Source organism: Labilibaculum manganireducens (genome assembly GCF_002843385.1).
Classification (GTDB): Bacteria; Bacteroidota; Bacteroidia; order Bacteroidales; family Marinifilaceae; genus Labilibaculum; species Labilibaculum manganireducens.
This window is the reverse complement of sequence record NZ_MVDE01000004.1, coordinates 57,672-236,692: the sequence shown is the minus strand read 5'-3', so window position 1 is coordinate 236,692 and position 179,021 is coordinate 57,672. Positions and strand designations below refer to the sequence as shown.

Genomic DNA, 179,021 nt, shown 5'->3' with positions numbered 1-179,021 from the left:
TTTCCATGACGTCGTAATGGAAATAGCATGTGGGCTACAAAATTTGAGAGTTTCTATCAGACGATGGAAGTATCCGAAGTTAAAAACAAATAAACAAAACTATATTTCTAATTAGGAATAATGTCTATTAAAATATTTTTAAATTTGTAGTCGCTGAAAAAATAACAGGAATTACTTCCTGCTTCTTATAATCTGTTAATATATCTCTTTCATGAAACAAAAAATTGTTGTGATTACAGGAGCTTCTTCTGGAATAGGAAAGGCATTGGCTTTAGAATTTGCTTCCCGTGGATCTAAAATTGTTTTGGCCGCAAGAAATCTCGAAAAACTAAAAGAAGTGGAAGAAAGTATTCTGGCTTTGGGAAATGAGGTTTTAACCGTTAAAACGGATGTAAGTGTTGAAGAAGATTGTAAAAATCTGATAACAGAGACTGTAAATCGATTTGGTGGAGTAGATGTACTGATAAACAACGCAGGAATTTCGATGAGAGCTCTTTTTACTGATTTGGATTTGTCGGTCATCAAAAATTTAATGGATGTTAATTTTTGGGGAACGGTTTACTGTACCAAATTTGCAATGCCATACATTACCAAATCAAAAGGATCGGTTGTAGGAGTAATTTCAATTGCGGGTTATATTGGTTTGCCTGCCCGATCGGGATATTCGGCATCAAAATATGCCATTCGCGGATTTCTGGATACCTTACGGGTCGAAAATCTAAAAACCGGTGTTCATGTATTGGTAGCTGCACCAGGTTTCACAGCCTCAAATGTTCGAAATGTTGCCCTAACGGCTGATGGATCGATGCAGGGTGAAACCCCCCGCGACGAAAGTAAAATGATGAGTGCCGAGGAATGTGCGCGCTTAATTGCCATTGCAGTAGTGAAACGAAAGCGTGAACTGATCATGACATTTATGGAAGGGAAATTAACCGTATGGCTTAAAAAATGGTTTCCTTCATTATTGGAAAAGCTAACCTATAATCATATGGCTAAAGAGCCTGATTCTCCTTTAAAATAGTACAGTGTAACAAATGGGTGTTTTGATGAACATCCATTTGTTTTTGACCAGCCCCGTAACCTTTATAAATGCTGGCAGTATACTTTCACGATTGTGATAATTTAATTGCAATCCACAATCACTACTACAATAAATGGATAAATCACATTTTAATACGTTTATCTTCTCCAGTGCGGATAAGATTTACTATTACGTATATTGTTTATTGAGAAATCAGGAGGAGACTCTTGAGGTAGTAAGCTTAACAATTGAAGAATGTTGGAAGGAGCGAAAGAAATTTAGCCATACCGATATGATTTATGTGTTTAAGATTGCAAGAAAGTTGGCAAGACTTAAAGCTTCTGGTTTTGAGAAAAGAATGTCTGTAGGCTGCACGAATAATTTATTAGCGGATACCAATCCGGTTTTAACTCATTTCTGTTCTCTAACTCAGGATTTATCGCCCTTACAAGCCGAAGTAATGTGTTTGCGCTCTATGGTTCGGTTACGCATGGATGATATCTCAATTGTTGTGGGCTTAGGAATAAATAATGTACAATCTATTCTGTCGGTGGTAAGAAAAGTTCTTAGAGCGAGAATAGATCTAAATGGTACCTTGGCAGATTTTAAAAACAATGAAGTTTTATTTAAGTACTATTCCGGCAAGTCAACATTAAAAGAAGAAGAACAGCTTCGACTGTATTTTTCGAGAATGGATTTGTCTGATGTAACGGATGCTGACAGAGAGCTTTTTCAGTTGTTTTTAAAAATGGGTAATGAACCTATGCCATCCAGCTGTTCCGATCAATTACTTTTGGAAATAAAAGAAATGCAGAAGAGGAATTGGCGAAGTTCTTTCTTTGGAATTTTTAAGTGAGAAATAAAAAGGATTTGTAACAATCACAAAGTAGAGGTGATGTCTGCTTCATCGAAAAATTCTCTTCGGGGAGGAATTGAATTCAAATCAAATAATTCGGCCCATTCTATTTTCACTCTAAAAAAAGTTAAATTCGGATTGTCAACCGACAAGTAAATTTCTTGAAGGGTTTTACTCTCTTCGAATATTTTCTGTTGCATTTCATCAGATACATCGAAGAATGCTTTGCCTGCCACACGAATGGAAACTTTATCGTGCCAGCTCACCATTTCAACTTTTGGGTTTTCTTTCAATTGCAGGTATACTTCTTTGTTTTTTGCGGTGGAAAAAAACAATTCCTGTTCATTCAATTGCATAATTCGAAAGATTCTTACCTTAGGACTTCCTTGATCATTAACTGTTGCTAAGGCAAGATCTTTGTGCTGGTTGAGTAATTTTATTAAATCTTTCATAAGTACTTAAAGTTAACCGGGTGATTTTATTCCAAACGATCGGTAAGCGATTTAAAACCTTTGCCTAAAATTTCATTGGTTTCCATTACCGAAACAAACGCAATTGGGTCAATAGAGTGGATGTAATCCTGCAGCATCGACAATTCTCTTCTGTTTACAACGATGAAAATTATCGATTTTTCTTTTAAATCGAGTGTTCTGCTGCCTTTTATAATGGTCCCGTTAAGATTGAAATCATTGGTGATTTTGGCTCTGATTTCTTCATGTTTATCAGAAATAATAAATAATGCTTTTTCGTAAGCAGAACCCTGCAAGGTGATATCAGTAACTTTTCCAATAATAAAAAGTACGATCCATGAATACAATGGAATCTGCCAATCCATTTTAATGTATAAACAACTTAAAATAATCAGGGAATCAACATAAATAACTAGTTGACCAAGGGGAAGTCCGGTATATTTTGCACCAATCATGGCGATAATATCTGTTCCGACAGAACTTGCTCTTGCTTTAATTATCAGGCCTAAACCAAAACCAATAAAGATTCCTCCAAAAATACAGGATAGCAGCACATCATCTACTAATGGAATAAATCCCCACCAAGTACTTACAATATCTATAAATAATGCGCACAAAATGAATGATATAAAGGTTTTAACACCGAAACGGGGCCCCAATAGTTTTATGCCAATAAAGCACAAAGGAATGTTTATAGCCAAACTGGCTAATCCAACGGGAATACCTCCACCGTATTTTCGAAACAAGTCATTCGAATAATCCATGAATTGATAGAGTACACCTGAGAAAAAGCCATTGTAATCAGCAGGATTTAATGTGCCAAAAATGCCGTGAGGAAATAACCCAATTGTCAGTTTATTAATGACAATACCTAAACCATAGACCGTCCCCGGTACAATCCCATGAGGAATGATAAAAAAAACAAATCCGGCAGCAACAACAAATGCACCGAAAATAAGAATGGTATAATTATAAAACCATTTACTTGAAAAGAGAGTATCTTTTTGTATAAAAGTCAAAACGATTATGATTTATGGAGTTGGAATTAGTCTTAAAGCTTATTTGGATTTTTTACAAAATAATAGTTTTTATTGAGATTTACGGAGCTTCACAAGATATTTTTCTGTTAAAATAAATTGAATTGGTATTGTTTTGTTAGTAAAGAATTGATTGTTTTGCATCACGATCAAATACGGGAGACTATGAAGGCTAAAATTAGTAAGCTACTAATGCAATTGTTTGGGTGGAAATATATTGGAGATATACCGCAGGTTAAGAAGGCTGTTGTGATTGCGGTTCCGCACACTTCCAACTGGGATTTTGTTTGGGGAAAGCTTGCTTTTTTATCTTATAATATTCCTACAAAGGTATTAATGAAAAAAGAGATGTTCGTTTTTCCTCTTAAGTACATCTGGAAATCGTGGGGAGTAATTCCTGTTAATCGTTCAACAAAAGGCAATATGACTGATGAACTGGTTAAAGAATTTGCGAGTCGTGAGTCTTTGTATTTGTCAATTGCACCGGAAGGGAGCCGCAGCCTTCGTACTGAGTGGAAAAAAGGTTTTTATTATATCGCACTAAAGGCAAATGTTCCAATTTATCTGGCTGAAATTAACTACGAGGAAAAAACCTTAACTTGTGGTGAGGCTTTTTATCCAACGGGCGATGTAGAGAAGGATATGATTAAGATTAAAAGCAAGTATATCAATTGTAAGCCTAAATATCCGGCGAATTTTACAACAGGATTGTAACCAAAAGAATAAGATGTCTTATACTCTGAAAATTAGTTTAGTACAATTGAATTTGGATTGGGGAAATGTAGAAGGGAATTTGAATAGAATTTCGAATCTGCTTTTACCTCTAAAAAATCAGACTGATTTAATTGTTCTGCCTGAGATGTTCTCGTCAGGCTTTATGATGGAAGATAAAAGCCTGATTTCGCCAAAAGCCAAAATGACTCTTGACTGGATGAAAAATCAAGCCGGAGAGTTAAATTCGGTTCTTCTAGGAAGTATAATTGTAGAGGAAAACGGCGAATATTTTAACCGTTTGTACTGTGTTGATGGAAGGAAAATTATTTGTTCGTACGATAAGCGTCATTTGTTTAGAATGGGAGAGGAGCATCACCACTTTTCAAGTGGCAGTGAGCGGGTTGTCTTCAATTTGGGAAAATGGAGAATATGTCCTTTTGTTTGTTATGATTTACGTTTTCCGGTATGGAGCCGTAATCAGAATGATTATGACATTTTGCTGTATGTTGCCAATTGGCCCGAAGCCCGAAGAGAGGTTTGGAATACGCTTTTGAAAGCACGGGCAATAGAAAATCAGTCGTTTGTTGTTGGAGTGAATCGAATAGGATTTGATGGTTTGGGACTTTCTTATGCCGGAGATTCAGCTCTTTTTAACGCAAAAGGTCAACTTGTTGGAAAATGTGCCGATTACACCGAAGAAATTGTTAGTCTGCAATTAAATTTAGATTCATTAAATGAATTCAGAAGTAAATTTCCGGTTCTTTTGGATGCAGATTCATTTCAAATAAGCTAAAATACACAAAATATATGTCTGATTAATAGTGAATTGTTGTTTTGTGGCAATAATGTACTTTCGGGCACTTGTAAAACTAAACTTATAGTTATATATTTATCTTTGGAAACCATCCTAAAATAAAATAAATGAAAGAATTAACTAGGGCAGAAGAACAAGTGATGCAAATCCTATGGGATCTGGAAAATGCATTTGTGAAGGAAATTATAGAAAAAATACCAGAACCCAAACCTGCTTATAATACCATATCCACCATTACACGAATTCTTGAGAAGAAAGGATTTGTGAGTCATATTGCTTACGGCAAAAGTCATCAGTACTTTCCATTAATGGGAAAAAAGGAATATACCCGAAAATTTATGAAGGGTTTCGTTCGTAATTATTTTTCGAACTCTTATCGAGATATGGTTTCATTTTTCGCTAAGGAAGAGCAAGTGAGTTTATCGGAATTGGAAGAGGTGAAAAGAATGGTTGAAGAGCAAATAAAAAAGCAAAGTAGATAAGCTAATAGTAAATGATTACAGGCATAATCTTATATTTTTTGCAATCGGCAATATGCATGGCTTTTTTTTATGCCCTGTATTGGTTGTTTCTAAAAAGGGATACCTTTTTTAGAGTTAACCGTGTGTTCCTTTTGCTTACATTACTTGCCTCGATATTAATTCCAACTTTGGAAATACCTTTTCAGCCCGAACCCAAGAGTACGATTGAAAATTCATTTCATGTATTAGATGCCGTGGTTTTAGCTTCGCAGCAGTATTTAAACAGCAATATGCTCGAAGAGGTTGTTGTTACGGCAACAGTAAAAAAAGCTCTTACATGGTACCAATACTTAGGTGTAGTGTATATTTTGGGAGTATTTCTTTTTTCGATCCGATTTTTTAAAAATCTATTCCAGTTATTTTCCTGGACAAAAAGCAGTAAGATTCTGCGTGAAAAGGGACTTCGGCTGGTGATCATGAATGATGATTATCCTCCTTTTTCTTTTTTGAATTCTGTTTTTATCAGTAAGGCTGATTACCAAAAGACCAATTTTACATCCATATTAGCTCACGAAAGGGTGCATGTCGATCAGCTTCATACCTTCGATTTACTGATGATTGAAATTCTCACAGTAATTTTTTGGATGAATCCTGTCGTTTGGTTTTATAAATCATCAATTCAGGAAGTGCATGAATATTTAGCCGATGATAAGGTTGTAAATGGAGCCGTGAATGCGAATGAGTACAAAATGCATATTGTGAATCAATTTGCGGGTGGTGATTTGTTTCGTTTGGCCAATAATTTTGGGCAGTCAACACTGAAAAAAAGAATCTCGATGTTGGGCAGAATAAAAACACCCAGAATTGCTTTGGTAAAACTCTTGCTTATTATACCAATTTTTGTGGTTCTGTTATCAGCTTTTGCTTTTACAATTAAGGAGGAAGAAAAGTTAGATACTGAATTCTCATTTAAAGAGTTGCTGCCGATGGACTTGAATATCTTTTCTTCCTTACGAAGCGAGCCGGCAAATTTTTATTCAGAAACAAAATATGAATTCTCACCGCAATTAGTCACTCACAAAATTAATAAGCTGGAGTATAAAGAAACAATCAGCCCTGAAGAAATAAAGACGATAACTGACGAAATGCCTGTTTTTCCGGGTGGTGTAATCGCCCTTCAAAAATACCTGGCAAAACATGTTAAATATCCTAAGCTTGCTCAAACTAAGCAAATTGAAGGTCGTGTGTTTGTTTCTTTTGTGGTTAATAAAGAAGGCAGAGTTGTTAATGCAGCTTTGGCAAGAAAAGTTAATCCCTTACTAGATCGCGAAGCTTTACGGGTTGTATCATCTCTTCCTAAATGGAACCCAGGAAAGAAAGATGGAGAATTTGTGAATATTGCATATACTGTTCCTATTAATTTTCAATTAAAGGATTTAATCGATAAACCTGTTGAGTCGCCGGATCCTTTGTATTCAAGAATTAAGAATTCATCCGACTATCATCTGGAAAATATTCTTAAAGCTAATGTGAATAAGAGCAAAGAATATGTTGTAGTAGAGAAAATGCCGCAGTTTACTGAGGCAAATGGCAATTTGAGAAAATATATTGCAAGAAAAATTCAATATCCTGTTTTGGCTGCTGAACAGGGCTACGAAGGTCAGGTTTTTGTCCAGTTTGTTGTGAGAACTGATGGTAGTGTTGCGAAGGCGAAAGTAATAAAAGGAGCAAATATTGAATTAAATAAGGAAGCCTTACGTGTTATTAACAGCATGCCTAATTGGGTGCCCGGCGAGCAGCACGGAAAAAAAGTTGAGGTTAAATATACAATTCCTATTCGTTTTTCTTTGAACTAATAAATTTTTTTACGTATATTAACTAAGAAATTAGTTATAAAACTAATTTCTTAGGAATAAAAACAAACCAATTTATATTGTCTAACCAAAAACCCTTTATTATGGAAGTTAAGAAAAGCCCCCGCTATGATTTGGAAAAAAAACGAGGTTTATTTTTACAAATCGGATTCTTTTTAAGTCTTATAATTGTATTAATGGCTTTTGAGTATAAAACCCCGGTTGGAAAAACGGCAGATCTGGATTTTGATGTTCTTGAAGAAATGGACGAAATTATTCCCATAACCGTGCAGGATAAACCTCAACCAAAAGAAGTTCCTAAAATTAAAGAAATGATTTTAACAGAATTAACTTTAGTAGAAGATGATGATGATGTACCTGATCTGGATATCAAGGATTCTGATATTAGTGAAGATGATTCCTATGTTATTACAGATGTAAAAGAGGATATCGAGGAAGATGTTGAAGATGTGCCATTTGTAAGGGTAGAGCAAATGCCAATATTTAATCCCAAAAAGAATAATACCTATGATGAAGGATTAAAAGATTTGTTTATAACTATGCAGAAAATGACCAAATATCCTATTGTGGCTCAGGAAAATGGAATTGAAGGAAAGGTGTATGTTCGATTTGTAGTTACTAAAACAGGAAATATCGAACAGATTCAAGTAATGAGACCTGTTGATCCTTCTCTGGATAAAGAAGCAATTCGTGTTGTACAAAGCCTGCCCAAATTTAAACCGGGAATGCAAAGAAACAAACCTGTAAGTGTTTGGTTCAGCGGGTACATTTCGTTTGTATTGCAATAGATCCTTTTTTTTGAATCGTATAACTAACAATTTAGTTTTCGTGTGCATAAAAAACCATTAAATGTCTCACCAAAAAACTCATGATTATGCAAGTGAAAAAGAACCCCCGATATAATTTAGAGAAGAAAAGAGTTCTGTTCTTACAATTTGGTTTCATAATTAGTTTCTTATTTGTGCTAATGGCCTTCGAATACAAAGTGCCAATGAATGAACCGGAAGATTTTGTATTTGATTCGATTGATGATATGGAAGAATTGACAGCAGTAACTTTTCGTGAACCGGAGAAAAAAATGGAGCCGCCAAAAGTCAGAAAAATAGAATTAATTGACCTGCTGGTGATTGAAGAAGAGCCTGAAGAGGAATATATTCCTGAGGATTCGTTTGGAGATCCGAACGAGGAAATATTGGAACAACCAGCCTATGAAGAGGAAATATCAGAAGAAATGAGTCCTTTTGTAAGCGTAGAGGAGATGCCAATCTTTAATCCACAAAAAAATAAAACCTATGAAGAAGGGTGCAAAGATTTGTTTATCACCATGCAAAGAATGGTTAGGTATCCGATAGCAGCGCAGGAGTCTAATATTTACGGAAAAGTATTTGTGAAATTTGTTGTTACAAGTGAAGGGAACATATCAAATATCCAGGTGACTCGTAAAGTGGATCCTTTATTGGATGAAGAAGTTGTTCGTGTGGTACAGAATTTACCAAAATTTAAACCTGGCAAACAATTTAATAAAAAAGTACCGGTTTGGTTCTCAGGCTATATTAATTTTGTTTTGCAATAGGTTTTAGTTGTACATAAGTATTCGGAAGTTTGCAACTATTACAGCTTAAATCCGTATATTTAATTATAAAGCGTTCTTTGAACTCATCCTCTTCTGTGGACTTAAGCTAAGCATTATTAGATATTTTGGTGATGTTTAGTTTATTGTCACTGCTGATACTGTACTTTAATATTTAAAATGTTTAGCTATGATTCCCAAAAAGAATCCAAATGCTGATTTGGAAAAACGAAAATCATTGTTTTTTGAAATTGGGTTGGTTATGGCCTTAGCATTAACTTTAATATCTTTTGAATGGCCTACAAAAGTAAGAGAGGTTGTTGAAATTAGAAATTTGGTTGATTTAAAATTGGATGAAGAAATAATTCCAATTACCAGACAGGAAGAAATTAAAGAAAAACCCAAATTACCACCAAAAATTCAATTAACAGATGTAATTACGATTGTTGAAAATAATACCGAGTTAGAAAATGAAATTGAAATTGTTGAGGAAAATTTGAATCAGGAAACTGAATTTGAAATCGCTCCACAAGAAGTATTTGTTGAGGAAGAAGTTGACGATGAAGCGAAAATTTTCGTGATTGTAGAGGAAATGCCAATATTTAGGCCTGATATCTGCAAAAACAATGTTGAAGGTAATTTGGAATTGTACAGACACATCAATTCGAGTATCAGATATCCTGTTATTGCACAGGAAAATGGGATAACAGGAAGGGTTTTTGTTAGTTTTATTGTTGGGAAAGACGGGAGTATTTCAAAAGTAGAATTGCTTAGGGGAATTGACCCTTCATTGGATCAGGAAGCTCTGCGTGTAATTCGAAATTTACCCAAATTTCAACCAGGTAAGCAAAGAGGAAAGCCGGTGAAAGTTTCTTATTCCGTTGTGATAAATTTTGTACTTCAGTAATTGATCACAATACAGACAAATAAAAGTAAAGCCTGCTGAATAGTTTAGCAGGCTTTATTATTTTTATAGTATCACAGAATGAATTTCTTCAGCCTCTGCATGTTTTTTTAACAGATCAATTGCTAAATCCATAGCTTCCGGCAAAGCTTTATCAGCCTGAAAACTAATAATGATCATGAGAAAGGTTTGACAATTTTCATCAATTTGGGTTCGTAAAGAATCGCTTGTAGGACTTCCAAATGCACCCAGATTATCTCTGAAAACGGGCAGTTTATCTATATTTAAAGATCCTCGTCCGATTCCTTCGTAGGCTTCGTCAGCTTTTCCAATGCCAAAGCGAACAACACCTTCTATTTTGTCAGCATTGTATCCGCCAATTGAAAACCCACTTGTAATAGACACCAAATTTAATAAATCTACCACATTATTTATTTTGTACAATCCTTTCCCATTTACAATTCTTCGTAACAAAGATTCTGCGGACAAGCGATACCTGCTGGGGTCTTTTCCAACTGCCCGGTATCCTTTTTTTGAACTATTAATACTTGGGATATCTACAATTCCTGAAATGGCCAGATTTTGTTGAATGTTTACTGTTTTTTCATTAATTACCTGCCATAGATCCGGACATTCTTCTTTCGTGTTTACCCTGCATTGAATAATGCCCAGGCAAAGAGATGGACAAATTTGTTTTAGTTCTTCTTCTATTTCGATTTTAGTCATATCAATTTTCATTGGCTAATCGGTATTTTCACTGATTGGCAATTTGAATGCAAAATACAGATTCTACTTATTTTATTACAATTAATAACAGGAATAAATTTAATTTCAGAATCAGAAAAAATTTTATCATAAACTTTTTATCAGGAAAGATATTCGTTAACTTTAGATGATAACGATTGAAAAAATGACCTGTAAAACTGCTTTAATAACTGGTGCTGCAAAGCGAATTGGAAAATCTATTGCCATGCATATGGCAAAGAATGGTTTTAGTATTGCCATTCACTACAATTCGTCTAAAAATGATGCAATTTCGTTACAAACAGATTTGGTGAATAAGTATCCGGAACAAAAATTCAAAATTTTTAAAAGTGATTTGAATTCTGCTCAAGACACAGATCGGTTAATTGATAAGGTTTTGTTACATTTTGAGAAGATTGATGTATTAATAAATAATGCATCTGTTTTCGATCCAGGAGTAATTCAAGAGACTTCGGTAAAATTGTTTCAGGATCAGATGAATGTGAATTTATTAGCCCCTTTTATCCTGTCAAGGGATTATGCTATGAATAGTGAAAGTGGATTGATTATAAATCTGTTGGATACTCGAATTGCAAGCTATTCAAATTTGTATGCGGCTTACAGTTTGTCGAAAGTTGGACTGGCTCATTTAACAAAAATGGCTGCACTTGAATTCGCACCAAAAATTAGGGTCAATGGTATAGCTCCCGGAGCCACTCTTCCTCCGGTGGATAAGGGAGAAGAGTATTTACAGAGGCTTGCAGAAAAAACGCCAATGAAAATTTCCGGTGGAATTGAACCCATTTTGCAATCATTGGATTATATATTGGCAAATCAGAACCTAACCGGACAGATTTTGTACTGCGACGGAGGTGAACAACTCTTATAAATTAGATATATGGCAATTATTCGTGTGAAAAATTTGTTGATTAGAACTTATATTGGTTTTAATGAGGACGAATTGCGTAACAAACAAGATGTTGTGATTAATATGACCATTAAGGCGGATGTAGACAATGCTATAGCTAATGATGATGTTGAGAATTCATACAATTACAAAACAATAACAAAAAAGGTGATTGTGCTTGTGCAGGAAGGTAAATTTAAAATGTTGGAGAATTTGACCCGGCAAGTGCTGGATGTAATTTTGATGAATCCCCAAGTGGAGTGGGCAAAAGTAGAGGTGGATAAACCTCATGCTTTGCGTTTTGCAGAATCTGTGTCGATTGAATTGGAGGCTTACAGAAAGGGTGTTACTTAAACTGAAATTTCACTAAATCAATATGTAATGAACGATTGTATAGTAGGTATAGGATCGAATATTAATCCAACAGAAAACATTCGAAAGATGCTGTGTCTTCTGTCGAAAGATCATTTGCTGAAAAAACATTCCAAATGGATTAGAACAGCGCCGATTGGAATTACCAATCAAGAGGATTTTATTAATGGAGCTGTGAGGCTAAGAACCCATCACTGCCGTGAGGAATTCAATTTGTATTTGAAACAATTGGAGGATAAGATGGGAAGGGACAGGAGTCTTCCAAAATTTGGTCCGCGTATAATTGATTTAGATATTGTTGTATGGAATGATGAAATTGTGGATGAGGACTACTATTCAAGAGATTTTTTAAAGAAATCGGTGGATGAGCTAATGTTCGGTTAATTTCTGTTTTAATTGTTTTGCCAATTCAATATCAGCCGCCGCCCAGTCAATTTTATCTAATTCTCCAGGCTCAATCCATTTGTAATTTTGATGAACTTGAAGGATTAATTCACCCGACAGATGCTCAGCAAAGTAGCTAAGCAAATGAATTGGCTTGTTGCCATAATCAAATATGCTTTCTCCAAAATAGTCAAGAATTTTTGTTTCAATTCCAAATTCTTCAAACAGTTCTCTCTTTAGGCATTCCTGAGGTGTTTCATCAGATTCAATTTTACCACCCGGGAATTCCCATTTGCCGGATAATTCGTCATCCTTACTTCGTTGAGCAACAAATATCTTCCCGTTTTTAATGAGTATTGCGGCGGTAACTTTGATCGGTTCCATTAGTTATTGGAAGATAATGGCGTTAATTCTTCGAGTAGATCGGATGCCAGGCGCACCAAATTTTTGCAGGAAATGCTGTAGTTGAACTTGATGTCGAAACAGGTTAGGTGTTCTGATTTTTCTTGAAAACGTCTGGTGAATTCTGCTAATAATTCAGGCTTGTCTTTCAGTAATTCCAAAGCAGCATGATAAGCTCCGCAATTGCCGCCCTTTGCTTTTCCATTGCCATATTTCGAGCACTCATTTATCTCATCATTGGTAATCCTAAACTCTTCCTGAAAAGCTTTGTAGATTGCCTGAGCGCAGTTGTAATAACCAGGCGGTTTGTGAAAGTATTTCAAGGCTATATCGGCCTTTGTCTCTTTATTTGAAAAGCTCATTGATTAAAAAATTGCTTTGATAACAGGCAAATGTAGGCTTTTCCAAAAATATTATTCAAATATTAGTATGCTTCTTCAACATATATGAGAAAAAAGAATGGTATTGCTGATTTTATAATGGAGAAAATCAGTGAACAAAGTAGGGGGATTTTGGCTTGTGTTTTTATTCCTGTGATTAGAAGGATATGTATTTTATTAAAAGTGAGCAGTCATTTGGAAGGTTAACAGTAAGACGTGAAATATATCACGTCTTATTTTTTCACAAAAAGATTCTAATTAAAATTAATGCTATGATTACAATCGATTGACTTAAGGTCGTTTTCTTGAAGATTAAATTTCATGTTTTACTGCATTGATATATAAATTTTCTCTTTTAGTGATTTGATTTTAGATTCGTTGCTTAGCGAAAAAGTATTGGAATCTTTTTCTGTAAATTCCAGCAGTAATAACGATTTTTCGTAATAATTTAAGCCATTCACTTTATCGCCTTTTGCAATATTCAATTCTGCCTCAGCAAAAAAGAGCTCCGATAATATCTTTAAATGACTATTTGTGTAATTGTGCTTTGTAAGCAAATCTTCGGTAAGTTTTTCTTTTGGGAGATTTCTAAAGAATGAAGCATCTTCTTTCAGAAAATCACGATAAGCATTCTCTAATAATTTATGAGCTTGCGATAAGTCTCCTTTTTTAATTAAACCTAAAAGGAGAGCGATTAAATCAGCAATCATTTCAAGCATTCGCATGATAAAGTCTTTCTGGTACATATAATTTTGATTTGGAGTGGTTTTTTGTTTCGTAATTGTAAAAATAATCAGAAAAAATTAAGAAGTATATCTAATTACCGGATTGTTTTTTGTTAATCAGCGGTGTTTTTGTAAATTCGAATTTTGCTAACAGAATATGGCTGATTGTTTTCAGCAATCTATATCAATTCATTAAAGTTTATTATTATGTCATATGTTGATCGATGTCAAAAATTAGAATTGGCCTTTGATGGTGTAGAGTCAGAGTTTGACGGGATGGAATTTAGAGAGTATCAATTTCATTCTTTAGCACACGATATTTTACCGGGTAAAACCAACTATTATTGTGAAAGTCATAAGTTGGATCTTATCGAGAACATGTTTGCCCAAAACGAAATTGGTGAAATACAGGATGATGTGCATATGAATGATGTTGTTGTTGAGGAAAATAAAAACTTCAGCTATAATATTTTAAAACCAAAAGGGGATTGTAAAATAGAAAAACTAACATTTATCTTTCATGGCTTTAATGAAAAAACGTGGGATAAATATTTGCCATGGGGACAAGCTATTTGTGAGAAAACAAAGAGTGCAGTTGTCTTTTTTCCGATTGCATTTCATATGCAGCGTGCACCAAAGCACTGGAGCGATAAAAAGGCAATGTTTGAATTGAGTAAAAAACGAAAAGCCCAATTTCCAAATATTATTGGTTCCTCATTATCGAATGTAGCCATCAGCATGCGCCTTCATTCCATGCCGCAAAGATTTATTTGGTCGGGTTTACAAACCTATTACGATATCATTCAATTTATTGAAGAGTGTAAAAGCGGCAAGCATGAACTAATAGATAAGGATTTTAGTTTTGATATTTTTGCATACTCTATTGGAGGTTTTTTGGCTGAAATTCTGAAGTTAACAAACCACAAAAATTATTTTAGTGAAACAAAATTGTGTTTGTTTTGCAGTGGTGCTGTATTTAATCGTTTGTCTCCTGTTTCTAAATTTATTCTGGATAGTGAAGTTAATGTTACCTTGTATTCTTATCTGGTTGAGCATTTCAGCAGTTTTTTAAAGAAAGATAATCTTCTGCATCATTACATTGAAGAAGATCACATGGAAGGGAAGGTGTTTCACACCATGTTGGAATACAAGAATATGAGACATTTTAGAGAAGCTTTGTTTAAAAAAGCCGAAAATCAGATTTACGCGATTGCCTTGAAAGGAGATTCTGTTTTTCCGACTTACGAGATTGAAAATACCTTGAAAGGAGCCTCCAGAGATATTAATATTACTGTAGAAGAGCTTGATTTTCCATATTCATATTCACATGAAAATCCATTCCCAATGAATAAGCAGGAATCCCAGAATATTGAGGAAAGCTTGGATATTGTATTTAGTAAAGTTTGTGATTTTTTGAATCAGAAATAAATCTGATTATCAAATTAAATTAATCCTTTTTTAATACAGGTTGAAATGAAAAAAAATCAGACAAATTCCAGTGCTCTTCTAATCATCGACATGCAAAAAGGCTCGTTTACATCCGCAACTCCTCGTTATGACACAGAGCGAGTTGTAAAGCGAATCAATCAATTGGCCGCTAAATTTCGTGAATATGGGAATCCTGTAATATATATACAGCACAATGGTTCGAAACAGAATTGTTTTGTGCCGAATACCGAAGAGTGGGAAATTCTGGATGAACTAAACATTGCTGAATCAGATTTGGTTGTATATAAAACGGCGAATGATTCTTTTTATGAAACCGATCTGGAGGAGAAATTGAAAGAACTAAACGTGAGCGAATTGGTAATTACGGGATGTGCGACTGATTTTTGTGTAGAATCCACAATTCAATCTGCATTGGTTAAGAATTTTAATATTACTGTAGTTAAAGATGCGCATACAACGGCGGATCGGCCCCATTTATCTGCAGAGAAAGTAATTGAACATTACAATTGGGTTTGGAGTGATCTGATTCCAACCAAAGGAAGGGTTGAAGTTGCCGCAACTGCAGAGATCTTATTTAATACTTAGGAAATATGCATTCTCAAGAGAGGATTGGTGATTTGTTAAGGACTACAAACAGAAGTCAAAATCATTTGTTTTTAATACATTCTATTGTAAAATATTAATACCTTTGTCGTGTCATTAGGGGTGCTTGAGTATTTATTTGGGCTGAGACTTTACCCTTTTACCTGATCTGCATAATAGTAGCGTAGGGAAATGATTCGTCTGATTTTAAATTGCCTAAGTAATTAGATAGAACCGTTTCGTTATGTACGAGGCGGTTTTCTGTTTTTACAGCCTTTTGTTTTGCAGATAATTATAACTAATTATTTGACTAATTAAAAATAACAAATGAGTTCTAAATTTAATAAGTATGCATCAGATTACGATGCGTGGTTTCTGGAAAATGAAAATGTATTGTATTCAGAAGTAAAACTTGTTGCCCATTTTCTTGAAAATGCAGGAGATGTATTCTCTGTTGGCTGTGGAAGTGGCTTGTTCGAAACAATTCTTGAAAAAGAATTCAATATTTCGATAAAAAATGGAATTGAACCTTCGGAAGGAATGGCTGATATAGCTAGGAAACGTGGCCTTAATGTGGACATAAGCACTGCGGAGGAGATGGAGTTAGGTAAGGAAAACTACGATACAATTTTGTTTAATGGTACGCCAAGCTATATTAGCGATTTACAAAAAGCATTTAATAAATCTTACGATGCTCTACGTCCAGGCGGTAAAATTGTAGTTATTGATGTTCCCAAAGAAAGTTCTTATGGAGTTTTGTATAATCTGGCAAAAGCGTTAGGCACTTGGGAACACCCATTATTAGAAGGAGTTCATCCAAGAAACCCTTATCCTATTGAGTTTGTGAAAGTAGCTAATTGGAGAACCACTGCCGAAAAAGTGGATATGCTGAAGAAATCCAATTTTAATAATCTTCAATTTGCTCAGACATTAACCAAACACCCCATAAATTCCAATTTGGTGGCTGAAGAACCAATTAACGGTTTTGATTGTGGTGATTATGTAGCTATTTGTGCACTTAAAAACTAATCGGTTATGAAAATGAGTAATAAATTAATTGAAAATTTATCTGCTATCAGAGAGCAAGCTCCCTTGGTTCATAATATTACTAATTTTGTAGTGATGAATACGACTGCAAATGCTCTGCTCGCTATTGGTGCTTCTCCAGTAATGGCACATGCCTTGCATGAAGTGAAAGATATGGTAAATATTGCTTCAGCGTTGGTAATTAATATGGGAACTTTATCGGAAGAATGGGTTGAATCGATGATTGTTGCAGGTGAAAAAGCCCGGGAAAGAAAAATACCTGTTGTATTCGATCCTGTAGGTGCAGGTGCAACGCCTTATCGAACGTCTAGTGCTTTGCGAATAATTGAAACGTGCAAGCCTAATATAATAAGGGGAAATGCTTCCGAAATAATGGCTTTAGTTGATCAAACAATGCTTACGAAAGGAGTTGATAGTTCTGTGGCTGCGGATGTTGCTTTAGAATCAGCTAAAATTTTGGCATCGGGAAACAATTGTGTTGTTGTTATAAGCGGTGAGATTGATTTTATTACTGATGGAATAAAAGTTGAATCGGTTGGTTTTGGAGATCAATTGATGGCCAGAGTTACTGGAATGGGATGCACAGCAACAGCAGTTTTGGGTGCATTTGCTGCAACAAATCCCAATACATTTCAGGCGGCAGTATTTGGGATGATGGTGATGGGAATTACTGGCGAATGTGCTGCGTCTAAGTCTATTGGACCTGGAAGTATGCAAATGCATTTTATTGATTGTCTGTACAGTTTATCTGAAATAGAAATTGAAAAAGCAACTTGTATTTTACAATGAGAAAGGAAGATCTAAAATTGTATCTTGTTACTGACAGTGACCTTGCGAACGGGAAACCTCTTGCAGAGATTATTGAAGCTGCTATTAAAGGAGGCGTGAGTATGGTACAAATTCGCGAAAAGAATTCGACGACTAGAGAATTCTATGAGTTGGTAATGTCGGTAAAACACATTTTAAAAGTTTACAATGTACCATTAATTGTTAATGATAGGTTGGATATTGCCTTGGCTGTTGATGCGGATGGTTTACATATAGGACAGAGTGATTTGCCCTATAAGGAAGCTAGAAAAATTCTAGGATTCGATAAGATCATTGGATTATCCGTGGAGAGTATCGAACAGGCAAGAGAGGCAAATGATTTGGATGTAGATTACATTGGTTTATCGCCTGTCTTTTCGACGCAAACAAAGAGCGATATTGCTAAACCATTGGGGCTTGATGGGATAAAGGAGATTGCTTCTTTTTCAAAACATCCATGCGTGGCTATTGGCGGGATCAATAAGAATAATTTGGGAAGTATTATAGAGGCAGGGGCTGATGGCGTTGCTCTTGTTTCTGCAATAATTTCGCAGGAATATCCTGAAAAAGCAGCAAGAGAATTAAAAAAGATTATTGATAGTATAATGAATGAACACATTGAGTAAATGGACTGGAGTACAAAAGCCTGGGAATCAATTGAGGAAATCTACACACAAATATTGAACTTATCCTTTATAAAGGAATTGACTAGTGGTACGCTTGAACGGGAAAAATTCAATTTTTATTTGGAGCAGGATTCTATTTATTTGGCTGAATTTGGGAAAGTGCTGGCAGGTATTGCCTGTAAATTAGATAAGTCGGAGCATAGAAAGATTTTTTTGAGTTTTGCTCTTGATACGGTGGCTGTTGAACAGGCATTGCATCAGTTTTATTTGCAAAACAGGAAGAAAGTAGTAGAAGCTTCGCCTTCTTGTTTGCTGTATACCTGCTATATTCATAAACAATTGGCAACAACTTCGATCGAGGAGGCTGTTGCTGCTATTTTGCCATGCTTTTGGATCTATAAAAAAGTTGGAGATTATATTTTGGAAAATCAGATACCTGGTGAGAATCAGTACCAAAATTGGATTGATACTTATGGAGGAGATGAATTTTCGGAAGCGGTTGAGTTGGCTATTGACATTTGCAACGAATTGGCTAAAGGAACTACGATATGTAATCAAAATAAAATGATTGATGCTTTTGTAATGGCGTCGAAATTAGAATGGATGTTTTGGAAAAGTGCCTATGAAATGGAGGAGTGGCCTGTAAAATCAAATATAATTTATGTATGAAAACATACAATAGAGTTTTAAGTATAGCCGGAAGTGATTCCGGAGGAGGAGCTGGAATTCAGGCTGACATTAAATCAATTTCGGCTTGCGGTTGCTATGCCGCAACGGCAATAACAGCAATAACAGTTCAAAATACCTTGGGCGTGAGTAATGTTCATGCTGTTCCAGATCAGATTTTGCAGGAGCAAATTGAATCAGTTCTTTCAGATATTGGTGCCGATTCCATAAAAATTGGCATGTTGCATTCTTCAAATACAATTCTTGCTGTTTGCAGCGTATTGGATCAATACAAGGGCATAAAGAATATTGTTTTGGATCCAGTAATGGTTGCAACATCGGGTGATGTTTTATTGTTGGATGAGGCGGTTGATACACTAAAAAGATTTTTGATTCCAAGAGTAAGAGTGATAACACCGAATGTTCCGGAAGCTGAAATTTTATTGGGCCGAAAGATTGAATCTCAATCGGAATTTATTCCTTGCGCCAAGGAATTAGCAAATTTATTTCAGGTTTCAGTTTTGCTAAAAGCGGGCCACTTAGACGATGATGATTTAATTGATGTTTTTTACGATTTTGAAAATCAGGAGAGTATATCGATGAAATCCAAACGGTTAAATACAAGAAATACTCATGGAACCGGGTGTTCAATGTCATCAGCTTGTGCTGCTTTTCTGGCTCGTGGTTTCGATTTGCAAATGGCGGTACAGTTGGCTAAAAATTACATTAACAATGCAATTGTGGCTGGGGCTGATTATCGGATTGGTGAAGGGAATGGGCCTGTGAATCATTTTTACGAATACTGGAAGTAATGGAAACAAGAGGCCTTTTTACCCGGCAAGTTTGGGAGCTGGTTCATCCTACATTTCAAGAAATAACCTCATGTCGATTTGTTTGTGAACTAGCAGATGGTTCACTGCCAAAAAAATGTTTTGCACATTATTTAACTCAGGATGTATTGTATCTTATAAAAGATGCAGAAGCTTTAGGGAATTTAAGTAAGCGGGCGACTGTGGCAGAGGATCAATTGTTTTTTGAAGAATTGCGAAATGATGGTCTTCAAGTAGAGCTTGTGATAAGAGAAGAATACCTCGGTTATTACGAACTTCAGGAAGCAGCAAGTCAATCCAAAGCTTTCGCTGATTATTCCGATTTTTTACTAAAGCATTCATTGGAATCGCCTTATGAAGTTGCATGTGCAGCCTTATTACCCTGTTTTTGGATTTATGGAGCAGTTTGTGATTTTATAATTGCAAGAATGACTGAAAATAATCCATATCAAAAGTTTATTTCAACTTACTCAGGTGATGAATATTATTCATATCTAAACACATTTATTGAAATAGTGGAGCAAAATTTTGTGAATTCATGTTTTCAAGAAGATATGATCAATGTTTTTATTGAAGCAAGTGAGCATGAATTGCGTATTTTTGAAGAATCAATGCTGTTTGCAAAGTAGTACTGATGAATGGTCAGTTTTAATTGAAAATCTATTGATAGAATCATGAAAATCACAAATGAAACAGCACTTCTGCTAATCGATCTTCAAAAAGGATTTGAAGATATTGAGCATTGGGGTGGAGAAAGAAATAATCCTGAAGCAGAAAAAAATGCGGCTGAAATTTTGAAAGTCTGGCGTGAAAGAGGATTGCCTTTATTTCACATTAAACATTGTTCTACTACACCAAGTTCGCCTTTTGTTGAAGGTAATCCTGGAAATGAATTCCTGGAATTGACCAGACCAATTGAGGGTGAACCTGTGATTAAAAAGAATGTGAATTCGGCCTTTATTGGTACAAATTTAAAAGAACTGATTGATGAAAAAGGCATAACTAAATTAGTGATTGTTGGCTTGACCACAGATCATTGCATTTCTACTACGACAAGAATGGCTGGTAACTTTGGCTACGAAACTTACTTAATTGAAGATGCAACTGCTGCTTTTGATAAAATTGGTGTTAATGGTGAGAAATTCTCTGCTCAGCTTATTCACGATACAGCATTGGCAAGTTTGCACGGAGAGTTTGCAACTGTTCTTGATACAGATGAGTTTTTAAATTATTTGAAGTAGAGATCGTTTTCTATTAAACTAAGGCATCAAACAATATTTCAACCGGATGCAGGGCTTCACGTTCTGTTTCATCTTTTATTTGATGACGGCAGGAGGTGCCTGAAGCTGCTATTAGTGTTGTTTTAGGTGCTTTTCGTACCTCGGGGAGGAGCACTAATTCACCAACTTTTTTACTTAAATCGTAATGCTCTTTTTCGTAACCAAACGATCCGGCCATGCCACAACAGCCAGATTGAATTTCCGTTGCGCTATAGTTCTCGGGGAAGCTTAATATCTCTTTTATGGGTAAGGATGAGGCTAAAGCTTTCTGATAACAATGTGTGTGGAATTTTACTTCTTTTTTTGCTGTAGTAAATTGTTCTTTTTTAATTCTGCCGTTTTTCATTTCCTGATACAAATACTCTTCAATTGTAAAGGTGTTTTTCGATAGTCTTTTAGCATCTTCTATCATATCCGGAGTTACCAACTCAGGATACTCATCACGAAAAGTAAGTATTGCTGATGGTTCAATACCAATTAGCGGACATTCTTCCGTGATTAGATTTTTAAGCAGGTTCACGTTTTTTATTGCCAGGAATTTAGCCTTTTTCACCAATCCTTTCGATAGATAAGTTCTGCCGCTTTCAAAGTGTTTTGGAATAATAACCTGATAGTTCAGACGTTCAAGCAGTTGAATTGTTTTGATGCCTATTGGAGTATCATTGTAGTTAGTAAATTCATCAGCAAAGAGATATACTTTCTTTTTAGCAGATTCTTTTTGGGATGAAGAATGCCATTTTCGCAACGTTGTTTTGTGCAGCTTAGGAATACTTCTTTCTTCAGCAAAACCAAGATTCTTTTTTACAATTTTCCCTATTGTGGGATGTTGATTCACATAGTTGAACAGGCTGGGAGCATAACTACCCAATTGATTTATTTTTGTGATGCTGGCAATTAGCCGACTTCTAAAAGGAACTGGATTTGAATCGTAATATTGTTGTAAAAATTCAGCTTTTAGCTTGGCCATATCAACGCTCGACGGACATTCAGATTTACAAGCCTTACACGATAAGCATAAATCCAATATGTCGTATAATTCCTTGTGATTGAATGGATTGATTTTGTTTGAATCGGTAAGAAATTCACGAAATAAATTGGCGCGGGCTCTGGTGGTAAGCTTTTCATCCAGTGTGGCCTGATAGCTTGGACACATTCCTTTGCCGGTGATATGCGTGTTTCTGCAATCACCGGATCCGTTGCAACGTTCTGCAGCACGAACAATCCCCATGTCGTTGGAGAAATCGAAATAAGTTTGAATGTCGCGCGTTTTCTGATCGGCTTCATAACGCAAATGGGTATTCATTTTAGGTGTATCTACAATCTTGCCGGGATTAAAGATGTTGTTGGGATCCCAGCATTGTTTGATATCCCGCAAGAGCTGATAGTTTTGTTCTCCAATCATAATGGAAATAAATTCACCACGCAGTCTTCCATCACCATGCTCACCACTCAACGATCCATTGAATTTTTTCACCAGTTTCGCAGAATCCAAACCAATGGCATGAAATTTTTCCTGATCCTTCGAATCTTTTAAATTCAACACAGGTCGCATGTGAATTTCACCGCTTCCAATATGTGCATGAAATACGCATTGAATCTCATGCTTTTTCATCAAATCTTTAAATTCGGCAATATAATCGTATAACATTTCAGGAGTTACCGAGGTATCTTCAATTAAGGAAACAGGTTTGGCATCACCTTTCATATTCGATAAAATTCCCAGAGCAGATTTACGTAAATCCCAAACTCGCGACATGTTATCTGCTCCTGAAACGATAGGGAAATGATAGCCCAGTTTTTGTTCTCTAAATTCAGCTTCCATTTCCCGGGCAATTTTATCAATTTCGTTTTTTGATTCTCTGGCAAACTCAATTATGAGTAATGCACCCGGATTTCCTTTCAAAAAGAATCGGTTTTTTGCTTGTGTAATATTTCCTTCCGTTAATTTCAGAATCTGATCGTCCATTAATTCGACAGCACCAGGGTGATATTTTAAAGCAATAAGATTGCCTTGAATTGCATCTTCCAGATTTTCAAAATGAGCGCAAATCAAGGCTTTTTCCTTAGGAGGAACCGGAACCAGATTTAATTTTATTTCGGTTGTGAGAGCCAATGTTCCTTCTGATCCAGCTAAAAGCTGACTGAAATTAAACGCATTTCCCTTTGAATTGAAAGGAGAGGAAGACGCCAGTATATCAATGGAATATCCGGTGTTTCTTCTTTTTATTTTTGGATCAGGATATTCTCGTGCAATTGCTTCCTGATTTTCATCAGATGATAGAATACTTTTTATTTGCTGATACAACTTAGATTCCAAACCTTTGTTTTCATTGCATTTAAGTTCAAATTCTTCATTGCTTAAAGGAGAAAAAACAGCTTTACTTCCATCGCTTAGCAGACAGGTTACTTCGATAGTGTGATCACGCGTACTTCCATAGATAATTGAATGCGATCCGCAGGAATTATTTCCCAGCATTCCACCCAGCATGCAACGACTGCTTGTTGAGGTTTCCGGACCAAAGAACAAACCGTAATCTTTCAAATACATGTTTAATTCATCGAGTATTACGCCGGGCTGAACGCGAACCCATGCTTCCTCTTTGTTGACTTCAATAATTTTAGTGAAGTGTTTTGATAGATCAACCACAATTCCATCACCAACTACCTGTCCTGCCAAAGATGTTCCTGCGGCTCTCGGGATGAGTGCTAAATTTTCATCAGATGCAAACCGAATTAAGTGTTGTAAGTCATTTTCTGTCTTAGGATAACAAACTGCCAGAGGAAGAACCTTATAAGCAGAAGCATCTGTTGCATAAATAAGACGTGTAGTCATGTCACGAAAAAGTTCGCCATCCATTTTTGCATTAAGTTCCTCAAATAGTGCAGTTTGCTTCGTATATTCCATAGTGTTGGTGTAATTGTAGTGTTAGATTCTTCAAAACTGAAATTACATTTTTATTTTAAAATGCCGGCTTATTGAGAATGAATATTTATTAAAAAAATTAATTAAAAACTTTAAAATATTTTTGATTTAGGAATCTAAAGTTTGCATTTTATTCATACTTTTGTAAAGTCGAGATTACAAAACTGATTAAAATACTGAACATCAATGGACTTATTGCAGAGAATTAAGGAAAATGCGCGTTTAAGTGGTAAAACAATTGTATTACCTGAAGGAACAGAGGAGAGAACTTTACAAGCTACTGACATCCTATTAAGTGAAAAAATCGCTAAGATCATTCTAATTGGAAACCCTGACGAAATTGCTTCTGAGGCGACTCGCTTAAATTTGAAAAATATCGGTGAAGCGATAATTGTTGATCCAAAAAAACATGACAAAATGGAGGCTTATGCTGAAATTTTAGTTGAATTGAGAAAGAGTAAAGGAATGACAATGGAAAAAGCCATGGTTTTGGTTCAGGATCCATTGTATTTGGCAACCTTAATGATTAAAGCCGGTGATGCAGACGGCGAAGTTGCAGGTGCTTTAAATGCTACCGGTGATGTATTACGTCCTGCATTTCAGATTATAAAAACAATGCCGGGTATTTCTGTGGTATCAGGTGCTTTTATAATGATTTTAAAAGATAAAACATTTGGTGATAATGGAATGATGGTATTTGCAGATTGTGCAGTTCATCCTAATCCTACAGCAAGTGAATTGGCTGAAATTGCTGTAGCAACTGCAAAAACCACAAAAGCAATTGCTAAAATGGAACCTCGTGTAGCCATGTTAAGTTTCTCTACTATGGGATCTGGTAAACACGAAATGGTTGATAAAGTAGTTGAAGCAACTCGTTTGGCAAAAGAAATGGCACCGGAATTTCAAATTGATGGAGAATTGCAGGCTGATGCAGCTATTGTAGAAGCAATCGGTGCTCAGAAAGCTCCAAACAGCGCAGTTGCCGGAAGAGCTAATGTTTTGGTTTTCCCTACTCTGGAAGTTGGAAATATTGCTTATAAATTGGTTCAGCGTTTGGCAGGAGCAGAGGCTGTAGGTCCTATTTTACAAGGAATGGCCGCTCCAATTAACGACTTGTCAAGAGGTTGTTCTGTCAGCGATATAGTAAACTTGGTTGCTATAACCGCGAATCAGGCTGCAGGATTATAATAAATCAAATATCAAACAAAATATAAAACAAAATTCTGATGAACGTTCTAGTTTTTAATTGTGGTAGTTCTTCCTTAAAATATCAGTTATTGAGTATGGGTGAAGAAGCCACTTTGTTGGCAAAAGGTCTTGTAGAGAGAATTGGTCTTAAAGAAGGCGTTATTTCTCACAAACCAGAGGGGAAGAAGAAGTTCGAGTCGGTTCAGGATATTCCAAATCATGGAGTAGCAATCGACCTTGTACTAAAAGCATTGGTTCACCCTGAACATGGTGTTATCTCAAGTATTAAAGAAATAGATGCTGCTGGTCATCGTGTAGCTCATGGTGGTGAGTATTTTAAAGATAGTGCGCTTATTGATGCGAAGGCAAAAGAATTAATAGCGTCGTGTTGTGAATTGGCACCACTTCATAATCCAGCTAATTTAGAAGGAATTCTTTCTATGGAAAAATTACTTCCCGGTATTCCTCAGGTTGCTGTTTTTGATACATCTTTTCACCAAACGCTTCCACCAGAGGCATTTATGTATGGATTGCCATATGATTGTTACGAAACTCTTCGTGTACGTAAATATGGTTTTCACGGAACCAGTCATAAATTTGTAGCTAACAAAGCATGTCAAATTTTGGGATGGAACATTGAGGATAAGAAAATTGTTAGCTGTCATTTGGGTAACGGAGCATCTGTTTGTGCAATTGATGGTGGAAAATCTGTTGAAACTTCGATGGGATTTACTCCAAATGAAGGTTTGTTAATGGGTACCCGTACAGGTAATCTTGATTTGGGTGCACTTCTTTATATTGCAGAAAAGAAAAATTTGTCGATTGATGAAACAAACAAATTGATAAATAAGCAAAGTGGATTGGCTGGAATTTCAGGTATTTCTTCGGATATGAGAGATTTGGAAGTTGCTGCCGAAGGAGGAAATAAAAGAGCTCAATTGGCTTTGGATATGTTTGCTTATCGCGTGAAGCGTTTTGTAGGTTCATATACTGCATCAATGGGAGGTGTTGATTTGGTAATCTTTACTGGTGGAATTGGAGAGAATGATTCAATTTCCCGTGCAAAAATTGCCGGAGATTTTGCTTACCTGGGTCTTGATTTTGATTTAGAAAAGAATGATGGTTTGCGTGGTAAAGATGCAATCATCTCTAAAGAAGGATCTAAGGTGAAAGCCATGGTTATTACAACAAACGAAGAATTGGTTATTGCTTCAGATACTCAGCGTATTGTAAGTGCATTGAATTAATTCGGTGAATAATAATATAGTAAAGCTCTGTCGAAAGACAGGGCTTTTTTTTATTTGCAAAACGGGCAGGTCTAAAATTCTCATCCATATATCAGACAAAAAAATAAATAGGTTATATTTTTTTTGAAACAAAAGATCAGAATTATCGTTAAGACACTAGTATTCATTTGCTAAATATGATTTGTGCAGCTCAAACTGAATTCTATGATTAGAACATCTACTTTATCAGTTCAATTTTTTCTTATTTTATTGTTGATCTCAAATTCATTTTCTTCAGAAGGGCAGAGAACGAATTTTAGATTTTATCAATACAACAAGGAGAATAAACTCAATGAAGAATTGGTAAAATCCTCCCAGCAGGATTCTTTGGGTGTATACTATTTTGCCACCGATGATGGAGTATTATTCCTGCATAATGATCATTTTGTACCACTCATTTTACCAGAAGGGAAATCGAACTATTTTAAAGAATTGTTCAAAAGGAAGAGTGGAGAACTTTTGGCTGTTTCCGATGATGCTGTTTATAAAATTAAAGGATCATTGGAAAAAGCAGAGCTGAAATTGTTTATTGAGTGCAATACCGATCCATCTAAACCCAAATACCCAAAGCATTTGTTTGAGGATCAGAAAAATGATTTATGGATTACAGATTATAATCATATTTACAGATATAAGGGAGATACTGTTGAAAAATTCAGGATGGATGGAAAAAACCTGACCTCATCTTATATCAGATCTTTTCAGTTTCTGGAGTGCGACAATGGAAATTTGATTGTAGTGTCTCAAAAGGGATGGTTTTATAATTTTGATTCTCAAAACAATACATTTACCGATTCAGATTTTAATCTGAATCTAATCATTCATTCTTCTTTTAAAATTGGAGCCAATGAATTTTTACTGGGCACCTCTGAAGGTATTATTAAGATAGTATTTGATTCACAGGCCAAAGTAATTAGGGAAGATGTAATTACAGAGAATATAATGGCATCTTGTTTCGAAAGGATTTCGGATAATAAAATATTAATTGGAACATGGTTTCAAGGACTGGCAGAGCTTGATATCGCAGATAAGTATTCTGTATCCAATGTTGGTGGCTTCCCTTATTTTACGGTTAATGATATCTTTTTGGATGATTTTGGAAAGTATTGGGCATCCACAAATTCCGGAGCAGTACTTATGGAAAAGAAGTTCTTTTCATATCAATTTCAATCTTCGAATTCGGAATATATTGCATCTATTGATCTTTCTGATGATGGGAATGTAAATTTTGCCGGTACAATGAGCCTTTTCAAGGTGGATGATAAAAAAGGCATTGAAAGGCTGCCGGTTAATTTTGAGGGATCGCTTCATGTTTTTAAGTGTTCGGGAGATTTAAAACTAATAGGCACTGAGCAAGGTCGCTTATATGTTTTTAAAGGCGAAGATTTACTTTTGGATATAGCCGTTTCAAATCAGGCAGTTACCAGTATTCAGATTCCTTCGGAACAAATTGCCTGGGTAGTTGCCAACAAAGAATTATTTGAGGTTGATTTAACGACAGGTAAGGTGAAGAGTTATCTTGATTCATTTCAGGGGAAGCGCATAGTACAGGATATCTGTTTAGATTCAAAAAAGAATCTTTATATAGGCGGGGAGTTTAAGCACTCCTATTTGTTTAAATATGATCTTGCCAAAGATGAGATTATTAATATCAGCAAACCAGTTTCATTTGCAATAGGAGAAGATTTTTGGGTGATTGATCTTGAGATGGATAAGGATGTGATGTATATGGGCACTTCGGAGGGGTTGTTAAAATACACCGAAAATCTTGTTGAGAGAGTTGACTTAGGAGAAATGTCAAATAGTGAAGTTAATTCTGTTGCAATTGACAAACAAAATTCAATATGGCTGACAACAAGTAAAGGAGTAGTTCGTAAGCAAAAAGCAGATATTTCCCTGTTTACACAGGAGCAGGGCTTGCCTTCAAAAACATTTATAAACCGAAGCTTACTGGTTGATTCGAAGAATTATTTATGGGTAGGAACTTCTAATGGTATTGCTTTTGCATCGGTATCAGATTCTATTCTGCCAACTCCAATGCCATTAGTATATGCAGCAGATAACGAAGGGGAGCTTATTCTTCAAAATAATTCTGTTTCGATGAGGGCAAACTCCATGTTATTATTGGATGTTGCAGCCAGCATTTATCCGCAGAAACAAAATAAATTTCAATATTGTACAATTAATGCCTCTCAAAAAAAACTTGAATGGAAAGAGCTGTCTGCAAAAAATCAGATTTTACTATCCGATTTAGAAGCTGGGAGGTATAAAATTTGTGTTCGTGGAAAACATGAAGGAAATTATACCTGGAGCGAACATCGTATAATTACACTTGTAGTTAAACAGGTATGGTATTTAAGTTGGTATACTATTCTCACGGAAATTTTAATCGTATCATTTCTGATATATTTAACGAATGAATACAGTAAAAGAAGAACAAAAAAGAATTTGTTAGCACTCGAGAAGATTGTCTCTGACAGAACAAGTCAGTTGCAAAATGCAAATGAGAATTTATCGACAGCAAATATTGCAAAAGATAAATTTTTATCGATAATTGCTCACGATCTAAGGAATCCGTTTAATGCCATTCGCGGGTTTTCAAGAATTCTGATTAAGGATTCTGATATTTTGACGGCAGAAGAAAAAAATGAGCTGATCGAGACCATATACAGAAGTTCTGATGATACATTTAAGCTTTTGGAAAGTTTATTGGAATGGGCCAATGTTCAGAAGGGAAATTTTAAATTAAATGTGGAAGAGTTTGATTTGAAATCTCTTTTGGAAAAGAACCTGAGTATTCATAAGAGTTTGGGATTGTTAAAAGGGCTTGAGGTAAAAGGTGAATTTGATCATGTAAATGTGAAAGCAGACAAAGCGATGATAGATACTGTGATTCGGAATCTAATGTCAAATGCAATTAAATTTTCATTTTCTGGTCAAACAATTGCATTAAGTTTGAATCGGACAAATGGTTTTGTTGTGATTAAGGTTTCTGATCAGGGAATTGGAATGACGGAAAAGCAATTGGAACAACTCTTTAAAATTGATACAGTATTTACCAGCGAAGGTACTGCAAATGAATCGGGTACAGGATTTGGACTAATGCTCTGTAAAGAATTTGTAGAATTGAATGGAGGTGAAATTTGGGCGGAAAGCGTAAAAGATAAAGGGACAAGTTTCTTTTTCTCAATTCCCAAAATAAAATAACTGAAATCCAAGAAATTCTTTCATGTGTTCCGATAAAATTTCAATCTGCAATAATAATCACTGTAAAAGATAATATTTGTAGGTTTTGGCGTCTGTTTTCAATGCAATTCGTAATTATTTTCTATTTTTGCCTTACAACTTAAACAATAAGGATTTAATTTCCTGAAACACATTCACTAAAAAAAATATTGAAAATGATTACACGTTTAGATCAAATCATTGATGTTCTTAAAAACCGCGAAAAGAAGCGTTTGGTAGCGGCTTATGCAAACGATTCTCATACTATTGGAGCTGTAAATGATGCAGTGCAGCATGGTATTATTGATGCAACATTGGTTGGCGACAGGGAAACTATTGAGAAAACTTGTGCGGAACACAATTTTGACATCGCTAGGTTTACTGTTATTCACGAACCGGATGAATTGAAAGCAGCCCAAAAAGCAGTGGAGTTGATCAATAACGGAGAAGGTGATATGATTATGAAAGGCCTTGTTAGTACAGATAAGTACATGAAGGCAATTTTAAATAAAGAAACCGGACTAATGCCTCCGAAAGCAGTTTTAAGTCATGTTACTGTTATGGAGAATCCAAATTACCATAAATTACTGGTGGTGAGTGATGTTGCCGTTATTCCTCAGCCCGATTTGGATCAGAAAATTGCCTTAACAAACTATGTGATAAATGTCGCACGTGCTTTGGGTATCGAAAAGCCAAAGGTTGCTTTAATTGCTGCTTCGGAACAGGTTTTACCAAAAATGCAGGCGTGTGTTGATGCTGCTATTATTTCGAAAATGGCAGACCGCGGACAAATTAAGAATGCTTACGTTGATGGTCCTTTGGCAATTGATGTTGCTATCGATAAAGAATCAGCAGAGATTAAGAAATTAGATTCAATGGTTGCCGGTGATGCAGATTGTATGGTATTTCCAAATATTGAATCGGGGAATGTATTCTACAAGGTGAACACCAAGTTGGCAAATGCTGAGCTGGGAGCTATGGTTGTTGGTGCTAAATGTCCGGCAATTCTTTCATCCCGCGGCGATAGCGTAAAAACCAAATTGTATTCAATCGCTTTGGCAGCCTTGGTAGCTTCAAAATAAAGTCTTAAGTACAGCATTTTGTCTTACTTACATGCTTTGTACCCGTAACTGTTTACTAACTACTAACAACTAAAAATTCATGTCCCCAATACGTTCACTCGATCAAATGGTTGAGCATCTTCGCGAAAGCGGAAAGAAGAAGAAAATTGCTGTTGCTTATGCACAGGATCCCAATACCATTGGCGCAATTGCTAAGGCTATAGCCGAAGGTTTTGTAGAGGCTGTGATGATTGGCGATGAGGCTGAGATCAGAAATAAGGCTAAGGAAGAAGGAATTAATCCTGATATTTTCACCATCGTTCATATTCCAAACGATGTGGCAGCTACTACAGAAGCCGTTCGTATGGCGCGTTTCGATGAGGTAGACGTGGTGATGAAAGGTTTGGTGGGGACTGATAAATTTCTGAAAGCAGTTTTGAATAAAGAGCAAGGTTTGTTACCGCTCAAAGCAGTAATGAGCTACGTTTGTGCATTGGATTTGCCAAAATACAACAAGCTTCTGTTTGTTTCGGATACAGCCGTTTTGCCGTTTCCTGATTTAAATCAGAAAATTGCTATGGTGAACTATTCGGTGAAAATGGCTCGAAAGTTTGGGATTGAAAAACCAAAAGTGGCCTTGATATCGGCAACAGAGAAACCAAATACAGCATTTCCGTCAAGTATTGATGATACCATTATTTGCAAAATGGCCGATCGGGGTCAGATAAAAGATTGCATAGTTGATGGACCATTGGATGTGTTTTTGGCTTGCGATCCTGCTTCTGTAGAGATCAAAGGAATTGCAACACCAATTAAGGGTGAGGCTGATTGTCTGGTATTTCCATCATTGGAAGCTTGTAACTCGTTCTATAAAGGACTAATGCTGTTTGCTGGTGGTGAGTTGGCTGGTTTAATTCAGGGAACAACAAAACCGGTTGTGGTGATGTCGCGAAGCGAAAGTGAAAAATCAAAATACTATTGCATTGCTCTGTCTGTTTTAATGGCGGATTAATACAATAGGTAATGATCAATAAATAATTGAAGAGGCGCGATGTATCGTGTCTCTTTTTTTTGCGTAAAGAAGTTTAACCACAAAGAAAACCGAAGGCATTCTCAAAGTGACACAAAGGAAAAAATAATTATACCACAGAGGCACAGAGAAAAAGGGTTGTATTGCTTGTGTTATTTGATAATTATTAATTTACAACATCAAATTCACAAAAAAGATCCTATCCTAAGACTGTGTTGGACTCCGTGTCTCTGTGGTGTAAAATAATCGGTGAAGCGTAAAGAATTTTAACCACAAAGAAAACCGAGGGCATTCACAAAGTGGCACAAAGGAAAAAATAATTATACCACAGAAGCGCAGAGAAGAAGGGTTGTATTGCTTGTTTTATTTGATAATTATTAATTTACAACATCAAATTCACAAAAAAGATCCTATCCTAAGACTGTGTTGGACTCCGTGTCTCTGTGGTGTAAAATAATCGGTGAAGCGTAAGAAGTTTAACCACAAAGAAAATCGTAGGCATTCACAAAGTGGCACAACGGGAAAAATAATTATACCGCAGAGGCACAGAGAAAAAGGGTTGTATTGCTTGTGTTATTTGATAATTATTAATTTACAACATCAAATTCACAAAAAAGATCCTATCCTAAGACTGTGTCGGACTCCGTGTCTCTGTGGTGTAAAATAATCGGTGAAGCGTAAGAAGTTTAACCACAAAGAAAATCGAAGGCATTCACAAAGTGGCACAACGGGAAAAATAATTATACCGCAGAGGCACAGAGAAAAAGGGTTGTATTGCTTGTGTTATTTGATAATTATTAATTTACAACATCAAATTCACAAAAAAAATATCCTATCCTAAGACTGTGTTGGACTCCGTGTCTCGTACGTTTGTATTAATTCATAATTATTAATTCCTAACTCCTAACTCATAATTCAATTCCTATCTTTGTTAAATGACAAACAAAAAACCATACTGTCTGATGCCCTGGATACATTATCATGTAGGAAATGCCGGGCGTGTAAAAGCCTGTTGTGTTGCCAATATTCCTTACGGAGATTGCAATACCCAGTCTTTTACCGAAATATGGAATGGTGATGCCATAAACGAATTAAGAGCCAGATTTGCGAAAGGAGAGAAAGATTCCCGCTGTGCAGTTTGTTACCGCTTAGAGGAAGCTGGAGGGAAGAGCATCCGTCAGGAAACACACGAAAAATTTGGTGCCGACTATCAGGAACAGAAAATGAATTTGCCTTTTACTTTCGATATCCGATTTTCGAATGCCTGTAACTTTGCTTGTCGCACCTGTTGGCATGGAGCCAGTTCAGGATGGTTTCCCGAAGCGAAACAGTTGAAACGTAATTTAGGAGAGAAGGCTGTATTACAGAACATTCAGGACTTTGATGCGTTTATTGCAGAAACAGGTGAAGCTTTGCTGCAGGCCAAAGAAATTTACTTTGCAGGTGGCGAGCCTTTGGTTACCAAAGAACATTACCTTTTGCTCGATTGGTTGGTGAAAAACAAAGCCACACAAATCTATTTGCGGTACAACACCAACTTTTCCGTTTTACAAATGGGAAAGTACAATGTATTGGATTACTGGAAACATTTTACGAAAGTAGAAATATTGGCCAGCATTGATGCGAATGGCAAATTGGGGGAATACATCCGAAAAGGACTCAATTGGGAGCGGTTTTTGGCGAACAGAGATCAAATTCGTACTTACAAAAACATTCGCTTCTTAATTGCCCCAACCATTTCTGTCTTTTCCATTTTGAATTTGCCTGATTTGTACCAAATTTGCCTGCTGGAGCAGATTATAGAACCCGATGGTCTTTACATTAACATGCTCGACCGCCCCTTGCATTACAATACAAAAGCACTGCCCGAAAGCAGCAAACAAATGGTTGTTGCAACCTTTCATCAATTTTACCAGTGGGCAGCCAAAAAGCAGATTCCCCAAGCGGTGATTCGCCAATTTAAAGAATGCGAAGCCTATATGCTAAGCGATAATCTCTCAAAACAATGGAAAAATTTTGAGAAGGAAACGGCACTTTTGGATGAAATGAGAGGAGAGAGCCTTGATGAGGTGCTGATTAGGACTTACGAATTCTGAGAATGCAAACACAATCCAGAAGTGTGTCAATGAGATTATTTCATAAAACTGTTTGAATAGTTTACTGTCGTTTTCATTTTGAGCTTGTCGAAAAATCTTTAGTTGCGAACAGCTGATGCTTTGATATTGCTCATTTCCTCCTTGTGTCTTATTTATACCAATTTAATTTCAAAATAAACTTTATTAAAATGAATTAATTTTTAGCTGTATCGAGGCAAAAAAGTAAAGCACAGCCATGTTACGATGCATCTTTTTTAACGAAGATATAGCTGAAAAGAAGCATTTTATAAGACATATTTAGATGTTAATTTGGTATTATTCTTTTCCATCACTTTGTCAAATCGGCTGTCCATACAAACACTGATATCGGTGGTTATAAATTTCCCATTGTAAAACAGACTGAAAATTGTTGCGGGCGTTGGTGCAGTTTGCGCCAGTTCCATGCTGTCCAGTTTAATAATTTGTAACGGCAAGTTTCTTTTATTTGCTGTTTCAACCATCGAATTTCTTACGTGATACTCTGAGAACGGACAACGATTTGAATAGTAAACTACTAATCCATTTTTATCAATTATGTTGTTGCTTTTTACAGAATCTTTAAATTTTGGATTGTCAGCCCTGGAGTTTATCTTTTTCACCAATAAACTAAATCCGGAAGGCAGCTCCTCAATAGTTTCAAATCCTTGTTTTAAGAGCCATTTTGTATCGCTCATAAAATGAAATTTTTTCGTTCCAACAACTGTAACCAGACCGTTTTTACCTTGTGATTCAGCATCTTTAAGGGCGAGTCTTACTAATTCTTTTCCGTAACCCTTACCTTTGTATTGACCCGAAACCCAAAAACAGTTTACCAACAAATAATTTGCAGCTTCAATGGGAACCCATCCTTTTTCGGCGGGGCCATACTCAATAAAGACTTTCGCTCTTGCATCAATTCTTCGGAATACATATTCGTTGTCGAATTCCTTTTTCAGCCAGTTTTTTTTTAATTCGTAACTGTCCTTGCATTTCTTGTCTGAGATTGCACAACAAATATGTTCCTTGTCAATATTTGCTTGATTAAGTGTGATAATATTTTCCATTTTTCTTATTTCGTTTGTATGCTTTTACAAAACATGAAAGTGATTCGTTGAATAGAGTCTGTTGGTATTGCTTCTACTTAAATGAGAATTATTTAGAAGCCAGTCCGTCGAATTAAGCCTTGCTGATGTTGTCAGCAAAGTAAAAAGCTATGCAGTGATGGAGACTGATTTGTAATTAACGCTCATTTTTGATGCCACGATACTAATTATTAATAATTGTAAAGCATGAAACAACATAAGAGGCAAAAGGATAATGCCGATGGAAGCTATGTTTCCAAATATTATTTTAGAAAATACCGTTCCGTGTACCAATGATTTTTTTGTTCCACAAAACTGGGCTGTAATTTGATCTTCGGTATTGAATTCCATTTCTTTAGATAAGAATCCTGTAAAAAAGAACATCAAACAAAACAATAGCAAAACGGCAATAATGAGCAGAAGTAAATCCCAAATAGACACCGAACTAAATATATTCTCCTCAAACGATGCAGCAAAACTTTTGTAGATGATCAGTAGAATAATAGATTTATCGAATAATGTTAAATGCTTATTGTGTTTTTGCGCAAATTCTCCAAAAAAGCGTTGTAAAAGAACTCCCATTATTACCGGTAAAATTATTTGAACAATGAGTTTTAGATAGATATCGGTAAAATTAAAATCTGTTTGGGCACTCTGAACAAATAACCCCATCCACAAGGGGGTAATAACAACACCAATAATTCCGGATATACTGGCATTAAAAATAGCGGCAGGAATATTACCCTTTGCGATAGAAACCATTACTACAGATGATGATACGGTTGATGGAAGTGCTGCCAGGAAAAAAAACGCCAACCAGATGATTTTTTGTTCTTCATTTTGAATGAATGGCCGAAATACTAAAATCAGTAAGGGAAATATCAAAAAAGTGGATGATTGTATCAGAAGATGCAGTTTCCAGTTTTTGATTCCTTCTTTTAGTTTTGTGGGACTCAATTTAAGTCCGTAAAAAAAGAAGATAAGTGAAATTCCGATTGCACTAATTGTGTCGATAGGAATCTTACTTTCACGTGTTCCCCAATCTGGAAAAATATAAGCTATGCTGATTACTGCTATAATAGACAGAACAAATTTATCAATTTTTATCTTCATAAATATTTTATTGATTAAGGTATGTTAAATAAAACAGTGCAGTTGATTTGTTGGTGTGTTACGTCGCTTTGTTAGGCGTCCCAATTGTGTTGCCTTAATCATGTGCACAGAAACAAAGCAAGCAAAAATAAATGTTATTTTATTGCAGTAAGCTTGTGATAGCAAATAAATAAAGAATTTAAATAGGGAAGGAGTACTGTTTTAATTTGCTTGTTGGTGTTTTCATGTGAAATTTGATGGTTCAGTTTAATTTTTTACTATGCACACGATTTTTCTTCAGCCATAATTTTATTCCTCTACGTGCTTGCCAATAGTGATTGATGTGCCTTTAATTCCTGCATAAAAAACAATGATCTCGGCTGGTACAGTGCCCTCGTTTTTCCCGTAATGCCATTGGTTTACTAATTCAACAATAGATTCACCAGCCTTAAGGTGAAGCGTGTCGTTGGTTTCACTAATTACAGTTAATTCCCCTTTTAATAGAACACCTGCGTTAATTTCAGGATGTTTATGCAGCTCCAGCTTTGTTTTGGGTGGGATGGTTATTTTTAAAATAGTTACTTCTGCAGTGCCATCGGGATATTTTGGAAGGGGAGTGCCATTCCAGCTCTCAGATGTTTTGCTTAAAGTAATAACTTCGGTTTTGCTTGTTTCACTGGTACTGCAGGCAAACAACAGTAGGCTTGAGAAAGAAAACAGGATCAGTAATTTCTTCATTTTAAATAGTTTGTTGATTTAAAATAGTTTGTAAAGGCTTCGATTCATGATCTACAAGGGAGACGTTGAGTGTATGATTTTGTAAGGTATCAGGCTACCGCTGAAAATTGATGCGGATGAAAATATTCGAAAACCTCTGAAACCCCTATGAATATGCAAAATATTAAGGGCTGGTTATTATTTTCAATACTTTATTCTAAGCTTTATTACGTATTGAGTATTCCTGGTTTATTACTCAAATGTAGTTTGGCTTTTGATATCATTTTTAAATCCGATAAGCCCCATGACTTTGTTCCATTGCAATAATGATTAAACTTTTTTTTGTCGAGATGATCTCCGGAACATATTAAGGCTAAACAAGCTGAGCATCGTGAACTCATCCAGCATCCTGTACATTTTGAGTTTGCCATTTCGTAAAATTGCTTCAAGAGATATTCTGATTTTTCTTCATCAATACCCTTTTCAATATTTCCAATACTGGCAATTGAGTGTCCTGCTAGTTTTTCACAAGGATAGAAAAAATTGTCAGCCGCTAGATAGAGCCTGCTTGCACCCGGTATGCACTGGCCTAACCCCATAAATTGTGATGAGGATTTTGATTCTAAGAATCGCTTAAGCATTGGAGATAACAACGCAATAGAAAAATCTTTATTTGAAGATGTTTTGGATAAAATTCCAGCACCTTCTTTTAAAAGACGATCAATCAAACTATTTTTTAAGGATTCGACACTATCACTAGATGTTGTTTGTCTAAATTTTGCATCGTCAAGACCATATGTGTCTACATAATTTACTAATAAGTTTACATGTAATTCATTGAAAAAAATCTCTAATTTGTTAAGATTTTCACTTGGCATAACGACAACAGAGCAGCGCACCAAAAGATTAAAATAAGCAACATCAGTGTCTTTAATCATTTGCAGGGCTTTTATTATACAATCATATGTCCCTTCTCCATTTTTAAGTTTTCTAAAGCGATCATTTATTTCTTCAGGACCATCAAGACTTATAACTAATTGAACAGAGTGTTTTATGAAAAATTCTATTATTTCATGAGTCAAAAGAGTTCCATTGGTGGTAATCGAAAATACCATTTCTTTGCCTTTGTTACTGGCTTGTTTCTTTGCGTAGATTATTATTTCTTTTAGTAATGAATAACGCAAAAGGGGCTCGCCACCGTAAAATGAAATGGCCAAAGGCTTAACCTGATCCTGCGAATGATTTAAGAGATAGTCTACACCATCAAAAGCAACTTGTTTACTCATATTTTTTGATGTAAAACAGTCTTTTTGCTCATATGCTGCACCATTAATACAATATTCACAATTCATGTTACAAGAAGATGTTAACTCTAAGACTAATAAGCGCAATTTACGGTTCAGAGTTTCTTTAATTTCTGAGCTAGTATATGGATTTCTAGTAACCGGGCGTAAATCATCTGCGATTGAACTGGATCTAGGAATGTCACAGCCTCCATGTGGGTTGCAATATTCATTAAATATGGGAACCATATCGTCAGCTACCCAATTAATTATACCAGGAACGGTATTGAAAAAAAAATATTGTCCAGCAGTATAAAACAGCTTTCCCGTAAAATATGATGAATCTTTTCCCATGTAATCTTTTTTATGAATTGTTTTAGGAGCCTTTAAGTTAGCTCCCTGTCACCCAAAATGGCAGGGAGCTTGTGATGTTAGCCAGATACTCCACCAGCAAACGATGCCCCAACAGCAACAGAATAGGTAATAACTTCAACACCACTGCAACCAGGATTATTACAGCTGCAGTGTTCTGCACTTCTGGTAACGTTAACTCCATCAATCTGTGCTTCCAGCTTGTCTAATTCAATTCTTGCCTTTGTCAAATCTGCCTTAACTTGTTCTTTTGTTTTTTTAGTCATAATTTTTCCTCCTAATTTTAATTGAGTTGAACTTCTAAATCAATCTCTTCAAAAAGCAGAAAACATAAACCTTTTGCAGAAATTATTTCTTTTTTTTATATTCACGTGGTAGCCCATTCTTAACCTTTGTCTTGTTCGACTTGCCCAGAACATCAGTTTGTCTAAAAACTCATCAAACTGCTTAACTAAATCTTAAATATAGTGATTTTAAGGATACATAAAAATTGAAAATCCTTTTATTTGGAAATAGAATTGAGGTTCTTGTTTGAGTCATTTTTATCAATTGGTGGTATCTGAAAAGAATTGGTGCCGAGCGACAGTGAGACCACGAACACCTTTAGAAATTGCTATCCCAATCTATTTTATCATTGGACATTGAATTATCAGTTAACCTAAAATTGAATTGACTGCATAATAAGAGCCGTATGAATTGAGAGATTTACTGCCTGTCCCGATTTTTTTTCGGGATACGGTTCTGTGAGAAGTTAGGGGTGAATTGAAAATCGACGAAGTCAAATTCCCATGGCCCACTCGACTGTAAAACGTTTTTTTTAAGAATACTACTAATGTCAATTACTTTTCCAATCATTACTTGCTAAAACTAAAGACGTTTCAACTTGTCTTTTGGGTATTGACCAATAGCTTTTCAACAACCTATTTTTTTCTTCAATCGATAAAATTCTAAAATTATGCTTTTTATAGAAATTAATAGCCCAAGATGCATCTGCCCAAGTTCCAATTAAAATAGGTGTTTCCGCTTTATCAATTAAATGCTTCAATAATTTTCCTCCAATTCCTTTCTGTCTTGCAGAAGTTCTAACATAAGCGTGTCGAATTAGGGTTACATCTGTTTTTAACTGTATTCCCATTACACCCAAAATTTTATTGTTTTCTTTGTAATTCCAAAATTCCACACCTTCTTTTATCTGTGTTTCTAATTCTTCTTTTGACATATAAGGTTCTTTCCATCTATCGGTTGGAATAATTCCTTTGTAGGCAATTGAGGCATCATTGATTATTTCATAGATGGTGTCAAAATCTTTTTTCTCGTCACTTTTAATTATCATTCCTATTTTTTTAATGTTTTACTACGCATGTTGGCAACTGGGCATTGTACACTATTTAGTCAGTTTATATCCAATCACTGTTTTATATAAGGTTGGTATTATTAATAGCTTTTCATTGGCAATATATTCAATGTCTGCTGTAATGATTTTTTCTTTTCCTAAATCAATAATTAACTTTTTATCACCATACGAATCAATATGAAATATCTGTCCTTGCCAGGCTCCAGACACAAAAAATCCACTACTGCTATCACTAACAATACCATCTAAATTATCAATTCCACTAAAGATTTTGTTATATTTTTTAGTTAATTTATTTATAGCATATGCGGTTTTGTCATTCATATTCAGCAATAAAACATCATCGTTCGTACATAATAATCCATTGGAACCTGAAAGAAAATTATCATCAAGCCATACTTTTATTTTTCCATCTGATATTTTATAAATCTTATTCCCAAAACAATCAGAAATGTAAATATCACCATTTGAATCAGATGCGATATCATTAAAAAATTTCGCACTATCAACCACAAATACATTTTCAATTTTAGCAGTAACCGTATTTATCTGAACAACTCGGTTAATATCTGCCACATACAATTTGTTCTTATATAAACCCATGCCTTGTGGATTATCTAACCCTTCTACCCATTTTAAAGAATCAATTTCACCATTTGTTTTGATTCTGGAAATAAACCCATTTCCATCCTTTGCAAGATATTTACCGTTAATATTTGATACATAAATGATTTGTCTTGAATTGTCATAAAGTGCTGATTCTGGTTTGCAAAATAGAGAATCCGTTACCCATGCTCTTGAAAAGCTTTGACAAAAACCAATTGTTGAACTTAATACAAGTAAAATTATTATTTTTATTTTTTTCATTTCTTTCAAGTTAATTGATTAGACAATACATTATCTTGTTGTTCAATTAGTCTTTTGCCTTGTTGTTACCAAACGTTTTTATTTGATTCTCTTTACAAATGCTTCTCCTTTACCGATTTCAATAGTTGAGAATACCTCCTTAAATTTCTTGTAATCAAAATCTTTCCGGACTATCCACCAGCACTTTTTGTTTGACTCGAAACAATGAGGAAGTTCTTCTTCAATAAACTCACAAATTCGTAGTCAAAGTGAATGGCTGCAATTTCTTTACTGCGATGCGTATTGGCCGATAGGTGGATTTTTGTGCTCATTTACATGCTCTTGTTAAAGGTTTACTAAATTATAAAATGAATATTGTTTAGCAAAGCAGAATCAAATTAAATAAACAGGAAATAAGCTGATCTTTTTGCCTTATCATGCAAAATAAAAAAAACACCCCAAGCTCTCGCTCGGGGTATTTCCTTTTCTTCAGTTGTATGCAGTAATTAAAAAAAAATGATTCCAGTTGCTTGAATTGCTATCGGCATTCTTTATATGTCTATTGTGATAATTACTATTCCTATTGGAATAAATTATATTCTATTGCTTGGCAATTCTAATCTATTGGCAAAAATTAACTCCTATTGGTAAAAAAGTGCTCCTATTGGTAAACAAGTCAACTATTGTAGTGGTTTTGGCATTTTTTCACTTGCTTTTGCCTCAGTGTATTTCTTGTAAACCTTTTTTTGATACTCACTCGAATACCTCTTTTGTTTCTCTTTGTCGTTCCAGAAGGCGTACTTGCCATAGGCACGAATTTCGTCGACCAATTGTTTCAGGTAGGTGCAGGCTCTGTCGCGCATCAGCTTTTCCGGTCCGTTTTTGCTGTTTTTTACGCCGTCAACCTTGTTCAACAGGTCGAAAAGCCCGCGCGCCAGCTGTTGTGAGCGGTCGGTTTTGGTGGTATCAAATAGAATTGCTTTTTTAAAGGTTCAGGATATTGTCTGGCAAAAGCAGAGATGCATCGTAACATGGCTGTGCTTTACTTTTTTGCCTCGATACAGCTAAAAATTAATTCATTTTAAGTAAAGTCTGTTTTGAAATTAAATTGGCATAAGTAATCATCAGGAATTTATCTGCAATGCTTTTATTTAATTCCGCTTGCAGGTTCTAAAACTTCTGTATTCAATTGATTGGAAATATCGCTTGCCGCTTCACCAATAAAGCGTCCTTCTCCTGATAACAGTTCAATATTTTCGTTGGGCAAAACGGCCAACAGTTTGTAAACAACATTGGTATCGTTTCGGGTGATGGAGAGAACAGCCATTCCTGTAGTTTGGCGTACCCGGATAATTTGGAGGTGGTGAATTTGGGCGATACTTTCCCATTTCCCTGTTTTGTATGCAAACAGACCGATGTATTTTTTGATCCGTTTCTCTTTATTATCAATTAAAATGCCTGTTCGGATAAATAGTAAGGGGATAGACAAAATAATAGCCGCAAGGCCTGCAAATTCAGACATAATTATTGCCAGCATGCCTATCAGTAATAAAATAACACCCAACATAAAGAAATTGGGAGGCAGTTTTCCTGTTGTGTATTGTAAGATCATGGCCTTGGCCTTAGGATTAATTGTTCTGAAAAGGTAGTTAATCTATTCATAATATGTGCAACAGAGTTTGATGTTTTGTATTCAGGCTTGTTTGGCTATGGATAGAATTACATAGTGAGCTTTTTTTCTTTGCGGCATTTCGTGATGGAATTTTCACCACAGGGAACACGGAGAATCACAGAGGAATAAGAATTCTTTAGCGTTTAATTTTCTTTGAGATCTTTGTGAGGTACTTGGAGTTCCTTTGTGGTGATAATATTTAAAAATTCTACCATGTTATATCCTGACTATAGGCAAGCCGGACTTGTGAGGTTATGACTAGATTGATTTCGAGTAATAAATTATCAAATTGCAGATTTTTTCACCACGGAGAACACGGAGAATCACAGAGGTATAAGAATTCTTTAGCGTTTAATTTTCTTTGAGATCTTTGTGATGCACTTAGAGTTCCTTTGTGGTGATAATATTTAAAAATTCTACCATGTTATATCCTGACTATACGTAAGATGAACTTTTCAGGGGATAACTAGTATTTGTGCTTTTTAAATCGAAAACACGATTAATCGATCATCAATTTGCAGATCAGAAAATCCAAATTCTTTTCGAATCCATTCAAATGTTTGTTTCTGATAGATGAATACGTGAGTGGGATCGTTTTTGTAATACCAATTTTCAAAATCGATGTTTTCATCGTAAAGGTGAGTCATGCAGTACAACTTTCCCCGGGGTGTCAATAGTTTTCGAAGCAAAGTAAATTCCTTTCGGGGATCAAAGAAATGCTCTATCACCTCGCAGGAGGCGATGTAATCGTATTGTTCTTCCAGTAATTCGGGGTAGTTGTGAAAGTAAGGATCGTAGGGTGCAATGGAAAAACCATGATCTGTCAGCACTTTGGAAATTACAGGACCTGTGCCTGCACCAAAATCGAGGCCTTTATGATTTGCAGTAAAATCCCGGCGAACGGAATTGGTAATGGGAGAGACGAACTTTTGATATCCCTTGTCATCAATATCATTATTGTGCTGCTGATAGTGCTTTTTTTCAACATTTTGGCTGGGTCTTGAGTTTGCATTGGCAAATATACCAAAGCAAGTATTGCATTGATAATGAATGCGATTTTCTGTTTTATAAAAAAGCTTCGCATTGTTGTTACAAAGAGGACATTGATGCTGCATGTTAATCAACTTTACAGGATTAGTGCTGTGTTTAGTGTTTTCGCACACACTTCAGGTAAAGACCTTCCACCTTTTCGCGTGCCCATGGTGTTTTTCTCAGAAACTTCAGGCTCGATTTAATGGAAGGATCGCTGGTAAAGCAGTTTATTTTAATCATGCTTCCCAATTCTTCCCAGCCATAATAAGCCACCAAAAATTCCAATATATCAGACAGTTTAACGCCGTGCAAGGGATTATTTACCTGCTCTCTGTTGGTTGTATTATTTTCGTTTGATTCCATATTAACTATTTACCCTGTACTAATTATCCTGTACTAATTACTCTGTACTCTTTACTCTATACTAATTACAAAATCAGCAAAGAATATTCCCGTAATTGATTCATTGGTTTCGAATACCAAAATAATTCAAAATCTTGAAAATGATTCTCAAAATCTACTTTTAAAGCCGCTAAAGTAAGTGTGTTTTCTTCCTTTACGGATATTTTTTTCAGTACATCAAGCAACCAATCTCCTTTTTCTTTTTCGAGCGATATTTCGAAGCTATCTGTCTTTTCATGAAAACACATTTTGTAAAGCTCCCAGCTTCTGCCTTTTTTCGATTTTGTGATGGTCACTATTTCCGGTTCGCCTCCCAGCCATAATGGTTTTGCTGAATCTTTTGGAGTGCTGTATTCGACAGTTTCCAGACAGGTTTGAATAAAATCCTGTCTGATACTGGTTTTCGGAATTCTAAAACCGGATGGTACATCGTCGAACCAATTCTGCAAAGGAATTTCAAAGCCCAGTCCGTGCATGTAGTTGTAGAGCGATTTCTTTAATCCGTAGCTAAACAGATCGTGATCGATTCCCGTTTTGTCGGTAAATTGAATATCGTTATTGGCGAATGAAATTTTATTGTACTTGGGTGTAATGCCGTAAGCTGATGGATTTAAGCCGACAGGACTGTGAGCCGTTAATGCAAACTGATGCCAAAAGGCCGATTGCACAATCCCCAATTCGAATATTTGCCGGACCACTTCCAGACTGTCGATGGTTTCCTGCACAGTTTGCGACGGAAATCCATACATCAAATAGGCATGAACCATGATTCCCGTTTCGGTGAAATTGTTGGTAACCCGAGCGACCTGTTTCAGAGTGACTCCTTTATTGATCAATTTTAACAATCGATCGGAGGCAACTTCCAGTCCGCCCGAAACGGCAATGCAACCCGAAGCTTTCAGCAACAAACAAAGATCTTTGGTGAAGCTCTTTTCGAAACGGACATTTGTCCACCAGGTAATGTTTAAATTGCGCTTAATGATCTCGATGGCGAGAGCTTTCATTAATGCCGGAGGTGCAGCTTCATCTACAAAATGAAAGCCTTTTTCTCCGGTTTGTGCCGCAATTTTTTCAATTCTGTCTGCCAGCACTTTGGCTGCAATAGGTTCAAAATATTTGATGTAATTCAGTGAGCCATCGCAAAAGGTACATTTGCCCCAGTAGCAACCGTGTGCCATGGTTAATTTATTCCATCGTCCATCGCTCCACAAACTGTGCATGGGGTTGGCAATCTCAATTACCGAAATGTATTTGCCGAGCAAAAGATCGGAGTCGTCGGGTGTACCCAATTCATGTTGTTTGTAATCCTGAATGGGAGAAGAATTGTTGTATTTTACTTCGCCGCTTATCCGCTCAAAAGTTCGTTTTAATGCAGGTGTTTCGCTAAGCGGATTTAGTACATGATTTGCCAAAAGTTCCAAGGGCAATTCACCGTCATCCAATGTAATATAGTCAACGAAATTGAAGACTCTGGGGTCGTTCACACTTCTTAATTCGGTATTTGGAAATCCGCCGCCCATTACAATTTTAATGGCAGGATATTCTTTTTTAATGAACTGAGCACAACGAAAGGCACTGTATAAATTTCCGGGGAAAGGAACCGAAAAGCAAACCAGTTTAGGATTTTGAATGTTTATTTGCCTGGCAAGTATCTTAATGCTTAGTTTATCGATATAGCTTAACTCTTCCTGCAAATGTTCCTGCAATTGGTCGAAGGTAGATGCACTTCGGCCCAATCGTTCGGCATATCGGCTAAATCCAAAATTCTCATCGATGCATTCGGTAATAAAATCTGACAGATCTTCCAGAAAAAGGGTTGCTAAATGCTTGGCTTTGTCCTGCATTCCCATCAAACCAAAAGCCCATTCCAGATCTTCCACCTGATTGAAGCGCGAGGCTTGCGGTAGAAAATTATCAGTGCATATCTGTCGTGCCAAAGTCTGATTTTTTCCTTGCAGAAAAGAAACCACATCGTTTATTGTCAATAAATAATGTTCCCGCAGGGCGTATATTCTTGACGCATTTTCTGAAATAATCTGCTCTTGCTGAAAAGCGACTTCAAATACCTTTGATAAACCTTCTTTGGAAAAAAGTTCCAGAATTACTTCAATACCCAAATCCATTTGAAAGGAAGATCTGTTTTTCTCATTTAAAAATCCCTTTAAATAGGCTGTTGCCGGATAAGGGGTGTTTAATTGAGTAAAAGGTGGAGTTACCAGAAAAAGGTCTTTCACGTGATTGGCTTTTTTAAAATGGACGATATTGTGTTGGTTTGGAATAATACTTTATTTGCAATCATTTAAATTGATGTCTTCACTTTTGATAAGGTTCAGTCTTATTTTCATTTTTTTCTGAATCACGTTAAAGTGATGTTCATCTTCTTCAGAAACAAAAGAAATGGCTTCTCCCGGCGATTCTGCACGACCTGTTCTACCAATTCGGTGAATGTAATCTTTAGGAGAGCGAGGCAAATCGTAATTTACCACGTAAGGTAAAAATTCGATATCGATACCTCGGGTTAATAAATCGGTGGCAACCAAAACACGAAGCTTGCCGGTTTTAAACTTGCGTAAATTTTCGGTTCGTGCTCCCTGACTTTTCTTGCTGTGAGTACTGGTGGCCTGAATGCCATTTTTGCTTAGTTTATAGGCAACGGCATCAGCCCGGTGTGCCGATGATACAAATACAAGAACCTGCTCCAAATTGTTTTTCTTAATGATATACCGAAGCAACGGCCCTTTTTTTTCTTCGCGAACCGAGTAGGCTATCTGATCGATTAAATCAAGCGTATTTTCTTCAGCCTCTATTTTTATAATCACTGGTTCATTCAAAAGAACCTGATTTACGTTGTTTACATCATCGCTTAAAGTGGCCGAGAACAAAAGATTTTGACGTTTTTTAGGCAATAAAGAAAATATGCGGTTCATTTCGTCTTTAAAACCCAGATTCAGCATTTTATCTGCTTCGTCAAGTACCAAGGCTTCAATTTCCGATAAGTGTACTGCATTCGAATCTACCAATTCCAATAAACGACCTGGAGTGGCAACCAAAATATCCACATTATTCATCGCCTTCATCTGCGGATTGATAGAAACACCACCGTGTACGGCCAGGCATTTAATTGGATCGGCGAGGGCAGATGAAAACTGTTGAAAGACTTCCAAAACCTGCATAGCCAATTCGCGGGTAGGCACCAATACCAATGTCTTGATGTATCTGTTCTTGGAAATACTTCCTCCCTGAAGGTTGGTTAATATGGGCAAAACGTAGCTGGCTGTTTTTCCCGATCCTGTTTTGGCAATACCCAACACATCTTTTTTTTGAAGAATGGCTGGAATCGCTTCTTTTTGAATAGGGTAGGCTTCGTTGTAATTTTGATCGGCCAGAGCTTTTAGCAAAGATGAAGATAGTCCTAAAGATGCAAACGACATATATTTTTGTTCTGATTATTGGTGCGGATTTATTTCCGTCGGTAAAGATAAGGGAAATAAAGCTCAACTAGCTATAAATGGAGAAAGCAACAGTACAATTAAGCAATAAGAACACAAATGTATTTTACATAGAAACACAAATATTTTTTTTCTCTGTGTTATTCCATGTTCTCTATGGTTTGGTTTTTAGCTCTGATTATTTAAGCCAAAGCGTTACTAATTTTTGAATTGAACCAATAAGAGATGTGTTGATAATATAAATTAGGAGAAGTGATTAGTTTTTGTGGTGATTCGATAAGCTCCATGTCTTGGGCTTGGTGGTAAACCATTGTTTTACCTTTTTCCAGTTGCCTTGAAAAAAAATGAGTTTCGGTAATTGTCTTATTTAATAAGGATAATTCTCTCTTGAGATTGCCAATTACAATCTCAAGAGAGAAGGCTGAAATGGGACTATATATTTTAATTTAAATTTATGGCTTTCAGTGAATACGGATGCAAACACCTTCTTCAAAACCACCACTTGTGGCACAATATTCATCACTTGCGCAGTCATCATCAAAGGTGCAAATTGTATGTATTCCGCCTTTAACAGTTTGTTGTTCTTTTTTACTTAGAATTTTAGCACCGTTTAATTTTTGTAAATCTTTCATAATATTGAAATTTTAATAATGTGTGTATCTTGAGCATTTTAAAACCGTCAAGATTTCGGTTTGTTTTTCTTTAGTTCTTGGATGAAGGCTATTTTATTGAAGGGAGGAGGAAAGCAAATATATTTGTTGGCTCCTCCCTTAATATTTTTTTATTCTAAAATATAGCGTTCGCAAGTACCACTTATGCAAGTCCATCCGGCAGGACATGTTCCATCTGCATAACATTGCATTTTTCCACCTTTAACCGATTGTTGTTCCTTTTTGCTAAGAATCTTAGCACCTGCCAATTTTTGTAAATCTTTCATAATATTAAAATTTAATAATGTGTGTATCTTGAACATTTTAAAACCGTCAAGACTTCAGTTTGTTTTTCTTTAGTTCTTGGTTGAAGGCTATTTTATTTTCGAGAGGAGGAAAGCAAATATATTTATTTGCTCTTTTTGAGTCGTTCTGAAATAAATTGTTTTTCTGCCAATCTATTTTAGGACGACTGTTTCCCTATAATTCTTTGGGGTAGCGTTCGCAAGTGCCGCTTATGCAAGTCCATCCGGCAGGACATGTTCCATCTGCATAACATTGCATTTTTCCACCTTTAACAGTTTGTTGTTCTTTTTTACTTAGAATTTTAGCACCGTTTAATTTTTGTAAATCTTTCATAATATTGAAATTTTAATAATGTGTGTATCTTGAGCATTTTAAAACCGTCAAGATTTCGGTTTTATTCAAAATTTTCAATTTAAGAAGAGAAAGTTTTAATTAGACTGCCGGAATAAGCCTGCAAACTCCAAAAGGATCACATCCGTATCCATCAGGGCAACTTAAATCATCAATGCATTTTGAGCGTCCACCTTTAACTGCTTGTTGTTCTTTTTTACTAAGCATTTTAGCATCGGTTAGTTTTTGTAAATTTTTCATCGTAATTAAATTTTAATACAATGTAAGTATTGAAATATCTAATAACTTTTTGCTTGTGAACTTCATATTACCTGCAAGTCCAACATAGATTGCCAGACCAAATTCCATGGCCATTACATTCTTCTTGAGTTGTATATCTTGTTAGAACCTCACCTCCACCTCCGCATGGATCTAGTGGCAAGCCCTTCCAACCACCTGTTATTTTTTGTTGTTCTTTATTACTTAGAATTTTAGCACCGTTTAATTTTTGTAAATCTTTCATAATATTAAAATTTAATAATGTGTGTATCTTGAACATTTTAAAACCGTCAAGGCTTCAGTTTTATAATTATTTTTAGTCTGTTATGAGTTCTGTTTGCGTCGAAACTTCGAACTCGTTAATATCTTCAAGAAAATATTGCAATTCTTCAAAATCATACTCTTTTGGATAGGATTTGCCATTAAGAAGTATTTCAGGTGTAAAGGGAATATTGTTGTTTGTGCACCAATTCTTTTCTTCCATTAAAATTTGAGAATAGTATTCATTTTCTGATTCTCCCCATTTATTTAGCCAAGTGGCAGCATCTCTGCTGGAATAGGCTTCATTCATTGCTGTTAGACATATCTCTTCCCCGTTTAAATGGCAGATCTCAACTAGTTTTGCTGCAATTTTATTATCAATGGCTTTTGTATTTTGAGATACATTGAAACGAACAATGATTTTTACTTCGGTTTCTTGATCTAATACTATGTGAATTAATTTGTGAGCATTTTTGCAAAAGCCACATAAGGGGTTTGTGATGATAACGATTTCCAATTCAGAATTTTTAGCGCCAAATACTATTTCATTGCAGTTTGTAATTGTGGTGTTTATTGCTTGCGATCTGGAAAGCAGATTGTTGAATATTTCGAAGTTTCTTTTGAATTTATTGAATTGTACTTTTAATTTAAAATATTCTGGTTTTAGCCTTATTTTGGGAGCAATGAATAACCAAAGAGCTGTGGTAAGGTATGCCGCAAATGCAAAGAGTAAGTAAGAATTTGGTTCTGATATTATCTCAGAGATTGAATTGATATTTGCAATTGCCAAAGCTGATTGTATCCATAAAACCAAAATAACACCAAGACAAAGGAGACACCATTTTTTTACAATTTGGAACTGATAGTAGATGGAATAGATTGTAAATGGCAGAGCCATAAGACTAGCAAGGAAGAGTGGTGTGAAATTGTTTTTACTTATCACAAAAAGTAAGGAAGATAATACTGAGGTTAGAAAATAAATAATACCAAGATCACTTAATTTAACAAAGCCAAAAAGATTGGATCCTTTCGATTGCATAACATCATCGCAACTAACTTTATCACTAACACCAGTACAAATTTTATTCAAAACCTGAGAAGAAGTTCCTATTTCGTGTTGAAGAATAAAGATACATATCATTAGTCCAATCATCGAAAAAACAAAATGAAATGATTCAAATGGGTTTTGACTCAAGAATAAAAAACAAATTATTAGTACGACTGGAATACTTACAAGTAATCCTTTTGAGAAAATAGAAGAGATATCTGTTTTTATATTTTCATCCGTTTCGATAACTAAGACAATTCCGGTCCATAAATCAATAAAGCTGTCAATAGAAACAAGCTCCGATTTTTTTCCCTCACGTGTAATTTGAATAGCATCCGCTTTCTTGCTGATTAATGCAAAATTATCACCTCTGTTGTTTTCGATATGAGCTATGAAGTAATCGGGTAAAAGAGCAATGTTTTCCTCTGTTTTTGGAATTTCTATTGCAAGATTTGGGATGTTAAAATGATCCAAAACTCCGGTCAAAGAATGTAAACTTGGATACGAAGGATGACCAAATAATTGAAGCTTTAATTCTTCATTATTAACTTTTATGCTATTTTTTGTAAGTAGTTCTTTTAATAGGAAAAATAGGTTTTCGTCCATTTGAGGTAAGTAAATTATTGAGTAATTAGTTATTTAAAAAAGGACTTAATAAAAAGTGTTATAGAACGACTAATTAGGGAAAGTCTTCTTAAAACAAAATATTATGACTATTCTTTTTCTATATCTTCTTGTTTCTCTTTCCGACGAGTTGACTGAAAAGGTTTTTGTGTAAATACTAAAATAAATTGACGAGTATTTGAAATGTGATTTGTAATTATATTTTTTTTTGAACAAAGACTAATTTATTAAAATAAATTTTAATTTGACTATTATATGGTTGGTTATTTTTGAATTATTATTTCATTTGGCATTGAAAAATGTTTGTTTGTCACTATTTATTGATGCTTCGGTTTGTTTTAGATGAAGGATGTTTGATGGATTTGTGGTCATTAAATGCAATAGGGGGGATTTAAAAATACATGTATGGGGTAATGTTAAGTTGTTTTATCCGCTATTCAGGTAAAAGTAGGGACTAAGTGCAATAGTAATGTCTTGATGAAATAGACGGGCACAAATAAGGGGCTTCATTTCACTGCTGTCTATGATACCTTTTTAATGTAAAAATTTCACTTTAGTTAGAGAAATAAAAACTGTTCTGTTTTATATTACAACCGCTTCGCTAAGATGCTTGTTGACTAATTCAAGTAATTTTTTCGCCTTAATTGGTTTGCAGAGATATTCGTTGCATCCCGAATCAAAAGCTTGTTTTTTGTCTTGGCTTGAAGTATAAGCTGTTTGTGCAATAATTAGAACATCTTTATCGTTTTTTCTAATCTGTCGGGTAGCTTGATAACCACTAATATCCGGCAGACGAATATCCATTAAAACCACATCAATGCAGTGCGATAATGCAATTTGTACAGCATCTTCTCCTTTGCCGGTATGTATAATTTTAGCAGATGTCTTGTTAAAAATTTCTTTCAAATATTGAGCATTTGGTTCGTCGTCTTCTACAATTAAAATGTTTTTCCCGCTAAAATTATAAACTTGTTTTGTTTGTTTAGAACCAGAGTTTGAATTCGTGTTGTTGTGATTTGAATTTTGGGGTAATGTAATCGTAAAAGTACTTCCTTTACCAAGTTCAGAATCGAGATGGATAGTACCAGACAAGGAGTTTGTTAGTCCTTTAACGATTGATAAACCCAGTCCAGTACCACTAAAAACACGGTTTTCATCTTGTTCTACCTGCGTAAAGCGTTCAAAAATATTTTTAAATTCCGAAGTTGGAATACCAATTCCGGTATCCGAAACTTGAAGAATTATATTCTTGTGATCATCTATTTTAAGGATTATATTAATTTCACCATGATCGGTAAATTTTAAGGCGTTGCTAATTAGGTTTGCTGCTATTTGCTTTAATTTTTCCTTATCGGTGATAAAAGTTTTGTTTTTAGTTGTTGAACTTGTTAGTATTAGATTGATATTTTGTTTTTTCTGACGCACTTGTTCTTCCCTAAACAATGCATGGATTTCAACGAGGGTTGTGTTCAAATTGCATTCTTCAATATTGAAATGTATCTGTTCTGTTTCTATTTGCGAAATGTCCATAATGTCATTAACAATAGAAAGAAGATCATTGCATCGCTGCATAATAATTTTAGAGTATTTCTCAATACACTCTTTGTCGTTAAATTGCTCGGTAAGTAATGAAGAGAAACCCATAATTGCATTCATTGGGGTTCTAATTTCATGATTTATGTTTTGAAGAAAGATTGTTTTAAGTCGATCACTTTCAACGGCTTTCCTTTTGGTTAAAATCAATTCTTTATTCTGTTGAAGGAGGAGTGCTTCATTTTTTATTGTTTTTTTCTGAGCGATATTGCGTTTTTTCATCTCAATTAGTATTCTTCGATAACCTAAAGCACTAAAAAAAAGGACAACGATATATGAAATTAGATGAGTGAATATCATGCTTTCAATTTTGGTTTGCACGACAGAATTGTATTTTTTCATGGGTATCGAAACGCTTATTCCTCCTCTGATATCACCAAGTTTGTATCCTTGATTGTAATGACATTTTAAACAACTGTTTTCAACGACCATTGGTATCATTAAGCGCAAATACTCTTTGTTATTTATATTTTCAATGCTGGAGTATTCTGTTTTTCCTTTTTCGAATAATTTTAAAGCTTTCGTTTCCCATTCGTCAGCTTTATTTTCAGAATTAATTGGATCTAAACTGGTGATATGTCCTTTTTGACCGTATTGCTGCTCGCCAAGCTTAAAAACCAAACGAGTCATATAAGAAGGATTTATCAAGGTTAACTCTTTACCTGTAGTAGTTGTTACATTTTGTTCATCTAAGAAATTTAAATAGGGGGTGGGTTGAATGGAGTTTGAAATGGGAACATAAATACCACCGTGCATAGATGCCCATTTGCGAAATACCAGATCTTTATTACAGCTTCCAAATGCTTCTCCTTTGGCTAATTCATATGAGGTCTGATTTTCTTTATAAATATCCCAAGCCAAAGAGCAACCTATTAATAAGGCAATGCAAACAATGATTAGAATAAAAAAGTTGGTGATATATCGTATTTCTTTCCCCATGTGTAGATATTAGGCTTGTCAAGTCAAATTTATTTAAACAAGAGTAATCGATTTTACTGATTGGTTTAGGTGCTGTGTTATATTAAGTTATGAATATTTTGATTGCAAACCAAATAACAGTAGCTTATGTACTTAGGTGTGGTGTAGATTTAAATGTTGTTTTATTTATGCTAAAAATATATTGGTTATTGGCAGGAAACCTGCGGATAGGGTTGTAGCGATTCCTCCAAAGTAAAGGGTGGAATTATGGGCTGGGCAGAAAATAGTCAGAAAATGGAACTGATCTGGAGATAGGAAATGAGAGAACAAAGTCTCAATAATTTGTTTGGCTTTGGCCCTTTAAAACAGAGCATCATAAAAAAAGGAGCCTTATTTTAATGCTGTAACAATTTCTTCATTTTTAATTCAGTATTTCTTATTGCATAGTTGATCACAATGCGGTATTAGTATCGTGTAACTTATTCTGATTCATGGGAATTGGTGCAATTCAAAGAAAGCTTATTTGCGTAAAGTTGCGTTTCGAAAGGAATGATCATATAGTAAATTCCTGAAAGAGAAACCAAGGCAGTTATCAGGTAAAAGCAGAGACTAAGTGCAATGGCAATATCAATGTTTAGGTGAAGCAGATCGGCACCAATAAGAGCAGTTATTTCTCTGCCACCTACGCCACCAATAGTAAGAGGTAATGCAGCCACTACCGAACTAACTAAAAAAAGGAATAAGTACCCTGGAATATTAGCATTTTGGCCCAAAGCCAGAAGTAAAAAAAATGCCATAGTCATTTGCAACGCTTGCACGATAAAAGAGTATAAAGTACTGGCTTTTGTTGTGGTTTTCAGATATGGAAAAATGTATTTAATAAAGTGTTGATAAGCAAAATATGAGATTGGGATCAGTATTAAAACAGCTTGTTTGCATGAGATATAAAACGAACAAAAAACAAAAGTGATTATAAGCAAACAAAACAATGCATATAATCCGCTTAGCCTGTCAACCAAAACACTGCCCAAAAGTCGTCTCACATTGCTGTATCCTTGTTTTTTAAGCAGGTAAATTTTATACCCATCACCACCAATTCCACCAGGAAGGAAAAGATTGTAAAACATACCCAATAAGTACAACTTTAAATTTGTTATGGAATCGAGTTTAATACCTATGGCTTTAAAATAGAGCAATAGTCGAAAGGAAGCCAAGATCTTGGACAGAACAAACAAGACAAGGGCTGAAATCATAAGGAATACATTAGCATCTTTGATTTGAAACCACACATCTCTAAACGGAATTTTCGTAAAAACAAAATACAGTGCCAGTGCTGAAATAAAGATTTTAGCAAACGCCTTTAGTAACTTCGGATTTACTGTTTGTTTTAACAACTTTTCTAACCTTGAAAGGTGTTTTGTTTTGTGATTCATAGTAGGTTCTTACCTGTATTTCAGAGACAATTCCGATGGTGATTATTTGAATGCCTGCTACCATAAGAAGCATGCCTAATATTAGTATCGGCTTGCCCCAAATATCCTGCCCCATTAACTTTAAAATTAAAAGATATATGTTGATTGAACTGCCAACAATCAGCATTGCAATGCCGTATCCACCAAATAGGTGCATTGGTTTCTGCATGTATTTTTTCAGAAATACCATTAGTATTAAATCGCTGATTACTTTAAAGGTGCGATTCAAATTGTACTTCGATTTCCCAAATTGACGGGCATGATGCTTAACTGGTATTTGTGTAATTGTTGCACCTTCTAAACTGGCTAATACCGGAATAAAACGGTGAAGTTCTCCGTATAAGCCTAAGTCTTTTGCAATTTCCTGCTTGTATACCTTTAGAGTGCATCCGTAGTCTTTTATTTGAACTCCGGTAGATTGGCGGATAAAGTAGTTCGCAATTTTACTTGGGATTAATCGTAGCATCATGCCATCCTGCCTTTTTTCTCGAATTCCTGCTACTAAATCCCAATCTTCATCTTCCGCTAACTTTAACATGGCAGGAATATCCGAAGGATCGTTTTGTAAATCTCCGTCAAGAGTAACAATATATTCTCCTTCCGCTTGTCCAATTCCTGCAGCAAGTGCTGAGCTTTGTCCATAATTTTTTCTAAGCTGAACCATTACGAATCGTTCATCGGGAATCGATAAAATTCGTTTTCTTGTTTCATCTGTAGATCCATCATCAACAAAAATCGCCTCAAAATCGTAATTGTCAAGGTTTCTTACAATTTGTTCACTTAAGGGGATAATATTATCCTCTTCGTTGTAAACACAAATTACCAGACTTAACTTTTTCATATTTAATCATTTGTTGTTTTTGAAATTTTACCGAGACTTTTTAAAACTGTTGTTGTTCTTCCTTCAAACAAGTCCTTCTGTTCAAAACAAATTTGAGCATAAGCACTAAAATTTATTTCGTTAAGTTTTCTCTTTTGACTAATAACAATGCCTTGCGGGTATTGAGTGAAAAAATCTTCAAGCTCCATATTTGTCTCAAGGGTTTCTATTTTTCTCTTCAGATAAAAAGGAAAAGAAGCGTTAAATTTTTTGAAGTACACGATATGAGTATCACAATTTGTAAGAGCGAGAGTTTTTTTGACTGGATTTTCGGCGGCCACATCCGAGAACATGAGCTGTGAAATCATCAGAGAGCAGATATAAAAGCCTGATGCTAAAACAGCAAGCGATGTTTGTATTTTGTTTTTGCGATAGTAATAGAGTGCTGCAATACTGGCAAGAAAGCTTGGCAAAAATAGCACTGCAAGCTTTTGCAGTGATTGCAATTCGGGTTCCGAATGAAGTCCAAAATAGACTGCAGGAATCAAAAGGGCAGAAAATATGATCAGAAAGATAATTTCTATCCGATGCTTTTTTGTGTTTAAATCAGAAAGATAATGTGCCAGTACAATTGCAAAAAATGGATATGCAGGAGCGGTGTAGTTTGGCAAGCGGGTTGATGATGCAGCAAAAAATCCAACAATACATAAAGTTGCAGTTAGTGCGAATATGAGTAAAGGTTTTTCCCTGCTGACAAATACTTTTTTTATCGCTCTGATAAAGAAGACAGAGAAAGGAAGCATACCTGCAAGTACAAAAACAGGAGCCATGAAAAGAGTTCCCCCATGACCTTCTTTGGTGTTTGCAAATCGCTCTAAGTTGTGTTCAAGGAAGAAACCTTTGGTCCACGCTCCATCGGTTTGTTGGTGTACAGCCAAATACCATGGTAATGCAGTAAATAATACAATAAGTAAGCCTTCAAAAGGGCGTAATAATAAGATGGTATTTAATGAAAATTGCTTGCTGAAAATCAAATACAATAACATAATTAAGCCTGGCAAGGCGATGGCAATTGGTCCTTTAGTTAAAGCTCCCAATCCCAGACACAAATACATTAAATATGCTTTTGCTTTGCTTTTGTTTTTTAGGCAGTCGAAAAATAAGAACAAGCTTGATGTGATAAAGAAAATTAAATATGGATCTGGAACCGACATATGAAATTGTACGCTAAAGTGAATTGACGAAAGCAACACAACAACAGTCCAAACAGCAGTTTTAATACCTAACCAGCGTTTTGCAAACAGGTAGCTTATTAAAATTGTAAAACAACCAAAAAGAACAGAAAACAATCTGGCCGACCATTCCGAAACACCAAAAAGGGAATAGGAAATCATCATAAAGTAGTAATGCAGAGGAGGCTTATCAGTTCGAAGCTCATAATTGTATGTAGGAACTATTAAATCCCCTCTTTCAAGCATTTCCCTTGCACATTCAGCATTTCTGGCTTCATCTACAATAAAAATATCTCCGTTTATACCTACAGAAAGAGAGAATAAGGATATGAAAAATATGATTGCCGGAATCCAGTTTCTTATTTGCATCTGAGAAAATAAAAAATTCATAAAATCGAAGTGATATTATTGAGGAGCCATTTTTCCTTTATTGAAATCCCATTGAGGAATTCTTTTGTTGGAAAGTATTGATTTACGGAGGATTTTTATTTGATGGAGTCTGAATTTATTTTCGAAAAGCCAAACTACAAATATCGATTCTGCAATTCCCAGGATAGCACCAAAATATACGTCTATCAGAAAGTGTTGGAATAAATAGATTCTGGAAATGCCGACAAATACAGCAAGAGTAAAATTTATGGTAGCAACTCTGGAGTTTTTATAGATCCAAAATAGAATAAAAGCAATAGCAAAAATCGTCATTGTGTGTCCACTTGGAAATGAATGTTTGAAATGCTCTTCCATGCCAATGGGGAATCTTAATTGTTTGCCAGACAGGAAGAAGAGTGGACGCATAGCGTCGGCAAACAATATCTTTTTAAAAACAAAAGTTACGATGCCCGAAACCAAAAGAATTCCAGCACAAAGAATTGCATAGTAGTAGCGAATAAATAAAAGAACAACGGCTAAAACGGCTAAAAGTGCTCCCAATCCAAGTTGGGTAATTCCGTTAAAAAAGGGATCAAGAAATGGATTGGAATATTTATTTACGAGAATTGAGAATTCGATATCTGAAAAAATGAACAGTAATATTGCACCGATTACTACGAATCCTGTAAATAGCTGAACAGCATATCGAACGTTGGAATCCAGGTTGTTTAATTTCATCATGTATACTGATAGAAGTTCAGTACAAATATGAATTTTAAATAATTCCAGTAGATGAAATAAGATTTAAGAAATAATTGAATTTTTGTGTCAAAAAAGTTAAGAACTGTTTGGTTGTTATTTTAGGGTAAATATTTTGTTAATTTTTTTTGGATATTCTATTTGCTTTTTCAGGTTTATTCTACAGCTTTAAATAAGCTCCATGCCTCAGGTTTGGCTGCGAACCATTGTTTTACCTTTTTCCAGTTGCCCTGAAAAAAATCACAGTTTCGGTAATGGTTTAAATCGTCCTCCGAAAACCAGTGACTCACCGTGAAAAATACCGATGGATTTGATACATCCTGTAAAATTTCAAGATGAGAACAACCTGGGAAAGTAATAATATCTTTTTTTTCGCCTGAAGTAAGATTTTTAAAATCGGTAATATATTGTGGAAGTATTTCCAGCTTTACAAATCTAATAATCATGAAGTTTGATTCTAATATCTGAGTTAATATCCAGTTGCAGTAGTTCGGCTAAATTGCCTTTGTTTATGGCTATTTCCAGTAAGCCTGATGAGTTGAAGAGTGCCAGAAAATCACCTTCGGAAGTTTCGTGATAGTTCTGATTGATTTTGGAAATCCGGTAATGATTGCTTTGCACCAAAATTTCGAATTCTCTTTCCTGACGCACCGATTCAAACAAGTCTTTTGAAATATTTGTGGTTACATTCCCATACGAATCAATGTAAATAATCTGTCCGGTAATTGTTCCTTTCTGAATTAACGCGCGGATGGGAACCAATCGGAACAGTTCTTTTTGGGTAGATCCCAGTCCTGATAGATTGTTGTATTTAATAATGTGAGAAGCCACTTTGGCAAATACATTCAGTTCCGGAAAAGTATGGAAGTGATCTTCCTTTTCAATATTTTCAATGCGTACAATTTCTTCAGGATCGCCTTTCATTATCAGACTGAAAATACCATTGTCGGCACCAATAAAATAATGATCCTGATACTTTACAACTACGTGCGGGTGTTCCGGTGTTTCTTCTGATTTAACACCAATAATATGAATACTTCCTTTTGGAAAATGGACAAAGGCATTTTTTATAATAAAAGATGTCTGAGATATATTGTAGTTGTCAACATTGTGACTTAAATCTACCAATTGTGCTCCGGGACAGATCGATAGGAGGCGCCCCTTGAGTGCCCCCAGATAGTAATCGCGGTGCTGCCAATCGGTAGTTAAACTTATTATTGCCATAAATGGATCTAAATTTAAAGAGAAAGAGGAATTATTTTAAACGAAAATATATTCAGATTTCTCTTTGGTACTGCTAAACAAATCAGAATTAATAATTAATTTGTAGGCTCAAAAGTAATGAATATTGAACGGAATATATGATTGAAAAGAGCATATCTTTAGGGGTAATTGATCCTCTTGAATTTTATGGAATTAATAATTCAAAATTGGTAGTCTTAAAGGAGATGTTTCCAAAATTGAAGATTGTTGGAAGAGGGAATGAAATATTTGCCAGCGGTGAAGAAAAGACTCTTGACTTGTTTGAAATGAAAGTGAATCTTTTGATTCAGCACTACAATCAATACAATGTTCTTACGCTGGCCAACATAAAACGGATTGTATTGGAAAACACGCCGGATATACAAAATCCAGATGATCCTAAAAGTGTTATTCTTTTTGGTAATAATGGAAAAATTATTCGTGCCCGCACAGCGAACCAAAAAAAGTTGGTCGAAAAATCAGCAAAAAACGATATGGTTTTTGCAGTTGGTCCTGCCGGATCGGGTAAAACCTATACGGCAATTGCCCTGGCTGTTAAAGCCCTGCGTAATTCTGAGGTGAGAAAGATCATTTTGAGTCGTCCTGCAGTTGAAGCAGGAGAGAATCTTGGTTTCCTTCCCGGAGATTTAAAAGAGAAAATTGATCCTTATTTGCAACCACTGTATGATGCCCTGCTGGATATGATTCCGCCTCGTAAACTAGCCGATTATCTGGAGGCCGAAATCATTCAGATTGCACCTTTGGCTTATATGCGAGGAAGAACTTTGAATGAGGCATTTGTAATTTTAGATGAGGCGCAAAACACAACAACAAAGCAGCTGAAGATGTTTTTAACCCGCATGGGAACCAGCGGTAAGTTTATGATTACAGGCGATATTACGCAAATTGATTTGCCCAGAAAGCAACAATCAGGATTGATTCAGGCCTTTCGGATTTTAAAGGATATAAAAGGAATTGCAATGGTTGAATTCGATAAGTCGGATATAATTCGTCACCGGCTGGTGAAAGAGATTGTGACGGCCTACGAAATTGAAGAGGATAGGCAGGAAAAAAAGAGAGAAAGCAAAGATCAGTAAAAGAGTTACCGGTAAACAGTTTTGTAAAAAGTATGGTGAAGATGGATATAAATAACTGTTACAGCTTTTCTGCTTTTTTACTTTTATATATCTTCGCACTGAATTAAAAGCTGAATTTTTACATTATTGTTATTTTGGTAGCAGAATGCAGCAAATATCAGCTGATGCCTGGCAGTTTACAGCTAATGGCTTATAGTTTAAACCATTTTTATAAATTATTAGAATTTTTGGAGCAATGAATGAAGCAATTGTTAAAACAGATTTTAATTTCCCGAATCAAAAGAATCTATATGTAGGTAAGGTAAGAGACGTTTATAATATTAACGATGAGTATCTTGCTATGGTTGTTTCTGATCGCATTTCAGCTTTTGATGTTGTATTACCTGAAGGTATTCCTTTTAAGGGACAGGTATTGAATCAAATTGCAACCCGCTTTTTAGATGCAACATCGGATATCGTTCCAAACTGGAAAATTGCAACTCCTGATCCAATGGTAACAATTGGTCATCTGGCTGAGCCGTTTATGGTTGAGATGGTGATTAGAGGATATTTAACCGGTCATGCATGGAGAGAGTACAAAGCAGGTAAACGCGCACTTTGTGGTGAGCCGATGCCTGAGGGAATGAAGGAAAATCAGAAATTTGAAAAACCGATCATTACGCCAACAACAAAGGCAATGGAAGGTCACGATGAAGATATTTCCAAAGAAGAAATATTGAAACAAGGCATTGTATCTAAAGAAGATTACGAAATGCTTGAAAAATATACTCAGGCTTTATTTGCCAGAGGAACTGAAATTGCTGCCGAAAAAGGTTTGATTTTGGTTGATACAAAATATGAATTTGGTAAAAAAGATGGTGTGATCTACCTGATTGATGAGATTCATACACCAGATTCATCCCGTTACTTTTATTCGGAGGGATATGCTGAGCGTTTGGCTAAGAATGAGCAGCAGAAACAATTGTCGAAAGAGTTTGTTCGCGAATGGTTAATGGAGAATGGTTTTCAAGGTAAAGACGGACAGAAGGTTCCTGAAATGACTGAAGAAAAAGTAAATCAGATTTCGGAGCGTTACATCGAGTTGTACGAGCAAATTATTGGTGAAAAGTTCGTGAAAGCAGATGCTAAAAGTGTAAATGCAAGAATAGAGAAGAACATTTTAACTTGTTTGGAATCTTTAAAATAATTACCCATAAATCCCCTAAAGTGGACTAATAGGAAAGAAAAAATAAAACCGAAATCCATTATGGATTTCGGTTTTTGTATTAGATCATTTGTGTAATTTTGTATCTAAAATCGTATAAAAGGCTGAGATTTGATTCGCTTAATATCTGAAATCTAATTTCTCAGATCTTTAGAATCATCCTCCAACTCGTTTAACCTGATATCCTTCTGCTTTTAAAAGATCCATGATTTTATCTCGGTGATCGCCTTGAATTAAGATTTCTCCATCTTTGGCAGAACCTCCGCCGCCACATTTGCTTTTTAATATTTTGCCTAATTCTTTTAGGTCATCAGAAGTACCTACGAAACCTTCAATTAAAGTAACAACTTTACCTTTTCTCTGTTTTTTGTCCAGTAAAACTCTTAGTTTTTGTTTGTTCGGAGCTAAGGTTTCTTCTACCGGTTCATCATCGTATTCGTAATTGTAGTCGGGGTTCGTTGAGTAAACGATATTTTTTTTACTTTTTGCCATTTTATTTAATTGTATGTTAGTAATTAGTACACAGTAACCAGTCTAAAATGGATATTTTACCACGAAGCACCAGTTATTTATTACTATCAGTACAAAGATATTTAAAATTTGGCTTTGTAAGTAAACCGATCATAGAAATAGATGATTGAGCCTACAAAAGGGATAAAAACAACAAGTAATATCCAGATTAATCTGTTGATGCCTAGTAAATCTCTACGGAGTATATCAATTATGGCAATTACCGGAAGTAATATTGCTATTAGTTTGCTTAGCAGCCAAATGTCAAATATGATTGAAAGTATCATCGTAAGTTTTAAATTTGTGATTTGATGTTCGTCAATTTAGTTACTTTATTGATTGGCACAATTTACACATTTCTTGCTTTCAGGCATAATCATGATTCTTCCAATGGGAATTTGAATTCCGCATTTTATGCATTTTCCAAAATCATCCGAATCAATATTCTTCAGAGCATCTTTCAAGGCCGATAGTTGAATTTCCTTTTTACGCAAAGCAGCCTCATTTACACTTTTGTTGTTTATTGCATCCATTCGGCTAACTCTGCCAATGGCACAATCCGGCGAAACAGGTTGGGTGAGATCTTTCAGCATTACGATTTCATTTTCAAGTTTTGAAATTCTATCGGTAATTAGTATTTCGATTTGAACTCTGTTTAATTCAGGCATAAATTACTGTTGAAATCAATAACAAGGTAAAATTAAAAAGTATTTTGTTCTTTCTGTTTGGATGTGAATGAATTATTTCGGTGTCTATTTAGATTCATCCTAAAGTATTTTATCAGGCTAATTTATATGTGTTTGGCTAGGCTGGAATCTTACTTCTTTATACTTTTGAATTGTAAATATGTGCTGTAGTATCAGAATGGAATCGATTGCGAATCAGATTGTTTGAATTGTGGTATTCCAGTTATTTAGCATTTTATTCATTCATTTATTTAAGAAAAGTAATGAACAAGATAGTTGAAAAAGAGAATTTTTCAGAAAAAGTAGTAAAAATTGTGGTTGAGGCACCTTTAATTGCTAAGGCTCGCAAACCAGGTAATTTCGTAATTGTACGGGTAGGCGAAAAAGGGGAACGTATCCCTTTAACAATTGCCGGTGCAGATATTGCAAAGGGAACAATTACCATTATCGTTCAGAAAATGGGCGTGTCGTCTACTAAATTGTGTCAGCTTGAAGTTGGTGAATATGTAACAGATTTAGTTGGTCCGCTTGGAAAACCAACTGAAATTCACAATGTTGGCACTGTGCTTTGCTGCGGTGGTGGTGTTGGTGTTGCGCCACTGCTTCCAATTGTTGAAGGATATAAAAAAGCGGGTAATCGTGTTATTACTGTTATTGCAGCAAGATCAAAAGAGCTTTTGATTCTGGAAGATGAAATGCGCAAACATTCCGATGAGCTTATCGTGATGACAGATGATGGTTCATATGGAAGAAAAGGTTTGGTTACTGAAGGTATGGAAGAGGTTATTAAGCGTGAAAAAGTGGATGAGTGCATCACCATTGGGCCTGCCATTATGATGAAATTCTGTTCCTTGCTGACCAAGAAATATGAAATTCCTACCATGGCGAGTTTGAATAGTATTATGGTTGACGGAACGGGTATGTGCGGAGCATGCAGGGTTACCGTTGATGGTAAAACTAAATTTACTTGCGTAGATGGACCTGAGTTTGATGCTCATAAAATTGATTTTGACGAAATGATGTCAAGATTAGGCGGTTACAAGGAAGAAGAAAATGACAAAATGGATCATTTTCAAAATTAATCAATTAAAGACAAAACAGGACAATGGAAAGGTCTGAAGAATATATAAAAAACGAACGTAAACAAGAGTGGAGAGTCGAACTCCAAAAACTGACAAAAGCCAAAGATCGTATGGCGGTTGAAAGGGTGGAGATGACAGAAATGGCTCCTGAAGAACGAATTAAGTCTCAGCGTGTTGAGGTGAATGTTGGTTTAACCAAAGAGGAAGCAATGCGTGAAGCCACGCGTTGTATGGATTGTGTAAATCCAACCTGTATGGAAGGATGCCCTGTTAGTATCAATATTCCTAAATTTATTAAAAATATTGAGCGTGGCAATATTTTGGAAGCGGCATCTGTTTTAAAAGAAACCAGCGCTTTGCCAGCGGTTTGTGGTCGTGTTTGTCCTCAGGAAGTACAATGTGAGCAAAGGTGTTTTTATGTTGAGAAATTGAATCTGCCTTCTGTAGCAATTGGTCATTTGGAACGTTTTGCTGCAGATTTTGAAAGAGAATCCGGAGTAATTTCTGTTCCTGAATTGGCAGAATCAAATGGTGTTAAAGTTGCAGTTATCGGTTCCGGACCATCAGGTTTGTCTTTTGCCGGCGATATGGCTAAATTGGGTTACGATGTAACTGTTTTCGAAGCTCTGCATGAAATTGGCGGAGTGTTGAAATATGGCATTCCTGAATTCCGTTTGCCAAATGCAGTTGTTGATGTGGAAATTGAAAATTTACGCCGAATGGGTGTGAAATTCATCACCAACTACATTGTAGGACAAACTGCAAGCTTAGATGATTTAAAAGAAGAAGGATATAAAGCATTCTATGTAGGTAGTGGAGCTGGTTTACCTCGGTTTATGAATATTCCGGGTGAAAATTCGAACGGAATTATGTCATCAAATGAGTATTTAACCCGTGTGAATTTGATGGGAGCTGATTCGGAAGAATCGGATACGCCAATATTACGCGGTAAAAATGTTGTGGTTGTTGGCGGTGGTAATACTGCTATGGATTCGGTTCGTACTGCAAAACGATTAGGTGCTGAAAGAGCAATTATTGTTTATCGTCGTTCTGAAGAAGAAATGCCTGCCCGTGTTGAGGAAGTTCATCATGCAAAGCAGGAAGGAATAGAGTTCCTTACCTTAACGAATCCAATTGAATACATTGCTGATGAAAATAGTCGTGTAAAGCAAATTAAGGTTCAGAAAATGGAATTAGGCGAACCTGACGCATCGGGCAGAAGAAGACCAATTCCAATGGAAGGTTCTGAATATACTATTGATGCAACAGTAGTTGTGGTAGCAGTAGGAGTTTCTCCAAATCCATTGATTCCAAATTCTGTAGAAGGCTTGGAGGTTTCGAAATGGGGAACGATTGAAGTTGTAAAAGATAAAATGCAATCGTCAATACCTGAAGTATTTGCGGGTGGAGATATTGTTCGCGGTGGCGCTACAGTTATTCTTGCAATGGGAGATGGTAGAAAAGCTGCTAAAAATATGAATATCTATTTGCAGGAAAAATATTTATCCAATAAAGTGGAACACTAAAAATTAGAAAAAATGAAAGAGTTTAATTCACTTGAAGATATTTTAGATTTTGCCATTAATGAAGAACAAATGGCTGCTGATTTTTATACAGAACTTGCTGGTAAAATGAAACATCAGGAGATGAAAGATACTTTTGAGCAATATGCCTTGGAAGAACTTGGTCACCGAGCCAAATTGGAGGCAATTAAGAATGGTAAAAAGTATCAGGTTTCAGAAGCTAAAGTTGCAGATTTGAAAATTGGGGATTATTTACTGGATGTAGATGTTGATAAATCAAATATTACTTATCAGGAAGCGTTAATTCTTGCCATGAAAAAGGAGAAAATCGCTTTTAGATTGTATAATGATCTAGCTTCTACGGCCATAGATGAATCGTCGAAAAAATTATTCCTTATGCTTGCTCAGGAAGAAGCAAAGCATAAACTTCGTTTTGAAGTGGAATACGACAATAATATTCTAACAGAGAATTAGAATTAAAAAACTTTGTATGGAAAAGCTGCAGCATTGGGTTGCAGCTCTTTTTTATTATTATGCTTTAAAAGATATAGAGTGGAGGTCTTTAGTTCGTGAGTCAAAAATTAAAAGATCTTCTTTAAAGTAAAGAATGGATAATTGGACTCAAACTGAACAGAAGATTTAAATTAGGAGGTTGTAATAAAAAAGCCGGCAATTCTTAAAACGAATTAACCGACTCAAAAATTCACCTCTGTATGAGAAAAGGGAACTTTTACTTATTTACAGAACTATGTAACGTTGTTCCTGTAAGTTTAATTTTGTAGGGCCATTGTTCATCGTTGCCTGAAAACCCGTCATTATTGTGTATCCAATGTTCGGAAGGAGCACCTGTAACAACTAACCATAAGTAAGAAGTATTTTCGGGAACTGTAAATAAAGCCTTACCAATTGAATTGAAATTGGGAGTGCCGTACACTCTTTCACCATTGGTTTTAACAGCTACAAAAGCATAGCCCCAACCTGCTTTATCCACATTCACTGCATTGTATCCGTCAGCACCGGCAATGCCTTCAAAATCAAGTCTTATTTCCGTTCCGGACGCAGGAACTTCCAATCTTATTCCATTGTAACCGTAGTTTTGAGGACATCGGTTTTCTGCAATGCGGTACCAGCCGTCACCTATTGATTTAAAAGCGCAGGTATGTTTATTTGCATAATTTTTTGCATAAGGACGAATGCGATCCATATCCCAAGTCATAAATTTTTGGGCAGCATCTAATATTTCATTGTTGAAGGCGGCTTGATCTATTTTAGTTATTCTTTGGTATGTCATAACAGGATCTTCCCCGTTTATGGCTTTATTCCAAAGTTTACCAATAAAATCAATTCCGTGTTTGTCTGACCAATATTCCAAAATATAGGGAGAACAATACATATTATCCTCGTGAAGGAAAGCCTTGTGTGTATTCAGCATGAAATTGTCGAAGTGGTAATTCTCCAGTTTCATCCAGTTTGGATAAAACTGAAACAGCATATATTGCGAAGTCATTTCGAAGATGGACACGTTGTTGCCGGATGTAAATCCCCATTTACCATCGCATGATACCATGTATTGAAAAGCATGTCCCATTTCATGAGCCATAGCTGCATAAGGTTTGGTTTTAATCCGGTTGGGGGTAAGCCACATTGCTCCAATTTTATTTTCTGCACCTCCTCCATAAACGGTTCCTTCGTTGCTATAATAAATGTAGAAGTTCATTCGGTATTTGTCGGTAAGGGAGTTTCCCTTCTCTACAAATTTGAGACTGTCACGATAGAATTTGTACATTTTTTCACTTTCTTCTATTAGATCGTCCAATTGAAATCGATATTCTGTATCTGCTGTTTTTGAAGGATCATTTCCAAATTTAGATTCCCAAAAAGCAACCAAATTTGCTGTTTCCTTCATTCTCGCAACAGAGAACTGACTTGCACTATTTTGGTAGTCATTATCTTGTTCCACATTCCAGATACTTGCTGGGTAATAGGTTTCTTTTGAACTTTCTTCTTCGGGGAATTCAGGATCAGGTTTAACTATGGGATTATCAGGAGAATCATCAGAATCTCCGCAACTGCAAAAAAACAACACTTGAAAGATAAGGCAGAATAAGTAGGGTCGTATTTTGATCATTTTTAAAACGTTTTAAGTTGAATAAATAAGAGTTCGAAGAAGAGAATTCCCTTCTTCAAGCTCTGTATTGTCAATTATTATAAACTTATTCGTACGGAGTAGCATCCAGTTGTGGTGCTTTTCTTAACTCACTGCGAGGAATTGGCATCCAATAGTTTTTCGGAGCATAGAAGTTACGGGTTTCAATTGCTTCTGATTTTAGCTCGTAGGTTTTACTTCCATCTTTAAATTTCTTGATGTTTATTCCTTCAATTGGTGTTTTGTAAATTTCTTCAGCTTGTTTCCATCTTCGGATATCGAACCAACGCTGACCTTCAAACAATAGTTCTATCTGGCGTTCGTATTCATATTCTGCACGTATATCTACGCCTTCTGCGGGAGGCAGTAAGGAGCGCTCACGAACAAGGTTGATATAGATAAGCGCTTCTGGGTTTTTGTGTAATTCAATTAAACATTCAGCATAGTTTAAATACACTTCAGCAAGCCGCATATAAATCCATGGCGTTGTGTTGGCATTAGTGCCAAAATTATCATAGTTCGGATCAAGGAACTTTTTTAATCCATAGCCAGTTTGAGTGGCATTCCACCACGATGGCCCTTCCCGGCTGTCTTTTCCTGGATCGACTTCAGCTTCTCCTGAAACAAAAAATTCTATTTCACGATTATCATCACCGAATCCCCAGTTGTCTCCATCTACAAAAATAGTGGCATGAAGGCGCAGATCCCTGTTGTCCCAAGGCTTTTCTGTATTTTTATTGGGAATATATTTAGAACCGTCACTCATTTGGAATTTACTTACAACATTATGCGTTGGCTGTAAGGTTCCCCATCCCTGAAACCCATTTCCTGTTCCGCAAGGAGCCTGATGCAGGAAAACATTATTAGAACCCGCAACATATTTTTTATCATACAACTTTTCGAAAATAATTTCAGGATTCTTAGAATCTAAAAATAAAGAAGCATATTCATCAGAATTGGAGATGGATTGTAAACTGTACTTATGCAGATCGAGGACAGCTTTATTTGCATCTGCAGCTTTTTGCCATTTTATCTGATCTGGATAATTTTTATCGTATAAAGGGCTGGCAGCAAAGAGCAATGTCCGGCCTTTTAGCATGAGAGCTGCACCTTTTGTAGCTCTTCCAAAATTTTTAGCGTTACTATATTCCAGAGGTAAAAGGTTCGCGGCGGAATCACACTCGGTAACAATAAAGCTAGCTACATCTTCCAGTGATGCGCGGGTTTCTGTAAATTCTTTTGTATCCAACGGATATACCTGACTGATTAATGGAACTCTTCCATAAAGACTGTAAAGCTGGAAATAGAAATAAGCTCTTAAAAAATGTCCTTGTCCGATTAAATCATTTTTCCAGATATCATCTCCTGAACTTGGAGTTGGGACTTCTTTTATGTTTTCGAGAAATAGATTTACATCTTTTATAGCTCCATAGAAGTAATCCCAAGGATTCCACATGTCGTCTTCCCAACCAAAGCTTGAATTATCAGAAGAGAGATAACCTTGCCGAACATTTTCTGTACCATAGGTGTGCATCTGAAAAATTTCTTCTGAAAGGCTTGCAAATCTTGAACCCTTTTCTGCTTCTGCTTTTATTTTGGTATATGAAGTATTTAAGTAAGATTCGGCCAAAGCTAAATCATTCCATACTGCAGCATCGGTGAATGTATCTACCGGATCGACATCCAGTATCTCGTCGTCGCAGGAAATTATGCATAAAGACGTGAATAATACAAGTACGTATATAATATATCTTTTCATATGATTATAATTTGTTTTTGATTTGCCATATGGAACTTACCATGCTGGAATAACCATCCCGTTGTGTGTCAAAATTACTTTGGCATGGACGTTTCATATGATTATAATTTTTTTTTGATTTTTACCTGATTAGAAAGATAGATTTACCCCAGTTGTAATTGTCCTTTGCAGAGGATAAGCAGTAAGTCCGTTGGCTTGATAGTTATCAGCATTAATAGATATTTCAGGATCAAAATCTTTGATTTTGTCGATAGTAAATAAATTGCTTCCATTTACGTAAAACCTCAAGTTTGTTATTCCCATTTTGTGAGATATTGATTTTGGTAATGAATAACCTAACTCCACTGATTTTAAACGCAAAAACCTTGCATCCCTTAACCACCAAGTAGAAGCTCTGCCGTTGAAATCATCCCCATAAGTTTGTTTTATGAAGGCTCTTGGCCAGCGGGCTTTTGCATTTTTTTCTGCAGAATTTGCATCACTCCAGCGACCTTCATAAAAATCTGTCATCATATTCATAGTAGGCTGTACCATCATTTTTGCTTTTGCCTGTCCTTGGAAAAAGGCATTAAAATCAAGGCCTTTCCAACTTCCGTTTAATGTTAAACCATAAACAATTTTTGGGGTTGCTGATTCGTTAACTCTGATGGCATCATCGTAAGTAATATTTCCATCATCATTTGTATCTCTGTAAATCAGATCTCCAGGCTTGGCTCCATCGATGTGCACTGAGTTGTCAACTTCTTCCTGTGTTTGGTAAATTCCAAGTGCATCGTATAAAACCATTGCATCAATCGGATGTCCTGTTGCACGTTGCCAAGCTGGTGTTGATACAGCTTCATCAATGTATTCCATTTTATTTTCAGCGAAGGTGAAATTACCGCTGACATTCCATTTAAAGTCACCATGGCTGCCGTTATAACCTGCAACAATCTCGATACCGCTGTTTTTTACTTTGCCAATGTTTTCAGCAGGTAAAGCTAAACCGGCATAGTCAGGAATTGAGGCATTTCTTGTGCGTAAAATATCAGTTCTTTTAGAGACAAAGTAATCAAAGTCAAGATTGAATTTTCCATCAAGGAATTGAGCTGAAGTCCCTAAGTTTGTTGTTTTAGCTGTTTCCCAGGTAATGTAAGGATTGGCTGTAACTTTCTCGAAAAGCCCTTTTTGCACAGCATCACCAAACAAAACTCCATCTGATGAGTGATCTTCAGTTGAAATAAAGCCATAACTTGACAAAAACTGGAATGGATTGATGTTATCGTTCCCCATCATTCCCCAAGAGCCTTTTAGTTTAAAGAAGTTTACAACAGATTTTAAAGGACTAAAAAATGATTCTTCAGACATAATCCAGCCTAATGATATAGCTGGGAAAAGTCCCCAACGTTTATTAGCAGGAAAATTCATTGATCCATCATAACGCAGGCTTATTTCTGCAAGATATTTATCGTTGAAATTATAGTTAATACGTCCAAAATAGTTTTGGCGGGCACTCACACCAGCATATCCTCCGGTACCTTGATCCTCAGGATTACTGCTGCCTGCAAAAATCTGCATTATGGATGTAGAAAGATAGTTGGTTCGATATGCCGATACATTATTATAATTGTATTTGTATTGCTCGTAAGCAGCAAAAGCATCTATTTTGTGATTGCCAAATGAATTTTGATAGCCCAAACGAGCATTAATGGTTATTGCATCTGAATTATCTGCCCAGGAATTTAACGAAATAGCTCCGGTTGCTGATCTCTTGCTGTTATATTTATCGGTTGCTGAATCGTATTGATATAAATCATAAGGATGATTTATATCTTTCCCATTTTGAAATGAATAGTCAAGTGCTGCATATCCTTCAGTGTAAAGACCTTTTGTAATAAAATCAAGGTCAATATGTAAAAATGGTTTCAAGTTGATAATATTATTCTTTTTTTCACTGGTGCCAGGCTGATCGGTTACCATTACCGCTGCGTTATTTGTAACCCCATCAAATCCAACACGAGGCAAACCATTTTCGTAGTATGGAGCAGCCATCGGATTTGTTGTTAAGAAATAACCGAAAAGATAATCAGTAGCATAAACTCCACGTTTCCGGCTCTCCTGACGGCCATTAACATCCAAACCAAAACGGATCCGCTTGGAAAGTTCCGCATCTAAATTTGCTGTAAACTGATACTGGGAATAGTCCTGCGGACTGTTCTTATAGATGACATCCTGCCACATGTATTGAGCTGAAGTATAGAATTGCACTTTCTCATTACCTCCGCTTACCGAGATGTTATGCTGTGTTTTGGGAGCCCACTTTTTTGCTGCGGAATTCCACCAATCGGTGTTGGCATAATTAATGGGATCAGAACCATCCTGCAGTTTTTGCAGAGCATCTTCACTATAAGTTTCTGATAATCCGTGTCCTCTGTCGTACTCGTTCACGTATGTTGCATACTGAAGTGAATTTAGCATATCGGGGATGCGTGTTGGCTGCGAAATGGAGTAGTCACCATTATATTTAACTGTAATGCCACCTTTTTTTCCGCGTTTTGTGGTAACAAGAATTACACCATTAGCAGCTCTGGCACCGTATATTGCCGCCGAAGCATCTTTTAGTACCGAGATTGATTCAATATCTTCCGGATTTAGTCGGGAAAATCCCCGGCCGGCAATTCCATCTACAATTATCAACGGACTGTTATTTCCAGTTGTCCCTTTTCCCCTAATAAAAATTGTTGCATTGTCTTCTCCCGGCTCACCGGATCTCACATTAGCAATCACACCGGCAGTTTTTCCTGCCAAAGTATTGGTAAGGTTGGCTGCTGAAACTTTCTTGAGATCATCACCACTTACCTGCGAAATAGAACCGGTGAGAGTTGCTTTCTTTTGGGAACCATAACCAACAATAACAACTTCGTCTAATCCTGTCATATTTTCTTTCATGACTACATTAAATTCTCTTTTATTTCCAATAGCGAATTCCTGCTGGTTAAAACCGATATAGCTAAATACAAGAGTTGCATTCTCAGAAGAAACAGTTATCGAAAAATCTCCGTTAAGATTAGAAATTGTTCCATTTGTTGTTCCTTTTTCGATAACGTTGACTCCTATTAATTGTTCTCCATTTATGTCTTTGACAGTCCCTTTTACAATTACTTCACCTTGAAGGATAGCAATATCACCCTTTGTTATTGCCGCATTTGCGGGAAAGAAAGAAATGAGTAAAAGGCATACTATTGTGTAAAATATGATTTTACGCAATATTGGATTGAATTTTAAATTTTCATTCATATTCTTTTATTTTATTATTTCTATTGGGTTTAGATTTTTATTCTAATGTGAATGAATAGGTTTCTTTATATGATTTTTCAAACCAGCTTTCATAAACATAACAGTCGATATAAACCTCGCCGGTAAGTGTATTGAAATATGATTTGTTTTCTGTTACCTTATTTGTTCCTCCGTTTTCTTCTAATAATTCAAGGAAAGTGTGGATCTTTATTTTTTTACAATTTTCTTTGCCTGTCATATCTTCATCTGTAACAGAGAATAATACAACATACCAATCACCATCTCCATTGAAACCATACTGAGCATCAGCAATAACCGCATCCCAAGCTGTATCGCCTGCACGTTGACATTTAGAAGCATCCCATACTACATTCCCAATATTACGAGAACGTGCATTATCAGTAATGTTTAATTTATAGGTTCCGGCCAACGATTTTATTATGTCAAGATAAATTGTATTTGATCCGGATATTGTTCCTGTTTCCAAATTTCCTTCATTTAAAACAAATGGAACCAAATAATGAACATCATTGCTGAGATCTATATCGGAAAGATCTATGCTGTAAGGGATATTTGCGGTTTTACTTCCAATAGCTACCTTGCCATTTTCAATTGTTACAGTTCCTTCAGGTAAAGTTTGGTAGTTTGTGCCTGAGTTAGTGTTAAAAGCAGAAATCAGAGATGGATCGTAGTTGAAATTAATTGATAAATCGCTTGATACTATTGTGTTTGTTGTAACATTCACCGAACTATTAAGAATATTTAAACAGGATGCCGTTTCAACAGTCTCCGATGCGCTTGCTTCTGTTATGGATACCTTAAGGTCAGAAATATTAATAATATAATATACCGGATCTTCCTGAACTATAAGATAATCGGAATTGGATGATTGTAAACGACATGGCAGCAGGTACTTTTTATCTTCAGTTAAACCCGTCGCATTAATTTCTCCTTTCACAGTTATATTTCCGGAGCCTTTAACATTATCTACCGAAAACGAATAATTTTCTTCAGGTAAAAGAGTATATTCTCCTGTGCTTAATAAAGGTGCCTGAGTATCTACAAACATTGACACAGTGTTAGGATCAATGCCCGTAAAATTTAGAGCCCCGGTTACACTAATTGTTTCTTTTATTTCACTGTCTTTTGATAAATAAAGGTTTGTAGGTGCAGATGTAGAAACAGTAATGGCAGAGGATTTCATATTTACATGAACCAAAAGTGTATTTTTGTTTTCAGAAATGTCTACACCTTTAGTTTCAGTAGTAACTGAATTAATTGGTAATAGATAGTTTGATGCAGCCTCAACAGAACCAGCGTATAAATAGAGTTTTTTTGAATACAAGGTCATTTCAAAACTTGTCTTTTTCGATTTAATGTCAAATTTCACACCTTCTGTTATCGAATAATACTCGGACGGTAAGAGTTGATAACTGGTTCCATTGTCCTCGTTGTACTTTTCAAGGGATGCTTCGTCAATAATAAAACTCATACTTAGTTCTCTGGATATTCCATGAACTCTGTTGTATTCAATGGTATATTTTTCAGATTCATTTTGTGAAACTGAAGTTGCATTGTAAAATCCTGAAGTTGCAAATCCGGGATCGATTTCTATTAATGGGACAGGATTCATTAAATCATCCCCGCATGCACTTAACAGGAAAATAGCTAAAATTGGATAGCAAAGTTTTCTTATTTTCATATTACAATAGATTGATTAAGGGTTAGGTATTCTACTATATTTACTTATGCATGCAAATAAGCTTAAAGAATTGAAACGAAAGGTTATAGATGTTCAGAAAACTTAAATCAATGTTCAGAAACCACAAATAAAAGCTTGATTGAATTTGTTTAATATGTTCTTCATCAAACGTTTGCGGTAGAGTACAGAAGAGATAAGGATTTTGGGATGGTTATTTTTTAATTGGGGTTAAAAAATCATTGAAAAAAAAGTCTGTCAGAGAATATTATTCATTCCTCAACAGACTATTTATAGTTGTAATTGAATTCAAATTATTATTTTGACTTAGTTATCTTTTGTGATATGTATCCTCCTTATACTATAAATGGGACTACTAAATATCAAAATATTCTCTGGGTGATTTACCAAAATACTCACGAAAACGTTTTGAAAAATATTGAGGACTGGAAAATCCTGTTTCGTAGGCTGCTTCCGAAATATTACATTTTTTTGAAGATATTAGTTTTACGGCTTCTTTTAATCGTATGGATCTTATAAATTCGGTTGATGAACATCCAACAATATTTTTTAGTTTTGTATGCAGCAGCGTACGGCTTATACTCATTTCTTTAATTAAGAACATTACATCAAGTTCAGGATTGCTGATATTTTTTCTAATTATAGCGATAATTCTTTCCAGAAAAATCTTATCCGGTTCGGAAATTGTCATTTCTTCAATGGCGACATTGTTCTCTGTTTTGAATTTATTTATCACATTTTTTCTGGTATTCAAAATGTTTTTAATGTTCTGTTCAAGGAGTTTAGGATAAAATGGTTTCTCAATATAAAAGTCGGCTCCAGTTTGTAACCCTTCTAATTTATTTTTAGTTCCGCTTCTTGATGTCAGTAGAATAATAGGAATATGTGAGTATTTCAAATTTGTTTTTAGTTGAACAGTTAATTGGATTCCATCCATCTGTGGCATCATAATATCGCTAACAATTAGCTCAGGAGTAATTTTCTCCAATTTTTCAAGGGCATCTACTCCATGAATCGCAGTTGTAATTCTGAAGTTCTCTTCGAGTGCCTCTTTTAAAAAATCAAGCAATTCTATATTGTCTTCTACAATTAGAATATGAGGTTTTTTCGAGAGGATATCCATATCTATCGAATTACTTTTTCTTTTGTTTATTTGCAGAATAGGGATTTCTTTATGAGGAATAAATTGATCGGGTGCAGTATTAAATTCATTTTCAGTATAATCAGTTTTATTTATCGGAATTTTAACAGTAAAAGAAGTTCCTGTATTAACAATACTATCCACATTAATTGTTCCGCGGTGTATCGTAACCAGACTTTTCACATAAGCTAACCCAATACCTGAACCGTTAGAATTTTCTTTTGCCTGATAATAGCGTTCGAATATTTTATCAAGCTCTTCAGGATGAATACCTCTTCCTGAATCCTTTACAGTAATCAGCAAATCAAAACAGCTGTTTAAAGAAGGAAAACGTTTAATTAGTTGGATTGAAAGGGTGATTTTTCCTCCTTCATGAGTGAATTTAAATGCATTGGATAAAAGATTAAAAATGATTTTGTCAATTTTATCAAGGTCAATCCATATTTTTTCTCCTTCTTTTGGGAAATCTGTTTGGAAAAGAATACTTCTAGATTCGGCTAATGATTCAAAAGAACTTGATATTTCATTGAAAAATAGTGTTGGATCGCAATTACTTACCCGTAACATTTCCTTACTATTTTCAATTTTCTGAAATTCAAGCAATTGATTGGTGAGAGTATATAGGCGTTCGGCATTTTGTTCTACATTATTTAGATCTCTTCTTACCACTGGACTTATTTTCTGCTTTTCAAGGATCTTATTGATTGGTCCAAGTATGAGCATTAATGGTGTTTTAAGTTCATGAGAGATGTTGGTGAAAAAATTCATCTTTATCTTATGTATTTCCTCGTTATGTAATTTCTCACGATGTTCGAATTCTGCACTGAATTTTGATTTCTCAAGGTTTTTCCCAACACGAAAAATGGAGAAAATCAGTACAACTCCAATAGCAAAATATATTGTGTATGCCCACCATGTTAACCAAAATGGGGGCAATACAATAATTTGTAATTCACGTTTTCCATATTCAACAATATAATCATCTTTAAAGACCTTTACTTTAAATGTATATTTTCCTGGATTTAGATTGGTATATGTAACAGAATTACGATTACTGATTTCGTTCCAATTTTTTTCAAAGCCATCCAGATAGTAGGAATATTTGCATTTTTCATTTGATGCATAGCTTAATGCAGAAAATTCTAGTGTGATAATGTTTTGGTCATGTTTGAGTATCAGTTTTTCGAGCTTGTTAATTGATTGATCGAAATTTTTTAAGTCGCCAGGTTTAAGCAACTTATTAAAAAGTTTAACACCGGTAAATACAATTGATAATTTCTGAAGTTTTGGTGGATCAGCATCTTTATTAAAAGATATCATTCCACCGTTTCCTCCAAAATAAATATTTGCTTTGCTATCAGTAAAAGAGGTATTGTAATTAAATTGTTCAATAGGTATTCCGGAATTATTATCGTAAACAATACTTTTAGCACTATCCGGAAGAAATTTCACCAATCCTTTGTCTGTTCCTACCCAGATCCAGCCATCACTTCCTTCTTCCATGCTATAAATCCAATTCGCGGGAAATCCATTTTCGAGGTAAAAGTGTGAAAGACTATCTTGTTCTTTGTTATAGCAGAATAAGCCGTCGTAACAATCACCTACCCAAATTTTGTTTTTGGAATCGGTCTTAACAAAGTTAATCCCGTGCAATTCAGGGAATTTATCGAAAATGCTTAACGAATCAGATTCAGGTACATATTTATAAATAAGGTTAAGGGCAGAAAACCATAAGGCATCTTTTGTTTTGCATATACTCGAGACTACAATATTATTAATGCGGTTAGGTTTTAATTTTCGAAATGTTTTATCTTTTAGTGAATATATTAATATACCACTGTAAGTGGCAATGTAAATAGAGTCGCCATATTTTTCAAACATGCAGATGTCATTAACAAATAATTCAGGGGTGTTTTCGCGGTTGAAATAATGAAACTTATTGGTTTGGACGTTTAAAACATTAATACCTCCAGTATAAGTTGCGATCCAAAGCTCATTAGTATCATCAATAAATATAATGTCGTGCAAATTATTGTATGATAGTCGGTTGTTGTATTTATCGGTAAAGTGTGTGACTTTACCGGTTAGCCGGGAATACTTATTGAGTCCTTTGTCCTCTAAGCCAATCCAAAGGTTGCCTGTGTTGTCTTCGGTTATGCATCTAACAACATCCCCTTTGATTTGTCCTTCTCCCAGGCCAGGGGTCCATTTTTGAAAGAAAGTTTTATTATTACTCCACAAGTTAATACCTCCAAAATAGGTTCCCAGCCAAATGTTGCCATGTTTGTCACAGTATGTGTCGTATATTGGATCACTATTTAGTCCTTTAGGATTGGAAAATTGATGATTGTAAATACTCATCTTTTCCAACTCATTATCGTAAACAGCCAATCCATATTCAGTCCCAATCCAGATTCGGCCTAATTGATCTTCAGAGAAAGAATGTATAAAATTGCTGGGTAGATGACAGTTACCATTTTTGGATTTTGAAAAGTGGATACATTTTTTACTTTTTAAATTAAATTTTAAAATGCCTGAATAAAATGAACTTAACCAAATATTTTGCTTCGAATCGAGAAACAATAACTCATATTGAATTAAATTTTCTTCGGAGGAGAAGGTATGTGTTATTAATTCTTCATTTTCTAGATTATAACAGTACAATTGGTTTTCAGAATTAAAAACTAACCATTTATTATTTACTGATACTGTATAAAGATTTGCATTCTCTGGAGTTTGTTTTATCTGCAGCTTGTGCAGGATATTTTCAATATATCCGTTTTTAGGGTCAAGGAAAAAAATCTTGTTTGATTTTTTTATCCAAAATCCTTTTGATGATGTGGCAATTTCCTGAATAGGATTCAAGTCATTTAATAATTTGTAAGGTAAAAAGCATTCAGTTTTACTATCGAAATAGTAAAATTCTTTTAGATTAGTTCTTCCTAACAAAATGGAGTCTGAAGTGACGAATAGCTTTTGACAATATAATTTTGTTTGTTTTCCCGAAGCATCATATGCAGGAAATTTGCTGAAATTTTCTCCATCAAAACGTAATACATCATTTCTGTCAGCAACCCATATAAAACCATCAGAGTCCTGAACGATACTTTTAATATATGCTGATTGCAATCCATCCTTAGTTGTATAATGAGTAAACTCGAGTGGAGTTTTTATTTTTTGTGCATTTGAAGGGATAGCGATGTGTAAAAAAATAATAATAATGAGAAGAATATGTTTTATTCGCCATTTTTTTTGGTGTAAACTTAATTGTTTCATGATCTGGATGATGAGTTCCAAGTATTGAAGTTGATATAATAATTGTGCTAATATATGTACGATAATAGAAGAAATGCAATTTTGAGATATTTATTCTTTTCAGATGTACAATATATTGCTCTAAAACATGTTTGAATCATTTTATGAGAAGTTTATTGCTTGAATATGATGGTGTTTTTAATTGGTGATTATATTAAGTTAGCTTTTTGATGACTAATAGATTCTCTCAATTTGAGGATGGATAGAATTGAGAATTCATATACAAAAATTCATTTGTATTGATTGTTACTACAGCTGAAAAGAAAAACACACCTAGTTTAGCCCCTAAAACGACCGGAGTAAAATTTCACATTTAAAACAGTTAAATTTAGGGTGTGAAAAGACGTTGGACATTTGAAGAAATTATTGATTATGCAATCGATAAGGAGATGGATGAAGTTGAGTTTTACTCGGAGGTTGCAAGTCGAATGGACAGGAAACATGTGAAAGGACTTTTTGGGGATATTGCTTTAGAGAAAACAGCCAGAATGCTTCGACTGGAGAAGATGAAGGATGCGAAACCGGAATTGAACCTGGATGAAATTAAGGATATGAAAATTACTGGTAGTCTTGAGGATGTAGATCACACCAGAAATGATTTTACCTATCAGGACGCACTGATTATTGCCATGAAAAAGGAGAAAATCGCTTTTAGATTGTATAAGGATCTAGCTTCTGCAGCCCTAGATGAACCGTCGAAAAAATTATTCCTTGTGCTTGCTCAGGAAAAAGCAAAGCATAAACTTTGTTTTGAAGTGGAATACAATAATAATATTTTAACAGAGAATTAAAATTAGAAAATATTTAGCCGGGTAAATTTAGGATATATTGTTTCCTATTTGGGAATGACCCAACAACATTTAATTACCATACGGGCGAATGGATGATTTTAAGATAGATGAAAAAATAATCGGCTGTTCTTCTCTATTTTTGAATTTCAAAAACGAATGAAATGAAAACTGAAATGCAAAAATGTTTGGATGGGGAAGTCTTTAATACATCCAACGAGGAAAATCAAAGTCTGATACACAAGGCGCGGAAATTAACAAAAAGCTATAATTCGACAGAAAGTACCGATGCCGAAAACCGAAAAGATATTTTGCGCGGGCTATTTGCGAAACTAGGCGATAATGTAAATATTGATACGCCCTTTTACTGCGATTACGGCAAGCATATTTTTGTTGGCAGCAACGTAATTATCAATATCAACTGCACTTTTGTTGATTGTAATAAAATTGAAATTGGAAACAATGTGTTGATCGCCTCAAATGTGCAGATTTATACTGCAACTCATTCAACAGATGTAAACGAGCGTTTGGTAACTGATTGGGATCCCGGTACAGAACTTCCATTCTTTAGAACCTATGCACTGCCCGTAAAAATTGAGGACAATGTGTGGATTGGAGGAGGTGTGATTATCTTACCAGGAGTAACAATCGGAAAGAATTCTGTGATTGGAGCAGGAAGTGTTGTAACCAAATCGATTCCTGAAAATTGTGTTGCGGTTGGTAATCCATGCAAAATAATCCGAAAAATAAATGAGCAAAACAGATCGCATGGAAAAGATTAAAGCTGTAATTTTTGACCTCGACGGAACCATTGGCGATACTTTGCCATTGTGTATTAAAGCTTTCAAAAAATCAATAGAACCGCTTATTGGCAGATCAATTTCCGATGAAGAAATAATTGCAACCTTCGGCCCTTCGGAGGAAGGAACAATAATGGCATTGGCTCCCAACAATTACGAGGAAGGCATTTCGCGTTACTTGTGTTATTATGAGCAACTGCACGAAATGTGTCCAACGCCTTTTAATGGAATATCAAACCTGTTGGCCGATTTAAAAGATAGAAAAATCAGGCTTGCCATGGTTACCGGCAAAGGAAAATACAGTACAATTATTTCATTACAGAAATTTGGTATTGCTCATTTATTTGAAACAATTGAAACCGGACATTCATTTGGGCCACGAAAGCCGGAAGGAATAACTGCTGTTTTAAATTACTTTAAGGATGTAAGCAAGAATGAAGTAATTTATGTTGGCGATGCTCCAAGTGATATTGTTGCCTGTAAAAATGCCGGCATTCCAATAGCTGCAGCGGCATGGGCAAATTCAGCCGAACCGGCGAAACTTGCAGAGTTGAATCCGGAAGAATTATTTTATAATACCAGTGATTTTACCGATTGGATAAATTCCAAAATTTAAATTTGATAATCGCTGATAAATCCTTGTAATTGTGCGATTTACCTTCAATAGGCTGTAGGGATAATTGTTGTTTTTTTCGTAAATTCAAGGCTGTAGTTTGTTTCCGTTTTTCAATTGATATGGTAAGTCTCACAATCAGATTACCGAACTAAATTATAATTCCAAATACATCATTTAAACGATAACAGCATGAATAAAGCAAATAAAATGTGTCAGAGTTGTGGAATGCCCATGAAAAAAGACCCTCAGGCTGGAGGAACCAATGCCGATGGAAGTAAAAATTTGAAATACTGCAGCTACTGTTACGCGAACGGAGAGTTTCTTTATACAGGAACGCTTCACGATTTTCAGAATTTCTGTAAACAAAAGATGATGGAAGGCGGACATTCGAAGCTTATTTCCTGGTTGTTTACCCGAGGTATGGGACGTTTGGAAAGATGGAAGAAGTAGTGATATTTGTTAGAATATTGTTTTTTAGTAAAGTTTGACGCAACTAAATTGCATACAATTCATCTTATTTTGAATAAAGAATAATGATTAGCACGGTATTTGTTTACTAAAACCTTGTAAAAAATAACATTCATACAAAAATTATAAACAGATGAAAAGAAATGTAATACTACTATTGGCTGTTTTCCTTAGCTGGAGTGCAATGGCACAAGCTCAGAAAAACTTTATTGATCAAAACTACATTGAAGTAAAAGGATTGGCAGAATTAGAGGTCGTTCCCGATGAAATTTATTTAAACATTCATTTGGATGAGGAAGACACCAAGAACAAGGAAAGCATTGAAGTATTGGAAAAGCAAATGTTTGTGGCTTTAAAAAAGGCCGGTATCAATTTGGAGGAGCAGCTTTCAGTATCTGATTTTGCCAGTAATTTGCAGAATCACTTTTTTCAACGTGCCGATATGAAGAAATCGAAAGATTTTGAGCTGTTGGTACACGATTCTAAAACACTCGGAAAGGTGTTTGTTGAGTTGGATAAAATCAAGATATCAAATATCAGTATTTTGAGAGTGGATCATTCCGAAATTGAGAAGTATCGCAAGCAGGTTAAAATAAATGCTGTTATAGCAGGTAAAGAAAAAGCTGTAGCTCTGGCCGAGGCAATCGGACAAAAAGTGGGGAAAGCCATTTATATCAATGAAGTTTCTTCGCCCTATGGCCGACAAATGGTAAATACTATGATGCGGGTTAAAAGTGAAAACTTTGAATCGGCTATGGGTGTTCCTGATCTTGATTTTCAGAAAATTAAATTGGAATATTCCGTGATGATCAGCTTTGCTTTGGAATAGAATTAACCGGAAAGAAACACGAAGATCTCTATAAAAATAGGGATCTTTTTTATGCTTCAGAAAAGGCATTTACCACCGAGGAAAAATAAAGTTATCACGAAGTCACACAAAGGAAAGAAACAGACGCCTTGTGATACTTTTGTGCAGTACTTCGAGCACTTTGCGGTTAAATTTTACTGTGTTTTTTAAGTTGTCACCCATTAGCTTATCGCGAAGTCACCCAAAGAAAAGAAACAGACGCTTTGTGATACTTTGTGCAGTACTTCGAGTTCTTTGTGATTAAATTTTCACTTCAGCTATCCCAGGAATAGTGGTATTTTTAGTGGCAATTCGTCAATTTTTCCCGCAACACTTTATCTATAAATGTTTTTTTTGTTCTTTTGTGGAGAAATACAAAATCGAAAAATAAATGATCAAGATCCTGTCTTATATTCTCAGCTTTATATTTTACATCCTGTTTTTGCTTTTATTGGTGATTTTTCATCCAATACAAGTAATTTGTCACAAGTTGTTTGGCTATCAGGCTCACAAGAATTCGGTTGATGTTTTAAACTTTTTTTTAATGCGTGTGGTTGTGTTTTTAGGCGTTCGTATTACATCTTTGCCAAAAGTTAACTTGCCGACCGACAGGCCGTTAATCATTGTTTCCAATCATCAGGGAGTATACGACATACCGCCAATTGTCTGGATTTTCAGAAAACACCATCCAAAGTTCATTTCAAAAAAGGAATTGGCTAAAAACATTCCGAGCGTGTCTTATAATCTTCGCCATTCGGGAGCTGCTTTAATCGATAGAAAGAACAGAGCTCAGGCAATACCTGAAATTTATAAGCTGGGTCAGTTAATCGCAAAAAACAATTATGCAGCCAGCATTTTTCCTGAGGGAACCAGAAGTAAAACAGGAGTGATGAAACCTTTTAAAGCTGGTGGAATAGAGGCTTTACTTCAGGCCGCACCAAATGCGTTAATTGTTCCTTTTGTGGTCGATGGAAATTATAAAATTGAAGAAAAAGGAATGTTCCCCTTGTGTTTGGGAGCTAAGGTTAGATATAAAGTTTTAGAACCTATTGAGCCTGCAGCTTACACTGCAATTGAACTAACCGAAATGGTTGAAGCTTTAATTAAGAAAGAATTGAACCAATAATTACTAAGGAAAAGCTCAATGATGAACCAAAACAACAAAACAGCATTGGTAGTGGAAGGTGGTGCAATGCGCGGTATTTTTGCTGCGGGTGTTTTGGATCAGTTTATAGAGATGGAATTCAATCCTTTTCACTCTGTATTAGGTGTTTCCGCTGGAGCAGTTAATGCGGCCACTTATCTTTCCAGGCAGAGAAAGAGAAATTTCAAGATGTTTACAGATTATTCTTTACGGCCTGAATACATCAGTTGGAAGAAGTTTTTAGCCGGTGGACATTTAATGGATTTAGATTGGTCATGGGATATCACTACCCGCGAACTGCCTATTGATCTGGATGTGTTGTTTGCCAACAATCCTGATTTTGAAATTGGAGTTACCATGAATTCAGATGGCCGATCGGTTTTTATCAAGCCTGATGCAGAAAGCCTTAGTCATGTGATGAAGGCCAGCTGTACAGTTCCTCTTTTTTACCGCAATTTTTTGAAAATAGACGGACAAATAGTTTCAGATGGAGGCGTTTCTGCACCCATTCCAATTCAAAGAGCAGTGGAAAAGGGAGCTGTTAAAATTATGGTGATTCGTTCCCGTCCAAATTCTTTTCGGATGAAAAAAGGAATGGAATCGAAATTGGGACGTTTGCTCTTTCGAAAACATCCGGGTTTGGTGAAAGCATTGTTGAATCGTCCGGACAATTACAATTCATCAATCGATTTTATTCAAAATCCACCGCAAAACATTCAGATTTTGGATATTTGTCCTCCCGAAAGTTTCAAAACAAAGCGATTCACTCAAGATTATGCCACACTGGTAACAGATTACGAACTGGGACGGGAAATGGGGCGAATTGCAATCGAAAAATGGAATCTTCTGTAATTTGATCCTCCGATCGGAAAAATAATTTTCTTTTTAAACCTTTTGCCTTTTTTATTGTCTATAGAGAGGAATGATAGTCTGGCGAATAGGCTTTTTGATCGCCCAAATGTTAACGAAAATCTAAAAATCAAATTTCGTAGATGTTTTTGGCTTTTGAATGGTAAGTTTGTCTGGACAATTTATAAAACTCATAATTCAATTTAAATGAATCGATTAATTCTTCTGATCTGCTTAAGCTTTATAGTAATATCAGCTAAGGCAGAGGAACCGGTTTTAAAACCGGAAATGAAAGGCGGAGTAATAAAAGGTATTGTGATGGACAATGCTATGGATATTCCTGTTGAATACGCAACGGTTTCTGTTTACAATATGGCCGACTCAAGCCTTATTGACGGAACCATTACTGATGAAAAAGGGGCTTTCGAGCTTGCAAAGATGAAGCCTGGAAAATACTTCGTTGAAATTACTTTTATTGGTTATAATAAAGCCATCGTTAGAAATATTCCAATCGATAGAAACAGAAATCTGGCTGATTTAAAGATTGTGAACTTACGACAGGCAAGCGAAGCATTAAACGAAGTTGTTGTAACTTCTGAACGTGCTCCGGTGCAGTATCAAATTGATAAAAAGGTAATTCCTGTTAGCCGGCAAATTACTGCAGCAAGTGGAACTGCTGTTGATGTTTTGGAGAATGTTCCATCTGTAAGTGTTGATATTGAAGGGAATGTAAGTCTTCGGGGCAATTCAAATTTTACCGTTTTGGTAGATGGAAAACCTTCTATTTTGGATGCATCGGATATTTTGCAGCAAATGCCTGCAAGTGTAATCGAGAATATTGAAATTATTACCAATCCTTCAGCGAAATACGATCCGGAAGGAACGGCTGGAATTATTAATATTATCACAAAAAAGAATTCCGAAAAGGGATTGAATGGAGTGGCTAACTTATCAATGGGTAGCCAGGAAAACCGAAGCGGTGATATTTTAATTAATTACCGCAAGAAGAAATGGAATTGGAATTTAGGATTGGATTACAGCAACCGTCAGTTTGAAGGGACAACTAAAACCGAAAACAGAACCATTTATGAGGGTGTTACAAGTTCGGTGTTATCGGATGGTGAAGCTAAAATGAAGCGTTTGGGTTATGGCATTCGTACTGGTTTCGATTTTGATATCAATGATAAAAATACAATTTCGTTTGGATTTCGATACGGAAACAGAGACATGGAACGGGGTTCGGTTTTGGATTATCAGGAGTTTGACAGTACTGATCCGGAAAGAATTTTATACGATAGTGAAGATCTTTGGGAGAAAGAAATGACTTTTGTGAATTCAAACTTTTCGTACACCAGAAAATTTAGTGGTAAAGGTCATCAGTTGGCTTCTCAGGTTACTTATTCGCATCGCGGAAGTGGTGATGAGCAGTCAACCAACGAATTGTTTGATGCTAGTGGCAATCAAACATCCGGGAAAATTGCAACTGAGGATGGGCCTGGAACCAGATGGGAAATCCGTTCCGATTATACTTTACCATTGGGAAAGGATGCAAAGTTTGAACTCGGATATCAAGGTCAGATTCGCTCCAGTGAGGCAGATACGAAGCAAGAGGATTATAATGTTGTAAGCAAACAATATGAGCCTCAGCCATTATACAGTCATGATGTAACTTACGATCAGCAGGTGCATGGTTTGTATACAACTTATGCTTCAAAAATTGGAAAGTTTGGCTATCAACTGGGCTTCCGATCTGAATATACAAACCGGGAAATTGATTTTAAAGATGAATCTGAGGTTTTCACCATTAAACGGTGGGATTTCTTTCCAACCATTCATACACAGATGGATTTGGGATCAGACAATCAGATAATGGCAAGTTATACCAGACGAATTCAACGTCCGAGAGGTTATTGGTTGGAGCCTTTTGTTACCTGGACAGATGCCTACAATGTGCGACAAGGAAATCCTGATTTGAATCCTGAATATATTGACTCTTACGAGTTGGCTTATTCGAAACGTTTTGGAGATCAGTCAGTGACTTTTGAAACTTATTATAAAGTCACTCACAATAAAATAGAAAGTGTTAGATATCCTTGGGAAGAGCAGGGAAACGTAATGAAGAGCACTTCTGTTAATGTAGGTAATGATTATTCTTTAGGAATGGAAGCGACTATAAATTTATCTTTTGGCAAATGGTTTAAGAACGATTTAATAGGTAATTTCTATCACTACAAAGAAGAAGGTGATTTTACGATAACCAATTCATCTGATGAGGATATTTATAAGGATTTCTCAACGAAAAGTTACAATTGGGGACTTAGGAATAATTCAACCATTATTTTTGATCCAAAAACACGGGTTCAGTTTACTGCGAACTATCAATCAGAAACAAACTGGGCTCAAGGGAAACGCAAGGGGTTCTTTACAACATCAGCAGCTTTAAAGCGCGATTTTATGAAACGCAGGCTGTCTGCTACTTTTCAGGTTCGCGATATTTTTGGAACAGCAAAACATGAAACCTTATACGAAGGGGATAATTTTTACAACTTTAGCCGGTTTAGTCATAAATCGCCGACTTTCAATTTGAAATTAAGTTTTAAAATTAACAACTATAAAATGAAGCGTGAAAGAGGATCAGAAGGCGGGGTTGATGTAGAAGAATTTGAAATGTAATAACAACAACCATATCGAATTAATTTTAAAGGGTGTTCTAAGGAACATCCTTTTTTATGCTCTTAATTTTGGATGGCTAAATAAGGCTCGAAATCACAATGAAGGATCCTGTAATGATGTTAATCCCAATCACTATTTTTCGGAATTTTTCAGGCTCAATTTTCCCGGAAAACTTAGCTCCAAAATGCGATCCAAAAAATAGAATAGGCAGGCAGAAAAGAGCAAGATTTACAGATTCCATTTCAATCATGCCTTTCATTAAAAAGGCTGCTGTTGTGAAAAAGGCTGAAAAAGTACTGAACCAGGCAAATACACCACGGAACCTTTCCTTTGAATAGCCTTTACGATTCATTGCAATAACCAATGGGGGACCACCCACAGATATGGCGCTGCCCAAAAGACCGCTTATGAAACCAGCAAAAACAATTGGCAAATTTAAAAAGCGTTTGGCCAATTTCACCTTGCCTAACATTTGTATCGAAAACAGAATAATGAGAATTCCGGTTATAAGTCGTAAAGTATCGCTGCTAACATATTCAAGAGCATAAATACCTAAAGGAATTCCTCCTAAACTAGCAATAAACATGGGAATAAAATAGTATGCCCTTATTTTTTCCTGCAGTTTAAACAGAATCACCAGACTGGTAATTAAATTGAATAAACTCATGGCAGGAACCAATACCTGCATGGGGAAAATAAAAGAAAGAAATGGGATTGCCAGTAATGCAAATCCAAAACCGGTCATCCCTTTTATAAATGCTGCTGAAAGGATAACGATAGTGCAGAGAATGATCTGAATTATGGTAATGTCATGCATTAGGAAACCAATTAATAATTTGTATTTGAATGATACAAAGTTAGTGGATTCAAAAATATGTTGAGCGTTAAATATGCTTAAAATTCCTTTCTGAGAAATGTTATAGAACCTCCCTTAAGAAAGGAAATAAGGAATAAATCTGAATTGCTACGTTAGTCATAAACAGCTTTACCGAAATGGCCAGCAAAATAATTCCAAAAACTTTACGCAAAACATGAATTCCACCTTCGCCAAGAATGCGCTCAACAAGATTCGTTGACCGCAGTACGATGTAAACAAATATCATATTTAGCACAATGGCAACAATTAGGTTTTCCATTGCATATTCGGCACGCAATGCAAGAACCGTTGTAAATGAACCAGCACCAGCTACCAACGGGAAGGCGATTGGAACAATTGAAACACCACTGGGACCATCATACTTAATAATCTCGATTCCCAAAGCCATTTCTACACCCATAATAAATAGAATAAATGAACCTGCAATTGCAAAGCTTGAAATATCAACTCCAAATAGTCCAAGAAGTTTCTGACCTAGAAAAGTAAAGACTATTAGTACAATAAGTGCAACAAGAGTTGCTTTAAGGGCTTCAATTTTACCTCCTTTTTTCTTTAAATCTACAATGATTGGAATGGATCCAATAATATCTATTACTGCGAAAAGAACCATTGAAGAGGTGATGATTTGAATAAAATTGAAATTCATGACAATAAAATTTTGGACTTGTAAGTGTAGCTATTGATTCTCGGATAAACTTACAAATTTTTTAATCGAATGAGTAAGTTCAGGCTTTCTAACTTCTAATTTTAGTAAGCTATTGTTGTGAAAAATAACTGTAAAACTGATATGTATGTTTAAAATAAAACAGAAAAACAATAATCGTGTTAAAATTTTAAACTTTCGCGAAGATATATCTTTTTTTGAAATTGCCTCTAAACTTAGCTGAAATATTTTATGGAGGAAGAGTAGGTATTAGTAGTTTATGCAAAAAAAGACTTACCTCAGGTAAGTCTTTTTTACAATTATATGTTCTGTTATTTCTTCTTAATCTCCTCCGATGGTATGAAATTGAGGGAGATGCTGTTGACGCAATGCCGCGTATTTTTTTTTGTAAATCCCTCTCCAGTGAATACATGACCCAGGTGTCCATTGCAATTAGCGCAAACAATTTCTATACGTCTTCCATCTGCATCAGGAATGTGTTTCACTGCACCATCAATCTCATCATCGAAGCTGGGCCATCCACAATTTGATTCGAACTTACTGTCCGATCGATAAAGTTCAGCATTGCATTGCTTGCAGGTATAAACACCTTTTGCTTTATTGTGTAAATACTTTCCGGTTCCCGGATATTCGGTTCCTTTATCAATAATTACCCTTTTTTCATCTGCGCTAAGCGCGTTGTATTTATCTTTTGTCATTGCTTTTTGTGCTAATAGATTGTTACTAACAAAAAGGATAAGTCCAAGTAAAATGATATATCTCTTCATAATTCGCCTCCTTATTTTTAATGATTCTAAAGTTAATTGAAAAACGATTCAGTTCAAAATTTACTGTACTTATTCAGCGAATTTGCTTCTTTTATTGCCTGAACAATAAGTTCCGGATTCGACCATGGAATAAAATGATTCAAATCTTCGAGCAATTTATGATCTGCATTTTTATGAAATTTAAGGTAGTAGGCTTGTGTTTGGTAAGGCACTAAAATATCTTTTTTGCCTTGTATATAGCTTGTAGGGATATTAATTTCGTGTAATCTTCCTTCGTTTAGGCATAAATCATTTTCCAAAGCCATCATTTCCAGATTGCTGTTTTTCAATTCGAGAGGTAATATTTTATTCGTTAAGCCACCTAATATCATAAGATTGTACCATTTCGCTTTCTGGAATTCAGGAGATAAACATGGTGCAACGTATATGGCGTGACTTATTTTGGTTTGAAAATCAAGAATTGTTTGTTCCAATACGGCTCCACCATAAGAATGTCCTACTATTGTAAATTTTTCATTTGATTTTCCATAATGGTTAAGAACAGCGGCAGCAACTTTTGCCTGATCGCTAAGGTGTTTTTGTGCAGGAACAGTGGTTTTCCCATAACCAGGTCGATCATAGGAAATTATACAATATTCTTTTTGAAGTGTTTTATCTGCAAAAATATACTTGAAATCGAACCAATATCCGGGAGAACCGTGAATTAATAAAACTTTAGGTTTTGATAAATCACCAATATAGATGGTATGAATTTCATTTCCTTTGTAAGGAATCATTTCACTATGAGGAAAAATATTTTGAGTATGAAATTCATTTATTATTTTCTGATCATCAAATTCAGCTTTGAATTTTTGAAAGATTACAAATCCGATAGTAACCAGTAATAAAATTGCAAATCCGGAAACATACAACAGCTTTTTAATCCTTCTCCTCATCTTCCTTATTCTTTAAATTCTATTGAGGTGTAATAAAATACTTTTTAGTCTGAATTGCAAGAGTATAAATGTTATAAATTCTTAATTTATAAGGTGATATTTTAATGAGAGGTGGGCGAAATTTAGTAAGGATTCAATATTAAATTCATGAAATATCATGAACCAGAAAATAAGAATTAGTTCGTTTAAGTCAGGTGCTTTCTTATTAATTGAATGAGAATATCCTTTTTTACAGGCTTTGCAATGTAATCGTCACAGCCATTTTCCAATGATTTTTTTTTATCGCCAAGCAGAGCGAATGCGGTTTGCGCTATAATCGGAAGGTTGGGTCTGATTTTTTTAATCTTTTTAGTCGCCTCATATCCATCCATTAATGGCATTTTAATATCCATAAGCACTAAATCAATCTTATCGTTTTTTTGGCAAATATCAACAGCCTCAATGCCATTATTAGCAACTAATACGTTACAGTTGATCTGATTTAGTAATTCTTCAAAATATATTCTGTTGAATTCTTCATCTTCAACAACCAGGATGAGTTTATTTTGTTCCTTATTCATATGGATAATTATTTATTATATCAAATGTAAAGTATCTTTTCGAACTATCTAAATCAATTTTAATTTTAGGAAAAAAGAAAAGAATAAATTTTGTGTTAATAATTTAGTTCTGTTTCTAAATTTATTGATAATTAATCTGTTGTGCTTTATAAGTATTGGTTTTAAATTAAAATTCTTTTAGTAGTTTCTTTTTGTCACCAAAAATTGAATAGCATCAATTTACCTAATTAAAACCCAATTATGAATTATTTCTCCAAATACGGTTTTAGAGGTGGAGTCGGAACCATTAAATACCCGAGCATGCTTTATACATGTAAAATTACGCCGGAGAACTCCTGAAGCAGATTAAATCCATCATAGGTTCAGGAACTAGTGCTTCCTTCTTTTTTACCAATTCGATGGAATTTTTTGTCTGAATATGGAAATCGTCAAAATGATTAAAATAGCAAAAATTAAATGTTTTTTTGTTTCTTTTAATTTCTATCCTTCTGCGGTTACAATCATTTAGGATGAATTGAGACAAAATATTGTAGGATGTCCATAGAAAAGCAGGCCAATTGTTACAAAGAATGAATTTTATTTAGCCCGATTGTAAAAGTACACTGCAATAGGCTGCTTTTGTAAGATTCATAAAATCAATATTCTGGATGATGGAGAATGGATGCGTCGCATATTTCTAATAAATAGAAATTAGAAATATGGAAAGTTTTCTATATCTTCGGTTTAGGAAACATAAATCTTTAAAACATTACTTATCATGACAGACGGAAGCGAACTAACCTGCGTATTTATAGGATCGATTATTGACGTGCAGTATTATAAGGAAAGATTGGAGGAGGCTGGAATTGCTTCTTTATTGAAAGATGATTTTAGTTCAGGTACCATTGTTGGAATAGGCGGTGTGCCCGATTCTGTGGAATTATTGGTTGCAGATGAGGATGCTGAAAAGGCAAGAATGTGTATTGAAGAATTGCAAAAAGAATAGTAATTATATGAAACGTCCATGCCAAATCGATTTTGACACACAGGGAGATGATTATTTCAGCATGGTAAGTTCTCCCGAAACAAGTTCGGGACAGGCTATATGGCAAATGAAAACAAATTATAATCATATGAAAAACATGATGAAAAAAATATCATTATTAGCTGTTGCTGTGTTGTTCTCTGGGTGGTTAACTGCTCAGGAGAAGGCAGATATGGTAACAGATCGTCCCGACCAGACTGAATCCGCGACTATTGTATCATTGAAAGGATTTCAAATAGAATCCGGTTTTTCGTTTGAAAAATACAATTCAGAAATCAACAACACAACGTACAATTCAACATTGGTTCGATATGGTCTTTTAGAGAAAATAGAGCTTCGTTTAGGACTTGCTTATTTGGGAACCAATGTTTCGTTAGATGGTGGTAGTTTTGATGAAAGTGGTTTTGCTCCAATAGTTGTTGGTGCAAAATTTCAATTACAGGAGGAAAGCGAAAGGTTGCCAAAATTAGCCATTATGACCACTTTTACGCTTCCAAAAACCGGAGCAAGCGTTTATGAAAATAAATACTTAGGTGCTGATTTTCGTGTTAACGGAGAATATTCACTGAATGAAGCAATGTCGTTGGGTTGTAACTTAGGGGTAGCTTGGAGTGGTGCTGAGGGAAGCAATACTGCTGTAGGAATTTATACCGCTGTAATAGGGATGAGTTTATCGGAAAAATTAGGAGCTTTCGCAGAATTATATGGTTTTCTTCCTAAAGAAGGAAAAAATGACCATCGTTGGGATGCCGGAATGACTTACTCTGTAAATGATGATTTACAACTCGATTTTGCAACTGGGATTGGATTAAGTAAGGTTTCTCCGGATTTTTTTATTAGTTTAGGATTATCAATTAGAATGCCTTAACAAAGGTATTGCATACATCAATTCAGAAAAAAGCTTGTTCAGAATCTCTGAGCAAGCTTTTTTACTCTATTCAAGAGGGCTTGAAATTTATCGTTTGAATAAATTTGGTCCTTTTGAATTTTAGAAATGGTAATTTTTTGTGATATCTTTTATTTTTAGAACGTATTTAATAAAAGGAAAATATGAAAAATTACAACAATAGTATGCTCATTGTGATTGCTTTACTTTTTACTTTTAGCTCTTGTCATTTATCTGAAGAATACGAAGAAAACCAAAAATTACTAATTGAAACCGATATGGCTTTTTCTGATTATTGTTTGGAGAATGGAATGAACAAAGCCTTTTTTAAATATGCGTCGGAGGAGGCGGTTATGCTTCAGGATAATAATTATCCGCTTGTAGGAAAAGAAAATATTAAGAAACAATTTTCAGGAGATGATACTCAAATTACATTTACATGGAGCCCATTGGATGCTGATGTTTCAAAATCGGGAGAATTGGGTTACACCTACGGAACTTATTCTTATCAGACTGTTGATTCCCTGTATCAGGGAACCTATGTCTCAGTTTGGAAAAAAGATGAAAATGGTGATTGGAAATACGTACTTGATTCTGGAAATCAGGGCTTGGGAAAATAGGATCAGGGTTTTGCCGATTTAATTTTATTTCTTGTATTTCTGATTATAGATGTTGTGTAAAGAGCTAATGCAATCCAGATTAAACCAAAGGCAATAAGTTGTTCGTGTTTAAATGGTTCGTTGTAGATTAATACGCCAATTAATAACATTAGGGTAGGCGCGATGTATTGCATAAATCCTAAAGCAGATAGTGGAATTCGTTGTGCTCCTTTTGCAAACCAATATAATGGCAGAGTGGTAACAATTCCCGTTAGCATTAAATAGCCTGAGGTTGAAATACTGCCGGTAAATAAAGCCCCGTTTCCAATCCACATTTTATATAGGATATATCCCAGTGCAAATGGTGCCAGAATTAGCGTTTCAACAGCCAGAGCAGATATTGCTTCAATTCCAGCAGTCTTTTTTGTAAGACCATATAAACCAAAAGAACAGGCTAAAACAATAGAGATCCAAGGGAATTTTCCGTAATCAATTGTTAGGTAAATAACTGCAGTCGATGCTATTAATACCGCAATGTATTTCAGCTTATCCAATTTTTCGTTAAGAACAATCATTCCAAGTATTACGTTTACAATAGGATTGATATAATAGCCCAGACTAGCTTCAACAATTTGTTTTGCATTTACGGCATAAATGAATAATCCCCAATTTAAACCGATAAGCAGAGATGATATGATTAAACTCTTGCGCGTTTTCTTTTGCCGTAATAAATTCCATACATTTTTTTTCCGGGTCAGCAGTAACAGAACTATTAGAAATACAAACGACCAAAAAATTCGATGTGCTAAAATTTCTATGGCAGAAACATTGGAAAGCAATTTCCAGAATATGGGCAGTATTCCCCAGGTTAAAAAGGCTTGAAGGGCATATACATATCCCATTGTGGCATTCTTTGTATCTTCCATAGATATGTGTGTGGTGGCTTTGGTTGGGCAAATGTAATTAAAATCAAAATTGTTTGCTCGCCAGATATCGAATTTAAATGACGTAAAGAATGATGTAAGGAGAATTTATCTTTTATAATAAATAATCTGAATGAATTGTATGAGCAGGTAGATGAATATTTAAGAATGGTATTTTATAGAGATTCAACCATTTTTCCTGATGTTTTTCAGGCGTTCCATATCCAAAATATGTATGTTTTTCCCATTTAATGATATTACACCATCGCTATTTAAATTGGCAAGTATCCGGGAAACACTTTCTCTTGAATTGCCGGTTAAGTCACCAAATTCCTGTCGGGAGAGAGGTAGTGAAAAATTTGGCTCGTCAAAAATATCTTCAGCAAAAAAGCAAAGAGCTTCGGCAATTCTTCCCTGGCTTTGCTTTTGCACTTGATTTACACAATGATCAAAATGCCCTAATTCATTCTTGCATAATTCGGTGATTATTTCGTAGGCAAAATCGCTGTTTGATGCAATAAAATCTTTAAAAGAGTCTAAACCAATAAAGCAAACTCTTGTTTCCATTAATGCTGTGGCAGAATAATGATTCACCTTATCACCAAGGGTAGTAGGGATTCCAAGGTAAATAGGGCCTTTAATAATCTTTAAAATTTGTTCTCTCTCAGGACCGGTAATATGTATTTTCACCAATCCACTTTTTACAAAGATAATATTTGAAGAAAGAGCATTTTGTCTGAAAATTACGTCACCCTTTTGGAATTGTACATCTACGCAGTCTGTTATTGCATTTGTTTTGTTGGTAGTGGGAGTAATTTGGTTTGCATCAAGTCTTAATTTCGAACCTGAATTATTGTTGCATTACGGTCATTATTTTGAGATGTCGGCAATTGGTAGTGTTTTTCTACTGATTTTACTTCCGAATCTTATTCGTATGTGGAATATGGTAATCCGAAAACCAAAGGTGAATGTGTCATTTTCTGCTTATTTAAAATCATTTAGCGAACTAATTTGTACACATGTTCACCCAAAAGAGAACATTGGGTTGTGACGATAGCCAGACGCGCTGGTTTCAGCACTTAATTCTTGTAATTGGTTATTTATCATTGCTTTTTACAACGGTGTTTTTGGATTGGTTTGCAACTGACAGCAGTTTTATTCTGGTTTTGGGTTATCTTGAAAGTGCAGTTATTTTTTCAGTAACATTTATTTTCATGATTGGACGCCTTAACAAAAAAACACAGGTGAGTAAAAATTCACATCCAAGCGATTGGTTTTTTGTAATCTGGCTATTTCTAATGGGATTGAGTGCTTTTGTTGTCCGTTTATTTATCGATTTAGATATTTTGGAAACTAATATGTGGATGTATTTAATTCATTTAACGGTTCTTGTGCAGTGGGCTGTAATTATAGTGCCTTTTGGGAAGTGGACACATTTTTTATATCGTTCGTTTGCTATGTATTTTGAGAAATTAAAAAGTCTTTCGGTATCTTAATTAAAATTGTTTTAGCAAGGTAATATTGTTAATGGCTGTTGTTTAAGTAAAGTGTCCTTGGATCTGCTTTTCATTCACTGTACTTTTAATGACGGGAATTAATTTAAAAGTCTTGCTAAAGAATTTCAAGATCGAAAGAATATTGCGGCCTCAAATTAGTTTTCTGATTTGAGGCCATTTTTTTGTTGGTATTTGTTTTATTTATCTTTACGAAAGGTTAAATCATGAAATAAAAATATTTAATCATGCGAAGAAAACTTGATCAACATTTACTAGATTCAATGAGTAAGAATCTGGGAAATTGGCATGGACCATTTTATTGCAACCGAAAAGATCCACGATTAATTGTTCCAAAATACAATCCGATGTTGGGGTGGACTTTTAATTTTGCAAATCCATATACGTATCTGATTGTGATTGCAATTGTGTTAATTATTGTAGGTTCTCAACTATTTTAGTTGTTCTACATTCATATAAATATCCTTACTCAAAAAGGTTATTCATAATTTTGGTAAATCAATTTTCTCCATGGAATTTGTTTTATATTTAGTTTTCTTAATTGGACACTTGATGATACGATTCCGGCGCTTTCTTATTTTTATCATATTTGTATTTACTACCACAGTCATGTTTGCCCAGTCGGGAGGTAAAACGGTTTCTGAACTTTTCTCGGAGGTAGAAATTTCGAAAAAGGTAAGATTGCTGGGAGATAGATGCTGGAGTTTGCGGGAAATTAATTCTGATTCTGCAATTATTCTTGGGCAGCAGGCTTTGCAATTAGCTATTCAATATGATATAAAAAAAGAATTGCCAAGACTCTACGGGTTTATTGGAGTTGTTCAATTGCACTACTTATACAAAACGAAAGAATCAATTCCATACTTACACCGGGCTTTGGAGTATAGTCTGCAGCAAAAAGACTCAGTGCAGCTGGCTTATTCGTATAACAATTTAGGGGATTTATATTTATTAACTGGAAATATACCGTTGGCCTTAAAATTTTCCGAATATTCATTGCAGATATTCAATATTCTTAATCATTCTGCGGGAAAATCATATGCCTACGTGAATATGGGTCTGGTACATCGTGAGAAGAAAGATTTTGATTTGGCATTGGAATATTTTGAAAAGGCAAAATTATTGTGGAAGGAGTTAGGAAATGAATTGGGGATGGGGTCGGTTACCTTGGAAATTGCACGGACTTACGAGGCAAAAGGAGATCTTGATGTTGCAATGAAATATTATCAGCAGTCTTATCAAAAAAGTCTGGGTTCAAGTAATGTAAGATATGCTGCGTTTTGTCTGTCTGGAATGGCTAATATATTGTATCTGAAAAAGGAGTACGATAAAGCATTTGAATATTATCAGAAAGCATTGAAATTAAATCAGGAGCGCAGGCATAATTTTGGTTTGGTTGATGATTATATTGGTTTGGCTCTCATTTATGCTCATAAAAAGGAGCGGACTAAAGCAGAAACTGCTCTTCATAAGGCATTGAATATAGCCAATAAATTAGGATTAAATGCCAAAATCTTAAAAACACATAAAGCATTTGCTGAGCTCTATCAAATTATTGATGATCAGTCCAAAGCGATTGAAAGTTATAATCATTTTTCATTAACGTATGATTCCATTCTTTCTATTCAGCAGTTTGAGATTATTGAAGAGATGCAAAATAGATTTACGATTCGGCAAGCTTTATCCGAAACAGAGCAGGAATTGGAATCCCGAAAATTTCAAGAATCATATTTAGTGATCATTATCATTCTGATGCTGATAATTGCTGTTGTTCTTTATTGGCGCTATCAGTCACAGCGGAAATTAAATCTTCAGTTAGCCGAAATTAATCAGACAAAGGATAAATTATTCTCAGTAATTTCTCATGACTTGAAAAATCCTTTTAATTCGTTAATCGGATTTAGTGAATTATTATTGGAAGATAGTAGAGAAGGTGACTATCAAAATACGGAGAAGTTTGCCGGTTATATTCATCAGTCATCAGTGGAAGGAATGAAGTTGTTAACCAATCTATTGGATTGGTCGAGATCACAAACAGGGGCTATTTCGTATTACCCAACACCAATATCATTTGATCGGCTGTTTGAAGAGTTAAACAGTTTTTTTGAATCAGAGCTGCAACAGTATAAAATAAAGATTGAATTCCACAATTTAATTGAAGAAGAGGTTATGGCCGATCCAGATATTCTCCGAGCAATTTTAAATAATTTAATTTCAAACGCCATTAAATACACAAATGAAGGAGGTTTGATTAGATTGGATGCGGCCAGAACAAAATCTCATGTTAATATTAAAATAAAAGACAATGGTACCGGGATGTCGCAGGAAATTATGGATGGATTGTTTGATAATTCAAAAACAACAAATAGTACTCAAGGTCTGCACAAAGAACAGGGTACAGGTTTGGGATTAAGTATTTGTTCCGAATTAATTCGAATTCACAAGGGAACAATTAAAGTGAAAAGCGAATTGGGAAAGGGAAGTACTTTCGAAATTGAGTTTCCTGGTTAAACAGAAAGAATCATTTTAACATGATATTAGAATAAAATTCAGGAGATTTTCTATGTTTTGCGGCAGACTCGTAAGCCAATTGCGCCAAGAGCAGATAAAGAGAGAAACTGACGGCGCTTCATTGATACAGGTTAAGGTTTGGGGGCTTTAATGTATTAAAAAAAGAATTATTTCAGGATTTATGAAGTGGAATTATTTTTAGTGTTGCAGTGAAGTATAAAATAGGTCAATAAGCTTATTTGTAGATGTTTGGGTGGGGTGTTATTTATTTGATGAAAATACAATCGATTAAGCTATTTGGTGAAAATTGAATACCAATGTTGTTTTTTTTATAACTTGCGTATGTAGTTTGTGTTAATTCAACCTTAATATTGAGCTGCAACGGACAAATAAAACCATGATGAAACAGTATAAAAGTTTAACTTTTCCTGCACTTTTTTCGGAAACGGCAGCGAAATTCGGCAACTGTAATGCAATGGCCCTTGTTGGGCAAACTCCCTTTACTTATAACGAGGTTTATGCAAATATTCAAGCCCTGCTTGCTTTTTTTGAGAAGTTGGGAATTAAACCAGGTGATAAAATTGCTCTGTTGAGTACGAACATGCCTAATTGGGGCATGGCCTACTATGCAACAACTTTTATGGGTGCAGTTGTTGTTCCAATGTTACCTGATTTTAGTCAGTTTGAGATTGAAAATATTTTAAGCCATTCTGAAGCAAAAGCTGTTTTTGTTTCGACAGGTTTGCGCTCTAAAATTGAAAACCTTAAAATTGAAACCTTACAATCGATTATTGCGATTGAAGATTTCAATTTAATTCATACAAATGAATCTTCACCGAAATTTGATCTTTCTGAAAAACCAAAGCAGGATTATCAGGTTTGTGAGAATGATATGGCTGCAATTATTTATACGTCTGGAACAACAGGCAACTCTAAGGGGGTTATGTTGTCTCATAAAAATATCTGCTCCAATGCTATTCTGTCAAAAACAATCCATCCTATAGATGAAACGGATCGTTTTCTTTCAATTTTACCTTTGTCGCACACCTATGAAAATACTTTGGGATATGTGATTCCTATGATTGCCGGTTCCTGTATCTATTATTTAGGAAAAGCTCCCGTGCCTTCATTGTTATTGTCAGCATTTAAAGAAGTGCGGCCAACCATCATGTTTTCGGTTCCATTGATTATCGAGAAGATTTACAGGAGTAAAATTTTACCGTCGATTAATGGGAAAGCCGTTACCAAATATTTATATAAAATTCCGTTTTTCCGCAAGAAGCTGAACGCAATTGCCGGAAAAAAATTAATGGAAACCTTTGGTGGTAAATTAACTTTTTTTGGTATCGGCGGAGCTAAGTTGAACTCTAAGGTTGAACTGTTTTTGCGTGAAGCAAAGTTTCCCTATGCTATTGGTTATGGATTAACTGAAACGGCACCATTAATTGCAGGATGTGGTCCCGCAATTACTAAATTTCAATCTACAGGGCCTGCTTTAGTCGGAGTTGAGCTGAAAATCAATAATCCTGATCCTGTTACTCAAATTGGAGAAGTATGGGCAAAGGGTGATAATGTGATGATGGGTTACTATAAAGAGCCGGAAAAAACCAAGGAGGTTTTAACAGAAGATGGTTGGTTTAAAACCGGCGACTTGGCAAAAATGGACAAAGACAATTATTTATATATCGAAGGTCGATTGAAAAATATGATTGTTGGATCAAGCGGAGAAAACATTTATCCGGAAGAAATAGAATCGGTAATCAATAACTTTAAACATGTAATAGAGTCTGTAGTTATTGAACAGAAAGGAAAATTGGTTGCAATGGTTCATTTTAATTATGAGGAATTGGAACAGCAATATCAACATCTTAAAAAAGAGGTGGGGAATTATGTCGACGACACTGTTGATGAGTTAATGCAGGAATTACAGGTTTATGTGAATTCACGTGTAAATAAATTTTCGCAGGTTCAGTTAGTGATCGCCCAAATTGACCCATTTCAAAAAACGGCAACGCATAAAATAAAGCGGTTTTTATATCATTAGAAACAAAAAAGACTATTAAGAATAAATTTCACCCCAAATGTTACACCTAACATTTGGGGTGTTTTTTTATGATCTGAAAATTTCTTGTTCTTTATGTTTTTAGACAGAAATAAGATCTTACTGTAATTGTTATTTAGATGATAATCAGTGTTTAATGGTGGATGATTTGCTTTGGTTTTTTACATTCATAAAATAGATTGTTAGTATCTTGAATTAATATTGATACATTTGTTTCGCGATTTGGCAATATCATATCACTTGATGTAATATTAAAGAGGGAATCCGGTTTGAGTCCGGAACTGTACCCGCAGCTGTAATCTCTATACCAAACTCGGTTGCATGATGCCACTGTATCTTATGGAAGATATGGGAAGGCGCAACAAGAGGGAGAAAGTCAGAAAACCTGCCTAAAAGCAATTTTGTTTAATCGACACTTTCGGGACTAAAAGTAAGATTATGAAGAAAATTACTAAATGTGTGCCTACATGGCATATTATGCGTGGTTCGTTATTGCGGAACCAATTTTCCAATTTTAAATCAGTGCAAGATGGCTCTCTGTTCATCTCGTTTTTTGATAAAACGAACTGGTTGAATTCCCAATCAATTAAAGAAGTGATGGTTGAAAAATGCCATTTGCAAAAAAATAATTTTTGGAGTCAGTTTCTATTCCCAATTAATACAATTTAATAATTCAGCTTGTTGTTCGCAACAGGTTAGAATTGATGTACTATAAATTAAAGGCAAACATCCGTTTGAATGCTTTAAAAATAAGATAACATGATAAGTGAAAGAGGTAAAGTGTTTGGAGTGGCCTTAGGTCCGGGAGACCCTGAGTTAATTACGGTGAAAGCTTTGAACTGTTTGAAGAAATCAGAGAAGATTTACTTTCCGGCAACGCAATCATCAAAAGGAAATCAGGATAGTTTTTCATTGGTGATTTTGAAACAACTGGATGTAGAAGAGAACAAGTTTGTGCCCATTACAGTGCCGATGAGCAAGGATCGATCGGCGGCCGAAAAAGCATATGCAGATTTGTTTCTGAAAGTGCAGAAGGATGTTAAGGAAGGCAAACAGGTAGCAGTGGTGAGCGAAGGAGATATTTCATTTTTCAGCACATTTTCCTATTTACTTGAAGATTTCAGGAAGAATAGTGTCGATTTTGAGATGATTCCGGGAGTTCCGGCTTTTATTTTGGGAGGATCAGCAGGAAAACTGGCATTGGCAACTCAGAACGATAAATTATTAATAGCTCCGGACATAGAGAATGAAGAGGAACTGAAATCTTTGCTGGAGCAGAACCAAACTGTCGTTTTGATGAAGTTATCAATGGTTCGTGACTGGATTAAAGTGTTCATTCAAAATAGTGATCTGAAGTTCTTTTACGGCGAATATTTAGGAACTCAAAAGCAGTTTACCTGCACCGATATGGAAAGTTTGAAGGACAGGAAGATTCCATACTTCGCCATTTTAATTTTTTACGGAAATAAATAATATATCATGCCAAATAGATTAGGAAAAATAACCGTTGCAGGCCTTGGACCAGGAAGTCCGGATCTGTTTTTAAATCCGGCAATAGATGCAATAAGAGAAGCCGATGTGGTGATCGGATACAAATATTATTTTCAGTTCATAGAATCATTTCTGAAAGAAGGAACAGAATGCATGGATACGGGAATGCGTCAGGAAGTGCAGCGCGCCGAAAAGGCATTTGAATTGGCTGAAACAGGGAAAGATGTTGTTGTGATCAGCTCTGGCGATGCCGGCATTTACGGAATGGCATCGCTTGTTTTCGAGATGGCTGAGAAAACACAATCGAAAGTAGAGCTAAAAGTTATACCTGGGATTTCTGCTTTTCAGGCTGCGGCTGCAAAATTGGGCGCACCGTTAAGTCACGATTTGGTGATTCTTTCCTTGTCGGATTTACTCACCAGTTATGCTTTGATCGAGAAGAGAATAAAGGCAGCTGCTATGGGCGATTTCGTAACTGCAATTTACAATCCCAAAAGCAATAAAAGATATTGGCAACTGTATCGCTTACGCGAACTGTTTTTAGAGGAGAGAGAAGATACTACACCAGTTGCTGTTGTACGCCAGGTGGCTCGCGCCGAGGAACAAATTACCTTGACAAACCTACGCGATTTTGATCCTGAAATGGCAGACATGTTTTCACTGGTGATTGTTGGGAATTCACAAAGTTATATTTCAGGTGATCGGTTTATTACACCACGAGGATACTACAATAAAGAGGAGCAGGAGGGAAGACCGGGTCCTTTGATTATGCAGGAAAGCTTTCGAACCATTGCTGCAGAATTGAAAGAAATGGATTTGCCCTTGGAAACGAAATGGATTCTTTTGCATTGCATTCATACTTCGGCAGACTTTGAATTGGCTGAGATTTTGAAAGTACAGAACAATGCAGCTCCAAAATTAAATGAATACCTCCAAAAAGGAGGTGTAATTATTACCGATGTTACCATGGTTCAGTCGGGAATTCGCAAGAGAGCCTGCGAGAGAATGGGCGTTGAGATCAAATGTTATTTGCACGATCTCCGCACCATGGAATTGTCCGAAAAACATGGCATCACCCGTACTCAGGCGGGAATTCGTTTGGCAGCAGAGGAGCATCCGGATGCATTGTATGTGTTTGGAAATGCGCCAACAGCCTTGATCGAATTAACTGACTTAATGAGAAGTAAAAACATTCAACCAGCCGGGATCATAGCTGCTCCGGTTGGATTTGTGAATGTGAAGGAATCAAAACACAGAGTGAAGAGTTTTACAGATTTACCTGCTGTTATTATTGAAGGACGAAAAGGTGGTTCAACATTGGCTGCAACCATTGTGAATGCCATTTTAAGCTTGGAAGACGCTTACGATTTAAAACCCGGGAGAGATGTTTAATTTTTACATCATTGGAATACCCGACCGAATGGAAGTGAATCTCTCTGATGAGGTGAAGCAGGTGCTGCAAAATCATCACTATTTCTCGGGAGGAAAGCGCCACAGAAATTTGGTTGCTTCTTATTTGCCTGAAAATGCCAAATGGATTGATGTCGTTATTCCATTGGAGGGAACCTTTCTGGTTTACGAGCAGATTGATGAACCCATTGTGGTGATTGCATCCGGAGATCCATTATTTTTTGGTATCGGCAACACGATCAAGTGCCGTTTTCCGGATACAAAAATAAAGGTGTACCCTTATTTCAACAGTTTGCAGTTGCTGGCACATGAGTTTCAATTGGCTTATGGCGAAATGACAATTTGCACCCTGACCGGAAGAGATTGGGTGAATTTGGATCAGGAATTGATTCGGGGTAAAAAATGCATTGGTGTTCTTACCGATAAGAGAAAAACACCGGCCACAATTGCTGCAAGAATGCTGGATGCCGGTTTCGGCAATTACAAGATGATTGTAGGTTCAAAACTGGGAGGAGAAGAGCAGTATTGTACAGAAATTTCATTGCAGGATGTTGTTGAGAAGGACTTTGCTCATCCAAATTGTCTGGTGCTGATTCAGGAGAGGGAGATCAAACGGACATTGGGCATTCACGAGGCTGATTTTCACATTCTGGAAGGCAGGCCAAAGATGATAACCAAGCGAAGCATCCGATTGAATTCCATTTCATTTTTAGAATTGAATGATGCAAAACACCTTTGGGATGTTGGATATTGCACGGGTTCAGTTTCCATTGAAGCCAAGCAGTTTGCTCCGCATTTGCAGGTGACTGCTTTTGAACGCAGAGAAGAATCCAAGGAGCTATTGAAATTGAATCAACGAAAATTTTGCGTGCCGGGAATAGAAGGCATTCACGGTGATTTTTTCAATGTCGATTTGTCTGCAATTAAAAGTCCGGATCGGATTTTTATTGGCGGGCACGGAGGAAAGTTGAACGAAATGATGCATCGTTTACATGCTGTTTTGCATGATGATGGAATTCTTGTTTTTAATGCCGTTAGTGAAGCAACCAAGCAGGATTTTCTGCAGGCAGCAAAAGAACTTCAAATGAAGATTACCGATCAGATGATTATACAGCAGGATAATCACAACCCGATTGTAATATTTCAGGCTAAAAAAAGAAATTAACCACAAAGGAAAACGAAGGATAACACGAAGTAAAATAACTAAGAAAAAGCTATTGGCGACAGGCTAACAGCTAAAAGCAAAAATACATGAGCAATACATTCATCATTATCAACAACAGTTTTGCTATGGCAGCAGCCGAACGCATTGCTGCAAAAATGGAAGGAAGTACGATTGTTTCCGTTGCCGGATATCCGGGCAGCGATAAAATTTCTTCTTTACCGGATTTTCTTTCAGAATCTTTTCAGGTAGCCGATTTGCTGATTTTTATTGGAGCTATGGGCATTTGCATAAGAAGTATTGCTCCTTTTATCCAGAATAAAGCGATAGATCCGGCAGTAATCAATATGGATTTGCATGGAAAATATGTGCAGTCGGTTTTGTCGGGACACAAAGGCGGTGCAAATGAGTATGCTCAGCAAATTGCTGAAATCACCAAGGGAACAGCGATAATTACAACAGCAAGTGATACATTGGAACTTTGGGCATTGGATATCTTCGGCAAAAAATACGACTGGGCGAATGAATATCAGAATGCCACTGAGAACGATTTGATTGCTGCCTTTGTAAATCAAAAGAAAACAGCACTGCTTCTGGATGTGAAAAACGAAGGAACGCAAATACTGCAGGATTCCTGTCCTGATTTTGTGGAAGTTTTCTATCAATTTGATCAGATTAAGCAGGAAGATTTTGAGCTGCTGATTGCTGTGACTCCCGCTTTGTACGAAACAAATATTCCAAGTTTGTTTTTCCGCCCTAAATGCATTGTGGTTGGTACCGGTGCACAAAAAGGAATTGGAGTGGAAGCTTTTGAAAAGGAATTAAGAGCCCGATTTGAGGCGAACCACTTGGCTTTTGCATCCTTAAAAAGCATTCACAGTATCACAGTAAAGGCCAACGAAGAGGCTTATAAACAATTCAGCGAGACAACTAATTTATCCTTTATTACTTACTCTTCCGAAGAATTAAATGAAAAAGAAGGTGAGGTTTCTTATTCAGAGGCAGCGCATCGTGAGGTAGGAGCTGTAAATGTATCCGAGGCATCGGCACTAATTGCAAGTGGTGCGAAAGCCTTGATTCAAACCAAAAGCAAGCATGTTGATACCAATGGAAAGCATTTTACTTTGGCTCTGGCAATGGATGTAAAACAGGAGCGGAAAGGGGAGATTTTTATTGTTGGCGCGGGGCCTGGGGCACCCGATTTAATATCTGTTCGTGGCAAGAGCCTTTTAAAAAGAGCAGATTTGATTTTATATGCAGGAAGTTTGGTGCCAAGGGAATTAACCGATTATGGAAAAGCTTCCTGTGTGATACGGAACTCCGCAGATTTAACTCTCGAAGAGCAGTTTGATGTGATGAAGGAACATTACGACAGAGGAGGTTTGGTTGTACGTTTGCATACAGGTGATCCGTGTATTTACGGTGCCATTCAGGAGCAAATGAACTTTTTTGATCAGCACGAAATGGATTATGAAATTGTTCCGGGTATTTCGTCCTTTCAGGCTGCGGCTGCACGTTTAAAATCTCAATTTACAATTCCGGAAAAGGTTCAATCAATTATCCTGACCCGCGGAGAAGGCCGAACACCGATGCCACCTAGAGAACAATTGGCTGAGTTTGCAAAATTCCAGAGCACGATCTGTTTGTTTTTAAGTGTGACTTTGGTGGATAAACTGCAGGCTGATTTACTGGAAGGATATCCGGAAAACACACCGGTGGCCATTTGTCACAAACTGACCTGGAAAGAGGAGAAGATTTGGAGAGGTGAGTTGAAAGATCTGGCAAAAATTGTGAAGGAAAACAAATTGTCCTTAACGGTGATGATTGTGGTTGGTGAAGCCATTGGAAACCGTAAAAACAGATCATTATTATATGATCCTAAATTTACACACGGCTGCAGAAAGGGAATTGATAATTAGCAATAAATAATTGGGGGAGATGAAAGTATTATTATTCGGGGGAACAACAGAGGGGAAAGCAACTTCTAACTGGTTGGATGATTTGGAGATTTCGCATTTTTATTCAACAAAAACGAGTTCGGGAAATTATGAATCCAGATTTGGACAGCGAATTTGCGGCGCGATGAATGTGGAAGAGGTTTGCATCTTTTGTGCGGAAAATGAAATTGATTTACTGATAGATGCAGCACATCCTTTTGCAGAAGTTTTGCATCATAGTATTGCAGATGCTGCAAATCAAGCGGATTTGCCGGTAATTAGAATGGAGCGCGATGCAGTACCCCGAATTGACAGCAAATGGATACAGTATCACCACAGTTTGGTATCCGTCTTAACGGATTTACAGTCACAAAAGTATGCAAAAATACTTTCCATGGTTGGTGTAAAAGCCTTACCGGTGATTCATAAAATCGTGCCAAATTCTAATATTTGGTATCGGATTCTTGATTTTCCTTCTTCACTGGAAATTGCCCAAAAGGCAGGTGTTGATATGGAAAAGGTGATTGTTTCGGATGCATTTGAAGGCATGGAATCCATTGAAGATTTGTTGGTTGATGAGGGAATTGAAGTCATGATTACCAAGGAGAGTGGTTATTCGGGTTTGTTGGATCAGAAAATGGATTTGGCGGTAAAACATCAAATTCCATTGTACGTGATTGCCCGACCCAACTTACCCAACTACGATGAAACGATTAGTAATCGGGAAACGCTGCAGAAATATTTGAAGAATCGGTTTGGACTGGAGCGAAAAGAATTGGCGCATGGTTTCACTTCGGGTACTTGTGCTGCAATATCTGCGAAAGCAGCCTTAAATCTGTTGCTTGGAGAAGATTTACAACAAAAAGAGCGCATTGCTTTGCCCGATGGTGGAATTTGTGAAATGCAATTGCATCAGAACAGATTCGCGGAAGATTTTGCTTTGTGCTCGGTAGTGAAAAACTCGGGTGACGATCCTGATATTACCGACGGAACGGAGATTGGTGTTCGTTTGAAATGGAATGATGCAAACTGCATTCGTTTTGTGAAAGGAGAAGGGGTAGGAACGGTTACTTTAAATGGTTTGGGAATTCCCATGGGCGAACCGGCAGTAAATCCTGTTCCCCGAAAGATGATTGCATTCGAATTGAAACAAATTCTGGAAGAGTATGATATTGATAGAGGTATTGATGTTTCGGTATTTGTGCCCCTAGGTAAAAAACTGGGAGCGAAGACTTTTAATCCCAAGCTGGGAATTGTTGACGGCATTTCCATCATCGGAACTACCGGAAGAATTAAGCCTTACTCTTTGGAAGCTTATGTGCAAACCATTCAAAAACAGTTGAACTTGGCTGTGCTGAACGGGAACAAACACATTGTGGTAAATTCCGGAGGAAGAAGCGAACGGTATCTGAAAGAGAAGTTTCCTGATTTGGGTGATTTGGCTTTTCTGCAATACGGGAATTTTATTGGCGAAATGCTGCAAACAATTAATGCTTCGGGTGCCGAAAAAGTAAGCATGGGAATTATGACTGGCAAAGCGGTGAAATTGGCTGCCGGTAATTTAGATACCCACAGCGGTAAGGTTGTTTTAGACCATGAGTTTTTGATGGATTTGGCCAAAGATTGTGAATATTCTCATGATATGATCCAAAAAATAGGAGAGATAAAAATGGGAAGAGAACTGGAAGAGCTGTTTTCATTTTCGGAAGATGAGCCTTTTTTTAAGGCATTAAAAAGCAAATGCATTGATGTTTGTATGTCGTTAATTGAAGACTACGATTTTGAGCTTCTTTTGATTAGCAATAAAGGGGACATTTTCTAGAACTGATTAATTCTTCGCAAGTAATTGTTCGTAAATATTGATCAGATAATCTGTTTTTGTGTAGATATTGAACTCCTTTTCAACAGCCTTTCGACCTGAAGCAGCAAGCTCCTGAATTTTGTTTTCATTGTTTAATAACTCTTTTAAAGTCAAGGCAAGTTCTTCTGAAGTATTGTTTTCGTAGATGATCCCACCTTTCGATTTTTCAATAATCTCGGCAAATGCGCCCAGATTGGGTTGCACAACCGGTACGCCCGAAGCCATACTTTCCAATAAATACAAGCCAAAGGCTTCACCATTCCGCACAGGAACCGAAATCAGTTTCACTTTTTTGAAGAACTCGTGCCTTCCTTCCCCGTTAAAATCTTCATGAAATTCAACCTGCTCCAAAAGTCTTTCTTCTTTTAATTTTTGCCGGACTTGTTTTAGTAAAGGTTTGTCGTCACCGGTTGAGCCACCGGTTACGATCAATTTCACATCTTGGCAGGCAGTATCTTTTTTCAGTTCGATAAAGGCATCAACGATAATATCGAAACCATTTCCTTCGCACATTCGGGAAATGTAACCGATGTTTCGGTCTTTTGTATGGGGAGTTGCATAGGTATATTCATTCGGATCAACACCCAAATGGTTGATAAATACTTTCTCTTTGGGAATGTTCATTTTTTCCAGAGAAACTTCCGCGTAAAAATTACTTACAGCAATAAATGCATCCAAATATTCAGCTTTGGTACTCATCAGCGCCCAAATTTTATCTCTAAATGAGTCTTTCATGGCATCAACCCAAACATCTTCATCTTGCAGAGAGCAAACCAGTATGGCATTCGGAAATTCCTTTTTTAATTTAGGAGCCAGCCCCAAAAGCAACGCATTCGACAAATGAATTACATCGGGTTTCAAATATTCTGCCATCCAGCTAACCATGCGGTTGAGTTCCTCTTTCTGTTTTCCTTCTTCTCCCATCAACATCGAAACGGTCATTTCTTCCAGACCTTTTGCATTGGTTGATCCTGCCATGCCTGCGGCTAATTTTAACATTGGGCCTGAGTTCAGCAAACGATCCATCCAGGCAGGTGCATGTCTGAAAACAGGATACAACTGTTTTAAATAAATGCTGATGGCTCCATAAAAAACGGGAATCTCATTCAAGTCATGCTCATCCGAAAACAAGGGGAGATACATAGGCAATTTGGTTACCTCATGTCCCTGCTTTTTCATGGCAAGATGAAATTTATCGTCGCGCAAACAATTGCCGCAGTAAAAACTGCCTCCCGAACCGGGTATGATTTGAAGAATGTTCATGGAAATGAAAGTTGAAAGTGTGTAATACCAAATTAACATCAAAACATGCCTTATAAAATGTTTCTTTTCAGCTATATCTTCGTTAAAAAAGATGCATCGTAACATGGCTATGCTTTACTTTTTTGCCTCGATACAGCTAAAAATTAATTCATTTTAACTAAAGTCTGTTTTGAAATTAAATTGGTATAAAGCTTAAAGTTAAAATATTAAAGTAAAAAGTGCCTGTCCAAAAAAGGAAATATTCAATATCTATACGTTATGCGGAACTGTCAAAACATCTCCTATTAATGAAAGGATTCTTCGGCTTCGCTCAGAATGACAATCGTCGGAACGCCGTCTGATCTTGAGATTTTTACTTTCTCCTTTTTCCTTTCTCCTTTTTACTTTAAACTTGTTCCTTTTTACTTTAAACTTGTTCCTTTTTCCTTTCTCCTTGTTCCTTAATCCTTGTTCCTTTCTCCTTTCTCCTTGAAGCTTCATCCTTATTGGTCAAACTGCTTGGCCTCTTCCCAAATTTCATCCATTTCATCCAGATTCATGTCTTTTAGGTTTCGTCCTAATTTTATGGTTTTGCTTTCCAGATAATTGAATCGTTTGGTGAATTTTTGATTGGTACGTTCCAGTGCATTTTCAGGATTCACGCCATACAAACGTGCAGCGTTAATCAAGGAAAAGAACATGTCGCCAAATTCGGCTTCCATTTTGTTCTGATCGCCATTGATAATTTCTTCCTGCAATTCCATCATTTCTTCTTTCACCTTCTCCCAAACCTGCTCTTTTTCGTCCCAGTCGAAGCCTACGCCCCGTACCTTATCCTGAATTCGGTTGGCTTTTACCAAAGCCGGCAGACTTTGCGGAACACCTTCCAAAACCGATTTGTTACCGTCTTTTTCCTTTAGCTTCAGTTGTTCCCAGTTTTCTTCCACTTCCCTGGCATTGGCAACTTTGGTATCGCTAAAAATATGAGGATGACGATAGATCAGCTTTTCGCTGATGCCATCGCAAACATCAGCAATGTCGAAATCGTTGGTTTCAGAACCTATTTTGGCATAGAACACAATGTGGAGCAGAATATCGCCCAATTCTTTCTTTATTTCCTGATTTTCACCCTTTAAAATGGCATCGGCCAGTTCATAGGTTTCCTCGATGGTCAACGTTCGCAGACTCTCAAAGGTCTGCTTTTTATCCCACGGACAGCCTTCGCGAAGCTGATCCATAATATTTAATAAGCGCTCAAAGGCTTTTAGTTTTCTATCCATTTGTTCTGCGTTTTATATTCGAAGATCAAATTTACAAAAGTATTTGGGAGTTTTGGGATTAATTTGGATTGTAAAGAAATCAATAAGGTCTGCGCAACAGGTTCAGGTAGTGTTCCATCCTAAAATACGTGGCATAATAAGAGCCGTATGAATTGAGAGATTCACTGCCTGTCCCGATTTTTTCGGGATACGGTTCTGTGAGTAGTTAGGGGTGAATTGAAAATCGACGAAGTCAAATTCCCCTGGCTTACTTGACTGTATGCTGGGCTTTATTCATTGTCAGTTTATTATCATTTTACTACAATCCAAAATCCACTCAATCGAAGCACTGCTGTTCCTGAAAAAAATAGTTTTTAGGGTCGGCAAAAAAGCGTTGGCAAACAGACAAGCTCTATTGCAATTTTTGGTTGAGCGTTGGCTTGTGCGAATTGCAATTGTGCTTGGCTGTGTGGGAAGGCTATATTGATACTCCATATTTATCTTTTAAAAATACATTGCGGTCATTTAATGAGTTATTATCTAATAAGAAATCCTCTTCATCTTCTGTTAATTCACAGATACTAAAATCTTTAACGTAGTTTTTAGCTAAAGCATAAAAGTTGCCAGAATAGGGTTTACTGGTGTTTTTAATGTAATACCAAAATACATCAGATTCTAGTATTCGCTTTACAACTTTTAGTTCTCGTTCTGATTCACAAAATATTGCATAACCTGCATATAACAACAAATCAGATTGACTGGTATAAACAAAATATGGTTGACTTGACATATAGGGGAACAATAGCTTTTTGCCATAATCATTAATAGCTTGCGAACGCCCAAATTCAAACCATTTATATTTCTTAGGTTTACCTTTGTCCCTATTAAATAGTTGCTGCTGATTATACTTTAAATATTCAAAAGCATTAGGGAAAGTATCTTGAAAATAGCTCTCTTCAAATACACTTACTTTTTCCTTGCCTCCTTCAAACATATTCAATTGCATGCTATTAGCTTGATAAGGAAATATTATCTGCTCTTTTAATGTTGATATTTCAGTTTCACTTTTTAGCCTGTTTGGTTTAATAATATCTCGACAGATACCTTTTTCTATTTTATGGAGCTTTCCATTTTGATGATAAAAATATCTATCATCTTCATCCACTGGTTTAAAAATAAAAATATCATTACTCAGTGTAGCAAGTCCATTTTTAATAGAATATTTATTTCCTAAAGAAATTCCATTGTTTTCAAGTTTTTCAATATTTAGGAGTATGTCAGTTTTATTAAGTAGCCAACCTTTATTTGTATTTAATAATTTGTATTTAATTTCAGTTAAAGACTTAAGAGAATTATTCTTTATGTCTTCTGCATTTGCTTTGACATACTTTACTATATCAGATTTGTTTTTATTTATGGATACTATACAAGTGTAAGTTGATTTATTCTCGAAAATTTGTTGACTTCCGAAATCAATAATTGAAACATTAAGTTTATTGTTTTTGAAATATTCCCTTAAGTTACGTGCATTTACACTCCGTTTAAAAGTATTTACAGTAATAAAACCAAGATAACCATCTTCTTTTAAGCAATTTAAACCGATTTCAAAAAATGGAATATATAAATCAGGATTCCCTGATTTTGTAACTTCCCAATTTTTCATCAATTCCTTAGATTCTTTGCTAATATGCTTTGCACGAACATAGGGAGGGTTTCCAATTACAGCATCAAATCCCGCAAAGTTTTTAATTGTATCATTCCAATTAAAGTCTAATGCATTACCGACATATAGATTGAATTTAAAAATAGATTCATCTTCGCCCTTCGAGATAGCCAGGAGTGTCAATAAAATTTTTGCTCTATCAATTGTATATTCTGAAATATCAAGTCCAAAAATATTTTCAGCAAATATTTTATAATAAGTTTTGTTTGTTCGCTCTTTTAATTGCTCTGCTGTAGTTTGAAGAAAAGCTCCAGTTCCACAAGCAATATCAGTCAATGTAATGCTACTTAAAGCCTCTTTTTTAGATGAATTTAAAGCCTCTGCGACAATATGTTCTTTTATAAAAGAAGGTGTATAAACAGCTCCATTCGTAATAACATCATTTGATGGAATTGTAGTTTCAAATAGTTCTGTAACATCTTCAAGGTTAAATTTTCCGTTCTTTTCCTTAACAAGGTTAGTAAACTCTTTAATTACATCAATGTCATTACCATTAATACAATCTAAAATTAATTTATTGTTAGTAACTTTTATATCATTAAAATTTAAATAAGCACCAACTATTAGCTTGTTTGACATTGTTAAATTGTCCGAATATTTTTTCAAATATGTAATTATATCCTTGCGTATCATAATTAATATAATATTTGAGTTCGGTTAATATTTCTACCACGATTCCTGAAATAATTTTTCTCTAAATCTGAAAGTTGATACAACTCATAAACTTTCTCGTCCAAATTATTCCAATAGGTATTTAAGGTGTTACGATGGATATTCTTTTGACGAGGAGACGCCGAAAAATATTGATTCTGTAACTGTTCAATATCTTGACCTATCAATGCTATTTCTTCAACTAAATCTTCACTATTAATGTAGTTTTCTTTAGGGAATGGAATTGGTTCAATAAATTGTTTGTTGAACTTGAAATATCCATTTTGTTGTGGATTTGCAATTGACCTAGCACAAACGGAAAACAACGTTGAATTTATGATTGATGCTATTGCATAAAGATTGTTTTCTGACTTGTTTGGAATATCAACAAAAAACATATTAGCATTATCACAATAATTTAAAGGGTTTTGTGTGATTGTAGCAAATGTATCATTTGCTGTCATTGGAATTAAAACTTTTGGTTCTATTCGCTGATGATTATTTTCTCTTGTGAATAAATGCCATTTATCATCAGCATATGTTTCAACATTTTCTTTTATCGTTGCTTCATTTCTTGATAAATACCTGCCAGCAAGAGGATAACGCTCACAAAAATCATCAAATAGAATTTGCACTTTTTTTCCATCGACTACATCATATGGAAATATTACATATGTACTTGTTGCATCAGAACAAAATGGATAAAATCTTTCATTAACTATTAAAGGACGACATGCCTCAATTTCTATATTGAAACCATTTTCAAGATGAGAATCACAAAGTATAGTTCCATTTTCATTATTCGATTTAACTGTTAAATGATATGCTTTATCCCAAAGTACTTGAATTCCAACTCTTACTTTAGCAAAGTTGCCAAAATTTCCATGTCTGTTTAATAATTCAGTTTTAATACTTAATAAGTCTGCATTATCAAAGTTCCAAGGATTGGTATCAAAACCATTGGAAGGAATTTCGATGAATTTTGAATTATCTACTTCTATTGTAGGAAGTTGTTGAAGTTTTAAAGGTATTTCTTCTGATTTATTTGAAATTTTAATAAATGAAACTGTATCAGGTTGTGATTTAGCGAGAATAAGAGATGCAATGTAAGTAATTCGACCTTTAAATAAACTCGTGGTTTCAAAATCAATTACCTGAAAAAGCAATTGATTTGAACTTATGAATTCACGTATTTTCTTACCATATTCTGTTTTGAAAAATCGCTTTTGGATAATTAACCCTAGTTTTCCATTCCCATTTAAAAGCTCTATTCCTCTCTCAATAAATGCAACAGATAAGTCAACTTTTCCGTTTTTTGTCGTTTGGTAATTATCCTTAATATACTGATGCATAAAAGGATATTCAACGTTGTAGTTCTTAACTTCAACGTAAGGTGGATTACCAATGATATAATCAAATCCTTCATTTCCATTAAATATCTCTGCAAATCCTTGTTCCGACCGCCAATCAAATGGGTTTGTTTTTAAAAGTTGTTCTTCATTTTGAATTATCGTAGCATATTTCTCAGTTATATCATACGAAACTAGAGTATTTCCACATTTTACATTATTCCCAACATTGTTTAAAATCTGATTACCATAGACACCAATCTCTTGATAGTTTTCATGGAACTCAACATTATCAATTACCTTTAAAGACAAAGACATTCTTGCTACTTCAACAGCTTCTGGGTCTATGTCAACTGCATAAATGCAATCAGATATTAGCTTTCTTTTACCCTCAATAGTTAAAGTTGTATTGTGCTCGTTTGTAAAAAATAAACTTGAATACTTTTCATTCGGATTTTCCGAATGATATTCTACAATGACACTTTGCAAATAATCAAATAATTCAACAATGAAAATACCACTGCCACATGCAAAATCTAGAACTTTAGTTGCAAAAACACTATTAAGCCCTTCGCTTACAATGATATTTTTAGCAATGGTTCTTTTTATTAAATCCTGAACCAAATATTGCGGAGTGCTTACAGCACCATTTGTTTTTATATATTCAAGTTTAAGCTTTTCTATTACTTTGTTGTTTTCAATAAAAAGTCTTTTGGATAAGAAAATTTCATATATATCACTTAAAAGTTTCGTTGGGATAACATCAAAACGATATGGTGATGGATAATATAACTTCTCAATTAAACTATTGAAAACATCATTTTGAACTTCTATTTCGTGAATACTATTAATTCGGTCAAATAGAGGTCCATCATAATGTTCGTAAAAATCATTGTATGATGAATCTCTAAATGAGTTCCAAAATCCGTTTCTTTGAAAATCTAATAACAATCCTTCTTTCTCAATTTTCCTTGCTTCGCAGATTCGAATAAATACTATGCGATTTATTACTACTTGTGTAATATATGCAAGCAATTCCGAATTACCTTGGATTAAATCATGATTGGATTCAAGAATATTATTTGCAAGAGATAATCTAAATTCGGACAATTGTTGAGCAAACAAAAAGTCTGGAGATAACTTCTGAATTTCTCTTTCTCCTCTTAAAGTATCAGAGTATATTTGAGATAGCTTGCCATTAAGAATATTAGATTTGAGTAAATGATTTTCTAAAACCTCAAAATTTTCAATATAGTCATCAATTTTCAGATAAATTCGACCAAAATTCGCAGGTTGTCTCTGTGCTGGAATATATGTACAATCGTAGATTACAAATTCCTCAAAATTAGTTATAAAAGCACAAGGTGCTATTATTGACCATCCATAAGATTTAATCTGAAATGCAGCATCAATATCTGTTTCCAAATTAACATATGTTCCTTTTGCATCTAGAAACGTAAGTTTTTCGTTTCCTCTTTTAAATGTATAATCAGGTCTTGTGTAAGTTGACCCTATTTCAACTAAACGTTCTTTTTCTTCTTTAGATAAAACTTTTTCCTGTAAAATCTGAGATGTGTCTCTCACATCCCAATTAAAAATAGCAAGTAGTTCATTAATCCATGTACGCATGGTTTCTTCAGAACTCAGGTCTAAACGCCCTTGTTCTTTATATAATTGATATTTCTCAATCAAATTTTGTAATATTTCTTTCCTACTAGCCATTACTTATTTTTCCTAAAATACTTAACCTTACTTTCAGCCACTCTTAAAACATCAGTAGCAGAATCTTCATCAATGATTTCGTAAGCAATATTCTCACTCAAGAATTCAATCAGCATTCTCTTTTCGTCAAGCTCCAAAGCTTTTGCAATATTAATAATTTGTTCACGGCGAGCTTTTCGCTCTCCTCTTTCAATCTTGCTGAGAATTGCAGAATCAACTTCGACCATAGCTGCAAGCTGTCGGAGTAGCATTCCTTTTTCTTCTCTTTTCTTTCTTATTATATCTCCAATACTATCCATTTGAAATATCATTCTTGACATTATTTGTCAAATGTATGAAATATTATTTTTTCATGGGATGCAAACGATAGATTTTATTCACATACTTTTCAACATGCACCAATGAGCGGAGGAAAAATAGCTCTTTTGCAAATTTTGGTCGTGAGTTGGCTTGTGTGATTTGCAAATGTGCTATTGTGGGCTGGCTTCCCTAACTGTCCCGAAGGGTAGAAGCGCGGGGGCAAAAAACTATTTTTTTCTTGTACCACCTTTGAATCAATGAGCCAATATCTTCTATTCGTTTTTTCAAATCTTATTATCAGTTAATTTCTATGTTATTTGGTCTTCTTGCCTTGCATACAACGTATGTGCAAAGTACAATGTACTTTATCCCACTTATCTGTTACTTCTTGCAAGTTGTTGTTATTCTTGTTGTTATTCGTTAAAAATACGTTTAATGGATACTTTGTTTTTGCAAGAGATGTTTTTACTTGTGGCAGTGTAAAATCCACTTGTTTTTACAAACACGCCTAAAAGTAAGCATAAAATAAAAATAGGAAAGTAGCTTCGCTTATTCATTATCAATATAAATAGTGAAGAAAGGATTCGCAGTCAGGGGGTTGTGTCTTGTGTTGCCAGCCTGGCTTTATTAAGGAAAATTGATTTATTAAGGATTTAGTGTTGTTAGTCAGGAATAAATGTCTGTTTATGTGTTGTGAGCTGTTGTGGTGAATTTTTGAGAATCTGATAAATTTAACATTTTTTACATTTTTCCTCAAAGCCCAGTAAACAGAAAGCATGCCACTGGTTGATGTGTACTTGTTAGCATAAAAATGGATCTGTTTTACCAATTATGGTTTTGATATGTGGGGATAATTGAATAGTTTCAATCTGTTTTTGTTACGTAGGGAGGGGGTTTGGCAACAAATAGCCGCCTTTTAACAATACAAAAAAAACAGGCAACCCATTGGCCGAGCATCTTCAACTTTTGCGGGTAGGAAATGCAGCCAACGGGCCCTGTCCCTTTTATATAATTTTTTCAAATTATGACACTAAGGTACGGATTAATTCCAAATCATCTTACCGATGATCCTGATGATTACATGGGCATGGTAACCGATAACGAAACCATTGGCACAGAGCAAATTGTTGAGCAAATGATTGGCAAAGGCTCTACCGTAACCAAGGCCGAAGCTTTATCGGTAATCGAAGAATTTAATTATGCTGTGGTGCAGGCCGTGGCCAGTGGCAACAATGTAAACACCGAGCTGTTTAAGGTGTATCCGAGTATTTCGGGTGTGTTTGTTAATCAGAGCGATAGTTTCGATAAATCACGCCATTCTATTCGTTTGAAGCTGAATGCCGGCAGTCGTTTGTCCGAAGCGGTTGGGAATATCGAATTGCGCAAGGTAGAAATATCTGCGGCACAGCCAGTAATTCAACAATTTACCGATTTAAAAACCAAAGCCGTAAACGAGACCTTTAGTCCGGGTCAGATTGCTTCCCTAAAAGGATCGCTTTTAAAATTCGATGAGGAAGATGATGATCAGGGAATCTTTTTTATCGCGGGTGATGGTGTGGTAACCAAGGTTGCTGATGTGGTGAAAAACAAACCCTCTGAATTGTTGTTTTTTGTGCCTGAAGCCTTAAAAACAGGAAGTTTTCAGGTAGAGGTAAGAGCGGCAAAAAAGAATCGTAAAAATATTAAAGCAGGTCGTTTGCTAATTGATCTTGTACCTGTTAGTTAATTGTTTTATTGATTGTTATAAAAGCCAATTTTTTACGAATTGGCTTTTATTTTGTCAGGATATTACCACTTATACCTGTTTTTAGAATAAGACCAGTACTTGTCCGATGCCTGTACAAGTAGTGGTCCGATACCTGTACAAGTAGTAGTCCGATACCTGTACAAGTACTTGTCCGATACCTGTACTAGTACTTGTACAGCAATCGAACAGGGAATTCAAAAAATGCAGTACAAAAAAAAGACTCTTTCGGGTTCTTTCAGTGTTGATTCTAAAACCAGATAGTACAGGGGCGAAGTGTTCCTCTATTTTAGGTTATTGTCTGTTAGATAATAATTCAATAAAAGGTTTAATCTTACTTAGTGACGGCAAGAAAATTAACGTTTTTCAGGTCTTTGATAAGAATTGAAAATCATGAGTGCCATTGGTATATTTGCTTAATACGAATAAATAGTCAAAGACAAGGCTTTCGAAGTTTTTGAAACCAAAGAGTTTATTCATTGTAAATGACTGTTTCAAAAATGAGTGTAACTCAGTATTTGGCGTTTTCTTACAAAGACTACTTACGCATAACTTTTACTACTTATATTTTTTAGATATTTATTGTAGTATCTAGTTATCTGGGTTTTGTTTACCGGACCTCCATGTCCAAGATAAAATATCTCTGCCTTTACAGATAACACCTTGTCAAAACTATTTTTTAATTCAATAAGATTGTCATGAAAAGGAGGATGCTTGATTCGTTTATGAAACATTACTCCACCAAGTAAAATTCCAGATGCCATCATATCCATAATAATAGCTTCTCCATTTTCCAAAATTATTGATAAGGATCCAGGAGTATGGCCTGGAGTGTGAATAACTTTCCCGTTAATGCCCCATTTCTTTAAATCATATTCAAGATCTCCACTAATTAAAATATCAGGTTGGAAAGGTTCTGTCTTTTGATTTTTAATAATTTGTTTGAAAAACCACCATTGAGGCTTATTGAGTTTCATGGTTGAAATATTCGCTTTGCCTGTTATATATGATTCTATATCTAGTTGATGCGCCAAAATGGGAGCTTGTAAAAGTTGTTTTAATTTATAGGCACTTCCAAAATGATCAATATGAGCATGGGTGATAATTATTAGTCCTATATCTTTTTTATTAATACCCTGTTTTTTCAATTGTCTCATAATCTTCTTTTCACTATTTGGAACACCTGTGTCAACCAGTATGTGTTTTTCAGTTCCTTTAATCAAGAAACAATTTATCATACCCTTTGACCAGATTGATATTGGGATTACCTTATTCATAACTTTTTTTCTTCAAAATTATGAGCAAACTAGTCCTAAAAAAATCACATATGTTACTTAATTATATCTTTGCGGATACGACTTAATGATTGCTGTTTTATGCCAAGGTAAGAAGCCAAGTGTTTTACTGCTGTATTCAAAGCAATATTGGGTTGAGTGTTTAAGAGTCTTAAATATCTATCTGATGCGGACAAATTCTGAAGGGAGTTAGCTCGTTCAGAAATTTTAACAATATATTTTTCATATACGCTTTTACAAAAGGCTGCCCAGTTTGAAACCTCTTTGTACAACTTGTCATAATCAGACTTTGAAATACTTAATAAAGTACAATCAGAAGTACATTGAATATATTCTTTTGAATATTGATTATTAAGAAAACTTTCAAATGAAGTCAAAAAATCTTTAGCAGAATAAATTTGTGTTGTTATTTCATTGCCATCATCAATATAAAAACACCTGATATATCCCTTAATTATAAAATATAAGTTTGGCGATAAAGAGCCTTCTTTAACTAGGTATTCATTTTTCTTTTTGGTAATGATTTGAAAAACTGAAGTCAAAATTTCAACTTCTTTATCAGAAACTATTATTTCTTCCTTTATGGTATCAAATAGAATAGTTTTCATTCATTTCAATATTTTATCGTATTACGTTTGGCGGTATGAAAAATTGGCGATTTCGGAGCTGATTTCCTATCAAGGTGCAACCAAGTTTGATGTGAGCTTAGACATTTGAAAACTACCATCTACCCCAATGTTTTATGACCTCGTGTGTGTGCCTTGAATGGTAAATTTAGTAAAAGTTCTTTTATAATGTTAAGTTTTGTAAAAGAAAATACAGAGGGTGCAAGTCCCTTATGTACTGGGGTGATTCCTGGAAACATTAGTAAGCCGCAAGCTGGTTTACCGTGAGGTATACAGTGTGCCGAAACGAAGTGTAGACAACGACCATAGGGAGTAACAAGCGAGACTACAAAATCTGGTACTGACGAACAGTACCGGATTTGTGAGATTGTGAATGGTACATGAAACCCGTGTTTTATTACCTGCATTATCGTATGATAAAGTGGATATTGAACAAATACAAAGGCTTTAAGCGCAGCAAAGTGAAAGCTGTGAGATGGTTAAGGCATATCTGTAATTGTTATCCCAATCTATTTTATCATTGGACATTGGATTATCAGTTGACCTAATATTGAATTGACTGCATAATAATAGCCGTATGAATTGAGAGATTTGCTGCCTGTCCCGATTTTTTTCGGGATACGGTTCTGTGAGAAGTTAGGGGTGAATTGAAAATCGACGAAGTCAAATTCCCCTAGCTTACTCGACTGTAGCACGTTTTTGTTAATTTAAATCTCTCTTAAACAAAACATTAAGCCTCTTAATAATCATTAATAAAGTAAATAAATAAAATATCATTGAAAAGTAAAGAGTAAAATCTACTATATATTCTAAGAAGACAAGTTTAATGTTCAATTTACTTCCTATTTCTATTGGGTCAATTTGAGTAAAATCAATCATTGAGAGTAGTAAAAAAAAGATACAGAATAAAGAATTTAAAATACTAAACGAAATATTCTGATGAATTTCTTTTAAGTATATCTTTTTTAACTCTTGGTCTTTTTCATTGTTACTATTTATATTAGCCTTTAATTTATCAAAATAACCAAATATTATTGCTAGTAAGTTAAAAGAAAATCCTGCAAGTATTGCTAAAATTGTCACCCATACTCCAAGTTCATTAGAGCCTATTTTAACATCAAAATGGACACAAGTCAAACTAAAAATGAGAGGTATTAAGAGAAAGGTAATCAAATCATTTATTGATGGCCTATTTGTCCTTATACTCCGAAGTGTCTTTAAGTGACCTGTTATTATTTTTGTTAAATTAATTTTCGGTAGCAACATGTCTATTCCTATTAACTAATTCTACCATTTCCTTTATTTCATCTTCAGCTAATTGTTTTAAAGAATCAACGCTTGGCATATAACCGTCCCATTTAATTTTATCTGTCACATCCCAGTCTGGAAGAGAGCGGCTCTGTCTATTCATATAATAGGTTTTTTGCTTATCGTCTCCACTTAATGTAAAGCTAATATCTTCATACTGTTCTGTACTACCGTTTAATTCTAATTCCTTATCCTTGAAGTTTCTGTAGAATATCTTTTCAAGTAAACCCTTTATTGGAACACCATGCTTATCTGTAATAACTGTTTTTGTTTTAAGAGTATACTCGTCTTTTTTCCAATTATTATCCATTAAATCATCAATTTCATGAGGAATTTCTTTTCGGAAAAGTGTTACAGAATTTACTTTACCATGTTCCAATAACGCTTGAATGGCACTTGGTAGCAAGAAGTTATCTACTTCAGGAAGGAATTCATCATAGCCTGAATTATTTAGATAGTACCTTAATGATTTTTCAAATAATTTTTTAATTCCAAAATTACTTTCACGTTGTAGAATCAAATATGCTTTTTTACTTCCCTTTGGTATGCTTATGTAGAAAAACAAAGGATGCATTCTTGCATGATTTTCTTGCATTGAAAATACATCTTCATTTGCATGAATATCACTTATTGTACCTTTTCTACCCGATGCACCACTTTCAAATCGACCATAAAATATTCTTTGTGTAGACAGAGGATGATACTCGTCTCCTAATCGCAAAGTCAAACTAATTTTCGTCTTCTTCTCGACGGAATGTAGTAACGTAATGGGATTTCGTTCTATTGCCTCTATAAAATCTTTGATAATGTTATAAAAGTCTAATCCGTTAATATTATTGAGTATATAATATTCATCCTTCTTTTTCTTAGGTCTCAAACTTATTGTATAAGTTGAAAGTAGAATTTTTGCCATCTTAGGTTTATTTAATCTATATTTTTATCCACTCGGGTCTCTGCAAATGTGCTGCAACTCCTAAATAAAGCAATGGGCTTTATTTCGTTTATATTTCACATATTATGATGAATCACTAAAAATGTCATCAATTGGATTCTTAATTAGACTAATATTTTGAGTAGAAACATGAGTGTAAATCTCTGCTGTCTTACTCGAATCATGACCTAGTATAGTTTGAATGTAACGTAAATCAGTTCCTTGTTCCAATAAATGTGTAGCAAAAGAATGTCGTAACATATGTGGTGTTACATGTTTCTCAATATTTGCTAATTTACCTGCATTTATAACAATTTTAACAATTGTTCCAGGATTATATTTCGCTCTGTTCTTATCCAAATATTTTTTTAAAACCATTGTCAGGCTTTCAGATAATATGCTTGTTCTGTCTTTACTGCGATGCGTATTGGCCGATAAGTGGATTTTTGTGCTCATTTACATGCTCTTGTTAAAGGGTTACTAAATTATAAAATGAATATTGTTTAGCAAAGCAGAATCAAATTAAATAAGCAGGGAAGGGGCTGATCTTTTTGCCGGAAAAAACAAAAAAAACATCCCCGGCCTAAGCCAGAGATGTTTCCTTTCTTCAGTTGTATGTAGTAATTAAAAAAAATGATTCCAGTTGCTTGAATCGGTATTCCAGTTGGAGCAATTGGTATTTCAGTTGCCAAATTTTAATGCCTGTTGTAAGTATTATCCTTCAGTTGCTTAATTCACCCTCCAGTTGCATATATTTAAGTGTCTGTTGGGTAAGTTAAGCTCCTGTTGCAAAACAAGTCAACAGTTGTGGGTGTTACAGAGAATTATCGCTTGTTTTCTCTTTCGTGTTTCTTGCGAATTTTCTTCTTTGATACTCACTCGAATACCTCTTTTGTTTCTCCTCATCGTTCCAGAAGGCATATTTGCCATAAGCACGAATTTCGTCGACCAATTGTTTCAGGTAGGTGCAGGCTCTGTCGCGCATCAGCTTTTCCGGTCTGTTTTTGCTGTTTTTTACGCCGTCAATCTTGTTCAACAGGTTGAAAAGCACGCGCGCTAGCTGTTGGGAGCGGTCAGTTTTGGTGGTGTCAAAATTTGTGGCCGTTAACTGTTCGGGGTATTGTCTGGCAAATTTCCCGAAAAATTTGAATGAATATCCCCGAAAGGGGATGGGGTACTTTTTAGTGTTATTCGGAAGAAATCCGGAAAATTAAGTGCTTTGAGAGAGGAGTGTACGACACTGGAAAAAATCCTTCAGATGTTCGAAGAGCAGAACTTATTCGAAAATCTTGCATGCAAAAAGAGAAAAATCAGCAAGACTGAAATTATTTAGTTCAGATCGTCGTAAATTTCTGTTGGTCCGGAGTTTTTGTAGGAGTAATAAACCGTGTCGGTGCGTAAGGATTCAATGACAGCTTTTTCGTATTCGATGTTGTTAAATGTTTTACTCTCTATTGTCGGGCGATTGTTCTTTTTGCTGTTTCCTGTTGTGTAATCGGAGTTCTTTCTACTTTCAATGTCGACAAAATGGCAAAGGGTTAATAGAAGAATAATCATTGCTGAGGTAAATGGCTTCATAACTACTGTTGTAAATTTTGGGCGAATAATTAAGTCTAATTTACTGATGCTGAAAGGAGCAATAGGTTGCGTAACAAATTAGAACAATTATTCCACTTTACTTTTTAACTGTTTATTTTGCCAGCTGCAAACTGATTGAGCATTTCGTAAACTTCCTTTGCATTGTGTGAGTTCATTAAAGTATTGCGCAGAGCCGAAGCGCCGGCAAATCCACTGGTGTAAATCTTAAAGAAACGCCGCAGAATAGCGAAATTCTTTTCACTTCCCCAGGTTGTATCGAAAACGCGGGTGTGCTCTTTCAGCAGGGCCAGCTTTTCGTCCATGCTCACTTCTCCCTTATCGGGATAAAAGAACCAGGGATTCTTGAAAATACCACGGCCTGCCATCACGCCATCTACGCCGTACTGTGCCACTTTTTGCAGTCCTTCTTCGTACGATTCCACGTCGCCGTTACCAATTATTTTAATATTCGGTGCGAGTTGATTTCTTAATTGCACCGCTTTCGCGATTTCGTTCCAGTCGGCCAGTCCGTTTGACAGTTGTTTTTGTATGCGTCCGTGAATGGTGAGCGCATCAATCGGCATTTCCAAAAGGTGGGAAATCCACGATTCGGTAACTACCTGCTTAAAGCCAATGCGGGTTTTTACGCTCAAAGGCAGATTGGTGGCCTCTTTGGTGGCCAATATAATTTCTTTGGCCAGATCGGGCTGTGCAATAAGTGCCGAACAGCATCCGTTTTTCACCACATTCTTTACCGGACAGCCCATGTTGATGTCTATGCCGTCAAAGTCGGTTTCCCGGGCAATGTATTGAGCAGTTTTGTAGTATTTCTCCGGATCTTTTCCCCAAATCTGTGCAATTATCTTCACGTTTTTCTGCTTTAGCAATGCTTTCTCCGAATCGTTAATCCGCAGGCGGTGCTTTACCTTTTCGTGTCCTACGGGATGGCACATACCTTCAACCGAAGTAAATTCTGAGAATAGAATGTTCAGTTTCCCTTCCTGTGAAGTTTGTAAAACAATCTCGCGAAACGAGGTATCAGTCACGTCTTCCATAGGAGCGAGTGAGAAGCTGGGAGTTGGTATGTTGTGCCAAAAATTGCTCATGTTTAATTATAAATTATCGACCTGTAAGCGTTCGAAGAACGCTGACAGCGTCTTTGTTTTTACTACTTCATCCCGAGGAATCCGACTCCATCGAAGAGATCCTTCACTTCGTTCAGGATGACATTTTTTTTTCCTTGTATCGCCGGACTAAAGCACGGTGCAAATGATGGTTTGTGTTCCTTCCTTTCTCCTTGTTCCTTTCTCCTTTTTCCTTTCTCCTTTTTCCTTTCTACTTGTTCCTTGTACCTTATTTTCCTTGTACCTTATTTTTCCTTGTACCTTGAAAATTGTATCCCTTTAGGGGTAATCATAACTTATCATTCCTAATTTGTAATTGATTTAGCTTTGGTCTGATCCGCTGTCTGTAAATCTGACTTTTGCTGTATTTATGGTGGAATTTCGACCGCAAAAGGATGCGTTCTTCCAAGGGCAATTGAATAATTTCAGCACACTCATCGGTACAGCACCCCTTATAATGATCGCGGCATTCGCCGCACTGAATAAAGAGCAAATGGCAATCGTTGTTGGCACAATTGGTATGAGTATCGCAGGCCTTGCCACATTGGTGACACTTGGCAATTACTTCTTCGTTGATGCTTTCGCCCAATCGTTCATCAAACACAAAATTCTTTCCTCTGAATTTAGATTCCAGTCCGAGTTGTTTTATTTCCTGTGCATAGGCAATTATACCGCCATGCAATTGGTTTACATCTTCGAAACCGTGATGCTTTAAGTAAGCACTGGCTTTTTCGCAGCGAATTCCTCCGGTGCAGTAAAGTAAAACTTTCTGATCTTTTTTATCCTTTAAATTATCAACCACAATGTCTATTTCTTCGCGAAAAGTATCGGCATCGGGACAAATCGCATTTTCGAAATGGCCAACTTCACTTTCGTAATGGTTGCGCATATCTACCACGATAGTACCGGGATCACTTACCTGCTCGTGAAACTCAAGCGGAGAGAGGTGATTTCCTACATTGGTAACATCAAATGCGTTGTCGTTTAATCCGTCGGCAACAATTTTAGGACGAAGCTTTACAATTAGTTTGTAAAACGATTTTCCATCATCTTCAACCGCCCATTTTATGGGCATATCCTGCAATTCGGGCAAGCTGTTTAAGTAAGAAAAGAACTCTTCCAAATGGTGTTCGGGCATGCTCATCTGCGCATTTATCCCTTCGCGGGCAATGTATATTCTTCCCTTGCCCTTTAATTCAAACCATTTCTGATACAATTTATCACGAAATTCCTGTGGATTTTCAATAATCACATATCGGTAAAATGAAAACGTTTTTCTGCTAAAGTTTTCGTTTTCAAGTTGTTTCTTTAGTTCTTCTTTGCTAAGTTTATTGTGAAGCAGCATTTTGTTATTCTAATTTAGAATTAATAAACATTGCAAAAGTAATGGTTTTTTACATTCAAACAAGCACGAAAAAGACTGATGAGTATAAATTAGGACATGTTAGTCTTAAATTACTATGTTTGCAGAATCATTTTAACAAGAATTTATGGAAAAGAAATTTCTGATTGTAGGACAGGGAATAGCAGGATCTTTACTTGCATATGATATGTACAGGGCCGGACTTAACTTTACGATTGTTGCGAGTCCCGATAAAAGAGCTGCTTCCAGTGTTGCTGCAGGAATGTATAATCCAATTGTTTTTAAGCGGCTTACCAAGAGCTGGATGGTGGATGATGTTTTGCCTGTTATGACAAAAATATATCAGGATTTGGAGAATGATCTTGGGTGCCGGTTCTTGTTCCCGATGGATATTATAAAGCCTTTAGCGGATAATGAAAAGAAAATGTGGGAAGAGAGGATGAGAGATGCCAGCTTCTCCGATTATATTGTGGGGATGGGAAGCAATTCGATTGGGAAAGGCTTTAAGGATTTTGATTTTTATGGGCAGGTAACCAACTCCGGTTATCTGCTTTTGGATAAATTGCTGAAAAAACTGCGGAAATTCTTTAAATCGAAAGGACTATTAGCAGAGGCAAATTTTAAGTACAAAGATATCGGGTTTATTGGCGGGGGAATTACCTGGCATGGAATTTCAGCCGAGACAATTGTTTTTTGTGAAGGACATCATGCTGCTGAAAATCCTTATTTTAAGGATGTTGGTTTTAACCCGACAAAAGGTGAATTGCTGGAAATTGAGTGCGAAGGTTTATCCGAAGATTATATTTTTAATAAGAACCTATTTGTTATGCCACTTGGGAAAAATCGGTTTAAAATAGGAGCAACCTACGATTGGAAAAACCGGAACGAAGAACTTACCCTAGAAGCCAGAATGGACTTGCTGGGGCGTTTGGATAATTTAATTTCATTGCCCTACACAGTCGTAAATCATTGGGCTGGGATACGTCCAACCGTAATCGATCGTCGTCCGGTTTTAGGAACACATCCGCTTCATAAACATGTGGCAATTTTTAATGGCTTGGGTACCAAAGGAGTGATGCTGGCACCTTATTTTGCCCGCGAAATGGTTCGTTTTCTCTCGGTTAACGATTATCCTTTGGCCAAAGAGGTTGATATTAGGCGGTTTTTATAAAATAGAAATCATTTGATCGCAGCTTCGGTAAGCAATCTCTTTGTCAGTTTATTTTTCCAGAGAAGAGCTGAAACAAGTTCAGAACAGGCTATATGGTAACTAAAAAACAAATTATAATCATATAAAATAGCTGTAAGCAGAAATGGAGTTCTTGCTTACAGCTGCAGATTTTTTCTAAAATTAGATGCGGATTTTTACAACCAGTTTTTTAACCTTCGAATTTTCACCATTTTTAATGCAAGGGCAATGAAGATCATCTGGAAAAAAGACAGCAAACATTCCTTCTGTTAGTTCGAAAAGAGTTGAATCGTTTTTATAAAATGCAACATCTTTCTCATTGTTTACTGTATGAGGAATTTGCTTACTTAAAATACTTACTCCCATATTTTCTGTTCCCGAAATTACATACTGAATGTCGATGTGTTCGAAATGACTTTCCAGTTTGCAATCTTCCAGATTTTTTGTGTTGTATTCCTGAACAAGAGCAAAAACATTTTCTCCGTCAATTTCATATTTCCCCACCTCGGTATTTAGCAGGTCTGTACTGTTGATGTATGCAAATGCTTTGGCAATTCGCTCACTTACTCCAGCGTAAAGCTGTGAGTTTTCAATTTTATCTATTATCATTTTTTCAATTTTTTTCAAAGTTCGAAATAATCTTGAAAATTTGGGTTCCGGTCGGGTGATTTATTTTACTTAAATTTTTTAGAGATCGAATTGTGGGAGAATGCAGAATTATGAGGAATATAAAAACGGAAAATTTACAAGCTGTAAATTTTCCGTTTTACTTTTTCTTATTTATGAATGCCCCATTACAACAATTCGGATAATTTTCATATTAAGAACAAGGAACCGATAGGTTTGATAGAAGATTTCTTTGCGCCAAAATTTGGTGGTTTTGGTTGGCATTGGGGGATAGGCTTCTTCGTAATAACCTCTTCTTTTTGTAGTATTCATGGTATATCTGTTTTAACAAATTCAACTTCATTTTACTCAGGCAACAACCACCAAAACGGGTATCCTTTAGCTTTGTGCAGAAACATGTAATGCATGGTCCATTTTAGCCAATGTCCGGCTAATCCGGGTTCTCCCATGGTATATTTAATGCTTCGTCCCCATTCAGGATATTTGTCCCAATCCTGCACAATAGGATAAACGGTCATAGTGGCAGCCGAACCTTTGGTCATGCCAAATCCTGCTGATACAATGCAGGCAGCACCCATTTTAGCCATCGAAGCTCTGTGCTTTAATTCGTGTTCACCTTTCTTAACTAAGTTTACAATGTTTAAGGCAACCACTTTACCTGATACGCCCGACGGCATTCCGGTGCGTGGTGGAGCAGGGAAAATGGCCGTTCCGTTTTTGCTCTTCATTGGTTTCGAAATGGAATGTGGAGGAGCAAAAGCAATTCCAGGGGCAAATATATTTGGATAGGTTGGATTGCGGTAAGTTTCAGGCCAATCGGCAGCTTTCCATTCCTCAAAATCTTTTGCTGCGTAATCCGCATCCACCTTAGTGAATCCGTTGGGAGCAAAAACAGTAGAGGTGATGTCTTCGTTATTTTTACCAAAGGCTTTTAAACCAACCCCCGAAAAGCCGGGAATCAGCATCGAGAAATCGAATGCAACGGAATTCTTTTCGCCATCGAGAGTTTCGTAATTTGCTTTGCCGGGTTCAATTTCGAATACGCCTGCACGTTTAATCCATTTAATTCCGTTTTCAATTAAGAAAGATTCTGCAAACACTTTGGTTGAAGTGATGTAACCGCCGCGTTTAATAAAAGCGCCACCCATTCCAAAATCGCCCAATTCATATTCATTAGTGATCCAAATTAATTCTGCCAAATGTTCCAGTTTCCGTTTTCTTATTTCGTAGGAAACATTTAAAATGTACTCAAATGCAGCTCCTTGGCAGGTTGCCATCGAATGGCCGGTTCCAATAAGAAAGGTTTGTTTTTCGCCGGCTTCCATTTTTTTGAAGCAAGCTTGTAGTTTTTCCCATGCGTGAATGGCATGATCGCAGGAGCAAACCGACTCTGTATTTTTACCGGGACCTAATCCCGGGGTGCCTTCAAAATTAAGTTTCGGTCCAGTTGCATTTACCAGATAGTCGTAATCAATCTGCTCTGTTTCACCTTTTCTTTCAGGATCGGTGTATTCAATGCTTACGAACCCTTTGGTAATTTCCTGATTGCCTTCCGGATGGATCGATACAGCTTTGGCTTGCTTAAAGTCGATTTTCCATTTATCGTATACTTTTTTTAGCTTGAACCGAACCTGATCAACACTCATGCGGCCTACTCCAACCCAAATGTTGGAAGGAATCCACTGGTAATAACTGTTTGGAGAAACAACAACAACATCATGCTTTTTTCCTAATTTTTTCTTGATAAATGCAGCAGCAGTATGTCCTGAAATACCTGCTCCTAAAACAACGATTTTGGCCATAATTTATTTGAATTTAGAGTATGTGTCGGTTTGTATGTAATTCAAATACAATCTGTTTAAGAAAAGTAAATGTCAATCATTCAGTTTTCTTTTGTTAATTATCTAATTTAAAGAATAATATTCAGATATCTAGATGTATGGTTTGAGATATTCGTGTTTTATTGCTGATTTTGATTTTTTGCAGATTACGGATTAGAGCTTTGAGCTTGAAAGTATTGGGCTTTTGGAGGAAGATTTTATTTGTTTAGAATCTTTATAAACTTATGGTTGCTGAAACAAATAACAAACAGAAGAAAAAAGAGGATGTCCGAAAAGTTCATTTTTATTGTCATTCTGATCCCGATGAATCGGGACGAAGAATCTTTCACTTTGAAAAACAGATGTCTCGATTTCGCTCAACATGACAGTCCGATACAAGACATTACTTTTTGGACTTCCTCTTTTAGAAGGATATTTATAAGTTGAAATAAAACGAATTGTCTATGACTCTATTTAAATATCTTGTTCATAAAATCAGCCATGTATTCAACAGTTCCATCAATGTAGGGATGGAATAACCAGAAAGTATGCATTTTAACGTTGAATTTGTGCACTTCGTTGTAGATTCCAAATTCATTAAGTATACCAATTAGCTCATCTTGTCCGGCATGATATTTTGAGTAGCCGCTATTGATAAATAAAAAGGGAACCGTATTCTCATTGGCCCAGTAAATTGGCGATACTTCTTTCCAGGTATCAGGAGTTTCGCTATAACTGCCTCCTATCCACTGAACATCCGGCGATTTGGATGATCTTTTGATATTTAGAGAAGCGGGAGCCAGAAAATTAATTACTCCATCAATGTCAATAATGGCTTGAACTGAACTTGAGAAAGATTCATTCCCCATTGTCCCTTCGAAATGTTCAAGACCATTGGTTACACCCACTAATGAAGCCAGATGTCCACCTGCAGAGCAACCGGTAATGGCAATTTTTTGCGGGTCAATATTGTATTTTTCGGCATTGGCGCGCAGCCATCGAATTGCGGCTTTAATGTTGTGAACAGCTGCCGGATAAGGAGCTTCTAAAGCCAATTGATATTCGACAGCTACAGTAACAAAACCTTTTTCTGCAATTTTCTGAGCCATGGGTACCAGTAATGATTTATTACCTGCTCGCCATGCTCCGCCGTGCACAAGCACTAAAACCGGATATTTGCCTTCCTTTTCCGGTCGGAAAAGATCTGCATGCAAATCTCGTTTACCAAACTTTGTATTTTCAATTGTTGTATAAACAACATCTCTTTCGTCTAATACACCAGAAGGTGTCTCATCTCTTGCAGGAATTAAATAAGGAAAGTGCTTTTTGTATTTCTGATATTGGTGATTTAAGGTGTAGGATGTATCCACAGGGAAGGAGGGGTTACTCTTGGTTTGAGCCATTCCCAACAAAAAGGAAAATAAAATACATGTTGTGGCTAAAATTCGTTTGCTAATCATTATTACATTTTAAAATTAGTGGTTACTATTTAGATTATATGGTCTTTTTTAATGTTCTGTTAGTTGCTGCATTTTATTTTGGCAATATTCTAACAATTACCCTTTTATACCTTGATAACTGAGGTTCGCCTTTATCTGTTACTCTTACTATAAAGTGAGCTGTTTCTTCATTGTCAACTTTTGGGGCCAGAACATTGGCTCCATGTGCATTTTCGGCTCCATTAACTTTAATCAATTTTTTATAGGTGCCTGCCTCAGGATAGTTAAACCAAAGAAAACTGAAACCATCACCATCGGGGTCGGTGGTATCAAAGGCATCCAAATCGAATATCTCACCCGATTTTACTGTGATTTGTTCGGGTGTACTCAAAACAGGAACAGGAGGATGATTGGCTTCTTCATATGTTTTTGTACACCAGCCCATTCTTGCGGCGAAATCATTTTGAAAATCATCTCGCCAACGCCATAATGAAACTTTATTATCACTAAAAGTTAGTGTATCCATTTTTACATTTCTTCCATATTCATTCAAAACGTAAGGGACATAGCTATCCACAGCATTTGTCCATATTTCTCTGGTTTCAGGCTCAAACGGCACACCGGAATTGCCTTTCTTTTGGGTTTTAAAGTCTGGTTTATAATACTCATATCTGCCACCCCAGCCACCCCATTCAGGGTGCTCAGAATTATTTAAACCATTTGGGATCAAAGGCAGAAATGCCGGAGTATCTCCTTCCATTCCCCATGCAACATCGGGATATACAGCCCCAAGAGGACCGTGTTCTTGCTGAATATTTTTAGTTAACCACGTATTGCTGATTTTTTCGTTGCTTATTCCAGTTACAAAACTGTTCATGCCAATCCATGTTGAACTTCCATAATCATCGCCCGGACTGACAATATAAAACAAGTCAGGAAAATTATTTCGAATCCAAATACCGCTGTCATCCTGATCTGAAATGGTATAAACTCTTAATTTTTTAATTAATTCCGCAGCTTCTTTTTCAGATTTTGTATGTTTTATCTGATAAAGTGCCTGTGCAAGTGTATTTGCTCCGCCCCATACTGAAATCCATAAGGGGCGTTCATCTTTTTCTTCAAGCACTTTTATGATCCAGTTTGAACCTTCTGAGTTTTTCTTTTCTCCAACGCCTGACATTCCATATTTGGGTAAACCTTTCTTTACCAATGAAAATAACGTTTTAGCTTCCGGGAAATTTACATCATGTTTTATAAGGTTGGGTTGTACTTTGGAATAGGCTTGAATTATTTTTGTGATTGATTCTGGATTGACATTATTTTTAAGCCAGCAGGAAGTCGTAGCAATTAACCCTTTAATTTCAATATCATTTGAATATAAGAATAGACGAACAAAAGATTGTGTATCATCAGGATCTGCTTCAATATCCGATAATATTATTACCCTGTTATTTTTATTTATTTGACCAGAAGCGCAGTTGCATACAAAGGAAAACAGGACGGAAAAAATTAAGATTTTCATTTTTAATTATTCTTAGATTAAACGTGTTACAAATATACTATTTAATGTGTATGTCAGTTTTGCCGGAAAATTGACCGAAATTCTTTATTGATAAAATTATTAATATATGTAATATCTCTTCATCAGATTGTATTGTCGCACTAAAAATTCACATTCAAAGAAATTAAGCTTATTTTCACAAGCTGTAAGATAATTTTACGATTACTGTTAAAAGAGCAAAGAACATGATGGACCCCAGAATAGAGAATTTGAATGTGAGTGCAGAGCAGTCTATTATTACTCCAATAGAACTTAAAGAATTATATCCGCTTAGCGAAAAACACATCGAAACTGTTAATAAAGGACAGACTACGATTAAAAATATACTAAATGGCAGTGATAAGAGAATACTTGCTATTGTTGGACCTTGTTCTATTCATGATATTAAATCGGCAAAAGAGTATGCTCAAAAACTAAAAGTACTGGCTGATGATTTAAAAGAGGATTTGTTTATTGTGATGCGGATTTATTTTGAAAAACCCAGAACTACAGTGGGATGGAAAGGCCTAATAAATGATCCTTACCTGGATAATTCGTGCAAAATTCAGGATGGCTTGAAGCAGGCCCGCGGGCTTTTGGTGTATATTGCAGAACTTGGACTGCCGGCTGCCGGAGAGGCCTTGGATATTGTAACTCCACAGTATATTCAGGATTTGTTTTCGTGGACAGCAATTGGTGCCCGAACTACTGAATCGCAAAGTCACCGAAACATGTCAAGTGGTTTATCGTCGGTTGTTGGTTTTAAAAATGGTACCGATGGGAATATTGATATTGCCATAAACGCAATGCAGGCTGTTGCCTCTCCACATAATTTTGTGAGTATCAATCCTGAAGGAAAAGTGGCTGTGATTCGTACTTTAGGAAATCCAAACACTCATATTATACTTCGAGGAGGTAAGAAGCCTAATTTTGAAGCAGAACACATTGCGGCGATTGAAAAAAAACTGTCAGATCTGCAAATTGTGCCAAGAATAATGGTTGATTGCAGTCATGCGAACTCTTCTAAAAAAGCCCAAAAACAGGAAATTGTTTTAGCCAGTCTGGCCGGGCAAATTGCCGGGGGAAATAAATCCATTATGGGATTTATGGTAGAGAGTAACCTGATGTTTGGCAAGCAAAGTATTCCCGATGATCAATCGGAACTAAAATATGGAGTTTCGGTGACTGATGAATGTCTTGATTTTGAATCAACAGAGAGGATATTGAGAGAATTTTGCAGGAAAATAAAATAGTACACTTCAAAAAAAATCCCGATATGCATTTGCAGATCGGGATTTAAAATATTTTAAGCCAAGAGAGTTTTACTTAATTAGGTTTATCGTTTTGCATTTCGATATAATCGGCACTGTTTCTAAAATCGCCAAGTAAATATTTGCAAAAATACTCACCACGCAACCAGAACGAGTATTCGCTCATGTCACCAAATCCGTGACGCTGACCGGGATAAATGAAGAAATCGAATCGTTTGTTTGCTTTTATCAAGGCATTGGCCATTCGAATTGTATTGCCCGGATGTACATTGTTATCGATATCGCCGGTAACAATCATAAGCTTTCCTTTCAGGTTTTTTGCCAGGCTTGGATTATCATCAATTTTATAGGTGAAAGTAGTATCTCCTTTTTCGGATATTTCCTCTTTTACACCGTGATGAGTTTCACTCCACCAGCGATTGTAGATGTTATTGTCGTGGTTTCCTGCTGCCGAAACTGCTGCTTTAAAGAAATCAGGGTAAACCAACATGGCCGCTGTAGACATGAATCCACCGCCGGAGTGACCAAAAATTCCCACTTTAGTAATATCAATAAAGTCAAATCTGTCGGCCAATTGTTCCAAACCAACTTTCTTATCTTCCAAACCATAGTCTCTTAGGTTGCCATAACCATAGTTGTGGTACCATTTCGAACGGGCAGGGTGACCACCGCGATTGCCAAGAGTTACGACAATAAATCCCAACTGAGCCATACGATCGGCTCTGTCCATGCGGGTCGAGAAGCTTTTGTAAACGGCTTCGGTTTGTGGTCCCGGATACACATAGGTTAAAATTGGATACTTCTTATTCGGATCAAAATCGAATGGCTTGTACATCACTCCATAAATATCGGTTACGCCATCACCTGCTTTTACTTTAAACAGCTCGGGGAATTGATAACCGGTTTCAAATAGCCGGGAAAGATCAGTGGTTTCCAAATCGATTAATTTGCTTCCTTTCGAATTGTATAGTGCCGAAACCGGAGCTGTATTTACTCTTGATGAGTTGTTTACAAAGTAGTGGTTTTGATCATTTAAGCTCACGTCATGCGAGAAATTTCCCTTGTTCAAAAGTTTCAATCCTGTACCATCAAAGTTGACACTGTAAAGGTGAGTGTAATATGGATCTTCGCCATCTTCCCTGGCATTTCCAGTAAAGTAAAGAACTCTGTTTTTTTCATCAATTCCCTGAATTCTATCGCAATGCCAAGGGCCTGATGTAATTTGATTTTTTAGATTTCCATCCCCGTCGTAAAGGTAAAAGTGTGCCCATCCGTCGCGTTCAGACCAATGGATCAGTTCCCTGCCGTTATTTACAAATCCTAATGGTCTGGTTTCTATATAGGTATTTAAACGCTCTTCAATCAAAACTTTCACTTCACCGGTTGAGGTGTTGGCGGTGCAGATATCAACACGTTTCATATCACGGCTCTGACGCTTGAAATACAACAGATCACTGCCGGCAGATAACCATTTCGAAAATTGCAAATCATCATCTGCATCCATTTTTTTCCCGGGAGCTCTTAGAATGGAAAGAGTCTGATCTTTAAATGCCGAAGCTTTTACTTTCACAGATTTTTTACTTTCCCAGTCGAAAACCAAAATTTCATATTGAGGAGCTTCTTTTTCTCCCGGCATATGATATTTGTAACTTTCTAAGGTAGGCCGTGGAGAAGCCACGGAGTTGATCACCCAAAGATCTTTTACTTCGCGCTCATCTTCTCTGGTTAGCGCAAACTTTTTTGAGTCTGCCGAGAAAGTAACATAAGCCGCTTTGCGTTTGTCTTTTTCTTCTTCTATTTCTTTATTGGTTTTGCCATAAGTGCCACTGCCATAACTGTAATATTCTGTGCCATCTGTAGTTAACTCATGTTCAATAATGGTAGAATCTTTTTCATTCTTTTGAGCTTTTTTATAGTTTTCTGCATCCATCCAGTACAAATTGTGATGTTTTGCAAAAATTACATATTCCTGATTTGGAGATACCGAAGCCCAATCTTTTTGCTCCAAAGGCTTTTCGAACTCATCCAGCAGATTTAGCTGTTTAGAAGCAATTTGATATTCGAAATGCCAAACTTTGGCAACCATTTTCTTTTTGGCTTTTTGCTTTTTTTCGCCCTCTTTTTCCTCTTCCTGCTTATCGCCGTTTTCGTCGTCTTTTTCTTCCTCTTCCACCAGCTTACTTTTTACTTCAAACTGAATCGTTTTTTCATTGTTAATGAATTTCAATTTGCTGATATCCAAATGCTGTGCATCGAAAGGATCTGCCGTTAAGCGACTCATGTCAGCGGCCATTTTTACTGCATTAAACAGCTCTGATTTTGTACTGCTTACCGGATCAACCAAATAGTAGAAGTTTCCTTCCGGGGTTTTGTAGTTGTACCAGAATTTTTCACCGTTTTTTAACCAATGAGGATTGACACTGGTCGAGAATACTAATTTTTTTAGTCGGTTAGGCGAGAATTTTGCTGCCAATTCATAATTTGCTTTTGCAGCAGGAATTTCCTGGGCAAATAATCCTATTCCTATTGTTAAGAATAGGAAGGTCAATAAATTTCTTTTCATGTTGTTGAGTTATGCTTGTGTTGTTTTAAGGCAACTAAAATAGAAATAGGTACAATAAGAAGACTTATTTTTTTGCACTTTTCGATAAGAAGGGTGATTTTCGGGATGTATGAGTGCCGTATGGAATAATTATTTAAAGTGAATTTTATTCGGCTGATAGTTCTAATAATTTAAGAACTGTATTCCAGTTTCGTGTTGTGGCTTTCACTTTTAGCTTCGATTCGAAAAACTGATTGCTGAGCTTGGTTTTGTGATACGGCCCCGGGCAGTATATAAATACATCTTTATCGATCATTTGAAAACGATCCGGTTCAAAGTTTAATTCACTGATAGCTTCGCTTACTTCTGTTTTTGGAGTTTCACTGAGGAAGGTGATAAAAAGATTCTCTTTTTCATGAGTATCGGTATATGGATTTGCCCGAACCGATTGTTCCCATTCGTTTCGTGTTCTCACGATTACTGGCACTTCGAAGCCGTATTTTTCCAAGATGGCATCTTCTAATTTTTCTTCTAGCTTAGAATTTGAAACGTTTTGATATTCAAAAACTACATTTCCGCTTTGTATGTAGCTGATACAATTTTCAAACCCCAATTCAGAATACAATTCTTTAAGATCTGCCATCAGAATTTTACGTTTTCCACCTACATTTATTCCTCTTAAAACAGAAATGTACTTTACTCTTTTACTCATAAGGCTTCAGGTTTTTATAGAAGATAACTTGATCATTGTGCTATTCGTCATGCATTTGTAATTTAGCCTTTTCGTAAGCTTCCAAAAGGCGTTCCGGAACCAATGACGGTCTCTGTTTTTCAAGATTGTAAAAGCAACCAGTTTGCTTTCCTTTGCAATAAATTATATCACCGGAAAAGATCTCAAAATCCATTTCCCATTTGCTGGATCCCAGATTTTTAATTCTGCATGTTCCCCTTGGATGATCCTGAATGGTTAACGGAACTCTGTAATGTACTTCGGTTTTAATTAAAATAGGGGAAATATTGGTGGCTATCATTTCATTGTATGGAAAGTGTTTCTCCAGAAACAAATGTCTTAAATCTTCAAACCATCTGATGTATACAATATTGCTTACGATTCCCATTGCATCAATATCGTAGGCCTTAATGCCTATTTCCATTTCAACGATCATTAAATCTGTTGTCATTATTTTCGATTGTTAGTGTTTGTTGTAGTGCAGTTAAATCTACATAATCTAAATTGATATCGAAAATATGAATTGGGAATTGAATTGTTTTTTTACTTATGCGCCATGTTCAACCATTCATCTGGTGAATGGCAGGCAAAAAAATATTACCACGGAGTACACAGAGGTTCACAGAGTCTTCTTTTCTTCTTTGTGTTGTGTTGTGTTGTGTTGTGTTGTGTTGTGTTTCCCCTAAAGGGGACTTTCCAAACCGACTGCTCTTTTAAGCCCCTTTAGGGGTTTGGGGTAAAGTGCTTCAATCAAAACACATGCTGCCCCAGCAAAACCTAAAGTAAAACAATTCATAGTTTACTTTTCATCTGGTGAATGGCAGGCAAAAAAATATTACCACGGAGTGCACTGAGGTTTACAGAGTTTTTTTGTTTTTCTTTCTCTGTGTCACTTTGTGTTCTCAGTGGTGTTCTTTTGAAATATTGTATTTGTGTTAGCGGGTAAAATTCCGAAGGAATGACAAATAGGAAATCTACATATCATCTGTTATTCTTACCACCTCTAAATCCCCTAAAGGGGACTTTCCAAATCAACTGTTTTTTTAAGCCCCTTTAGGGGTTTGGGGTAAAGTACATCACTCTAAACACATTCCATATTTTACTTTTCACTTTCATCTTTCATAATCTCTGATAAAAAGAATACCTTAGTTGGGTTTTAGAAAATAACCATGCATATTATTCCGTTATGAGGATAATAAAAACACGAACAACTACTTACAAAAAATTATCGATAAGTGGTGTCAGTCGCCGGAAGACTTATCTGCTTGTTGTAGTTCATTTAGAAAAGATTCATTGCTAATAATATAAATTTTGAAAATGGCTAAAAAAACTCCTGACCATTGGCTGACAATTGCTAAAAAGATCAATTCTATTGCACAGTCTGGGTTGGCTTTTACTAAGGACAAATATGATAAGGAACGATACGAAGAATTACGCGATTTGAGTATTCAAATTTTTAATAATATCACAGAAATTGATTCAGAAAAACTGGAATTTGTTTTTAACCGGGATGTTGGATATCAAACTCCAAAAGTTGGTGTGCGAGCAATGATCTTTAAAAATGATAAGATATTATTAGTTAAAGAAATAATGGATAACAAATGGAGTCCACCTGGAGGATATGCAGATAATGGAATGCTGCCAAGTGAAATAGCAATTAATGAAGTCAAAGAAGAATCTGGTTTTGATGTTAAGCCGATTAGAATACTTGGGTTAATCGATTATAATAAGCACCAGAATAGACCATTCCCATTTGATATATACCAACTATTTATGGAATGCGAGATTGTTGGAGGAGAAGCGAAAACAGGTTTGGAGACAAGTGATGTAGGTTTCTTTGACATTAATGATTTGCCTGAATTATCAGTGCGTCGGGTAACAAAAGATCAGATTTTGAAAATGTATGAATTATATAAAAACCATAATCTTCAACCTATTTTTGATTGAAAAGATATAAAACGAACCGCAAAAGCTAAATTGTCACGGGCTGTGATTAGCAGTGCGAAGTTTAGAGCAATTAGCAAAGAGGCATCCATCATCAACAAAGCCCTATATTTTTTTGCCTGAATTGGGAAATGCTAGTGTTTATGGTCTTTTCATGATGCTTGTATTTGTTTCGCTTTGGAGCGGAGGTCTTTTCGGCATAGCAATAGTGTCATTTGTAAGGAGCGGAGGCTTTTCAGTCATAGCAATAGTGTCATTTGCAAGGAGGGAAGGCTGTTTTTTGTTGGCAAAAGCCTGATTGTTTTGGAGCGGAGGTCTTATTGACATCAAAAAGGAGGTTTTTATCCGTGCGAAGACCCTTTTTTTAGCAGAAAAGCAGTGTCGCAGTAATGCGAAGGGACTTTAGCCATAAAAATAGAACCATCTGTCTGATGCGACGAGGGTTCCGGCATCAGAAAATAGTCATCGTTCTCGCGAGGATAGGGTTTCGGTATTAAAAAACAGGCATCGCTCTTGTGCGGATGTTTTATTGGCATAACAATGGAGTCATCTGTTTGGTGCGACGATGATTTTGGCATCAAAAAACAGGTCTCGCCCTTAAACGAAAGCTTCATCGCCTGTATGGTGAGGAAAGAAAACCCCACAAAGAAATGATCTTTGCGGGGCATGTATTTTTGGTAAAGAGCCGTTTACCTTCTGGCTTTATCTAACAATTTTAAATCAGCCAATGCAATTGCGGTTGCTGCTTCAATAATTACCGGAACACGTAAAGCTATGCAGGCATCGTGTCGACCTTCAATCAGTAAATCTTCCACTTCGCCTTTGGCAAAATTCATGGTTTTCTGATTTTTGCCAATCGATGAGGTTGGCTTTATGGCTACGCGAAATACCAACTCGTTTCCGTTGGTAATTCCTCCGTTGATTCCTCCGGCATGATTGGTCTCCGTTTTTCCGGTTTCATCAATAAAATTATCGTTGTGTTCCGAGCCTTTCATTTTGGCCGCAGCAAAGCCTGAACCGAATTCAATTCCTTTGGTTGCTGGTATCGCAAAAATAAGATGCGATATCATCGATTCAACAGAATCGAAAAAGGGTTCGCCGTATCCGATAGAAAGGTTATTGGCTCTGCATTCAACAATTCCTCCAACAGAATCGTGCTGAAGCAAAGCATCTTCAATTGCAGCATCAAAATCGCTTTGTCCGCCAACTTCGGTAAGCTTGGCATCAATTTTCACATCACCTAGAATCTTTTTCGCTACAACACCAGCAGCTACTATTCCAAGGGTGATTCTTCCCGAAAAATGACCTCCTCCGGTATAATCGTTGTGTCGGCCAAATTTATGCTGAGCTACAAAATCGGCATGCCCGGGACGCGGACTGTCCAACAGATTGCTGTAGTCTTTCGATTTGGTGTTTTTGTTATGGAACAGGATGATTAGCGGGGCACCTGTAGTTTTTCCCTCGAAGGTTCCACTCAATATGCTGGGCATATCTGCCTCAATTCTTGGGGTTGTACCTCTTGCGCCGGATTTTCTGCGGCTTAAATCGTGCAGAAGATCTTCATCGGTCAGGTCAATTCCTGATGGACATCCATCAATTGTGATACCAACTCCTTTACCGTGAGATTCTCCAAATATGCTAAGTCTAAATATTCTTCCGAAATTATTCATTTATTATCGTTATTAGTAACCAGTCATTAGTAGTTCGTAAAAATAGCCAATGTTTATTTTTCATTGGTAAGTATCGAATAAAAATTTTCTTCATTCAGTATTTGCACGCCATTATTTGTCAGTATTTCAGCGGTAAATCCGTTTCCTTCTTTGTATTTACCCGTGAAACTGCCGTCATAAATTTTTCCGTATCCGCATGACGGACTGTTGGCTTTTAAAATTGCCGTTTTACAATTCAAGGCTTTTGCCACATTCGCGGCGATTTCGGCACCCTTGGTAAATTGGGCAGTATAATCATTTTGATCCCGACCAATAACCTTTAATTCGTTATTGATTCTCACTATTTCGCAAGGGATACGTGGCGTGCTAAGACCTCCTAAATTTTCCGGACACAGGGCGATGGCTTTGTTTTCGAGAACCAGTTTTTTAATTTCAGGAACTTCGTTGCTTTTTCCATCGTATCTGCATTCGCAACCGGCCAAACAAGCACTGACTATTATCATTTTTTTACTATTAAGTAAGAATAAGGGGGGTGAAAAGTTTGAATTGATTGTCATTCTGAGCTTGTCGAAGAATCTTTGTGTTTGAATAGCAGATGTTTCGACTTTGCCTAATATGATGTTTTCAAGTCAACTTTACTTTTCAGACACCCTATCTTTATTTATACAAACTGACTGTCGAAATAAAACTGTGCTACGCCACCACCAATTTTTCGTAAATCCGTAAAGAATTCAGGATACGATTTTGCAACGCACTCGTGCTGACCTATTTCAATCGGACTTGGTGATGCCAATGCTGTTACGGCCAGTGCCATGGCAATGCGGTGATCATTATTACTTTTTGCCAATCCTCCTTGTACGCTACCGCCGGGAATTATCATTTCATCGTCTTCGATGCGAATTCGAACGCCTAATTTGGCAAATTCTTTTTTTAGAACGATACCCCGATTGCATTCTTTATGCTCTAATCGGTGAACTCCCTTTATTCTGCTTTCTCCCGCACAGTAACAGGCCAAAGCCACCAAAGGAGGGAAAAGATCAGGGCTGTGTGTGGCATCAAAATCAAAGGCATTTAAAGCTTTTTTCTCAACCGTTAAATTGTTTCCTTCCCATGTAATGGAAGCGCCGCATTTTTGCAGGGCATCCAAAATTGCCTTATCGGCCTGATAAGAATCCGGATTCATGTGTTCCAGTGTTACAATTCCTTTCAACGCTCCGGCAACCAAAAGAGGAGCAGCTGAACTCCAATCAGCTTCAATTGTGTATTCAGTTGGTTGATAAATTTGATTTCCTTTTATCTGAAAGTTCTCGTAATTCTCATGTTCTATTTCAATACCAAAATGCTTTATTAAATCCAGAGTCATGTTGATATAAGGAATGCTTTTTAAATCTTTTACTTTCAGTGTGGTATCTTCTTTTCGCAAGGGCAGAGCCATTAAAAGGCCGGTGAGGAATTGAGATCCAAGCGATCCGTCAATTTTCGCGAAATTACTTTTGTAGCCGCCTTTTATACGAATGGGCAGGAATCCCTTGCCGGGATTTTCACATTCAATACCCAAATTTTCCAATCCTTCAATAATGTTCTGAACGGGTCTTTTTAGGATGCTGCCTGTTCCCGTAATTTCCATTTCTTCCGGCTTCAGAGCAACAATGGGAGAGAACATTCTTAACGAAAGTCCCGATTCTCCAACATGAATGCTTTTGGGAGCTTCGCTTACTTTGGAAGTTATTTCTACCGAATTTTCCTTTTTGGTGACTACCGAACCCATTCGTTGTATGATATCTGTTGCGGCATCAGCATCTTCACATTTGCAGGGATTGTGAATTACAGAGTTTCCGTTAGCCAACATTGCAGCGGCTAAAGCTCTTTGCATCATGCTTTTTGAGGAAGGCGGCGTTAGTCTTCCTTTAATGGTTGAGGATTGAATTCGAACTCTCATAATTTTGGGTATTAATGTGCTTATTTAGGATTTGGCACAAAGTGCAATCACCTTGGTTTTCAGTTCTTCAATAGGAAGGGTAACAATTGTGGCTTCTCCTATTTTTTTGAGTAGAATAAAATCAATGGTCGATCGGTTTTTCTTTTTGTCCTTGATCAGATATTGATTAATCGTGTCGGCAGAAACGTCATGTTCCAGTGGCAATTCAAATTTTTGCAGTAAGTCATCAACTTTTTTCGCATCAGAATTGCTTAGTTCACACAACTCCTGAGACAATTGGCAGGCTAAATTCATCCCAACCGATACGGCTTCGCCATGAGTTAAATCTGAATTATTCTCTATAGCATGACCAATGGTGTGACCGAAATTCAATTTCTTGCGTTCGCCTTTTTCAAAGGGATCACCTTCAACAACCTCTGTCTTAATCGAAACAGCTCTGTAAACCAAGTCTTCCATTAAGTTTGGATCTAAATTCAGAAGAGCTTCGCAGTTATCATTCAGGAAATTATACAAGTCTTCATCTTTAATAAAAGCATGCTTAATTACTTCCCCAAATCCACTTCTAACTTCGCGCTTAGGCAAGGTTTGGAGTAATACCGGATCGCAAATCACAAACTTGGGAGGATTGAAAATACCAATCATATTTTTCAGTTTGCCAAAATTAATTCCGTTTTTTCCTCCAACACTGGCATCAACCTGAGACAGCAGGGAAGTGCTGATGAAACCAAATTCAAGACCCCGCATAAAAATAGAAGCCACAAAACCTGTCACGTCAGAAACCAAACCACCGCCCATTCCCAACAGAAAACTATTTCGGTCAGCACCTCTTTCAAGCAGTTGACCGATGATTTTTTCGATGGTTTGCCAGTTTTTGTTTCCTTCTCCACAACCCATTACGATATAATCGAACTGGTTGATGAATTCGGAGTAGTGCCGGTAAATGTTCTCATCGCAAATTAGAAAGCATTTTTTCTCCGGCAGGTAGTTCTTAATATTGAGATAAGATTCTCCTACAAAAATACTGCTGTTTTGCTTTTCGATGTGTATGGTCTTCATTCTTTTCTGAGTGGTTAGTACATAGCAGTTAGTACATAGCAGTCAGCCAAAATACGAACTGCTACATACCAATTACTACTATCTATGAATTCATAATTTCTTCCTGCTGGTTGATTGATTCCTGATGGATTGCTTTGAATAAGCTATTAATGAATTGTTCACTAAAGCCTTTTTTCTTTCCAATTTCCATACTTTTTTCCAGAATACTTCCCCAACGTTTGTTTTGCAAAACGGTGATGTTGTTTTCTTTTTTGTAATGACCGATTGTTTTGGCTACCTGCATGCGGTTCTCTAATAATTCCAGTAATTTCTGATCGAAATCATCAATTAAATGTCTTAGTTCGCCAAGTGTATTGTCAACCAATTCATTTGGAGCCTCAGGATCACGAAGAACCAAGTTAGCTAAAAGTTCCTGAAGAGCGACCGGGGTTAATTGTTGTTTGGCATCACTCCAGGCTTCTTCGGGTTTGCAATGCGATTCAATTATTAATCCTTCGTAGTTCAAATCCATCGATTTTTGAGCGATTTCTTCAAGTAGGTCACGATCTCCTGTAATGTGACTAGGGTCGCAAAAGATAGGAAGCTGCGGCATTCTTCTTTTCAATTCAATTGGAATTTGCCATTGAGGATCATTTCTGTATTTCAATTTTTGGTAGGTCGAAAATCCACGGTGAATCGCGGCTAATCTTGTTAATCCAACCGCATGAAGTCTTTCGATTGCACCCATCCAAAGCTCCAAATCAGGATTAATTGGATTTTTTACCAAAACAGGAATGTCATGACCACGTAATGCGTCAGCAATTTCCTGAACAGCAAAAGGATTAACTGTGGTTCTTGCGCCGATCCATAAGATGTCTACACCTGCACCCAAAGCCAGTTCAACGTGACGGGCGTTGGCTACCTCTGTAGCTGTAATCAATCCGAATTCTTCTTTTACTTTTTGCAGCCAGATTAAACCTTTTGCACCAATTCCTTCAAAGCTGTTTGGACGGGTACGTGGTTTCCAGATTCCTGCGCGGAAAATTGGAATACCTGCAGCTTTAATTCCTCTTGCTGCGTCCATCACTTGTTCCTCGGTCTCTGCGCTGCAAGGTCCTGCAATAACCATTGGGCGGGTACTAACGTCAACCGGCCAGTTGCTTAGATCCTTAATTTCCAAATTCTTCATTGTATACTGTTTTTTTTACTCTTTTCGGAGTGATTAAAAATATGGTTTTTTTACTTAGATGATATTTTGTACTATTTGTTTTTTTTAACTAACCCCCTGTCAAAGGAGCCTGTAATTTTATCTTTTTACTTCTTACTTTATCCTTTTGCCTTGTCCCTTGTCCCTTGTCCTTTTTCCTTGGTACTTTATCCTTGTTCCTTGTCCTTGTTACTTGTCCCTTGTCCTTTTTCCTTGGTACTTTATCCTTGTTCCTTGTCCCTTGTCCCTTTGTTAAGCTCTGTTTCTAATTTTTGCTGTTTGCTGAATGGTATCTTTTTCGTTCTTTTCTTTCTGATCAAGAACCCTTCTGATGTCGTTTGCTTCAAATATTAAATCATTAACACCATTTAAATCGTCTTCCTCAATTAAATCTTTAAACTGTTGAAGGGTATTGATGTATTTTTGAAGCACTTTGCCGATGTTTTTCTTGTTTTGCTGAAAAATTGGTGTCCACATTTCGGCCGAACTCTTTGCCAAACGAACAGTAGAATCAAATCCACCACTCGCCAATTCAAAAATATGTTTTTCCGATTTTTCTTTGTGCAATACCGTTAACGATAAAGCGAAAGCACTAATGTGAGATAAATGAGATACGTAAGCCGTTTGTCTGTCATGCACTTCAGCATCCATAAATACACATCTCATTCTCAGGCAATGGAACATTTCTGTTATCAGCTTTACTGCTTTTTTGTTGGAATCTTCGGGATTACATATAATGGCACATTTTCCATCGAACAATCCTGAATGTGCTGCCTGTGGACCTGAAAATTCAGTTCCCGCCATTGGGTGAGCAGGTACAAACTGATTTCTTTTCGGATGATTTGCAACCGATTCTATCAACTGTTCTTTGGTTGATCCTAAATCGGTAACAATCTGATGATCTATTAGATTCATAATGTTTGGCAATGCTCGTAAACAAGCATCAACAGGAATCGCTAAAACAACCAGATCCGCTGATTGTACGGCACTTTTTAAATCCTGAATTTCATCAACAAGGCCTAATTTTTTAGCTGCGTGAGCATTGAGAGTATTGTTATCAACCCCAATCACTTTGCTGACAAATCCTCTTTTTTTCAAATCAAGAGCTATCGATCCTCCAATTAATCCCAATCCTATTACTGATAGTATCATTGTTTCGAATTTTTCTATTCTAATTTTCTTTAATTCTATTAATGGCTTCTTCAATTACTGCCTCATTGCTGCACAACGAAATACGAATGTATTTATCTCCTTGATCTCCAAAAATTCCACCTGGAGTGATAAATACTTTTGAATCTTTAAGAACTTTATCACTTAGTTCGTAGCCATCCTTGTATTTTTCAGGAATTGCAGCCCAAACAAACATTCCACCCTGATCTTCTCTAGGAGAACACTCAATCAGATTCATCAGCTTAAAAACCAAGTCCCGTCTGGTTTTGTATACTTTATTGATGGAGTCGTACCAGCTTTGATCCTGAGCCAAGGCTTTAGCCGCAGCTTGCTGAACCGGATAAAACATCCCTGAATCCATATTGGTTTTTACTTTCAATACTGGTTCCAGCATTTCCGCTTTTCCGCAAATCATTCCAACTCTCCAGCCCGGCATATTGTGCGACTTACTTAGAGAGTTTAACTCGATGCAGCAATCTTTTGCTCCTTCAATGCTCATAATACTCATCGGAGAATCGTTAAGAATGAAGCTGTAAGGATTGTCATTAACAATCAATATTTTGTGTTTTCTGCCAAAAGCAACCACTTTTTCCAGTAATTCTTTGCTTGCCCGTGCTCCGGTTGGCATATGAGGATAGTTGATCCACATGATTTTCACCTTGCTTAAATCTCTTTTTTCAAGAGCATCGAAATCAGGATGATAATTATTTTCCTCAACCAATGGATAAGAAACAATTTTTCCACCTAATAGATTGGTTACCGATGTGTAAGTAGGATAGGACGGATTTGGAATTAAAACTTCGTCGCCTTCATTCAAATAAGCCAGTGAAGTAATCATGATTCCTTCTTTCGATCCCATTAAGGGCAATATCTCGTTGGCCGGATTTAAATCTACATCGAAAAAGTTTTTGTACCATTTTGCGAATCCTTCGCGTAAAGCCGGTATTCCCTGATACGATTGGTAGCCGTGGCTTTTTGGATGTTCACAGGCTTCCTTAAGCATTCCCCAGGTATCTTCCGAAGGGGACATGTCCGGATCACCTATTCCCAGATTGAGAACTTTTACTTCACCTTCGTTTAGCTTAGCTATCTCCTTCAGTTTTACTGAGAAATAGTACTCTTTAACTCCTTGGGTTCTGTTTGCTGGTTGAATCATTATTCTTGCGGTTAAAATTTTGGTTCTGTTTCAAAAAAAAATCCTGCTCGCTTGGAACAGGATTTTTGTTATACTTTTTACTTAAAATTAGGTATAAGGCATCCCGCCCGGTTATTGTTGTGCCAGAAATAAAAATAATAATATCGAAATGCCAATCCTGAATTGTTCATTGTAATTTTTATATGAAAAAGGTCTTACCTGTTGGGCAAGACCTTTAAATGTATCTGTTCGAGTTGTTACATATCAATTCTTGCCCTTATCGTTGTGGATAATAGAAATACCAAAAATAATAAAAGAAAGTACTGAATGATTTCATAGTAATAATCAATTGTTTCATTATTGTCTGCACCAAATGTAGGAATTATTTCTTATCCTGCAAATCTATTTTTTAGAATTAATGAAATGCTAACGTTTGAATTCTATTGGTGTATTCGTTTGGAGGTATAGTGAAATCAGGCAATTTGAGCTTTTTTGATAAATAATTAGAAAAATATTATAATTTGATTAATTGGGTTAAAATAGGGGGTTTGCAAGATAATTTGAGCTTTTTGTATGAAATACCCTATTGTAAATTGGGGTGGTGCTGAGTGATGATGGCGTTTAAATTGGGTTTGTGTAATTAAAATAAAAAAAATCATATTGGCTGTAAGTCTTTGTTTTAAAGGAAAAGTTTAACTTATCTCTCATGAGATCTGGATAATTTGTGAATTTAGATTTGGAATTTGAATAAATTATTAATTAGATTTGTAGGAAGAAAAAAAAGAAATATGATTGGAATGAATAGCAAATATTGGTGGTGGCACATTTACAAACTCTCAAAATCAGAGCAGAGGTGACCCCCGTATGTGCAAAATTTAGTTCCTAAAATATAGTTAAGAACACAGCAAACGGCCTACTGATACTCAGTAGGCCGTTTTTTTTTTGAATCGAATTTAACTAACAACCAAATGATAAAGTTTAACTACCTAAAAAAAGAATTACTTGCCGATGTAATTACTCCGGTGAGTATGTATCTGAAATTGAGAGATCGGTTTCCGGGTGCAATATTGTTGGAGAGTTCGGATTACCACAGTCCTGAAAATGCCAGTTCCTTCATTGCTTTGGAACCAATTGCCAGCATCACTTTAAAAGATGGGCAGTTGATTGAAGAGATGGAAGGCAAAAAAGAAATTTTTGATGCCAGAGGCAAAGGCAAACGCTTTGTTTCGGGCAAGTTAAAAAACTTTGTGAATCAATTTGATCTGGAAGGAAAGGAAAATGTACCCAAGGCAAATGCACTTTTTGGTTACACAACTTACGATGCAGTTCCCTATTTCGAGGATTTGGATTTTAATTTGGACAAAAAGCAGTCGGGTATCCCGCAAATGTGCTATTCTCTTTATCGGTTCATCATTGAGGTAAATCATTTCAACAATACATTAAAGATTATTGAATTGGTGAAAAACGGAGATCAGTCCAGAATACGTGAAGTTTCTGATTTGTTGAGAAATAGAAATCTGCCGGCTTTTACTTTTTCGCTGGAAGGTGAGGAGCAATCGAATATGGACGATGATACTTATAAAAAAATGGTGACTTTGGGTAAGAAGCACTGCAAAAGAGGTGATGTTTTTCAGATTGTTCTTTCCCGTCAGTTTTCACAAGCTTATAAAGGTGATGATTTTAATTTGTACCGTGCTTTGCGGTCAGTTAATCCATCGCCTTACTTGTTTTATTTCGATTACGGATCGTTCCGGATTATGGGATCATCGCCTGAAGCGCAGATTGAAATTAAAAACAAGAAGGCATACATTCACCCAATTGCCGGAACATTCAGAAGAACCGGTGATGCAGTGAAAGATGCTGAATTGGCTAAGGAGTTGTTGAAAGACGAAAAAGAGCAGGCAGAACATGTGATGTTGGTCGATTTGGCCAGAAATGATTTGAGCCGCGATGCACAAAATATAAAAGTAGAAACCTTTTGCGAGGTGCAGTACTTTTCGCATGTAATTCACTTGGTATCCAAGGTTTCCGGCGAACTTCCCGGTGACTATAATCCCTTTCAGTTAATGGGAGATACATTTCCTGCAGGAACCTTATCGGGAGCACCAAAATACCGCGCTATGCAGTTGATCGATGAATACGAACCAACGGCAAGAGGTTTTTACGGCGGTTGTATTGGTTCTCTGGGATTTAACGGGGAAGTAAATCAGGCAATCATGATCAGAAGTTTTATGAGCAAGGACAATCAGCTGTATTTTCAGGCAGGAGCCGGAGTGGTCGAAAAATCGAAAGAGGAGAATGAATTAAACGAAGTGGGTAATAAATTGGCAGCCTTGCGAAAAGCAATGGAACTGGCACAAAATATATAGGGTATGAAGATTTTAGTTTTGGATAATTACGATTCCTTCACCTATAATTTGGTGGAATATTTGCGAAAGTTAGGTGCGAAGGACATTGAAGTGCACAGAAACCGGGAAATCGATTTGAAAGAGGTAGCTAAGTTCGATAAGATTCTATTATCCCCTGGTCCCGGAATTCCTGACGAAGCAGGCATTTTAAAAGATGTGATCCGCGAATATGCTGCCACTAAATCGATATTAGGCGTTTGTTTGGGAGAACAGGCAATTGCTGAGGTTTTTGGAGGAAGCATTGAGAATTTGGATAAAGTATATCATGGTGTGGCTACTTCGGTTTTCCGAACAGATGATAACAAAGGTGTTTTGCAGGGAATCGATCAGAAGTTTACGGCAGGAAGATATCATTCATGGAATGTAACCAAAGAGAATTTGCCGGATTGTTTACTGGTTACCTGCGAAGATGAAGAAGGACAGATCATGGGAATCCGCCACAAGGAATATGACGTGCAGGGTGTTCAGTTTCATCCAGAGTCGGTTTTGACTCCTAATGGATTGAAAATGATTGAAAACTGGTTAAAAAGTTGAAAAAGTCAAAAGTCTGGAAAGGTCGAAGAGTCGGTGTTTGCGATAAAAATTAATGCACGAACTACTCCTTACTAATTACCCTTTACTAACTACTAATTACTAAAGAACAATGAAAAATATACTTCACCATTTATTTGAACACAAAACCCTAAAGAAAGAGGAAGCGAAAGAGGTTTTAATTCAGATTACAAAAGGGAATTTTAACGAATTTCAAATTACGTCCTTTTTAACGGTTTTTATGATGCGAAGCATAACTGTTGAAGAATTAACAGGATTTAGAGAAGCTCTTCTTGAATTGTGCATTCCTGTTGACCTGTCGGAATACAATGGCGTTGATTTGTGCGGAACCGGAGGCGATGGGAAAAACACCTTTAATATTTCAACCTTAGCTTCATTTGTGGTGGCCGGGGCGGGAGAAAAAGTAACCAAACACGGAAATTACGGCGTATCTTCTTTTTGCGGATCGTCTAACGTGATTGAGCATTTGGGATATCAGTTTAAAAATAAGGAAGAGGATTTGAAACGGGATCTGGATAAAGCAGGAATTTGCTTTTTGCACGCTCCTTTATTCAATCCAGCCATGAAAAATATAGCACCAATTCGTCGCGATTTAGGGGTTCGCACCTTTTTCAATATGTTGGGTCCCTTGGTAAATCCATCACGACCAAAGAATCAGATTGTCGGGGTTTTTGATTTGGAACTGGCCCGTTTGTATCAGTATTTATTGCAGGAAACAGATTCCAGTTATACAATCATTCATGGAATTGATGGGTACGATGAGGTTTCCCTGACCGGAAAAGTGAAATTGATTGGCAACCAAATAGAAGAGCTGTTGGAGCCGGAAGCATTTGGGAAACGGAAATTGAATCCGGAAGAATTGTATGGTGGCGAAACAGTAGAGGAAGCAGGGAAAATCTTTGTTGATATCCTCAAAGGAAAAGGAACTTATGCACAAAACTCGGTAGTTACGATCAATGCAGGCCTGGCAATTCATTGTCTGCATCCTGAAATCAGCAGGGCCGATGCCATTGCAAGAGCAGAAGATGCTTTGCTTTCGGGAAATTCGTATGGGGTGTTGAAAAAACTGACAAAAGGAAACCAGGCATGAATGCAAAACAAAATATATTAGATAAAATTGTGCAGCAAAAATTGGCTGAAGTGGCTGTACAGAAAGAGCAGATGCCTATTTTTCAGTTGATGGAACAGGAGAATTTCAAACGGACTTGTTTCTCAGCCAAAGAATCGATTGCCAGAACAGGAGCTTCGGGTGTAATTGCAGAATTCAAACGTCAATCGCCATCGAAGGGAGTAATTAACGGAACAGCAAAACCGCAGGATGTAGTAAAATTGTATCAGGATGCGGGTGCTTCGATGGTTTCGGTACTGACTGATGAGGTGTTTTTTGGCGCAAAGGCAGAAGATTTTAGTACGGCCCGCAAGACTTTAAGTATTCCACTGCTGCGGAAAGAATTCATAGTCGATGCTTATCAGATTTACCAATCGAAAGCAATGGGAGCAGATGTAATTTTGTTGATTGCAGCGATATTGAGTCCGCAGCGATGCAAGGATTTTGCCTTTATCGCAAAGGATCTGGGTATGGAAGTATTGCTTGAACTGCACGATGAATCGGAATTAGAGCATGTGAACCGCTTTGTCGATTTGGTTGGGATCAACAACCGGAATCTGAAAGATTTTTCGGTTGATACCGATCGATCGATCCGATTGGCGGCCAAATTACCCGAAGACATAATCCGCGTAGCCGAAAGTGGTTTGGATAGTCCTGAGGTGGTTCGAAAGATGAGGGAGAATGGTTTTCAGGCATTTTTAATGGGTGAATATTTCATGAAAACAGAACAACCGGGTTTAACCTGTCGTCAATTTATATCGAATCTGTAGGGACACGCCATGGTGTGTCCGAATGGTGCATTCGAATGATGAGTTGAACAACATGACCTGTCTGTACATTACGGCAATTAAATAAAAATACAATGAAAATTAAAGTCTGTGGTCTTCGCGATAAGAGTAACATTAAGGAGTTGATGGTATTGCCATTGGAGTACATGGGTTTTATCTTTTATTCAAAATCAGCACGTTACGTTGGAGACGATTTTGATGCAGGAATTACCAAGATGGTCCCTTTGCACATCCGTAAAGTCGGCGTTTTTGTAAACGAAACTTCCGAAAAGATTCTGACTTTGGCGAAGAGATACCAACTCGATGTAATTCAGTTGCATGGAGATGAAAGTCCGAAAGAGTGTCAGCAGATAAAAGAATCTGGATTTGAGGTGTTTAAAGCCTTCCGGTTGAATGAGGAATTTCAGTTTGAACTGTTGGAGGCCTATCATAAAGCTTGTGATTATTTCCTGTTTGATACAAAATCAGATTCTTATGGCGGAAGCGGTAAAAAGTTCAATTGGCAAATCTTAAAAAAATACAAAGGTGAAACTCCTTTTTTTCTGAGTGGAGGAATTGGAATGGATGACATTGAGGCAGTAAAAGCCTTTCAACATTCCAGACTATTTGGCTTGGATGTAAATTCAGGATTTGAACAAAGTCCTGCAGTAAAGAATGTGGTGTTAGTAGAAGAGTTTTTAAAATCAGTAAGACAAACTAATGATGAGTAAAAATAAATATGCAGTAAATGGGCGTGGTTACTACGGGCGGTTTGGAGGTGCTTATATTCCTGAATTGTTACGTGCAAATGTTGATGAATTACGCGAAAACTACCTGAAGATTATCAATTCGGAGCAGTTTCAGAAAGATTATAAACGATTGTTGGATAATTACGTGGGCCGGCCAACGCCACTGACTAAAGTGGAAAATTTATCGAAGCGTTACGGCACCAATATTTACTTGAAACGTGAAGATTTAACGCATACCGGTGCACATAAAATCAACAATACCATTGGGCAGATTCTAATTGCCAAATACATGGGTAAAACCCGTATCATTGCTGAGACAGGAGCAGGGCAGCATGGCGTGGCAACAGCTACTGTTTGTGCCTTGTTTGGTTTGGAATGCATTGTGTACATGGGTGCCTTGGATATAGAACGTCAGGCGCCAAATGTGGCTCGAATGAAAATGCTGGGCGCGAAGGTTGTTCCTGCCATATCTGGAAATCAGACCTTAAAAGATGCCACCAACGAGGCCATCCGCGATTGGATTGCCAACCCGAATTCATTCTACCTGATTGGTTCGGTGGTTGGGCCGCATCCTTATCCAGACATGGTAACCCGGTTGCAGTCGATCATATCCGAAGAAATTCGCGAGCAGTTGACCAAGGAGACCGGTAACCCGAATCCTGATTACGTGATTGCCTGTGTGGGCGGAGGAAGTAATGCTGCCGGAGCTTTTTATCACTATCTGGATGAAGAGGATGTGAAATTAGTTGCTGTTGAAGCTTCCGGTTTGGGTGTTGGCAGTGGCGAAACAGCTGCAACCATTACCATTGGCGATGTTGGTTTTATTCATGGCAGCAAAACCATGCTGATGCAGGATGAAGATGGCCAGATTACTGAACCTTACTCTATTTCGGCAGGTTTGGATTACCCTGGCGTTGGACCTTTGCACGCACATTTGGCTGAAACGGGCAGGGCACAATTCCTTTCTGTAACCGATCGGGAAGCTTTGGATGCCGCTATGGTATTGGCGCGATCCGAAGGAATTATTCCTGCCTTGGAATCGGCTCACGCTTTGGCTGCTTTGGAGCAAATGACCTTTGATAAAGACGATGTGGTGGTCGTGAATCTGTCAGGACGAGGAGATAAGGACATGGAAACCTACATGAAAAACATTTAATAATGATGAATTAAGAATTATTAATTAGGAATAAAGTGAGCAAGGGAAAGATTTGTGGATGAATACAGTTCACTTATAATTTATAACTCATAATTCATAACTTGAAAACATATGAACCGAATAGATCAATTATTTCAAAATAAAGGAAAGGATATCTTATCCATCTATTTTCCTGCCGGATATCCAAACCTGAACGACACCGTACCCAACCTGCAGCTTTTACAGGACAAAGGAGTTGACTTGGTAGAAATAGGAATCCCATTTTCCGATCCATTGGCCGACGGACCTGTCATTCAGATTGCAGCAAAGCAATCTTTGGATCAGGGAATGAGCCTAAAATTGCTTTTTCAGCAGCTAAAAGAGGTTCGAAGCACCATTACAATACCTTTGATATTAATGGGCTATTGGAATGTTGTTTTTAAATATGGTGTTGATACTTTCCTGTTGGATTGCCAAAGTTGTGGTATCGATGGGGTGATTCTGCCCGATTTGCCATTGGAGGAGTATGAAGAGGAATTCAAAGCAAAGTTTGAGGCGCATGGCGTGTATAACATTCTTCTGGTAACTCCGCAGACTACCAATCAGCGTTTGGCGAAAATAGAAAAAGCCACCAAAGGATTTTTATACATGGTTTCATCCTCGGCCACAACAGGCGGCGCTTTGGAACAAAGCAGCGAGAGGGAAGATTACTTTAAAAAGGTAGCAAGCCTGGATATTCCTTCCCTCATCGGATTTGGAATTCACGACAAGGCAAGCTTTCGGCATGCCTCCGGCTTTTCGAACGGAGCAATTATTGGCACAGCATTCATAAAAGCCTTAGCCGGCGGTACGGCTTCCGAATTTATAGACTCATTGTTGTAACGCACGAAAAAAGGATCTTGCCCGGCAAGATCCTTTCTCGTTGTTCGTGAGTTTAGTAGAAAATTACAGGCTTTGCTGAAGCTTAACTTTTTCCTGAATTAAAAGTAACAAACCAATTGCAAAAAGCATTGAACCAATAAATGATATCCCAGTTATTAAGCTGAATATAATCGTGTTATCTGAATATATATTTGTATCAAATACTTGAAATAAGATGGGAATAGCAAGATTGTAAAACAGTGTTGTCAGTAAGCCAATTCCTGCACCAATTAGCACCAATATTCCACTCGCGCTTTTCTTCTTTAGATTTATAATGCAGGCAACAACAATTATTATCTGAGGGATAATAAATAACAGGCTTGGTAAAATGCTTAGTAGTGTATCGTCCATTTTTTCGGGTGTTAAGTTTGATTTGTAATTGGATTATTCTTTATTGCTTGGAACCAGCTTCTTTGGTAACTGGAGGTAATAATAATTCACAGCTGTTTGGAATGGGATATTCATCACAAGATATCTTTCTGCAGGCATAATCTTCGGGTAAAACGTCTACCCAATAATCATCACCCAAAAGCTTGAAAAAATAGCGCTTATCAATATGCTTTTGAAACACTTCTTTTATTTCAAAATGATAATCATATTTAGTTGTGTTGTCTATGGAATCAGTCGATTCCACCTGTATGTATTTATTAGCCAGATAACGGACGTAGATTGTGTCTTCGCAAAAAAGAATGTTTTTTGGTTCTCCACTTCCACCATCCCAAATCACATCACCATTGTCTATTGAGAATCTATAAGAGAATTGATGTGTTGTTCCATAATCATGCTTTGTGAAAATACCTATGGCTGTGGTTTCTTCATTGGTCTTTTCGACCATTAAATGTTTTCCGTTTGGTAATAGTTTACTGACTTTGTCAATATTTTTCTCTGAATTATAATTACAGCCACTAAAGAAGGAAATAATTATTAGAGCAAAAAATGCTATTTGTTTGATCTTAAATTTATATCTCATTTTTGTTTGTGCAGTTGCTTAGTTTTGATTACAATCAGTATTTGTCATGAATGCACGAGCTGATTTTATTAATTGCAAACCACTGTATGCTTCCTTTTCAAATTAGCAGTGATAATGATATTTTATGTTCTGCATAAATAAATTAATGGCCGAATTTATCAAAAGAAAAATAGATAAACAAAATATAGTATTGGATTAATAAAGTAAAGCTGCAGAAGTGTGATAATTTGCATTAAGCATGGATGGGGATGGCTTGTTAGGTTATGAGCTGATTTTAACCACAACAGAGCTGTTTTATCAGATGAGTTTTGATTGTAATTCGCTGTAAAGCACTAAAAAAGGATTTTGCTTTGGCAAAATCCTTTTTTATTTGTTTGCGTCATACAATTAGATTATTCTTTATTGCTTTCTTCCGGTTTTTTTGCAGTTGTATATTTGGTTAATCGTTTACGATCTGATCAATTATTTCCATTATCTTCTCATTTTTTAATATCGTTACACCCAATCGTTCTGTTGATATTCCATTAATCAATTTGTAATTATAAATTGGCTTTCCCTCCACTAGGTGCGATTCAAAACATTTAAAATCAACACTGTCTAATTTTTCAAGCTCCTGAGCAACTTCAACAATATGAGTCGATATAAAAAAGAGACAATCCTTTATTTCCGTGAAGCCTTTTGATACCATTAATGTAGCATCAAAGGCATCTGTAACATTTGTTCCTCTAAATAATTCATCAAAAATCACCAATACTTTTTTCTTCTCTTTAATTTGTAAGGCAATATCTTTCACTCTTCTAACTTCGCTGTAATAATGACTGTAGCCTTCATTTATATCATCGGAGATATTAATGGTAGAATACAATCCATTAAACAAAGATACTTCCATTTCTCTGGCAGGTACTGGAAATCCAACGTGAGCAAGATAAACACATAAGCCAACAGCCTTTAATGAAGTCGATTTTCCTGCCATGTTTGCTCCCGAAACAAAACAAAGGTTTTTATGATCTGCCAGCTCAATATCATTCCTTATTGGGGAGGTAAGAAAGGGGTGAAAAAAGCCATCTATTTTTAAATAGGGTTTGGGCGCTTTTTTTAGAATGGGAAACCCTAATTCTTTAATTTTTGATGTATTCGCAATTGATAAATATGCATCCAATTGATAGGAGAGTTGCAGAATCCTTTTTATTTCTTCCTTTTTCTGGGATCTGATTAAGAAATCAAATTGATTGATTTGCCGGAAAGTAAATTTCCCTTTCGGGGGATTTATAAACAGCTCGAATTCTACTGATTTTGTAATGCCTTCAAATTCCAACAATAGCTGATTAAAGAATTCAGGCATGTCAGATTTATCGATAGCCTTTAAATAATCTGATAAAATATTCAAATGACTTCTAAGAAACTCAAGTCCTCTAAGTATAATATAATACTCGTTGCTTGGATTTATTTGATACGAAATACTGGACTCTACCGAATTCAAAAAATTATCTTTTAATATAAGAGTGTTTTGATTTAGATAATGCTCAATAAAGTCTAGATATTCATTGTCAAGTTCACACACAACCGGATTATTGCAAATGTATTTTATGGCAGAAATCCTGGCATTTAATTCTTCCAAGTCATTCAAGGGAGTTCGCATCATTTTTTCTAACTCATCTCTACCACCTTTGGTCTTGGTTGAATTGTAAAAGTCAAAGACTGATAAATCTCCTTTAGTTTGAGAGAAGATATTTAGATCAATTAAAGTTTGTTTATCAGTGCCGAATTTTGTCATAGTTCTTAAAAATTGTAAGTGTCAAATTCGTTGTATTCAATCCCATTTTGTGAAAATATAATCTCTACATAACGGATTTTCTCGATGTTCATAGGATTGATTTTTTGGTTTGTGCTTGGATATTTTTTCTGTCTATAAGTAGTTCATATGTGCACACCTTAGGTAATAGTTCATTATTAAAGAATCCATTTTTAACCGTTTGCTTATTCACTAACAGCCTTCATCTTCACATACACCATTTTCACAATAGCCAGAGTTGCCAAAATCTTAAGCATATTTCCAGCAGCAACACCAATAGCATAACCCAAATTGTAAGGAGTAGAGTTGACATCGCTAAATGACATGTCGAATGCTGTGAAAATAATAGAAAGTAAAAAGATGCAAAATAGCATCAGAAAAATTTGGGGCACTTTTTTGTCGTTTTTCATTTTTAATTCTCATCTAATATAGATTTTCTATACTCATCAAATTCTTGCTCTGACATTGTTGCTTTATGGGATTCTATACCTAACTTTTTTTGAATCTCTGCGTTGTCTGGATTTTTTAAGTAGGCTTCGTAAGCTTTGATATATTCTGGATGATTCCGATATTGTATTTTTACGATATTTAAATCTGATACAAAAAGAAGTAGTAAGCTGATTCCTCCAATGATTGAGACTCTGTTTAAAATTTTTTTGTAAAAACTATTTTTTGTTTTTAGTAGTTGTACTATTACAATTAGTGAAGCAATACTTGCTAGGAACATTCCAGCTTTTAAAATTGTTAATGAAAATGGATAGTGCTGAAGTTTAAAAAGAATTCCGATGCATAGAATTGAAAGAGCCAAACCAACTCCAACAGCACCAATTATTTTTAATGTAGATTTTCCATTATAAGATTCCTTTTTTAAAATCTGTCTCAATTGAATTCTGTTGAAAAAGGCAAATCCCAACGGATAATACAGTACTGCTAAGGTTAGTATACTTAGACTCAATGAAATTCCACTATAAGGAATCAGTAAGAATTTTAAAATCACAGAAACTATTGCCAGTAAGCCAACTATTTTTTCCAGTTTTCTCATTATTTTACGGTCTTATACAGTGTTGCGTATGTGATTAATTTGTTTATTCTGCTCAAGATAGCTAGTGGGAGCGTTATCAATGCCCATAATCATTGAGTTTTTGCTGTGCCGTCGTGTTTCTCATTTTGAAATCACAATCCTATCGTCAAGAAAAGAATACAGTTCATTAAGCTTTTCCTCTTTATCTAGATCCATTAAATGAATTCTTCGATGTTCTTTATTCATAAAAAGATATAGTATCATAGTTCGTTTTAGTGCAGATACAATGATACCAATACTCATAAATCCAATGATTATTGGTGATATGAGTATCATCCATGGAAGTCTGATGCTTTCAGTATAGTTTTGCGGATTGTATTCGAAATCTGAAAAAAAGTCAAATAACCAAAGGTTGGAAATAGTTAGTAGTAGAATTCCTATTAGCAGTGTGATTATCCAATTTTTAATTCTGAATTCTCTTTTAATTTCAGCATGTTCAATTTGAGAATAATCAATGTGTTCAGTCATTATTCCATTTTTTAGAATATTTATTCCTAATTCACCGACATCTAAATTACCACTCTTAATCATATATTCTCAATTCCTTTTTAGCATGTAGCACAAGTCATAAACAAACACAACAGGTTTATTTCGATTATCCATTTTACTTGTTTACCCCCTAACAGCCTTCATCTTCACATATACCATTTTCACAATAGCCAGAGTTGCCAAAATCTTAAGCATATTTCCAGCAGCAACACCAATAGCATAACCCAAATTGTAAGGAGTAGAGTTGACATCGCTAAATGACATGTCGAATGCTGTGAAAATAATAGAAAGTAAAAAGATGCAAAATAGCATTAGGAGAAAACGTAGGGTCTTGTCGTTTGTCATTTTTAAGTTTTTTTAATGTTTATAATTTCTTTCCAATAAAACACCCCAAACTCTTTTGTATCTCAAAAAATGTTGTGTTTACTCAATGGCCACCGAATATAATCATAAAATAGAAATGTGTATTTATTTTTTCGATAAAAAATGCTTGTTGCAAGTCGTAGCATTCAAATTAGATGATTTGCATAATGATCAGGATAATTTTCAGAAAGAGAGGTGGGTTTGTTGTAGTGAATGTGTGTGATTGATTTAAATTCTGCAATTTATGTTTGTCTGTTTTTAAATTTGAATCGTTACCAAACAAGCCTCTGTTTTGTTGGTACAAGTCTGAGGCTTTCCGCCATAAGTTTGAAGTGTTCCGGCGTAAGTCTGAAGTGTTCCGGCGCAAGTTTGCAATTGCGCGCCATCGGGCAACCCAAAACTGATGGTGCACAGATAAACCGGAAACAACAAGTGAGAAAGTGGGGAGGAGGAGGAAAAAAGGAGTGCTTACAAGCACTATTTCAGAAGCCTCAAATTTGTCTCCCTTTGTTAAGAGTATCCCGAAAGTATTCGGGGCGAAGGACAGAGGAGTGTTTTTATTCAAGGATTGTTTAAGAAAAACGATACAACTTCATTAGTTGAAGAAAAAAATCTGTAATGCGGGTAACTTTTTTATTGTGAAATGTTTAAGGAGACAACTTTTCATTAAAAGTTCAGATTTTGAACCATTTAAAGCATTTATAACGTTGTAAAAATATTTTTTTCTGTTCGGCAGCGTTTGCATGAAAAATGATGAAAACAGAATATGTTAATTGTATTATGAATAAACAGAAAATTCATATTAAAATAATATAAAAAAGGACGGCAGGGCGTTATTATTCGGAATAAAATCGATAACTTTAATGAAAATCCAACTTTTTTTTATGATAAAATGGTTGTTTAACCATTTGTAAATCAATCCTAACATCGTTTGCGTATGGACTACCTCAAGTTTGATAAGGCTCAATTGGTGAATACAGAGTATTCTTTAAAAAAGGAATACATCAGAACCAATCGTGCTGGCTCTTTTGCCAGTTCAACTATTATTAATTGCAATACCCGAAAATATCACGGACTGTTAATATGTCCAATAGATAATTTTGGTGGTGATAATCATGTGCTGTTGTCCTCTTTGGATGAGACCATAATTCAGCATGATGCACCCTTTAATTTGGGAATCCATAAATTTCCAGGCGAATACAGTCCGAAAGGAAACAAGTATGTGCGCGAATATATTATGGATCCAACACCAACAATAATATACCGGGTAGGTGGTGTGATTTTAAGAAAAGAATTTCTTTTGGTAGAAAAAGAACAACGCGTTTTGGTTCGTTACACTTTGCTTGAAGCAAATTCTCCAACGACTATCCGATTGCAGCCTTTTCTGGCTTTTAGGAATATTCATTCCTTAACCAAAGCCAATATGGATGCTAATACCAGATCAGAAAATGTTGACAATGGAGTTAAAATACGTTTGTATCAGGATTTCCCATATTTATATATGCAGACTTCTGTTGAATCAGAGTTTGTTCATGTGCCCGATTGGTATTACAATGTAGAGTACAAGGAAGAAAAAAAGAGAGGATACGATTGTCATGAGGATTTGTTTGTTCCCGGGTATTTTGAGATGAATATAAAAAAGGGAGAATCAATAGTATTCTCGGCCGGCACAAAAGAGATTTCCCCCGATGCAATATCGAAGCAATTTGCTTCGGAACTAAAGAAGAGGGTGATCCGCGATAGTTTTGAAAATTGTTTGGAAAATTCAGCGGTACAATTCTTTTCAAAGAATGGTCAGGGAACAGGAATTATTAATGGTTTCCCTTGGTTTAGTACCAGCGAACGAAATACTTATTTATCCTTGCCGGGATTGACTTTGGCACGTGGTGATGAGAAAACCTTTCTGGAGGTATTTACTAATGTATTTAAGCGGGTTTGCAATCGCTTTTCGAAAGATCCTGCTGTAAACGGAGGAAGGTTTTCTGTAGACGTTCCCTTGTGGTCGTTTTGGACTATGCAAAAATACATTGAAGCCGGAGCAGACAGAAAGGAGATTTGGAAAAAGTACAGCAAAAAGATAAAGGAGATATTGCAGAGCTATAAACACGGCTCTAATCTGGCAATTAAGATGCACGACAATGGACTGCTCTGGATCATGGAGCAAGGTGTAACCTGGATGAATGTTAGGAATCATGGGGTATATCTGAATCGTAGAATGGGATATGTTGTAGAGATTAACGCACTTTGGTACAATGCTCTTTGTTTTGCCTTAGAAATGGCCGAAGAAGCCAATGATAAAGATTTTACAGCAGAATGGTCGGAGGTTAAAAAGAATTTGAAAGAATCATTTATTGATACGTTTTGGGATGAAAACAAAACTTACCTGTCGGATTATGCAGACGATACACATAAGAGCTGGGCTGTCCGTCCCAACCAGTTATTTGCAGTATCACTTCCTCATTCATGTCTTTCTGATGATCAGAAGAAAGCTGTTTTGGATATGATTAAAAAAGAGCTGTTGACCTCAAGGGGACTGAGAACACTTTCGCCTAACAGTCATGAATATATTGGAGTGATTAGGGGCAGCGAGGAAATTAGAAATATGGCATTTCATTACGGATCTGTTTATCCATGGCTTTTTGGACATTTTGCTGAAGCTTATCTGAAATTGTATAAGTTAGGAGGAGAAGGAACAATTCGAAGATGGTTGATCGAATTTGAGGATTGTTTGAATGAGCGTGGATTAGGAACAATATCGGAGATTTATGATGGGAATCCCCCGCATTTGCCCAATGAAGCTACCTCATATGCTTTAAGTGTAGCAGAAATCATTCGAGTTAGTAAAATGTTTAACCAATCACCTTTAAAATAGCGGTATATGAAAGTTCTAATGTTTGGGTGGGAGTTTCCACCTCATATTTCCGGCGGATTGGGAACAGCTTGTTACGGATTAACCAAAGGTTTGGCAAAAATTGATGATTTAGACATCGTTTTTGTTGTGCCAAAAGCTCATGGTGACGAGGATCAGAGTACAATGAGCCTGGTTGGAGCCAATTCGGTTACCATTGAACAGGTTCAGTCTCATGTCGAAAAATTTAAATCTCAGCATACTTATCTGGAAGTGGAATCGCAATTGGTTCCTTACAATGATCCGGATGAATATTACACGTTCAGGAGTCAGGATTTATATGGAAAAAACAAGTTTATTAAAGTTGATAAAGATGGGAAGCTTGAATTTAGTGGAAAGTACGGTGCCGATCTTATGGAAGAAATCTATAAATATGCGTTTGTAGCTTCATCAATTTCTGCAGATCATGAACATGATGTGATACATGCACATGACTGGCTTTGTTACCCTGCAGGAATAGCCGCAAAAAAGGTATCGGGAAAACCATTGGTAATTCATGTTCATGCCACCGATTTTGATAGAAGTGGTGGAAATGTAAATCCAAAGGTTTATGAGATAGAAAAAAAGGGAATGGATGCCGCCGATAAAATTATTGCAGTGAGTAATTTGACCCGCAATATTGTGATCGAAAAATATGGACAGGATCCCGGTAAGGTTGTTACTGTTTATAATGCTGTTGAGCCGGTTTCCTTTGAAGAAAAAATTAAAATTAAAAAAGGTGTTAAAGAAAAAGTGGTGACTTTTTTAGGCCGTATAACCATGCAAAAGGGACCTGAATATTTCGTTGAAGCGGCGTACCAGGTTTTGAAAAGAACGGATAATGTTCGATTTGTAATGGCCGGTAGTGGTGATATGTTGGAGGAAATGGTAGATCGGGCAGCACAATTGGGTATCAGCGATAAGTTTCACTTTACCGGATTTTTAAAGGGAGATGATGTGTTTAAAATGTTCCTTTTAAGTGATGTGTATGTAATGCCTTCTGTATCGGAGCCTTTTGGAATATCACCCTTAGAGGCAATGCAATCAAATGTACCTGTTATTATTTCTAAACAATCCGGCGTGTCCGAAATACTGACACATGCTGTAAAGGTCGATTATTGGGATATCGATGCAATGGCAGATGCCATTTATGGAATTATTAAATACAACGCTCTTTCGGAAGTTTTTAAGGAAGAAGGTAAAGAGGAAGTGGATAATTTGAAGTGGGCCAAAGCGGCTGTCAATGTTCATGATGTCTATGTTTCCGCAATCAAATTATTCGAACCATTAGTAAAAAAATAAGATTATGAAGGCACTTTGTTTATATTTTCAGATTCATCAACCCTTACGTTTAAAAAGATATCGATTTTTTGATATTGGAAATGATCACTACTATTACGATGATTATACCAATGAGTCGATCATGAGAAAAATTGCAGATGAGTGTTATTTGCCTGCAAATAAAATCGTTTTGGAATTGTTGAAAACCAATAAAGGCAAGTTTAAAATTTCATACTCCATTACGGGAATTGCCTTGGATCAACTCGAGCAATATGCACCGGAAGTTATTGATACTTTTAAAGATCTGGCCAAAACGGGAGATGTTGAGTTTTTAGCAGAAACTTATTCTCATTCTCTTGCTTCATTAATCAACAAGGATGAGTTTGTTCAGCAAGTGACAAGTCACAGCGATAAAATAGAAGCTCTTTTTGGAGTTCGGCCATCTGTATTTCGAAACACAGAAATGATTTATTCGGACGAAATTGGAGAAATGGTTTCTAAAATGGGGTATAAGGCAATTTTAACAGAAGGAGCGAAGCACATCCTGGGTTGGAAGAGTCCAAATTATTTGTACTGCAATGCAATCAACCCTAAGTTAAAAGTTTTAATGCGTAATTATAAACTAAGTGATGATATTTCATTCCGGTTTTCATCTGAAGGATGGAAGGAATGGCCGTTAACAACAACTAAATTTGTTGGATGGTTGAATGAAATGGATGATAAAGAAGATTTGGTGAATATATTTATGGATTATGAAACGTTCGGAGAACATCAGAAGAAGGAATCAGGAATTTTTGAGTTTTTGGCTCATCTGCCCGGTGAGGTTATTCTGAAGTCAAAGTATAAATTTGCCACTCCCTCGGAGCTTACTTCTGAATTTCACCCAATTGCTCAGGCGCATGTACCTAATGTTATTTCATGGGCAGATGAAGAGCGTGATTTGTCTGCATGGTTGGGCAATAAACTTCAGGATGAAGCTTTTAGAAAATTATATGCATTGCGTGATGATGTTGCAGCTGTAAATGATGATCGAATCGATAAAGATTGGAAATACTTACAGGCAAGCGATCATTTTTACTACATGTGTACCAAGTTTGCTTCAGATGGAGATGTGCATTCTTATTTTAATCCTTACAGCTCACCCTACGATGCTTTTATTAATTATATGAATGTGTTAAGTGATTTCCAGATTCGTTTGAAAATTCTAAAAGACGGTTTAGCCGTTGATCCTGTAGAATTGCAATATCAGATTTCACAAAAGGATGAATTAATTGCCAGATATGAAAGAGAATTGAGCGAACTTAAAAACTAATCGTTTAAAATTAAACGATAAACAGAATCAATTAATTAGGAATAAAATACTTTCTGTATAGTAATTAAAGGAAAGTATTTTATTGAATTTTAAAGTAGTCAGCACTTTAGTTGGTAAAAAAACAGCTAAAAGTAATTAGTAAGCATATGGGTATGAATAATAGGGATATAACTCCGGATTTTATATTTGAAGTTAGTTGGGAAGTTTGCAATAAGGTTGGTGGAATTCATACGGTTATTTCTACAAAGGCCTTATCGCTTAAACCAGTATTCAACGATCGGATCATTTATGTCGGGCCGGATTTTAATAATACTGAACACCGGGAAAAAGAGTTTCAGGAAGATGAAAAATTGTTTCCTCAGTGGAGAGCAAAATTAAAAGCGGATGGTTTATCGGTTCGGATTGGATATTGGAAAATACCGGGAAATCCAATTGTGATTTTGATTGATTTTTCGGATTTTCTGGCGAAGAAAGACGCTATTTACAGTCAATTGTGGGAAATTTACCGATTGGAATCATTATATGGACAGGATGATTATCATGATGCAGCGATGTTTGGTTATGCAAGTGGTAAAGTAATTGAGAGCTTTGTACAGTTTAATGATTTGTCGAAAAATAAAGTAGTTGCCCAGTTTCATGAGTGGATGACTGGTGCCGGACTATTGTATTTGAAAGATCAGGCGCCTCATATTTCAACAATTTTCACGACTCATGCAAGTATGCTTGGACGGGTATTGGCCAGTAATTATGAAAATTTGTACGATAATCTGCTTCATTTTAATCCAATTGAAAAGCCAAGACAGTATAATGTTACGGCCAAATGCTCTATGGAAAAATGTGTTGCTCTGGCAGCAGATTGTTCTTCAACAGTGAGTGATATAACTGCACGGGAGTGCAGGCAGTTTCATGGACGGGCCGTAGATGTTGTGATGCCAAATGGTTTCGAAGATGATTTTGTACCTAATCCGGAACAGCTTGAAGCTACCAGACAGGAATCCAGAAAAGAATTTAAGAAAGTAGCCGAATCGCTTCTTGGGTACGAAATAAAGGAGAACACCTTGTTTGTAGGAACCGGTGGTCGTTACGAATTTAAAAACAAAGGTCTTGATGTGTTTTTAGAAGCTTTGGCTCAATTGAATGCAAACAAATATATGGATCGTGATATTATAGCTTTCTTTTTGATTCCGGGAGATCAGCGCGGCCCCCGAAAAGATTTACAGGAAAATTTAGCTAAATATCCGGAAAAAAAATTACTGGTAACACCATATTTAACTCATAAACTGGGTAATGAAGATAAAGATGAGATATTAAAAAAGATCAAGTCTTTGGGTTTTGGTAATGGGGAAGATGAGAGAGTAAAAGTTATTTTTGTGCCAACCTATCTGGATGGAACGGATGGCATATTTAATAAGTCTTATTATGAACTTTTAATGGGATTGGATTTATCTGTTTTCCCATCTTATTATGAACCTTGGGGATATACTCCAATGGAAAGTGTTGCTTTCAGCGTTCCTACCATTACAACTTCTTTATCCGGATTTGGACAGTGGGTTCAAATGATTGGGGAAGCAGATGGAGGCGGTGTTTCAGTTGTGGAACGAAATGACTCTAATAGAAAAGAGGTCGTTGAAAATATTTCTTCTCAGATATTTAATTTTACAACAAAATCAGAGGATAATGTAATTCGGTGCAGGGAAAATGCAGCCAGCATTGCTAAAAAGACATTATGGAAGAATTTTATTGGAAATTATTACAAGGCTTACGAATTAGCAATCAAAAATAATATGAAAAAGGAAAACGAATCACCTGTGCAGGTTTTGGTTGAAAATCATTTGAACGTACCAAAAAGTAATCAGATAAGTTGGCGGAAATTAATTATTGAAACCAATCTTCCAAAGGAATTACTTGGTTTAGAGGAATTATCTAAAAATTTATGGTGGTGCTGGAATTATAAAGCCATCGACCTTTACGAATCGGTGGATCCTAAGTTATGGCATAATTGCAAAAAGAATCCAATTCTACTGCTTAAGCAAGTGTCAAGCGCACGAATGAAAGAATTGGCGGCAGATGAGTCTTTTATGCAGAGTTATAATGCTGTAATTCAGGAATTCAAAAACTATATGGCCGTAAAACCGGCCGAAGGACAACCTAAGATTGCTTATTTCAGCATGGAGTACGGTTTAAATAATAATCTGAAGATTTATTCCGGAGGACTGGGAATATTGGCGGGCGATTATTTAAAAGAAGCCAGCGACTCCAATGTGGATATGGTTGCGGTTGGTTTTATGTATCGGTTTGGATATTTTACCCAGCGTTTATCTTTAAATGGCGAGCAATTGGTTGAGCTGGACGAACAAAAATTTTCTCAGTTGCCAATAAGCAGGGTGAGAGATAGTTCTGGTTTTGCAAAAACCATTTCTTTTCCTTTGGAAGGAAGAACTGTTACCGCAAAAATATGGAAGGTTGAAGTGGGTAGAATTTCCTTATATCTTTTGGATACCGAAACCGAAATGAATGATGAGAGAGATCGTTCTTTAACTCATCAATTATATGGCGGCGACTGGGATCACCGGATTAAGCAGGAAATTCTTTTGGGAATGGGAGGTATCAAAACTCTCGGTACTATTGGTATTAAGCCTGACTTGTATCATTGCAACGAGGGACATGCAGCATTAATAAATGTGGAGCGATTGATTAATCTGATTTCTGATGGTTATCAATACGAAGTGGCTTTGGAAATTGTAAGGGCTTCCTCTCTTTTTACTACACATACACCGGTACCAGCCGGACATGATACTTTTTCTCCTGATATGATCAGACATTATCTGTCTTATGTTCCTGAAAAACTGAAATTAGGATGGGATCAATTCCTTGCTTTGGGTAGAGTAAATCCTTTGGATTATAACGAGAGATTTTCGATGAGTAACTTGGCTGCCAATACATCGGTTGCCATGAACGGAGTAAGTATGTTGCATGGCAAGATTTCTCAGGAAATGTTCAATAATCTTTATCAGGGATATTTTCCTGAGGAATTGCATATTGGGTACGTAACAAATGGGGTGCATTATCCTAGCTGGACTGCTAAAGAATGGAGAACTCTGCACGAACAGGAATTCGATAAAGGATTCTTAAATGATTTGTCGAACAAAGAATATTGGAAAAAAATATACGATGTTGATGATGAAAAAATTTGGAGCATTAAAAATGTATTGCGTAAAAAATTGATTGATTTCGCGAAAGATCGTTTCCAAAAGAACTGGATCAAAAGATATGAGGATCCCCGTTCTTTAGTTGAGATAATGGATTCGATAGATGAGAATGCTCTTACCATTGGTTTTGCTCGCCGGTTCGCTACTTACAAGCGTGCTCATTTATTATTTAGTGATATAGACCGATTGGCCGAACTCTTAAATAATCCTGAAAAACCGGTGCAATTTATTTTCGCAGGAAAAGCACATCCTGCAGATAAAGCAGGTCAGGATTTAATTAAACGAATTGTTGATGTGTCCCGTCGTCCGGAATTTGAAGGGAAAATTTTATTCCTTGAGAATTATGATATGGAATTGGGACAGCGATTGGTTAAAGGTGTTGATATCTGGATGAACACGCCAACGCGACCATTGGAAGCTTCAGGAACATCGGGTGAAAAAGCGGTGATGAATGGAGTTCTTAATTTTAGTGTACTTGACGGATGGTGGCTGGAAGGTTATCGTGAAGGAGCAGGTTGGGCACTGACCGATAACAGAACCTATGAAAATCAAGGGTTTCAGGATGAATTGGATGCGCAGACAATTTATTCAATGTTCGAAAATGAAATAATACCTCTGTACTATAAGCGTGATGAGAACAACATTCCTGTTGATTGGATTCAGTACGTTAAAAAATGTATTGCTGAAATTGCACCGGAATATACAACCAAGCGTATGATCGACGATTATAAAGATCGTTTTTACAGTAAAATGCATCAACGTGTTCTGAAATTGAAGGAGAGAGACTACGAAATGGCAAAAGATACTGCCAATTGGAAACAAAAAATTCTTGCTTCATGGGATAAAATTGAAGTGGTTTCTGTGGATGCGCCAAGTACTCCTAAGCACAAATACTTGTCAGGTGAGAATTATCATGTAGAAGTTGCTCTTGATTTAAAAGATTTGATTGATGAAGATATTTGTGTTGAATTGGTAATAAGAGCCACCATAGATACACATAAACCCGGACCAATTCGTACTGAACAGTTAATTCTTGACCGGAAGGTGGATTCACTGGCCTTCTATCGTTTGGATTTGGTGTTGAATGATCCGGGGATCTTCGATTTTGGATTGAGAATGTATGCATGTAACTGCAACCTTCCTCATCGTCAGGATTTTAATTACGTGAAATGGATTTAGAATAAAAATATGATGAAAAAGGCTGTTTCGATTTCGAAACAGCCTTTGTATTTTTAATCAATAGGTGTTAATTTTTTTTAGCCTTTTTCTCTCTCTTTTCTTCTTTTTTTTCTTTTGCTGTTTTAGTCGATTCTTTTTTAACGTTTTTCTTAGCGTCCTGTGACTTAGCCATGATATTTATATTAAAATTAAGTTTCTATATTATTACCTATAAAGTGTTATTTCAAATTTAAGAAATAAATTGACATTTAATATTTTTTTTGTGTTTGCTTAAAGCAATTTTAATACCCATAGTTCAATCATTTCTTCGTGGCGCCAATTTTGATTTCTTTTTGTATTCTTCGAAGCTGATCTTACTTTTTTATGCAAAAGTAATTCTTTTTCAAAACGACCGCCTTCAGCCAATTCCTTTTCGATAGGATGACTTTCCTTTTGATTGGTAATTTGTGCCAGATTTGAAAACAGAATTACAACACGGCCATTAAGTCTGGTGTGTTTTTTTGCTTCTGCAAAAAAGCGTGGAAACAAATCCTTTTCATAGTAGATTGCATTGTCGATTCCTTCCGATTTGTTTGATGCCGGTAACCAGGGCGGATTGAATACAATTAAATCTGATTTGCTGTCGTTTTGGGCAAATAAATCGCCGAATAGAAGTTCTATTTTCGAGTTCAGGTTGCTTTTTTTCAGACTTTGTGTTAAGCCAATAATTGCATTTGGATTGTTATCAGTACCACAAACCTTCTGAAAACCATGCTTCAATAGTTGAAAACTTAAAATGCCGGATCCAATTCCAACATCAATAGCAGATTTTTTTTCTCCCTTGTAACGTTCCAGCCATTTGTCGAATAGTTTTAAATGTTCAAATCGGGTTGGGAAGTAAGTGCCATAAAACGGATGTATTTTTCTGTCGATAACAGGAATGAAAATACCTTTATTGTACCACTGCCACGAACTGTTTAATCCTTGAACCTGAGAAAATGGCAGCAGAAATTCAGTGAAATCAGGATATAGTGTTTCCAGCCAGCCAATTTCCGGAGCTTTTCTAACCGTGAGTTTGTTGTTTGTTATATGCAGAAGTAATTTATGAGAAAGCTCGCGATAAGTTTTGCGCAATTCACGTTGTCCCTTAAACGATTGATCCGTATATTTTTTCTCCAGATGTTTTTTTAATTCGCTGAGTACAGCAAGTCCGCTGCTATAGTAATCAACAATTAAAACCGAATAGCCTTCAATAAGTGCATCTACGGCATCCATAGGATCCATACGTCTTTTGTAGGGAACCACATCGATATCTGCAACAATTGGTTCTGGTCTGTTTACTGATATTTTTTGACCTGATATGATCAGCTCTAATTCGTTTTTTAACATTCCTTATTTGTTTTTCGCGTTTCGCAAAACCAAGGTAAAACTCCTAAGCAATGTTTATTTCGCAGTTGATTTTTAAAAATTGTGTAAACGTAGTACAATTACTGATGATATTACGATCTATTCACTCAATTAATTGTAATTGTTACATATATAGTGATTTTTATTCGTGCTTAATTTCAAACAGCAGATATTGATAGCCTGAAATGTTTAGAGACAATCCTTTTTCAGATGCTTCTTTGCAGGTAAGCTTATGCTTAGCATTTGATTGTTTATTAACAAAATACAATTCTACCGGACGTTGAATCTTCATTGTTTCCAAGGCGTGTGTTGGTATCTTTACTTGTAAATGCTGTGTGTGATCATCAAAATTACAAATCACTAATAGTTTTTGATTCGCGGTATGCCGCAGAAAAGCATAAACTTTATCCGAATTAAAGATATTTGAATCCGTGTTTTGCCACATAATATCATAAAATTCACCAAAGACGATAGCGGGCAGTTGTGCATATTTTAGAATGTCACGATAGGCTGTTTGCAGTTTTTTTTGCTGATCAGATAATAATTCACCATCAAACCTGCCATCATTCATCCATTTTTGATGTTCGGGTAAATTCCAGAAATCGAATATGGTAGATCGCCCGTCAGAACCACTATAACCGGATATTTCCATTCCTGTTTCAGCAAATTCCTGTCCCGAATACATCATCACAGGTCCTCGGTGCATGCAAAGCGACAGCATCATCCCTGGAAGGGCTTTAATAGGATCTGAAGCAAAATAAGGCGAAGCAATTCTTTGTTCATCATGATTTTCCAGAAACCGAAGCATGTATTCGTCCAGATTGTTTAAGGATTGCCAGCATTGCGAAATATCTCTGGCTGCACGTTCTCCGCGAATTACTCCTTTTAGTGTATCATACAAACCTACTTTGTCGTACAGGTAATCGAATTTTCCGTTTTTAATATAAGTTTCGTATAAATAAGGATTATATACTTCGGCAATAAAAAGGATATCAGGAAATACTGATTTTATTTCCCCAATTACCCACTGCCAAAATTCTACGGGTACCATTTCCGCCATATCACAACGGAAACCATCAATTTCTTTTTTTGCCCAATAGAGCAAAATGTCTTTCATTTTTATCCAGGTATCTGGAATTGGATCAAAATGAGTGGAGTGTCCATTCTGATAATCGACACCATAATTTAGCTTAACGGTTTCGTACCAATCGTTTAGTTGCGGATGAGCAGTAAATTGATCATTTCCGGTTGCCTTTGCAGGATACTCCTGATAATCTGTATGCGGAAACCGATTTCTTATTTCATCAGACAGATGCAATTGTTGGTGCGGTAAATAGTAGAAGTTATTAGTGGCTGAAAATGCCTTACTGCCATCATCTTGGTCACCGAAATCAGAAATACCTTCCGGTTTTGCATCCGAATGATATTCCCGGGCCAAATGATTGGGAACAAAATCGATAATTACCTTCATATCGTTCTGATGGGTTCTGGCAACAAGATTTTGAAACTCCTTCATTCTTTCATCTACATCCTCGGCCAAATCAGGATTTACATCGTAATAATCTTTAATTGCATATGGAGATCCTGCTTTTCCTTTAATCACTAAAGGATTTCCATGAGGGATTCCAGCATCAGGATAAGCTTCAACAATCGCATGCTCAATGATTCCGGTATACCATACATGAGTAATTCCAAGTTTTTTTATTTCCTGAAGTGCTGTGTTGTTGATGTCATTGAACTTTCCGCTTCCATTTTCGCTTCGGGAACCATCAACAACAGGCTTCGTGTTTTTGTTTCCAAATAAACGGGGAAACAATTGATATATAATTGGTTTGCTAATGCTCATATTTAAAAGATACTTTTTGAAGGAATATACTTGAATACCAAAGCTGTTCTACTTGGTAAATAAAGATATACCCTGTGGTTTTTCGACATTGAAGCTTCAGGTTTGGAATAGCAAAGCAGACTGCCATCCACACGATCGAAGCCTCCGTATTTATTCTCGTCTGAATTAAGCACAAGCTGATATTTACCTGATTTTGCAGGAATTCCATAATAGGTAAATGATTCGCTTGGATTGAGGTTGAAAACAAAAAGTAAATCTTTTCTCAGAACAGCCAAAACTTGATTTTGCTGATCGGATTGAACACAATTGATATAGGGGTCGTGAATGAATTTCTCTTTGTTTTGCAGAGCAATCATATCTTTATCAAACTCATTTAAATCTTCGAAGCGTAAGAGGTGATTATCAACCAAGCTCCATTGGCGCCGTGCATGTTTGTAGGACCAATTGTTACCTAAACGAGGAAAATCAATCCATTCTGGATGTCCGAATTCATTTCCCATAAAATTTAAGTAGCCGTTTCCGGAGCAGGAAAGGGTCAACAATCGAATCAATTTATGAAGAGCAATTCCACGGTCGACCACTAAGCTTACGCTTGATTTGTCCATGCTGTCATACATGGCCTTTTCAATTAAACGGAAAATAAGCGTTTGATCGCCAACTAAAGCCTGATCGTGAGATTCTGCATAGCTAATGGTTTTTTCTTCGGCTCGTTTGTTGGATAATTCGTAAAATATATTGCCTACATTCCAGTCTTCATCATGTGTTTCCTTAATCAGCTTGATCCAATAATCGGGAATTCCCATGGCTAATCTAAAATCAAACCCCAAGCCTCCATCCTCCAAAGAAGATGCCAAGCCGGGATATCCGCTCATTTCTTCGGCAACATTAACCGCATTGGGATTGTATTCATGAATCAACTTATTGGCTAAGCTCAGGTAGCAAATTGCATCCTCATCTTGCCCGCCGTCAAAATACATTTCATAGCTGGTAAAATCTCTCGATAAACCATGATCGTAGTAAAGCATACTTGTCACTCCATCAAAACGATATCCATCGAAATGATATTCTTCCAACCAGTATTTGATATTGGATAACAGCAGGTGAAGAACTTCATTTTTCCCATAATTGTAACACAAAGAATCCCATGCGATGTGTTCTCTTCGTTCATCTGCATGAAAAAACTGATGTGGCGAACCATCGAAGTTACCAATGCCTTCCAGTTCATTTTTTACCGCATGCGAGTGAACGATATCCATAATTACCATGATGCCTAAAGAATGTGCTGCATCAATTAGTTGTTTCAATTCTTCGGGAGTTCCGAAGCGGGAAGAGGCTGCGAATAAGCTGGAAACATGATATCCAAAAGAGCCATAGTACGGATGTTCCTGAATGGCCATTAATTGAATGGTATTGTAACCGGCGCGGTGAATTCTGGGCAATACGAGTTCACGAAATTCCTTATAAGTGCCAACGCTTTCTTTTTCCGTAGCCATTCCAATATGGGCTTCATAAATAAGCGGCGATTTGTATTTGACTCTATTGGTATCAAATTTCCATTCAAAAGGCTTTTCGTTTTGCCACACTTGAGCTGAATAAATAAGCGTATCAGGATCTTGTACCACTCGTGTGCACCAAACAGGAATACGTTCTCCTTTTCCTCCCGGCCAATAAATCAGCAATTTATATAAATCAGCTTGTTTAAGTGAGGTTAGCGGAAGTTTCAACTCAAAATTACCATTGGCAATTTTTTCAAATCGATAGTTCGATTGCTCTTTCCAGTTCGAAAATTCACCAATAAGATACATTTTATCGGCATTTGGAGCCCATTCCCGGATAATCCAATTTTCAGAATCACGATGGAGACCATAATAATGATGTCCATTGGCAAAGGCTGAAAGCGTAGTTTCTGTTAGTTCCTTTTCCTTTTGGGAAGCTGCATTTAATCTTTTTTGAATCACATATTGATAATCGTACAACATGGGATCCGAGTCAACTATTTTAAGATGTTTAATCATAAGCGGTATAAGAGTTCCGGATTTGGAAGTGAGTCGCTGGTGCAACAAGTTTAAAGATACAATTTATCTGATGTAATTATTTTAAAAAGGAGTGAAGTTTTTGAGATTTTTTCCTTGCAGATAAAGAGGTTGAGTTGTGTGAATGCAGCAGTCTTTGTCCAGCAGCAAATATTTCTGAAAATAGTTTATCTCCTCGTTAATTTCAATCTGTTTTCTTATCTTAATCGGATCAATAGATATATGTATATGTACGGGGGAGAAATATAATTATATGAGATCAGAAAAATTTCAAAATGAAGTTGATTTAAAGTACAAATTGTACAACAGTATATTTTTGACCCTGCCACTGGATGGTATTCATAAAACGGGAATATTAATTCCCATTTTAAAAGAAGAATGCTCGAAGGGATTGGAGACAGGAAAATCACCGGTTGAAATATTCGAGGATTTTTTTGAGAAGCAAACCTCCTTTAAGACAGAGGAGGAAGAATTTGATTTCATGTTTCGGGTAATTCATTACATCGAAAGACAGGTGGTTTTGCTGGATGCAGTGGAAGATGCAGTCTTTGACAAAATGAATGATTTAGATGGTGCCGGTAGTTTGAAAGCATTAAAATCGAAGATCAAACAAACTGGCAAATGGGAGGATTTTAAAAATGATTTAGAGCATTTTGCTGTGCGGGTTGTGCTAACTGCTCATCCTACGCAATTTTATCCCAGCACCGTTCTAGCCATTATAAATGATTTGATAAAAGCCATTCAAAAAAGCGATTTACTTCAAATTAAGTTATTGCTTACCCAGTTGGGGAAGACACCGTTTTTTAAGAAGGAACGTCCTACACCTTATGATGAGGCAAAAAGTTTGAGCTGGTATCTTGAGAATATATTTTATCAGTCGGCTTCAGGTTTGTATTCGGAATTGTTAAAAAGCGAAGACTTTTCCAATGAAAAAGTTGGTTCTGTAATCTCATTTGGTTTTTGGCCGGGAGGCGACCGTGATGGAAATCCTTATGTAAATACTGAAACAACGCTGAAAGTTGCAGAGAGGCTTCGGTATATTTTGTTTTTGAATTATTACAAAGATTTGAGACTTTTGCGCAGGCGCTTAAGCTTTAAAGGTGTGCATGAGTTAATTGTAAATTTGGAAGAAAGGGTTCTTACTGCTTTGAATGATAGTGATAAAAGTGCAGGAATCACTCTTGCTGAGATTAATGATTGTTTGAATAAAATTGAGAAAATAGTAGTGGAGCAACACGATGGTTTCTTTCTTGATTTATTGAGGAAGTTTCAGAATAAAGTGAAACTGTTTGGTTCTCATTTTGCTAATATTGACATCCGGCAGGATAGTCGGATTATTGGTAAAGCTTTTGATGTTTTGCGTAAATCTTCTACCTTTTTAACGAATCAAATTGGCGATGCTCCTCTTGAAAGTTTATTTGAAGTAAAAGGATCAGTTAGCTATTTTAAAACAGAAGATGAGGTGAGCAGAGATACGATAAGTGTTTTTTCTACCATGAAAGAGATTCAGGAAAGAAATGGAGAATTAGCTTGTAATCGATTTATTATCAGTAATTGTCAGACTTCTGTTGATGTAGCCCGGGTTTATGCTATGGCTAAGCTTTGTGCCTGGGAAGATTCTTTGCCATTAGATATTGTGCCGTTATTCGAAACGATTGATGATTTGTCGAAAGCTGATGAAACAATGAGGGAGTTGTTTGAAAATAAGGTATACTATCAGCATTTGATTTCGAGAGGAATGAAGCAAACCATTATGCTTGGCTTTTCGGACGGAACCAAAGATGGGGGTTACTTTTCAGCAAATTGGAGCATTTATAAAGCAAAAGAAAATATAACACGACTGGCACGCGAAAAGGGAATTGTAGTTGTCTTTTTTGACGGACGCGGGGGACCTCCGGCACGGGGAGGAGGGAACACACACAAATTCTATTCTTCTCTAGGGAATAATATCGAAAATCAGGAAATACAGGTAACTATTCAAGGTCAGACGATTAGTTCGAAGTTTGGAACCAAGGCGTCGGCTAAATATTATCAGGAATTACTGATTACCGCCGGATTGGGAAATCGTTTGTTCGAGGATCAAAGTAAACAATTCAGCACAGAAGACAGAGAAATAATGGAGGCTCTTTCGCAATACAGTTTGGAAGAATATCAGCGATTTAAATCATCGGATAAGTTTGTGCCTTATTTAGAGAAAATGAGTGCTTTGAAATACTATGGAGAAGCAAAAATTGGAAGTCGTCCCAGTAAACGAAATGCATCAGCGGAATTAAATTTTGACGATTTGCGGGCAATTCCTTTTGTAGGAGCCTGGAGTCAGATGAAGCAAAATGTACCTGGTTTTTTTGGTGTAGGAGCATCCATAAAGAGATTGAAAGAAGAAGGACGAATGGAAGGGTGTAAGAGTCTGTATCAGAATTCGCTGTTTTTTAGAACTTTGGTTGAAAACAGTATGCAGTCAATAAGCAAATCATATTTTTCATTAACACAATACATGCAAAATGATGAAGAATTTGGTGAATTTTGGAATTGGATTTATATGGAATATCAATTGAGTATTGATATGTTATTGGAAGTATCCGGACAAGAGGAGATTATGGAATTATCACTGGAGTTAAAGGATTCGATTCATTTAAGGGAAGAGATTGTATTGCCTTTAATATGCATTCAGCAATTTGCGCTGATGAAAATCCGTGAGATGGATTTATCAGGAAATATTGATCAAAATAAATATAACATACTGCAAAACTTGGTTATTCGATCACTTTATGGTAATATTAATGCCAGTAGAAATTCAGCCTAAATTAGTTTAAGAAATTTTACTCAATACTAACAATTTTCTAAGTCGAATATCGTTTTCTTTGTAATTGAGAAACGAATTAAAACAAAAAGAATCCCAATGAAGTTGTACAAAACATTATTTTCAACCGCCCTTTTCATCTTGTTTTCATCTGCAATATTTGCGCAGACAACAGAAACTTCTAACGAAGTAAAAACAGAAGTGAAGAAGCAAGAAACAACTAAGCAGGAGGTTATTACTCCAGCTGTTGCGAAACCTGTCGTAAGAAAGCCTGTCAAAGCATATCTTGATGAAGGAACCATTAAAGAGCAGTTTGATTATATGATGACAAAATCCAATCGGTATGAAGACTATAAAGTTGTTAAAATTAGCTCTTTAGAAAAGTTTCAGTCTAATGTTACAGATTCGTTGAATTTTGTAAAAAAGAATTTGTCGGATACAAAATCTTTGCTTGAAAATCAAAATACAGAAATTGGTTCTCTAAAAAAAGAATTGCAAACAGTAAAAAATCAATTGGAAGAAACGATTAATTCAAAAGATAGTATGAGTCTGTTGGGAATGCAACTGCCAAAATCCACTTACAATACCATCATGTGGATTTTAATTTTTGGATCGCTTGCGATTGCTGGTTTGTGTTTCTTTTTGTTTAAAAGAAGTAATGTTGTAACAGTAGAAACCAAAGAGACTCTGGAAGATGTACGTGAGGAATTCGATACTCATCGCAAAAATGCACTTGTTCGTGAGCAAAAATTGGCAAGGAAACTTCAGGATGAGGTAATAAAAAATAAGAATTTAGGTTTATAGCAATCTAATTTTATAGAAGCACAAAGGATCGTCTGAACAGTCGATCCTTTTTTATTTATAAAGGCAACATAATCCTAAGTATTTAGAGTTGTTTTTTTAGTGAAAAACCTTTTGAAAAGAGCAGCACATCAACAAAAGACAAAATCACAAGCGACAGCCCAAATTTGCAATAGAATATGCAGTAAAATTTATCGTTAGCTCTCAATGGATATGCTGATCATCCAAAGGGAAAATATTACATAATCAATAAACAATATTGAACTAAGGAGGGGTGGGTTTTTAATAATTTTTTCGTTTACTGTAAAATCACACCCTAAGTTACGGGTATAATAATTGCTTATTGTGAATGTTTTATCATATATTTGTGATATATATTACATTATTATGTTGCAGCGATCAGATACCTTTGTTTTTTCGAATTGTGAAACTTGTGCAGACAAATCTTGTGCTGTTCAAATGCTTTCTAACGATGACTTGTCTTTGTTATGTGATAATTGTTACGAAGCTTCATTTGAAAAGGGAGAAATTATATTGTCGGAAGGTGCTTTGGCAAACTATGTTGTATACTTAAAAAGTGGTCTTGTGAAAGAATATGGAAAAGGTGATCAGCATCAGGAATATATTCTTCAGGTTATTAAACCTCATTCTTATCTCGGCTTGCATTCGATTTTTAGCGACACTATAACTCACTATTCT

160 protein-coding genes and 2 riboswitches (1 of these 162 only partly in view) are annotated in these 179,021 nt (G+C 36.1%); of the genes, 71 read left to right on the top strand and 89 right to left on the bottom strand.

The genetic code is table 11. The features are described from left to right. The first annotated feature begins 211 nt into the window (after window positions 1-211). Together BZG01_RS04835 and BZG01_RS04830 are read left to right on the top strand one after the other, a co-directional pair. Window positions 212-1,021 (top strand): SDR family oxidoreductase, encoded by an 810-nt coding sequence (locus BZG01_RS04835; RefSeq protein ID WP_101308698.1) that lies wholly within the window; start codon window positions 212-214, stop codon window positions 1,019-1,021. 133 nt (window positions 1,022-1,154) lie between these two features. After that, complete coding sequence (locus BZG01_RS04830; protein WP_101308697.1) at window positions 1,155-1,877, top strand: RNA polymerase sigma factor; 723 nt, start codon at window positions 1,155-1,157, stop codon at window positions 1,875-1,877. Between the two features lie 23 nt (window positions 1,878-1,900). Here BZG01_RS04830 and BZG01_RS04825 read toward each other — a convergent pair whose 3' ends face one another. Both BZG01_RS04825 and BZG01_RS04820 read right to left on the bottom strand, forming a co-directional pair. Beyond that, the gene (locus tag BZG01_RS04825) at window positions 1,901-2,329 is read right to left on the bottom strand and encodes a pyridoxamine 5'-phosphate oxidase family protein (protein WP_101308696.1); all 429 of its coding nucleotides are present in this window, start codon (window positions 2,327-2,329) and stop codon (window positions 1,901-1,903) included. Between the two features lie 26 nt (window positions 2,330-2,355). Then, window positions 2,356-3,366, bottom strand: coding sequence for a YitT family protein (locus tag BZG01_RS04820; RefSeq protein WP_101308695.1), 1,011 nt, complete (start codon window positions 3,364-3,366; stop codon window positions 2,356-2,358). A gap of 183 nt (window positions 3,367-3,549) precedes the next feature. Here BZG01_RS04820 and BZG01_RS04815 point away from each other — a divergent pair, with 183 nt between their 5' ends. The 7 genes from BZG01_RS04815 to BZG01_RS04785 all read left to right on the top strand — a co-directional run bounded on the left by BZG01_RS04815 (window position 3,550) and on the right by BZG01_RS04785 (window position 9,724). After that, window positions 3,550-4,098 carry a 1-acyl-sn-glycerol-3-phosphate acyltransferase gene (locus BZG01_RS04815; RefSeq protein ID WP_101308694.1) on the top strand — a complete coding sequence of 183 codons (549 nt, stop codon included), beginning with the start codon at window positions 3,550-3,552 and terminating at the stop codon, window positions 4,096-4,098. A 13-nt stretch (window positions 4,099-4,111) separates the two neighbouring features. Next, window positions 4,112-4,891 (top strand): amidohydrolase, encoded by a 780-nt coding sequence (locus BZG01_RS04810; RefSeq protein ID WP_218973004.1) that lies wholly within the window; start codon window positions 4,112-4,114, stop codon window positions 4,889-4,891. 128 nt (window positions 4,892-5,019) lie between these two features. Continuing rightward, on the top strand, window positions 5,020-5,394 hold the full coding sequence (locus tag BZG01_RS04805) for a BlaI/MecI/CopY family transcriptional regulator (protein WP_101262091.1): 375 nt from the start codon (window positions 5,020-5,022) through the stop codon (window positions 5,392-5,394). 131 nt (window positions 5,395-5,525) lie between these two features. Further along, window positions 5,526-7,229 (top strand): M56 family metallopeptidase, encoded by a 1,704-nt coding sequence (locus BZG01_RS04800; RefSeq protein ID WP_180327223.1) that lies wholly within the window; start codon window positions 5,526-5,528, stop codon window positions 7,227-7,229. A 101-nt stretch (window positions 7,230-7,330) separates the two neighbouring features. Continuing rightward, window positions 7,331-8,035: an energy transducer TonB gene (locus BZG01_RS04795; RefSeq protein WP_101308692.1), complete on the top strand. Its 705-nt coding sequence runs from the start codon at window positions 7,331-7,333 to the stop codon at window positions 8,033-8,035. A gap of 86 nt (window positions 8,036-8,121) precedes the next feature. Further along, window positions 8,122-8,820, top strand: coding sequence for an energy transducer TonB (locus BZG01_RS04790; protein WP_180327222.1), 699 nt, complete (start codon window positions 8,122-8,124; stop codon window positions 8,818-8,820). Between the two features lie 187 nt (window positions 8,821-9,007). Then, on the top strand, window positions 9,008-9,724 hold the full coding sequence (locus BZG01_RS04785; protein ID WP_101308690.1) for an energy transducer TonB: 717 nt from the start codon (window positions 9,008-9,010) through the stop codon (window positions 9,722-9,724). 63 nt (window positions 9,725-9,787) lie between these two features. Here the strand turns inward: BZG01_RS04785 and BZG01_RS04780 are convergent, their stop codons facing one another. Beyond that, the gene (locus BZG01_RS04780; RefSeq protein WP_245870261.1) at window positions 9,788-10,447 is read right to left on the bottom strand and encodes a B3/B4 domain-containing protein; all 660 of its coding nucleotides are present in this window, start codon (window positions 10,445-10,447) and stop codon (window positions 9,788-9,790) included. A gap of 184 nt (window positions 10,448-10,631) precedes the next feature. Between BZG01_RS04780 and BZG01_RS04775 the strand changes: the two genes are divergently transcribed. From BZG01_RS04775 to folK, 3 genes are read left to right on the top strand one after another with little or no spacing between them, the layout of a single operon-like run. Then, window positions 10,632-11,354 carry an SDR family NAD(P)-dependent oxidoreductase gene (locus tag BZG01_RS04775; protein WP_180327221.1) on the top strand — a complete coding sequence of 241 codons (723 nt, stop codon included), beginning with the start codon at window positions 10,632-10,634 and terminating at the stop codon, window positions 11,352-11,354. A gap of 9 nt (window positions 11,355-11,363) precedes the next feature. Next, on the top strand, window positions 11,364-11,726 hold the full coding sequence (folX, locus tag BZG01_RS04770; protein WP_101308688.1) for a dihydroneopterin triphosphate 2'-epimerase: 363 nt from the start codon (window positions 11,364-11,366) through the stop codon (window positions 11,724-11,726). A gap of 27 nt (window positions 11,727-11,753) precedes the next feature. Then, a complete protein-coding gene (folK, locus tag BZG01_RS04765) occupies window positions 11,754-12,128 on the top strand; it encodes a 2-amino-4-hydroxy-6-hydroxymethyldihydropteridine diphosphokinase (RefSeq protein ID WP_101308687.1) in 375 nt (124 codons plus the stop codon). On the opposite strand, the gene BZG01_RS04760 is transcribed toward folK, so the two are convergent. The 3 genes from BZG01_RS04760 to BZG01_RS04750 all read right to left on the bottom strand — a co-directional run bounded on the left by BZG01_RS04760 (window position 12,114) and on the right by BZG01_RS04750 (window position 13,656). After that, the gene (locus BZG01_RS04760) at window positions 12,114-12,512 is read right to left on the bottom strand and encodes a (deoxy)nucleoside triphosphate pyrophosphohydrolase (RefSeq protein WP_101308686.1); all 399 of its coding nucleotides are present in this window, start codon (window positions 12,510-12,512) and stop codon (window positions 12,114-12,116) included. The genes folK and BZG01_RS04760 overlap by 15 nt on opposite strands. Then, window positions 12,512-12,892, bottom strand: coding sequence for a C-GCAxxG-C-C family (seleno)protein (locus tag BZG01_RS04755; protein WP_101308685.1), 381 nt, complete (start codon window positions 12,890-12,892; stop codon window positions 12,512-12,514). The genes BZG01_RS04760 and BZG01_RS04755 overlap by 1 nt, the downstream gene beginning before the upstream one ends. A gap of 344 nt (window positions 12,893-13,236) precedes the next feature. After that, window positions 13,237-13,656: a hypothetical protein gene (locus tag BZG01_RS04750; protein WP_143470834.1), complete on the bottom strand. Its 420-nt coding sequence runs from the start codon at window positions 13,654-13,656 to the stop codon at window positions 13,237-13,239. A 186-nt stretch (window positions 13,657-13,842) separates the two neighbouring features. Between BZG01_RS04750 and BZG01_RS04745 the strand changes: the two genes are divergently transcribed. The 9 genes from BZG01_RS04745 (at window position 13,843) to BZG01_RS04705 (ending at window position 20,883) form a co-directional block, all read left to right on the top strand. Further along, window positions 13,843-15,063 (top strand): DUF6051 family protein, encoded by a 1,221-nt coding sequence (locus tag BZG01_RS04745; protein ID WP_101308683.1) that lies wholly within the window; start codon window positions 13,843-13,845, stop codon window positions 15,061-15,063. A 45-nt stretch (window positions 15,064-15,108) separates the two neighbouring features. Then, entirely contained in the window at window positions 15,109-15,669 is a 561-nt protein-coding gene (locus tag BZG01_RS04740) for a cysteine hydrolase family protein (RefSeq protein WP_101308682.1), read from the top strand. 106 nt (window positions 15,670-15,775) lie between these two features. Continuing rightward, window positions 15,776-15,874: riboswitch (TPP riboswitch) on the top strand. Between the two features lie 119 nt (window positions 15,875-15,993). Continuing rightward, a complete protein-coding gene (locus BZG01_RS04735) occupies window positions 15,994-16,695 on the top strand; it encodes a class I SAM-dependent DNA methyltransferase (RefSeq protein WP_101308681.1) in 702 nt (233 codons plus the stop codon). 12 nt (window positions 16,696-16,707) lie between these two features. Next, a complete protein-coding gene (gene thiM / locus BZG01_RS04730; protein ID WP_245870259.1) occupies window positions 16,708-17,502 on the top strand; it encodes a hydroxyethylthiazole kinase in 795 nt (264 codons plus the stop codon). After that, window positions 17,499-18,146 carry a thiamine phosphate synthase gene (gene thiE, locus BZG01_RS04725; protein ID WP_101308679.1) on the top strand — a complete coding sequence of 216 codons (648 nt, stop codon included), beginning with the start codon at window positions 17,499-17,501 and terminating at the stop codon, window positions 18,144-18,146. Before thiM ends, thiE begins: the two co-directional genes overlap by 4 nt. Then, entirely contained in the window at window positions 18,147-18,815 is a 669-nt protein-coding gene (gene tenA / locus BZG01_RS04720) for a thiaminase II (protein WP_101308678.1), read from the top strand. Continuing rightward, the gene (thiD, locus tag BZG01_RS04715) at window positions 18,812-19,624 is read left to right on the top strand and encodes a bifunctional hydroxymethylpyrimidine kinase/phosphomethylpyrimidine kinase (protein WP_101308677.1); all 813 of its coding nucleotides are present in this window, start codon (window positions 18,812-18,814) and stop codon (window positions 19,622-19,624) included. The genes tenA and thiD overlap by 4 nt, the downstream gene beginning before the upstream one ends. Beyond that, on the top strand, window positions 19,624-20,271 hold the full coding sequence (locus BZG01_RS04710; RefSeq protein WP_101308676.1) for a TenA family protein: 648 nt from the start codon (window positions 19,624-19,626) through the stop codon (window positions 20,269-20,271). Before thiD ends, BZG01_RS04710 begins: the two co-directional genes overlap by 1 nt. Window positions 20,272-20,316: 45 nt before the next feature. Then, window positions 20,317-20,883, top strand: a complete 567-nt coding sequence (locus BZG01_RS04705) for a cysteine hydrolase family protein (protein ID WP_101308675.1) — start codon at window positions 20,317-20,319, stop codon at window positions 20,881-20,883. Window positions 20,884-20,896: 13 nt separating this feature from the next. Here BZG01_RS04705 and BZG01_RS04700 read toward each other — a convergent pair whose 3' ends face one another. Further along, the gene (locus BZG01_RS04700) at window positions 20,897-23,827 is read right to left on the bottom strand and encodes an FAD-binding and (Fe-S)-binding domain-containing protein (RefSeq protein ID WP_101308674.1); all 2,931 of its coding nucleotides are present in this window, start codon (window positions 23,825-23,827) and stop codon (window positions 20,897-20,899) included. Between the two features lie 204 nt (window positions 23,828-24,031). On the opposite strand from BZG01_RS04700, the gene pta reads away from it, so the two are divergent. The 6 genes from pta to BZG01_RS04670 all read left to right on the top strand — a co-directional run bounded on the left by pta (window position 24,032) and on the right by BZG01_RS04670 (window position 33,731). Next, window positions 24,032-25,033 (top strand): phosphate acetyltransferase, encoded by a 1,002-nt coding sequence (gene pta / locus BZG01_RS04695; protein ID WP_101308673.1) that lies wholly within the window; start codon window positions 24,032-24,034, stop codon window positions 25,031-25,033. A 38-nt stretch (window positions 25,034-25,071) separates the two neighbouring features. Beyond that, entirely contained in the window at window positions 25,072-26,280 is a 1,209-nt protein-coding gene (locus BZG01_RS04690; RefSeq protein WP_101308672.1) for an acetate/propionate family kinase, read from the top strand. Between the two features lie 204 nt (window positions 26,281-26,484). Then, window positions 26,485-29,526, top strand: a complete 3,042-nt coding sequence (locus tag BZG01_RS04685) for a sensor histidine kinase (RefSeq protein ID WP_101308671.1) — start codon at window positions 26,485-26,487, stop codon at window positions 29,524-29,526. A gap of 194 nt (window positions 29,527-29,720) precedes the next feature. After that, window positions 29,721-30,626, top strand: a complete 906-nt coding sequence (locus tag BZG01_RS04680; protein WP_101308670.1) for a bifunctional enoyl-CoA hydratase/phosphate acetyltransferase — start codon at window positions 29,721-29,723, stop codon at window positions 30,624-30,626. 79 nt (window positions 30,627-30,705) lie between these two features. Continuing rightward, window positions 30,706-31,617, top strand: a complete 912-nt coding sequence (locus tag BZG01_RS04675; RefSeq protein WP_101308669.1) for a phosphate acyltransferase — start codon at window positions 30,706-30,708, stop codon at window positions 31,615-31,617. A 953-nt stretch (window positions 31,618-32,570) separates the two neighbouring features. Continuing rightward, window positions 32,571-33,731 (top strand): twitch domain-containing radical SAM protein, encoded by a 1,161-nt coding sequence (locus BZG01_RS04670; protein WP_101308668.1) that lies wholly within the window; start codon window positions 32,571-32,573, stop codon window positions 33,729-33,731. Between the two features lie 284 nt (window positions 33,732-34,015). Here BZG01_RS04670 and BZG01_RS04665 read toward each other — a convergent pair whose 3' ends face one another. The 27 genes from BZG01_RS04665 to BZG01_RS04560 form a co-directional block, all read right to left on the bottom strand. Beyond that, window positions 34,016-34,813, bottom strand: coding sequence for an N-acetyltransferase (locus BZG01_RS04665; protein ID WP_101308667.1), 798 nt, complete (start codon window positions 34,811-34,813; stop codon window positions 34,016-34,018). A gap of 147 nt (window positions 34,814-34,960) precedes the next feature. Then, a complete protein-coding gene (locus tag BZG01_RS04660; protein WP_101308666.1) occupies window positions 34,961-35,944 on the bottom strand; it encodes a bile acid:sodium symporter family protein in 984 nt (327 codons plus the stop codon). A 288-nt stretch (window positions 35,945-36,232) separates the two neighbouring features. Beyond that, window positions 36,233-36,661 carry a cupin domain-containing protein gene (locus BZG01_RS04655; protein ID WP_101308665.1) on the bottom strand — a complete coding sequence of 143 codons (429 nt, stop codon included), beginning with the start codon at window positions 36,659-36,661 and terminating at the stop codon, window positions 36,233-36,235. 206 nt (window positions 36,662-36,867) lie between these two features. After that, entirely contained in the window at window positions 36,868-38,277 is a 1,410-nt protein-coding gene (locus BZG01_RS04650; RefSeq protein WP_101308664.1) for a radical SAM protein, read from the bottom strand. Between the two features lie 77 nt (window positions 38,278-38,354). After that, window positions 38,355-38,561, bottom strand: a complete 207-nt coding sequence (locus BZG01_RS04645; RefSeq protein WP_101308663.1) for a hypothetical protein — start codon at window positions 38,559-38,561, stop codon at window positions 38,355-38,357. Between the two features lie 569 nt (window positions 38,562-39,130). Next, window positions 39,131-39,628 carry a GNAT family N-acetyltransferase gene (locus tag BZG01_RS04640; protein WP_180327219.1) on the bottom strand — a complete coding sequence of 166 codons (498 nt, stop codon included), beginning with the start codon at window positions 39,626-39,628 and terminating at the stop codon, window positions 39,131-39,133. Window positions 39,629-39,679: 51 nt separating this feature from the next. Beyond that, window positions 39,680-40,516: an SMP-30/gluconolactonase/LRE family protein gene (locus tag BZG01_RS04635; RefSeq protein WP_101308662.1), complete on the bottom strand. Its 837-nt coding sequence runs from the start codon at window positions 40,514-40,516 to the stop codon at window positions 39,680-39,682. Between the two features lie 170 nt (window positions 40,517-40,686). Beyond that, entirely contained in the window at window positions 40,687-40,827 is a 141-nt protein-coding gene (locus BZG01_RS21525; RefSeq protein WP_180327217.1) for a hypothetical protein, read from the bottom strand. 348 nt (window positions 40,828-41,175) lie between these two features. After that, on the bottom strand, window positions 41,176-41,409 hold the full coding sequence (locus tag BZG01_RS04630) for a hypothetical protein (RefSeq protein WP_101308661.1): 234 nt from the start codon (window positions 41,407-41,409) through the stop codon (window positions 41,176-41,178). Window positions 41,410-41,642: 233 nt separating this feature from the next. Further along, the gene (locus BZG01_RS04625; protein WP_101308660.1) at window positions 41,643-42,107 is read right to left on the bottom strand and encodes a hypothetical protein; all 465 of its coding nucleotides are present in this window, start codon (window positions 42,105-42,107) and stop codon (window positions 41,643-41,645) included. A 542-nt stretch (window positions 42,108-42,649) separates the two neighbouring features. Continuing rightward, complete coding sequence (locus BZG01_RS04620) at window positions 42,650-43,282, bottom strand: class I SAM-dependent methyltransferase (protein ID WP_101308659.1); 633 nt, start codon at window positions 43,280-43,282, stop codon at window positions 42,650-42,652. A gap of 31 nt (window positions 43,283-43,313) precedes the next feature. Beyond that, window positions 43,314-43,562, bottom strand: coding sequence for a VF530 family protein (locus BZG01_RS04615; protein ID WP_101308658.1), 249 nt, complete (start codon window positions 43,560-43,562; stop codon window positions 43,314-43,316). Between the two features lie 65 nt (window positions 43,563-43,627). Next, window positions 43,628-45,835, bottom strand: coding sequence for a B12-binding domain-containing radical SAM protein (locus BZG01_RS04610; RefSeq protein WP_101308657.1), 2,208 nt, complete (start codon window positions 45,833-45,835; stop codon window positions 43,628-43,630). Window positions 45,836-45,886: 51 nt separating this feature from the next. After that, window positions 45,887-47,032: a DEAD/DEAH box helicase gene (locus tag BZG01_RS04605; protein WP_101308656.1), complete on the bottom strand. Its 1,146-nt coding sequence runs from the start codon at window positions 47,030-47,032 to the stop codon at window positions 45,887-45,889. 479 nt (window positions 47,033-47,511) lie between these two features. Next, window positions 47,512-47,682, bottom strand: coding sequence for a hypothetical protein (locus BZG01_RS21520; protein ID WP_180327215.1), 171 nt, complete (start codon window positions 47,680-47,682; stop codon window positions 47,512-47,514). Window positions 47,683-47,831: 149 nt separating this feature from the next. Further along, the gene (locus tag BZG01_RS21515) at window positions 47,832-47,987 is read right to left on the bottom strand and encodes a hypothetical protein (protein WP_180327214.1); all 156 of its coding nucleotides are present in this window, start codon (window positions 47,985-47,987) and stop codon (window positions 47,832-47,834) included. A 193-nt stretch (window positions 47,988-48,180) separates the two neighbouring features. Continuing rightward, the gene (locus tag BZG01_RS21510; RefSeq protein ID WP_156197092.1) at window positions 48,181-48,339 is read right to left on the bottom strand and encodes a hypothetical protein; all 159 of its coding nucleotides are present in this window, start codon (window positions 48,337-48,339) and stop codon (window positions 48,181-48,183) included. A 99-nt stretch (window positions 48,340-48,438) separates the two neighbouring features. After that, a complete protein-coding gene (locus BZG01_RS21505; RefSeq protein ID WP_180327213.1) occupies window positions 48,439-48,597 on the bottom strand; it encodes a hypothetical protein in 159 nt (52 codons plus the stop codon). A gap of 67 nt (window positions 48,598-48,664) precedes the next feature. Beyond that, a complete protein-coding gene (locus tag BZG01_RS04600) occupies window positions 48,665-48,859 on the bottom strand; it encodes a hypothetical protein (protein WP_143470833.1) in 195 nt (64 codons plus the stop codon). Between the two features lie 72 nt (window positions 48,860-48,931). Beyond that, on the bottom strand, window positions 48,932-50,530 hold the full coding sequence (locus BZG01_RS04595; RefSeq protein WP_101308654.1) for a vitamin K epoxide reductase family protein: 1,599 nt from the start codon (window positions 50,528-50,530) through the stop codon (window positions 48,932-48,934). 600 nt (window positions 50,531-51,130) lie between these two features. Then, entirely contained in the window at window positions 51,131-53,080 is a 1,950-nt protein-coding gene (locus tag BZG01_RS04590; protein ID WP_101308653.1) for an ATP-binding protein, read from the bottom strand. 458 nt (window positions 53,081-53,538) lie between these two features. Next, window positions 53,539-54,492: a lysylphosphatidylglycerol synthase transmembrane domain-containing protein gene (locus tag BZG01_RS04585; protein ID WP_101308652.1), complete on the bottom strand. Its 954-nt coding sequence runs from the start codon at window positions 54,490-54,492 to the stop codon at window positions 53,539-53,541. Further along, window positions 54,407-55,372: a glycosyltransferase family 2 protein gene (locus BZG01_RS04580; protein WP_101308651.1), complete on the bottom strand. Its 966-nt coding sequence runs from the start codon at window positions 55,370-55,372 to the stop codon at window positions 54,407-54,409. Before BZG01_RS04580 ends, BZG01_RS04585 begins: the two co-directional genes overlap by 86 nt. 2 nt (window positions 55,373-55,374) lie before the next feature. Then, complete coding sequence (locus BZG01_RS04575; RefSeq protein WP_101308650.1) at window positions 55,375-56,973, bottom strand: ArnT family glycosyltransferase; 1,599 nt, start codon at window positions 56,971-56,973, stop codon at window positions 55,375-55,377. 15 nt (window positions 56,974-56,988) lie between these two features. Further along, window positions 56,989-57,690, bottom strand: a complete 702-nt coding sequence (locus BZG01_RS04570) for a phosphatase PAP2 family protein (RefSeq protein ID WP_180327210.1) — start codon at window positions 57,688-57,690, stop codon at window positions 56,989-56,991. A gap of 176 nt (window positions 57,691-57,866) precedes the next feature. Beyond that, window positions 57,867-58,157: a putative quinol monooxygenase gene (locus tag BZG01_RS04565; RefSeq protein ID WP_101308648.1), complete on the bottom strand. Its 291-nt coding sequence runs from the start codon at window positions 58,155-58,157 to the stop codon at window positions 57,867-57,869. Beyond that, window positions 58,147-58,935, bottom strand: coding sequence for an SAM hydrolase/SAM-dependent halogenase family protein (locus tag BZG01_RS04560; RefSeq protein ID WP_101308647.1), 789 nt, complete (start codon window positions 58,933-58,935; stop codon window positions 58,147-58,149). The genes BZG01_RS04565 and BZG01_RS04560 overlap by 11 nt, the downstream gene beginning before the upstream one ends. A gap of 137 nt (window positions 58,936-59,072) precedes the next feature. Here BZG01_RS04560 and BZG01_RS04555 point away from each other — a divergent pair, with 137 nt between their 5' ends. Together BZG01_RS04555 and BZG01_RS04550 are read left to right on the top strand one after the other, a co-directional pair. Next, complete coding sequence (locus tag BZG01_RS04555; RefSeq protein ID WP_101308646.1) at window positions 59,073-60,050, top strand: PhoH family protein; 978 nt, start codon at window positions 59,073-59,075, stop codon at window positions 60,048-60,050. A 235-nt stretch (window positions 60,051-60,285) separates the two neighbouring features. Continuing rightward, window positions 60,286-61,236 carry a phosphoribosylaminoimidazolesuccinocarboxamide synthase gene (locus BZG01_RS04550; protein ID WP_101308645.1) on the top strand — a complete coding sequence of 317 codons (951 nt, stop codon included), beginning with the start codon at window positions 60,286-60,288 and terminating at the stop codon, window positions 61,234-61,236. Between the two features lie 174 nt (window positions 61,237-61,410). Here BZG01_RS04550 and BZG01_RS04545 read toward each other — a convergent pair whose 3' ends face one another. The 3 genes from BZG01_RS04545 to BZG01_RS04535 form a co-directional block, all read right to left on the bottom strand. Then, window positions 61,411-61,746: a translation initiation factor gene (locus BZG01_RS04545; protein WP_101308644.1), complete on the bottom strand. Its 336-nt coding sequence runs from the start codon at window positions 61,744-61,746 to the stop codon at window positions 61,411-61,413. 101 nt (window positions 61,747-61,847) lie between these two features. Next, complete coding sequence (locus BZG01_RS22080) at window positions 61,848-62,051, bottom strand: PLDc N-terminal domain-containing protein (RefSeq protein WP_101308643.1); 204 nt, start codon at window positions 62,049-62,051, stop codon at window positions 61,848-61,850. Between the two features lie 45 nt (window positions 62,052-62,096). Then, window positions 62,097-62,432: a TraR/DksA family transcriptional regulator gene (locus BZG01_RS04535; RefSeq protein WP_101308642.1), complete on the bottom strand. Its 336-nt coding sequence runs from the start codon at window positions 62,430-62,432 to the stop codon at window positions 62,097-62,099. A gap of 281 nt (window positions 62,433-62,713) precedes the next feature. Here BZG01_RS04535 and BZG01_RS04530 point away from each other — a divergent pair, with 281 nt between their 5' ends. The 3 genes from BZG01_RS04530 to BZG01_RS04520 are packed head-to-tail and all read left to right on the top strand — an operon-like array spanning window position 62,714 to window position 65,529. Then, complete coding sequence (locus BZG01_RS04530) at window positions 62,714-63,532, top strand: sulfide/dihydroorotate dehydrogenase-like FAD/NAD-binding protein (RefSeq protein ID WP_101308711.1); 819 nt, start codon at window positions 62,714-62,716, stop codon at window positions 63,530-63,532. A 23-nt stretch (window positions 63,533-63,555) separates the two neighbouring features. Then, on the top strand, window positions 63,556-65,058 hold the full coding sequence (gene gltA, locus BZG01_RS04525; protein ID WP_101308641.1) for an NADPH-dependent glutamate synthase: 1,503 nt from the start codon (window positions 63,556-63,558) through the stop codon (window positions 65,056-65,058). A gap of 12 nt (window positions 65,059-65,070) precedes the next feature. Continuing rightward, complete coding sequence (locus tag BZG01_RS04520; protein ID WP_101308640.1) at window positions 65,071-65,529, top strand: ferritin-like domain-containing protein; 459 nt, start codon at window positions 65,071-65,073, stop codon at window positions 65,527-65,529. Between the two features lie 256 nt (window positions 65,530-65,785). Here the strand turns inward: BZG01_RS04520 and BZG01_RS04515 are convergent, their stop codons facing one another. The 5 genes from BZG01_RS04515 to BZG01_RS04495 all read right to left on the bottom strand — a co-directional run bounded on the left by BZG01_RS04515 (window position 65,786) and on the right by BZG01_RS04495 (window position 78,373). Then, window positions 65,786-67,183 (bottom strand): DUF6055 domain-containing protein, encoded by a 1,398-nt coding sequence (locus BZG01_RS04515; RefSeq protein ID WP_143470832.1) that lies wholly within the window; start codon window positions 67,181-67,183, stop codon window positions 65,786-65,788. 85 nt (window positions 67,184-67,268) lie between these two features. Then, the gene (locus BZG01_RS04510; protein WP_101308638.1) at window positions 67,269-68,960 is read right to left on the bottom strand and encodes a RagB/SusD family nutrient uptake outer membrane protein; all 1,692 of its coding nucleotides are present in this window, start codon (window positions 68,958-68,960) and stop codon (window positions 67,269-67,271) included. Window positions 68,961-69,089: 129 nt separating this feature from the next. Beyond that, entirely contained in the window at window positions 69,090-72,236 is a 3,147-nt protein-coding gene (locus BZG01_RS04505) for a SusC/RagA family TonB-linked outer membrane protein (protein ID WP_101308637.1), read from the bottom strand. Between the two features lie 37 nt (window positions 72,237-72,273). Further along, window positions 72,274-73,938, bottom strand: a complete 1,665-nt coding sequence (locus BZG01_RS04500; protein WP_101308636.1) for a DUF1735 domain-containing protein — start codon at window positions 73,936-73,938, stop codon at window positions 72,274-72,276. 373 nt (window positions 73,939-74,311) lie between these two features. Further along, entirely contained in the window at window positions 74,312-78,373 is a 4,062-nt protein-coding gene (locus tag BZG01_RS04495) for a hybrid sensor histidine kinase/response regulator transcription factor (protein ID WP_101308635.1), read from the bottom strand. A gap of 374 nt (window positions 78,374-78,747) precedes the next feature. Here BZG01_RS04495 and BZG01_RS04490 point away from each other — a divergent pair, with 374 nt between their 5' ends. The 8 genes from BZG01_RS04490 (at window position 78,748) to BZG01_RS04455 (ending at window position 86,597) form a co-directional block, all read left to right on the top strand. After that, window positions 78,748-79,203: a ferritin-like domain-containing protein gene (locus BZG01_RS04490; RefSeq protein ID WP_101308634.1), complete on the top strand. Its 456-nt coding sequence runs from the start codon at window positions 78,748-78,750 to the stop codon at window positions 79,201-79,203. 161 nt (window positions 79,204-79,364) lie between these two features. Next, window positions 79,365-79,982: a sugar O-acetyltransferase gene (locus BZG01_RS04485; RefSeq protein ID WP_101308633.1), complete on the top strand. Its 618-nt coding sequence runs from the start codon at window positions 79,365-79,367 to the stop codon at window positions 79,980-79,982. Then, window positions 79,969-80,616, top strand: a complete 648-nt coding sequence (locus BZG01_RS04480) for an HAD family hydrolase (RefSeq protein ID WP_101308710.1) — start codon at window positions 79,969-79,971, stop codon at window positions 80,614-80,616. Before BZG01_RS04485 ends, BZG01_RS04480 begins: the two co-directional genes overlap by 14 nt. 189 nt (window positions 80,617-80,805) lie before the next feature. Next, window positions 80,806-81,066 (top strand): zinc ribbon domain-containing protein, encoded by a 261-nt coding sequence (locus BZG01_RS04475; protein WP_101308632.1) that lies wholly within the window; start codon window positions 80,806-80,808, stop codon window positions 81,064-81,066. A 151-nt stretch (window positions 81,067-81,217) separates the two neighbouring features. Then, window positions 81,218-81,913, top strand: coding sequence for an SIMPL domain-containing protein (locus BZG01_RS04470; protein WP_101308631.1), 696 nt, complete (start codon window positions 81,218-81,220; stop codon window positions 81,911-81,913). A gap of 409 nt (window positions 81,914-82,322) precedes the next feature. Next, the gene (locus BZG01_RS04465) at window positions 82,323-83,057 is read left to right on the top strand and encodes a lysophospholipid acyltransferase family protein (RefSeq protein WP_101308630.1); all 735 of its coding nucleotides are present in this window, start codon (window positions 82,323-82,325) and stop codon (window positions 83,055-83,057) included. Window positions 83,058-83,078: 21 nt separating this feature from the next. After that, window positions 83,079-83,927 carry a patatin-like phospholipase family protein gene (locus tag BZG01_RS04460; RefSeq protein WP_218973003.1) on the top strand — a complete coding sequence of 283 codons (849 nt, stop codon included), beginning with the start codon at window positions 83,079-83,081 and terminating at the stop codon, window positions 83,925-83,927. A gap of 204 nt (window positions 83,928-84,131) precedes the next feature. Then, the gene (locus tag BZG01_RS04455; protein WP_101308628.1) at window positions 84,132-86,597 is read left to right on the top strand and encodes a TonB-dependent receptor; all 2,466 of its coding nucleotides are present in this window, start codon (window positions 84,132-84,134) and stop codon (window positions 86,595-86,597) included. Window positions 86,598-86,673: 76 nt separating this feature from the next. On the opposite strand, the gene BZG01_RS04450 is transcribed toward BZG01_RS04455, so the two are convergent. From BZG01_RS04450 to BZG01_RS04430, 5 genes are all read right to left on the bottom strand, one after another. Further along, on the bottom strand, window positions 86,674-87,414 hold the full coding sequence (locus BZG01_RS04450; protein ID WP_101308627.1) for a sulfite exporter TauE/SafE family protein: 741 nt from the start codon (window positions 87,412-87,414) through the stop codon (window positions 86,674-86,676). A 100-nt stretch (window positions 87,415-87,514) separates the two neighbouring features. Next, window positions 87,515-88,120 carry a MarC family protein gene (locus tag BZG01_RS04445; RefSeq protein WP_101308626.1) on the bottom strand — a complete coding sequence of 202 codons (606 nt, stop codon included), beginning with the start codon at window positions 88,118-88,120 and terminating at the stop codon, window positions 87,515-87,517. A gap of 329 nt (window positions 88,121-88,449) precedes the next feature. Then, window positions 88,450-88,905, bottom strand: coding sequence for a methionine-R-sulfoxide reductase (locus BZG01_RS04440; RefSeq protein WP_101308625.1), 456 nt, complete (start codon window positions 88,903-88,905; stop codon window positions 88,450-88,452). Between the two features lie 53 nt (window positions 88,906-88,958). Next, the gene (locus tag BZG01_RS04435) at window positions 88,959-89,840 is read right to left on the bottom strand and encodes an alpha/beta fold hydrolase (RefSeq protein WP_101308624.1); all 882 of its coding nucleotides are present in this window, start codon (window positions 89,838-89,840) and stop codon (window positions 88,959-88,961) included. A 185-nt stretch (window positions 89,841-90,025) separates the two neighbouring features. Beyond that, window positions 90,026-90,400, bottom strand: coding sequence for a response regulator (locus BZG01_RS04430; protein ID WP_101308623.1), 375 nt, complete (start codon window positions 90,398-90,400; stop codon window positions 90,026-90,028). 757 nt (window positions 90,401-91,157) lie between these two features. Between BZG01_RS04430 and BZG01_RS04425 the strand changes: the two genes are divergently transcribed. From BZG01_RS04425 to BZG01_RS04415, 3 genes are all read left to right on the top strand, one after another. Then, window positions 91,158-91,385, top strand: coding sequence for a putative signal transducing protein (locus BZG01_RS04425; RefSeq protein WP_101308622.1), 228 nt, complete (start codon window positions 91,158-91,160; stop codon window positions 91,383-91,385). Between the two features lie 7 nt (window positions 91,386-91,392). Beyond that, the gene (locus tag BZG01_RS04420) at window positions 91,393-92,292 is read left to right on the top strand and encodes a transporter (protein ID WP_180327208.1); all 900 of its coding nucleotides are present in this window, start codon (window positions 91,393-91,395) and stop codon (window positions 92,290-92,292) included. A 182-nt stretch (window positions 92,293-92,474) separates the two neighbouring features. Then, window positions 92,475-92,930, top strand: a complete 456-nt coding sequence (locus BZG01_RS04415) for a YybH family protein (RefSeq protein WP_101308620.1) — start codon at window positions 92,475-92,477, stop codon at window positions 92,928-92,930. A gap of 2 nt (window positions 92,931-92,932) precedes the next feature. Here the strand turns inward: BZG01_RS04415 and rarD are convergent, their stop codons facing one another. Next, window positions 92,933-93,835 (bottom strand): EamA family transporter RarD, encoded by a 903-nt coding sequence (gene rarD, locus BZG01_RS04410; RefSeq protein ID WP_101308619.1) that lies wholly within the window; start codon window positions 93,833-93,835, stop codon window positions 92,933-92,935. A 183-nt stretch (window positions 93,836-94,018) separates the two neighbouring features. Then, a complete protein-coding gene (locus BZG01_RS04405; protein ID WP_281256413.1) occupies window positions 94,019-94,618 on the bottom strand; it encodes a Crp/Fnr family transcriptional regulator in 600 nt (199 codons plus the stop codon). A 233-nt stretch (window positions 94,619-94,851) separates the two neighbouring features. On the opposite strand from BZG01_RS04405, the gene BZG01_RS04395 reads away from it, so the two are divergent. The 10 genes from BZG01_RS04395 to cbiD all read left to right on the top strand — a co-directional run bounded on the left by BZG01_RS04395 (window position 94,852) and on the right by cbiD (window position 107,741). Next, the gene (locus tag BZG01_RS04395) at window positions 94,852-95,328 is read left to right on the top strand and encodes a hypothetical protein (protein WP_143470830.1); all 477 of its coding nucleotides are present in this window, start codon (window positions 94,852-94,854) and stop codon (window positions 95,326-95,328) included. Between the two features lie 245 nt (window positions 95,329-95,573). Beyond that, window positions 95,574-95,786 carry a DUF5808 domain-containing protein gene (locus tag BZG01_RS04390; RefSeq protein WP_101308615.1) on the top strand — a complete coding sequence of 71 codons (213 nt, stop codon included), beginning with the start codon at window positions 95,574-95,576 and terminating at the stop codon, window positions 95,784-95,786. A gap of 112 nt (window positions 95,787-95,898) precedes the next feature. Beyond that, entirely contained in the window at window positions 95,899-97,857 is a 1,959-nt protein-coding gene (locus BZG01_RS04385; protein WP_180327206.1) for a tetratricopeptide repeat-containing sensor histidine kinase, read from the top strand. 400 nt (window positions 97,858-98,257) lie between these two features. Next, window positions 98,258-99,901, top strand: a complete 1,644-nt coding sequence (locus BZG01_RS04380; RefSeq protein ID WP_180327205.1) for an AMP-binding protein — start codon at window positions 98,258-98,260, stop codon at window positions 99,899-99,901. 224 nt (window positions 99,902-100,125) lie between these two features. After that, window positions 100,126-100,326, top strand: a riboswitch (cobalamin riboswitch). 31 nt (window positions 100,327-100,357) lie between these two features. Then, a complete protein-coding gene (locus tag BZG01_RS04375) occupies window positions 100,358-100,588 on the top strand; it encodes a hypothetical protein (RefSeq protein WP_101308612.1) in 231 nt (76 codons plus the stop codon). A 90-nt stretch (window positions 100,589-100,678) separates the two neighbouring features. After that, entirely contained in the window at window positions 100,679-101,392 is a 714-nt protein-coding gene (gene cobI / locus BZG01_RS04370; protein ID WP_101308611.1) for a precorrin-2 C(20)-methyltransferase, read from the top strand. Between the two features lie 6 nt (window positions 101,393-101,398). Beyond that, window positions 101,399-102,802, top strand: coding sequence for a precorrin-3B C(17)-methyltransferase (gene cobJ, locus BZG01_RS04365; RefSeq protein WP_101308610.1), 1,404 nt, complete (start codon window positions 101,399-101,401; stop codon window positions 102,800-102,802). Continuing rightward, entirely contained in the window at window positions 102,795-103,985 is a 1,191-nt protein-coding gene (cbiE, locus tag BZG01_RS04360) for a precorrin-6y C5,15-methyltransferase (decarboxylating) subunit CbiE (RefSeq protein ID WP_101308609.1), read from the top strand. Before cobJ ends, cbiE begins: the two co-directional genes overlap by 8 nt. An 86-nt stretch (window positions 103,986-104,071) precedes the next feature. Further along, window positions 104,072-105,901, top strand: a complete 1,830-nt coding sequence (gene cobM / locus BZG01_RS04355) for a precorrin-4 C(11)-methyltransferase (protein ID WP_101308608.1) — start codon at window positions 104,072-104,074, stop codon at window positions 105,899-105,901. A 19-nt stretch (window positions 105,902-105,920) separates the two neighbouring features. Further along, window positions 105,921-107,741, top strand: a complete 1,821-nt coding sequence (gene cbiD / locus BZG01_RS04350) for a cobalt-precorrin-5B (C(1))-methyltransferase CbiD (RefSeq protein ID WP_101308607.1) — start codon at window positions 105,921-105,923, stop codon at window positions 107,739-107,741. Window positions 107,742-107,747: 6 nt separating this feature from the next. Here cbiD and BZG01_RS04345 read toward each other — a convergent pair whose 3' ends face one another. The 5 genes from BZG01_RS04345 to BZG01_RS04315 all read right to left on the bottom strand — a co-directional run bounded on the left by BZG01_RS04345 (window position 107,748) and on the right by BZG01_RS04315 (window position 116,037). Further along, a complete protein-coding gene (locus tag BZG01_RS04345) occupies window positions 107,748-109,043 on the bottom strand; it encodes a glycosyltransferase family 4 protein (protein WP_180327203.1) in 1,296 nt (431 codons plus the stop codon). Between the two features lie 482 nt (window positions 109,044-109,525). After that, window positions 109,526-110,302 carry a nucleoside triphosphate pyrophosphohydrolase gene (mazG, locus tag BZG01_RS04335; RefSeq protein ID WP_101308604.1) on the bottom strand — a complete coding sequence of 259 codons (777 nt, stop codon included), beginning with the start codon at window positions 110,300-110,302 and terminating at the stop codon, window positions 109,526-109,528. A gap of 457 nt (window positions 110,303-110,759) precedes the next feature. Continuing rightward, a complete protein-coding gene (locus tag BZG01_RS04325) occupies window positions 110,760-112,637 on the bottom strand; it encodes an HsdM family class I SAM-dependent methyltransferase (protein WP_101308602.1) in 1,878 nt (625 codons plus the stop codon). Between the two features lie 2 nt (window positions 112,638-112,639). Beyond that, window positions 112,640-115,726 (bottom strand): Eco57I restriction-modification methylase domain-containing protein, encoded by a 3,087-nt coding sequence (locus BZG01_RS04320; RefSeq protein WP_101308601.1) that lies wholly within the window; start codon window positions 115,724-115,726, stop codon window positions 112,640-112,642. Further along, on the bottom strand, window positions 115,726-116,037 hold the full coding sequence (locus BZG01_RS04315) for a helix-turn-helix domain-containing protein (protein WP_245870257.1): 312 nt from the start codon (window positions 116,035-116,037) through the stop codon (window positions 115,726-115,728). Before BZG01_RS04315 ends, BZG01_RS04320 begins: the two co-directional genes overlap by 1 nt. Window positions 116,038-117,050: 1,013 nt before the next feature. Between BZG01_RS04315 and BZG01_RS04310 the strand changes: the two genes are divergently transcribed. Continuing rightward, window positions 117,051-117,752: a DNA-binding domain-containing protein gene (locus BZG01_RS04310; RefSeq protein ID WP_101308600.1), complete on the top strand. Its 702-nt coding sequence runs from the start codon at window positions 117,051-117,053 to the stop codon at window positions 117,750-117,752. Between the two features lie 560 nt (window positions 117,753-118,312). Here the strand turns inward: BZG01_RS04310 and BZG01_RS04305 are convergent. The 9 genes from BZG01_RS04305 to trhO form a co-directional block, all read right to left on the bottom strand. Then, complete coding sequence (locus BZG01_RS04305) at window positions 118,313-119,047, bottom strand: MBL fold metallo-hydrolase (protein ID WP_101308599.1); 735 nt, start codon at window positions 119,045-119,047, stop codon at window positions 118,313-118,315. Between the two features lie 53 nt (window positions 119,048-119,100). Then, window positions 119,101-119,673, bottom strand: a complete 573-nt coding sequence (locus BZG01_RS04300; protein WP_101308598.1) for a Crp/Fnr family transcriptional regulator — start codon at window positions 119,671-119,673, stop codon at window positions 119,101-119,103. A gap of 720 nt (window positions 119,674-120,393) precedes the next feature. Further along, window positions 120,394-120,957 (bottom strand): hypothetical protein, encoded by a 564-nt coding sequence (locus tag BZG01_RS04295; RefSeq protein ID WP_101308597.1) that lies wholly within the window; start codon window positions 120,955-120,957, stop codon window positions 120,394-120,396. Continuing rightward, window positions 120,938-121,912 carry a hypothetical protein gene (locus BZG01_RS04290; RefSeq protein ID WP_101308596.1) on the bottom strand — a complete coding sequence of 325 codons (975 nt, stop codon included), beginning with the start codon at window positions 121,910-121,912 and terminating at the stop codon, window positions 120,938-120,940. The genes BZG01_RS04295 and BZG01_RS04290 overlap by 20 nt, the downstream gene beginning before the upstream one ends. A gap of 102 nt (window positions 121,913-122,014) precedes the next feature. Beyond that, a complete protein-coding gene (locus tag BZG01_RS04285; RefSeq protein WP_101308595.1) occupies window positions 122,015-122,386 on the bottom strand; it encodes a tyrosine-type recombinase/integrase in 372 nt (123 codons plus the stop codon). Between the two features lie 358 nt (window positions 122,387-122,744). Further along, window positions 122,745-122,981 carry a hypothetical protein gene (locus tag BZG01_RS04280; protein WP_143470829.1) on the bottom strand — a complete coding sequence of 79 codons (237 nt, stop codon included), beginning with the start codon at window positions 122,979-122,981 and terminating at the stop codon, window positions 122,745-122,747. Window positions 122,982-123,259: 278 nt separating this feature from the next. After that, window positions 123,260-123,508, bottom strand: coding sequence for a hypothetical protein (locus BZG01_RS04275; RefSeq protein ID WP_101308593.1), 249 nt, complete (start codon window positions 123,506-123,508; stop codon window positions 123,260-123,262). Window positions 123,509-123,612: 104 nt separating this feature from the next. Further along, window positions 123,613-124,614 (bottom strand): tRNA dihydrouridine synthase, encoded by a 1,002-nt coding sequence (locus tag BZG01_RS04270; protein ID WP_101308592.1) that lies wholly within the window; start codon window positions 124,612-124,614, stop codon window positions 123,613-123,615. 307 nt (window positions 124,615-124,921) lie between these two features. After that, window positions 124,922-125,977, bottom strand: coding sequence for an oxygen-dependent tRNA uridine(34) hydroxylase TrhO (gene trhO / locus BZG01_RS04265; RefSeq protein WP_101308591.1), 1,056 nt, complete (start codon window positions 125,975-125,977; stop codon window positions 124,922-124,924). Between the two features lie 145 nt (window positions 125,978-126,122). Between trhO and BZG01_RS04260 the strand changes: the two genes are divergently transcribed. Further along, on the top strand, window positions 126,123-127,166 hold the full coding sequence (locus BZG01_RS04260; protein ID WP_101308590.1) for an NAD(P)/FAD-dependent oxidoreductase: 1,044 nt from the start codon (window positions 126,123-126,125) through the stop codon (window positions 127,164-127,166). Between the two features lie 180 nt (window positions 127,167-127,346). Here the strand turns inward: BZG01_RS04260 and BZG01_RS04255 are convergent, their stop codons facing one another. From BZG01_RS04255 to BZG01_RS04240, 5 genes are all read right to left on the bottom strand, one after another. Beyond that, entirely contained in the window at window positions 127,347-127,793 is a 447-nt protein-coding gene (locus BZG01_RS04255) for a NanQ anomerase/TabA/YiaL family protein (RefSeq protein WP_143470828.1), read from the bottom strand. 171 nt (window positions 127,794-127,964) lie between these two features. Then, a complete protein-coding gene (locus tag BZG01_RS21500) occupies window positions 127,965-128,123 on the bottom strand; it encodes a hypothetical protein (RefSeq protein WP_180327202.1) in 159 nt (52 codons plus the stop codon). A gap of 32 nt (window positions 128,124-128,155) precedes the next feature. Next, window positions 128,156-129,613 carry an NAD(P)/FAD-dependent oxidoreductase gene (locus BZG01_RS04250; protein ID WP_101308588.1) on the bottom strand — a complete coding sequence of 486 codons (1,458 nt, stop codon included), beginning with the start codon at window positions 129,611-129,613 and terminating at the stop codon, window positions 128,156-128,158. A gap of 488 nt (window positions 129,614-130,101) precedes the next feature. After that, window positions 130,102-131,091, bottom strand: a complete 990-nt coding sequence (locus BZG01_RS04245; RefSeq protein WP_101308587.1) for an alpha/beta hydrolase — start codon at window positions 131,089-131,091, stop codon at window positions 130,102-130,104. A gap of 73 nt (window positions 131,092-131,164) precedes the next feature. Further along, window positions 131,165-132,592, bottom strand: coding sequence for a DUF1593 domain-containing protein (locus BZG01_RS04240; RefSeq protein ID WP_101308586.1), 1,428 nt, complete (start codon window positions 132,590-132,592; stop codon window positions 131,165-131,167). Window positions 132,593-132,816: 224 nt separating this feature from the next. On the opposite strand from BZG01_RS04240, the gene BZG01_RS04235 reads away from it, so the two are divergent. Beyond that, window positions 132,817-133,863, top strand: coding sequence for a 3-deoxy-7-phosphoheptulonate synthase (locus BZG01_RS04235; protein ID WP_101308585.1), 1,047 nt, complete (start codon window positions 132,817-132,819; stop codon window positions 133,861-133,863). A 73-nt stretch (window positions 133,864-133,936) separates the two neighbouring features. Here the strand turns inward: BZG01_RS04235 and BZG01_RS04230 are convergent, their stop codons facing one another. From BZG01_RS04230 to BZG01_RS04220, 3 genes are all read right to left on the bottom strand, one after another. Further along, a complete protein-coding gene (locus tag BZG01_RS04230) occupies window positions 133,937-136,444 on the bottom strand; it encodes a S9 family peptidase (RefSeq protein ID WP_101308584.1) in 2,508 nt (835 codons plus the stop codon). Between the two features lie 145 nt (window positions 136,445-136,589). Further along, entirely contained in the window at window positions 136,590-137,135 is a 546-nt protein-coding gene (locus tag BZG01_RS04225; protein ID WP_101308583.1) for a DUF1697 domain-containing protein, read from the bottom strand. A gap of 40 nt (window positions 137,136-137,175) precedes the next feature. Then, window positions 137,176-137,604 carry an acyl-CoA thioesterase gene (locus tag BZG01_RS04220; protein WP_101308582.1) on the bottom strand — a complete coding sequence of 143 codons (429 nt, stop codon included), beginning with the start codon at window positions 137,602-137,604 and terminating at the stop codon, window positions 137,176-137,178. An 866-nt stretch (window positions 137,605-138,470) separates the two neighbouring features. Between BZG01_RS04220 and BZG01_RS04215 the strand changes: the two genes are divergently transcribed. Further along, window positions 138,471-139,100 carry an NUDIX hydrolase gene (locus tag BZG01_RS04215; protein ID WP_101308581.1) on the top strand — a complete coding sequence of 210 codons (630 nt, stop codon included), beginning with the start codon at window positions 138,471-138,473 and terminating at the stop codon, window positions 139,098-139,100. Window positions 139,101-139,438: 338 nt separating this feature from the next. Here BZG01_RS04215 and BZG01_RS04205 read toward each other — a convergent pair whose 3' ends face one another. The 8 genes from BZG01_RS04205 to BZG01_RS04170 form a co-directional block, all read right to left on the bottom strand. Then, window positions 139,439-139,765 carry a hypothetical protein gene (locus tag BZG01_RS04205; RefSeq protein ID WP_143470827.1) on the bottom strand — a complete coding sequence of 109 codons (327 nt, stop codon included), beginning with the start codon at window positions 139,763-139,765 and terminating at the stop codon, window positions 139,439-139,441. A gap of 21 nt (window positions 139,766-139,786) precedes the next feature. Further along, entirely contained in the window at window positions 139,787-140,767 is a 981-nt protein-coding gene (locus BZG01_RS04200) for a chorismate synthase (protein ID WP_101308578.1), read from the bottom strand. A 53-nt stretch (window positions 140,768-140,820) separates the two neighbouring features. Further along, window positions 140,821-141,270, bottom strand: coding sequence for a 2-thiouracil desulfurase family protein (locus tag BZG01_RS04195; RefSeq protein ID WP_101308577.1), 450 nt, complete (start codon window positions 141,268-141,270; stop codon window positions 140,821-140,823). A 158-nt stretch (window positions 141,271-141,428) separates the two neighbouring features. Continuing rightward, the gene (gene aroA, locus BZG01_RS04190) at window positions 141,429-142,706 is read right to left on the bottom strand and encodes a 3-phosphoshikimate 1-carboxyvinyltransferase (RefSeq protein ID WP_101308576.1); all 1,278 of its coding nucleotides are present in this window, start codon (window positions 142,704-142,706) and stop codon (window positions 141,429-141,431) included. A 24-nt stretch (window positions 142,707-142,730) separates the two neighbouring features. Then, window positions 142,731-143,762 (bottom strand): 3-dehydroquinate synthase, encoded by a 1,032-nt coding sequence (gene aroB, locus BZG01_RS04185; RefSeq protein ID WP_101308575.1) that lies wholly within the window; start codon window positions 143,760-143,762, stop codon window positions 142,731-142,733. Between the two features lie 82 nt (window positions 143,763-143,844). Next, on the bottom strand, window positions 143,845-144,930 hold the full coding sequence (locus BZG01_RS04180) for a bifunctional 3-deoxy-7-phosphoheptulonate synthase/chorismate mutase type II (RefSeq protein WP_101308574.1): 1,086 nt from the start codon (window positions 144,928-144,930) through the stop codon (window positions 143,845-143,847). Between the two features lie 270 nt (window positions 144,931-145,200). Then, window positions 145,201-146,100, bottom strand: coding sequence for a prephenate dehydrogenase (locus BZG01_RS04175; RefSeq protein WP_101308708.1), 900 nt, complete (start codon window positions 146,098-146,100; stop codon window positions 145,201-145,203). A gap of 19 nt (window positions 146,101-146,119) precedes the next feature. After that, window positions 146,120-147,274: a pyridoxal phosphate-dependent aminotransferase gene (locus BZG01_RS04170; protein ID WP_101308573.1), complete on the bottom strand. Its 1,155-nt coding sequence runs from the start codon at window positions 147,272-147,274 to the stop codon at window positions 146,120-146,122. A 947-nt stretch (window positions 147,275-148,221) separates the two neighbouring features. On the opposite strand from BZG01_RS04170, the gene BZG01_RS04165 reads away from it, so the two are divergent. The 7 genes from BZG01_RS04165 to trpA all read left to right on the top strand — a co-directional run bounded on the left by BZG01_RS04165 (window position 148,222) and on the right by trpA (window position 154,854). Next, a complete protein-coding gene (locus BZG01_RS04165; protein WP_101308572.1) occupies window positions 148,222-149,622 on the top strand; it encodes an anthranilate synthase component I family protein in 1,401 nt (466 codons plus the stop codon). Window positions 149,623-149,625: 3 nt separating this feature from the next. Continuing rightward, window positions 149,626-150,195 (top strand): anthranilate synthase component II, encoded by a 570-nt coding sequence (locus BZG01_RS04160; RefSeq protein WP_101308571.1) that lies wholly within the window; start codon window positions 149,626-149,628, stop codon window positions 150,193-150,195. A gap of 109 nt (window positions 150,196-150,304) precedes the next feature. Then, the gene (gene trpD, locus BZG01_RS04155; protein WP_101308570.1) at window positions 150,305-151,303 is read left to right on the top strand and encodes an anthranilate phosphoribosyltransferase; all 999 of its coding nucleotides are present in this window, start codon (window positions 150,305-150,307) and stop codon (window positions 151,301-151,303) included. After that, window positions 151,300-152,091 (top strand): indole-3-glycerol phosphate synthase TrpC, encoded by a 792-nt coding sequence (trpC, locus tag BZG01_RS04150; RefSeq protein ID WP_101308569.1) that lies wholly within the window; start codon window positions 151,300-151,302, stop codon window positions 152,089-152,091. Before trpD ends, trpC begins: the two co-directional genes overlap by 4 nt. A gap of 92 nt (window positions 152,092-152,183) precedes the next feature. Then, window positions 152,184-152,819, top strand: a complete 636-nt coding sequence (locus tag BZG01_RS04145; protein WP_101308568.1) for a phosphoribosylanthranilate isomerase — start codon at window positions 152,184-152,186, stop codon at window positions 152,817-152,819. Then, a complete protein-coding gene (gene trpB, locus BZG01_RS04140) occupies window positions 152,812-153,993 on the top strand; it encodes a tryptophan synthase subunit beta (RefSeq protein WP_101308567.1) in 1,182 nt (393 codons plus the stop codon). The genes BZG01_RS04145 and trpB overlap by 8 nt, the downstream gene beginning before the upstream one ends. 111 nt (window positions 153,994-154,104) lie before the next feature. Then, the gene (gene trpA / locus BZG01_RS04135) at window positions 154,105-154,854 is read left to right on the top strand and encodes a tryptophan synthase subunit alpha (RefSeq protein ID WP_101308566.1); all 750 of its coding nucleotides are present in this window, start codon (window positions 154,105-154,107) and stop codon (window positions 154,852-154,854) included. Between the two features lie 63 nt (window positions 154,855-154,917). Here trpA and BZG01_RS04130 read toward each other — a convergent pair whose 3' ends face one another. The 7 genes from BZG01_RS04130 to BZG01_RS21380 form a co-directional block, all read right to left on the bottom strand. Further along, on the bottom strand, window positions 154,918-155,244 hold the full coding sequence (locus BZG01_RS04130) for a hypothetical protein (protein WP_101308565.1): 327 nt from the start codon (window positions 155,242-155,244) through the stop codon (window positions 154,918-154,920). Window positions 155,245-155,284: 40 nt separating this feature from the next. Continuing rightward, window positions 155,285-155,863, bottom strand: coding sequence for a hypothetical protein (locus BZG01_RS04125; RefSeq protein WP_101308564.1), 579 nt, complete (start codon window positions 155,861-155,863; stop codon window positions 155,285-155,287). 439 nt (window positions 155,864-156,302) lie between these two features. Further along, window positions 156,303-157,637 carry a MutS-related protein gene (locus tag BZG01_RS04120; RefSeq protein WP_101308563.1) on the bottom strand — a complete coding sequence of 445 codons (1,335 nt, stop codon included), beginning with the start codon at window positions 157,635-157,637 and terminating at the stop codon, window positions 156,303-156,305. A 203-nt stretch (window positions 157,638-157,840) separates the two neighbouring features. Further along, window positions 157,841-158,065, bottom strand: a complete 225-nt coding sequence (locus tag BZG01_RS04115; RefSeq protein ID WP_101308562.1) for a hypothetical protein — start codon at window positions 158,063-158,065, stop codon at window positions 157,841-157,843. Window positions 158,066-158,067: 2 nt separating this feature from the next. After that, entirely contained in the window at window positions 158,068-158,697 is a 630-nt protein-coding gene (locus BZG01_RS04110) for a hypothetical protein (RefSeq protein ID WP_101308561.1), read from the bottom strand. Between the two features lie 120 nt (window positions 158,698-158,817). Next, window positions 158,818-159,204, bottom strand: a complete 387-nt coding sequence (locus BZG01_RS04105; RefSeq protein WP_143470826.1) for a hypothetical protein — start codon at window positions 159,202-159,204, stop codon at window positions 158,818-158,820. A 144-nt stretch (window positions 159,205-159,348) separates the two neighbouring features. Then, a complete protein-coding gene (locus tag BZG01_RS21380; RefSeq protein ID WP_143470825.1) occupies window positions 159,349-159,570 on the bottom strand; it encodes a hypothetical protein in 222 nt (73 codons plus the stop codon). Between the two features lie 955 nt (window positions 159,571-160,525). Here BZG01_RS21380 and BZG01_RS04095 point away from each other — a divergent pair. From BZG01_RS04095 to glgP, 4 genes are all read left to right on the top strand, one after another. Continuing rightward, window positions 160,526-162,460, top strand: a complete 1,935-nt coding sequence (locus tag BZG01_RS04095; protein WP_101308558.1) for a glycogen debranching enzyme N-terminal domain-containing protein — start codon at window positions 160,526-160,528, stop codon at window positions 162,458-162,460. 6 nt (window positions 162,461-162,466) lie between these two features. Further along, window positions 162,467-163,777 carry a glycosyltransferase gene (locus tag BZG01_RS04090; protein WP_101308557.1) on the top strand — a complete coding sequence of 437 codons (1,311 nt, stop codon included), beginning with the start codon at window positions 162,467-162,469 and terminating at the stop codon, window positions 163,775-163,777. Window positions 163,778-163,781: 4 nt separating this feature from the next. Beyond that, the gene (locus BZG01_RS04085; protein WP_101308556.1) at window positions 163,782-165,068 is read left to right on the top strand and encodes a glycoside hydrolase family 57 protein; all 1,287 of its coding nucleotides are present in this window, start codon (window positions 163,782-163,784) and stop codon (window positions 165,066-165,068) included. Window positions 165,069-165,220: 152 nt separating this feature from the next. After that, window positions 165,221-169,456 carry an alpha-glucan family phosphorylase gene (glgP, locus tag BZG01_RS04080; protein ID WP_101308707.1) on the top strand — a complete coding sequence of 1,412 codons (4,236 nt, stop codon included), beginning with the start codon at window positions 165,221-165,223 and terminating at the stop codon, window positions 169,454-169,456. A 270-nt stretch (window positions 169,457-169,726) separates the two neighbouring features. On the opposite strand, the gene BZG01_RS04070 is transcribed toward glgP, so the two are convergent. The 3 genes from BZG01_RS04070 to BZG01_RS04060 all read right to left on the bottom strand — a co-directional run bounded on the left by BZG01_RS04070 (window position 169,727) and on the right by BZG01_RS04060 (window position 174,703). Continuing rightward, window positions 169,727-170,824, bottom strand: coding sequence for a methyltransferase (locus BZG01_RS04070; protein WP_101308554.1), 1,098 nt, complete (start codon window positions 170,822-170,824; stop codon window positions 169,727-169,729). A 160-nt stretch (window positions 170,825-170,984) separates the two neighbouring features. Beyond that, window positions 170,985-172,688, bottom strand: a complete 1,704-nt coding sequence (locus tag BZG01_RS04065) for an alpha-amylase family glycosyl hydrolase (RefSeq protein ID WP_101308553.1) — start codon at window positions 172,686-172,688, stop codon at window positions 170,985-170,987. A gap of 2 nt (window positions 172,689-172,690) precedes the next feature. After that, window positions 172,691-174,703: an alpha amylase C-terminal domain-containing protein gene (locus tag BZG01_RS04060; protein ID WP_101308552.1), complete on the bottom strand. Its 2,013-nt coding sequence runs from the start codon at window positions 174,701-174,703 to the stop codon at window positions 172,691-172,693. 271 nt (window positions 174,704-174,974) lie between these two features. Here BZG01_RS04060 and BZG01_RS04055 point away from each other — a divergent pair, with 271 nt between their 5' ends. From BZG01_RS04055 to BZG01_RS04045, 3 genes are all read left to right on the top strand, one after another. Beyond that, window positions 174,975-177,524 (top strand): phosphoenolpyruvate carboxylase, encoded by a 2,550-nt coding sequence (locus tag BZG01_RS04055; protein ID WP_101308551.1) that lies wholly within the window; start codon window positions 174,975-174,977, stop codon window positions 177,522-177,524. Window positions 177,525-177,620: 96 nt separating this feature from the next. After that, window positions 177,621-178,325, top strand: a complete 705-nt coding sequence (locus BZG01_RS04050) for a hypothetical protein (protein ID WP_101308550.1) — start codon at window positions 177,621-177,623, stop codon at window positions 178,323-178,325. Window positions 178,326-178,709: 384 nt separating this feature from the next. Further along, window positions 178,710-179,021, top strand: partial view of a Crp/Fnr family transcriptional regulator gene (locus tag BZG01_RS04045; protein WP_101308549.1) — the 5' end (the start) only. It continues 393 nt past the right edge of the window; only the first 312 of its 705 coding nucleotides appear in the window; its start codon is at window positions 178,710-178,712; its stop codon lies off the right edge, out of view.

Excerpts from the sequence above, each read along its gene's own strand:
- BZG01_RS04835 (WP_101308698.1), top strand. The coding sequence starts at position 212 with ATGAAACAAAAAATTGTTGTGATTACAGGAGCTTCTTCTGGAATAGGA.
- BZG01_RS04830 (WP_101308697.1), top strand. The coding sequence starts at position 1,155 with ATGGATAAATCACATTTTAATACGTTTATCTTCTCCAGTGCGGATAAG.
- BZG01_RS04825 (WP_101308696.1), bottom strand. The coding sequence starts at position 2,329 with ATGAAAGATTTAATAAAATTACTCAACCAGCACAAAGATCTTGCCTTA.
- BZG01_RS04815 (WP_101308694.1), top strand. The coding sequence starts at position 3,550 with ATGAAGGCTAAAATTAGTAAGCTACTAATGCAATTGTTTGGGTGGAAA.
- BZG01_RS04810 (WP_218973004.1), top strand. The coding sequence starts at position 4,112 with ATGTCTTATACTCTGAAAATTAGTTTAGTACAATTGAATTTGGATTGG.
- BZG01_RS04805 (WP_101262091.1), top strand. The coding sequence starts at position 5,020 with ATGAAAGAATTAACTAGGGCAGAAGAACAAGTGATGCAAATCCTATGG.
- BZG01_RS04795 (WP_101308692.1), top strand. The coding sequence starts at position 7,331 with ATGGAAGTTAAGAAAAGCCCCCGCTATGATTTGGAAAAAAAACGAGGT.
- BZG01_RS04790 (WP_180327222.1), top strand. The coding sequence starts at position 8,122 with ATGCAAGTGAAAAAGAACCCCCGATATAATTTAGAGAAGAAAAGAGTT.
- BZG01_RS04785 (WP_101308690.1), top strand. The coding sequence starts at position 9,008 with ATGATTCCCAAAAAGAATCCAAATGCTGATTTGGAAAAACGAAAATCA.
- BZG01_RS04780 (WP_245870261.1), bottom strand. The coding sequence starts at position 10,447 with ATGACTAAAATCGAAATAGAAGAAGAACTAAAACAAATTTGTCCATCT.
- BZG01_RS04775 (WP_180327221.1), top strand. The coding sequence starts at position 10,632 with ATGACCTGTAAAACTGCTTTAATAACTGGTGCTGCAAAGCGAATTGGA.
- folX (WP_101308688.1), top strand. The coding sequence starts at position 11,364 with ATGGCAATTATTCGTGTGAAAAATTTGTTGATTAGAACTTATATTGGT.
- folK (WP_101308687.1), top strand. The coding sequence starts at position 11,754 with ATGAACGATTGTATAGTAGGTATAGGATCGAATATTAATCCAACAGAA.
- BZG01_RS04760 (WP_101308686.1), bottom strand. The coding sequence starts at position 12,512 with ATGGAACCGATCAAAGTTACCGCCGCAATACTCATTAAAAACGGGAAG.
- BZG01_RS04755 (WP_101308685.1), bottom strand. The coding sequence starts at position 12,892 with ATGAGCTTTTCAAATAAAGAGACAAAGGCCGATATAGCCTTGAAATAC.
- BZG01_RS04750 (WP_143470834.1), bottom strand. The coding sequence starts at position 13,656 with ATGTACCAGAAAGACTTTATCATGCGAATGCTTGAAATGATTGCTGAT.
- BZG01_RS04745 (WP_101308683.1), top strand. The coding sequence starts at position 13,843 with ATGTCATATGTTGATCGATGTCAAAAATTAGAATTGGCCTTTGATGGT.
- BZG01_RS04740 (WP_101308682.1), top strand. The coding sequence starts at position 15,109 with ATGAAAAAAAATCAGACAAATTCCAGTGCTCTTCTAATCATCGACATG.
- BZG01_RS04735 (WP_101308681.1), top strand. The coding sequence starts at position 15,994 with ATGAGTTCTAAATTTAATAAGTATGCATCAGATTACGATGCGTGGTTT.
- thiM (WP_245870259.1), top strand. The coding sequence starts at position 16,708 with ATGAGTAATAAATTAATTGAAAATTTATCTGCTATCAGAGAGCAAGCT.
- thiE (WP_101308679.1), top strand. The coding sequence starts at position 17,499 with ATGAGAAAGGAAGATCTAAAATTGTATCTTGTTACTGACAGTGACCTT.
- tenA (WP_101308678.1), top strand. The coding sequence starts at position 18,147 with ATGGACTGGAGTACAAAAGCCTGGGAATCAATTGAGGAAATCTACACA.
- thiD (WP_101308677.1), top strand. The coding sequence starts at position 18,812 with ATGAAAACATACAATAGAGTTTTAAGTATAGCCGGAAGTGATTCCGGA.
- BZG01_RS04710 (WP_101308676.1), top strand. The coding sequence starts at position 19,624 with ATGGAAACAAGAGGCCTTTTTACCCGGCAAGTTTGGGAGCTGGTTCAT.
- BZG01_RS04705 (WP_101308675.1), top strand. The coding sequence starts at position 20,317 with ATGAAAATCACAAATGAAACAGCACTTCTGCTAATCGATCTTCAAAAA.
- BZG01_RS04700 (WP_101308674.1), bottom strand. The coding sequence starts at position 23,827 with ATGGAATATACGAAGCAAACTGCACTATTTGAGGAACTTAATGCAAAA.
- pta (WP_101308673.1), top strand. The coding sequence starts at position 24,032 with ATGGACTTATTGCAGAGAATTAAGGAAAATGCGCGTTTAAGTGGTAAA.
- BZG01_RS04690 (WP_101308672.1), top strand. The coding sequence starts at position 25,072 with ATGAACGTTCTAGTTTTTAATTGTGGTAGTTCTTCCTTAAAATATCAG.
- BZG01_RS04685 (WP_101308671.1), top strand. The coding sequence starts at position 26,485 with ATGATTAGAACATCTACTTTATCAGTTCAATTTTTTCTTATTTTATTG.
- BZG01_RS04680 (WP_101308670.1), top strand. The coding sequence starts at position 29,721 with ATGATTACACGTTTAGATCAAATCATTGATGTTCTTAAAAACCGCGAA.
- BZG01_RS04675 (WP_101308669.1), top strand. The coding sequence starts at position 30,706 with ATGTCCCCAATACGTTCACTCGATCAAATGGTTGAGCATCTTCGCGAA.
- BZG01_RS04670 (WP_101308668.1), top strand. The coding sequence starts at position 32,571 with ATGACAAACAAAAAACCATACTGTCTGATGCCCTGGATACATTATCAT.
- BZG01_RS04665 (WP_101308667.1), bottom strand. The coding sequence starts at position 34,813 with ATGGAAAATATTATCACACTTAATCAAGCAAATATTGACAAGGAACAT.
- BZG01_RS04660 (WP_101308666.1), bottom strand. The coding sequence starts at position 35,944 with ATGAAGATAAAAATTGATAAATTTGTTCTGTCTATTATAGCAGTAATC.
- BZG01_RS04655 (WP_101308665.1), bottom strand. The coding sequence starts at position 36,661 with ATGAAGAAATTACTGATCCTGTTTTCTTTCTCAAGCCTACTGTTGTTT.
- BZG01_RS04650 (WP_101308664.1), bottom strand. The coding sequence starts at position 38,277 with ATGGGAAAAGATTCATCATATTTTACGGGAAAGCTGTTTTATACTGCT.
- BZG01_RS04645 (WP_101308663.1), bottom strand. The coding sequence starts at position 38,561 with ATGACTAAAAAAACAAAAGAACAAGTTAAGGCAGATTTGACAAAGGCA.
- BZG01_RS04640 (WP_180327219.1), bottom strand. The coding sequence starts at position 39,628 with ATGATAATTAAAAGTGACGAGAAAAAAGATTTTGACACCATCTATGAA.
- BZG01_RS04635 (WP_101308662.1), bottom strand. The coding sequence starts at position 40,516 with ATGAAAAAAATAAAAATAATAATTTTACTTGTATTAAGTTCAACAATT.
- BZG01_RS21525 (WP_180327217.1), bottom strand. The coding sequence starts at position 40,827 with ATGAGCACAAAAATCCACCTATCGGCCAATACGCATCGCAGTAAAGAA.
- BZG01_RS04625 (WP_101308660.1), bottom strand. The coding sequence starts at position 42,107 with ATGATCTTACAATACACAACAGGAAAACTGCCTCCCAATTTCTTTATG.
- BZG01_RS04620 (WP_101308659.1), bottom strand. The coding sequence starts at position 43,282 with ATGCAGCATCAATGTCCTCTTTGTAACAACAATGCGAAGCTTTTTTAT.
- BZG01_RS04615 (WP_101308658.1), bottom strand. The coding sequence starts at position 43,562 with ATGGAATCAAACGAAAATAATACAACCAACAGAGAGCAGGTAAATAAT.
- BZG01_RS04605 (WP_101308656.1), bottom strand. The coding sequence starts at position 47,032 with ATGTCGTTTGCATCTTTAGGACTATCTTCATCTTTGCTAAAAGCTCTG.
- BZG01_RS21520 (WP_180327215.1), bottom strand. The coding sequence starts at position 47,682 with ATGAAAGATTTACAAAAATTAAACGGTGCTAAAATTCTAAGTAAAAAA.
- BZG01_RS21515 (WP_180327214.1), bottom strand. The coding sequence starts at position 47,987 with ATGAAAGATTTACAAAAATTGGCAGGTGCTAAGATTCTTAGCAAAAAG.
- BZG01_RS21510 (WP_156197092.1), bottom strand. The coding sequence starts at position 48,339 with ATGAAAGATTTACAAAAATTAAACGGTGCTAAAATTCTAAGTAAAAAA.
- BZG01_RS21505 (WP_180327213.1), bottom strand. The coding sequence starts at position 48,597 with ATGAAAAATTTACAAAAACTAACCGATGCTAAAATGCTTAGTAAAAAA.
- BZG01_RS04600 (WP_143470833.1), bottom strand. The coding sequence starts at position 48,859 with ATGAAAGATTTACAAAAATTAAACGGTGCTAAAATTCTAAGTAATAAA.
- BZG01_RS04595 (WP_101308654.1), bottom strand. The coding sequence starts at position 50,530 with ATGGACGAAAACCTATTTTTCCTATTAAAAGAACTACTTACAAAAAAT.
- BZG01_RS04590 (WP_101308653.1), bottom strand. The coding sequence starts at position 53,080 with ATGGGGAAAGAAATACGATATATCACCAACTTTTTTATTCTAATCATT.
- BZG01_RS04585 (WP_101308652.1), bottom strand. The coding sequence starts at position 54,492 with ATGAATCACAAAACAAAACACCTTTCAAGGTTAGAAAAGTTGTTAAAA.
- BZG01_RS04580 (WP_101308651.1), bottom strand. The coding sequence starts at position 55,372 with ATGAAAAAGTTAAGTCTGGTAATTTGTGTTTACAACGAAGAGGATAAT.
- BZG01_RS04575 (WP_101308650.1), bottom strand. The coding sequence starts at position 56,973 with ATGAATTTTTTATTTTCTCAGATGCAAATAAGAAACTGGATTCCGGCA.
- BZG01_RS04570 (WP_180327210.1), bottom strand. The coding sequence starts at position 57,690 with ATGAAATTAAACAACCTGGATTCCAACGTTCGATATGCTGTTCAGCTA.
- BZG01_RS04565 (WP_101308648.1), bottom strand. The coding sequence starts at position 58,157 with ATGATTATTAGATTTGTAAAGCTGGAAATACTTCCACAATATATTACC.
- BZG01_RS04560 (WP_101308647.1), bottom strand. The coding sequence starts at position 58,935 with ATGGCAATAATAAGTTTAACTACCGATTGGCAGCACCGCGATTACTAT.
- BZG01_RS04555 (WP_101308646.1), top strand. The coding sequence starts at position 59,073 with ATGATTGAAAAGAGCATATCTTTAGGGGTAATTGATCCTCTTGAATTT.
- BZG01_RS04550 (WP_101308645.1), top strand. The coding sequence starts at position 60,286 with ATGAATGAAGCAATTGTTAAAACAGATTTTAATTTCCCGAATCAAAAG.
- BZG01_RS04545 (WP_101308644.1), bottom strand. The coding sequence starts at position 61,746 with ATGGCAAAAAGTAAAAAAAATATCGTTTACTCAACGAACCCCGACTAC.
- BZG01_RS22080 (WP_101308643.1), bottom strand. The coding sequence starts at position 62,051 with ATGATACTTTCAATCATATTTGACATTTGGCTGCTAAGCAAACTAATA.
- BZG01_RS04535 (WP_101308642.1), bottom strand. The coding sequence starts at position 62,432 with ATGCCTGAATTAAACAGAGTTCAAATCGAAATACTAATTACCGATAGA.
- BZG01_RS04530 (WP_101308711.1), top strand. The coding sequence starts at position 62,714 with ATGAACAAGATAGTTGAAAAAGAGAATTTTTCAGAAAAAGTAGTAAAA.
- gltA (WP_101308641.1), top strand. The coding sequence starts at position 63,556 with ATGGAAAGGTCTGAAGAATATATAAAAAACGAACGTAAACAAGAGTGG.
- BZG01_RS04520 (WP_101308640.1), top strand. The coding sequence starts at position 65,071 with ATGAAAGAGTTTAATTCACTTGAAGATATTTTAGATTTTGCCATTAAT.
- BZG01_RS04515 (WP_143470832.1), bottom strand. The coding sequence starts at position 67,183 with ATGATCAAAATACGACCCTACTTATTCTGCCTTATCTTTCAAGTGTTG.
- BZG01_RS04510 (WP_101308638.1), bottom strand. The coding sequence starts at position 68,960 with ATGAAAAGATATATTATATACGTACTTGTATTATTCACGTCTTTATGC.
- BZG01_RS04505 (WP_101308637.1), bottom strand. The coding sequence starts at position 72,236 with ATGAATGAAAATTTAAAATTCAATCCAATATTGCGTAAAATCATATTT.
- BZG01_RS04500 (WP_101308636.1), bottom strand. The coding sequence starts at position 73,938 with ATGAAAATAAGAAAACTTTGCTATCCAATTTTAGCTATTTTCCTGTTA.
- BZG01_RS04495 (WP_101308635.1), bottom strand. The coding sequence starts at position 78,373 with ATGAAACAATTAAGTTTACACCAAAAAAAATGGCGAATAAAACATATT.
- BZG01_RS04485 (WP_101308633.1), top strand. The coding sequence starts at position 79,365 with ATGAAAACTGAAATGCAAAAATGTTTGGATGGGGAAGTCTTTAATACA.
- BZG01_RS04480 (WP_101308710.1), top strand. The coding sequence starts at position 79,969 with ATGGAAAAGATTAAAGCTGTAATTTTTGACCTCGACGGAACCATTGGC.
- BZG01_RS04475 (WP_101308632.1), top strand. The coding sequence starts at position 80,806 with ATGAATAAAGCAAATAAAATGTGTCAGAGTTGTGGAATGCCCATGAAA.
- BZG01_RS04470 (WP_101308631.1), top strand. The coding sequence starts at position 81,218 with ATGAAAAGAAATGTAATACTACTATTGGCTGTTTTCCTTAGCTGGAGT.
- BZG01_RS04465 (WP_101308630.1), top strand. The coding sequence starts at position 82,323 with ATGATCAAGATCCTGTCTTATATTCTCAGCTTTATATTTTACATCCTG.
- BZG01_RS04460 (WP_218973003.1), top strand. The coding sequence starts at position 83,079 with ATGAACCAAAACAACAAAACAGCATTGGTAGTGGAAGGTGGTGCAATG.
- BZG01_RS04455 (WP_101308628.1), top strand. The coding sequence starts at position 84,132 with ATGAATCGATTAATTCTTCTGATCTGCTTAAGCTTTATAGTAATATCA.
- BZG01_RS04450 (WP_101308627.1), bottom strand. The coding sequence starts at position 87,414 with ATGCATGACATTACCATAATTCAGATCATTCTCTGCACTATCGTTATC.
- BZG01_RS04445 (WP_101308626.1), bottom strand. The coding sequence starts at position 88,120 with ATGAATTTCAATTTTATTCAAATCATCACCTCTTCAATGGTTCTTTTC.
- BZG01_RS04440 (WP_101308625.1), bottom strand. The coding sequence starts at position 88,905 with ATGAAGAGATATATCATTTTACTTGGACTTATCCTTTTTGTTAGTAAC.
- BZG01_RS04435 (WP_101308624.1), bottom strand. The coding sequence starts at position 89,840 with ATGAGGAGAAGGATTAAAAAGCTGTTGTATGTTTCCGGATTTGCAATT.
- BZG01_RS04430 (WP_101308623.1), bottom strand. The coding sequence starts at position 90,400 with ATGAATAAGGAACAAAATAAACTCATCCTGGTTGTTGAAGATGAAGAA.
- BZG01_RS04425 (WP_101308622.1), top strand. The coding sequence starts at position 91,158 with ATGACAGACGGAAGCGAACTAACCTGCGTATTTATAGGATCGATTATT.
- BZG01_RS04420 (WP_180327208.1), top strand. The coding sequence starts at position 91,393 with ATGAAACGTCCATGCCAAATCGATTTTGACACACAGGGAGATGATTAT.
- BZG01_RS04415 (WP_101308620.1), top strand. The coding sequence starts at position 92,475 with ATGAAAAATTACAACAATAGTATGCTCATTGTGATTGCTTTACTTTTT.
- rarD (WP_101308619.1), bottom strand. The coding sequence starts at position 93,835 with ATGGAAGATACAAAGAATGCCACAATGGGATATGTATATGCCCTTCAA.
- BZG01_RS04395 (WP_143470830.1), top strand. The coding sequence starts at position 94,852 with ATGTTCACCCAAAAGAGAACATTGGGTTGTGACGATAGCCAGACGCGC.
- BZG01_RS04390 (WP_101308615.1), top strand. The coding sequence starts at position 95,574 with ATGCGAAGAAAACTTGATCAACATTTACTAGATTCAATGAGTAAGAAT.
- BZG01_RS04385 (WP_180327206.1), top strand. The coding sequence starts at position 95,899 with ATGATACGATTCCGGCGCTTTCTTATTTTTATCATATTTGTATTTACT.
- BZG01_RS04380 (WP_180327205.1), top strand. The coding sequence starts at position 98,258 with ATGAAACAGTATAAAAGTTTAACTTTTCCTGCACTTTTTTCGGAAACG.
- BZG01_RS04375 (WP_101308612.1), top strand. The coding sequence starts at position 100,358 with ATGAAGAAAATTACTAAATGTGTGCCTACATGGCATATTATGCGTGGT.
- cobI (WP_101308611.1), top strand. The coding sequence starts at position 100,679 with ATGATAAGTGAAAGAGGTAAAGTGTTTGGAGTGGCCTTAGGTCCGGGA.
- cobJ (WP_101308610.1), top strand. The coding sequence starts at position 101,399 with ATGCCAAATAGATTAGGAAAAATAACCGTTGCAGGCCTTGGACCAGGA.
- cbiE (WP_101308609.1), top strand. The coding sequence starts at position 102,795 with ATGTTTAATTTTTACATCATTGGAATACCCGACCGAATGGAAGTGAAT.
- cobM (WP_101308608.1), top strand. The coding sequence starts at position 104,072 with ATGAGCAATACATTCATCATTATCAACAACAGTTTTGCTATGGCAGCA.
- cbiD (WP_101308607.1), top strand. The coding sequence starts at position 105,921 with ATGAAAGTATTATTATTCGGGGGAACAACAGAGGGGAAAGCAACTTCT.
- BZG01_RS04345 (WP_180327203.1), bottom strand. The coding sequence starts at position 109,043 with ATGAACATTCTTCAAATCATACCCGGTTCGGGAGGCAGTTTTTACTGC.
- mazG (WP_101308604.1), bottom strand. The coding sequence starts at position 110,302 with ATGGATAGAAAACTAAAAGCCTTTGAGCGCTTATTAAATATTATGGAT.
- BZG01_RS04325 (WP_101308602.1), bottom strand. The coding sequence starts at position 112,637 with ATGATACGCAAGGATATAATTACATATTTGAAAAAATATTCGGACAAT.
- BZG01_RS04320 (WP_101308601.1), bottom strand. The coding sequence starts at position 115,726 with ATGGCTAGTAGGAAAGAAATATTACAAAATTTGATTGAGAAATATCAA.
- BZG01_RS04315 (WP_245870257.1), bottom strand. The coding sequence starts at position 116,037 with ATGATATTTCAAATGGATAGTATTGGAGATATAATAAGAAAGAAAAGA.
- BZG01_RS04310 (WP_101308600.1), top strand. The coding sequence starts at position 117,051 with ATGACACTAAGGTACGGATTAATTCCAAATCATCTTACCGATGATCCT.
- BZG01_RS04305 (WP_101308599.1), bottom strand. The coding sequence starts at position 119,047 with ATGAATAAGGTAATCCCAATATCAATCTGGTCAAAGGGTATGATAAAT.
- BZG01_RS04300 (WP_101308598.1), bottom strand. The coding sequence starts at position 119,673 with ATGAAAACTATTCTATTTGATACCATAAAGGAAGAAATAATAGTTTCT.
- BZG01_RS04295 (WP_101308597.1), bottom strand. The coding sequence starts at position 120,957 with ATGTTGCTACCGAAAATTAATTTAACAAAAATAATAACAGGTCACTTA.
- BZG01_RS04290 (WP_101308596.1), bottom strand. The coding sequence starts at position 121,912 with ATGGCAAAAATTCTACTTTCAACTTATACAATAAGTTTGAGACCTAAG.
- BZG01_RS04285 (WP_101308595.1), bottom strand. The coding sequence starts at position 122,386 with ATGAGCACAAAAATCCACTTATCGGCCAATACGCATCGCAGTAAAGAC.
- BZG01_RS04275 (WP_101308593.1), bottom strand. The coding sequence starts at position 123,508 with ATGAAGCCATTTACCTCAGCAATGATTATTCTTCTATTAACCCTTTGC.
- BZG01_RS04270 (WP_101308592.1), bottom strand. The coding sequence starts at position 124,614 with ATGAGCAATTTTTGGCACAACATACCAACTCCCAGCTTCTCACTCGCT.
- trhO (WP_101308591.1), bottom strand. The coding sequence starts at position 125,977 with ATGCTGCTTCACAATAAACTTAGCAAAGAAGAACTAAAGAAACAACTT.
- BZG01_RS04260 (WP_101308590.1), top strand. The coding sequence starts at position 126,123 with ATGGAAAAGAAATTTCTGATTGTAGGACAGGGAATAGCAGGATCTTTA.
- BZG01_RS04255 (WP_143470828.1), bottom strand. The coding sequence starts at position 127,793 with ATGATAATAGATAAAATTGAAAACTCACAGCTTTACGCTGGAGTAAGT.
- BZG01_RS21500 (WP_180327202.1), bottom strand. The coding sequence starts at position 128,123 with ATGAATACTACAAAAAGAAGAGGTTATTACGAAGAAGCCTATCCCCCA.
- BZG01_RS04250 (WP_101308588.1), bottom strand. The coding sequence starts at position 129,613 with ATGGCCAAAATCGTTGTTTTAGGAGCAGGTATTTCAGGACATACTGCT.
- BZG01_RS04245 (WP_101308587.1), bottom strand. The coding sequence starts at position 131,091 with ATGATTAGCAAACGAATTTTAGCCACAACATGTATTTTATTTTCCTTT.
- BZG01_RS04240 (WP_101308586.1), bottom strand. The coding sequence starts at position 132,592 with ATGAAAATCTTAATTTTTTCCGTCCTGTTTTCCTTTGTATGCAACTGC.
- BZG01_RS04235 (WP_101308585.1), top strand. The coding sequence starts at position 132,817 with ATGATGGACCCCAGAATAGAGAATTTGAATGTGAGTGCAGAGCAGTCT.
- BZG01_RS04230 (WP_101308584.1), bottom strand. The coding sequence starts at position 136,444 with ATGAAAAGAAATTTATTGACCTTCCTATTCTTAACAATAGGAATAGGA.
- BZG01_RS04225 (WP_101308583.1), bottom strand. The coding sequence starts at position 137,135 with ATGAGTAAAAGAGTAAAGTACATTTCTGTTTTAAGAGGAATAAATGTA.
- BZG01_RS04220 (WP_101308582.1), bottom strand. The coding sequence starts at position 137,604 with ATGACAACAGATTTAATGATCGTTGAAATGGAAATAGGCATTAAGGCC.
- BZG01_RS04215 (WP_101308581.1), top strand. The coding sequence starts at position 138,471 with ATGGCTAAAAAAACTCCTGACCATTGGCTGACAATTGCTAAAAAGATC.
- BZG01_RS04205 (WP_143470827.1), bottom strand. The coding sequence starts at position 139,765 with ATGCCCCGCAAAGATCATTTCTTTGTGGGGTTTTCTTTCCTCACCATA.
- BZG01_RS04200 (WP_101308578.1), bottom strand. The coding sequence starts at position 140,767 with ATGAATAATTTCGGAAGAATATTTAGACTTAGCATATTTGGAGAATCT.
- BZG01_RS04195 (WP_101308577.1), bottom strand. The coding sequence starts at position 141,270 with ATGATAATAGTCAGTGCTTGTTTGGCCGGTTGCGAATGCAGATACGAT.
- aroA (WP_101308576.1), bottom strand. The coding sequence starts at position 142,706 with ATGAGAGTTCGAATTCAATCCTCAACCATTAAAGGAAGACTAACGCCG.
- aroB (WP_101308575.1), bottom strand. The coding sequence starts at position 143,762 with ATGAAGACCATACACATCGAAAAGCAAAACAGCAGTATTTTTGTAGGA.
- BZG01_RS04180 (WP_101308574.1), bottom strand. The coding sequence starts at position 144,930 with ATGAAGAATTTGGAAATTAAGGATCTAAGCAACTGGCCGGTTGACGTT.
- BZG01_RS04175 (WP_101308708.1), bottom strand. The coding sequence starts at position 146,100 with ATGATACTATCAGTAATAGGATTGGGATTAATTGGAGGATCGATAGCT.
- BZG01_RS04170 (WP_101308573.1), bottom strand. The coding sequence starts at position 147,274 with ATGATTCAACCAGCAAACAGAACCCAAGGAGTTAAAGAGTACTATTTC.
- BZG01_RS04165 (WP_101308572.1), top strand. The coding sequence starts at position 148,222 with ATGATAAAGTTTAACTACCTAAAAAAAGAATTACTTGCCGATGTAATT.
- BZG01_RS04160 (WP_101308571.1), top strand. The coding sequence starts at position 149,626 with ATGAAGATTTTAGTTTTGGATAATTACGATTCCTTCACCTATAATTTG.
- trpD (WP_101308570.1), top strand. The coding sequence starts at position 150,305 with ATGAAAAATATACTTCACCATTTATTTGAACACAAAACCCTAAAGAAA.
- trpC (WP_101308569.1), top strand. The coding sequence starts at position 151,300 with ATGAATGCAAAACAAAATATATTAGATAAAATTGTGCAGCAAAAATTG.
- BZG01_RS04145 (WP_101308568.1), top strand. The coding sequence starts at position 152,184 with ATGAAAATTAAAGTCTGTGGTCTTCGCGATAAGAGTAACATTAAGGAG.
- trpB (WP_101308567.1), top strand. The coding sequence starts at position 152,812 with ATGAGTAAAAATAAATATGCAGTAAATGGGCGTGGTTACTACGGGCGG.
- trpA (WP_101308566.1), top strand. The coding sequence starts at position 154,105 with ATGAACCGAATAGATCAATTATTTCAAAATAAAGGAAAGGATATCTTA.
- BZG01_RS04130 (WP_101308565.1), bottom strand. The coding sequence starts at position 155,244 with ATGGACGATACACTACTAAGCATTTTACCAAGCCTGTTATTTATTATC.
- BZG01_RS04125 (WP_101308564.1), bottom strand. The coding sequence starts at position 155,863 with ATGAGATATAAATTTAAGATCAAACAAATAGCATTTTTTGCTCTAATA.
- BZG01_RS04120 (WP_101308563.1), bottom strand. The coding sequence starts at position 157,637 with ATGACAAAATTCGGCACTGATAAACAAACTTTAATTGATCTAAATATC.
- BZG01_RS04115 (WP_101308562.1), bottom strand. The coding sequence starts at position 158,065 with ATGAAAAACGACAAAAAAGTGCCCCAAATTTTTCTGATGCTATTTTGC.
- BZG01_RS04110 (WP_101308561.1), bottom strand. The coding sequence starts at position 158,697 with ATGAGAAAACTGGAAAAAATAGTTGGCTTACTGGCAATAGTTTCTGTG.
- BZG01_RS04105 (WP_143470826.1), bottom strand. The coding sequence starts at position 159,204 with ATGACTGAACACATTGATTATTCTCAAATTGAACATGCTGAAATTAAA.
- BZG01_RS21380 (WP_143470825.1), bottom strand. The coding sequence starts at position 159,570 with ATGACAAACGACAAGACCCTACGTTTTCTCCTAATGCTATTTTGCATC.
- BZG01_RS04095 (WP_101308558.1), top strand. The coding sequence starts at position 160,526 with ATGGACTACCTCAAGTTTGATAAGGCTCAATTGGTGAATACAGAGTAT.
- BZG01_RS04090 (WP_101308557.1), top strand. The coding sequence starts at position 162,467 with ATGAAAGTTCTAATGTTTGGGTGGGAGTTTCCACCTCATATTTCCGGC.
- BZG01_RS04085 (WP_101308556.1), top strand. The coding sequence starts at position 163,782 with ATGAAGGCACTTTGTTTATATTTTCAGATTCATCAACCCTTACGTTTA.
- glgP (WP_101308707.1), top strand. The coding sequence starts at position 165,221 with ATGAATAATAGGGATATAACTCCGGATTTTATATTTGAAGTTAGTTGG.
- BZG01_RS04070 (WP_101308554.1), bottom strand. The coding sequence starts at position 170,824 with ATGTTAAAAAACGAATTAGAGCTGATCATATCAGGTCAAAAAATATCA.
- BZG01_RS04065 (WP_101308553.1), bottom strand. The coding sequence starts at position 172,688 with ATGAGCATTAGCAAACCAATTATATATCAATTGTTTCCCCGTTTATTT.
- BZG01_RS04060 (WP_101308552.1), bottom strand. The coding sequence starts at position 174,703 with ATGATTAAACATCTTAAAATAGTTGACTCGGATCCCATGTTGTACGAT.
- BZG01_RS04055 (WP_101308551.1), top strand. The coding sequence starts at position 174,975 with ATGAGATCAGAAAAATTTCAAAATGAAGTTGATTTAAAGTACAAATTG.
- BZG01_RS04050 (WP_101308550.1), top strand. The coding sequence starts at position 177,621 with ATGAAGTTGTACAAAACATTATTTTCAACCGCCCTTTTCATCTTGTTT.